Below are 230686 nucleotides of genomic sequence, written 5' to 3' on the forward strand. Positions count from 1 at the left end.
CTCGCCAATCCGCAGGTGCGTGCCAGGCTGACCGCGCTCGGCCCGGACGCCGTCCGGCGCGCGGCCGCCGAGCAACGTCGAGTATTGCAAGCCGAACGGTTGCAGTTGCCGTCGCTGCCGACCACCACGATCGGCTCCTATCCGCAGACCTCCGCGATCCGGCTGGCCCGGGCGGCGCTGCGCACCGGCGAGATCGATCAGGCGGAGTATGTCCGCAGGATGCAGGCGGAGATCGCGGATGTCATTGCGCTGCAAGAGAAGCTGGGGTTGGACGTGCTCGTGCATGGCGAGCCCGAGCGCAACGACATGGTGCAGTACTTCGCCGAACAGTTGGACGGATTCGCCGCCACCGAGGCGGGATGGGTGCAGTCCTACGGCACCCGCTGCGTGCGGCCGCCGATCCTCTACGGCGATGTGGCACGCCGCGCTCCGATGACCGTCGACTGGATCACCTACGCCCAATCACTCACCGACAAGCCGGTCAAGGGCATGCTCACCGGCCCGGTGACGATCCTGGCCTGGTCTTTCGTGCGTGACGACCAATCGCTTGCCGACTCGGCACGTCAAGTGGCGCTGGCGATCCGGGACGAGACGGTGGACCTGCAGTCCGCAGGTATCCGCATCGTCCAGGTCGACGAACCCGCGCTGCGGGAGCTGCTGCCGCTGCGGGCCGCCGATCAGCCGGCCTACCTCGACTGGTCGGTGCAGGCTTTCCGGCTGGCGACCTCGGGCGTCTCGGATTCGACCCAGATCCACACCCATCTCTGCTATTCGGAGTTCGGTGAAGTCATCGATGCGATCGCCGGCCTCGACGCCGACGTGACGTCGATCGAGGCGGCCCGTTCCCACATGGAGGTGCTCGACGATCTCAACGCCGCGGGCTTCGACCTCGGTGTCGGCCCCGGCGTCTACGACATCCACTCGCCGCGGGTACCGAGCGTCGACGAGATCACCACCGCCCTGCGTGCGGCATTGAAAGCTGTTCCAGCCGAACGACTCTGGGTTAATCCGGACTGCGGATTGAAGACCAGGGGACCGGTCGAGGTCGAAGCGTCGCTGCGCAATATGGTCGCCGCCGCGGCCGCCGTCCGCTGATCTATACGGCGTATCTGATGCGTTCGCAATAATGCGTTCGCACTGAATTCCTTACTCCCTCCGGAACTCCGGAGGGAGTAAGGACCAGAAGAAGAAATAGCCGTACCGAATTACCCATGGCCTCAGCCCGATTCGGGCCCCGGCCATTGCCGCCGCCGACGCGCCGCGTAGCGCTCACACAGTTCTCCGGCTCGCAGTACCGGCCGCAACCGCGACTTTGCGCCGATCCCACGCCGCCACGCGGTATGGCATCCCGGGCAACGCTCCATGTGCAACCCCTCCTCGCACGATCGAAACACCTCGAATCGCCTTTGCTGTCTTCGACGCGCGCGCACCCGATCAGGTTCCCCCTCTTCGCGACAGGTTTCGGATTGCCGCGACCGGACGGCCACCGCCCCCTCCTCGACACGTCTGGGAAACCTGTTCGTAACTGCGATTTCCCGGCAGAAACCTCTAGACATCTATCGGACCGTCGATTAATGTGACGTTATATAGCGGCACGATAGACAGTGAGTCGCTAGCCGGGGAATCCCGGGCGATCCAGAGATCGTGAAGGACGCAAACGATGACCAGGACCAACCCACAGCGACGGGCCACAAAAACCCTGCTCCGCCTGCTGATCGTGAGCGCGACGGTGGTGACCCCTGCGGTGCTGATGCCCGCGCAGGTTCTAGCCCAGCCCGGCCCGGCCGTTTCGACGGTGCGGACCGAATCCCCCAGCCACCACGGACGTGACAAATCGGGACGCGATTCGCACCGTCACCGCAGGCGCGACGAGGAGAACAAACGTCGCCAGAACTGCGGAACGCAATTCATTCCCGGCCCGCTCTCCTGCGGCATTTTCACTAACTGACCAGCGAAACGCCAGTTAGCACCCAGACCTCACCAGCTTGATTACAGCTCGAAATCGAATGGAGAAATCCAATGACCACCAATATCAACACTCGCCGCCTGCTGACCTGCGCCGCCATCGTCGGCGCGATCACCACCGCAGGTGCAGGTATGGCATCCGCAGTGCCCGGTGACCATTCCGGTGGCGGGTCGGGCCGTGCCGGTTCCTACAGCTCCGGCGATTCGACCGGCGCGCATCACATCGACCCCATGGGTTACCACCACGTCGAAAACAATCCGCTGCGGGAGATCGAGCAAGAGGACGCCCGCACCGAATACCACCAGCGCCAGAATCAGAACCAAACCGCCAACAACGCCCGCACCTACCAGGTTCAGGGTTCGGAAAACGGTGGCTGGCAGGTCTGCAAGCCCCAGGCGCGGTACTGCAAATAAGCCGATGCCATTGACCGCCGTCACGGAGTCGAACTCCGGCGGCGGTCAATGCTGCGGCCTCGACTATCGATATCTCCACCCACCAGCGAACGTGCCGCTACTCAGCGGCACATTGCATGACGCATGAACTACCCGGATAGCCCGAGCGACGTCGGCTGATGGGACAGACGACGAAAGAGAGAAGCCGATGTTCACAAAGAGCGGACATGAGAAGGCCACGCCGATGTGTACCGATCGGGGCCCTTCGAAGGCGAAGACACTAGCCGTGCTCGCCATCACCGCAGTGACGGCTGGCGGCATCGGTGTCGGCGCGGGAACCGCCGCGGCCGAGCCCGCCGTGCCGTGCCGGTGGGCGGGCGACACCTACCCCCAGGGCATGTCCGTGAATGCAGGAGGCTGGAGCTTCACCTGCCGATCGGATAACTTCGGCAGCCCCAATTGGGTTCGCGGGCATGCGGTCAACGGGCACAGCACCGTCCACAACCCCGGCGCGTACACGAACCCTGCCGGTCTGTTCAGCCCGGGCGCACGTCAGCCGGGCACCTCGTACAACGACTATTGCGTCGGCAGTCAGCTGATCGAAGGCGCCGAGGACGTGTACCAGGTCGTGGCAGACCGAAACGGCTTCGTGTACTGGAAGGCCGCTGAGTCGATCAACATGTGGACCTTCGATGGCGGCACCGGCCCACAGCGGTCGACTCGGTCCGCGAGCCTCTGCTATGACGGCAACCTGACCTAGACCCCAGAGCCGCGTTCAGGGACGTGCCGGGGACCTCGCGGGCCGCTGCTCGGATTCGAGCCGGATCCGCTCGCTGAGGTCACCCGGCACGTGCCACATGATGTCCGCGCGGGTGGCCGCCATCAGTTTGCGACGGATGGCCACGACCTGGGCATCGACTGTTCGAATGGAACTACCGCGACGTGCGGCGATCGCGCTGTTGGCCCAGCCCGCAGCCGCGAGAACCGCGACGTCGCGTTCCGCGGGCGAGAGCTCCTGCCAGCGTGAGGCAGGCGCACGCGCCGCGGGGACATCGGTGGGCAGTTCTTCGATGGTGAACCTGCCGAGCATGAACCGTTGCAACTCATCGTGTTCCGGCCGCATACGCGCGCCACGGCGGGCGGCCGCCGTGTAATCCGCCGTACCGAGAATCGAGGTCGCCACCGCGACCGCGTGTTCGGTCCCACGAGCCACCAGCGTCACCCGCTCGGAGGCAATGCCCATCGATCGATGCAAGGTGGCGATACCGCCTTGGAGATAGGCGATTTCGGTCGCCGCCGCTCGCAGCTCGGCGCGACTGCCGTCCCGCGCGCCGATCCTGGCGGACAAAATGTAGGTCAGCGCCATCATGCTGAAGTGGATGATCCAGCCGGCAGTCCATCGATCACCCGAGATCAGCAGACGTTCCAGTGCCCCGCGGCCGATTTCCAGCGCAGCGCGCGGATCACCGTGCCGCGAAACCGCGGTCAACCACGCCACCTCCCCCCAGGAGATGGCCCATTGGGAATCGCTGGCGATAGCCCGATCGAGATGCTCCCGCGCGGCGCTGAGCGCTAGCTCGGCGTCACCCAGGTTTGCACAGGACAGCGCGGCGAACAGTTCGCTGCGCTGCACCCCGCCCGCATCGTCGACCTCGGCGAACTTCCTACTCGCCCGGGTCAGTACATCGATGGCCCGCGGGTCGAGGTGCATGAGCAGCAGCTCTATGCCCCAGGTGAACTCCACCGGGGCAGGCAAGCCGATATCGTCGAGCGCGGTCTCGCGCCAGTTCTGTTGCAGCGCAGGATCGGATAGGCATTCGACGGCGCACTCGTCCAGCAGTTGCGCGGTATAGGCATGTCGCCCCTGCCAGATTGCCACCCATCCGACCAGCGCGGTCGCGGTGATCCGCAACTGGGTCGGCGGCGGATCGACCTGTCTGATGGCTTCGAGGGCTTGTTCGGTGATGCCCCCGATGGCGCGGTTGGCACCGGTGATGAACGGAATGCGCAGCGACATGAGAATGGCGGCGGTCTCCAGTCCGATGACGGCCTCTGTGGGTTCGACGAGACTGGTTTCGATGCCGAGCAGGATGTTGCACCACGCGGTACGCGCCCAGTCGAGCCAGTCCTTTTCGTGCGGGCCGTACCACGTGGCCTGGCCCGCGGCGACTTTGTCCCGGTAGTAGCGCCGATGGCGGGCAAGCAGCCGTGCTTCGTCCATGCCGTCACCGCGTTGGGACAGTCGGTCCCGCACGAATACCCCGACGCTTTCCAGGAGGTAGTACCGGACCATGGTCGGCTCGATGCGGACCGAGACCAACGACCGCTCCGCCAGGCGTTCGAGCAACGACTCGATCTCTTCCGTCGGTAGTGACTTGTCGGCGCAGACCGCGATGATGGCCTCGGATTCCGCTCCGCTGCCGAGCAGTTCGGCACCGTCACTGTCGCACCCCGTCACGAACACCGACATTCGGTCGAGCAAGAGTTGTTCACCCGCGGTGCACAGGCCGTAGGACCAGGCGATCACATCCCGCACACTGCGGTGCCGTTCCTCGGCCCCGAGCCGGGCGGCGTTGGACCAATGCATGCGCCGGTCGTCGGTATCGCCGGTGAGTTCACGCAGCACAATGATGGGCGGCCGATGCAGCAGGCGAGCCGCCGCCAGCCGGATGAACAGCGGATTGTTGTCCACGTGCCAGCAGATCTGCCTGGCGACGGCAAGTTCTTCCGGATTGTCGGAGATCGGCCGGCCGGTCAGCTCCGCACGCCGCCGGAACAGCTCGAGTGCATGACCGGACGACATCGGGGGGACTGTCACGATGTGCTCGTCGATCCACCCCACCGGTTCCCGGCTGGTCGCGATGATGGTCAGGCTCGGCACCGCTTCCAGCAGACCGACGATCAACGGGCCGACCCCCGCGAGCACATGCTCGCAGTTGTCCAGCACCAATATCGTCCGATGGCTGCCCGCGATGTGACCACCGGTGAATGTCTCCACCAGACCGTCCCAGGCCGACCTTGCGGCAATGTCCGCCGTCACGACCGACTGCACCACTTCTTCGGCCACGACGCCCGCATCGGCGCCTGCCGCCAGCCGGGACAGCCGCGTCCAATAGACCGTGTGGTTGGGCGTCGGCCGAAATCGCCGCAGCGCTTCGGTCGCCAACGTGGTCTTACCGATTCCACCTGGTCCGGCCAGGGTGATGAGTCGCGCGGTCGCGGAAGCCAGCAGAGTGCCGATCCGCTGCAACTCGGTGTGCCTGCCGACGAACTCATGCGCCGCGGCGGGAACTTCATCGCCGGGTCTCACTGCAGACATCCTTGCTCACCTATCGATTTCGAGGCCACATGTAGCAGTAGCCTATCGATAACGAGCAACTCTACTGGTGCGACGTGGCCTGCGTTCGGATTCGTGCCGAACGCGCTCTGCGAGTTCCTCGGGAATATAGCGAGCGATCTCGTTGCGCGAGGCGATCATCAGCTTCTGCCTGATGGTGGCAACCTGGGCATCGACGGTCCGGACCGAGCTGTGGCGACGGACGGCGATCGCGCTGTTGGGCCAGCCGGCCGCGGCGAACACCGCCACATCGCGTTCTGCCTGGGATAACTCGCTCCACAACGAGGGTGTTCGCGCCGGCAGCGGCACCGGCAGCGGCCGCGAAACCTCAATGGCACTTCGGATCTCCTGACCGACCGAGTCGATCCACGATTTATCCGCTGGACTGTGCCACCCGACATGCCCGGCGGCGACCTTGTCACAGAAATAACGGCGGTGCCGCGCGGACAGCAGTTCCGCTGCCGCGCGATCGCGGTGATGTAGCCGGTCACGCGCGAAGACTTGCACGCTTTCCACCAGATACCAGCTCATCGCGGCGGGGGTGAGGTGCACCGATAGCAGTGAACGTTCCGTCAGACGTTCGAGCAGATGCTCGATCTGGCCCGCGGGGAGGATATCGTCCGCGCACACCGCGATCACGGCATCGAGTTCGATACCCCGGTGCGGCGATTCGCCGTCATCGGTCTCATGGCCCGCCGCGAAGACCGATAGCCGCTCGAGCAGCAATTGTTCCCGCACGCCACACAGCGCGAAGGACCAGGCGAGGACGTCGTACACCCCGCGGTGGCGTGCTTCTGTGCCCGCCCGCGCGCCGTGCGTCCACCGTAGTCGCTTGTCGTCGGCACCGCCGCTGAGTTCGCGCAGCACCATCGCGGGCGGCTGATGGCGCAGCCGCGCCGCGGCCAACCGGATGAACAGCGGATTGTGATCGACGCGGCGGCAGATCCGCGCGGCGACGGCGAGCTGTGGGGAATCATCCGGAGTCACCCACCCGACGAGTTCGGCCCGTTGTCTGAACAATTCGAGTGACTGCACCGGCGACAGCGGCGGCACGGTGACGATGTACTCGTCGACCCAGCCGATCGGTTCCCTGCTGGTGGCCAGGATCGTCAGCCCCGGCGCCGCGGCGAGCAGGTCCGCGATCAGCGGACCCACCGCGCCGAGCAGATGTTCACAGTTGTCCAGCACCAAGACCGCTCGGTCCGCGGAGTAGTTGCTGCCACCGCCGAAGGTGCATACCGCCGACTGCACGACATCCTGCGCCGTGGCTCGGCAATCGCCTTCCAATTCGGCGAGGCCGGCCCAGTACACCAGGTGGCTCTTGGCGCGGTGCACGCGGCGCACGAACTCGCCCACCAACCGCGTCTTACCGATGCCACCAGGTCCTACCAGCGTGATCAGCCGTGCCCCCCCGGCCAGCAAGCCACCTAGTCGGTCCAATTCCACTTGGCGGCCGACGAATTCGCTGGTGGGTGCCTGTACCAGGGACATAGGACGAAAGTTAGCCGAATCAACGCGAACGCGCTGGAAATTTCAGGTTACCGGGGTGCTACGCCGACCGACATATCGCTGGATGAGCAGGCTGCTGGTAGTGCATCTGCACGACGGCACTGTCGAAGGTCATCACATCGACCAGCTGCAGATCCGCCATCGCAGTAGGCGCCGGGAACAGTGGCACACCGCCACCCAGGACGAGCGGGTGGACGAACAGCCGGTACTCATCGATCAGTTCGTGCCGCATGAAGGCCGAAGCCGTCTCGGCACCGCCGAACAGAACCATGTTGCAGTCCTGCTGGTCTCGCAGTGCGCAGATCTCGTCGACCATGCCGTCGCGCACGACTCGCGTGTTCCAGCCCGCGCTGCGCAGGCTGCGCGAGATGACGAGCTTCGGCGTCTGTTTCCAGCAGCGCGCGAAGTCGACATAGAACTCGGATATCGCCGGATCTCCGTCGGCCGTCGGCCAGAACGATGCCATGATCTCGTACGTCTTGCGTCCGTAGATGAACAGATCGGCCGCGCGAAGCTCATCGAGAAACGATTCGCACAACTCCTCGTCCACCATCGGCCAGTGGATCTCCTGATCCGGCCCCTCCGCAAAGCCGTCGAGCGACATCTGCATCCACAGTGTCACGCTTCCCATACCCAACCCATCTGCTGCCCTCGTGCCGAAGTCAGATTGTGGTGGGGAATGAGGGCAGCGCGCATCGGTAGATTAACTCACGACATACCTAAGTAGGTCGTGAGTGATCACACGACCTGGCGCGCTGGATGGCCGCCGACCTGCTCGGTCGGCCCATCAGGGCGTGGCACAGAACCTCGAGGGCAATGAGGGTTCGGGGGGTTTCGCGTAGCCGAATAGCATTCCGGCCCAGCGATTCTCGCTCCGCGGACGGCTCCGATGCCGTCGCTGCCTGCCAGCAAACATACCGCTGTTTAACGGCACGTTACGTGTCAGTATCTTCAGCCGTGGGAATAGTGGACATCGAAGGGGCATTTTCGACCGGTCAGGCCCGCGACAGCGCGTCAGAGATTTCGGCGTCCTGGTCGAGATGCCGTGCTACGAACAGAGTCACGAGCTCCGCCGTCGCCTCGCCGGACATGCTCTTGGTCGCGGCAAGGCGTTCAGCGAGCTCGGCCACGTCGGCCGAATCCTTTTCGGACTGCTGGAACTTCGCAAAGGTCGTGCGACGGAACAGGTCGACGAAACGTCGGGCGATACGGTCGGTATCGGCCCGCAGCTTCTCGAGTTCGTCCAGCACCTCGGCGGCGGGAACACCCGCCGCGCTGAGCTTCTCGACGATCCGAACCAGTCTGCGGTCGGCCAACCGGTAGTTTTCGGCGTCCACAGGCTCATAGAGGCCCACTGTGACCACGCGGGCGAGTCCGTTGGGCACCTCGTGGTAGCGCGCGGCGAGCTCCGTCGCGGCGATGGTTTCACCCGACTCCGGAAGCTCCTCGGCAACCTCCGCCTTCGCCGTGTCGGGTTCGATGACGCCGAGGATGTCACCCAGGTCGTCACCACGGTCCCAGGCGTCGAGCAATTCCCTGATGCCGTTGAGTTTGATCCCGCGATCCAGCAGCCGGCTGATCGTCCGGACACGATTGAGATGCTCTGGTCCATAGAACCCGGTTCGCCCTTTGACCTGGGGCGGGGGCAGGACACCACGCTCGTGGTAGACCCGCAGACTCCGCACGGTCGTGCCGGCCTCGCGCGCCAGCTCGTCGATCGTGTATTCAACAGCGGCAGCCATGGTTCAAGGAAACCACACCGAGTCCGCATCGACGGCCGCCACACGGGCCGTTGTGGCCGCTTACATAGCCGCCAGCGACGAATCAGCAAACGCTAATTCGGTCACAGTCTTCCCGTCCATGGAAAACGACGCCTGTGCAACATTTCCACCTGCGCATATCCTTCCGGAATGGACGACTCTGCGGGCTCTAGGGTCAGTGTCGAGGACCGTGAACGCGCGCTCTTGGAACTGTCACACCATCTCGGCTCGGGCAGGCTGGACCTTGCCGAGTTCGACGAACGCAGCGCAGCGGTGACTGCGGCCACCACCAAAACTCAGCTCGCCGAACTGTTCGCCGACCTCCCCGGTAACCTGCCGTCCGCCGCGCCGCTCCCGGAGCCGAACCCGATGCGCACGCTCGTCGTGACCGTCGCGGCGATCGCCGTCCTCGCCCTGGCCGCCGCCCTCGTCACCGGCACCTGGTGGCCGCTGCTCGTGACGTTCGGTGCGCCCGCGGCGCTAGCGCTCGCCGTCCGAACAGGCGCGTTGCGGCCTTAGAAGCGGGTCTGCGGCCGGACGTGGTTGGCCAGGTCGACGAGCCGGTACCGATGCAGGCGGTGTGGTGCGATACGCGCCAATGCTCGCAGGCTCGTTTCCAGTCCGCCCTGCAGTCCCAGCTCGGTAACCGGGAAGCCGAGAATTATCGAATGAGGCCCGGCCGGTTGCCCGCCTGCACGTAGCCACTCCAGTGCCGCCCCCACGACGATCACCTGTAACTGCAGGGCCCGAGGCTCATCCGGCGCCGCGTCCAGGCGGGTTGCCGCCTCGGTGAGGTCGGCCTCGGTGATGTCGGCGACCGGCCGCGACACCAGCAGCAGACAACCGGTCATGCGCGCGACACTGTGATAGCGCGAGGCCTCCGGTACCTGATCGAGGACCGCAACGGCTTCGAGCAGCGCGCCGTCGGCCGCAAGCCTGCGAGCCAGGCCGAATGCCGCACTGACCATTCCGTGGTTGGTCTTCCAGACCGTCGCGTAATAGTCCGACGCGAGCCGGTGCCAGCGCTTGGCCTCGGCGGGTGTATCCAGGTGTTGCAGTGCGAGTTCCGCGGTGGCGGCAAGGGCGAGGGCGGGTGCGAGCTCACCGGGCAGCATGCTGTGCACAAGGTCGAAGTACTCGAAGGCGCGCGCATGCTGGCCATCCAGCAGCGCGGCGGCCGCGGTGTACCAGTCGAGGCGCCAGTCGGCGGCGTAGCGCGGGCGCAGGTCGGCGAGCCGATCGCCGGCCAGCCGCACATCGCCGAGGTCGAGGTGGGCGCGGATCGCGGTCAGTGTGCCCTCGAGCTCGAACGACTCCGGTTCCGGGATCGTCCCGGACACGATGCGGTCGGCCGCACGGCGCAGCGCGTCCAGCGCCTGTCTCGGATCGCCGTGCAACAGCGTGGACAGTAGCTCGGCGCTCGGGTCCTCGTTGTCCATCAGCGGAACAGGCAGCGCGGCAACGACACTCGGCGCATCGAGGGCAGGCAGTCGGTGCCTGCCGTCGGTCATGCCGTCGGTCTGGCCGATGAGCGTTTCGATGCCGAAATCGCCACGCATGGAGCCGAATTCGATCGAGGCCTGCGGATGTTCGAGGCCGGTCTCCGCCGCGAGCACCATCCGCAGCACGCCGGCGAGCTGACTGTACATCGAATAGGCAGAAGGAAAACGACGCTGCGGATCCAGGTCGGTGGCGCGTTGCAACACCCGGTACAGAGCCGGGTTTCGGCGCAGCAGCGGCTGATCCTCCGGGGCCGGCAGGCCGGGCAGGTAATGACCTTCTTTGTCCTTGGGCAGTTCGAGGATCAGCGCGGCCAGCGTTCGCCCGACGGTGTAGATGTCGGAGGCGACGGTGGGGCCGGTGTCGGTGATCTCGGGCGCTTGGTATCCGGGAGTTCCGTAGATGCTCCCGTAGGACTCCATCGCGGCGACCGCGCCGAGGTCGATCAGTTTGACCTCGTCCTCGCTGACCATGATGTTGTCGGGTTTGAGGTCGTTGTAGGCCAGCCCGAACGAGTGCAGATAGTCGAGCGCGGGCAGGATCTCCATCATGAAGGCGATGGCATCCGGCACCGAAATGCGTTCCGGGGCACGCAGATCGAGCATTTTCTTCAGTGATCGGCCACCGACGTATTCCATGACGATGTAGCCGTCGGCGACGTCACGCGTCGACCGGTGCTTGACGAAGTTGTGGATCTTGACGATGCCGGGATAGGCCACCTCGGACAGGAATTGACGTTCGGCAAGGGCGACGACATGCGCCTCGAAGTCGAGCGGGTTCTGCAGGCCCTTCAGCACCACCCATCGATCGCTAACATTGCGGTCGATGGCGAGGTAGATCCAGCCGAGTCCACCGTGTGCGAGGCTGCCCTGCACTTCGTACTGGCCCGCCACCATCTCCCCCGGCTGCAGCGCCGGTCGGAAGTTGAAGGGCGATCCGCAGCGGTCGCATTCGCCCACCACGGCGCCCGGTCCGGCCTCGGTGGATCGGCCGACCGGCTGTTGACACTTCCAGCAGAACCTTTTGTGCTCGGGCACTTCCGGACGCTCGAGCACCGAGGTCCGTGGATCGAGCGGGCTCACCTGCGGCATCGCGACCAGCCCGTCGCCGAGCCGTCGGACGCTCGGCCGTGATCGGGCGCTGCGGCCCGAAGCGGGCTCGTCGAGCGCGGCCAGCAAGGCGCGCTCGGAATCGGTTGTGCGCTCGGCACCGGTCGTGCGGAGCGAAGTCGACCCTGCCGAAACGGTGGCGGGGGCAGTGGCATTCGAGGTCGCGCCGGGCACCGGGCGGTTCGAAGGCTTCGACCAGGGGTGCGGCAAACGTGCAGGCACCTCGGTTTTGGAGGGTCGCCGAGATGCCCATGGGTGCGGCATCCGCCGTGGCACTTCAGTGCCACGCATACGCCGATTCGCCCATGGGTGCGGTATCGGACGGTCGGAGGCGTTAGGGTGCTCCGGCATGCGAACCTCTCAAACCCACCGTGTAAACGGGGTTTCATTCTGGTCCGCCACCTGTCGACGCGTGCAAGCATTGCTCTCAGCATTGGGAATAAGTCCGCCCCGGGCGTGTCGCCCGGGGCGGATACTGACTCACTCTTCGTCGTCTGGCTTTTCGAGAACTACCACTGCGTCGTTGGCCGAACGGGTGGCAGGCCGCTCCGCGAGCACCGGGAACTGACCGGTGTAACCCTCCCGGATCGCTGCGATGCGCAATACCTGCTTCCGGGCGAGGAACCAGCCGCCGACCATCGCGGGCACCACGATGACGGCCATGGCGATCACCGCGCCACGCTGCAACTCGTCGTCACTGAAGGCCATCAGCACGACCACCGTCACGAGGAACACCAGCGTCGCGTAGCTGGTGTAGGGCGCACCCATCAGTCGGAACTTGGGCCGCTCCAGCTTGCCCTCGTTCGCCCAGCGGTACAGCTTGAGCTGGCAGACGATGATCGCCGTCCATGCCACGATCGTTCCGAGCGCCGACATGTTCAACACGATCTCGAACGCCTTCTCGGGCACCACCGCGTTGAGACCGACACCGAACAGTGCGATCGCACCGGTCGCCAGGATGCCGACATAGGGCACACCGCCACTGGACATCCGCGAGGCGATGGCAGGCGCACTACCGTTCATCGACATCGACCGCAGGATCCGGCCGGTCGAATACAAACCGGCGTTCAAGCTCGAGAACGCCGCGGTCAGCACGACCATATTCATGACCGAACCCGCGCCGTCGACACCGATCCGCGAGAAGAAGGTGACAAACGGGCTCTCACCGGACTTGAAAGCGGTGTAGGGCAGCAGCAGCCCGAGCAGCACCAGCGAACCGACGTAGAACAGCGCGATGCGTGCGATGACGGAGTTGATCGCCCGCGGCATGATCTTCTCCGGGTTCTCCGCCTCACCGGCCGCCGTGCCGACCAATTCGACCGCGGCGTAGGCGAATACGACACCCGTGGTGACGAGAACCAGCGGCAGGATGCCACTCGGGAACAGTCCACCGTTCTCGGAGATCACGCTGAAGCCGGTGGGCTGATCCTGAATCTTGAACCGGCCGCCGAGGAAGATGGTGCCGACGATCAGGAAGGTCACCAGTGCGACGACCTTGATCATCGCCGCCCAGAACTCCAGCTCACCGAACCACTTGACCGACACCATATTGATGCTGACCACCAACGCCAGCGCGACCAGTGCGATCAGCCACTGCGGAATCGCCTCGAAAGCTCCCCAGAAGTGGACATACGTGGCGATGGCCGTGATGTCTACGATCCCGGTCATACACCAGTGGAAGAAGTACATCCACCCGACGGCGAAAGCCAGCTTCTCACCATAGAACTCACGGGCGTAGGAGACGAACGACCCCGAGGAGGGGCGATGCAGCACCAACTCACCGAGCGCGCGCAGGATGAAGAACACGAACACGCCACAGACGGCGTACACCAGAAACAGCCCGGGCCCTGCGTGGGCCAGCCTGCCTCCCGCGCCGAGGAACAGACCGGTGCCGATGGCGCCACCGATCGCAATCATCTGCAGCTGACGTGGGCGAAGAGACTTGTGATACCCCGCGTCCTCGTCGTGGAGCGAGTCGGCCGGTGCGGCCTGCTCCGAGGGAGGTCGAACTGTGGTCATGGTGACGGCCTTTCAAGTGACGGCGATCATATCTGCGATCAATGTACCGTTAAGTAGCGGCACGTTCAATAGCGGGCACCCGATGTAACACGATGGCAATCAGGAACATTCAGGGGTCATGGCCGTTAAGCAGGGAAAATCGCCATCGGCATGATTGAGCGAGCCGCTATATATCGGTACGCTCTGTAGGAAAATCGGCTAGGAGCGGACATGGCGTGGTTCGAAAGGGAGTTCATTGCGGTCCCCGAGGACCGCAAGAACCAATTGGTCTACAAGTGGCCGGATCTCAACATCCGCCGCTACAGCCGGGTGATCGTCAACGCGGATGAGATGGCTCTGTTCGTCAAGTCCGGACAGGTCGTCACCGCCATGGGGCCCGGCCGCCACCGCGTCGACGCGGATGAGCTGCCGGTACTCGGCTCTCTCATCGATAGGGCCACCGGCGGAAACTTCTATCGCGCCGAGCTGTATTTCGTGTCCACCCGGGAGGCCTCCGGCATCAAGTTCGGTGGACGGCTGGCCGACATCTTCGACCCGGTCAGCGAGCAGGTGGTGACCCTGCGCGCCTTCGGCGAGTTCGCGCTTTCGGTGCGTGATCCCCGCGAAATGCTCACCGCGCTGACCGGCACCGCCGATCTCACGGATCCGACCAGAGTGCAGAGCTGGAGTGGCGACCTGCTGCTCAAGTCCATGAAGGTTGCTGTCACCCAGGGCATTTCAGCAGGCAACTGGCAGGTGCTCGGGTTGTCGGCGCAGCTGCAGCCGATCGAGTCCGCCGTGATGAAGCAGACCAATATCGCGCTCTACGAGTACGGTCTGCGGATTCCGAGGATGGGCAATTTCGACATCTCTCTCGATCCGGAAGACGCCGAACGCATCAAGCGACTCGCCAAAGACGTCAAGTACATTCAGCTGGCCGGCGACTTCCAGCGTTATGCCGCAGGTGAACTCGCACTCGGTGCGAGCCAAGGATTCGCGCACGGTGGACACGGCGGTCACGGCATGGACGGCGGATTCCTCGGCGCCGCACTGGGTTTAGGCGCCATCCAGCAGCAGACGGGCGGTCACTCGAGTCCATGGCAGCGGCCGCCATCCCCCGCCGAGTTGCCTGCCGCCGACGCGCAGCCGGTGTGCGCCCACTGCCACACCACCAATCCGGTGGGTGCTCACTTCTGCACGAACTGCGGCAAACCTTTGGCGCCGCCCGCACCGCGGCATTGCGCCAACTGCGGCGCGGAAACCGCGCCCGCGGCAAAGTTCTGCGGCAGCTGCGGAACGCAAGTGTCCGGAGGCTGACGCTTTCGCGTCGAACCTCCGGACACCCGCGGTCGAATCAGCCGATGACGGTCGGCGCGACCGCGGTGGTCTCGCCACCGCTCACCATGCTGCGCACTTGCCGCGCCGCCACCGACAGCGTCGCAAGGTCGTAGCTGCCGACGTCGAAGATCTGCCCGAGCGACGCACTGGCCCTTGCCAGGCGAGACCGGTTGGTGGATTCCCAGTAGGCGATCTTCTCCGCGGCACTCTCATCCGGTTCGGTGGCGCTCAAGACATCCAGCGTCAGTGACCGCAGCGAATCGTACAGATCGTCGCGGACTGCGAGCCGAGCCAGTGTGCGCCACCGGTCGCCGCGTTCGAGGTTGCCGACGGCGGTCAGCAGCCGTTCGATCTCGAAGTGCTCGTTGAGCGCGGCGTGCAGCACCCCAACCTCCACCGGGTCACGCTCGGTGATGTCGGCGATGTCGATCACATCGAGCAGCGGGAACAGGTGGATGAGCCCGAACGCCTCCTCCGCCAGGTCCTGCGGTGCGCCGCGTTCGACCGTGCCGTGCGAGCGCGCGATCAGATCGTCGGCGAGGTAACCGGTCAGCCAGGCAGGCGCCTTACTGGTGAGGGCGCGGACACCGTCACAGTAGCGGGCGATATCGGCGCCGATCGCGATCGGCTGCGGCCGGTTGGCCAGCAGCCACCGGGAGGCCCGGTCCAGGGTGCGCTTGGTCTCGAGCTCGAGCTCGTTGCGCACTGCGGTGGCCATCGGAGTGGTCCGGATCCGCTGCCACAGCGCGTGCAGATCGAAGATCTCGACCGCAGCGGTGAAGGCGCGCACCGCATCATCGGTTGTCGCACCCGCCTCCTCGGCGAGGCGGAAGGCGTAGGTGATGCCGCCGTAGTCGACCACATCGTTGATCACCACGGTCGCCACGATCTCCCGACGCAGCGGATGGCGGCGGATGGCGGCGGCGAACCGCTCGCGCAGCGGTGACGGGAAATAGTTCGGCAGCACCGAGGCGAACGCCGGACTGTCGGGCAGGTCGCCTGCGAGCAGATCGGCCTTCAGCGAAAGCTTCACGTGCGCCATGAGATTCGCCAATTCGGGCGAGGTCAGCCCGCGACCCTCCGCAGCGCGTTGCTCCAATTCCACATCGGTCGGCAGCGCTTCGAGCCTGCGATCCAGACCGCGGCGCGCTTCGAGATCGGCGAGCAACCGCCGGTGCACACCCGACATGGCCACCGCGTCGGCGCGCGACATGCCCATGCGGAAGTTCTGCGAGATATTGTCGCGCAGAACCAGTTCGGAGACCTCGTCGGTCATGGAGGCGAGCAGCGGATTGCGCTCGGCGACGGCGAGCTCACCGCTGGAGACGACCGCGTCCAGCAGCACCTTGATGTTGACCTCGTGGTCGGAGCAGTCCACACCCGCCGAGTTGTCCATCGCGTCGGTGTTCATCCTGCCGCCGCCGCGGCTGTACTCGATGCGGCCGAGTGCGGTCGCGCCGAGGTTACCGCCCTCTCCGATCACCTTGACCCGCAGCGCATTCGCGTTGACGCGGACCGCGTCGTTGGACTTGTCACCCACCTCGGCATCGGCCTCGGAGGACGCCTTGATGTAGGTGCCGATACCGCCGTTCCACAGCAGATCGACCGGTGCGAGCAGAATGGCCTTGATGATCTCCGGCGGCGACAGCTTGGTCACTTCGGGCCCGAGGCCGAGCGCCGCGCGCACCTCCGGGGACACCGGCACCGCCTTTGCCGACCGGTCGTAGACGCCGCCGCCCTTACTGATCAGCGACCCGTCGTAGTCGGCCCACGAGGAACGTGGCAGCGCGAACATGCGTTGCCGCTCCAGGAACGACCGGGCCGCATCGGGATTCGGGTCCAGGAAGATGTGCCGGTGGTCGAACGCCGCGACCAGGCGGATGTGCTTGGAGAGCAGCATGCCGTTGCCGAACACGTCGCCGCTCATATCGCCGACGCCGACGACGGTGAACTCCTGGGTCTGGGTATCGACGTTCAGCTCGGCGAAGTGGCGCTTCACGCTCTCCCACGCGCCCTTGGCGGTGATGCCCATCGCCTTGTGGTCGTAACCCGCCGAGCCACCGGAGGCGAAGGCGTCGCCCAGCCAGAAACCGTATTGCTGGGCAACACCATTGGCGATGTCGGAGAACGTCGCGGTGCCCTTGTCCGCGGCGACCACCAGATAGGTGTCGTCGCCGTCGCGACGCACCACCCGGGCGGGCGGCAGCACAGCGCCGGTGGTGTGCTCGACATTGTCGGTGACGTCGAGCAGGCCGGAGATGAAGGTGCGATAGCAGGACACGCCCTCGGTGAGCATTGCCTGCCGATCCACGCCGGGATCCCCGGTGGCAGTAGGCGGCTGCTTGACCACGAAACCGCCCTTGGCGCCGACCGGGACAATGACGGCGTTCTTCACCGCCTGCGCCTTCACCAGACCGAGGATCTCGGTGCGGAAATCTTCCAGACGGTCCGACCAGCGCAACCCACCGCGCGCCACCGCGCCGAAGCGCAAGTGCACGCCCTCGACCCGTGGCGAGTACACGAAGATCTCGAATTGTGGCCTCGGCTTGGGCAATTCGGCGATGACGTGGGGATTCAGCTTGAAGGACAGATACTCCAGCGGATTGCCCGCGCCATCACGCCGGTAGTAGTTGGTGCGCAGCGTCGCCTTGATCAGCCCCAGCACAGCGCGCAGAATCCGGTCGGTGTCCAGGCTGACGACCGCGTCGATCTCGGCCTGCACCCGTTCCGCAATACCCTCGGCGAGGACCTCGGCCTCTGGCCCGGTGCCCTCGGGATCGAAGTAGGCGCCGAACAATTCGGTGCAGGAGCGCGCGGTGGCCGGATGGGTCAGCAGCACCCGCGTGATGTTGCCGAGGGTGTAGGCGAAACCGGCCTGCTGCAGGTACTTCGCGTAGGCCCGCAGCATCGCGATCTGACGCCAGTGCAGCCCGGCGCGCAGCACCAGCTCGTTGAGTCCGTCGACTTCGGCCTTGCCGAACCACATGGCGGCGACGGCTTCCGGAAAGCGCTTGCGCACACTGGTTTCCGGCAGTGACTCGATATCGGCGGTGGCGGCGAGATCAGCCTCGATGTCGGCGTCGAGCGAACCGCGCAGCAGCGCGGCGGGCACCCGCAGCCCGAAGTCGTAGATCCAGCGCTGCGCGCCGTCCCACAGGGTGATGCGGTAGGGCTGCTCGTCGACGACTTCCACGCCGAGACTGTGCACGACCGGAAGCACCCGGCTCAGGGACACGCCCTCGCCCGCGACGTAGAGCGTGAAACGCCACTCCCCCGACGGCGATTCGGGATTCCGGTAGAGATTGGTGTCGATGTCGCCGTCGCTCAGCCGCTCGAGCCGCCGCACATCCGCGAGCGCGCGGGCAGGCTGGTATTCCTGCTGGTAGCTCGCCGGGAACGCGGACGCGTAATCCTGTGCGACAGTGGGTGATATGTCTGCCACCCCGGCAGCCTCCGCCACCAAGCGATCGGCCCAAGTCCGGGTCGTCGCGAACAACAGCTCCTGCACGCGCTCGCGATTGGTATCGGAGATGTCGGCCGGTTCCGCGTCGGGCTTGCGATGCACCGTGAAGTACACGACGGCCAGTTCCGATTCGGTGGCGCGGGCCGAGTAGGCCAGCTGCTCGGCGTCGAACTCCGCCCGCAGCAGCTCACCCATTTGCACCCGAACCTCGGTCGAGTAGCGATCGCGCGGCATGTAGACCAGGCAGTAGACCGTGCCGCTGCGGTTGTCGCGGCGCAGGAACAGCCGGACCTGCCGCCGCACGCCGAGATTCATGACGCCGGAGACCGTTTCGAACAGCCTGCGCGCGTCGGTGGAGAACAGCTCGACCCGGGGGAAGGATTGCATCATCTCGAGCATTGCCTGGCCGGAGAAGGAGTTCAGCGCGAAGCCGGACCACTCGATGACCTGGAGCACGCGCCGCGAGATGACGGGGATGTCGAGGATGTTCTCGTGCAGGCCCGTCACGGTGAACGTGCCGACGAAGACGTGCTCGCCCTTCACCATGGCGACGGTGGCTCCAGCGGGTCCGGCGCTGGTCGCGTCACCGGTGCCGTAGTCGGCGACGCTGATGTAGTAGAGGTCGCGCGAACCGGGCAGCAGGGAATCCACCGAGCCGTTGGCAAGGCGCAGCACCGGCCGCTTCGCACCCAGCACAGGGGCGCTGACGTCGGCGACCGATCCGTTGTGCAGCACGCCGAGGCCGGTTCCGGGAATCTGCCACGGCTCCATGGGCGCGTCGGGGCGCGGGGCGGAACGGCGGAATCGGTAGTAGCCGTAGCCGAGCGCGGTGAAGTGGCCGTCGGCCATCCAACGCAAAAGATCTGCGGCCTCCGGGATTTCGGGATCGCCCGCCCATTGCGCGGCATTCTCGAGCCCGTCGGCCACCGTGTTCATCGCCCCAACGATGGTCGGCGTATCGTCCGCGACGCGACGCAGATCGTTCAGCAGCGGCTCGAGCGCCTGCTCGATCCGGTTGACCTGTTCGTCGGTGAGGCCGTGACCGAACTGCACATGGATCCACGATTCCGCGACGGCCGCGGGCCCCGGGTCCGCCTCGCCGTCGCGAGCCACGATGGTCAGCAGCTTGCCCTCGGCATCGCGGGTCACATCGAAGACCGGATGGATGACTTCGGTGACCGTGGCACCGAGCCGACGCAATGCGGCGGTGACCGAATCGACCAGCAGCGGCATATCGTCATTGACGATTTGGACCGCGGCACCGAGCTCACTGCTGTCGTCGGGGCGGTACACCTTGGTCGTCGCCGATCCGGGAGTTCGGACCGCCGCCAGCTCCAGATGCTGCCGGAAGATCCGCTCGGCCCGATCGGTGATCGCCGACGCCGATGCCCCCGGTTGGATCCAGCGGAAGTAGGCTGCCTCCAGATCGGTCGGATCGTTGCGGAACCGCCCCGAAGTTATCGTCTGCTGCGTGGTTGCCACCATCGAACCGCTGCCTTCCCGAGAACTGACCTCGTAACGTACGGTTTCCATACGTTACCTGAATAACGTACCGTTGTATAGCGGTACATTCAACGATGCGACAAGGATGTTCGTCGCGTGTACTGCAGATTTATCCGGATCAGGACCGGAATGCCGAGCCGGGGTAGTGCACCGTCAACGGGTTAGGCCGGCCCGCGTCAGGAAGGTCTGAGCGGCCGCCTTACCGGTGAACGTCCCGGTTTCGATGCTCAGGCCTGATCGAGTGTCGGCGTACCACACGGTTGCCGAGGGGCCGATCGCGGCGAATACCTGACCGTCCGCCACGACGGTCCCTCCCGCTGTCCGCCATCGGCGAATGATGTCGTTCAACTGTTGCGGCGAGGACGACTGTGCGTAAAAGGCCAGCTCTTTGCTACCGGCAATTCCGCCCGCCAGCAAGGGACTACCGGCCACGATCACGCACTTGTCGACCTGCTGTGCGACATCGAAATGCTCACACGACGAGCCGGAACGCATCGACTCCGGCAACGCGCCGGCGCCGGCCTGCGGTGGTGGCGCCAACGGCATCGAAGGCAACGAGAACGAACACGAGCGGGCCACCACGACGCCGACTCCGACAAAGACCGCGATGAGTATCCCGAGAGCTCGCCACTGCCAGCGTGGATACCCCGCGACGACCTTGGCCGCTGTCTCCGCTGTCTCCACCGCCTTATCAGCGGTCTTCTCCACCACGTGAGCAGTGGATTCGACGGCAGCGGCCACCTTGTGCGCAGCCGCGCGCAACGGGGCTCCACAGTGGGTACAGCGGGCGAGCGCACCGCCGATATTGCGGTGCGAACAGTACTGGCAGATCAGCTCGGACATGGCGGTCAATGTCCGGTGACCACGACCGAGGAGATCGCGGTGGTATTGATGGCGGGTTCACCCTTCGATTCCAGCACCGTCAACACGATCTTGGAGGCGCTCACCGGTGGGTCGATCTTCGTGACCACCAAGGTGCGCTGATCCAGTGTCGGTTGGGTGTATGTGGTTGCCTTGCCATCGTCGAACAGGTACGAAACCCGGCTGGCAGTACGATATTTGGCCCACTGATCCGTACCGTCCGGACCGACGTAATCCCAGCCGGGGACGATGCCGATCGAGTCGATCTGATAAGTCTTGCCGAGCTCGATGGTCAGGACCTGACCGTCGACCTTGAACGCACGCACGCACGACCACGCTTTGCCCGCTTGTCCGGCGAAGGCATCCATCGCCGATGTGCTGCCGGGTGGGCACTTCGACTGCGCGGACTTCACCTGAATGGTCGCGCCCGCCGCAGGAGTCGGGGGTCCCGTCGTGGACGGCGCGGCGGACGTCGGGGGCGGGGTGATGACAAGGACGCGGTCCTCGGGTGAATCATTCCCACCGGTGGTGACCAGCAGCAGCACGAGCAGCACGGCGACGACAGCGCCGACTGCCAAGGCCACCTTCGGCTTACGCAGCTCGGCAAGAGCCCCGCGGGCGTACCCCTCAACCGGTCCGAACCGGCCAGAGGGGGACGAACTCGAGCGCTCGCCGGACGATGATTTCGGCGGGTCGGCGGACTCCACTGGACCGCTCGATGTCGCCGCGCTCGGCTCGGAGTAGTCGGGCGCGTAGTCCATCGACGACATGGCATCCGCGGACTGACCGTTCAGCAACGCCAGGATTCGTTCGCTGGCCTTCGGGCCGTCGGCGGAGCGCGGCCGTTGGACCGGCGCCGACAATTCCGATGCGAACTCGGGCGCACCGAAATCCGGTCCGTTCGACTCGGATCGGCTCGAATCCGGCCCGTCGAAGCCGGGCATAGCGCCGAGATCGATCTCGGAGTACCCCAACTCCGGATGTGCGAGCAAGGTAGCCAGAACCGCACCTCGATGACGGAGAAAAATATCTCCCGGATCCTGGTCGGGCATGGACCGGATCGTATCCGGCCCCATGCCCGCTCAGCTCGACGCCATTCCCACTAGGGAGAACAGTTGGTCGAACAGAATTAGCGCTTCTTGTCCTCGGTCACGAAATACTCGGGAGGCACGTCGAAAACCCGGGCCAACGCGATAACCAGGTCCAGCCGCGGAATCGCGTCACCATGGATGAGCCGGTAAAGACCCGATTGCGAGACCGGCACATCCGGGTAGGCCAATTCGAGGTGCTGCGCGAGCGAATACAGCGTCAGCGAGCGCGTCGATCCATCCTCGGTCGATACCACGGATTCCGCGATCAGACCGGACAATCGACTCGAAAAGATTGATGCTGCGGCCTGTCTTGGAGAGAGTGCATCGCCACCGTCCTGATGAGACAGGTCGCCGCCATCGGAAGGAGAATCCACTACCACGGTGATAGACATTACCGACCCCTGTCAGCTAACGCGACGGCCGCCGGGTTGCTGCGGCGAAACCGCAGCGCCAGAACCTGTGGCCGTTTGGCCGTCGTCGGAATCGAAATAGCGTGTTTCGCCTCTCGGCTCGATCAAATCCACCCGCACAGTGCGCATCGGGATACTGACGTCTACGGCGGTCGCGCTGACCTGACTGATCGTCAGGTCCACCACTCGCCGACGCGGGCCGCCCGGGTCGGAGATGGTGACCGTCGTCGGCGCGTTCGACGCCCGTGTGGGCAGGTGATCGAAGACGGCGATCGTCGCCGACGAGTCGGCATCGTGATCCGCGGCCGGTCCCCCTGGACCCTGCTGCGCGACCAGGCGCAACGAGCCGGAATCCCCGGCCGCGGACACCAATTGTTGCCAGCTCTGCGGTCGCGACGAGTGGATTTCCACATCCGCGCCAACCACCATGGCACGCAAGACGATCTGCTGCGCGACCGGCAGCAAGGCGTGTACGTCGATGGTGCGGCGACGCGGGTTGTAGCGAGCCGGGTCGAACAGTGGAAGCGCGAGAGTGTTGCGCGGTTGCCCGCTGAGGGATCCGAGAATCTGGCCGTTGGGACCGATGGCGACGACCAGGTCGTCGGCGAGTTCCGCTGGCGCAATATCGGACCCCGACTCGTCGCCGCGGATCGTGCGTATCGATGTCGCCGTCGGCAGCGAGGCCATCAGCGCAACCGACTGGCTACCGGCAAGCAACCGCAGGTAATCGGGTGGCTCGGTGGTGACCGCAGGACCGATGAACCGAACCAGCGCACGCGGACCCGACCCGGCATCGGTCAAACTGATGACCAGCGTCGTGCGGCCGCGGTTCCACGTCCAGCAATCGTCCAGCCCGACACCGTCGAGGCGGGTCCAGTCGATCAGGAAGCTCGTCACGCAGCGGCCCGGCGCCGACGATTCCAGGTTGCTCCAGGTCTCACGAAGGTCCGAGAGCTCGACCCCTCCGTGCAATAGTCGCGTCGCGTCGCGAACCGCCGCCGCGGGCAGCACTTGGGCTTCGACGCCGCGTTCGCGCAGCCGACCCGCGATCCGGTGTGCCGCGGTTGCCAGCGCTTTCGGACCTGTCACCGCACACGGACCGCGGCGCGCGAGCGCGCCGAGATTGCGTTCCTGGTCCAGCCGGATCACCAACCAGGTCAACCTGTCGCCGACCACCGGATGGGTGCCGATCAGCTGGTCGTACAGCATGCTGTAACTACCACTGGAGCGGACGCGCTGTCCGGTCGTCACGATGTCGATGTCGACGGCGATGCCGTACTGATCGAGCATCGGCAGCAGCGCGCCTACCGCCATCGTGTCCTCGGTATAGAGGCTGCGTTCCGAAATGACCGTCGGCAGATCGAGATTCGGGGCGATCTGAATCATCGCGACCAGCGTCGTACCCGACTCGTGGATCCCGCACAGTCCGGCCGCGACCTGGACGTCCCGAATGTTCGCTTGCTGCGCGCGTTCGCGCGCCCTTGTGGTGCGTTTGGTCCGATACTGCGCCCAGTCGAGCAGCCACCGCACCGCGGTGCGGCCGTTGATACGTACCGTCACCGTCACCAGCAGGACGCTGATGACCACAGCGCCGACCCACAACGGTGTGCGGGCATAGAGCGTGACAAGAAAGGGACTGCCGACGATCACGATCGCCGCGAATGGACCTCGTTCTACACCGGCGGCCCGAATACTCGGAAAGCTCACCGCCGCCTCCGGATCACCGAACTCGCGTAGATCCCGCCGGCACCGAGCAGCACCGCCACGAAGATGACGACCGTGGCCGCGATGGCGGGCTTGGTGTCCTTGGCTCGCGGCGGGGCCGGTATCGCCAGTGTTTGTGACACGAACAGTCCGGCGGGGATCTTCGGCGCGGTGCGGTAACTCAGTGCGACCATGGGGTCGATGACACCGGCGCCGATCAAGTTGTCGATGCCGCGGGCCGGTCCGTGGGCGCTCGCTTGCAGGCGGGCACTGATCTCACCGGGGGTCTCGTTGGGGTACCGCGATCGCAGCATGGCTGCGACGCCGCTGACATATGCCGCAGCATAGGAAGACCCGCCGACCGGCACTATCTTGTTGGGCTCACCGATGCCGTTGATCAACCCGCTGGAGCCTGGACCGAGCGACTCGATGCCGGTACCGGGTGCGCCGACCGAAACCCACGGCCCTCGCAGCGAATCAGTCATTGGCGCGCCTGTCGCGGTGGTGTAGCCGACGGTGAGTACGTCGGGCGCGTACCAGCCCGGTGTGGAGATCGTCTGCACGTACTTCCAGTTGCGCAGATCCTGGGGGCGAGTCCAGTCCATATCCGGATTTTCGCCACATCCGGTTGTCGTGCCCCCCGCACCCGCGACGATCAATGATCCGCGGATGTGGACGGCATATCCGATGGCGGTCGCCAGCGCCGTTTGGTCGGGTTGCTTCCCCACCGGGATGCAGATCGGAATCGATACCGTGATCACACCCGCGCCCTGATTCGCCGCATGCACGATGGCCCGCGCGAGCGTACGGATCTTGCCTGCCATGGCATCGTAGGGCTCTTGACTCACCTTGTCGGTGGTGAACGCCTCGGACGAGTAGCGGATGGAGAGAATACGCGCGTCGGGTGCGACACCTGTGAATCCGTCGGCGACATCGGGTTGGGCACCGATGATTCCGGCGACCAAGGTCCCATGAGCGTCGCAGTCCGATAGGCCGTTGGCCGGCGGATCGAGGTAGTCGCCGCCACCGACCAGATACGGCAGACGCGCGTGCGGGGTGACGCCGGTGTCGATGACCGCAACGGTGACGCCCGCACCCCGGCTCAGTGCCCTGGCCTTCGGCAGCTCCAACGCCAGTTCCGCGGGCGGCGTGCGCGTCAGATCGCTATCGCGTAGCACTCCGGTCGTTTGGCATCCTTCGTTCTGCTTCATTGGGATCTCGGGGGCAGGCGGATCATCGGTCGGTATCGCCCCGACTATCACCTGGGGCGGTGCGAGTGCCGCTACCGGCGCTGCGGTAACGCCGAGCACAGCTGCGGCCAGTACGACGGCAGCGGCCTTGCCGAATTTCATCAGATCGCTCGCATCGCGGTGTACACACCCATGATCCAGAACGCGATGACAGGGATAACGAGGATGAGCAGGTACTCGATCAGGTCGATGACCCTGCGGGTCACCGGCGACAGCCGCTTGCCGGGCAACTTGAGCGCCGCGATACAGCCGGCACACGCGGCCAGTGTGACCACCGAACCAACGACCAGCCGGGAGCCCGGTGTCTCATAAGCGCCGATCAATACGAAACCGACACCGGCGACGGTGACAGCAGCCGCGGAGATCAACGCGATCGCCTGGATGCGGTCGGGGTACCACCGCGCCCGCATAGCGAGCACACCGGCTACGGCGGTGCCCATAACAATCTCCCGAATACCTCCCGGGCTTGCTGCGGCGGCGATGACGGTGCCGATCGCCAAGAGGGCCGAAACCGCCGAGATCAAACCGCGCAAGCTCGTCACTGCCAGGCGTGCACGACCCTCGATGCCGACCTCGGCGTCGCGGCGCTGCTGTTCGCTGCTCTCGGCATACTCGTCGCCGTCGCGAGCGGTTTCGGCGTCAAAGAGATCGGTGAGTGTCGCAGGCGCGACTTCATTTCCGGGGTCGGGCAGGTCAGGCGGCCGAATTCTCGCTATTACCACGGCGATTCGCGGAGCCGCGGTGAGAAGTATGAGCGTGACGAAAACCGTACCGGCCGCAATTTGGCGGATCGCGAGATCGAGGTACGTCAGTGGCAGGGTCGCGGCGGTCACGCAGATGCCGATGACCGTGACCGCCATCAGAGTCGCGATACCCATTCCGGTGAGCCGCATCATCGTGGCGGCCGCGACCGCGACCATCACCGCTCCGGCGGCGACATTGGCCGCCGCGAACGGACCAGGCTGGCCATAGGCCGCGGGCACCAGCATGGCGGTGCCCGCGAACAGCAGCGGCATCGCCGACAACGAAAGTCCAAGCGTAATCGCCGGCGCGGCGTTGCGCCTGCGCGCAGCCATCGCCCCGACCCAGCCGATTACACCGAGCATGAGGGCAGGCAGTGCGCACCACCACACCGAACCCGTTCGGGTCCATGACAACGACAACATTGTCGCGACAGCGGAGGATCCGACGGCCAGTACTGCCAGGCCGACGATAGCGGCCGTCTCGGCATCGAACTCGGCGAACTCGCGCTGGTTGATCAGCGCCAGAGCATCGGTGATGTCTTCGACGACCGGAGTGAACTGCTCGGCCGATTCGACCGCCGACAACATCAAGACAGCACCATCGCTGATCTCATGATCACCGAGGCTGCGCCACCGCGGAATCGGCGGCTCCCCCGGCCTTGCCAGACTCCATAAACCTTGTGGCGGAGTGAAATCGAGATTCTCGTCATCGATGGCCGCGGCGAGCACGCCGAGCAGATCATCGATGAACGTTTCGATCGTGAACTTAGTCGGCACGACCACGTCGACCTGATAGGTGGAGACCATGACCGCGATCCTGGCGCGCGCGACCTCAGCGGTCGGCTGCGCCCCTGCTGCGGGCGCTGGTGCGACAGCAGTGCTCATCGACGCCCTCCACGCTCACCGGAATCACCGGTGATGTAGCCGGGGAAGCTATCCGAGAGCCAGGCAGCAAGTTCCTCGAAAGCCAGGGCCGTGTCCCGCTCCAGCAGTCGCAGGTCGATTTCCCCGCCCTCGGCCAGATGCTCGTCGTAGGGCATGACGCAGGTCGGCCGCTGCGCGGTAGCGAACAGTTTCTCGATCGCGGCGACGTCGACAGTCGGTTTCGCAGGCTGATGGTGCACGATCGAAACGATAGATCGCGCGATCAAGTGTTGCAGCCCGTGCGAACCCAACCAGTTGAGTGTGGCCACCGCACCGGTGACCCCGCCGACGGTCGCCGGGGTCACCACAACGACGGCGTCACTGGTCTGTAGAACGGTCGCGGTCGCGGAATCGAGCACACCTGTTCCGCAGTCGACGAGCAGCAAGTTGTAGTGCTTGCGCAAAACCTCTACCGCGGTCGCGTATTCGCGCCCCGACAGGGCTTCGGTGGCCTCGGTGGTCCACGGCGATGCGATGACCGCGAGATCGTCGTTATTGATCGAGGTGAACGACTGCACCGCTGAAAACGCATCGAGATTCGCCGCCTGCGCGAGGTCACGCAAGGTCAATCCGTAGGGATGGCGGCTCGTTCTGGTGGCGAGATCGCCGAAATCGGGGTTCGCGTCGATGGCGACCACACGGTCGGGCCGCACGCTCGCGAAGGTCGAGCCGAGCGCCGCGGAAATCGTCGTCCTGCCGACTCCGCCCTTCACGCTCACGACGGCAATCTGATAAGTGGTGGTCAGCTGACGTCTGATACGCGAACGACGATCCTCCGCGCGCTGCTCGGCGGGAGAAAGACCGAGATTGAATCCGACTTTGTTCAGCGCACCACGCACGCCGCTGCTGGCCCGCAATTGTGCGCGCCGCGCGGCAGCGATATCGCCCAGCAGGTCGATCGAGCTCAGCGCGGCGGGCAACACCTCGATCCGAGCCGACGGCTCGTACACCGAGTGGTCGATGCGATCGGGGACCCACGATGCCGCGGGGGCCGCCTGCTGCCACACCTCGCTCTCGCTCGGGGTGGGAAAAGTATTGGTCGGCAACGCTTCCGAGCGCACGATCGCTTGCGACGGCGGTGGGGCGGCCGAGTACTCCGGCGGCGAGGCGATCGCCTCGGCCTGCTGATTCCGAGCTTGCGGCACCTCGGCACGAGCGACCTGAGGCTGGCTGGCCTGGGCTTGCGGTATGGGTTGCGGTATGGGTTGCGGTCGAGGCGCGGCCTGAGTCTGCGCAGGTGCATGTTGCGGCGGCGCTTGTGCAGCGCTCGTCCCGGACGGCTGGGCGCTCGAACCCTGCACCACGGCACGATCATTGGCTGCCGCGGGCTCTCTGGGAGCTCCAGCCGCAGGGCCACCTGTACCGTGATACATCCCCGCATCGGGGTTTGCACTCGTTGCGGGCGCGGGCGCTACGGACGTGTTCGAAGGTTCACCGGTCGGCGCGAAGAAGGCATCGTAGCCACCCCGAGCCCGGGCGGACTCGGTCGAGTGACCGTTGGTACTCGGTGCTCGGTTCATTTCCGTCGTCCTCTCGACAACCCACAGTGCGACGTTCAATCAATTCGACTGGTATCGAACCAACTTCGGCTGGGCAACAGTTCTATCAGGGCGCCGACACCCGCGTGCACCGCCGCATCGTCGCCCGGAGCGTACGTCGACCACAGCTGGCCGTCCATCGCCTTACTCGGCGTGACGATAAGTCGCCCCGAGAGTGTGTCGAGCACACTCACACACACCTCCGTGTGCACAGAACCACCATCCCGGTGTTCGTACATCACGATCTCGGCACGCCGCTGCACCTCTTCGAGAGCTCGGACGATCACCGTCGCGGTGTGCGGATTGGCACCGAGGTCCAGCAGCGCTCTACGGCGCTCATCCTCATCGGTGGGCACTTCCTCGAAATCGGCGTTTGTCGCGGTAAGCGGCTGAAAGCTCAGCGTCTGGTTGTCGCCGAGTGCCGCCTGAAGTGCGGCGCTCACGCCCTCGAGATCCCGACCTTCCTGGAACACCGACTGGATGACGATGTTGTCGTCGCTACGCACAGCGAGCACATGAGTTTCCCCGCAACGCACCAACGAGAAACGAAGCATGCCCCTCGTCGTCTCGTCACCCAAACCGGTGTCCAGAATCCGTGCGACCAATTCCATATCCGGTCGGTACAGGCACTGCAACCAATGCTCGACCGTCGGGTGCACGCGATCGCCGTCGATGATGCCCACTTCCGTGAGCTCCTTCGCGACGACGGCGCGCACCCGATCCCGATCCGCGACCTGGTAGATGTTCGGCTTGATCACCAACACCTGTGGATAGGAATCGATGCCAACCATGTCTTGCAACAATAATGCGGCATCGACGTTGAGGTCGATCGCGACCGGATCCGTATCCACACCTTCACCAAGTATCGAATGGTACAGGAGAAACCCACCGCTCCAGGATTTGGAGGCGGCGACCAATGGGCGCCACGTCGCCGTCAGGCACTCATGTTCCGGAACCTGTTTCCCTGCTTGACATCCAGATTCTGCATGGTGCCACCAGAGGCGGCATTTGCTTGTACCTTGGCGTTCAAGTCGATGACGTTCTGCTGGTACGTTGCGATCTTTTGGTTGAAATCACTTGTGAGCGCTTCGAATCCTGTCGCACCCGAACCTCTGTACTCCTCCAAGAGCTGGTCTCCGAATTTCTTCAGATTCGCGGTGTTTTCTTCCATCTCCTTGGTGAGTTTTGTCATTTTATCGGTCTCACCACTGATCCGCGCCCAGTGAAATTCAATTGCCATTGTCGTATAGCCTTTCTCGCAATATCGAACGCTGAGTTCTAGTTGCCCCAGTTGTCGAGGTGGAGCTTATGCGCCGCCGTCGCAGCGGTTCCGCTGGAGACCAAGTCCGAGGGACCACCAGAAATCCCCAACCTTGCATACTCTGCCGCCGTGTCCTGATCTGCAGCGTCAATTTCGACACCCTGCCCACGGAGTTCCTGCATGATGCCCTGGAGTGACTGGTGGAGAGCGGTACCTGATTCGTAGGCAGTGGTGAATGCTTTGTAAATAGCATTGCCGGTTTGGCCCTTGACCGCAACGTAGAGCTCATCCTGCGATTCGTTCATCCTGTTCAGCTGAGCCTTGAGGTTAGTATTGCAGTCCTCTCCCTGATCCGACATCGTCTTCATTTTCAACGGATCGAAGTTCGAATAGTCGATACCGGAGGCTGATTCCGTCATTTGTGGTTCCTTTCCATCTATGGAATTCGCCGCGGTGCACTATCACCGGGGACGATCGACGAGCACTTGTGCCGAATCGTCTTCGGCCTGCTCGATAACACCGACCAGAACCGCCTCTGCGGCGATAGGGTCGTCTTGGTGATCGGCGTCGTCGTATTCGATGACGCCGATGACGGGGGCTTGCTCGAGAACCGGAACGTCCTGAGGCTCACCGGGTACGAAAACCTTCGACTTTCGACGGTCCTCGTCCTTACGGCGGCGGCGCATATTCGCCTTGGGCGCGACCACACGCCGAGGCGCTGTACCCCGCGACGCGGGACCAGTGCCACCGCTGATCGGGGTGGCACCGTATGCTGTACCAGGTCCTAGCGACCAGTTGGCCGGCATTCGGAATCCGGTCGACGCGCCCGGCATGGAACCTATTCCGCCACGCATCATTCCGAGCGCGACCATACTGCCCGAACCACCGTTCAAGCCCGCCAGGGTGGACGAGTACGGCGAAGCGCCATAGAAACCGAGATCCTCCGGCGACAAGCCCTCACCCGACGAACCGCCCAATCTATCGGCCATATTCGACATTCCGTTGTTCAGGTCGGAGGCCGCTTGTTCGGGTTCCGGCAATTGCTGCGCCGGCTGTTCCGGCGTCGGTTTTCCGGGGTCGGTGCCCGGATCACCGTCACCATTCCCGTCTCCACCGCCGCCGTTGTCGCCATTGCCGTTGCCGTTGCCGTTGTTTCCATTTCCGTGATCGCCGTTGCCGTTCCCACTACCGTCTCCGGTATTGCCCGGACCCCTATCGAGGGGCACGTACTTGTGCCCCGGAGTATGATCCCGGAGAAGAGGTGGCAGTTGGAAGTTCTCGCCCACAGGAACAATGGTCGGTGGGACTGTCGGTGATGGAATCTCCGCAGCCAGCTCGATCGCTGTACCCGCATAGGTAGCCATCGTCACGATGGCTTGGGCCCACAAAAGATCGTACGCCAACTCCGCAGCGAGCATCAGGCCCGAGGTCTGGCCCACGGTATTGGCGGCAGCCAACCCAACCCTGAGTCCATCAAGAGCCCTAACCATATCCAACGGCGGCATGGCCGCGAACGCGGTCGCGTACGCTCCGGCAGCCCTGGTCGCCAAGACCGCCATCGTATCGGCGACCTTGGCCTGGTCACGAAGCCATACCGCATGGTGACGGTAAGCCGCCTGAGCTCGGTCCGACGACGGACCCTCCCAGGCAACCGACAACGCCTTCGTCGATCCTTCCGAACTGTCCGCCGCCGCGGTCAACCCCGCCGACAGTGCTTTATAACCGTTGGCGGTGTTGAGCATCGGCGCGGTGCCAAGTCCGCAAGTGAGTCTGAACGAGAGGATCTCGAGCGGCTGTGCGGCGAAGATGGCGGTGGCCGGCAACATGGCAAGCGCACGCAGAGCGTGGTCCATTGCGGCCAGTGCTGCCCTAAGACCAGCCTCTATCAGCGCATCGCCTGGTGAAGTCATGATCAGCTCCCCGCCGAGACCTGTCTACGGAGTGAAACTCGTAGTGTGGCAGGTGATCTCGCCGCCAGCATCGATATCCGATGTGGTGTAGTCGATACTCACCGGGACATGCACTTCGCCTCCATCGAGCATGGCGAGAGCCGCGACTGCCGTGGTGCCGAAAATCCCCGGCATGACACTCCCGAAGACACCGGACAAGCAGGGACTCACATCGTCGATTGCAGCCGGAGCGGGCACACACATCGGCCCTGCGACGCCGACAATAGTGTGCAGTCCGGTTCCACCCGCGATGTACGAAGCGCCGATACCGGGAAGACTTTCGGTGGTGCAACGGAGAATGGGACTAGTCATTGATTTCTCCTAACGACTGGCTCCGACTCTTATCGAGCGGTACAGAAAGAACGCTAAGCCATTCCCAATCTTGGGAACGCCGTTGGAGGCGTGACACTGACCACCGGTCAATCCTCGGGCGGAGACCACGCGGATTGCACGAGTTCCTTCCTCGATATCAGCGGTTCGACGAGGATGCCACGGCCGACGGGCTGCTTGGTCGCCTTCGCGTCACCGATCAGCATGCCGTCCAGTTTCGAACCGTCCATGATGAAGCCGGACGAGTTCAGGTTCTTCATCTGGCCGAGCACACTGTCGTACATGGCGGTATCCGCTTGAGCAATGTTGCGCGCCGCGATGATGTGTAGCCCGGTGTCTCTACTGTCGACGATGATGTCCTTGATGGAGTCGAGCGGGTTCGCCGAACCGCGCTGAGCAACCATGTGATAGTCGTCGATGACCACGAAGATCTCCGGGCCTGTCCACCAGGAACGCTCCTTGAGCTGCTGAGGAGTGACATCATCCGGAGCACGGCGTCCGCGCATCCGAGCAGCAAAGGCAGGCAAGCCGTCGATCAGGTCACGCTCGCTGGTCAGATACCCGACCAACTGACCGTCTGGAATCGCCTCCATATGCTGGCGGCGATAGTCGATGAGCAACACGCGGGCTTGGCTGGGATCGAACCGCCGACGGATCGACTCCAGCAGCGCCGCAAGCGCTGACGACTTACCCGACCCGGACGAGCCCAAGATGATCAGATGGTTCGAAATACCGAAATCGACTCTCGCAGGTTGCAAATCGGTTTCCCGGATCCCGAACGGCAGCACAAGGCGCTGGGCCAGTGTCATCGGATCGGGAACCTGTTCGAACACCTCGTCCATAGTGATCTGAGCCGGCAACAACTTGACGATGGGGGCGATACGACCCGGGTAGGTCTGTTTCAGCTGCTCAATCGCAGCAACGAGACCCACACCCGCGGTCTCGGCGTCGCCGACTCCATCGATACGGGGCAATGCGGTCAGCATGTGCAGTGCCTCAACAGAGATCGAGCGGCCCGGACGGTCCGGCGGAATAGCGTTGACGATATTGCGATGGGTGCCGAACACGGTGTCGGTGAGATCGCCGAGCCGCATCTCCAGCCGCGTTTGCAGCAGATCCTTGATAGCGGGCCGAATCGCGGCCCAGCGCGAACTGCTGACCACCAGGTGGATGCCGAAGTTGAGGCCCTGGAGCGCAATCGACTCCATCAACGGCAGATATTCGTCGAAGTACGGACCGCTGACCGCGAATCCGATGTCCCAGCCGTCCACCACGAGGAAGACATCACCGTGTTCATCTCCGTGGGCGGTGAGCTCGGCGGATTCTCGCGGCACGGACCTGCGACGCCGAAACTCTCGCATGCTGTCGATCCCGAGGTCACCGAACAACGCCTGCCGAGTGGCGATGAGATTGGTGACCAACGCGAAAGTGCGCCGGATCCGGTCGACGTCACGGGAGTTGGCGATCGAGCCGATGTGCGGCACACCGCGAAGACCGGACAGACCACTCGAGAAGTCGAGACAATAGAACTGGACCTGCTCCGGCGTGTGGGTGAGCGCGGCCGACATGATGAGCGACTGTAGGGCCGTCGATTTGCCGGACTGCGGACCGCCGATGACGGCCATATGACCACCCGAACCGGACAGATCGATCGTCCAAACGTCCTGCCGCTGCTGGCGTGGCTTGTCCACGATGGCAATCGAGAGCTGGAGCGAACCCGGAGTCACTGTGCGCAGGAGCTGATCCAGCGTCGGCGGCACGGTCAGCGGTGGCAGCCACATCTTGTGTGCCGGTCGGCCGTGGCCTGCGAACTGTTGCAGGACCGTCTCCATCACGGTGACCACTTCACCGTCGTGCTCCTGCTCAGGTGCGGCCACTTCCGGCTCGGGGGCGACCGCGGGCCGTACTTCGACGATATGTGCTGCGGTGAATCGCTGCGGCGGCCGATACCCGCCGCCCGCCCGCCGCACCCGCTGCGCAGTGACCGTGGTGGCCTGCACCGGTGCCACATAGGGCGAACCCACGTAGGCGGCCTGGAAACGTTGCAGATCACCCGAACCGACACGCAGGTAGCCCGCACCCGGCTTCTTCGGAAGGTGATAGGCGTCCGCGGTACCGATCGCGTCGCGCGAATCGCTGGTCTGGTTGGTACGCAAGGCGATTCGATAGGAGAGGTGGGCTTCGAGCTCGCCCATCCTATTGGCCGGCACCTTCTGCGAGGCCAGCAACAAGTGAATGCGCAGCGACCGCCCGAGGCGGCCGATCGCGACGAACAACTTGGAGAAGCTCGGGTGATGCTCGAGCAGTTCGGCGAACTCGTCCAGGATGATCAACAGGGTCGGCATCGGTGCCAGGTCGGCACCTTGCTCGCGGGCACGCTCATAGTCCGCGACACTGGCGAAGTTGCCACCGTCACGCAGAATCCGTTGCCGCCTGGACATTTCGCCGTTGATCACGTCTTCCATACGGGTGACGAGATCGGCCTCTTCCTCCATGTTGGTGACGACGGCCGTCACATGGTGCAGCCGGTCGAACCCGAGGAAGGTGGCGCCGCCCTTGAAGTCGACGAGCAGCAGGTTCAACGTGTCCGGCGAGTGCGTCGCGATCGCCGAAAGCACCAGTGTACGAAGGAATTCCGACTTGCCAGAACCGGTGGCGCCGATGCACATACCGTGCGGGCCCATACCGTCCTCGGCGGATTCCTTGATATCGAGATAGACCAGACCGCCCGCGGGGTCGTAGCCGAACGGAATGTTGAGACGTGATCGGTCGTTGTCGCGGCGCACCGGCCACTGTCGTTCGATCCGGACACTGCCCGGATCGACGAGCCCGACCATGTCCTCCCACGACGTGCTGGTCGCCTGCTCGGCGGCCACCGCCTCCACCACCGTCGAAAGCCGGTGCGGCGAGACGCTACGCGCCAGCGCCGTCATCGCGGACGCCGACAGCGCGTCGGCATGCCCGACGCGACGCAACCCGCGCACACCCACCTCATGCAGTGAGCGGTCCTCGCCGAGGGTGAATTTCAGCGCCCGCGGCAGGCTTTGTTCAGCGGGTCCGAGGCGCAGCCAGGTGCAGCCATCGATACCCGAGATATCGCGGTCGCTCGCGGGACCTGGCACGTCGACGATCAGCAGATAATGTTTACGATCGAGCGTCGGTTGCGAATTAGCGGAAAAGGGGCCCCGATTGAGTCCCGCCAAGACCTTTGTTCGCAGCTCCGCCACATTCTGGTAGACCATGCGACTCGACCCGATAGCATCGGTCTCCTCCGGATGCTGGGTGTGCGGTAGCCATTTGAGCCACGACCATTCCGGCGCGTCGGGCTCCGACAGCGCCGCGGCGATCGCCACCTGATCCGGACCGTGTAGCACAACGACTTCGGCGATCATCGCACGCACGAGATCGGCGACCATGACCTCGTCGCCATCGATGCCGATCTGCGGCGCCGAAAGCAGATTGATCGCCACGGGCATACCGCCGACAGTGGAATACGCCTTCGCGAATCGAGTCACTTCGACCACACCGACCGGATCGAGATCGGAGGTCGGCGCGGCCTCGGGCACGATTACGCGCACCTGATTGGCAATCCGGCCACGGCCGACGCGCACACGCAGGAATTGTGGACTTGCGACCTGCACCTCCCACATCCGCTTCCCGCCGACCAGCCGGGAGATCTCCCGCGGACCGGGGTGTGTGTAGCGCAGGAATTCGTACAGTTCCGCTTCCGCGGCGTGCACCGTCTTGCGGTTGTCGGTGATGCTGCGCAAATAGTCCTTGCGCTCCTCATTGAGGCTGGCGGCGCCACCGCCACCACCGGCCATGCCACCACCCATCATGCCGCCCATCGAGACCAGCATCATGATCGGGAAAAGCATCGACATCGGATTCATGGCCGCGCCGCTGCCGCCGCCGCGGAACATCATCACCATCATGCCGCCCATGGCGGCAACCATGACGACCGGCATGATCATCTTCAGCCGGGACGTGGGCACCGGTTTGGGCAGCTCGGTCGGTGGTTGCAGCCGCAATTCGGTGACGGCGGGCGCTTTCGGGCCGCGCACCATCCGGGCAGGCCGCACAAATCGGCGGGTAGTTGTCACGACGGGCCGCCTAGTCCTGCGACGATCTGATTCGGTGTGATGCTGTCGTGGGCGAGCCTGGCGTTCTCCGGCGACAAGGTGGGCCCGACGGCGAACAGCGAGATGATGGGCCACGGGGCGGGTACGGGCGCGCGCAACGCGAGCGCGGCCATGGTTTTGTCCGTCCCGCTTCCCGGTTCTTTGACGTCGACGCCATAGCGAACACCACTGTCGGAGATCCAATAGAGCGATTCACGCAGCGGCGATGCCACGTCCACACCGGTAACCTGCACAAAACGACCGGTATCGCGCGGCATGTACGCCGCATCGGCGGTTCGTCCGCCCGACGGGACCGCGGTAACGAGATCTACCGCCCTGACCTGCTCTTCCTTGGTCAGCGGCAGCTGCCTGCCGACCAAGAGTTCGGTGGCGGCATTCGGGTCGGTGCCGGTGCGCGACCAATGGAAACAGGTCACCTCCGATTTCAGGGGATCCACCACTCGAATCGGGCGCACCGGATACGTCGCAGTTCCCGGCCACGAGCCGGGGCGCAGGTTCGCGGCGATCAAGTCCGGTCCGACCGTCTTGGTGGCGGGTGCGCCCTGGGAGTCCGCGTTGCGGATCATCGCCGCTAGCACCGAACTCACCCGCACCACACCTGCTTCCGACACCAAATAGTAGGACGCCTCTTGACCGGGAGCGGTCACCGTCAGCACCGAGCCGACCGGTGTAGTGAAACCGGAACTGAGCATCCGTGGTTCACCCGAGCCAGGCACCTCGGGCACCCGCAGCGGTGGCACCTCCGGAATGGCATTGATCAATCCCTTGGATGCGGCCATCACCGGGGCGCTCGCATCGATACCCAGAGCCAGCATGACGGCGGTACTTCGCAAGTCTATGGAAGCGCGTACGACGCCTTTCTCATTGTCGGTGTATACCAGCCAGACGGTGGCGTCGTCGCGCATCAACCGAGCCTCGTTCTCGGCCAGCAGCCGGTTGGCGTCCCCGTCAACGGTCAGGGGTCCGCCGATCACCGTGGTGCGCACCGAGGATTCGCGGGTTGTCGGCAGTCCGGTCGCTCTGTCGATCGGTGCGGACGCCCCGGTCTTGGCGGTGTTGCACACCGTCCACGAGGAGTCTCGTTCTGCGCTGTCAGCGATGATTCCCGGTGCACCGGGAATGCCGACCAATGGTCCACGTGGATACTTCGCAAGCTCGTCTCGTGAGACGGGGACCGGCTTGTCCGGGCTACCCGTGATGAGCCGTGCCGAGGTCAAGTTCAACGCCGGATACAGCTTGGGGCCGAGATGCACGAACAGCGCACCCGACTCCTTGTCGGAGATGATCTTCGCCTCCGACACTTTCTTGGCGGGTTTGAAGAACGACATGACAGCCGCGCCCGCGATGACCACACACACGATGGCGATGCCGATCGACAACGCGGTCGAGCGCCCGCGTTGTGGATCATCGATCATCGAAGCATCTCGACGCACCAGCGCGTGCTCGATCCGCCGTAACAGAAACCGCCAACCAGATATCTGATGTTTCGTCACTACCCGAAAGCGCGCCACCGGTTTTGGTTCCTTCCGCCGACCTGCAGACAAACGTTAGTCGTGGGTGCCGCCACAACCGTCACGTGACTTCCCAAGATTGGGAACACCGAGCCCGGAGGGAGGCGTGGGGTCGGTCATATGTCCGAAAGTTGCCCGATACCGCAGGCGCTTTCAGGTAAGCACCGCTAGCGCAAGCGACGGGTGCTCATCACACCCGAGCGGACGGTGCCAAACCCTCCAGTGCGGTGCTGATGTCGAACGCATCGATCGTCATCAGTTCCTCGTCGGTCATCGAAACGACATCGACGTTGTCCCTTGTAAAACGGTAGTCGCGCTCCGCCTCGGCGGATTCGACCACGTTACGCACGAAACGTCCGTTGCCTGCCAGGTCGATCAGTCGCCTGCCGTTCTTGGTCTGTTCCGCCAACTCGGCGCAGCGCAAGCGCAGCACCTCACGGGCCTGTTCGGAGAGGATCGAATCCTTCTTGTGCGCAATGTGTTCGGCGATCTGCACGAGTTCGGCCGCGTCGTAGCTCGCGAATCGGACCCGTTTGGTGAACCGGGAGGCCAGACCGTCGTTGGATGCCAGGAACCGGTCGATCTGATCCTCGTATCCGGCGATGATCACGACCAGCTTGTCTCGGTCGTTCTCCATTCGCGCCAGCAGCGTATCGACGGCCTCTTTACCGAACGCGTCACCACCGGAAAGCCCCTCTTGGATCAGCGTGTATGCCTCGTCGATGAATAGCACGCCGCCGAGCGCCGAGTCGATCAGCGCGTTGGTCTTCGGCGCGGTGTGACCGAGATGAGTACCGACCATGTCGTTGCGGGACACCTCGACCACATCGGCATTCTCCACGACACCGAGTCCGGCGAAGATCTTCGCGATCACTCGGGCGATGGTGGTCTTGCCGGTACCGGGAGGACCGGAGAAGATCAGGTGCTGCGACTTCGAATCCACTGCCAGTCCGCGCTTGGCGCGCACCTGGTCCATCAGCACACCGGACTTGAGCCGGTCGACCTGCTCCTTGACCGAGTCCATGCCGATTTGGGCCTGCAGCAGGTCGGAGGCCTCGGCGAGGAGCACATCGCGCTCCGCCTTGGCCGCCGAAGCCGCCACCTCAGCAGGATCGTCGCCGGAAGTCGGGTCCCAGCGATCGGTCCTCGACGCGATGACGTCTGCGGAGGCGATTTCGAGCCGATAGTTCTTGTCCTTGACCGCGCGCTGCCACTCCTCGCGCTGCTGCCACAGCCCGGAACCCTGCAAGCCCCTGAGGATCCTGTCGGCGTTGTCATGATCACCGGTGTGCCGCAACAGCATTCCGAGCAGGAAGTGCGCGTCCGCCCAGATGTAGGACAGACTTCCGGATTGACTGTCCTCAACGATCCGCTGCGCGCGGGGCAGCGCCTCACCGATGCGACCCGATTGCGCGAGCGCCTGGGTGGACATCAATTCGGCCGCGATATCGAGCAGCCCGTCTTCGAGCGTCGGGCGTGCCTCGCGAGCGGCGAGCACATCCGTCCACCGCTTGGTCCGGAAAAATAGTGACATGCGGACGAAGTCGGACACGTCGTCGGTGGGCACCTCGTCGAGAATGACCGAGGCTTCCTGCCATTCACCACCCTGCGCGTAGGAGCACGCCTGCGCGATGGCGATCTGATCGCGATCGGCCATGGCGACGCGCAGTCCATACATGCCGATCTCGACCTGACACCACAGCGCACGATCGACAAGACCGGCCCGCTGCTGGTCACGATAGAGATTGTGCACCGACCGATAGGCGCCGTAGATCACTTCCTCGGTGACCTCGCCTGCCATTGCGCGCCCCAACCAGGCATCGCACATATCGGGATCGAGGTCGGTAGCAGCCCGGAACGCCGCGGAGGCATGCTGCTCATTGCGCACACCGCCTGCGACCAAGGCCAAACTCTGTACACCTGTGTAGAACGCGTCCTCGGCCGCTGACAATTCGGGCATCCTTCCGCAGATCTCGCCTGAAAGAACGATAGTTACTGCGGATCAGGCTCAGCCCGCACCGACTCCCCAATACTGGGAAGCCGATATCCGCCCAATCGAGTTACGCCCGCCGGGAGAATATGGCCGATCCGCACCGACCACTCCGCGGCCATTGACCCAATTTTGAACGTACCGTCACATGACGGTACGGTTGGCCATGGAGTCGCAGTCATCCCACTTCTGACGACGCCCTTTCGATGGCGGCTGGTGGTCGCAACCCGGCGACCAGCCGCCGCACGGCACATTTGCACCGAGCGGCAGTCAGAAATTTCTTGCCGCTGATTGGGTGCACACTATTGAACGTTCCGACAGAACCGGGTACAGTCAAAGACGGATCGCGGTCCCTCATCCCGACGATCTGACCTTAAGAGCAGTGGCCGGTAGCGCCGGCACGCCACCGGCCACTGCACGGTCCACCTCGGCGCTCGAGCCGATTCTCCCGCCACACGGCAGGGCTTTCCCCGTACCGTTGTCGCGATTTCATTCCCGCGCAAATTCCCATTGTCGGGAATACCGCACCGCTCACTCCGGCAGGCTATTTGCCGACCTTCGGATCGACGCCCTCCGGCGCGGTGACGATCGGTGCTGTCACACGCGGTGGGCCGGAAGCCACATTGGTCGCAGCCGTGACGCGATCCGGCGCGACCGCATCACGATCCCGCTCGGCGACCTTCTCGTCGCGTGGCTGCGAGGACGGCCGGTCGACCTTCGGTGCGAAGACCGTGACCGCGACATCCGGCGTGCGGGTGGCCTTGGACCACGGCGTTTCGCCCGGCTTCCGGTCTGTGGATACCGAGGTCGCCGAGGGGCGGACGGGCTTGCGCCGCCGCGGCCTGCCGGCTTTCGAGCTCTTCGACTTGGCACGCCCCCACGGCGTTGCCGAACCTGCACCACCACGTCCGGAACCTGCCCCACCCTGGGACCCGGGCGGAGCAGACGCTGCCTGCGCCTGCGTCGGGTCGGACATCGCGAGCGGCTGATCGGCAGCGGGTCCGACATGTTGCGCATGTCCACCGAGACCCGCGGAGTCGGTGGCGGCGACTACCTGCCCACCTGCGTATCGACCTGACGCTCGGTCCCATTCGCCCGCGTCGGCTCCCTGCCGACTGTCGGCCGCTGCGGGATCGACACTCGCGGCCGGGCTCAGCACAGTGCTACGACCGCCATCACCGCGATCCACCGTGTCGCCTGTCCGAGCCGCTCCGTCGGGAGTAGCGCCGGACCAGCCCGGCGAGCCGGATGACTGTCCGGGGGCCTTCCCCGCTTGCCCGGCATCACCGGTCTGCTGTCCAGGCTCGGCTGTCGGCCGCCCCGAATCGGCGGTGGACCGGTCGGGCGCACCAGCGGATTGCCGATCCTCGCCCGCACCGTGGGCGGTCGCCGGCGGTCGGTCGGTCAGCTGTGGCGCATTGGCTGCGGACGGCGGTTCGTACACACGCGGCGCCACAGCGGGCCCCACATCGGCCGGCCCGATCGGCGTGGCCGGTCCGATCGGCGTGGCCGGTCCGATCGGCGTGGCCGGTCCGATCGCCGCAATCCGCGATTCCGGCACCATAGTGTTCGGGGTCTGGTCGAATCGGGCGGGTGTCGTAAAGTCGAGCGGCGCTACGCTGGCGGCGAAGGTAGCGGCATGCTTCATGATGTCGTCGGCGTGCTCGTCGAGCACCCTGGCATAGCGCTGCACCTCGTCGGGATCGATCTTCAACGACGGTATCGATGCAGTGCCGGTATCAGGCACCCCCAGCATGTCGCTTGCCGCGCCGTAGACCACCCTCTTGATCATGTCTTCGATGGTCTGCTCGAGCGGCTCGATCGCCTTTCCGATCACCTCGGCGAGGATGTAACCCACCAGCATCTGCTGCATCTGGGAGCAGATATTGCGCGCGGAGAGCCCGAGTGGGACCGCCATCGGCTGCATTCCGGGTACCAACAGCACACCGATGTAGGATGCCGCCAACGCGGCAAGCTCGGCGAGGACCACCACCTTGACCACGGTGATGACTTCGGCCGCGATTTCCAACGCCTTTGCGACGAAGCGGCAGGCGCGGTCGAGGTCGGCCATGTGGGTCGCACTCATGGTGGCCCAGCTGGTCACCAGTTGCTCGTAGGAATATCCCGAATAGACCGCGCCCATATCCTTGATCACGCCACTGGCGGACTCGTGCGTGTTCTGGACATTGGTGGCAAAGGTGCGCACATGCTCGGCGAGGGCCTTGACGTCGTCCTCGTTGATGTCCGGGTACGGAACACCCACCATATTGAGGAAGAACACGACCTCGCTCGGTATTTCTATGGCCACGCGGTTATCCCCTCCGCAACCGCTGGCTCAAAGCACCCGAACGACGATGGCGTCGCTCGACATCCGCGACCAACTAACTGTCGCGCCCGTATACGGCGCTTCGATGACCATGCCGTTGCCCGCGGCGAGCTGGACATGTTCGGGCCCTCGCGTGCTGAACGAGCTGCCGGGAAAGACCAGATCACCGGGCCGAACATCCCTCGGGTCGACTCGGACCCCGCTGTAGATCTGCTCGTAGGTGGTACGCGGCAGAACCACCTCGCCATGGGAAGCCTGCGCGATCGCGTACTGGGTCAAGCCGGAGCAGTCGAAGCCGCCGCCGCTCGGGCCGAGATTGTTGCCGCCACCCCAGACGTACGGAGTTCCCAGCCATGCGCTGGCAGCACTCACCGCATTGCTGCCCTTCGTACCGTCGGACCGTATTGCGCTTCGGCGCTGCATTCGGGATGCCGAAGCCGAACGAGTTCGATTCCGGCGACGACGGCGCGTCGAGGCCGAATGCCGTCCGATCCTCTGCTGAGGCACCGCGGGCGGCATAATCCGCGCCGCCTTCTGCTTAGCATCCGCGACGTCGGCGTCGACTCGTTTGGTGGCATTGTCGATGGTGACATGCGCGGCATCGAGCAAGGCCGGGCCGCTGAAGCGGGTACCGCCTACCGAGGCGATCGCCCGCACTCGCGCCTCGAAGTCCGCGATCTGATCCTTCATGTGGGCGCGACCTGTGACCGTTCCGTCGGCGGACTCGGCGGCTGTCTTGAACACGAGAGCGTCCTTGCCCGAATGTGATTGGGCAATCGAGGTGTGCGCGCCTCGCGCCTCGCTATAGCCGAGCGCAATTGCTCCCGCATGAGCGCGCATTTCGGTCTCCAGCGCCTTGACCGCCGCCGCTTGACCCGCTCCGGGCTGACCCTCGCCATAGAGCCCGAGCAGCGATTGCAGTACTCCATGCAGGTCTTCAGTCAGTGTCTGTGCCATTCGACCGACTCGCCATCGCGCATCACCCGACCGCCTTTCACATCCCGCCCGAACCAATGGGGCCCGCCTCGCAGCGGCGTCTTGTCGGCCCTGGAGGTACGTAAGTAGTTCAACTATGCAGCACTCCCCAAGTATGGGAAGCAACGACAATGGAGGGACTTCCAGAGAGGCGGTGCCGGCGCATGGCGGTGAAGGCGGCGAAAACCGAAGCCGAAAAAGCGGCAGAGCTCGCGGCCAAGTCCAAGCAGCAGCCTTTGCCGAATTCCGTCGGCAAGAATTACTGGCCGGTCAAGCTGACGGTCCCAGCGGGCGCGTCGGTGGGCCTCAAAGCCTTCATCACGATGGGCGAAGCCGCGATTCAATCCGCGGTCGACCTCCTCGGTCGCGGCACGACCAAGCCGCCACCGCAGGTGGAAGATCTCTTGCGACCGGTCGTGTACGAACACCTCGGCGAAAGCAAGGTGACCGACGGCTACAAAGAAGCCCTCAACATGGTCGAGTCGCGGAAGTCGTCCTTGCTCGCGTTCGACAAGGAGGTGCTCAAAACCTCCAACGTGGTGGCCGCCGACCAGGACAAGACGCTGCGCGATATCAAAGACATCGTCACCAACCTCGACGGCACGCTGAAGCGTCACGGCAGCGCAAAACTGAAGGCCCCGGAGGAATCGCCGCTACTGGAGGCGGTCGCCACCGCTGTGGATAAGGTGTACGACCTGGTGACCGACGTCGCCAAGAGCAACGAAGAAAAAGCCAACCCCGGGAAGGGCAACGGCGGCGGCAACGGGAATGGCAACGGCGGCGGCGGGAACGGCAACGGCGGCGGAGGCAGCGGCGGCGGCGAAGGTGGCGCAGGCGGCGGTTTGGGGGGCGCACTGCAAGCGCTTGCTCCGATGGCGATGATGATCCCGATGGCGATGATGCCGCTGGTCCAGATGGTGCCGGAGCTGATGAAGCAAGATCAGGAAAACAAAGAGAAAGAACGCGAAGCGGCCGAGGACAAGCAAGCAGAGGCCAATAAGGCGCAGCCCGCGGTTGCCGCACCGGCCCCTGGCGACCCCAATGCGGCACCGCATCCGGGTCTCCCCGCTATCACACTGCCCGGCCTGCGCACGAATGCTCGTTCCCGAGCACAGCAGGGCTCGACAGTGTCGGCGAACGCCGGTTCCGAAACGGGCGACGAAGAGCAAGAGCTGGAACAAGAACCTATGGCCGAAGCGTAGGCAAGCGCGAAAATGCCGGTCGCCGTATGGCGACCGGCATTTTTCTGTTTCCGGTGTTCTGTGCGCGCAAGGTAGCTATGCACGGGGCTGGGTGCCGGCTGTGCGCGCACCGACACCGTCGGCCCCAGATGGAAGGGGCGAAGCAGATAGCCGTTCGGCCAGGAACGGTCCGGCTGGTACAGCAGCCGGACCGCCCTCGGTGCCGCTTACGACCCTTCCGGCGCCCCTTCTGGTGAGACGACCGGAGGCACCGTCGGCGGAGCGACCACCGCGCCTGCGGGTGGTCCCGCGATATCCGGCGCGGAAACACTCGGGGCGGTAACCCCGGTGGCGGCAGGACGGACAACACGCTCCGGCTCTGCGGTCGTAACCGCGGCGGGAACCGGGACGAACAGCGGATGCTCCACGATCTGGTCGTGCGCGTACACGACATCACGCAAGCTCTGCGCCGTCGGTTCTTCCGCGAGCAACAGCACCAGCTCGTTGCACCGACGCTCGAACACCATGTCGCGCAGGGCCGAGACCTCGGCGTCGATCCGCAGCTGTCCCAGTTCCACTCGGCCGACATCGACTCGGCGCGACAGCATCGACGCCGCCAGCAGATCGTCGGCGTCGCGCAATTCGTCCCAGACCTGTCGAGGCACCGACCGACCCGCCTCTATGTAGCTCAGGATCTGTTCGCGCAACTGTCGCGATCCGACCGCATCGGCGGTCGCCCGTACCGAACGCCCGACTTGCGCATGCGCATCCTGTGCCAGCTCGACGCTGCGCGTGCGAACCTGTGCGTCGGGTACTGCGGCAAGCTGGTCCGAGACCACCGCCGGGCTGGTCAGGCCAAGTCGATCGGTGGTATCCGGCGTTGGTTCGCGCAGGTCGACGTCGTAGGCCGGACCAACAAGCCCTGCCATCGCGACATCGGTGAGGCGCGAACTCAAACCTGGGTCGATCGGACCGGAAGACACGATGGCCGACAGCGTGGCGTTGGCCTTGGCGCCCCAGGCCAAACCGAACTCCGCGAGAACCCGCGCCGGATCGGAGACGCCCTCCCAAGGGGACGCGCTGCCTTCTTCGGTGCCGAGCAGTTCGTCCCACTGCCACGGTGTGGAAACCTCACGCGGCAGGAACAGCCGCGCGGGCAGCCACCCGCGTCCTTCGTTCGAGGTGATGAACACGCCGGGTCCGGCAGGCCCGCGCAGCACCGCCACCGCCCAGACCATCCCCACCGGGGAGTCGACGGCGGCCAGCACACCGGCGAGCAGGGTCCGTGCGAGTACCAGGTCGTTGTTCACCTGGTCGCCGACGACGTATGCCGGCTCGGCCGCCTGGTTCTTGGCCGCGGCGACCGCAGCACCGAACGGCGTCATCGGCACTGCCGGTATCACCGACGGTGTGCCGTCCGCAGGATTCGCGGACGCCGCCGCAGCACGATCGTCCATCGGTGTGTAAAGCGGCGGCCTGCCGACAGGCTCTGCCGACGCACCGGAGGGCGGATCGGAGGGCGGAGCCGTCGCACCGGCGGCAAGTGGTGGAGCTGAGGGCGCGGGACCCCCCGTGCCGACCGAGGCCTCGGCGGGGCCTGCCGACGCGGCAGGCGGGTCGATGACTCCCCCGCGGGGCGCACCGACCCCTGGTTGTTGGCTCGAGCCCGGTTCCCCGGCATTCGCGGCGGCAGGCAGGGGAGCCTCCGGCCCCGGTGTGACAGAACCCGGCACAACAGGGCCCGATTCCACAGGAACCGGCGGTCCGTCACGATGACTCAGAATTCCGCCGAACGCGCTGCCATGCGGCTTGACGGGCCCTGCCCCGCCGCCCATGTCCGAATCGCCGCCTGGTTGCTGCCCCAGCGGCGTCGATCCGGAACCGCCGCCACCCGACTCCCAGCCCTGCTTGACGTTCGCTGCGATCTCGTCGTCGTATTCTTGATACGCATTCGCCGAGGCCACCAAGGATTCCGCGGTCTGATCGTGTTCAAGGGCGAGCGCTTCGCCTGCCCGCTGTCGGGCATCGTAATAGCGGATCAGCGCATCGTAGACCGGAGAGGCGATCTTGCCGTAGGTGGCCAGGAAGGAGGCGAGCCAATCTGCGGGCGGCTTGGCCCACTCCCTGGTGTCACGAGCGACCTGGCGGTGTTGCTCGGCCAGCTGACGTAGCACCGTGGGGTCGATTTCCATACTGTCCGGCACGCGCGATCAGTCCTTTCCCACCAATGACCCCATCATTGTCATTCCTTCCCACGGCTGGGAATCAATGATGATTCGCCGCTGCTTCACCGCCCGGGCCCCGCCGTGATGGTCGGGCGTCGCGCCGCCGCGGCCTGAGGTGCCGGCCCTGGGGATGCCGGCGCAACGAAGGACGGGTGCCCGATAATCTGCGCGTGGGCGTACATCGCATCACGCAGGCTTTGCCGCGATGGAGCATCCTCGAGCAGCAGCACGATCTCGTCGCACCGCCGTTCGAATACCATGCCACGCAAGGTGGTCAGGTCGGATGCCGATCTGCCTGCGGTTTGCTCCGATCGCAGCTCGCCGAGCGCCACCGCGGACACATCGGCCCGGTGCGACAACATCGTGGCCGCGAGCAGATCATCGGCGTCACGCAATTCCTCCCACCAGTCCTGCGACACTTCGCGCCCTTGGCGCAGCGCGACCAGGACGCGCTCGCGCAGTCCGGACGTTCCGAACGACTGGGCCGAACCCAGCCCAGCCTGACCGACCCGCACATGTGCATCCGTTGCCAGTTCTATGCTGCGTCGGCCGATTTCGGCAGCAGGGGTCGCATTGGCTCGGTCCAAGAGCGCAGGCGCGCCCACCAACGCAAGACGATCCACGCGCCCCGCGCCCGATGTAGTCAGATCCATCGCAGATGATGCCCCGACTTCCCCGGCCGAAGGCACATCCCCGAGCTGGCGACGCATGTTCACGTCGATCGGCTCCGATGAGGCGAGCGCCGTCAGGTTGGCTCCCGACTTGCGCCCCCAGGCCAGTGCGAATTCGGCGAGCACCCGCGCCGGATCGGCCACGCCCTCCCAGCCGGACCCCGCGGCGACCTCCCACACCCAGGGCGTGGACACCTCCCGCGGCAGATACAAGCCGGGGGGCAGCCAACCGCGTCCCTCGTTCGATGTCACGAATGCGCTGATGCCGCTGGGGTGTCGCATCACAGATACTGCCCACCCGATGCCGACCACAGACGGACCGACCGCAGCGAGCACGCCGCCCAAAATCGTGCGCGCCAGCACCAAGTCGCCATCCACTCGATCGCCGAGCACGAACGACGGTGCTGCCGCGGAGGTCATCGCGGCGCCGACCACATTGCGGATCAGTTCGTTGCTGCCGCTCTCCTCCGCAGGCTCGCCATCGCCACCACGATCGCTACTGGTCGCGGCCTGCGATTTGGCAACCGGTGCGGCAGTACTCGAGGCCGGGCCCGCCGAAACCTTCGGCACGACCGGCGGGGCCTTCGATTCGGCCGCTTGGGCCACCGGCTTGACTTGTCCCTGAGATCCCACCCCGGGCTGAGCGGCCTGCGCCGTCGATCCGGACGGCGCTGCCGTGGCGGCCACCGAGGACCCGAGTGACGCGCCTTGCGCACCCGACATCGGCATCGCCATCGGCAGCGCCGGGTCTGGTTCGGTCACCGACAGGCCGGCCGCGGCCAGCGCGGCCGTGGGGACTCCGCTCGGATATGTGCTGGAGGCAGCCTTCTCAGGTGTCCTGGCGTTGCCTGCGGCAAGCGGCTCGCCCGAGTCGGCGTCTACGTCTGCCTTCGTGGGCCCGTGCTCGGGGGCGGGAGTCTCGGAACTCGGATCCATCGGGCCGGAACGTAACGGCGCACTCGCCGCGGCGCTCGAGTCGTCCTCGTGACCGCCACTAGGCGCGAACGGCGTGGCGGCGGCGGTACCAGCCGGCGATGCGAGGTGCGGTGTAGCCGCATTCGAGGGCGAAGCCACCTGCGAGTCCGCTGTCGGACGATCAGCCGGACGGTCCGCGGCGTCGAGGTCGGATATCGGACGATCGCGGGGCTGGTGCTCGGGCATGCCGAGGATGTCGTCCAGCGGAGTCCTCGGCCCCAGCGGGCCATACGGACCGTATGGGCCAGGCAGGCCGGACGGACCGGACGGACCGTGTGGCCCCGGCCGCGCTTCGCCGGGTCGATGTGGTGCGGATGGCCCGTGGTCGTCGGGCTTGCCAGGATGTTCGGTGGCCGGGCGATGTTTCCCAGGCCCGCCGGAACCGCCGGCTTGCCCTGGCTCCCATGGACCGGGCATGCCCAATGTCTCGGCGATGATGGCAAGGGTCGGCAACCCTGTCGGGCTGATCGAGCTCATCGCGGCTCGCGTCACGTCCTCGACCTCTGCTCGGGCCGCGGCAATGATGCCGGGGATCCGCGCTTTGGCCGCTTCGGCCTCCTCTTTGTCCTCGGTACTGTCGGCCGTGCGTGATTCGGCGTCGGCTCGCCTCGTCGCCCGTTCCACGATGTCCAGGATCTGATTCCGCGTCCGGTACACCAGATCCGAGAAGTCTCGGAAGGTATCGGCTGCCGCCTCCAACGCGTCCGCGAAAGCCTGCGGATGGGCGCGTTGGCTGAGCATGTCGTCCTTGATCGCCTGCAATCCAGCGCTGGAGCGCACTCGGTCGTCGAAGGCGCGACGGTGCTGGTCTATCTCGAAAAGATCGAGTGCGGCCGCACCGTCACGCGCCGTCCGTTCGAGCGCGCTCCAATCGGAGGGCGGGATCTCCGGCCAGTCGTTGCGGACAATGGCATTCCAGTACGGGCTGTTGCGTTCCGGCTCCATCGGCAATTCAGATCAATGTGCGAAGGACTTGATGGCCGCCCGCGGCGTCCTCCGCATCGAACACACCGGTGGTCTCCTCGGTGTGTTCGGAAGTCGCCTCCGCGCGTTTGTCGGCTCGCGGTATGGCGTCGAGGATCGTCCTCCTGACCCAGTGACCCACCTTGTGGAGACCGTTGTCGAGCTCCGATTGGGGGCAATGGACAGGCTCACACTTCTCGGCGACTGCCTTGACATGCCCGGTATAGGTTTTCACTGCCCCGGTGAAGCCACGGGCGGCCGCGTTCACTCGGTGCGACTCGTCCATATTCAGATCGGTCATGTCGGTGTCCTGTCTCGGAGTTCCGGAAGTCTCGTCAGGAGGTGGTTCTGCCGAATTCGGCGTCCTCCATGGCCCGGTAGGAAGCCTCGGTCGGAAGGTCGAACGAATCGATGGTGTAGGGCAGTGAGCCCTTGCGCTCCATCTCGTTGCGCAGTCCTACTCGGGACTTCGCGTGCGCCAGGCGCGCGAGCTTGAGGATCTCGGCGGCCAGCCAGTCGTCACCGTTTTCGAGCGCGTCGTCGGCGACATGCATGCCGATGATCTCGCCGTCTCTGTCACACGCGACGCCCGCGGTGTGATCGGGATTGAACACCTCGAAGGTCCTGGCCTCGTACGCCGAAGGGTCGAAGTCGTCCTCGTCCAAATCGAGGTCGTCCACATCAAGGGGGAAATTCTCATTCATCGGTTGGCCTCCGAACGTCGTTGTGAGGAATGGGATCTGATCGAGTAGTCGGTGACCGAGCCGACGGGCGGCCCTGCGGATTCGGCGGCATCGGCGTCCAGTCGCTCCGCGAGCGCGGCCCAAGCCTCGTCCCCGATCCGCATCACATGACTCAGCGCCCAGAAGCGGGAGCCCAGATACATCTCCCCTGTTCCGTCGACCTCGAGCTCGAGATGGTCGGGGCCTTCAGTGGCCGCGTTGAGGGTGATCGCGGTGACCGGTGGGCGGGAGTCGTCGACATTGACGATCAATGCGCCGCCACCGGGAATGAAGCTCTGTCGCAATCGGGGGCTGGAACCGATTGCGACATCTGAGCAGTTGGTGGTGATAGTGACTTCCGGATTGAGCATCAGTTGCAGCGCCCAGGATCGAGCCGCCTGCTCGGGGAAGTCGGCGTTGATCGACATGGCAAGGGTGGCCGCGAGATCCACGACAAGCAAGGCATCCGCCGTGGTGACACCGACGATCACCAATCGCCTCGCGGTGCCGACCGGATGGGGCAGATCATCGGCGGCCACTGTTATCACGTCCGAGCCACCACCGGATCCGGCCACGGGATGCGCGACGACAGTTCCGGTGGCCACCTCGACGGTATAGGCGGCAATTATCCCTGACGCTTGCTCGGCGACACCGGCCAAGCGCACGAGCCCTTCGTCATGCAGCCACCGCACCGTATCGGCGATGGTGACCTCGGGGACGGCGGCGGTCATCACGCCTGGCTCGGCGCGGCGGCGGCCGACACCGATTCCTCGTCGTCGCCCAGCGCGGGCGGGACTTGCATGATCGTCTGATACTGCCGTGCCGCGTCGGCGGTGCTCTCGCGGATGGCGGCCATGATCTCGGCGGACAACTCGGCGCCGGTGAGGTGGGCCGCGGTACCCGGCGCCAGATACAGGTCGGTCAGCCTGCCCATCGCGTCGACCTCGGGGATGACCGCGCCGCTCGGCGAGGGCCGCCTGGCCCGGATATTGTCGATCCGCTCGCGCATGTCGGCGATCTTGTGCCGCAGCTCGCGCGCGGCGTCCAGCGCGGCCTGCACGTCGGGATGGATAGTCATGCGGTTCCTCCGGATTGGCTTGAATTCTGGTTGCTCGGGCCCGGCGTCGGCGGCGTCACCGTCGGGGCGATGGTCGGTCGCTCACCGATCACCAGATCCGTGTGCGGCGTGTCGTCGACGTACATCAGGCGATCGGGGTGCCATGCCACCACACGGTTGCGGTCGCCGCCACCGCCACCGGCGCCGCCCGCGCCGCCCGGCGACATCGGCATGTACGGCATTCCCGCACCGCCCGCTCCCACCCCACGCGCTCCCGCCGCCCCTGCTCCGCCGCCGAGCGGCTCGATCACCTGAGCGCGTGGAAGTCCGTCCCTTCCGCCGCCTGAGAGGGCTCCCGTGGGCGCGACGGTAGGCAGCGCCGTGCCCGACATGTTCTTGATCCCGGGGGCCGACGGTATACCGCCGACCGACGCCGCGCTCGGGATGCCACCGCCACCGCCGCTCGGCACCATGCTGGCCGGGCTCGGAACTCCGAGATCCTCGTAGTCGTCGAGACCGTAATCATCGAGCGGCTGCGAGGTGTCCTGCCCCTGCTGTAATCCGGTCATCCCGCTCATCAGAGCAGGCAGCATCGACATGAGTGCATTGGGGTCGCTGCCCTGACCCGAACCGGTCCCGTTGCCGTTGCCTTTACCTTTACCGTCGCCGGAATCGTCGCCGGAATCGTCACCCTCGGGAACTTTCGAGCCGACCGCCGTGCTGTAACCCGTGATCGTCTCGGCCGAAAGAGCGTTCTGCGCTTGGAACTTGGCCAACGCCTCCTCGATCGCAAGCTGATTCTTAGACCGCATCGCGGTGAGCAGCTTCTTACGCGCTGCCATGATCTCCTGCGGCGTCGGGTGCTTGTCCTTCGCCGTCCGGAACGCGTTCCCGTAGGTGTCGGCGGCGTCGGCCAGCGTGTGCATTTCGCTGCCGAACCGATCAAGCCAACCACGATGCTCGGCTATGTCGGCGGCCGCGGCGGATCCCACCGGCCGCCAGTGCTGCATGGCCTGCGCGGCTTGGTCGGCGCCTTCGACAGCGTTCGCATGAAAGCTACCCGCGAACTGGCGAAGCGATTCGGCGAAGCTCGTCGCCCCACCGGGACCAGGGCCCGCGTGCAATTGCTTCGCGAATGTCAGCGGATCGACCGTGCCCCCGCTCGCCGGGAAGGTATGCACCGGTGGCCGCCGTAAGCCGAGCGACTCCACCACGGGTACGGGATTGGCGACCTCCTCGGCCCCGGAGCCTCCGATCACCTGGGCCCCGTGCGCATCGCCCTTGCTGTACTCGGTCGCCGCGGCCCCGATGTGGTGCGCGGTGTGCTGGAGGTTGTTGAGAACCTGAGCAATTCCGTTGAAGACCTTGGCCGCGTCGTTGTTGAGCCGCGGCACGTACGAGGCGGAGATCGGGTCGGCGCCCGCGGGCACGACCCACCCCTTGGGCAGCGCCGTCCCGGTCTGCCGCGCCAACTCGGCAAGCCTCGCCGCGTTACGGACCAGTTCGTCCAGATCGACGTGCATCGCCATCGTTGTCTCCTCTCACCACTTGTTCCGCGATCAGCCCGCGGGCATCGCGACGACCGGCATCGCCGCGCCCGCGGACTGATCACCCGACATCGGCATGCCGTCGGACATGCTGTCCTCCGCCGATGCGGCCGCACCGATCCCCTGCGGATGGGCGAATCCGCTGAACGGACCGAATTCTCCTGTGGTGTCGGCCATCAACGGGGCGAGCTCCGTCAGTTTGCCGTTCACCACGACATCGAGGGAGTCCTCCGGGCCTCCCAGACCGTCCCCGAACTTGACGACAATCGCTGAGCGACCGTCTTCCCACATGGCAATGTCGCCGGTCTTCAATTCCGGGCCCGGGGTGACCCGCGGGCCCACGTGCTTGTCGTCGGTCCACTTGGCCTTCGTGTTCTTGTAGGCGTCCTTGGCACTGGTCGCATCCTTGCTTGCGAACGCGACGTCCAGGGCCTGGGCAACCGCAAGCGGCACCTTCTGGGTGCGAGTGCGACCGTTTTCCCAGGTGAACGGGTAGAGGATGTTTCCGTCCTGATCCGGTGTGCGACCGGGAAGGGGACCGCCCGGCGGTACCGGCGTGCCGGTGTTGGGCGGCGGCGTGATGTGCTGCACCGGGGTCGCGGTCGTCGGCGGGGCCGTCGCGGCAGGCTGCGCGGTGACGGGAGGGGCGGCCGCGGGCGGGTAGGCCATGGCCGGATCGTCTCGGTACCGACCTGGATCGAGGCCATCTTGCAAGCGCTGGTTCCGAGTAGGATCCATGTTCTCCATCATCCGCTGCTGGAGGACCATGTCCATCATCTGCCTGCCGGCGTCGCTGGCCATGCCGCCCGCACCGGCTCCTGCAAACTGCGGCGTTTGCGGCATCTGCGGCACATTGGCCTGATTCCTGATGCTGTCGGCCGCGCTGCGGAGCGAGTCGGCGATGTTGTTGGGGTTGCTCGGGCTGTCGGGGTTGCTCGGGCTGTTGGGGTTGAGCGGACTGTTGGGGTTTTCGGGGTTGAGCGGACTGTTGGGGTTGAGCGGACTGTCGGGGTTGAGCGGACTGTTGGGGTTGAGCGGATTGTTGGGGTTGAGCGGATTGCCGAGGTTGCCGTAGTTGGGCGGATTCGGTATCAAGCCGGGGTTCTGCTGGCTGCCCTTCAAGGCGGCGATCGACTCTTTCATGTCTTTATTCATCGCCGCCCTTTCCTCCGCCTGTTTCGCCTCGAACCCTTTCACCCACTCGTCGAACGTGTTGGCGGTCTTTTCATTCTTGCCACTGCCTTCTTCGGTAATATCCTGTATCTCGCGGAACGACTGCTCGAGCATTGACAGGAATCCCAGATCGGTGCCTTTGCTACTTTTGTAGACATTTGCGTTCATACCCGCTATGAGGGCTGCGATATTTTGCTTTCCATCCGCAGACACTTTGGCGACTTCATCAACCGCATCCTTCAACCCTTTCTGAAGGTCAGTGTAATACTTAGCCGACTTCGCCAGAGCGTCGGCCGCATTCTGATATTCCTTCCCCGCCGCACTGACCAGCCCTGCGACCTGAGCCTTGGACAGCACCGGCGCGGGCGGCAAATTCAGATCCTGCTTGTTCTTGAGGTCACCGAACATGTCGTAAGTGCTGTTGAGGTAGACCGCCACCGAATCTTTCGGGCCAGCATGGTACTGCTTGAGCACATCGACCAAATTGGGTGGCTCCAACAGAAATCCCGTGGTCGACGGGTCCGTCTTCGGGAAGTTTTTAGTATCGGGGGCAAAAGGTTTCTCTGGATAATTTGTTACAAAATCACCGACCCAGATAAAGATGATTTCGGTATTCTCGGGCGGGGGGTCATAAGCATCGCCGCCCAACGGATGCCAACCCGCTGCGTCGAAAATCCCGTTTAAGGACGCCGCCCCCAGTGCGCGAAGACCGGAGGTACCCCAACCCTCCTTTTGGTTAGTGGCCTTCCCACGGAACTGATTCTTCCTGAACTCGAGCTTCTTCTTCAATTTTTCGAGCTCGTCCACCGATTTGGCGGGCATTTTCACCCCAGCCGCCGCTTTCTCCGCAGCTTCGTCGGCAGCCTTGGCAGCATCGCGTTCGACTTCTTTTGCGGCATATTTCCTACCCGCGTCCGTGAGTCTCCCCCCGCGGGACAACACGGGGTTCGCAGCTTTTATGGCATCCAATTCAAACTGCCTTAAAGCATGGTCTCCTGCTGCTTCCCTTGCAGTTTTATGCAAGGTCGCGTCCGCCAGGTTACTGGTGTTTGTCGCCAGACCCTTGGTGACTTTCATCCTATATAGCTTCGCCAAGCCATCGCCCCCAAGACTGCCCGCGGCTCCGAGAATAGCGCCCTCCCCAATTTCCTTCCAACCGTGCCCTTGGATGAATTCGCCCAAGGCACCACCCGCCATACCACCGGCTGCACCGCCGAACTTGTTGGGAAACTTCCTCCCGACAGCAAGGCTCACCCCCAAATCTGCCGCGAAAGCCACCCATGGCGATGCATTCATCCCAAACATGAATACCCCTTATGCCGGAACTATCATGGAGGCACCAGCCGACGTGTCGACGGGCGCAATGGGGGTCGGAACCGCCGCATCGGGGGCGGCGACGGGAATCTCGATACCGACCGGGTGGCGGAACCCGGCAAATGGACCGAACCCGCCTTGTTTGCCGCTTGCCTCGGAAGCGAAGGGCTTCAGTTCACCATCGATGATCATCTCGAACGTGGAGCTGACGTCGGTCCCGAACACAACAAGGAGCGCCAAGGTTTCACGCCACGCCTCGACCTCTCCCGGTATCGGGTCGCGCCACGACGCGACGTCGCCGGTCATCAATTGATACGGATCGACCGGCGAGCCGACGGCCTGATCCGCGGGCACCGCCGCCGGGGTTTTGGCGTAGGCGTGCCGAGCATCGGTGCCCGCGGCATTGCCGAACGCGGCGTCGAGTGCATGGGCCACCACTGCCGAGACCCGCTGAGTTCGCCCATCCGGGAAGGTGTAGATCAGGCTGTCGTCCTCGCGGGGAGCCCGTACCGACGCCGCCATCGCGGAAATCGGTGTGGCCGCCACCCGACCGGGTGAGGCTGCCTGCTGCGGCGTCGAGGCCGCGGCGGGCTGCGACGAGGCCGCCGGCTGGGCAGCTGCCGGAGCGCCCGGCGCTCCCGGAGCGCCCGGAGCTCCGACAACCTTCTCGCGGTTGTCGCCCTTTCGATCCTCATCACTGTCGTCGGCATCGGAGCGGGGCCCCGCCTTACCGAGGTTGCTCATCGCGAGCAGCGCAGGCACGATGTTCGCCATTCCGGAGGTCGGGCTTGCGGACGCGGCAGCGATCGGTGCGGCATCCGGCTGCGCGGCCTGCGACGTGTCGGGCGAGGCGACCCCGGTCTTGCTCGGAGTGGATTCGCCGCCGTTCGAGGTGCTGGATCCGGCGGTGTCCGCGGCCGCGACGGCGGGTTTGTCGCTCTGCTCGGTATCCCACTCCCAAGGTTGCGGTGTCGAGCCGTCACCACCGGCACTCACCTGGTTTGGCGATGCCGGGCTACCCAAGACGCCTTGGTTGGTGAGATACGGGGTTTGGATCACGCCATTGCCGGGCTTCTCCCCGTCACCGGGCTTCTCCCCATCGCCCGGCTTCTCCCCATCGCCGAGCTTCTCCCCATCGCCCGGCTTCTCCCCGTCACCGGGCTTCTCCCCATCGCCAGGCTTCTCGTTGCCCACCTCAGCACCGAGCGCTCCGAATACATTCGCCCATCCGGGATTTTCCTCCGTCCCGTCCCCATTCATCGCGGAGTCCAAACTCATCATCGACGACTCGATTATGGAAATAATGTAATTGTCCTCTGTGAAATCGGCCTCTTTGACGAGGTGGGAGGTATCCAAAATTCCATCTTGGGCATATTTGGTGATGGCCTCGATATCAAGAGGATGCGTTCCCGCCATTCCATTCGTCGTCGTGAGGAGGGTATCCACATTCTTCTTCCCCTCCTCGCACGCCTCGGCTGTCTTGTTGACCACCTTGGCTACGCGAATATCCGCTTCACGCAAAGAAATGTAGTGAGAAGTCATCACGTCGACCCGTGTCACATAACTAGCCATATTCGCTGCTGCCGCGCCTTTTACTTGCGTCACCGCAGGCTTCTCTGGAGGTGGCGTATAAGCACCGTTACCGAAACTCTGCCAACTTGCGAGATAAGTTTGAGGGAGACCTCGATAATGCCCCTCGGGCATCAGCGATAATATGAGTCCGTCCGGCAGCGCCTTCGGATCGGGCATCATCACATGCGACAGGTTCGACGGAGTGTCGCTTGGACTGATATCAATGAGCGGGATCCTGGACAACTTGGGACTGTGGTCGCCGAAATATAGATCATATTTCTCGCGCACCATTTGCGGGATATGAGGTATCGAGGATACGGTGTAATGCCCGAATGCGGAGCCGAGGAGGCCGCGCCAGGACCGACGGCCCAGGGCTGTCAGCGGCTGTTGGGATGCCCGCCAGGCCGACGGTAGCGCGGTTTTGAATGTGCTATGGGTCAGCGCGTGACTCCCACCGCGCGCGCTGGCGCGAATCGCGGTTCGACCGGCGGATTTGACCATCGTCTTCACGCCGATGCCACCCATGCCACCGCCCATGAGTCCGCCGATTGCTCCATATGCGGCGCCCTCCAGCATTTTTTTCGGATCCCAGCCACTCTCGAAGCCGGCGACCACACCACCGACCACACCACCGAGCAGTGCCGCGCCGGCCGGGCCGCCGAGCGCGTATCCGGCCACGCTGGCCACCGAGGTGATGACATCTCCCCAGAAACCCATAGCAGCGACTACCTAACCGACAACGAGCAGCAGCGACCGACACCGCCTACCACCACGGTCGGGTCCACATTCGGCTCGATAGCGCCACTACTCGCATCGAGCATCGACCGAACCGGGGCAGGGAATCCAACATCGGCAGTGGTCATGGGCTCATTTCCCTTCGACGCACTCATTGTCGAGGATTCCCACCGATGGGAACCACGGTCCTGGTCACGCGGTTCAAGATGGTTCTGGTACCGCGTGCGCTGAGGTGCGCGAATCACCATGGCCGCCACACCGTTCCAGCCACCGGTGATCGACGTAGGAGGAAATACCGGATGCGCCTCCGTCGCCTGCTGACTCTGGCACAGCCGAGTGCTATTGCCTGCCTACCGCGGGTGCTGAGGGGGGTGTCATGACAAGTACGGAGTTGCCGCAGGGGGCCGATTTCGAGGTCGACGACGCGGGCGACGGCGATGGTGAGTCGACCGGTCCCGTCACACCGTGGTCGGATCGACCAGGGCACAAGCAGGGACGACCCCGATTAGGAGCCCCGATACCGCCCGGAGCGCCGACATCGCCGGTCCAGCCCGGGGTGGGCAACCCATCGGGTCGCAACGAGACACCGCTGAGTGCGCCGGGCCAGCAGAAGGCCGGTCCGACACCTGGAGCGAGTGCGCCGGGTTCGTCCGCTGCGGTACCGCCTGCTCAGCCTGTGCCTGCTCAGCCGGTACCGTCTGCGCCTGCGGCGGTGGCGCCGAGTCCGCCGGTCCAGCAGGCTCCGGTCGCGCCACCGGTCGGACGTGCAACCCGTCATGAGGAGCCGGAACCTCCTGCGCCGCTGATAGACCCGGACATGCTCGCGGCGGTCCTGCCCGCGGCGGCGACGGCGGGGACGATGGCGATGGCCACCCTGCCGATGATCGCCTCCGCCCTGGCGGGCCTGGGCGGCGGCGGCCAAGGCGCCAACGGTGGTGGGGATGGTGGCGGTGAAACCACCGACAGTGGACTGTCCCCCGAATCCGAACGTGCACTGAAGGTCCTCGAGCTACTCGCCGAGGTCTACGGCAAGGGCGAGGCGACCAGCCCCGAAGTCAAAGCCATCCGCAAAGAACTCGGCGTAAACCCCGGCAAGGGCGAAACCGCCAACGCTGTCAGAGCCCGCCAAATGTTCCAGCGCAACGCCGCCACCGCGTTCGAGAACGTCGACAACCAATTCTTCCGCTACATCACCGGCCTCGCGGGCAACAACAAAGTCGACAAGAAGGCAGTCCTCGCGTTGCTCCGCGAAGTCAATGTCGCACTCGCCCAGCTGGGTCCGCAGGCCTACACCAAGCAAGGCCAGCAAAAGGTCCGCCAAATCCTCACCGCCGCATTACAAAAAGCCCACACGGTCGTCTCCGCTGGGCAATCCAACTCGAACGACGCTGCCAACGCCATCAACCAGCTGACCAACCTATATCTCTACAACATCTCGGGCCAGAACTACACACCTGCGGTCGGCGGCATAGGCAGCGCCGGCGCCGCAGGAACGACGGCAGCGGCGCAGCGAGCGATCCAAGTCGCGTTGGCACAGACCGGAAAACCCTATGTCTACGGTGACGAGGGTCCGAATTCGTTCGACTGCTCGGGCCTGATGCAATACGCGGCTGCCGCCGCCGGTGTCGGGATTCCCCGTGTGTCAGAGGATCAGTATCGCCAACTGCCACAGGTCAACCCGGCGAATATCCAGCCAGGCGACCTCATCTTCCCAGCGGATTCGTTCAAGTCGTCGGGACTGCCGGGGCACGTCATCATGTACATCGGGAACGGGCTGTGCATCGCGGCATCCAAGCCCGGAGTTCCTATTGGAACAGTCCCTTTGCCGAATAACTACAGAGCCACCCGTTGGACGTCATAGCTGCCGACCGTCAGTATCCGACGTAGGAACCGCCGCCGCGCATCTGCACGATTCCCGGCACGTTGCTGACCGAACCGTAGCGATCGATCGAATACCGCACGCCCGCAATGATGTTGTCGACCGGATTCCAGATGTCACGATGGCCGGGCAGGGCGTACGAGTTGAACGTCGGATCGATCGTCTGCATCAAACCCTTCGACGGAATGCCTGCCGCGGCATTGCTGTCCCACAGGTTGATGGCGTTCGGATTGCCACCCGATTCGTGCTGGATGATCGCCGCGATGTCGGCGGGATCGATCTGCCGGGTGTCGTAGCCCTGTTGGCGCAGAACGGCGAGGGCCTCGTCGATCCATTGGCCCTGCTGGCCCGCGGGCCGCGTGCGCGGTGGACCGCCGCCGGAAGCTCGCCCATCCGGGTGTGACACTCGCTGCCGTCGCCTCCTCAGCGGCCGGGCAGGCCGCGCATCCTGCAGGTATCGGTCGGTGAGTTTGCGTACGCGATCCGCGGTGGTCGCCGACGCTGCTTGGCCCTGCTCCAGCACCGATCCGGCGCGCTGCACCGCGTTGCTCAGTGTGGCGAGAAGAAAGTTTCGCGCAGCCGTCACATCCGAGATGCCGGCGAGCGCGATCAGTGCGGTGTTCACATCGGCGATGATCGAATCGATGGCGGCTCGGCCCTGCGCGGTGCTGTCCGCGGCCCCCTCCAGAATGTTCCCGAGTTCGGCATTCAACGACCGCACGGTATTGACCCGCTGAGAAGTGTTGTGATTGCTGGCCTCATATTGCGATCCCAACTCGCCGCGTCCCGCCATCGTTCTGGTCGGCCCTGCCGCAATGTCCGGAGGCGAGTACGACTGCCCGGTATCGGCATTCGGGTTCTCGTCACCATATTGGGCGGCGATCGTCGCGAGGGTCCCCAACGCGGCCGCCGCCATCGGCGTTGCCGCTCCGGACCAGGCGAGCGCGTCGGGTCGTGCGGCCGATGCCGGTCCCATTCCCGCAGTGGGTGATTCGGCGATCAGCGGAGCAACAGGGCCGCGCGCTGCCGCTGCTGACGGCATCGGCGCCGGGAGGGCTGCAACTGGTGGCGGCATCGCAGGTAGCCGCGCAGGACTGCCCCGAGCGGCGGATTTAGCGGGGCGGCGCGGCTCGGTCGTGGCGACGCTCGGCCGAGCGTCGCCGCCGGGGTCGGGGTCGGGGTCGGCGTCGGTAGCGGTGGGCTCGGGCGGATCCTGTTTCGTCGACGCCATCAGTACCCGACATAGTCTTGACCGCTGCGCAGAGCCCTGAGGCCCTTCACATTGCTGACCGAGCCGTACTCGTTGATCGCGTATCGCACACCCGCGATGATGTTGTCGACGGGGTTGTAGATGTTGTTGTGACCCGGGAGAGCAAACTGATTGAACGTGGGGTCGATGGTCTGCATCAGGCCTTTCGACGGCGTCCCCCGTCTGAAGTTGCTGTCCCACGTGTTCGTCGCGAGCGGATTGCCGTTCGATTCGTACTGGATGATGGTCGCGATGGACGCCGCATCGACCCTGCTCATGTCGCAACCGCTCTGTTGCAGGATGTCCATCGCCTGCTTGATCCAGTCGCCCAGCGTGCCGCCTGGCATCTGGCCGCCGACGGTTGCTGTTGCCGGCGTGTAGTTCTGGCCCGAGATGTTGAAGAGATACTGGTTGGTGAGTCGGCTGATGGCGTTGGCGGTTTCGGTGGAATTGGAGTTGCTGCCGGAGACGACTGCGTGAGCTTTTTGTAATGCGGCGGTGAGGATTTGGCGGACCTTCTGCTGGCCTTGCTTGGTGTAGGCCTGCGGACCCAGCTGGGCGAGTGCGACATTGACTTCGCGGAGCAACGCGAGGACTGCCTTCTTGTCGACTTTGTTGTTGCCCGCGAGGCCGGTGATGTAGCGGAAGAGCTGGTTGTCGACGTTGCCGAATGCGGTGGCGGCGTTGCGTTGGAACATTTGGCGGGCTCTGACAGCGTTGGCGGTTTTGCCCTTGCCGGTACTGCCTGCACCGGTGCTGCCGCCGGTGCCGCCGGTGCCGCTCGAGCCAGGGGTAATGCCCAGCTCTTTGCGGAGGGCTTCGACGTCGGGGTCGGTGGTTTCGTCATCGCCGTAAACCTTGGCGAGTAGCTCGAGGACCTTCAGTGCACGTTCGGATTCGGGGGACAGTCCACTGTCGGTGGTTTCACCGCCACCATCCCCACCACCGTTGGCGCCTTGGCCGCCGCCGCCCAGGCCCGCCAGGGCGGAGGCGATCATCGGCAGGGTGGCCATCGCCATCGTCCCCGCCGTCGCCGCCGCGGGCAGGACCGCCGCGAGCATGTCCGGGTCTATCAGCGGCGCAGGAGGTTCCGGCTCCTCATGACGGGTTGCACGTCCGACCGGTGGCGCGACCGGAGCCTGCTGGACCGGCGGACTCGGCGCCACCACCGCAGGCGCAGGCTGCACGGGCGCAGCCTGAGCAGGCACGGGATGGGCAGGCGCTGTGCCGGGCGACACCGGACCGCTAGTACCGGACGGACCAGCTTTCTGCTGCCCTGGCGCACTCAGCGGTGTCTCGCTGCGACCCGGTGGACTTGTCCCCCCGGGCGGAACCGGGGACACCGGCGATGTCGGCGCACCGGGCGACACCGGAGCCCCCAGCCGCGGGCTTCCCTGCCTACGTCCCGGCCGATCCGACCATGGCGTCACCGGGCCGCTAGAACTATCACCCTCGTCCCCGGCGCCATCGACCTCACCGTCAGGCCCCTGGGGCCACAGCTCGGTACTCGTCAACGCGCACTCTCCAGCACCCGCTTCACCCGTACCTCGCCCGTGGTCGGGATCAATCGCTGTACCAACGTTCCCGACACCGGATCGGCGGTGACCATCTGGGTGGCTTCGACCGCGATACCGACTTGGGTGGGTCCTTTATCACCGAATTCCCAGAAGACCAGGTCACCTGCCGAAATTGCGACCGGATCGACGCGCTTGCCGCAGACGAGCTGCGCCGCAGCGGTATTCGGGAGAACGATGACGGCAGTGCCGACTGTCTCCGGCCCGCACGACCTCGAGTGCACACTGGACTGCTGACCCGCGGTGCCGCCGGCTGCCGATCCTCCGGCACCACCCGCGTCGACCGCGTACGAGACGATCGACTCACATCGGCCGGTGAGAGCCGCCACCGATGCGTGGTAGATCACCGCTCGCGTCAACGTGGCGGCGCCGACTCGACCGCCCGAACCGCCGCCGTTCTCACCCACCGACGACGCCAGCTGCGCGAGAGCCTGGTTACGGGCGCATGCACCGGCGAACCCATCGTCGAGGTACTGCAATGGATCACCCTGTACCGGTGCTGTCTGCATCGCGTCGAGGCACGCAACCAACCAATCGGAGGCTGCGGGATCTCCTGGTGCGATGGTCAACTCCGCGTACGGGTTGGTGCTCGGCGTGGAAGCTGGGGAACTCGGCCTTGCCGCCGGTTGCCGCGCGACCGTGGCAGACGTCGGAGCCACGGTGTGTGACGGATCCGACCCCACAGCGCTGTCACACTGATCTGCCAGTCCTCCTGTACTAGTGGCTACGGTGTGCCCGATGACGACCGCGAAGAACAACAAGAACCCGAGCGGTACACCGCCCGCGAGCAGACCGATCACCCAATAGATCATCATCCCACGAATCATCGGATCCCTAGCCGTTCAACAGATCGTTCACCGCCGACATAGCGGAGCTGTAAGAACCGACCCGCGCGCCTGATTGGGGTGGCGCAATCGAATGCCATGGTGTCGGAGCCTTGTCGGACACCCACATATCGGTGTTCAAAGCAGCGCCGATGTCACGTCTGGCATTTCGGAAGTTCTGTCTGTCGGTTGGATTCTCAAGAAGATCATCGACGGATCTTTGAACGTTTCTGGCGTGTTGATTACCAATCGCGTTTCTCATCCGCTGTGCGTCCGCGGGTTGTATGCCTGCCAGCAAGCCGGTGCCCGTGGGACTGGCCGACGCCGCGAGCGCCGTAAGTGAGTCGAGCTTCGCCTTGCTGGGGGCGTTCATATAGTCCCTGACAAAGGTCCGTTGCGGCCCCGTGGCCGCACCGCCGTCGAGGGTGACGAAATTATCGTTCGCCCGCTGGAACCGCCATGCGGACTCGTGCAGTGTCGCCAAGTCCGCTGCCGCTTCGTGGGCGGTCCCGGTTCCATTCTCGAGGCGATGCGCGGAGCGCTGGGCGTGCTGCATGGCGGAGACAACGTGACCGAGGTGTTTGTACTGTAGGGTTTCATCCTCGGCATCGTCCGAGGCGCGTTTCCAGGACACAATGGCGTGGTGCATCAATGTCTCGTCGGTGAATCCAGCACCCGTCAGGGCACCCCAAGCGGCATCGATAGTGCCACCGGAATCGTGCAGACCTTGAATGGCCGCCGCGGCCCCGCGGTAGGTATTGACACCGCCCCATTTTTCGGCGGCTTCGCGCGCCCCTCTCGAGAACTGCACGAATTTCATGATGGATTGCGCATTCGCGTCCGCGTGCCACGGCTGGGAAGAATACCTCAGCGAATTACGGAGCTGCTTCTTTTCCATTCTGGCATAGGGCCTGAGTGGACTACGGGTCTTTCCCGCGACCCATTCGGTGAGCGGAGACGAACCTACCGTGGCCAGCGCTCCGAGCGCGGTGAGCGCACCCGCTCCCATCGTGCGCTTGGCACCGACGCCGCCCATACCGATTGCCGTCCCGCCACCTCCACCACCGCCACCGGAGGGCCCGTGCAGCGCCAGCGCGAATCGGTTTGCGATCCAGTTGTTGCCTTTGTCGATACCCTCGCTGAGTCGCCGCAGTTGCAGAATGGCTATAATCTCGACGATTGCGCCGATAACGAATACCGCCATTACTTGGCCACCGGCCTGCCGGAACAAACTGCCGAGGAACAGCACATAGAGTCCGAGGAAGATGGTGTAGATCGCCATACGCGCAGAAGCAACGAATGCGTCGACCAAATTGCGGACCAGGAAAGTCTGAGTCACCCCGTATATGAATCCGCCTGCCGCGAATCCGAAGATAGCCATGATCGAGTGATAGATCGTGTCGAGTGCGGCCCAGATCACCTTCACCGCCAACACCACCGCGAAGGCAAGTAGGACAATTCCGGAGACCAGCAGCAACAAACCGGCACCGATCTGCCCGACACTCGGATGCTCAGTCGCCCAGTGCGCATAGCTGTCCTTGCAGTCCTCCATCCCCTTCCGCACTCGATCTTCGCTGCCTGCCCCTGCCGTCCACGCCGAGGCACACGCCACCTGGTCGTCGATGACATGTCCGAAGTTCCATACTTGCAACGGCTTTCGCGCGAAGTTGTCCGCCAAGTCCTCCTGCATCGTTGCCACCAACTGATACGGATTCGGATTATTTTCGCCGTTCAATCCCGCGGCAACAGAAATACCCACATTCCGCCCCTGTGCCAACCACCCGTCCGACGAAAGCACGTCCTCCAGCGGCGAGGCCAGGAAAAGTGGACCGAGTATTGCCACGCCCAGCATCGTCAGCACCTGGATCGCCGCTTTCGCGTGGTATCCGCGGACGATGAACCACCCGACGAAAAACGCACCGATCGCCGCTGCGGTCAGCAGCATCTGCGGCGTCGCGATCTGGCGGACCAGGGTATCGGAGAATGAATGCAACGCCGCCGCGAACATATCCAGCCAACGGAAACTCAGCGCATAACCGATCAACCAGATCGCCGTCGTCACGATGACCAGCCAGCCGGCGAATTCCAGATTGAGGACCAGGGCGATCGCCGTGTTCCCCGGGTTCCACAGAGTGCCCCGATCGGTGGCGAATACATAAGACGAGAGCGCGACTCCCGACGAGTCCCTGACATTCATCCAGCTGAGAGCGCTGTTGGTCGATGACCCCGTGGACGTGGTGGTGCCGGTCTGCGCGGTCGCCACCGCACCGACGATGCCGGGAAACACGATCAAGCCGAAGACGATCGACAGGATCCATGCCGCCCACCGACGCTTCCTAGTGGCACCGATCCAGTCACGTACGCGCCGAAATACTGCGCGCGGCTGCCAACGGTCCGGGTCCCAGAACTCCATTTCCCAAGCGAGCAAAGACATGCGCGCCTCAGAGAATTCCGGGTTTCGACCGAAACGGCCGATCATGGCGCGACTTGTCGTTGCGACAGCGCGGTGCGAGAACTGTTACCGCTGGTCGGAGTACTGGTGATGGCCTTGGCACGGTCTGCGCGAGCCGGTCCGAGTACCTTGCCGCGCCCGATCCGGTTCAACGCGTCACGCATGAACATCTCGCCGCGCCGTTCCTCCGGCACCTGGCGGCCGGGCCCGATCGGCGGCGAGGTCTCTTCCCGCAATATCTGCAACAGGAATGGTGCTTCGTCCAGATCGACGCCGAGCCATTCCAGACTGTTGCGGGCCAGGGTTTCATCGCGCTGCCGGAAGATGAAGCGATTGGGGATCAGATTGTGCGCCGCACCCTGGAAGTCCGTGGCGGGGTCGTGTGAGGCCAACCCGATCGCGGCCAAGTGCTTACGGCCGTCCCTGCTGAAGTCCGAGGTCACCGCGGAGCCGACTTGGGTTTGGGTGAAATGGTGCGCTTCGTCGCCGACCAGCAGTCCGAACCGACCGTTGTCGGTGAGGAATGCCTCCCGTGCCGCGACGCCGACCAGCTCATAGAGTGCGGTGCCGAGCCGCTTCGTCAGCGGCAGCCGATTGTAGAGGTGCGGGGTGATCAGTTCCTCCGCTGTCGGCAGGGCCAGATTGTGGCTGCGCACAACCGTCGCGGCGGCATTGAGCCGCAATGGTCGCAGCTTCGGGTCGAACAGCACAGGAACCCGCTCGACCACCGTACCGAGGCGCGCGGCGAGATCGGCGTATTCCTCCGCATTGCCGGGCTGGTCGCGCAGCCGCTGGACGACATGGAACAGGTCGAGCAGGCTGTGAATCTTGTGCTCGGCCATACCTTTCGGGGTCAGCAGGTTGCTCGCCGCGGCACCCGCACCGGAGGTCGGAGACAGGTCCAACAGCGGCAGGATCGAGTCGAGGGCCCGCTCACCTGCGATCCTCGGCGCGAACAGACGCAACGGGTCCAAGGACACCGTGGGATTCGCCAGGTCGATGATGACAGCCTGGTCGATCGAGGAAGCGAAGTGCTCCCACTCCCCCACCTGACTGCGATCGATGGCAAGGAACTGGCCGCCCATATCGTGGACGAGCACCGCCATGAGCTTCAGGAAGTACGACTTACCCGAACCGAGCTCACCGGTAACCGCGAACGACGCGGAAAGATCGTGCAGCGCCGCTTCCATGATGCCGAAGTGAATCGGCTCGAAATTGCCGGACAGCAGATTGACCCCGATCACCGGACCGCTGTCGTCACCGACCTGGTTGGTAGTGAACGGCACGAAGCCCGCCCACATATCCGAGGGGACGATATGGGCGAAATCGTCGAATGCCCGTCGAGGCGCACTGCCGGGTATCAGCATCGACCACAGATCGACCTGAGTGCCGACCGGCGCGGTCATCTCTACCTGGAAACGCTTGTAGCGGCGCTTGAGCGCGTTGACCGCGTCCATCGTCGTCTCGCGCGACGGGCCGCCGATCGCGATGACGGTGGTGAACGACACCTCCGACTCACCACCGTTGACCTCGAAATGCTGGTTGTACTCGCCGAGCATCTGAGCTTTGGAGGTCAGCGTGTTCTGCGCGAAGGAGATCTCCTGATCTCGCTGGTCCATCTGCTCGCCGAGGCGCCGCAGGTTCAGCTCGTTGTTCTTGAGCACCTGGTCGGCGGGCTTGGTCGAGATCCGCATCCCCCAGTCGACGGTAACGTCACCGAGGCCCTCGAGCACGCTCAAGAACTCACTGCCGCCGGGGAACTGCATCCCCGAGTACGGGAACGAATGCGGAGTGAGCATCGCCTGGTAGGAGGGTCGGTACTCGAAATCCGGCTGTACCACCTTGATTACGGGGATGAACGACGGCCGGATGCGTCGACTGCTGTCGGCCTGTGCTCCTTCGTCGAGCGCCGCGGAGCGGAAGACCGCGGCCGTGGCATCGTCCAATGCTCCCGCCCGGGTCGGCGCGACCGGATCACCGGCGGCGCCACGCGAGAGATAGTGCTCCCATAACCACTGAAACATCGCGGCAGGCACGGGAACCGGGTCGAACTCACCGCCGATACGCGAAAGTATCTCGTTTGCCTTCTCGTCGTAAGCGTCCAGCTCTGCTCGTGAGATCGAAGTCGCATCGATCGTGGCGGTACTGCCTCGCCAGACCCGCGACAGCGCGGACATCCCCGCATTGGCCGCGCCTACCGGTATCGACAGCAGGAAGATCCGCGTCTGCGGCATGATTGCGCGCACCCGCTCGTAGGAGGCAACCACCTCGTCGGCGTAGTCCTCACATTCGTCGAGGTCGACGCCCTCCACCATTTTGGTGAGCACGTCGAGGGTGTTCAATCGCGCTTGGATCCCGAGTAGCAGCGAACCGTTCGGCAGGCTGTTGATCAGGGCGTGATGCGCCACCTTCACGTCGTGTTTGTCGCTGGCTTTGCGCAAGCCGTAGCCGAGCGGGTTTACGAAATAGGTCGCGGTGACCAGTCCCGAATGGGTGAACTGTAGGTGCCCGCGAATCGCCGCCGTTGGCTGAATGTCTCGTCCGAATGCCATCAGAGACGTCCATCCGATGCCGTGCCGCGGCCGCTGCTCATCACCTCGAGCAGTTGGAGGCTGGTGTCGCGCCTACTGGACACCTTGGCGGCCGTCGGCGGATCGGGCAGGAGCAGCACCACCGTCTCCTCGACGAACAAGGTAGTACGCGTCGAGTCGGAGCCGATCGGCATACCGGATGCGGAGACCGGTTTGCGGTTCACGATCAGCCGACCCACCCACAACGCGCGTGAGGTCATCCGCACGCCGTTGTAGGGCACCAACCCGATGGCGAAAACCGCGGCAACCGTGATGGCGAGGCCGGTCAGAAAGGTCACCGCGGGGTTGACCGGAATGGTCATGGCACACACCGAGGCAATCGTCATCATGACGACCGCGCCGACGACCTGCGGCAGCGTGTAAGGCCCGAAAGGCAGCTTCTGCCCGTTCTGTGCCTTACCGATCATGGTGGGAACGCGTTTGATCGGCGTGAACACCTTGATCGTCTGGCTCACCGATAGCCACCGATCGGATGGTCGGGGACAACGATGTTCGCATCCGTGCGCGCGTAATTGACCAGTGTCGGCAGAATCCAGAACATCACTGCGGCAAGGATTGCCGATCCGGCGACCGTGAGGATCTTGGCAGGCGAGAGCCTCGATTTGGCGGCCTCGGAGATCAACACACCCATGCTGAGGATGGTGATGACAATCAATCCTGCCCAGCGAACGAACATCAGAACGCCATAGAGGATGTAGCTGAGATTACCCATCGGGGTGCCTCTTCTCGGATCAATTCTGCTTGGCCGGCGGTATCTGCACCGTCGTTGTCGGCGGTGCGGTCGACGTTTTTGATGCCCCCGCGCCGCGGGAGTCCTGTCCGCCGACGATCGCCAGCGGATTCGCCAGTGCGGGTATCGAATCTATGGACTGCACCTGCCACTGCCCGCCGTTACGGACCATCGACAGCGGATATGCCAGCGTCGCTGTGGCGCCGCCGTCGGCCTTCGGGTTGATGGTGGCCAACACCTGAGCCTTGGTTTTGCCGGTGCCGCAACTGGTGTCATCGGCAGCGAGCGAGACGAGTTCGACGGCGGTGAAGGGAGCCGGTTTGAGGGCCGTGATAGCAGCGTCCTGAGCCGTGTACCGGACGACGTCGCCCGAATTAGCGAGCAGCGCACCGAGGAATCCGGCCGCGACCTGGGCCAGGGGCGTGTCCGCCGCACATGGGGTCGAGTAAGCCAGCGCCAGATCGGCGCCCCGCGCCGGTGGCTCCACCATCGCGGGCACCGATAACGCGCGTAACCGGCCTTCGGACAACGAGACCGCGACCCGGTAGAACAACCGGGGGTCGGCGGCCGTCGCCGTCGTGCCCTTGCCGACCCGAGCCGACACGGTCACCGACCAGACGTCGAGACCACCGGTGGACGTCACACGCGAGACATAGACGACGGCGGGATCCGACACCACCCGCGTGGCCGTCGGCAGCGATATCTGTTGCCCACCGCCGACATATTCGCCCACCCGATCCTGTTGTCCGGCAACAGCAGTCAGATAAGTGACGACAAATTGTTCGGCAAAGGCTCCCGCCAATTGCGCGCGTCCGACAATCGCGGTCGTGGTGTTGTCCGACAGCGGCGGCGGACCCGCGGAAAACATGCTGAAAATTGCGTGGCCACCACCGAGTGCGGCGAGTACCGCAAGCACGGCGACCAAGATATTGTCGCGGCGGCGTCGCGCGGCCATCCGGCGAAGCAAAGCTTCACCTGATTCTGCGCCGCGACCCACTGTCCTCACTCCCGAAATGGTAGAGAGCACAGCCGATCCCGACCGGCTATCCGTTCCCATGAGTGGGAATAGCACGTCACCACGCGGGGCTCCGCTGCACCCGGCCCGCCAACCAGTGACGCAGCTGATCGTCGTAGCCGATCGGCGCACTCAGTTGCCGCGGCTCCATAGAGGTACGGCTGGGCTCGAGGACCGGAACGTCGTAGCCGACCCGAACGAGTTGGGCGATCGCGAGCCGTCCACTGGAGTACCCCGGATACGGGTACAGCAGTACCGAAGTCGGGGTGTAGCCGCCGCCGTAATTGAGGGCGCGGACCGTGACGCCGACACTGTCGCCGGACTGGAGCCGAGCACTGAGCTCGACCAGACGGGACCGGTCATCGGAATGGAACACGTCCACCGGCCGGAACAAATAGTCCCATCGAATCCAGGGCGCCGGGTCGGTGAGCCAATGCGCGATGCTGGTGTGTTCGAGTTGAACGATGGCGAGATGAGTTCCGGCGCGACGGTGCGCCTCGCGCAGTCCGATTCGCTCGAGCGTCGGCCAGGCCGATGGCTCGTTGTCCGAGGTGATGTCCTCGATCAACCACCAGGCACCCCGCCCGCGCTCGTCGTCGCGGGCCCGAATGGTGATCCGCCACCGTCCAGGACGGGCCGGGCCATGCGCAACGGAAGTCTCGAACTGCAACTTGTCGCCGGGTTTGGGATTGTAGAGCAGATCGAGAACCTCGCCGTGCCGATCGAATGTCGAGACCCGATGAAACAGCTCGGCGATGGACATTCTCGGTACGTACTGCTCCGGAGAGATGCCGGAGAGCTGCGTCATGCCGCTTGGTTGTTCGATGGTCTGGCTGTCGAGGTCCCATATCGCGCCGACCGCAGGGCTCAACTCGGGCACCTGTGCGGTAGCAGGCCCGAGCCACAGCCGGATCGCGTGCACATCACCCGCCGGCCCGAATACCGGCCTGATCAGCAGCTTGTGCGGCCCGGATCCGGTCGGCACCGTGAGGTCGACGTCCTCGGCCTGGTCACGAGCCGCTCTGATGGCCTCGGTGAGCATCGGAGTGGTGAGATTGTCATAGAGCGCAGGCGTTTTCGACAGCATCCGCTGCAGCGCACGCTGCCAACCCGCGAAACCTCGCGGTTCATTGCCTATGGAGGCCACCGACATGACGCCAGGCGTCAGGGTTTCCACCGTCAGCCATGGAATCACTGCTTCACTACGCATCGCATATTGCCCGCTTCAGCCGTTGTTCCGGGCATGACCCAGATGAGACATCCCGTGACTTAGGCAATGTACCGTTGTTTAGCGGCTCAATGCAACCGTAGTTTTCGGACCGCATCCACCCGAACCCGCCGCTGGGCGCGACGGGCGGTCGTGCGGGTTACCGCCCCGGTCAGTCGCCCGGTGCCGTCAGCGCGAGCACGCCGGCACCCGCCAGTACGGAGATCGGGCCGAGCGTCGACTGCACCACACGCAAGCCGGACAGGAAGCTGAGCCTGGCATGGGTAGCGACCGCTTCGTTGAGCGGTTTCCACAGCGCGGGCCCGGCTTCGGAAAGAACTCCGCCGATGGCGACGAGATCGACGTCCAGCAGCGCCGCCACCGACGCGATCGCCCTGCCCAGCGCCGTGCCCGCCCGCCCCATCGCGGCGGCCGGGATTTCCTCGCCCATCACCGCGGCCTCGACCAGCGCTGGAACAGTCAGTCCCGTCCAGCCCTGCGCCTGCGCCCACCGCAGCGCCGCCGCGCCACCCGCGACCGCCTCCAGGCAGCCGCGACCGCCACAGTCACACCGGTCATCGAAACCCGGAACCAGTACGTGTCCAACGTGACCAGCGTTCCCGGTCCGTCCGACAACAACGAACCCACCCACCATGACCCCACCGCAGACACGGTCGGACACGTTGATCACCAACGAATCCATGACACCTTTGGTGGTGCCGAGATTCTGCTCGCCGAGCGCGAGACAGACCCCGTCCAGGGCAAGGCGGACACTGGCCGACGGAAACGCCGCCCGCGCCGCGGCGACGATGGCGAAACCCGAACGCCATTCTGGAACGTCGAGAGGCGCGACGACTCCGGCCGCCATATCGATCGGGCCCGTCGAGGCAATGCCCAACGATGCGATCTCCCGACCTGCGGCGACCTCGAGCAGCAGCTCCCGGCACTGTTCCCACGCACCACGCGCCGGCACCGGAATTCTGCGTACATCATCGGTATCCACGTCCGAGGCGATCTCGCTGACCGCGAACCACGAGGTGGCGATCTCCAGCGCCAGCACTGTCATGAGTTACCCACTATCCGAGAGAGATTCGTCGACGAAGCTGCACGCAGCCTAGTCACAGCGCCTCGGTCCCGGTGGGTTTCAGGGGCCTGCCGAGCACGATGTGCCTGCGCGGCGCCGTCAGCGCCGGCGTCGTACGAAGCTGCCGAGGACCATTGCGAATGATCTGCATCGGCCGCTTGTGATCAATCGGCGCGGTCCGGTGCCGGTCGAGATTCTCGACGACATTGCCGGAATTGTCGTATGCCACGCCCGCCCAGATCATCGCGCGGGGACCGTCACCGCGTTCGATGAGCGCCTGCACCATCTGCTCGCACTGCGCGAGTAATGGGCACCTCCGACACGTACCGACTGCGGTTCGCCAGGAGTCGGGGTTCCCGGCATCCATGTCCCAATCATCGGGCCCGTCCGCGCAGGGTGGGCGCTGGGTCGACTTCGTCTTGATCGGTGAGATCTTCGCCGGCGCAGGGGTTGCCGTCGCCCGCGGCGCGATACGCGTAATGCTCATAGCCATCTCCGGGGATGCCGAGGGCACGCCGACAGAGGCATGTCCCATGGATCGGAAGGTCATCAGGGCTGCTCGACAGTCCCCGGAACCCAGCCGCGATAGCTGGTAGACGCACGTTAGCGCGCGGTTGGCCCTACAGGCAACACTTTGCGCCACTAAGTAACGGCACGTTGACACGGTGGCAACCCTGCGATACCGTTTTTTGACGGCGCGTTATTGAACGGTCCATTTTCGAGGGGGCCCCGATTATGGTTTCCTGGTAAACATGGCTGCAGAATCACACTTCACAATCGACGAACTGGCACGGGCAGCCGACACCACCGTGCGCAGTGTCCGCGTGTATCACGAGCGAGGACTGCTGCCCTCCCCCGAGGTGCGCGGGCGGATCGGTTACTACGGGTCGGACCATCTCGACCGGCTGCAGACGATCAGCCGCCTGCTGGGTCGCGGCATGAAGCTCAATGGGATCCGCGAGTTGTTGGAGGCCTGGGATCGCGGCGACGGACTCGCCGACGTCCTCGGCGTCAGCAGTCAGGACAGCCCGGAACCGGCCGCTTCGGCGGAACCACAGCCCGAAGACAGCTATCCCGACCTTCCCGAGTACGCGAAGCGGGCCCTCGCCACCAGCGACGACCCGCTCGAGGCCTATCGGCTCACGAACCCGCGGGCCTGTGATCTGGCCACCCGGCTCGCCGACTCCGGATTACCTGCGACGGACACCTTCCATCTGGTCGAGCGGCTCCGAGCGGACTGCGATCGGATCGCCGACCGGTATGCCACGGAACTGTTCTACCGACTGGCCGGGCAAACCTATGAGCAGTCCCAACGGACGCCGAAGGATCGCGCCAAGCTCGAGACCGATCTGGCCATCGCACGGCTCATCGTCACCCGTGCCGCTTCGGAACTGATCGACGAGGCTTTCGCCCGGCATTTCGAGCTGCCCGCGGCTTCCCCGCGCGCCGCAGACCCGCACTGATCGGCCGATTCGGCAGCCCATCGTCGTGCTGTCGGCCCCGACGTCGCACCTACAAGCCGAACGCCTTGTTGATGGCTGCCATGTCGAAGTAGTCGCGCCAGGCGGTAATGGCACCGTCGGTCACCTCGAAGACGCCCATCACCGGGAGCGGTGTGTCGCGGCCGTTGCCACGCAACGTATCGGTGCGCTCGTTCATGACCACGTTGCCGTTGACGACCTGATGGTGGATGTCGAAGTCGATGGCGTCGAAGGTGGTGAGGAAGCCTGCGATGAAGTCGCGGATGGCCGTGCGCCCGTGAATCGGCTCCATCGGGATGTTGTGGTAGACGGCGTCTTCGGCAAAGAAGGCGCTGATCTTGTCCGGGTCGGGATCCGACCAGCTCCTGCACATGGCACTGACGACCTCGTCGGGACTCGACATTCGGCTCACTCGCTTTCTCGCGCCGACACGGCCGTGCCGCATCGCTCGGTTCGATCTCTCCGATTACACCAAACGCTTGCTTGGTTCGGACGCGGTTCGGAGAGATCGAACCGGGACGCCTACCGGCGCACCTCACTTCCGACGAGCAAGTCCCGCTGCGGCACGCCGGTGTAGAGCGACAGCGGTCGAATGAGAGCGTTGGCTGCCGACTGCTCGGCGATGTGTGCAGTCCACCCGGTGATACGGCTCATCACGAAAATCGGCGTGAACATCTCGATATCGAAACCCATCAGGTAGTAGGCTGGGCCCGCCGGGAAGTCCAGGTTGGGTTTGATGCCGGTGGCCTCGGCCATCGCGCGCTCCAGCTCGGTGTACATGCGCAGCCAACGCTGACCGCCGGCCACCTCCGCCACCAGTTCCAGGGCGGCGCGCATGGTCGGCACCCTGGAGTCGCCGTTCTTGTAGACCCGGTGCCCGAAACCCATCACCTTCTGTTTGCCGGAGAGCTTGGCGCGCAACCATGCCGCTGCCAGCTCGGGATCACCTATTTCCAGCATGGCCTGCATGACAGCCTCGTTGGCGCCACCGTGCAGCGGACCTTTGAGCGCACCTATGGCCGCGGTGATCGCGCTGTACATGTCCGATCGGGTGGAGGTGACGACCCGGGCGGCGAACGTCGACGCGTTGAAACTGTGCTCCGCGTACAAAGTCAGTGAGATTTCGAAAGCACGGACAATGCGCGGGTCGGGAACCCGCCCGAAGCACATATTCAGGAAGTTCTCGGCGAATCCGAGCTGCGAATGCGGCGCAATGGGATCCAGCCCACGGCGGCGGCGCATGTCCGCGGCGATCACCGTCGGCAGCACCGCGGTCAACCGCAGCGCCTTGGCCAGCAGCGCCTGCTGCGAGGGCGCATCGCCGAGGTCCTCCTCGGGATCTTCCGCGCCCAGGTAACTGACCACCGTCCGCACCACATCCATCGGATGGCAGGATTCCGGCATCTTCTCGATCAGGGACAGGATCGAACGATCTACCCGCCGCTGTGCGCGTTCGCGCTGGCTGAGCAGTTGGAGCTGGGCAGCGTCGGGCAGTTCGCCGTACCAGAGCAGATAGGCGACCTCCTCGAAGCCGCAGTGCCGCGCCAGATCCTGCACCGCATAGCCGCGGTAGGTCAATGAGTTGGTCTCGGGCACCACTTTGGAGATGGTTGTGGTGTCGACAACCACTCCGGCCAGGCCCTTCTTGATCTCGGTCATGTCGATCACTCGCTCACGGTGAAATTGAAGATTCCGGAATCGAAGTCGTTGTACTTCTGATATTCGAGCAATTCATAGAGTCGCGCTCGGTGCTGCATCCGCCCGACCAGATCGGATTGTGTTCCGGTGTCCGCGATTTCACGCAAACCCTGTTCCACCGCAAACATCGCCAGACGCAGCGTGGTGACGGGATAGATCACGGCGTTGTAGCCGAGGTCTTCCAGCGCCCCGGCCGAGAGCAATTCCGATTTGCCGAACTCGGTCATATTGGCGAGTAGCGGAACATTTACCGCCGCACGGAATTTCGCGAATTCGGCGGCATCGGCCAGCGCCTCGGTGAAGATCATGTCGGCCCCGGCATCCGCATATGCGCTAGCCCGTTCGATGGCCGCGCCCAGTCCCTCGATGCCGCGTGCGTCGGTACGCGCGCAGATGACGAAGTTCGGGTCGCGGCGAGCCGTGACGGCTGCGCGGATCCTGCGGACCATCTCGTCTGCGGTGACAACCGCTTTGCCGTCGAGATGGCCGCAGCGTTTGGGATTGACCTGGTCTTCGATGTGACAGCCCGCCAGCCCGGCGTCCTCCAGCAGCGTGACGGTGCGTGCGGCGTTCATCGGCTCACCGAAGCCGGTGTCGGCATCGATCAGTATCGGCAGATCAGTGACCGAGGCGATCTGCCTGCCGCGCGCGGTCACCTCGGTCAGGGTGGTCAGACCGATGTCCGGCAAGCCGAGCTCCGCCGACATCACCGCGCCCGACACATAGACGCCTTCGAAGCCGATCTCCTGGATCAGCTTGGCCACCAACGGATTGAAAGCTCCGGGCCACCGCTGGATACGGCCGGACCCGAGACCCGCGCGCAGGGCGACACGCTTCTGTCCCGCGCTCGTCGCGGCGGCAATCGGCCCGCTCACCACGAACACCGCTTTAAGCTGGCGGTATGACCGACGACCAACCCCTGCGTTACCGACTGATCACCGGCGTCGACGACGCGGCATTCTGCGAGCGGGTCAGCGACCTGCTCGATCAGGGCTATCGGTTGCAGGGTCCCCCCGCCGTTACTTACAACGGCGAGAATGTGATCGCCGCGCAGGCGCTGGTCTGGGGGTATTGACGGTGCTGTCGCCGCAGCAGCGGTGATCGTGGACATCAGAAGATCCCCTCGCCGGTCGCAGGCGCACGGTCGAGCACGGCGTCGGAGACGGTGAACGTCAGCTGATCCAGTTCACCCGCCGCCAGTTCCGGGGTCCGCTGCGCCGCGTCGAGGAAGCGATCCTGCTCGCTTGCGCTCAGCACGCCCTCGGCCAGCGACCGGAACTTGGCGACGTATTGCTCGCGGGCGAACGGCCGCGCACCGAACGGGTGAGCATCGGCGACCGCGAGTTCGTCGACGATGGTCTCGCCGCTCTTCAGAGTCACCACAGCCCGCGCCCCGAACGCCTTTTCGTTCGGATCGGTGGCGTGATAGCGGCGCGTCCACTCCGGGTCCTCGGTGGTGGAGATCTTGCGCCACAGTGCGACGGTGTCGGGCCGCTGCGCGCGCTCCGACGCATAGGAGCGCTCGTGATGCCAGGCGCCGTCCTGGAGCGCTACCGCGAAGATGTAGGGCACCGAGTGATCGAGGGTCTCCCGACTGGCCTGCGGATCGAACTTCTCCGGATCTCCGGAGCCGGTCCCGATCACCACATGGGTGTGATGGCTGGTGTGCAGCACGATCGAGGCGATCTGATCGAGATCGCCGATGCGGCCGCGCATTCGGCGGGCCAGGTCGATGGGCGCCTGACTTTGGTACTCGGCGGAATGCTCCTTGGTGTAGCTGTCCAGAATCGCGCGCTTGGCCTCACCGGGCCCCGGCAGTGGCACCAAGTATTCGGCATCCGGACCACCGAGCAGCCAGGCGATGACACCATCGGCGCCCTCCCAGATCGGTGCGGGCGCGCCCTCGCCGCGCATCGCCCGGTCGATGGCCTCCACCGCCATTTTCCCTGCGAAGGCGGGCGCATAGGCCTTCCAACTGGAGATCTCGCCCTTGCGTGACTGGCGGGTGGCGGTCGTGGTGTGCAGGGCTTGCCCGATCGCCTGATAGATCGTCTCGGCGTCCAATCCGAGCAGCGTGCCGATCCCCGCGGCGGCCGACGGGCCGAGATGCGCCACATGATCGATCTTGTGCTCGTGCAGGCAGATTCCCCGCACCAGGTCGATCTGGATTTCGTAGCCGGTCGCCAGGCCGCGTATCAGCTCGGCGCCGGAGCGGCCGGTGTGCTGGGCGACCGCGAGGATCGGCGGGATGTTGTCGCCGGGGTGCGAGTACTCGGCGGCCAGAAAGGTGTCGTGAAAGTCGAGTTCGCGCACCGCGACTCCGTTCGCCCACGTCGCCCACTCCGGCGACGCCCGGTGCGCTGTGGGCACACCGAACACAGCCGCTCCCAACCGCCCCGGTCGCGGGGTGTAGGGCTGTGCGGTCGCCTGTAGCCGGGCACTGGTGACGGGACGGCGGAGCACCGAAGCCGCGGCGACCGCCGCGTTGTCGATGAGTCGGTTCACGATCATCTCGGTCACCTCGGCGGTCACCTCGACCGGGTCGGTGGCGACCTCGGCAATCTTGGTGGCAAGGTGTTCCGAGCGCGGAAAGTCCTCGGCGGCGCTGCGTGAGCGTACAGTGTGAGTCTTCATGCATCCTCCGGTTCAGTGTCACTTCGCACGCTACGCAGGACCGATTCGATGCAGAACACCTTGCAACGGCAGAATTTTGCGGGCGAGATTTGCATATTTTGCGATGTTTGCGAATTCCGGCCGCTACCATCTTGCACGTGCGCAAGATGTACGCGGGCGCCCGACTACGGCGGTTGCGCGAAGAACGGCGAATGACCCAGGCAGCCCTGGCGAAGTCGCTCGATCTATCGCCCAGCTACCTCAACCAACTCGAGCGTGACCAGCGACCACTCACCATCCCGGTACTGCTGAAACTCAACTCCACCTTCGACCTCGACGTGCAGTTCTTCGCCGCCGACTCGGACGCGCGGCTGGTCTCCGACTTGCACGAAGTGCTGGTCGATGCCGCGGGCGGCGACAGCGCGCCGCTGACCGAGGTGGAGGAACTGGCGACCCGGCTACCCGAGGTGGCCAGGATCGTCGTCTCGATGCACCGGCGATTGCGCGCCGCGACCGACCAGCTCGACCTGCTCTCGGCGCGGGTGGCCGCCCCAACCGGCACGCCCGGCACACCCATGCCCTATGAGGATGTGCGCGACTTCTTCTACGACCATCACAATCACATTCCGCAACTCGATCATGCTGCCGAACAGCTCTTCGAGGAATGCGGCATGACCATCGGCTCGCTCGATCGGCAACTCGCCAGAGTGGCCGAAGAGCGCGCGGGTGTAACGGTTCTCGTGCGCGGCGACGGCGCCGACCCATCGATCCCGAAACGACACTACGACCCGGAAAGCCGCACACTGACGCTGGCTCGACGGCTGCGACCCGGGCAGCGTGCCTTCCAGATCGCCACCACGCTCGGATTCTTGCTCTTCGGAAAAGAGCTGGACGCGGTGCTGGCCGAAACCCCCTCGCTGACCGGCGAATCCCGCGCGCTCGCACGCATCGGACTTGCCAACTACTTCGCCGGCGCATTAGTGCTGCCCTACGGCCGGTTCCTGCGCTCGGCCGAGGAGCTGCACTACGATATCGACCTGCTCAGCCTGCGGTTCGAGGTCGGTTTCGAAACGATCTGCCACCGGCTGAGCACCCTGCAGCGCCAGGGTCAGCGCGGCGTGCCGTTCTTCCTTGTCCGCACCGACCGCGCTGGCAATATCTCGAAACGTCAGTCCGCCACCGCATTCCATTTCTCCAGAGTCGGCGGCAGCTGTCCGCTGTGGGTGGTGCACGAGGCGTTCGCCAGCCCGGGCCGCGTCTCGAGGCAGATCTCCGTGATGCCCGACGGTCGCCGCTACCTGTGGATCGCCCGCACCACCATGACCGCGCCGCACGGATTCGGTACGTCCACAAAGAACTTCGCGATCGGGCTCGGCTGCGATATCGAATACGCCGACCGCCTGGTGTATTCGACCGGCCTCGACCTCGACGACCCCACCACCGGGGTACCGATCGGTGCGGGCTGCAAGGTCTGTGAACGCCCCTCATGTCCCCAGCGTGCCTTCCCCAATATTGGTAGCCCCCTTGCAGTCACCGAGCACACCAGCACAGACCTCCCGTATCCCCGCTCGGCGCGCTGACGGCCGGCCGCACCCCACACGATTCGGCCGAAACCGTTTCGGAGCATGGAGATTTCAGGGAGTTCGGTGCGGCCACCGCTCCGAGTGGGGCCGATCAGGATTTGGCTAGGTATTCGATGCGCTCGCCATCGACCGCGGCGTGCATCATGCCTGCCAGGCCCGGGTGCTTTGCCAGGCCGGGATCGGCCGCCACTACTTTCCTGGCCAAATCCTGTGCGGCGGTAATGACTTCGAGGTCGTCGAGCAGCGAGAGCAGTCGCAAGGAGCGGGCGGTGCCGGATTGGGCAGCGCCGAGGACGTCGCCTTCGCGGCGTTGGCGTAGGTCGAGGACGGCGAGTTCGAACCCGTCGGTGGTGGCCGACACCGCATTCAGCCGTGCCATGGCGGTGCCGCCGGGGTTGGCGTCGGTGACGAGCAGGCAGAGACCGGCATGTTTGCCGCGGCCGATACGGCCGCGCAGCTGGTGCAGCTGGCTGACGCCGAATCGGTCCGCATCGAGAATCACCATCACGGTGGCATTCGGGACGTCGACGCCGACCTCGACGACGGTGGTGCAGACAAGGACATCGATGTCACCGTCATTGAAAGCACGCATCACCTGGTCTTTTTCATCCGACGGCAGCCTGCCGTGCAGCAGGCCGACGCGGACGCCCGACAGCGGGCCGGCGCGCAGCGTGTCGAACACCTCGACGGCGGCCTGCGTCGTCGGGCCCTCCTTCTCGGGTTCGGGCTTGTCGCCGGATTTCGACCGGCCGTTGCGGGACTTGCCCGCGCGGGCGGCGTCCTCGTCGTCACCGATCCGGGAACAGACAACATAGGCCTGCCGACCCGCCGCGACCTCTTCGAGGATCCGTTCCCAGGCCCGATCGACCCAGCTCGGATGCTGCTTGCGCGGCACCACCTTCGAGATGATCGGCGAACGTCCCCTCGGCAGTTGGGTGAGAGTGGAGGTCTCCAGATCACCGAGTGTGGTCATGGCGATGGTGCGCGGAATCGGCGTCGCGGTCATCACCAGCAGGTGCGGACTGGAGCCGGCTTTCGCCTTGGCGCGCAAAGCATCCCGCTGCTCGACACCGAAGCGGTGCTGTTCGTCGACCACCACCATGCCGAGATCGAAGAACTCCACGGCGTCCTGGATCAACGCATGGGTGCCGATCACGATGCCTGCCTCGCCGGTGACCGCGTCGAGCAGCGCGGCCTTCTTCGTGCCCGCCGACATCGAACCGGTGACCAGCACGACCTTGGTGGCCTGCTCCGCGGCGCCCAGCTCGCCTGCGGTGCCGAGGTCGCCGAGCATCGCGCGCAATGACCGATAGTGCTGAGCGGCAAGCACTTCCGTCGGCGCCAGCAGCGCGCACTGCTGGCCCGCATCGACCACCTGCAGCATCGCGTGCAGCGCGACGATCGTCTTGCCCGAACCCACCTCGCCCTGCAGCAAACGGTGCATGGGATGGGTACGCGAGAGGTCAGCGGAGATCTCCGAGATCACCTGCCGCTGCCCTTCGGTCAGTTCGAATGGCAGGCGGGTGTCGAAGACCGCGGCAATGCCGTCGGATCGTGGCGGGCACGGCCGCGCCGCGCGTCCCTCCACCTCGTGCCGACGTTCGGCGAGCACCAGCTGCAATGCCAGCGCCTCGTCGAAACGCAAACGCTCCCTTGCCTGCTCGATGTCGGTCTTGCTCTCCGGCAAATGGATCAGCCGCAGCGCTTCGGACACCTTCAGCAGCCCGCGATCCGCGCGTAGGTCGGTCGGCAACGGATCGTCGATCGGGTCCAGCTGATCGAGCACCTGCCGGACACAGGCGAGCAGATCCCAGCTCTGCACCTTCGCGGTAGCGGGATACACCGGAATGTATTCCCGTTCGAAGAAGGAGACATCCACGCCTCCAGCGCCTTTCGCGCTCTGCGCCAGCCCGCGCAGCGCACCGCCGCCGCGCACCGAGGTCAGGTTCTCGACCGAGCCGTCTTCCTTCTCCGGCAGGATCAGATAATCGGGATGCGAAAGGTTCCACCGGTCCGGCCGCCACCAGTGCACGGTGCCCGACATCATCGCCCGGACTCCTTCGCGGACAAGGTAACTCACCTTGTCTCCATTGAAGAAGGTGATCTCGATCGGACGCACCGAGCCGGTGTCGAGGACGACCTTGAGCAGCCTGCCCCTGCGGTTCTTCATCGGCCGCAGTTCGGTTTTGGTCACCCGGCCGATGACGGTGATATGCGCGCCCTCCTCGGGCTCTTCCTGCGTGAGGGGCTGGCCCTGGGTCGCGTAGCGCAGCGGGTAGTGCCGCAGCAAGTCCTCGACCGTGTGCATGTCGAACGCGTCGGCCAGCGGCTCGGCCGCCTTCACGCCGAGCAGGTGGTCGAGCCGATCGCTCAATGTCGCCATGGATCTATTCCACCCCTATCTGCACCAGATCTCCTTGCTGCCCACCGGAATACACGGTGACCTCGATACCGGGGAAGCCCTCGACGATGTGCGTGGTCAGTTCGTCGGCGAGCCCGGCGGGCGCCGACCGGCCCATCAGCAGGGTGACCAGGTCACCGCCGAAACCCAGCATCCGGTCGAGCAGGGTCAGTCCCGCTGTCCGTACATCCCGATCGATCACCACCACGTCGTGACCGACCAACCCGAGCCCGTCACCGGATTCACAGGTGCCGACCATGGTGAGCGCGCGGCCGGTGGCCGCGCGCAGCGAACCCCAGCGGGTGGCCGCGGCCGCCTCGGACATCGCGAAGGCGTCGTCGACCGCGATCCGGCCACGATCGTGCACGGCCAGCGCCGCCAGTCCCTGCACCATGGATCCGCTCGGCAGCAGCAACACGTCGCGTTGTGCGTCACGGGCCGCAACGCCGACGGCGACCAATTCGTGTGCGGGCAGCGCACCATTGGGCAGCACCAGCACCTCACGGTTGGGCAGCCGCCGGATCGCGGCGAGCAGCGCGGCGCTGGTGACCGGGCCGTCACCGCCGAGCACCACCGCGCCCGCGGCCTCGAACAGCGCGGCGGCTCCCGCTCCCGCCGCAACAGCGAGCACCCCGCGGTCCGCCGGCTCACCGCGTGCGTTCAGACCGCCGCGCACATCGATCGCGGCGTGCCGAGCGCCATCGTCGCGAACAACCGCCCCGTCCCGAGCAACTCCACCGTCCCGAACAACTGCGCGATCCCGGGCAACTCCATCGTCCGGAACAACTCCACGGTGTCCAACGGTGTCGGCGACGAGTCCAGCGTGGGCGGCCGGTGCGAGGGCATGCGCGACACCGTCGACACCCGCGGCAATGTCGGCATGCGTATGGCCGACCTGTGCGGTGATCGCGAAGCTTTCGATCCTGATGTCGCTCAAGGTGCCTGCGACCAGGCCCGCCTCGACCGCAGCGCCTGCATCCGCACAGTGCACATGCGCCGACCACGACCCACCGCCGTCACCGACCACAACGACGGAGTCCCCCAACTCGGCCAGCGCCGCACGCAAGCGGATGACCTGCCGCTCGTCGGTCTCGGTGAGCACATACATCACTTCGAAATGCGGCCCTGGCTCCGCGACGTCGGGCACGTCCACGCCGGACCCGCCGATTTCACCGCGAACGTACTCCGGCCTGGCAGGCGTCTCCCCCAGTGTGACCGAGACCAAACTGTCGAGCAGCACCACAAGTCCGCGCGCTCCGGCATCGACCACCCCGGCCTCGCGCAACACCCCGAGCTGCGAGGGCGTGGCGCCGAGCGCCTCGGCGGCTCCATCGGCCGCCGCCACCGCCACCTCGGCAAGAGCGGGATTCGAACAGGCCGCGGCACAACCGGCCGCGCAATCCAGCACCGTGAGAATCGTGCCCTCGACCGGGACGCTGAGTCCCTCGCGCACCAGAGCGGAGGCCCGCGCCAAAGCCTCGCGCAGCGTGCGTCCCGTGAGCGGTCCGCCGTGCACCGCTTCGGCGATGCCGCGCAGCACCTGCGAGAGGATGATTCCGGAATTGCCGCGGGCCCCGAGTGTCGCCCCACGCGCCATCGCGGAGGCCACATCGTGGGCGGATACCGCGCTCCCCGGCGCGCGATACGAATGCGCGGAAACCACCGCGGCGTCGGCGGCCTGCATTGCCGCGCGCATGGTTGCCAGCATGTTGGTGCCGGTGTCGGAATCGGCGATCGGGAAAACATTGAGCGCGTTGATCTCCTCGCGGCGCCGCTCCAGGCCCGCGAGGCAGACCCGGCCCCAGCGCAGTAGCGCTGTGCCGTCCAGAGCACTCGGGCGGACAAAGGTCCGGCCATCGCTCATCGTGTCCCGCACTCCGGGCACCTTCACCTCTCTCCACCTCGTCGATACCGCGATCGGCCACCGCACTGCGTGACCCGCGTACCACCCGCACGCCAGGTTAGCGGGCGATACCGACAGCGGATTCGGGACACCGAATCACTACACTGGGCGGCGCCCGACGGTGGTTGCCGTGCGTGCTCCGGCCGCCCGGTTTGGCGGATCGGGGGCCCGGCAGCTAATCTTGCAGGGTTGCCTCGCGCGGCCGTCGCCGGTTTGCGCTGGCCGACATCAGTCGGCAAGGCATTTGACATTGTTTCCGGACATGCTGCCGCAATGCAGCAGTCCCCACATGACATGAAGGAGTTCGCGACTATGGCTGCCGTCTGCGACGTCTGCGCCAAGGGCCCCGGCTTCGGGAAGTCGGTCTCGCACTCGCACCGGCGTACCAACCGTCGCTGGAACCCGAACATCCAGACCGTTCGCGCCCAGGTTGCGCCGGGTAACACCCGCCGCATGAACGTGTGCACCTCCTGCCTCAAGGCAGGCAAGGTCGCCCGCGGCTGATTCAGCCGCACCATACCGACACACGCCCCGGCACCCTTTGGGTGATCCGGGGCGTAGTCATAGATAGGGCCGTTCGGCGACCATGGTGATCATGACCCCGTGGCAGATCGTCCCGCTCGCCGCCGAACACACCCGCAGCCTGGCCGAGTGCCACATCGCCTGCTGGCGCGAGGCCTACCAGGACCTGGTACCAGCGCACGTGCTCGCCGCCTTCGACGTCGAACGACGGACGGCACAGTGGGAACGCAATCGGATCACATACCCGGGACATACCCACGTCGCGCTCGTCGACGACGAAGTGATCGGCTTCGTCAGCGCGGGCCCGACCCGCGACCGGCCTCCGGTGCCCGCAACCGAATTGAATGCGCTGTATGTCCGGTCCCCCTGGTACGGCACCGGCATCGCGCACGAGCTGATTCACACGGTTCTCGACCCGCAGACACCGTGCTCGCTGTGGGTGTTCGAGGAAAACCCGCGCGCGCAGCGCTTCTACCGCAAGCACGGCTTCGAACTCGATGGCACACGCCGGGTCGAAGCGTTCACACCCACGTTCGAGGTTCGGATGGTGCGCTTTCCGCACGATAGTGTGCAGTCATGACCTCCTCCACCGAGACCGAGTACGTCACCACCGTCGACGGCGTGCTGCAGATCACCATCGCCACCTCAGCCAACGGCACCTCCATGGATTTCGCGGGTATCGCCGCGGGTTCGGCCGCCTTGCGGACCCTCGGTTCCGATGTGGGTGCGGTGCTGTTGACCGGAACCGGTGCGAATTTCTGTGCAGGCGGCAATGTGCGCGGCTTCGCGGCGGCCGAGGATCGCGCTGCGCATATCCACGGTCTCGCAACGGATCTGCACGAATTCGTCCGCGCGCTCGACGAGACGGTGGTGCCGGTGGTCGCCGGGGTCCAGGGCTGGGCGGCGGGCGCCGGGATGAGCCTGGTCTGCCTCGCCGACATCGCGCTCGGTGGCCCGAGCACCAAACTGCGGCCGGCCTACCCGGGTATCGGACTGAGCCCGGACGGCGGCATGTCGTGGACGCTGCCGCGCATCGTCGGCGCGGGGCGGGCTCGCGAAATCCTGCTCACCGATGCGGTTATCGATGCCGAAACAGCCGTGCGCCTCGGCATCCTCAGTCGCGTGGTTGCCGACGACGACGTGCGTGCCGAGGCGCTGAACCTGGCTCGCAGCCTTTCCCGCGGACCTCGATCGACCTATGCGAGCATCAAATCACTTCTGGTGCAATCGTCTTCGGCGACGCTGAGCGAGCAGCTCGACTACGAACGCGATGCCATCACCGCGGCCGCCAACGGCCCCGCCGGGCGGGAAGGCGTCGACGCGTTCGTCGAGAAGCGTAAGCCCAATTACGTGTAGCGCCGGGCCGGGCTAGGGCGTCGAGGCCAAGACGAATTTCGCGACGGCGTCGGTGAAGGCATCATTGTCGTCACCGGCGGCCGTGTGCGCCGCACCGCCGATCTCGACCAGCTCGGCGTGTGGCACCAAATCCTGAAAAGCGGCCGCGCCCTCGGCACTGACCACATCCGACTGCATGCCCCGCACGAGCAAGACCGGGATGGTCAGTACGCGCGCGGCGGCTTCCATCTCGTCGGTCATGTCCGTTGCATCCTCGACGCGATTCTTCAGCATGTCGGGATCCCAGTGCCAGTACCAGCGACCGTCACGCTCACGCAGATTCCGCAGCAGCCCGTCGGAGTTCTTGGGCCGTGGACGGTGCGGCATGTATTCGGCGACCGCGTCGGATGCCTGCTCGACGGTGTCGAAACCGTCGCGATGCTTGCCGAGGAAGTCGATCACCCGCGCGACCCCGTCATGCTCGGGGCGGGTGACGATATCTACGAGGACGAGCGCGCTGATCGCCGCGCCACCGGGGACCGTGGTCGTCAACAGTCCGGTGATCCCGCCCATGCTCGCACCCACGACTACAGCTGGGGCGCCCAACTGCTCCAGCACCGAAACAAGGTCGGCGACCATCGTTTCGCGGCGGTAATCGCTGTCGGGCGCCCACTGGCTGTCGCCGTGGCCGCGCGCGTCCAGAGTGACGACCTGCATCCCGGCGGCAGCCAGCTTCGCACCCGTCTGCTTCCACGAGTGCCTGGTCTGCCCGCCACCGTGGAGGAACAGGACGAGCGGACCGTCGGCCGGGCCGAACCGGTCGGCGGCCAGCTCGATTCCACCCGACCCGCGCAGCCGCAGCCGGACCGGATCGAGAAGATTGTTCGCATTACTCACGATCCGAGGATCGCACAGTTAATCCGAGGGGTTGATCGAGCCCCGGTGAATGGACCTCAGCAGTCCCACTTGCCCGACGCGCTCAGTGTGCGCTGGAGCAAGCACGCGACCGTGGCGTTCACCGAGGAGGAGATGGTGGAAGAGCCGGTAGAGGTCATTTCCTCGCCGACGGGCGCCGCGGTGGTGTCCACGGCGGCGGCGGGCTCGAGCGCCAACGGCGCCGCACTTGCCGCCGCAGTCCCGCCTGCCAAGGCCGCACAGAGGGCCAGGGTGGCGATGGTGCCGCGCAGTGCGCCGCGGACAGTTCTGGTCTGCATAAAAGAGCTCCTCACTTGTTTTCCTCGTCAGCGCCCGCAATCAGGGCAGGCGCCAGTCCACCGGTTCGGCGCCCAGTTCGTCGAGCAGTTCGTTCACTCGGGAAAACGGGCGGGAACCGAAGAATCCGCGAGACGCGGACAGCGGAGACGGATGCGCGGACTCGATGTAGGGCACCTCGGCCTCGGCCAGCGTCGGCTTGAGCGTCGAGGCGTCCTTGCCCCACAGAATCGCGACCAGCGGCTCGTCGCGCGCAACCAGCGCGCGGATCGCCTGCTCGGTCACCGCCTCCCAGCCCTTGCCGCGATGGGAGGCCGGCTGGCCCGGCGACACCGTCAGCACTCGGTTCAACATCAGCACACCCTGATCCGACCAGGGGCTCAGGTCACCGCAGGACGGTGTCGGGTGACCGAGGTCCTTGGTGTACTCGGAGAAGATATTGGCCAGGCTGCGCGGCACCGGCGAAACATCCGGCGCGACAGAGAAACTCAGCCCCATCGCGTGCCCGGGCGTCGGATAGGGGTCCTGGCCGACAACGAGCACCCGCACTGCGTCGAACGGACGCTGGAAGGCGCGCAGCACGTTCTCGCCCGCTGGTAGATAGCCACGCCCCGCAGCGTTCTCGGCACGCAGGAATTCGCCCATGGCGGAGATCTGTTCCTCCACCGGTCCGAGAGCCTGCGCCCAACCCGGATCCATGATTTCCGTCAATGGTTTCGCGCCCATGACCGGACAACTTATCCGGTCGCGGCGTCGGATGCCGAGTCCGCCCCGCTGAAGGATTCCCAGCCTCCCGCGCCCGGCCGCGGCGCACCATCGACGGTGACGCCGTGACCTGCCAGCACCCGCCCGATCGGCACCCAGCCGGCGGGCAGAAACCGCTCCTGCGGCCAGGTGGCGACGAAGGCGTGATCCTCGCCGCCGGTCAGAATCCATTGCGCCGCATCGGCATCCAGCTGTCGGGCGATTTCCTCGAGCGCGGCGTCCCGCAATGCGGCGGAGTGCAGATCGATGGCGACCCTGGACGCCTCGGCAATGTGTCCCAGATCGGCGAGCAATCCGTCCGACACATCGGTGAGCGCATTCGGCGCGGTCCTGGTGCGGTGCCCGGCAGATCCGATGACACCCGACCCGAATACCGCCGCGCCACGGGACTGCGGCGGTTCGTGGTTCGACCCGAGCACTCCGTCCTCCGGTGGCGCATCGGGTCCGCTTTCGCCCGCGTCGCGCCCACCGGCGGAGTCCGACAGCGCGTCCAGCACCGTGGCATACGGCGGCTGCGGAACCCGGTGCGCCGCAACCACATCGACAAAGGTCTCGATGTTCGGATCGACTGCCGTGGTCAGCACGGCGAGGCCCGCCGCCGACCAGCCGAGGCGGCCCGCCACCGCGACCGTATCCCCTACCCGGGCACCGGCTCTGGTGAGGGGTGCACGACCGCGCAGATCACCGAACGCCGTCACCGACAGCACGATCTCCGGGCTGAGGACCAGATCGCCGCCCGCGATGGAACCACCGGCTCTGGCCGCCTCGGCCCACATCCCGTCGGTCAACCCGTCGATCACCTCGACCGGGGTGTCGGCCGGGCAGCCGAGCGCAACCACGAATGCGGTCGGCACCGCGCCCATCGCGACCACGTCGGCGGCGTTCTGGGCAATCGCCTTGCGGCCGATGTCGTGCGGACTCGACCAATCGAGCCGAAAATGCCGACCCTGCACCAGCATGTCGGTGGTCACCACGAACCGCCCGTCCGGCGCCGCGACCAGCGCGGCATCGTCACCTGGTCCCAGCAGCACCGCACGCGTCTGCACCCGGCCCGCGTTGATCCGCTCGATCAGCGCGAACTCCCCCAGCTCACGCACCGTCTTCGGCCCCGTGCTCTCGCTGATGACCGGTCCCTTCCCGACATGCTGCTGGCTGGAATCGCCACGACGGTACTCTTTCCAGGGCAATCGAGTACTACTGGGCCGGTGCGTAGCACCCGCGGCGGGAATACCCGCGGCACGCCGACCGGCGCGATCCCGACTAGGAAGGACCGGTGAACATGGCGGCGAATTCGTCGAAGCCCGATTCGTCGGAGACCAATTCGTCGCAGGCCGACTCGCCGGAGACCGGGCCGTCGCACGCCGACTCCCGACACACCGAACCGGCGCAGACAGAACCGGCGCAAGCCGACTCCCAACACACCGAACCGGCGCAGACCGACTCCCCGCAGACCGACGAAGTGGCGCAGGCCGACTCCTCGCGGGCCAACCCGGCGCAGGCCGATTCCTCGCACCCTGACCGGTCGCAGGTCGACCCTTCGCAGCCCGAACCGTCCGAGACCAACTCGCACAGAGCCGATGCCTCGGCGGGCACACCCGAGCAGACCGCCGCCAACGTTGAAGCCGACTCAGCATCGGGCATCGAGAGCGCCACGACAGCCAGCGACAAGGGCGCGACCAGCGACAGCGACAGCGACAGCGAATCATCCTCCACCCCTCGCCCCTACCCGCCCGCACTCATCGCCACCGCCGTCGCACTGCCAGTCGTGCTGATCGTCGCCATCCTGGTGGCCGCAGTCCTGGCCCGCAATACGCCGACCGAGCGCGAACCCCTGGTACTCGGTCCGGTCCCCGCACCCGCCGCCGACGGCACCGCGTGCACCACGCTGTTGCCCGTGCTGCCCGTCGAGCTGGGCGACTACACCAAGTCCCAACTGGTGGAGCCCGCACCGCCCGCCACCCGCGCCTGGCAGCGCAGCGACGGCGGCGACCCGATCGTGCTGCGCTGCGGCCTGGACCGTCCGCTCGAATTCAACCGTGCCTCTGCCCTGCAGATCGTGAACGGCGTCCAATGGTTCGAGGCCCGCGACCCAGCAAGCAAGGCAAGCACCTGGTTCGCCGTCGACCGCGAAACCTACATCGCATTGACCATCCCCGACGGCTCGGGCCCGACACCGCTGCAAGCAGTTTCGGACGCCATCACCGCCGGTCTCCCGGCAAAAGCGATCGATCCGGGCCCGCTGCCGAACTGAGTACAGTTCCGACAACTGCCCGAGCCCCGCGGTTCTCGCGGTTGGCAGGTCCTACGACACAACCTGGCCGGATGGCATCCGCACCCGGGGTGTAGCTGCAACCCTGTGTGTGACGGGTGTCAGGCGACAGGGGTGTGGGATCGGGCAGCGGCTATCGCAGGCCGGTACCTCGGGCCAGTGCGGTTTCGATCAGGGTGGAAACCAGCGAGGCATAGTCGATTCCGGTTGCTTCCCACATTCGGGGGTACATGGAGATCGAGGTGAAGCCGGGCATGGTGTTGATTTCGTTGATCACGGGGCCGTCCGCGGTGACGAAGAAGTCGACGCGGGCCAGGCCCTGGCAGTCCAATGCCCGGAAAGCCCGAACCGCGAGTTCCCTGATGCTGTCGGAGACGTCGTCGTCGAGCTTGGCGGGGACGTCGAATTCGCAGACGTCGTCGAGGTATTTGGTATCGAAGTCGTAGAAGTCGGGTACGTCGGTGTCGGCGGCGGGCATCCGGATCTCGGCGACCACGCTGGCCTCGATCCGGCCGTCCGGGAATTCCAGTACGCCGCACTCGACTTCGCGTCCGACGATGCCTGCCTCCACGATCACCTTCGGATCGTGCGTGCGTGCCGTCGCTATGGCGGCGTCCAGCTCGCTCCAGTCGGTGACCTTCGTGATGCCGATCGAGGAGCCACCGCGCGCGGGTTTGACGAACACCGGCAGCCCGAGTCGCGCCCGGTCCGTATCGTTGACTGTGGCAGTGCCTGGTCGCAGCACCGCCTGAACACCGATCGGCAGGCCCTCGGCGGCGAGCAGTTTCTTGGTGAATTCCTTGTCCATGCCCGCCGCACTGGCCAACACGCCGGGCCCGACGTATGGGATGCCGGTCAGCTCCAGCATGCCCTGCAGGGTGCCGTCCTCGCCGAACGGGCCGTGCAGGATCGGGAACACCACGTCGACCGAACCCAATGCGGCGCTGGGATCGTCGAGCGCGACCAGTGCGCCGGACCGGCTCGGGTCGGCGGCCAAGGTCAGCGCAGTGCCGGTGCTGTCCACCGACGGCAGGGCGTTGCTGCCGCTGAACCCGAGGGCGGCGATATCGGAGCTGCCGAGCACCCAGCTGCCTTCGGCGGTGATGCCGATCGGCACCGCCTCGTACCGTTCGGGATCCAGGTTGCGCAGCACACTGCCGGCCGACACACACGAGACGGCGTGCTCGTTACTGCGCCCGCCGAACACCACAGCCACCCTGATCCGGTTCGTCATGCACCGAACCGTACCCGTTACCGCGGCCGCGCCCACCTTCTGCCCGGACGCCTCCGAGGTCAACGCGGTGCTCGGAACTACTCCGGCTTGATCCGTCTGCCGAGCAGGGTACCCACCGCCGCACTGACCGAAATACCCTCGTGGCAGACCTGGTGCACGGCGTTCGTCAGCGGCATCTCGACGTCGTGCGCCGCCGCGAGCGCACGAATGGATGAGCACGACTTCACACCCTCGGCGACCTGCCCATGTGTGGCTGCCTGCGCGCCCTCCATCGAACCACCCGCGCCGAGCACATGCCCGAACGACCGGTTACGTGACAGCGGCGAGGTGCACGTCGCGACCAGGTCGCCGACACCGGCTAGCCCGGCGAGAGTGACCGGTTCGGCGCCGAGCGCGACCCCGAGCCTGATGATCTCGGCGAGCCCGCGGGTGATCAGGCTGGCGATCGAATTGTCGCCCAATCCCATTCCGGACGCGATACCGCAGGCGAGCGCGATCACGTTCTTACATGCGCCACCGATCTCACAGCCGATCACATCGGTGTTGGTGTACGGACGGAAGTATCCGGTCGCGCTGGCCTGTTGCAGCGCCACCGCGCGTGCGGCGTCGGTGCAGGCGATCACGGTGGCCGCCGGCTGTCCCGCGGCGATCTCCTTGGCCAGATTCGGACCCGACAGCACCGCAATCCGGCTCGCCTCGGCCCCGGTCACCTCACCGATCACCTGGCTCATCCGCAATAGCGTGCCGGTTTCGATGCCCTTGGCCAGGCTGAGTAACGAGGCATCGTGATCGGACACCGCTGTCGCGATCGCATCGTTCCACTTCTCGAGATTTCCGCGCAGGGATTGGGACGGCACGGCAAGCACAATGATCTCCGCACCCGCGAGCGCGCGCACATGATCATCGGTAGCCGCGACGGCGGGCAGCTGCACGCCGGGCAGATAGAACGGATTGCGATGATCGGTTGCCAACGCCTCGGCCACCTCGGGTCGCCTGGCCCAGATCGTGACCTCGGTGCCCGCCTCCGCCAACACCTTCGCGAACGCGGTCCCCCATGATCCCGCGCCCAGCACCGCAGCCCTCGTCATCTGCCCAATATGCCATGGAAGGATTGGGCGCATGCGTCCGCACGCCGTGCACGCCGTGATCGCGGTGAAAAGCCTCGACCGGGCCAAGAGCCGTCTGTCCGATCGGCTGCGCCCGGAGCATCGGGCGCGGCTGGTGCTCGCCATGCTCGCCGACACCGTGACCGCTGCCGCTGCCGCGGCGCAGGTCGTCTCGGTCACGGTCGTCACCCCTGACCCCGCAGTCGCCGACCTGGCGCGCACCCTCGGCGCCACCGTGCATCCCGAGCCACGCCGGGACGCGATCGATCCCGCCGATCCGGACGGCCTGAACACCGCGCTGACCGACGCCGCGAGCGCGCTGCGGCATCGGCACGGTCCGATCGATCTACTGGCCCTGCAGGCAGACCTGCCCGCCTTGCGACCGGAGGAACTGTCGGACATGCTGGCGACCGCGCCGCCGGGCGTGCGCTCGATCGTCGTCGACCACGCGGGTACCGGCACCGCGGCACTACTGGTCCGCGCCGCCACCACCGCACTCGATCCGCGCTTCGGACCCGACTCCGCCCGCCGGCACATCGCCGCGGGCGCAGTCGATCTGCGCGGCGAATGGCCGGGGCTGCGGCTGGACGTCGACACCGCCGACGATCTCGATCTCGCTGTCGATCTCGGAGCCGGGGACGCCACCCGGGCCGTCCTGTGCGACATCGGCTGGCCAGGTCACGTTCACGAGCAGGTTCGACGCGTGTGCTAGATGATCGCCACAACAGGGTGATGCTCATATCAATCACGATGTCCGGCTGCACACGGTCGGTTTTGTAGGGGATGATCGTGTGCGTGAGTGAGCGAAGCGAGCGAACCATCTATGAGCGCGCATCGCGCATGTCAGAGCCGAGCGCCAGCGAGGCGCGGGCATGAGTGATACCGAAACCGTCAAGTCGCAGCAACTGCTGCCCACGCCGCCGCCCGCCGCGACACCTCCTTCGGAGGACTCGCAGGCCGAGCGGTTGCCACGTGATCGCTACCTGAATCGCGAGCTGAGTTGGCTCGACTTCAACGCCAGGGTGCTCGCCCTTGCCGAAGACGAGTCGCTGCCGTTGCTGGAGCGGGCGAAATTCCTGGCGATCTTCGCCTCGAATCTCGACGAGTTCTATATGGTCCGCGTCGCAGGCCTCAAGCGCCGCGCCGAGACCGGACTTTCGGTCCGCTCGGCGGACGGCCGCTCGCCCTCCGAGCAATTGGCGATGATCGCCGCGCGGGCCCAGGAGATCGCCGACCGGCACGCCCGCGCCTTCCTCGACTCCGTCCTGCCCTCCCTGACCGCCGAGGGCATCGCGATCATCGGCTGGACCGACCTCGACGACGATGAGCGCCAGCGCCTCTCGAGCCACTTCCAAGAACAGGTCTTCCCCGTGCTCACCCCGCTCGCGGTGGACCCGGCGCACCCGTTCCCCTACATCAGCGGGCTGAGCCTGAACCTCGCGGTGACGGTGCGGGATTCCGCCACCGGCGGCGAACACTTCGCCAGGGTGAAGGTACCCGACAACGTCGATCGGTTCGTCCGGGTGCGACGCAGCGACTCCGGTTCCCTCATCGCGGCATTCCTGCCGATGGAAGGGCTCATCGCGGCGCATCTGGATCTGCTGTTCCCCGGCATGAAGGTGGTCGAGCACCACGCGTTCCGCATCACCCGCAACGCCGATTTCGAGGTCGACGAGGACCGCGACGAGGATCTGCTGCAGGCGCTGGAGCGCGAACTCGCGCGGCGGCGCTTCGGCTCGCCGGTGCGACTCGAGGTCTCCGACGATATGACCGAGCACATGCTCGATCTGCTGCTGCGTGAGCTCGAGGTCGACGCCGGCGATGTCATCCAGGTGCCCGGCCTGCTCGATCTGTCGTGCCTGTGGCAGGTCTACGGCGTCGACCGGCCGAACCTCAAAGACGCGCCGTATGTGCCCGCGACCCCGCCCGCCTTCGGTGAGCGCGAGACCCCGCGCAACGTGTTCGCGGCGCTGCGCGAGGGCGACGTGCTGGTGCACCACCCCTATGACTCGTTCTCCACCAGTGTGCAGCGCTTCATCGAGCAGGCCGCCGCCGATCCGCAGGTACTCGCGATCAAGCAGACCCTGTACCGCACCTCCGGTGACTCCCCGATCGTGAATGCGCTCATCGATGCCGCGGAAGCGGGCAAGCAGGTCGTCGCGCTGGTCGAGATCAAGGCCCGCTTCGACGAGCAGGCCAACATCAAATGGGCGCGGGCCCTGGAGCAGGCCGGCGTGCACGTGGTGTACGGCCTGATCGGCCTCAAGACGCACTGCAAGACGTGTCTGGTGGTGCGGCGTGAGGGTGCGACCATCCGCCGCTATTGCCATATCGGCACCGGAAATTACAACCCGAAGACCGCACGCCTGTACGAGGACGTCGGATTGCTCACCGCCGCACCGGAAATCGGCGCCGATCTGACCGACCTGTTCAATTCGCTGACCGGTTACTCGCGAAAGGCCAACTACCGCAACCTACTTGTTGCACCGCAAGGAGTACGGGCCGGAATCATCGAGCGGATCCAGCGCGAAACGGAGCTGGCGCAACAAGGCATTCCGGCGCGAATTCGGTTGAAGGCCAATGCGATCGTCGACGAACAAGTGATCGATGCGCTCTACCGTGCATCACAGGCAGGCGTCCCGGTGCAGATCGTGGTGCGCGGCATCTGCGGGCTGCGCCCCGGCGTTCCCGGGATGAGTGACAATATCGAGGTCCGCTCGATTCTCGGCCGTTTCCTCGAGCATTCGCGGATCATGCACTTCCAGGCCCAGGACCAATACTGGATCGGCAGCGCCGACATGATGCACCGCAACCTCGATCGTCGCGTCGAAGTGATGGCCCAGGTGAAGGATCCACGGCTCACCGAGCAGATGGGCGCGGTGTTCGACTCCGCACTGCATCCGATGACACGGTGCTGGGTGCTGCAGGCCGATGGCAGTTGGCATGCCAGGCCCCAACGAGCAGGCGAGAACGGCGAACAAGTGAGAGACCACCAAGAGTTCCTGATGCGATTGCGGAGACCAGATCAGCCGTGAGTGATGCCACGGGATACGAGATGGACGGGGGACCGTTCTGGGATCCCCGAGTGACAGCCAACATTCATGCCGCTGGTGCAGTGTTGTGGCGAAGGGCGCCGGGTGGTTCCGGCGCCGTCGAGATCGCCGTCGTGCACCGCCCCAAGTACCAGGACTGGTCCTTGCCGAAGGGCAAACTCGACCCGGGTGAAACGCCGGTCCTCGCCGGGGTGCGCGAGGTGCGCGAGGAGACCGGGCTCGACTGCCGACTCGGCCGCTACCTCGGGCATGTCACTTATCCCATTCCCGGGCATCGCAAACTCAAGCGCGTCGACTATTGGTCGGCCGAGGTGTCGGGTGGTGCATTCGCCGCCAATTCCGAGGTCGATCTACTGAAGTGGTACTCGCTCGACCGGGTAATGGAACAGCTGTCCTATCCCATGGACCGGCAGGTACTGCGCGCGTTCGCCCGGCTACCGGCGGCCACCAGCACGCTGCTGCTGGTGCGGCACGCGAAGGCGGGTAGCAGGGACCGGTTCAACGGCCCGGACGACGAGCGGCCGCTGGAGCGGGCCGGACAGGGCCAGGCACAGTCGCTGGCGCCGAATCTGCTGGCGTTCGGCGCATCCGAGGTCTATTCGGCCCCACCGGTGCGCTGTGTCCAGACGGTGGCGCCCCTGGCGGAGAAACTGGGTGTGAAAATCGCCGTCGAGCCGCTGTTTTCCGAATCCGGTTATGCCGCAGCGCCCGACGCCGCCCGCGAGCGCGCACGCGAACTCGTTTCCGATCGCGCGGTGCGGGTGTTGTGCAGTCAGGGCAAGGTGATTCCCGATCTGCTGAATTCGTGGGCCGACCGGGACGGCATTACCCTGCCCTCCGCTCGCAATCGCAAAGGCAGCGCGTGGGTGCTGTCCTTCGCGGCCGGACGGCTCGTCGCCGCAGACCATCTCGACCGCTCGTTGTCGGATGCCATCGTGAAGTCCTGACACCCGCTGCGCGGTCCTGACACACCGAAACGGCCCCGGGGTAACCCGGGGCCGTTTCGGTGGAGCCTCGGCGTCAGCGAGCCCGACGGGCCGGAGCCTTCTTCGCCGCAGTCTTCTTGGCGGGCGCCTTCTTTGCCGCGGTGGTCTTCTTGGCCGCTGTGGTCTTCTTGGCGGCCACAACCTTCTTGGCCACAACCTTCTTTGCCAGAGCCTTCTTGGCGGCCGCGGCCTTGGCCGGAGCCTTCTTCGCGGCTGCCTTGACCGCGGTCTTGCGGGCGGTGGTCTTTGCCGGTGCCTTCTTGGCTGCCTTCTTCGCCGTGGTCTTGGCGGGCGCCTTGGTAGCGGTGGCCTTCTTTGCGGCTGCCTTCTTCGCCGCCACCTTCTTGGCGGCCGCCTTCTTCGCCGCTACCGGCGCATTCGCGCCGCGCTTGACGGCGGGGCCGCTCGCGGTCAGCTTCTGCTTACCCGCAATAACGGCCTTGAACTGAGCACCCGGACGGAATGCAGGCACCGAAGTGGGCTTCACCTTGACGGTTTCGCCGGTGCGCGGGTTCCGCGCTACGCGAGCCGCACGCTTACGCTGTTCGAACACACCGAATCCAGTGATTGTGACGCTCTGACCCTTGTGCACCGCGCGCACGATGGTGTCGACCACGTGCTCGACTGCCGCGGTGGCCGTGCGCCTGTCCGTACCCAACTTTTCGGTCAGAACGTCGATCAGTTCCGCCTTGTTCATTGAATCCTCCGCAGACTAATGGCCCGTCGTCGGACCGACTAGGTACCACGGTAAACCCACAATGGGCAAGAGTCTATGTGCCACGCCAAAATTCATGTGGTTTAGCACACGTCCAGCTACCGCCCCTAGGGGTGTACAGCTATCTACGCAGGGTGATTACGCTTGCGAAATACGTGCCGGCAGGGTGGCGGGTTTCCAAGTTGGCCTTGCCTTTTCGAACTCGTCGATGGCGTCGCTACGCCGCAGCGTGAGCCCGATGTCATCCAATCCTTCCAGCAGACGCCACCGCGTGTAGTCATCAATATCGAACGGCAACACGACGGTTCCGGCCGTCACCGTGCGCGCTTGGAGGTCTACAACCAATTCGAGACCGGGCTGTTCCTCGATCAACTTCCAGAGCATTTCGACATCGTTCTGTGACATCTGTGCGGCAAGTACACCGCCCTTGCCTGCATTGCCGCGGAAGATGTCGGCGAAGCGGGATGAGATGACTACCCGAAAGCCGTAGTCCGACAGCGCCCATACGGCGTGCTCACGTGAGGATCCGGTACCGAAATCCGGACCTGCCACCAGCACACTGCCCCGCTTGTAGGGCTCGGTGTTCAGAATGAAGTTCGGATCCGATCGCCATGCGGCGAACAGCCCGTCTTCGAATCCGGTGCGGGTCACACGCTTCAGGTACACCGCAGGAATGATCTGATCGGTGTCGACATTGGATCGGCGCAACGGCACTCCGATCCCCTTGTGCACTGTGAAGGCTTCCATAACTGATTCTCCTGGGTCGGTAGGCGATTTGGGCGGGCAACGGGATTGATCCGAGTGCCTGCGGCGGGATTGACCCCCGCCGCGGCGGGATCTCTCCGGGGGCAGCTCAGTTCAGATCCGCCGGCGCGGATAGGGTGCCCCTGACCGCTGTCGCGGCCGCTACGAGCGGGGAAACAAGGTGCGTACGGCCACCTTTGCCCTGCCTGCCCTCGAAGTTCCTGTTCGAGGTCGATGCGCAGCGCTGACCCGGCTCCAGCTGATCGGGATTCATTCCCAAGCACATAGAGCAACCCGCTTGCCGCCATTCGGCGCCCGCCGCCGTGAAAATCTCGCCGAGTCCTTCTTTTTCTGCCTGTGCTCGAACCCTCATCGAGCCCGGTACAACCAACATTCGCACGCCATCGGCAACGTGACGTCCCTTCAAAATCCCCGCCACCGCACGCAAATCCTCGATACGTCCGTTGGTGCACGATCCGACGAATACGGTGTCCACCGCCACATCACGAAGCGGAGTACCGGGCACCAAATCCATGTACCGCAGCGCTTTCTCCGCCGACTCACGCGCGGTCTCATCGGCAATCTGCGCCGGGTCGGGCACGGCGTCGCCCAGCGGCGCACCCTGTCCCGGGTTGGTGCCCCAGGTGACGAACGGCGACAGCGCGCTGGCGTCGATATGCACCTCAGCGTCGAAAACCGCGCCCTCGTCGGTCTTCAGCGCCTCCCAGGCGGCCACTGCGGCATCCCAGTCGGCCCCCTGCGGCGCGTGTGGGCGACCTTTGAGGAATTCATAGGTCGTCGCGTCCGGGGCGATCATGCCCGCTCGTGCGCCCGCTTCGATGGACATGTTGCAGATCGTCATTCGCGCCTCCATCGACATGGCGCGGATTGCCTCACCGCGGTACTCGAGCACATAGCCCTGACCGCCGCCGGTGCCGATCTCGGCGATCACCGCCAAAACCAGGTCCTTGCTCGTGACACCGTCCGGCAATCGGCCGTCCACGGTGATCGCCATCGTCTTGAACGGGCGCAGCGAGAGTGTCTGGGTGGCAAGAACATGTTCGACCTCGCTGGTGCCGATACCCATCGCCAGCGCGCCGAACGCGCCGTGGGTAGAGGTGTGGCTGTCGCCGCACACCACCGTCGTACCGGGCTGCGTCAGGCCGAGCTGCGGCCCGACCACGTGCACGATGCCCTGATCGAGATCGCCCATCGGGTGCAGCCGCACACCGAATTCCGCACAATTGCGCCGCAATGTTTCGACCTGGGTGCGCGAAATCGGGTCGGCGATCGGCCGATCGATATCAATGGTCGGGACGTTGTGGTCCTCGGTGGCGATGGTCAGGTCGGGGCGGCGGACCTCGCGGCCCGCGGCGCGGAGCCCGTCGAAGGCCTGCGGACTGGTCACCTCGTGCACGAGATGCAAATCGATGTAGATCAGGTCCGGCTCACGCGAGGCCCCTTCACCCTCGCCGCGAGCGACGACGTGCTGCTCCCACACCTTCTCGGCCAGCGTCAGTGCGCGTTCGGCCATTCTCGATCACCCTTTCCGACGAGCATCCGGTCCGCGCGATCTGGGCTGAGTGCGCGAGGGCCGACTGCACAGGTTTGTGGATAACGGCGCCAGGGGATGGAATGAGCCGTCCACGTCGATTCCTCAACATTGGCGATCTCAACATCCGAGACGCTAGTATCGTTCTATGAGACAGCATAGCGGTATCGGCGTCCTCGACAAAGCGGTGTCAGTGCTCTACGCCGTCGCGGAGCAACCCTGCGGTCTCAACGAGCTGTGCACCCGCACCGGCCTACCGCGCGCCACCGCTCACCGGCTGGCCGTCGGCCTCGAAGTGCACCGCCTGCTCGCCCGCGACAACAACGGCCTGTGGCGGCCGGGACCGGCGCTCGCAGAGCTCGCCGCCGGCGCCACCGACCCACTGAACGAGGCCGCGACGGTCGTCCTGCCGCGGTTGCGCGAGATCACCGGCGAGAGCGTCCAGATCTATTGCCGCGATGGTCACGCACGAATCTGCGTGGCTGCCCTGGAGCCCAATGTCGGCCTGCGCGACACCGTTCCCATCGGCGCCCGACTGCCGCTCACCGCGGGATCCGCGGCCAAGGTGCTGCTCGCCTGGGCCGACCCCGAGCTACAGCGCATGATCCTGGCCGACGCAGTCTTCGGCGAGCGCGCGCTTGCCGAGGTGCGCCGCCGCGGCTGGGCACAGAGCGCCGCCGAACGCGCAAGCGGCGTGGCAAGCGTCTCCGCGCCCGTGCGCGACGCAGGGGGCGCCGTAATCGCCGCGGTGTCGGTATCGGGCCCGATCGATCGCATGGGCAGGCGACCCGGCGCGCGCTGGGCAGCAGACCTGGTCGCCGCGGCCGATGCATTACACAAGCGCCTGTAACACGTTCTAGTAATCAGTCTCTACAGTTGCCCCATGGGAGCAAACCAACGGGCACAGATCGTGATGTCCGACACCGAGATCACCGACTTCTTGGAGCGCAGCAGGATCGCGACCCTGGCCACCATCGGCCCCAAGGGCACACCGCACCTGACTGCCATGTGGTACGCGCTGATCGACGGCGAGATCTGGTTCGAGACCAAGGCGAAGTCGCAGAAAGCGGTCAACCTGCGCCGCGACCCACGGGTCACCTGCATGGTCGAGGCCGGCCAGACCTACGACACCCTGCGCGGCGTCTCGATCGAAGGCCACGCCGAGATCATCGACGACGCGGACAAGCTATACGCGGTCGGTGTCAGCGTGTGGGAGCGCTACACCGGGCCCTACAGCGAGGACGTCCGCCCCCTCGTCGAGCAGATGCTGCATAAGCGCGTGGCAGTGCGCGTGGTGCCGGAGCGGCTGCGCAGCTGGGATCACCGCAAGCTCGGCCTGCCCATGCTGCCGCTCGGCGGCACCACCGCCAACGCGCTCGACTGATCCCCGCACCAGTGAGAGCCTGACCACACAGCTGGAATAGACCGGCGCGGCGCGACCGAAATCCGCCTGACACAGCGGTGTAAGCGCGTTAGCGTCACAGAGTTCGACACGAATCGGCCCCGCACGTACGTCCGGAGGACGAGCGGCGCGGCCGCGACGACGAGGAGCAGGCGATGGCGGAAGCGGATAGTTCCAACGGCAGCAGTGCCGAAGAGGTGAAGCGCAAGTTCAAGGAGGCGCTGGATCGCAAGAACCAGCAGTCCGCCAAGGCGTCCGATCACCTGGACGGACGGTCCAAGGCCACGTCGGCACATGGTAACGCCAGCCACAAGCGTGAGTTCCGGCGCAAGAGCGGCTAACCGCCGACCCGAGAAGGCCCTCCAGACACCCGACTGGAGGGCCTTACTTATGCCCTGAGCGGGACGACAGGACCCGAACAGCGGCGAATCGACGCACGACAACCGACGTCCCAGGGCCGGCCGAGCAGAGGCCAGGCGCGGAGGGCAAGGTCCATGGGGCCAGCCGAGCCGGCGTTGGCAACAAGGGAGCGGAGAGATCGGCCGAAGCGGGCCCTCTCCACACGGATACAGCCGAGCAGGGCCAAGACCACCAGCCGGCGCGGAGATCGGCCGAAGCAGGACCCCTCCACGCAGCTACAGCCAAGCAGGCCAGCGCAAGCAGCCAGCCCAGCTCAGCGCGGCCCAGCGCAGCTCAGCGCGGCCCAGCTCAGCTCAGCGCGGCCCAGCTCAGCTCAGCTCAGCTCAGCTCAGCTCAGCTCAGCTCAGCGAGCATGCCGGCCGAAGCGGGATCATCCAAACAGCTACCGCCAGCGGAGCCGAGGCCTACAACCGGCCAAGTCGAGGGCCAGCAACAAGCGAAGCGAAGGTCGAGCCGAGACGGAAGCGCGCCCAAACCCAGCAGGCCCGGCCAGGCGCAGCCCGCCGGCCGGGGGTCCCGGGGGCGCAGCCCTCCGGGCGGGGTGTGGGGGTTGCACCCCCACAAAACACGCGGAAACGCGAAAGGCCCATGCTCTCCATGAGCATGGGCCTTTCACGCGTTGTAGCCCCGACGGGATTCGAACCCGCGCTACCGCCTTGAGAGGGCGGCGTCCTAGGCCGCTAGACGACGGGGCCAGGACTGATCTCCCACTTTCGTGGTGACCATCCGTATGATCTTTCGATCAGTGGAAGCTCGGCCAGCTTAACCGGCCGAAGCTCGGCGACCAAATCGCCGGTTGCTGTTGATCTTTCGGCCGCGAACCGAGGTCGACAACAAACTCCGCTGGGGTACCAGGACTCGAACCTAGAATGGCTGAACCAGAATCAGCTGTGTTGCCAATTACACCATACCCCAATGCGCCGGGCGCTCGGCCTCGTGTCTGGCTGACTCCGAGGCCGTGTTCCTGGCCGAGAAAGAGAGTACCAAACAGCGCCCGGGTAACTACAAATCGGCTGGTCAGCGGCCTGTTTTCGGCTAAACCGACTCGGTTGACACCGTTGCGGTCCACTCTTGCGCCGACCGTAACCGCTCCAGTGTCACCTCGCGGCCGAGCAGCTCCAACGACTCGTACAGCGGCGGACTGATGTGTGAACCCGTCACCGCGACGCGCACCGGCGCGAAGGCTTTGCGCGGCTTGAGCCCCAGATCATCGATGAGCGCCGTTTTCAGCGCTTCCTCGATTGTGGCCGTCGACCATTGCGCCAACGGCTCCAGCGCGGCAATTGCGGCCTGCAATACCGGAGTGGCATCCGCACCGAGATTCTTCGACCCCGCAGCCGGGTCGATCGCGAACTCTTCTACGGGTGCGAACAGGAATCGCAGCAGATCCCACGCATCGGACAACACCACGATCCTGGTCTGCACCAGTTCGGCCGCCGCCGCAAACGTCTTCTCATCGATTTCGGCGCCGATGTGGTTGTGTTCGGTCAGATACTCACGCAGTCGGTGAGCGAAATCACCATGCTCCAGCAACCGTATATGTTCAGCGTTCAGCGCGTCGGCCTTCTTCTGGTCGAAACGGGCCGGATTCGAATTTACTTTCGAAATATCGAAGGCGGCAACCATCTCTGCCATCGAGAACACATCGTGATCGTCCGCGATGCTCCAGCCGAGTAGTGCTAGGTAATTCAGCAAACCCTCTGGGATGAATCCGCGATCGCGATGGGCGAACAGATTCGACTCCGGATCACGCTTGGACAACTTCTTGTTGCCCTGCCCCATCACGAACGGCAGATGGCCGAATTCGGGGGTGAAGTCGGCCACCCCGATGCGGCGCAATGCGCGGTAAAGGGCGAGCTGACGCGGCGTCGAGGAGAGCAGGTCCTCGCCGCGCAACACGTGGGTGATCTTCATCAGCGCGTCGTCGACCGGGTTGACCAGCGTATAGAGCGGGTCGCCATTGCCCCGGGTCAGCGCGAAGTCCGGCACGGTGCCCGCCTTGAACGTGGTCTCGCCGCGCACGAGGTCGTGCCAGGTGAGGTCCTCGTCGGGCATCCGCAGCCGAATCACCGCCGGGCGTCCGGCGGCCCGGTAGGCCTCGATCGCCTGGGGCGTCAGATCCCTGTCGAAGTTGTCGTACCCCAGTTTCGGATCGCGGCCCGCAACGCGGTGGCGTTCCTCGACTTCCTCAGGCGTGGAAAAGGATTCGTACGCTTCTCCCGCCTCCAGCAACTTCGCCACCACATCGAGATGCAAATCACGCCGCAGCGACTGCCGGTATGGCTCATACGGGCCGCCGACCTCCGGGCCTTCGTCCCAGGTGAGGCCGAGCCAGCGCAACGCATCAAGAATTGCGCGGTAGGACTCTTCGGAATCGCGTGCCGCATCGGTGTCTTCGATACGGAAGACGAATTTTCCGCCGGTATGGCGGGCGTACGCCCAGTTGAACAGCGCCGTCCGGATGAGGCCGACATGCGGTGTCCCGGTGGGCGACGGGCAGAAACGGACCCGTACTTCAGTCATGGCTCTCTTTCGATGAGGTTGTTTCGAGCGACCCCGCAAGCAATCGTCTGCGGGCCCTTTCGAGCGACCTACAAGTAGTCGCTGACGGACTCTTTCGAGCGACCGACATGCGGTCGCTAACGCTGTTTAGCCGCAACAGGATTCGTGAGAGTGCCGATGCCTTCGATGGTCACCGATACCTGCTGACCGGCCTGCACCGGGCCGACGCCCTCCGGGGTCCCGGTCAGAATCACATCGCCGGGCAGCAGCGTCATTACGGCGCTGACCCACTCGATGAGCTTCGGAATGTCGTGCAGCAGAAGCGAAGTGCGGCTGCGCTGGCGAACCTCGCCCGCCAGCTCGGTCATGATCTCCAGATCCGATGGGTCCAAGGAGGTTTCGATCCATGGGCCGAGCGGGCAGAAGGTGTCGTAGCCCTTGCTCCTGGTCCACTGGCCATCGTGACGCTGCTGATCACGGGCAGTGACATCGTTGGCGGCGGTGTAGCCGAGCACCACGTCCATGGCCCGCGCTGCGGGCACGTCCTTGCACGGACGCCCGATCACCACGGCCAGTTCGCCCTCATAGTCGACCTGAGAGGAACTGGGCGGCAAGATGATCGGCGCGTTCGGTCCGATGATCGAGGTATTCGGCTTGAGGAAGATCACCGGATCCTCCGGGGCAGGCCCACCCATCTCGGCCGCGTGTGCGGCGTAATTCTTGCCGATGCACACCACCTTGCTCGCCAGGATCGGCGCGAGCAAGCGCACGTCGGCCAGCGGCCAACTCCGCCCGGTGAACGTCGGCGTACCGAACGGGTGCTCCGCAATCTCCTTGGCGACGGTGTCGCTTCCCTCTCCCTCGATGCTGACGAAAGCGACCCCATCGGGACTGGCAACTCGACCTAGACGCATGACCCGCAGTCTATCCACCACCTTCGACCTGCCCGAACGCGCCTGCACCGGATCTGCGGCGCCTGCGACAGCGTGTTCGCGACCCAGGAGGCTCACGACCGAGCGGCCGAACCACTCAGCGAACGGGCCTGCAGCCCAGCAGCCAAGGCTCACCCCTGCGACGCATGCGCTTCGGGCTGCTCGAACGCGACCGGGCCATAGACGGTCGCTGGTGAGACCGGCTCCGTCGCAGGTGCGTCAGTAGCGATGCTTACGGCATTTTGCTCGCGCGGGAACCGCGACCGTGTGACCCGATCGACAGCACGAACCCGAAATCGGGTTGCCGACCGGGTGTACGGTATGACCCGATGTTCATTCAGTGAGAACATAGTTCCACATTATGAGATTAAGAGGTGAGGCCGATGGCTACCGTGACGCAGATCCGCGAGGTCCGACGGTGGTCCATGCTCGGCCTCGGAGTCTTCGCACAGTCCTCGAGCGCGGTCTTCATCCACGGCGTTCCGTTCCTGCTGCCCGCACTGACCGCGCGCGGCATGCCCTTGGCCACCGCAGGCCTGCTGGTGGCGATGCCCACGGTCGGGCTGGTCTGCACATTGATCGCCTGGGGCTACCTCGTCGATCGCATCGGCGAGCGCAAGGTACTGGTCGGCGGACCACTGCTGATGCTCGCGGCGGGAACCGCCGCCGCAACAGCGTCGAACTACGTCGTCTTCGGCATCCTCTTGTTCCTGGGCGGCATCGGCGCCGCGAGCACCAACGGCGCCAGCGGCCGCGTCATTGTCGGCTGGTTTCCGCCGCATCGGCGTGGCCTGGCGATGGGGATTCGGCAGACCGCACAGCCGTTGGGCGTCGGGGTCGGCGCGCTGGCGATCCCCGCCGTCGCTGCGGCACACGGGATTTCGGTCGCCATCTTGGTTCCGACCGTCATGGCGGGCGCCGCCGCCATCGGCTGCCTGATCTGGATCATCGACCCACCCCGCCCCGAGGGCAAAGCAGCCGATCGGGCCAATCCCTATCGTGGTGATTCCACCCTGTGGCGCATCCACGCGGTATCCGTGCTGTTGTGTGTACCGCAGGGCACGGTGTGGACTTTCGCGTTGCTGTGGCTGCACCGCGATGTCGGCTGGTCGTTGACGACCGCGGGCGCGCTGGTCACCGCAACCCAAATCCTGGGCGCCTTCGGCAGAATCGGCGCCGGTCACTGGTCGGATCGGGTCGGCAGCCGACTGGGTCCGTTGCGCACCGTCGCCATCGCCGCCGTGCTCGCCATGGCCGGCCTGGCTCTGACCGCATGGACACATTCCTGGTGGGCAGCCATCCCCCTGTTGATCGCGGCATCGGTAATCACAGTCGCCGACAACGGACTTGCCTTCACCGCCGTCGCCGAAATCGCAGGCCCCTACTGGAGCGGCCGCGGCCTGGGCATCCAGAACACCGGCCAAAACCTAGCCATGGCCGCCATCCCGCCCGCCTTCGGCGCCCTCATCACCGCAACCGGCTTCCCCACCGCCTACCTGGCCGCAGCAGTCCTGGCAGCAGCCGCCATCCCACTGGTCCCCACCCACCACCGAACCGAACAACAGTCCTGAAACCCCTGAGGGACCACCACTTTCACCACCAATCACTGGAACACAACCACAGGCAGTCCTTACACCCAGCCTGCTCAGATCGACGTGAGAGAAATGGTGGCTCACACCGCCTCGACAACCACCATTTCACTACCCTCGATACCGAAAGTATGTGGAACGCAACCACAACCAGCCCTCACGCCGGAAGCCGCGTGCCTGCCCGCCCAGGCTGCGGAAGAGAAAGCCGGGTACGGCACACAACGCACCCATCACTGCCTGGAACACCGCTGGAAGCTGACCTCACCTTCCCAACCCGGGGCACGCCACCCCCGCTCCGCCTACCAGTCGGCGGCGCTGCACCGAGGAAGGTGAGCTCGGTTTTCGAACCCCAGAGCACACTGCCCAAGTTCCGCGTGCCCTCCACAGGTTCACCCAGGCAGTGCTGGGCACGTCGGGTGGGGGGTACCCGACATTCTCTTCCACAACTCGAGCAGGCAGGCACACAGCTTCCAGCATGAAGACCGGCGGTGGTCGCGTTCACAAACCCTTCGAACCCCGGAGCGTGCTGCCCAGTTCGATTGCCCTCCAAGGGTTCACCGGGCAGTGCAGGGCGCGTCGAGTGGGGTACCCGACATTCTCTTCCACAACTCGAGCAGGCAGGCAGACGGCTTCCAGCGTGAAGACCGGCGGTGGTCGCGTTCACAAACCCTTCGAACCCCGGAGCGCGCTGCCCAGTTCGATTGCCCTCCAAGGGTTCACCTGGGCAATGCGGGGCGAGTCATGTGGGCACCCGGCTTTCTTTTCGCAACTCGGGCAAGCAGGCCCACAGCTTCCAGCGTGAAGATCGTCGCCGAACCTTCACACCACCAGCCATCGATGGGTTCCACATCTCCAACCCGCCGCGGGGTGGCACCTGGCTGCGGGAAACACCGAGACCTCCGCCGTGGTGTACCACTCGGCGAAGACGCACCCACGACTGACGCATGGACGCGGCAAGCACCAAGAGACGCCCACCACCAGGTGCCGCTCAGTACGACACACCTACGGGCACAAGGCTGCAGCAGATGGCCGGGCGGGCCAACGTCGTGTACCACCTCAGCGGCGACACGCTCACGAGCGGCACATGACTACGGCACACCGGCAAGCCGACCGTGCACCAGGCGGAGACGCACCCCGAACGGGACGTGGGTACGGCAATAGTGGAGAGGACTCCTTGCCGTGTGCCGTTCGGCGGAAGGTGGAGGGAGACACGCAGCCCCCGCGCCTGGTTTCGGGCGCGGGGGGTGGGTGGTTGGTCAGACTGCGGCGGCGATTCGGTCGCCGACCTCGGTGGTGGAGGCGGTGCCGGTGCGGGATGCGAGGTCCTTGGCTACTGCGGACTCGATGCGGGTGGCTGCTTCGGTATTGCCGAGGTGGTTGAGCAGTAGGGAGACCGACAGGATGGCGGCGGTGGGGTCGGCTTTGGACTGGCCGGCGATGTCGGGGGCGCTGCCGTGTACGGGCTCGAACATGCTCGGGTTGGTGCCGGAGGCGTCGATGTTGCCGCTGGCTGCCAGGCCGATGCCACCGCTCACCGCGGCCGCGAGGTCGGTGATGATGTCGCCGAACAGGTTGTCGGTGACGATCACGTCGAAGCGGCCCGGGTCGTTGACCATGTGGATGGTCGCGGCATCGATGTGCTGATAGGCGATCTGCACGTCGGGGAACTCGGTGGCGACCTCGTCGACGGTGCGCTGCCACAGCGAACCGGCGAAGGTCAGCACGTTGGTCTTGTGCACCAGGGTGAGGTGCTTGCGGCGGGCCTGCGCCTTGGCGAAGGCGTAGCGCACGACGCGTTCGATGCCGAAGCGGGTGTTGGTGCTGACCTCGGTGGCGACCTCATGCGGGGTCCGCACCCGAATCGCGCCGCCGGTGCCGGTGTACGGCCCTTCGGTGCCTTCACGCACGACGACGAAATCGATGTCGGGATTGCCGGACAGCGGGCTGGTCACCCCGGGATACAGCTTCGACGGCCGCAGGTTCACGTGGTGGTCCAGCGCGAACCGGGTGTGCAGCAGCAGCCCGCGCTCGAGCACACCGCTGGGCACCGACGGATCGCCGATCGCACCGAGCAGGATCGCGTCGTGCTGCTTGAGCTCCGGCAGCACCGAATCCGGGAGGATCTCACCGGTCGCGTGGTAGCGCTTGGCACCGAGGTCGTACTCGGTCTTCGCGACGCCGGGCACCACCACGTCGAGCACCTTCAGTGCCTCGGCGATGACCTCGGGACCGATTCCGTCACCGGGGATGACAGCAAGCTTCATGACAACAATGCTCCGTTCAGTATTGCCGGTCACCGGCGTCGCCGGGTTCACGGCGAGCTGTACGCGCCCGCCCTGATATTCGGATGCCTTCGCGAACCCGGGCCGACGCTATGCGTCCGCACGTATCCCATCGAGCGAACAGCAGCAGCATCACCGTACTTGGTGTATCACGACGGTCCGTCGTCGGGCGCGGTCATGCTGCGGGTCGGTCGGCCAAAGCGCCATGGTGACGAGACGTATCCGATGCCGGCTCGCATCCGCCACGGGCCACAGCTCACGGCTCCGTAGACATAGCCATCCCACGACCCCGCGAGGCTGCCACCGGTTCCACACGCCACGAGCCACCCCCGCGGCTTCGTAGACATAGCCATCCCACGATCCGGCGAGGGGCTGCTACCGGCTGCACACTCACGGGCCATCGCTGATGGTTGCATAGCCGCAAACCACCGACGACCCCTGCGAAGCTGCCACCAACTGCGCACCACAGACCACCACCCACGGATGCCGTAGCCGGTAACCGCCCCAACGACCCAACTAAGCCGCCACCAACTGCGCACCGACCACGGCCGTGACTGCACGGCTTGTGCCCGCGCTGCGTTGCCCCAGGCAGTCACCGTTCGGTGCGCCCGTTCATACATTGCCCCAGGCAGTCACCGTTCGGTGCGCCCGTTCATACGTTGCGCGCCGTCACCATTGGTGACGGCGCGCATCGGGGTTCTCGAAAGGGCCGGGACAACTACGATCGCTCGCGCCTCGGCCGATCGATCAGAACAGGTCGACCTGGACGACCTTGCCTGCTCCGACGGACTCGGCGATGGCGGTCTGGACGTCGGGGGTGACGTCACGGTTGACGCGCAGCACGACGGTGGCGCCTTCCTTGTCGACGTCCTGGCTCAGCTGCGCGGCAAGGATGTCGATCCCCGCCTCGCCGAGCTTGGTGCCGATCTTGCCCAGTGCGCCCGGCCTGTCCTCGTAGTTCAGGACGGCCAGGTTCAGGCCCTCGGCGCGCAGGTCGTAGTTGCGGCCGTTGATGTTGACGATCTTCTGGACCAGCTGCGGCTCGGTCAGGGTGCCCGCCACGTTCAGCGTGCTGCCGTCGCCGAATACCGCGCGCAGATCGACGACGCTACGGTGGCTCGGGCTCTCCGACGCGGTGGTCACCTGGGCGCTGATGCCGCGATCCTTGGCGAGCGCGGGTGCGTTCACGAAGGTGACCTGGTCTTCGACCAGTGCGGAGAAGACGCCGCGCAGCGCGGAAAGCTCCAGCACCGCAACATCTTCGGAGGCCAGCTCGCCGCGCACCTGAACCTCGAGACTGACTGGCAGCTCGTTGGACAGTGCACCGAGCAGCGCGCCCTGCTTGCGGACGATATCCAGCCACGGTGCGACCGAATCGCCGACCGAGCCGCCGGTGACGTTCACGGCGCCCGGCACGAATTCACCGGCCAGCGCGAGCAACACGGACTTGGCGACATCGGTGCCGGCGCGGTCCTGCGCCTCGGAGGTGGAGGCGCCGAGGTGCGGGGTCACCACGACCTGCGGCAGCTCGAACAGCGGGCTGTCGGTGCACGGCTCGGTCTCGAATACGTCGAGGCCGGCGGCCCGCACGTGCCCGGACTTGATGGCGTCGGCGAGCGCCTGCTCGTCGACGAGTCCACCGCGGGCCGCGTTGACGATGATCACACCCGGCTTGGTCTTGGCGATGGCTTCCTTGCCGATGATGCCCTTGGTCTCGGGGGTCTTCGGCAGGTGCACGGAGATCAGGTCGGCGCGCTCGAGCAGCTCGTCCAGGCTCAGCAGCTCGATGCCGAGCTGTGCGGCGCGGGCGGGCGACACGTAGGGGTCGTAGGCGATGATCTTGGTTTCGAAGGCGGCAAGGCGCGCGGCGAACAGCTGGCCGATGCGGCCGAGGCCGACGACGCCGACGGTCTTGTCGAAGATCTCGACACCGTTGAACTTGCTGCGCTGCCAGGTGCGCTCGCGCAGGGTCGCGTCGGCAGCCGGGATCTGGCGAGCGGCGGCGAGCAGCAGCGTGACGGCGTGCTCGGCGGCGGTGTGGATGTTGGAGGTCGGCGCGTTGACGACCATGACGCCACGCTCGGTGGCGGCGGGCACCTCGACATTGTCGAGGCCGACGCCTGCGCGCGCGACGATCTTCAGGTTCTTGCCCGCCTCGAGCACCTCGGCGTCGACCGTGGTCGCGGAGCGCACGAGCAGTGCGTCGGCCTCGGGGACCGCGGCGAGCAGCGCCGGGCGATCGGGTCCGTCGACCCACCGCACCTCGACACCGTCACCAAGCGCATCGACGGTCGACTGGGCGAGCTTGTCGGCGATCAGAACAACAGGACGGCCTGCTTGGCTCACGGTGGAGTACTCCTGGGGAGGAAGGGGTCGGCAATTACCGCCGTTCAGCTTAGTGGGCGCGGGTTCGCGGCTTTTTACCCCCCGGCAGGCGGCCGCCGTCAGTGCGATCGTTGAGCCTGCACAGCGGCATGTCCGCGCTCGACTCGACCCGGACATACAGCAGGCCCCCGGCGCCGATGGGCGCAAGGGGCCTGCTGGAAGTCGAGTCAATCGACCGTCATACTTACTCAGCCGCCGAAAGAACCGGTCCACAGGGTGCTGAGGATGCCGTGCAGAGCCGCACTGCCAGTGCTCAGAAGACCGTTCAGGGCGGCACTACCGGTGTCGATGATAACGGGGATCATTTCTTACCTCTCGTCGAACGAAATCCAGTCTGACTGGCTAACACAATGCACATCGGGGCTCCCTTAAATCCGGTTACGGAATTCTGCAATAATGTGACCCAGATTACATTTTGATCTCAATCGTGAGCTGGACAACCGTCCATAAGCATCCTGAGCAGCCCCTATGCCGACGCACCAGGTCAACGCCGGGTTTCCAATGCCCATATTTAGCCCGGCAAAGGATCTATGTTGCGAATACCTAAGGGGAACTTGGCAATTGCCTGAGAATGCCTCTGTTCACGTCCGATGGAAACTCGGACAAACACGCCGATTACACATGCGGCGACATGCAGCGTGAAATATCCAGCGCGAGTCGACAAGTCGGCAGCAGCACCGCCGAGCACCCGTCGCAACCGGCCGAGCACTCGGCAGGCGCTTCGAACCGGCCGGAGCGAAAATAGGCTGCACAGCGCAATCACCGGCACATAGCATCGGCGGATGTCTCTGCGCGCGATCCCCGACTCCATGGACCCGACGGTCGTCGGATCCATCGACGCCGAGCTCGATCGGGTCGAGCAGGAGAATCGGATCACGGTGCGGTTGGCGATCGAGAGCGGCAGCCGGGCATGGGGTTTCCCCTCCCCCGATTCGGACTACGACTGCCGGTTCGTCTACGTGGCGAACATCGACACCTATCTGTCGCCGTGGCGGACCAGGGACGTAATCGAGACTCCGCTGGCCGGTCTGCTGGATGTGAACGGCTGGGATCTGGCCAAGGCATTGCGACTGTTGGTCAAGGGCAATGCCGTGTTGATCGAGTGGTTGATGTCGCCGATCGTGTACCGCGGCGACGCCCGCTCCCGTGATGAGCTGCGCGCCTTGGCAACCGAGGTCGCCGATCGCAACCAGGTGGCCCGCCACTACCTGCACCTGGGCAGCAGGCAATGGTCGCTGTTCGACAAGCACCGGTCGTTGAAGAAGGTGTTCTATTCGCTCCGCCCGGCGATAGCGCTGCGCTGGTTACGCGAGCATCCCGACGCTGCCGTTGCGCCCATGCATCTGCCGACACTACTGGAGCAGTGCGATCTGCCCGCGGATCTCATCGCGACCGTCGCCGAGCTCACCGAACTCAAATCCCGCACCCGCGAAATGGGTAGCGGCACCGTTCCCGCGCCGATCGCCGACTTCATCGCCGCCGAATTCGACCGTGCCGCAGCGGCTTTCCCGAAGACTCAGGACCGCGACCTGGCGCGCGTACACGCGGCGACCGCGGACTTCTTCCGGAAGGAAGTCGTTGCGGTCACACCACCCGGGGTAGCGCCGGTCTCCTGAAGGTCGCAGATTCCGGTGCCATCCAGTTCGGCGAGTGTCAGCGGGACCGGTTGCGGTAGCGCGGACCGGGGCGGCTGTGGCATGGGATGCCGGGGGCGACTGGAGCTCCGCCGCCGGAGCAGGTCAGCGCGCCTCGGCTAGTTGTGCGCAGCGCACGCTGCGGTGTGTGTAGGTCGGAGCTGGTCCCGGAACTGGCCGGTCGCGTCAGGACGAACGAGAGACGTCGTGCCGCAGGATGGTTCGACCACCGCCGTCGCCGCACGGACTGTCGACGAACGTTCCTCAATGACGCGGGGTTTACAGGTTGCACGACCGGCGCCGAAATCGCGTCGACGACATCGGCGTCCAAGTCACGCCTGCAGCATCGGCGTCGAGTCACGTCGACGGCACCGGCATCCAAGTCACGCCTGCAGCATCGGCATCGAAGCCACGCCCGCAGCATCGGCGTCCAAGCCACGTCGCCAACATCCGCGTCCGAGTCGAGCAGTGCGGCACTACGATTCGGCGGTCGCCGCAGCGTAGGCCTGAGCGAGTCGTTCCGTCGCCCGCGGCCCGCTCGGATCGGGCCGCGGGATACCGAGATGTGATTCGCGCAGTTCGTCCATGAACTCGTTCCAGAGCTGCGGGCCACCCTCCTCGAGCAGTTCGGCGCGTACCCGGAGGCGTTTCGTCGTCGGCCGGTGCCGCAGCCCCCACGCACCGAGGTGGGCCATGATCGGCACCAGCTGGATGGCGGGTTCGGTCAGCCGGTACTCGGCTTTCTGGCCGGGGCGGGTGTCTTCGCGGCTGAGCAGTCCGGCCGCAACGAGGCGCTTGAGCCGGTCGGACAGGATGTTCGACGCGATGCCCTCCTCGGATCCGGCCAGCAACTCGCGGAAGTATCGCCGGTCGCCGAACATCACGTCGCGCAGCACCAGCAGCGTCCACCGGTCGCCGATCACCTCGATGGTCGCGTTGATCGGGCAACCCGAGCGTCCGTCGTCGCGCATGTTGCGCTCCCTTCTCATGCCGATAAAGAATCCCGACACCTCTGATTGCAATATACAACCAGTTGCGCTTACAGTACTCCACAAGCGATTGCAAAATGCAATCACCTGACGAAGGAGTCATCATGCCGAAGCTGCGCGTACACAACCTCGCGATATCTCTGGACGGATATGTCGCAGGACCGAACCAAGGTCACGACAACCCCCTCGGCGAAGGCGGCATGCGGCTGCACGATTGGGCGTTCGCCACGAAATACGGTCGCTCGATGGGCGGCGAGGACGCCGACGGCGACACCGGCATCGACAACGACTTCGTCGTGGCCGGCGACGTCGGAATCGGCGCAACCATCATGGGCCGCAACATGTTCGGACCAATCCGCGGACCATGGACAGACCACGAATGGACCGGCTGGTGGGGCGACAACCCGCCCTACCACCACGACACTTTCGTGATGACCCACCACCAGCGGCCTTCGGTCTCGATGGCGGGCGGCACCACGTTCCACTTCGTGAACGAGACCCCGGAAGAAGTGTTGCACCAGGCGTTCAAAGCCGCCGATGGCGCAGATGTGCGGTTGGCGGGCGGCGCATCGGCCGTCCGACAGTTCCTGCTCGCGGGCTTGGTGGACGAGTTGCACCTGGCCGTCGTCCCGATCCTGCTCGGCGCAGGCGAACGACTCTACAACGAGCTCGGGACACTGCCCGGATACGAATGCACGTCAATCGTGAGCTCCCCCAGCGTCACCCACGTCCAGTTCGCCAAAATCTCCTGAGCCGATCCGGCCCCGGATATGGCAAGAGGCCCGCACCCCCTGCCGGGTGCGAGCCTCTCAGAAGTCACGCTTGATCAGATAGCGCGGACGTCCTGGGCCTGCGGACCCTTCTGGCCCTGGCCGATCTCGAACTCCACGCGCTGGCCCTCTTCGAGGGACCGGAAACCCGAGCCGCTGACGGCCGAGTAATGCACGAAGACGTCAGGGCCGCCTCCGTCTTGGGCGATAAAGCCGAAGCCCTTTTCGCTGTTGAACCACTTCACACTGCCTTGAGCCATGTTCTTTACTTCTTACTTCCTGTAGGCGAGCCGGGCAGATCACTTTGATAAGCCCGATCTCGACGTCAACAATGCCATCATCCGACGAATTCCTCCACATCTGACACCTCCCACTGTGAGCAAACCGACGTTCCCTGGGCGCTGTGGTAGCGAATCCGAGTCCGATGCGCATGTCACGGAAACGGCTCTGACGGCGGGCGGAGGCAACAAACGGGCTAGTTCGAGACCGGTCCGAGATCGCAATGTTGCGGTCGCACAACGATTACCGCGTCGGACGTGGGCGCGCCGTGTGCGGCAGGCGCCGGCTCCGCGGCGCCACGAAAGTGTGCGTGCCGTGTGCGGCGAACCCATGAGATTCGCGGCGGATCACGATGCGCCGCCCTCCCCCTGCTCCGCGTCGAGAACGGCGGCGGCAACGCCGTCCAGTATGAGTTCGAGGCCGAAGGTGAAATCGTGATCTTCGCTTCCCTCGACGACGGGCGGCGGTTGGAAAATGGTGGATCCGAACAGCTGTGCGGCATCCGGGTATCGGTCGGGCTCGACAAGACGAGCCAGGTCACGGCCATAATTCTGTTCGACCTGCGCCTGGTCGAGACCGGCAGCTCGGCTGCCATGTTCGAGTTGGTACGCCAGCACAAAACCCTGCCGGACATAGCCGCTGACGACCATGATGACACCGACCTTGGCGGCCCAGTCCAACCTTGTGGCGCGTAACGCGCGCAGGCCGGCGTCCATCCAGTCGATCGCGTTGGGCCCACGCGGCGGGCCACTGATCGGCAACTGGGTCAACCAAGGGTGGCGGCGGAAGACTTCGAGCTGCGCGAGTGCCCAGCGCCGCAGATCCGCGCGCCATTCCCCTTGCGAGACGGCGAGTTCCGTCGCCGGGCCGAAGCCGAGGTCTGCCATCAAATCGTTCAGTTCGTCTTTGGAGCCGATGTGGCGGTACAGCGACATCGGCGTAACACCCAGTGCCGCAGCGATCTTCGGCAGTGTCGCGCCCTGGAGTCCGGCACGGTCGGCCAGTGCGACCGCCGTGCCGACAACTCGGTCCACATCCAGTTCAGCGGGCCGGCCGAGCCGCGGCCCGGTCGGCAGCCGCCACATGCGCACGAGCTGGTCGGGCAGCTTCTCGCCGGACATCGCCGCGAACCTCCATTTCCACTGGTCAAGGCATCGCCAAACTTTAACATGCGGCTTATAGTATAAGTCATATACTAACTACGGATCTGGTCCATCGACGATGCCGGCGGCCGATCCGGGACTCCTCGAAAGCGAGAGCACATGGACATCAACGCAATACGCCGCACTACCGGAATAGCCGGTCTCGTCGCGGCCGTTCTGACCCTGATCGAACTGCCGCTGTACTTCGTCTACGACGGTGCGCCGCCCGACTCGAATGTCTTGACCCGCAGCATGTTCGGGCTTACGGGGCTTACCCTGCTCGTCGCCTTCATGTCGGGTCTGGGTTACCTGCTGAAGCAGACCGACTACGCATGGGTCGGTTCCGTCGCCGCCACCGCGGGACTGATGTGGCTGACGGTCGCCTTCGTCTCGATGGGCCTGGAGGTCGGCGCTGTGATCGAAGCGCCGGAACCGATCGATCCGACCATCACGGTCAGCGGCACCTACATCTTGTACGGCACGATCTCCCGGCTGCTCGAGACGTTGTTCTTCGTGACCTTCGGCTTCGCGATACTGCGGACCACGCTGCTACCGCGCTGGGCCGGCTGGTCGGCCTTGGTACTTGCCCTGATCAACATCGCGTTCGTCCCGTCACTGTTCTTCGGGAACACACCGGCCGATTTCTATGCGGCGAACGGCTGGGGCACGACGGCCTCCGTCGGCGGCCTCACCATGCTGTGGATTCTGGCGGTCGGGTGCACACTGACGACAACACCTCAGCAGGCACCGGTAACCAGCTGGCCGGCAAACTCGGTCAGGGACAGCACATTTCCGTCCGGGTCGGCGAACCAGGCAACCTTGTCACCACTCGGCGAAGCCCACACCCCGGCGACGTCCTGAGGCATCCCCGGGTAGCGGAGGAACACCACCCCGTGTTCGGTCAGATCGGCGACGGCTCGGCCGATGTCGGGCACAACCCAGCCGAGCACCGTGAACGGTTGCGGAGCAAGCTCGTTCACCAGGGTGATACGGACCGTCGTGCCCGCGCCGCGCGCGACCACCGCATACAACGTCGCCTCCACGATCGTCAGACCGAGGACCTCCGCAAAGAACTTGCCGGACCGAGTCAGGTCCGACGACGGCACAAAAGCGACAACTTCGGCATCCGCGAGGGGGCCCATAGGCGGAGGCTACCCGCCCGAACCGACCCGAACGGATATTTTCGTCCGGTGTCACCGCCGATCGCCAGTTGCGGGCGCGCGACCGGCCCAGCCTGCACTACTGACTACAAATACCGCACCTGGCGCGCCTTCGATTCCTCGTACGCCGCTCGGCCGGAGAGGTGCTCCGGCACACCGACCTCCCACCAGGCGCCGGCTTCGGTCCATGCGGACGGCTGGGTGCGCACCACCAGCACGGCCGGGCGCGACTCGTCGCGGGCGGCGGTGCGGGCCTGGGCGTAGGCGTTGCGGACCTCGTCCACGTCGGTGGCCGTGAATACGGCGCAGCCCAGGGCGCGCGCGTGGGCGGCGAAGTCGACTCGTGGTGGTTCGGCGTGGTTGGTGCGGCAGTTGGCGTAGAAGTTGTTGAACGGTTCGCCGCCCTGGCCTTCCTGCAGCCGGGCGATCACCGCGTAGCCGTCGTTGTCGCAGACGATGGCGACCAGCGGGTGGCCGGCGAAGGCCGCCGAGAACAGCTCGGAGTTCAGCATGAGATAGGAACCATCGCCGAGCATGGTGGTGACCAGGCCGTCGTGTGCCATTGCCGCGCCCCACGCGCCCGCGATCTCGTATCCCATACAGGAGAAGCCGTATTCGACATCCATGGTCGGTGCGCCGCCGGTGGCGCGCCAGCCGCCGACGAGTTCGCCGGGCATGCCGCCGGACGCGGTCATGACGTAGTCGTCCGGCCCACTCAGCTCGTTGACGACGCCGACCACCTGGGCGTAGGTGGGCAGGCCGGTGGTCGGGGCGCGCAACGTGTCGATGTGGGCGTCCCATTCGGTGCGCACCGCGGCTGCTCGTGCCGTCCAGTCGGCATCGACTCGCCACTCGGCGTCGGTGTCACCTGAGCGTCGAATCTCGTTCTGCCCGAGCATATTCGGGTCGAGCTGCACAGCGAGATCCCGGAGCGCCGCGGCGGCATCACCCACGAGCGCGAGCGCGCCGTGTTTGACAGCGTCGAAGCGGGCCGCGTTGATCGTGATCAGAGTGGCGTCGGGGGCGAACACCGTCCAGGACGCCGTCGTGAAGTCCTGCAGCCGGGTGCCCACCGCGAGCACCAGGTCGGCCGCGCCGGCCATCGTGTTGGCCGAAGCCGAGCCGGTGACGCCGAGCGGTCCGGCATACAGGGGGTGCTGATGCGGGATCAAGGTGCGGCCCGCCGTCGTCTCGACGATCGGGATCCCGTGCCGCTCAGCGAGTTCCACCGCGTCTGCGGCCGCTCCGGAGTAGCGAACTCCGCCGCCGAGCACCAGCAGCGGCCGCGACGACGCCCGCAGCACCGCAGCGGCATCGGCCAGGGATCGCTGATCCGCGCGGGACCGGACCACGCGATGCACGACCGGTTCGAAGAACGACTCCGGAAAGTCGTAGATCTCGGCCTGGACGTCTTGCGGCAGCGCGAGTGTCACCGGCCCGGCATCAGCCGCGTCGGTGAGGACCCGCGCCACCTGGGGCAGCGTTGCGAGCAACTGCTCGGGCCGGGTGATTCGATCGAAATAGCGGCTCACGGCCCGAAAGGCGTCGTTCACCGTGAGCGTCCCGTCGCCGAAATGCTCCACCTGCTGCAGCACCGGATCCGGCGCGCGCGTGGTGAACGTGTCACCGGGAAGCAGCAGCAGCGGAAGCCGATTCGCATGCGCAACTCCGGCCGCCGTCACCATGTTCAGTGCGCCGGGTCCGATGGAGGAGGTCGCAACCCCGACCTGCCGCCGATGGGTCGCCTTGGCCAGTCCCACCGCCGCCAACGCCATCCCCTCCTCGGTGTGTCCGCGCCAGACCGGTATCTCGTCGCGGCGCTCATGCAGCGCGGTACCGAGGCCGAGCACGTTGCCGTGCCCGAATATCGCGAACACTGCTGGAAACAAGGGCACTTCATGCCCGTCGATGGTCTCCGACCGCTGGGCGATCAGCCACGCCACCAACGCTTGGGCCGCGGTCAGCTTCATGCGCTCCGTCCTTCGAGGTCGGCCGCCACGCAACGCGGGTAGCCGCGGCCATTGCCAGGGGTTTTATCAGAAGATCGCGTGACCTCATGGCTCCGCGATACTTGCGCCACAACTAGTTTCATGAGCGGAGTCCTTCGTGATCGGTGACCGTGCGGCGGGGTCGATGGGACGAGCCGCACACATGAATCGCCGACATTGCCTCGCACCTGTCCGCCGGAGGGCCGGTGAGCGCCCCGGCAATGGGCGGATTCATCGGCACCGGCCTTCGTGGTCGGTGACCGGACAGCGGGGGTCGGTCGGCTGTCCCGCCCAGCTGTCGCGCACCCAGGTGTGCGCCGGGTCGTCGCAGAAGGCCATCGAGCGCTCGGGGGCCGGCCCGGCCAGCACGTTGAGGTAGTACATCGGATAGCCGGGGGCGGCGATGCACGGTCCGTGGTAGCCGCGTGGCACGAGGAAGACGTCGCCATCGCGGACTACTACGTTCTCCTCCAGCGCGCCGTCGGCGGTGTAGGTCCGATGCATGCCGAAACCCTCGCCGGACGTGGTGATCCCGTCGCGCCCCGCGATGCGGAAGTAGTAGATCTCCTCATTGACCACTTCGCATTCGCTCGCCTCGTCGTGCTTGTGCGGCGGGTACGAGGACCAGTTGCCGTCCGGGGTGATCAGCTCGCATGCGTTGAGTTTGTCGGCGTGATCCCATATCCCGGGTACGCCGAAGCTCGTGACCTGCCGAGTCGCAGGCCCCGCACCACGCACCTCGACCGGAACCTGCTCCGCCGGACCATATCTCGGCGCCAACCGATTCCCGCACCGCGCCATCGGCAGCGCAACCTCGACGCCATCCACCGTCGACAGCTCGACCTCGGCATCACGTGGCACATAGGCGAAGTCGGTTACCCGCGTGAATACCGAATCTCGGCCGTTCAAGATGAATTCCAGACCGTCCACCCGCACCGTGCACGACCCCGCCAACGGCAGAACGAACGCCTCGTACTCCCCCGTGTGCACCGCACGCACCTCCCCCGCCCCCAACCGCAGGACCCGCAGCCCGGCGTAACTCCATCCCGCCGCTTCCACATTGAGCAACACCGGATCCACCCCGTCGCTCAACGTCCCGGCCCGCCGATGCAGATTCACCGCACCTCCCGCCCGGCCCACCACTGCCACCGAGCCCCGTTGCCGAGTGGCACATGATGGACAGCCCCACACGACCTTTGCCGCAGCCATGGAACGTCCCCCACTGAAATCGCCGGGCTCGAGTGACGCGGCGTTGGCGTTTCGCCCCCGGGCGTGATCATCGGACCTCCTTCAGGACCTGGACCGCTGTTTCTCCCGATGTCGTGACCTCGCCGCCCGGCGAAGGGTGGTGCGGCCACCTGACAACCCCGCACACTCGTACCCGGTGCACCACCTCGATGACCGAATCGTCGCCGAGCCGGCCGCCCCATTCGGACAGACTCATCACCAGGTCACCGCACGTACCGCGACCAAGGGCGACGAGTGAGGCATTCATCGCGCCTCTTTGAGGATCTGGGCGGCCGCATCCACTGCGGCTGCGACGTCACCGTCAGGCGGATAGAGCAGCGTGCGGCCGACAACAAGGCCGCGGACCACATCGTGGCCGAGTGCGCCACCCCACGAGGCGAGATCGGCGGCCGGGTCGCCCGACGGCGCACCACCGAGCACCACGACCGGCAGCGTCGTCGCATCCAGCACGGAGAAGTCCTGCGGCGCAGGGATTTTCAACCAGGTATAGGCGGAGGTGACGCCGAGGCCGGACGCTACCGTGATCGCTCTGGCCAGCGCGGGCGCATCCCTGCTCATCACCAGGGCGCCCGCGGCGTCGCGGTGGTAGGGCAACGGTTCGACCATCGCCATCAGACCGTGTCCGGCCAGCTCCGAAACAGCTTGTGCGCACGCGTGCAGCGTCGGGATGGTGCCCGCGTCCGAGTCGACGAGACGCAGCAGCATTTTGCCGCCGTCGAGGCGGAAGCGGACCAGTGCGTCGGCGTCGTATCCGGTGAAGCGGTCGTCGATCTCCCACTCCGCGCCTGCCAGACCACCGCGGTTCATCGAGCCGATGACGATCTTGTCGTCCAGCGCGTCGAGCAGCAGTAGTTCCTCGACCACGTCCGGGGAGCCGAGCACACCGTCCACCTCAGGGTGGGCCAGCGCGACGAGTAGTCGTTCCAGCAGCGTGCGACGGTCCGCCATCGCCGTCAGATCCGAGCCGACGCCGAGCGCGCCACGCGCCGGATGGTCGGCGGCGACGAGGAAGAGTGTTTCCTTCTCCGACAACAGACCTGGACGTCGATGCCGCTTGGCATAGGCCCGTTCGATCGCCGCCGGGTCGGTCGCGCGCACACGCAGTAGTTCCTGCCAGCGCTCATCGGTCAGATACACAGCACCTCCTCGATCTCGGCGTTCGTCGGCATCGCGTCGGCACACGCCAGTCGCGATGCCACCAACGCACCTGCGGCGTTGGCGTAGGTGGCGATCCGCTGCGGATCCCAGTCCGACAGCAGACCGTGGATCAAAGCGCCACCGAACCCATCGCCCGCGCCGAGCCCGCACATCACCTCGACCGGGCACGGCGGCACCGACCAGCGTCCGGATTCGGTCGCGACGAGCACACCCTCGGCGCCGCGCTTGATCACCGCAAGCCGCACACCACGGGCCAGCAGTCGGTCGGCTGCCTCGTCCGGATCGGCGGTGCCGACCGCCACCTCTACTTCGGTGCGGTTGCCCACCACCACATTCACGTGGTCGAGCATCCAGCTGATCTCGGTATGCGCGGTCGCCTCGTCCGGCCAGAACATCGGCCGATAGTCGAGGTCGAGCACCGTGTGCCCGCGGCGGGCACGGCGTTCGAGTATGGATCGCTGGGTGGAACGGGCCGGTTCCGCGCTCACGCCGGTGCCTGTAACCCACAGCAGCGCAACGCCATCCACCACATCCCAGGGCACCTCGTCCGGCTCGATGGTGAGATCCGGGGCGATGGGCGCGCGGTAGAACAACAGCGGTGGGTCGGCGGGCGGGTCGAGCTCGCAGAAGACCACGGGGGTCAACAGATTCGGCGCGGTCGTGACGTACTCGGCCGATACGCCGAAGCCCGTCAGCGCCGAGCGCACGAAACCGCCGAAGCCGTCCGGTCCGACCTTGGTCAGCACGGCGGTACGCCTGCCGAGTCGAGCGGCGGCGACCGCGACGTTGGTCGCGGTGCCGCCCAAGAACTTTGCGAAGGTCTCGACTTCAGCCAGTCCGACGCCACTCTGCTGTGGATACAGATCGACGCCGACTCGTCCGATGGTGAGTGCTTCCAGTCCGGTCACAACGCCACCGCCTGTCGTGCAGCAGCGGTCGGACGCACGATCCTGATCGGGCCGCTCGTGACATTTCTTGTCACCGCGCTCCTTCGCGCGCCGGGGACATCGACCGACATTCGGTTAGCCGTCACGGCGTCACCACACGCTCTAGCTCGTGCTGGAGCGCGTCCAGCTCCGCGCCGCCCGCCATTTGGCGGGTCAGCTCCGAGACGTCGATCTCCGATTTCTCATAGGAGCCGAGCATCGCACCCCGTTTGAGCAGCAGGAACCGGTCGCCGACCGGGTAGGCGTGGTGCGGATTATGAGTGATCAGGATGACTCCGAGCCCGCGATCACGTGCCTGCACAACGTATTTCAGCACCACACCGGCCTGCTTCACACCGAGGGCCGCGGTCGGCTCGTCGAGAATCAGCACCTTCGCCCCGTAGTGCACAGCACGGGCGATGGCGACGCACTGTCGTTGGCCCCCGGACAAGGTGCCGACCGGCTGCTCCATATCGCGGATTTCGATCCCCATGTCCGCCAACGCCTGTCGCGCAATCTCGCGTCCCTTGCGTCGATCGAGCAACCGCACCGGACCGTATCGGGCCGTCGGCTCCGAGCCGAGGACAAAGTTGCGCCAGACGCTCATCAGCGGGACGACGGCGAGGTCCTGATACACCGTCGCGATGCCACGGTCCAAAGCCTCTCGGGGCGAGGCGAATCGGGTGAGCTCACCCTCGACGCGGAGTTCGCCGCGGTCGTGCTGATGGACACCGGCCAGAATCTTGATGAGGGTCGATTTGCCCGCACCGTTGTCGCCGAGGATGCAGGTGACCTCTCCCGCGTTCACCACCGTGGTGACATCCCGCAGCGCGACGACGCCGCCGTAGCTCTTGCCGATATCGATCGCTTCGATCAGTGGAGTAGTCATCGGCGTACCCTCTCGGCTCGCTTCTGGAATCTATTGTTGACCAGCACAGCAGCCAGCAGCAGCACGCCGAGGAACAGCATGAACCAGTCGCTGTCCCAACGGGCGAACACAATGCCCTGGCGGGCCATACCGAAGATCAGCGCACCCAGTGCGGCGCCGATCGCCGAACCGAACCCACCGGTCAGCAGGCAGCCGCCGACCACGGCCGCGATGATGTAATGCAACTCCAACCCGACACCCTGATTGGCCTGCACACTGGCGAACCGCAGGATGCTGCAGGAGCCGACAACCCAGCCCGCGAACGCGGTGGTCATGAACAGCACGATCTTCGTTCGATCCGCGGGGACACCGACAGCGCGGGCGCTCGGCAGCGAGCCGCCCACCGCGAAGATCCAGTTTCCGAACTTGGTGCGCACCAAGACAACTGCGGCGATCGCCGTCAGCACGATCCACCAGACGACGGAGGCTTGCAGGTGGGTGTCACCGATATTCAAGGTTGATGCGAACACCCAGCCCGCCGAGTTGTAGCCGTCGGCACTGCGAATCCCCGACACCTGAACGGTTCCGGTGACCAGCCGGGTGACACCGAGGTTGAGACCTTGCAGCGCAAGGAAAGTGCCGAGGGTGACGATGAAGCTCGGCAGCCCGGTGCGCATCACCAGCCAGCCGTTGAACGCACCGACGGTCAGCGCGAACACCAGCGAAACCACCAGGGCCGCCCAGACATTCCACCCCGCGTTGACCGCGAGCAACGCGGTCACCAATGCGGTGGAGGCGGTCATCACGCCTGCCGACAGATCGAACTCGCCGCCGATCATCAGCAGCGCCACCGCGACGGCCATGATCCCGAGCGTGGAGGAATCGTCGAGCCAGGTCGCGATGCCGAGTGCGCTGAGGAACCGGTCGGTAATGATCGAGAAGAACGCGAATACCAGCAGCGCGCCCAGGAGCGCGCCGATCTCCGGTCGCACGATCAGTCGCTGGAACAGCGAGGGACCCTCCGGCGGCTCACTCACGGTGACGTCGGAAGTTTTTGTGGCAGTACTCATGTGATCCACTCCGATCTCACCGCGTGCCCTGCGCCACGAGCGCAGCGACGGCATCGACGTTGTTCTTGTCGACGAAGGCGGGGCCGGTCTGCACCGGTGCGCCACCACCGACGAGGTTCAGGTTCGTCCGGGACAGCTGCAGCAGCACCACCGGCAGATAGCCCTGTTCGAATTGCTGCTGATCCACCGCGAAGAGCAGCTTGCCCGCTCGAATCGCGTCGACCACATCGGTATTGAGATCGAACGTCGCGACCGTGGCGGCCGACTGCGATTCCCGCACCGCATCCACTGCACGCGCGGCGACCTGTGAATTCAGTGTCAGCACCGCGTCGATGGATCTGTCGGCCTCCAACGCGCCCTTGATGCGGGACTGTGCGTCGGTCGGATTGTTGATGTCCACCTGCAGCGTGGACCCGTTGCCGAATGCCTTGGTGGCGCCCTCGCAACGCTGATTGGCGCCGATATTGCCCGCCTCGTGGATCACGCAGAGCAGCTTCTTGCGGCCGGCATCGGCCAGCCGCTTGCCTGCGGACTGCCCGGCCAGCGACTCGCTCTGCCCGACATGACCGATTGCACCGAACTTGGCGCTCTCGCTCTCACCCGAGTTGATGGTCACCACCGGAATGCCCGCCGTGACTGCCTTTTCGATGGAGGGCCGCAGCGCTTCGGGATTCGCCATTGATACGACGAGGCCGTCCACCCCTTGTGCGACCGCGTTGTCGATGAGTTTCGCCTGCTGTCCCGGATCGCCCGCCGAGTTGTACTCGACGCGGACTCCGAGGTCCTTGCCCGCCGCCTCGGCCCCGTTCTTGACGACGTTCCAGAACGCATCGCCGGGGCTGCCGTGCGTAACCACTGCGACCGAGTTCAATGTGCCTGCGGCAATGGGCGATTGCGTCGAGGCGGGGGCGTCGGTGCCCGGTCCGCTGCAGGCCGCGAGGACGGCGGTCGCCGCAACCCACGGCAGGATGCGCCGCGACCCACGCCACCACGACATGACGCCGGGTGCGAGGCGGTGTGCTCGTAGAGACATCGTTGTCATCACTTTCCCCACTAGATTCGAGCCGATGTCAGTGCGGCGCCGATGCCCGCGAGGTGGCGCAGACTGCGGAGGGTATCCCGGCTCGGCAGCTGGGCACCGGCGTCCTGGCCGAGAGCGGTGTCCTGTTCGATGACGTACCAGCCCTGGTATCCGGCCTGGTGCACGCTGCGCACGAGAGCTTCGACGTCGACGTCGCCCGCACCGAGGGGGACATAGAGCCCGCGCCGGACCGCCTCGCTGTATTCGAGTGCGCCACTGCGTACTTCGTCCGCCAGCGCGCTGCGCACGTCCTTGAGATGAATGTGCCCGATCCGGTGGGGATTTCGCTGTGCAAGGCCGACCGGGTCGGTGCCGCCGATCAGCAGATGGCCCGTGTCGAGGCAGATGTCCAGCTCCGAGTCGGCGAGGAAGCGTTCGACCTCCGCCGCGGTCTCGACGTAGGTGCCCACGTGCGGATGCAGCGTGGTGCGCAGGCCGTGCTCAGCGGCGACATCGCGGATTGCGGCGGCGGTTTCGACGAGGGTGCGCCACTGTGCATCCGAGAGCGACGGCCGGGTGTCGTACCCGTCGAGTCCCGTCGCGGCCGCGAGGACGAGCACCTCCGCGCCCGTCGCGGCGAACAGTTCGGCGGTCTTCCGCGCGGTCTCGACGGCGCTGGGCACATCCTGATGCAGCGCGAGTGCGAGGAAACCGCCGACTGCGCTGATGCCGAACCCGTCCAGCAGCGAGCGCAATTCGACCGGATCCTGCGGTAGATAGCCGGGTGGACCGAGCTCCATCGCGGAGATCCCGAGGGTGACCATCTCGGTCAGGACGGTCCGTGCGTCGAGCACGTGTCCCCAACCGGGGACTTCACAGACTCCCCAGGAGATTGGCGCGGCTGCGATACGCAGCGGGTAGAGAGGTTCGGTCATCGGGACTTCTCCGACCTTCGGTGTCGATCGACGTGTAGCGCTCCGAACTATTGGAGCGCTCCAACTATGTAACGTGGGTCATAGTGTGTCAAGTACGGCATCGTTGGCCAGGATATCGCTGCGACCTGCAAATATGTTGCCAACCAGGACAAACCGGCAGCGCCGATGAAGTGAAGAATGTCCAATTAGAGCGCTCTATTGATTAGCGCGCGCCGACCTTGTAACGTCCGACACTGCACGGATCACCACACGCGGAACGGAGGCGACATGGCGCGACCGACCATGGAAGACGTCGCGGCGCGCGCCGGCGTCTCCCGGGCCCTGGTCTCCCTCGTCATGCGCGACTCCCCCAAGGTGAGCGAGCACCGCCGCCGCGCCGTGCTGGCGGCCGCCAAGGACCTCGGCTACCAGCCGCACATCATGGCGCGATCATTAGCGAGCCGAACGTCGAACATCATCGGCGTCATGGTTTCCGACCTGCGCAATCCCTTCTTCGCCGATGTCGTCGAAGGCATGGACACCGCGGCACAGGACGCCGGGTTCGAATTGATCCTCAACACCGGCCGTCGCAGCGCCGCCCGCGAACGCACCGCCTTGGAGGGCCTGCTGTCGTTCCGCCCCGGCGGCATCATCCTGCTGTCACCGGTGCTGCCCGCCGCCGCGATTCGCGATGCGGCACAGCAGGGGCCGGTCGTGCTGATCTCGCGCAGCTCCACCATCCCCGACGTCGACACCGTCAACGACGACGGCGAGGTCGGCGCTGCACTGGCCGTCGGCCACCTCGTCGCCCTCGGCCATCGCCGCATCGTCCACCTCGACGGCGGCGCCGCCTTCACCTCCGCTGCGCGTCGCCGCGGCTATCGCGACACCATGGCCCGCCACGGCCTGGAACCGATGATCATCCCCAGCGAGCACACCGACTCGGCGGGCATCGCCGCCGTCCAGAAGCTTTTGAACCTCTTCTCCCACCACAACTTCCCCACCGCACTGGTGTGCAGCAACGACTTCAACGCCGTCGGCGCGATGTCCGCGTTGGAAGAAGCGGGACTGCGCGTACCACACGACGTCTCCATCGTCGGCTACGACAACACCTCCCTGGCCGCGCTGCGCCACGTATCACTCACCACCATCGACCAGCCCCGCACCCAAATGGGCCGCTTGGCAATCGAAGCGCTCACCGAACGCCTCCGCGACGGCCGCACCGAGCCGGTCCGACGCCGCCTACAGCCCGCCCTTGTCACTCGCGCGACGACCGCAGCGCCCCGCAGCTGAACCAGGCCCCGCGGGCCACTTCGAATCCCCATGGGCTCGAATTTCCCACCACACGATGAGTTTTCACCAGGAGGAGCGACGATGACATCCGCAACACCCGTCACCTTGGGCCTGGCAGGCACCGGACGAATCGGCACCTCACACGCCGAAACCCTGAAACACCTCCCCGGCGTCGGCACTGTGATCGTCGCCGACGCCGACGCCGAACGAGCCCGCGCCGCGGCCGGAAAACTCGGCGTTCAGGCGGTGCCCGACCTCGACGCTCTGTTCGCCTCCGACCTCGACGGACTGATCATCGCGACAGCTACCGACTCCCACCCCGAACTCATCACCCGCGCCGTCGACCAAGGCATCCCTGTCTTCTGCGAAAAGCCGGTCGCCACCGACATCCAAGGCACCCTCGCCGTCATCGAACACATCGAAAACTCCACCGTCCCAGTGCAAATCGGCTTCCAACGCCGCTTCGACGCCGGCTACCGCGCTGCCCGCGCCGCCATCGCCTCCGGTGACCTCGGCTGGCTGCACACCCTCCGCGCCACCACCCTCGACCCCGCACCCCCACCCGCCGAATACATCCCCCGCTCCGGAGGGCTGTTCCGCGACTGCGGCGTTCACGATTTCGACATCATCCGCTGGGTGACCGGCCGCGAAGTGGAGGAGGTCTACGCCACCGGCACCAACCGAGGCGAACAATTCTTTGCCGATGCGGGCGACGTCGACACCGCCGCGGTAATCCTGCGCCTCGACGACGGCACCCTGGCAACCGTTTCCCTGGCCCGCTACAACGGCGCGGGCTACGACGTCCGCCTGGAAGCACTCGGCTCCCGAGGCAACGCGATCGTCGGTCTCGACGACCGAGCGCCACTGACCTCCGTCGAACCCGACTACGTTCCCTCGCCCTTACCTGCCTATCCGGGATTCATGGAGCGCTTCCGGCGCGCGTACACCGACGAGCTCGCGGCGTTCCTGTCCGTCGCGACCGGGGAGATCGATAGCCCCTGCACCGCGGCCGACGCCCTGGAGGCGTTCTATATCGCTGAGGCCTGCGAACTTTCGCGGCGGGAGCGCCGCCCGATCGCGGTAGCCGAGGTGCGCCACTGACCTCGTGTTGGTCGTCGAGCTACCGGCTACACACCTGCCCGTGGCCGGTAGCTCGCAAGAAAACCACATGAATCCGATCAGCCCGCACCATTACCCTCACCTGTATGAGGAGAACACCGCAAGAGAAGAAGCAGCTCAGTTACACCAAAGACCGCCGCAACGCCTACGGCGAAAACGACAAGTCCTCCCGCAAGAACATCCCCCGCTCCCGAGCGCAGGCCCACCGCGCCAACCGCCACTTCGACGCCCAGACCCTGAAGAAGTCGACCGGCCTGGTCGATGCCGTCTTCGCCGATCGAGCCGATCAACAAGTCCGCACCCACCGCCGTCGAACTTTCCGCAAGTCGCCGGACACGGCTCTCGGTGAGTACGTGAAATGGAAACTGGCCAAACGCAATACGCCAGCTCCGGGCCATCCGTCCACCAACGTCCGTAGGGCCGATCCTATCGAATCCGCCAGTACACCGTCCGGTGCTGACGACACTTCCGTTGCCCACGGCAACCAGGCGTTCAAACGGCACGATCCACGCGCGTCTCCCTCCCAAAGGTTGACCAGCCGGGCCATCTTCGATGACCTGGCTCCCGCAGGCCACCCGATCCACTCGGAATAGCCGGAGCCGAGCACTCGTTACCCACCCTGACGATTTGCCTGTTCGCGGTATGAGCTTCGAAGAAGGGTCGTATGAAGATCATCGTTGTCGGGGCCAGTGGGACAATCGGCTCGGCCGTTGCCGAAACGCTCGAGAAGAACCACGAGGTGGTGCGGGCCTCTCGACGTGGGCCGGTGCGTGTGGACATGGACGACAACGCCTCGATCGACGCACTCTTCGAGACCGTCCGGGACGTGGACGCTGTCGTGGTCACCGCGGCAAGCGGCAAGCTCACGCCCCTGAGCTCGGACGACGACTTCACCCGCGGGCTGCAGGGCAAACTGCTCGGCCAACTGCACCTCGTCCGCCGCGCAATCCAACAGCTGCGTGACGGCGGCTCGATCACGTTGACCAGCGGCGTATTCGAGCGTCCGATGGTCGGCGGCTCCTTCGGCGCTCTGGTCAATGCGGGCCTGGAGGCATTCGTAGAGCATGCCGCGATCGAAATGCCCCGCGGCCTGCGCCTGAACGCCGTCGGCCCTGGCTGGGTCGCGGAGACACTGGCGAACATGGGCCTCGATCCCGCTGACGGCACTCCTGCCAGCGTTGTCGCGCGGTCGTATGTCGAGGCGGTCGAGGGGAACGCGCAGGGGCAGACCTTCCGGCCGCACGCTTGATCGTCGCGGTAAGGCTGTCAGCGCCTACTACAACACGGTCTCTATCACGGCCAGTGTGGCTTTGGAATCAGCGTGCCGCAAGGAGTCGGTCCCGGTTTCGCTTCACAGCGCGTCCCAGCGCCATCGCGGCGGCACTTGCCCACGGAGACAAGCAATCCGGTGCTTTGCCTGCGCCGCCGCCGCTCGGCTGGCTTCGGAACGAGCGACGGCAAATCCGACCCACCGCAGTTCCTGGATATCACCCAACACCCGGAACCCAGTCCAGGCGGTGACGTCGTAGCCTCCATAAGCCTCGACGAACGATTGATATTCCTCGTCGGACACACGACTGAAATCCGTATAGTCCACAGCCAGTTGGATGAGGTCCCATTCGCGCCAACCGAGGGACACTTTGTCGAGGTCGAGGACAGTTGGGATCCCCGACGGCGGCACAACCACGTTGCCTTGCCAGGCATCACCGTGAATCACGGAGGGCGTAAGGATGTTCGGCAACCCGTCGTACTTGCCGCGGAGCCGCGCGTAGTGCTCGAGAAGCCATGCCCGATCATCCTCGTCGATCAATGGTGCAGTGACGATGCGTCGCTCGAGACCGGCGAAGGGATCGTAGGAGGGGATCACGAATTCGTTCGGAGGCGGCAACGCGTGGAGCGTCCGCAGGGTCGCGCCGAGCTCGCGAGGAGAAGACGGCCGGTGATCTGGGATCAAGCGCCACCATGTGACGGGGCGATCAGCGATGACGATCGGTTGCACGAGCGATGTTTCAGCCTCGACCGTTGGTATGCCGGAATCATTCAGCCACTGCGAGATTCGGAGTTCGCGCTCGGCGTGGTCGATGCTTCCTGGTTGTCCGATCCTGGCGACGACGTCGTCGGCCAGCCGGTAGATCGCATGCGAGCCGTCGCGAACCAATACAGCCTCGCGAAGCTCGACACCACTGACTTCCGCAGCCTTGGCCAGCACCTCATCGGTCGATGCGGTCGGCCCGGTCGAGCTCATTGCTCCGGCCTCCAGGCTGTGCTGCTGGCGATGGCGTTCCGCAGTTCGGTCATCTGTCGTCGTAGCCACGCTACCCTGCGAGAGTGCGACTAGCCCCGGAGCCGATCAAACCCACAATGTCCACGCTGGCCGTGAATGTCTTCGACTCGCAGGAAACGACGCGGTTCTGCTTGGTGCACTCGGGGCATTTTCGTAGTCACACTTATGCCAAGATTTACACCGCCCTTCCCTCAGCGTCACCACTGGGGTTGCGGACCGCACGGCACCCCTGACAATCGAGTCACGCCGCCAACAGTGTCCGAGCACGCTCGTTGAAATCCCTAACCAAACGATGCGGTCCGAACGACATCATTCGATGTTGCACGTCGCGAACCGCTTCCACCGAGCGAGATGACTTCACCTTGCTGGAGAGATCGACCGTCCGCACACCAGCAGCGTAGGCGGCGTCAAGGTCACGCTTCTGAAGGTGCGTAACAGCCAACGCAGCGTGGGACAACGCGCCCCGCCGCGCCCGATTCTGCGTGCGGGCGTAGGCGATTGACCGTCGAGCGTGCGGTGCAGCGTCGTCTGGTTGTCCGAGATCCCGAAAGGCGTTGGCCCACTCGCCGCAGATGTACGCCTGATCGATGAACTTGGCCCATTCAGGCTCACGATCGGGTTCCACCCGCGCGAACGCGTTCTCAGCGGCGTTGACCGCCTGCGCGGTCCCGACCTTGTCACCCAGTACCGCCAGGGAGCGCGCTTCAAGCGTCCACAGGTCTGCGAGGCACGCAGGTGAGTTCACTTTCGAAAGCCCTTGGCGGCCTGCTTGAGCCAGTCGGCGCCCCTCCTTGGGGTGGCCGAGCAGGGTTGCTTGATCGGCCATTCCGGCGAGCACATGGGCTCCGAGCGCTGGGTCTTTCGATTCCTCTGCGAGGCGGAGTGCCTGTATCAAGTACCGCTGGGCGGTCCCGTGCTCGCCATTGTCGAACGCCATCCACCCCAGCAAATAGGTCTGTTCGGCAGCTGCCCCACACAGTGCCAATCGCACCTCGTCGGTGTAGGTCCGGCGAAGCAGTGGGTAGACGTGCTCGTTCATATACGCAGCCAGTACCAGCCGACCCGAACCACCGCCCTGGAAGATGTCCATCTCCTGGAACGTGGCAAACATGTTCTTGACCGCAGTGACGTCTTCGAGTCGCACCCGTTGCCCCTGGTCCGGCAACTGGTCGAGGGTGTTGAGCAGCCAATCACGGGATGGTCCGATCGCCGCGACTGCCGCAAACGGTGCCGCGATCAGGAACTTTCGCCGGTCCACGTCGGCCCTCCCAAGATCTGCGACGGCTTCTACCGTCGCCGCCAGAGATGGGCTATAGGTCAGGGCACGGTCAACAGTCGGCGCTTCGCCCAGACCGATGTCGTAGGTCGTCACGCGGAATCCGAATTGCGCGGAGAAGAGATCTGCGAGCATCGCCGGAACCGGCTGGCGGGGCGCTTCACCGTCGTCCGTCCAGCGTCGCACGCTGGAAGCATCCGGCCTGACATGAGGTTCGTTCCACTCGATCGCAAGGGCGCGGACGCGTCGGGCCAATTCCTTGTTGCTCCACCCGGAGCGGGTGAGCCACTGCGAGAGCTGCGTATTCGGAGCCTTCATCACATCACCCGCTCGGTCAGCGATGGTGGGCGTTCCACCACCCTTCAACACCTCCGACGACCTTACTACCAGCACCGACACCGTGTGTGCTGGATATGCGCCCGGAGCAAACCTCTTTTCCCTCCGCAGGAGATGGTTTCAGGCACCGGGCGCACCAACTAACCGTCGAGGTCCTGGAGGTCGGCAGATGCCGAGCCGAGAGCTTCCCAAGCGTGACCCGTTCGTCGGGCCGCAAGCCATATATCGCGCCGCACCCCCCGATGTGGTCGAGCGATTCGCGAACGCGGTCCGCGAGTGGGCAGACCAGCCCGTGCCCACAGAATCGTCTCGGCGCCGGGGTGTCGAGTCCCCCGGCGCCGGGCGCACCAATGGTGTTGTCGCGTGATGCGCCGAGATGCGTTGCGGACCACACAAATTCAGGATGGCCGCAAGATCGCGGTGTGGCACTTGGTCGGGCGTGTTGCCCGCATCTTGCGCGTGCAGTTCCCGCACGAGTCGTTCACCGCCTGTCGCCTGCCTTCGCGCACACTGCTTCCGGACGCGCAACCCGGAACGATCATGTTCGACGCGTACCCCGATCTGGCCGACGCTCGGCTGTTGCTGCCTATGCACGGCGACCTTTGGGATGCGCTTCGCGATGACTATTGGGCCGCCCTACTGTGCGCGACGCACTCCCCAAACCCATTGGGGGCGTGACTCAGATGTCAGAGATCCAGTCTGAGCCAAGCGAAGTCGCCTCATCCGTGAAGACGCTGCTCGCTACCTTCCATGAAGACGCCTGGTTCAAGCTCGAATTGGCTCCCGTGGATAGCGGCCCGTTGTGTCAGCGCGCGGACGGCTCGCTGTGTGAGGTCGGCGAAGACGGCTGGCTGACGGACTACGAAGACCTAGATAATTGCGATGCCATCAACAGTTAAGGCGGTGCGGGCGGCTTACCAGGAGGCATGAGCAGCGACTGAAGCCAGTTCGGCGGGTTCGAGGTACAACGGGTGCTATTTGCCGAGAATCGCCTTAGCCAATAAATCGATACTCTTCAGCAGATCGTTTGGGGGGAGGGATAGGTCGAGAGCGTGGCAGTGGATGGTGACATTGCACGTCTTGATCGCGTGGACAGTTGCCGGCTCGTTGCCCCTTGCGTAGATCAGGTGTCCTTCCTCGAGACCTAGAACGGCGCAGTAGGCAAGCATTTGGTAGAGGTCGGCTTCGGGGAAGCCCTTTGGTTTCTCCGCCTTGTACTTCGCGTCGACGACAGCGACCGGGAGACCGTCGCCGTCGCACCAGACCAGATCTGGGATGAACTTGATCCTTGCCGCCCTGTCCATGTAGTGGTCGGCCTGAGTCTTGGCGTAACCCCCGTACTGCTGCATCGCCATACTCAGTGCGCCGGTGACGAAGTCCTCGTAGATCTTCCACATATCGAACAAGAAGCCCGAGACTGCAAGAGGACCGTTGCGTTGACCGAACGAACCACTGTCGAGAATCACTTCAGACAACCGCAGCACATCGTGGTAACGGACGTTGAGTCGGTTCAACCCGAACTCCGGTCGACCTGCGCGCATGGGAACGTTCGTTATCTCGTCCAGCATCGTGCGAATACGATTGAGCTGTTGCCTAGCAGCGGCTCCGATGTCCGGCAGGGCGAGCAGACGCAACGTGGCCAACAGGATGACTCTGTTCTCCGCTACATCCGCCGTGAAATCGTCGTACTGTACGGCGATGGGGACCGGCAGGCCATAGTTTCTGGTGATCTGCTCTTGGAACCGAACTCGACCGCGTACGACCGACAGCGAGTCGGTGGTGGAGCGATACCCCCGCAACAGCCCGCGACTGAATGCGTCGGATACCAAGCGCACGAACGACTCCGAGACTGCGGGGAAAAGGCCCTCGGCCTTCTCGAGTCGAACGAACTCGTCACGCCAGATCGAGGGGCTCGAGCTGTATCCGATGAAGAACAAGAGTCGGTTGAGTTCGGCAATCTTCGGTCGAATGTTGATCTGCACAGCACCCAGTCGGATGGAGCCGACCTTTTGACCAGGTTTGATGCTGTACTTGCCGGGCGAGATCTGCGTTACCCCAGCGATTTTGAGCCCGCGAAGAGCCTCGTACTGCTGCTCGGAAAGCTCGACCTCTTGCGGTCGACCATGCTCGACAAGATCGACGGGCGGTGGCATTTCTACGTACCCGCTTCAGAGTCTCGAGAGCTCACCCGTCTTTCGATCCCGACAAGGTCGTATCGCTCGTGCACATCGACACCGGGGTCGTTGAAGTGATACTCCTCCATGAGCGGCAGCACCGTAGTGCGCCAAACAACGTCCATACCGACCTTGGAAGTGGCGGTGGGCCGCATGAAGTACGACGGGCCGATCTTGAAGTCTTCGTCAACGATAGATTCGTTCAGCTCGTCCACAATATCGGCGATCACTTCTGTCTCGCCCTTGTCCTTCAGCCACTTTCGCAAGACACTTCGTGTCGGCTCTTTGGCGGGGTGCAGGTGGACGAACGCGAAACGACGGCGCATCGCCGAGTCGACCAGTGCGACAGATCGATCGGCTCGGTTCATTGTTCCGATGATGAGCACGTTCTTCGGCAGGCTGAACATCTCGACCTTGTCCGAATAGAGCAAGTTGATGCTCTCGTCACGGTACTCCAACAGGTAATAGAGCTCACCGAAGATCTTCGATAGATTGCCGCGATTGACCTCATCGATGATGAGTGCGTATAGGTTTCCTGGGTCCTTGCGTGCATCCGCGGCCAACTGACGCAACGGGCCCCGGTGGATGTCATAGGCAATTTGGCCGTTCTCTGTCTCGACCGGACGGAATCCTTCGAAGAAGTCTTCGTACGAGTACGACGGGTGGAACTGAACCATCTTGACGTGCTCGGCACCACACAGGTGCTTGGCGAGAGCCTTTGCGAGATAGGTCTTCCCGGTTCCCGGAGGACCGTAGAAGATCAGTTGCGGCCGATCCCGGAGCAAGGCGATGCTCTCCTGCAGCCACTCCTTGGGCATGTACAACTCAGCTGCGAGTTCATCGGTAGCATCAGCAAACTCGAGCTCGATATCGGCGTTCGCATCAGGCTCAGGCTCAGGCTCGACGAACCCCGCGTGCCTCGGCCGCCAGGCAAACCCGAACGCTGTGCTCAAAATCGAGATCAGCTCAGCCGCGTTCTGGCGGTTGAGCTGGATCGATTGGCTGCTCTTGGGCTGGGATTCGCGCTGTTCGGACCCGAACGTCGATAGGTGGACCAGGGTGGCACCGTCAGGATCCTCGATCACCTTGTATTGACAGCTGACAGCGTCTTCGACCTTGTGTGCCCGGACGTTCTGGGTACTCGGAACAATTTCACGAATACGGGCCATCTGTGAGAACTCCCCTAACTACCCTGCCAGCCTCGATTATTGCGGTGATCGGAGCGCAACGTCCGTGCACCTGCTGCTGCCGGCCACGCTTTGCCTGCTCCCATAGTTGGCCAGCACCTGGATCAGAATAGCGCTCAACTCACATCAGTCTCGGGAGGCGCGGCACGAGACTCTCGAGACCAACAGACCGATATGACTCACGCAGGCAAGAGGCGGGCAACTACCTCGGCGAGCTGTTTGACATTGCGGCACTCGTGCATCGTGATGTGCTCGGCATACACCTGAGCGGCTGAGTCGCCGGTGGACCAGGAGCGGGCGGGCTCGGGGTTGAGCCAGTAGGCGTGCTTAGCCCGTGCCGTCATCGCTTGTAGAGCAGCAAGATTCGGGTCGGTGCGGTTGGTGCGGGCGTCGCCGAGGATCAGCAGAGAAGTGCGCGGACCGAGGGCGTCGAGGTAGTTGTCCACGAAACCCTGGAGGGATTCGCCGTAGTTGCTGCTGCCGAAGCGGGTGACGTTGGCGGTGCGGACAATTCGGGCGGCGGTGCCGGGGGTGGGGGGTTCGCCGGGGGTGAAGAAGGGGGTGATTTCGTCGCAGGTGTCTATGAAGCCGAAGCTGCGGACCTTGCTGAATTGGTCTTGGAGGGCTTGGACCAGTTGGAGGGTGAATTCGGCGAAGCCGGTGACCGAGCCGGAGAGGTCGGCCAGGACTACGAGGTCGGGGCGGCCGTGTTTGCGGGCGCGCAGGACCGGGTCGATGGGGACGCCGCCGGTGGCCATGGAGCGGCGGAGGGTGCGGCGCATGTCGATGTGGCCGCGGACGGATTTGCGGCGGCGGGCCGCTAGGCGGGTGGCGAGTTTGCGGGCCAAAGGGGTTACGAGGCGGCGCATTTCGGCTAGGTCTTGTTCGCGGGCGCCGAGGAAGTCGACTTGGTCGGTGCTGGATTGGATGCCGCGGCGGGCGATGTATTCGGTGCCACGGAGTTGGGCGGAGCGGAGGCGGGCCTCGGTTTGGACTGCGGTGCGGAATTGGGTGAGGCGGCGGTTGGCTTCGATGGTGCGCACGGTGGTGTCGAATTCGCCGGTGGATCCGCCCATGCCTGCGACGATGCGGTCGATCAGGTCTTCTGGGCGTAGGGCTTTCATGGTCAGGTAGGAGGACCAGCCTGCGCCGGAGGCGGTGGTGACGGGGCCCGAGCTCTGGCCTGTTCCGGCTCCCCCGTAGCCGCCGAGTTCGGTCAGTGCTTGTTGAGCGAGTTCGGTGGTGGCCGCTCGATCGTCTTGTGCCAGTGCGGAAACCAGTCGATCGCGCAGCGCGTCTGTGGACTCCGGATCGGCGGGACGTACCGACTCCAGGGGGTCGGTGGTGAGGAAGTACAGGTCGAAGAGCTGATCGAAGACAGCGCGTTGGCCGTTGCGGCGCAACAGGGTTGCCGCCAACCCCGAGCGCAGTCGGTTCCGATCGGACAGGCCGAGAACGAGGATCGCCTCAGCGGCGTCGATGGTTTCGCTGGGACCCGCGTGGATGCCGTGGTCGCGGAGCAGGCCGACGAATTCGACGAGGCGATCGGTCATGGACTCGGCCGGCCGGTCGGGTCGCCCACGCGGCGCAGGTGCCGTCATAGCGCGCTTCCTACCGAATCGTCGTTCGGCGCCACCGCAGCGGAACACATCGGGGCAGCAGAGCCGGCCGGCGCGAACCCCCCTGCCGAAACGCGACGCCCCGTCACTTCACCGCATCCTTCCCGTTCGCCCCATCCGTGCCGAGCAGGCCGAGCCGTTCGATCGCGATGCGGTGGTCGGATTGGTACTTGAGCAGGACGCCGAGAGTGGAGCGGACGATGGCGCTGGTGACATTGCGGGCACCGAGAGCGGCGAGAGTTCTTGCCCAGTCGAGGGTTTCGGCGATCGAGGGCGCTTTGCGCAAGGGCAGTTCGCGGAGGGCGCCGACGACGCCGACCAAGGGTTCAGCCAAAGCCTGGTCCAGTTCGGGAACCTTCATCCGGACGATCGCGCGCTCCAATTCGGCTGTCGGATAGTCGATGTGGAGATACAGGCAGCGCCGCTTCAGCGCCTCGGACAGGTCGCGGTTGGCGTTGGAGGTGACGATGGCGAAGGGTGTGCGGACGGCGGTGATGGTGCCGAGTTCGGGGATGCTCACCTGGTAGTCGCCGAGCACCTCCAGGAGCATCCCTTCGAGTTCGACGTCGGCCTTGTCCAGTTCATCGATGAGCAGGACCGTCGGGTTCGGGCTGCGGATCGCGGCGAGCAGGGGGCGGGCGAGCAGGAATTCTTCGGTGAAGACGTGGTCGCGGGTGCTGTCCCAGCTTTCGTTGGCGGTCGCGGTGATGCGCAGCAGTTGTTTGGCGTGGTTCCACTCGTAGAGGGCGCGGGCCTCGTCGATGCCCTCGTAGCATTGCAGGCGCATGAGATCGGCGGTTGTCGCGGTCGCGACGGCCTTGGCCAGTTCGGTCTTACCGACGCCTGCGGGGCCCTCGATCAACAGCGGTTTACCGAGATGGCCCGCGAGGAAAACCGCGGTGGCGATGTCGAGGGACGGCAGGTATCCGGCGTCGGTGAGTCGCCGCGTCACCTCGTCCACCGAACCAAAGAACTTACTCATCGGTAACAGTCTAGAAGGTCTGTACGCAGCGGGTTTCGCCGTCCCGCCCTACTGGGCCGCATCGCATCGCGGCCGCGCTGGAGCAGACCCTGAGTCCTGATACCCCCGAGTTAGGGGACTCGTCATACCAAAGGATGAAACTTCCCTGTAATGGTGTTAGCCCCATTGTCTTTCGGCCGAAGTCCGGCAGAGTGTAGAACGTCCGGTCGACGCCTGCGGGTCTCAGAGACACTCATGACGGCGACGATCGCGACCTCGATCCCGACCTGCCCGATGGGCTTTCGCCCCACAAGAGCAGACCCTCACCGAGGGATGGTGGACGCGCGGTTCACCGAAAAGAGAGAAAGGATCCATGGTGTTCTCGACAACAAAGTCGACTACTCCACGACGGAGATTGGCACGTGTCGCTATCGCCGGCGCGTTTGTCGCAGTTCCATTGACCGCCTTGGCGGTTCCGGCCTCGGCGGAAGTCACAGCCGATGGTCCTGCGATTACCGAAGTCCGGCACCACCGGCACGACCCGTGGGACAACGACTGGGATTGCGACCGCCGCGGCCCGTGGGACGACTGGAATCACAGCGACGGCCGTTGGGACGACTGCGATCGTGGCGGTTGGGATGACCGCGGACGTCACGACCGCGGACGTCACGACGACCGTGGGGGGTTCCCCCGTCACCTCTTCCCACGCGGAATGTTCGGCAGCAGCTAGTTGCTGGATCGGGCGGGACTGAGCGGCACGTCACCGGAAAGCCGCTGTCGGGGGTTCCGCCCGCATGGACTTCGATTTCAGCCCGCTGGATGCGCGACGCCGATCATCGTGTGCCACAACGGCGGTGAGCGCGTTGCCCCAGCAGAATCAGAAAGAATTCATGGGGTTCTCGACAACCATTCCCCGCCGAATGCTGGCCAGGGTGTCGTTTGCAGCGACGATCGCCGCTGCCCCCTTGACCGCGTTGGCAATTCCGGCCTCGGCCGCCCCAGTGACGCCCCCCGCAGCCGCAACGGAAATCGGGCAACTCACGCCCGAGGACTGTGTCAACCTCGAAACCCCCGAGCGGCGGGACGAGTGCGAGCGCGCGTGGCGCGAACAGGCCGACCGCAATTGGGATGGCAGCCTGTCCAATCCTGACAACCCGAACAGCCCGCTCAACCCGCACAACCCCAATAACCCGCAGAGTCCGCTCAACCCGAGCAATCCGGCCAACCCGCTGAGCCCCGACTACCCGGGCAACCCGAATAACCCGAACAACCCTATGAATTCGAACAACCCGGCCAGCCCGATGAATCCCGACAACCGGCCGGCGCGATAAATCTCAATAGTTCGGTGCTGTCTCGGCAGACCTGACCGAACAGACGACGGCCCGGCACCATTCAGGTGCCGGGCCGTTCGCGCTATTCGACCGAGACTCAGGCGGTCTCGGTGATCGGCCGGTCGACCCAGCTCATCAGGCCGCGCAGCTTGGCGCCGGTGACCTCGATCGGGTGCTCGGCGTTCGCCTTACGCAGACCCTCGAGCTCCTTGTTACCGCCCTCGACGTTCGCGACGAGACGCTTGACGAAGCTGCCGTCCTGGATGTCCTTCAGGATGTCCTGCATGCGCTTCTTGGTGTCGGCGTCGATGACCCGCGGGCCCGACAGGTAGCCACCGAACTCGGCGGTGTCGGAGACCGAGTAGTTCATGCGGGCGATGCCGCCCTCGTACATCAGGTCGACGATGAGCTTCAGCTCGTGCAGGACCTCGAAGTACGCCATCTCCGGCGCGTAGCCCGCCTCGACCATGACCTCGAAACCAGTCTTGACCAGTTCCTCGGTGCCGCCGCAGAGCACGGCCTGCTCGCCGAAGAGGTCGGTCTCGGTCTCTTCCTTGAAGGTGGTCTTGATGACGCCGGCGCGGGTGCCGCCGATGCCCTTGGCGTAGGACAGCGCCAGGGCCTGACCCTCGCCCTTGGGGTCCTGGTCGACCGCGATCAGGGCCGGAACGCCCTTGCCGTCGACGAACTGACGACGGACCAGGTGGCCGGGGCCCTTCGGGGCGACCATCGCGACGGTGATGTCGGCCGGAGCCTTGATCAGACCGAAGTGGATGTTGAGGCCGTGACCGAAGAACAGCGCGTCGCCGTCCTTCAGGTTGGGCTCGATGTCGTTGGTGAAGATCGACGCCTGCGCGGTGTCGGGGGCAAGCACCATGATCACGTCGGCCCACGCCGCGACCTCGGCGGGGGTGCCGACGGTCAGACCGGCCTCTTCGGCCTTCGGACGCGACTTCGAACCCTCGGCAAGGCCGACGCGAACATCGACGCCGGAGTCGCGCAGGCTCAGCGAGTGCGCGTGGCCCTGGCTGCCGTAGCCGATGACAGCGACCTTGCGGCCCTGGATGATCGACAGGTCGGCGTCGTCGTCGTAGAACATCTCGACTGCCACTGGTTGGTTCCCTTCTGAAGGATCAGCCCCGCCTCGGCGGGGAGCGCACCGTGCGGACGCAGGTGCTGAATGTGCAAATGGGATCTTCCCCGCGTACACGGGGCTTGCGGTACGCCGACCGTTGATCGCAGCAAGATTAGCTGGTCGCTGCGATCAACGGCTCGCACCCTAGCGGGTAGCCGTAATCGATTTCGGACCACGGCCGACTGCGACGACTCCGGACTGCACGATCTCGCGAATTCCGAACGGTTCGAGCATGCGCAGCAGCGCGTCGAGCTTGGACCGGGTTCCGGTCGCCTCGACGGTGAGCGCGTCCGGGGACACATCGATGACCTTCGCCCGGAAGAGGGTGACGGCCTCGATCACCTGGGTCCGCACGCTGGCGTCAGCGCGCACCTTGACCAGGATCAGTTCACGGGCCACCGAGGCGTCGGAGTCCTGCTCGACGATCTTGATGACGTTGATCAGCTTGTTGAGCTGCTTGGTGACCTGCTCGAGCGGCAGGTCGTCGACGGTGACGACGATGGTCATGCGCGAGATCTCGGGCAGCTCGGTACCGCCGACCGCGAGGGACTCGATATTGAAGCCACGGCGAGAGAACAGCGCCGCAACTCGCGCGAGCACACCGGGCTTGTCCTCCACCAGCACGCTGAGGGTGTGAGTCGTGCTCATCCTTCGTTCACCTTGTCCTGTTCGTGCTGGTGCGACATGGCTTCGTGGATCACGGCGGGCTCGGCGGCCGACTCGTCCTCGTCGAACAGCGGACGGATGCCGCGCGCGGCCATGATCTCGTCGTTGCTGGTGCCCGCGGCGACCATCGGCCACACCTGGGCGTCCTTGCCGACGATGAAGTCGATCACCACGGGACGATCGTTGATGGACTGCGCCTCACGGATCGCGGCCTCGACATCTTCTTCCCGCTCGACCCGGATGCCGTGGCAGCCGAGTGCTTCGGCGAGCTTGACGAAGTCGGGGATACGCAGGGTATGCGTGCCGAGATCGGTGTTGGAGTAACGCTGTTCGTAGAACAGCGTCTGCCACTGCCGGACCATGCCGAGGTTGCCGTTGTTGATCAGCGCGACCTTGATCGGGACGCCCTCCACCGCGCAGGTGGCCAACTCCTGGTTGGTCATCTGGAAGCAGCCGTCACCGTCGATCGCCCACACCTCTTTGTCCGGTGCGCCCATCTTGGCGCCCATGGCGGCCGGAACGGCGTAGCCCATGGTGCCGAGACCGCCGGAGTTCAGCCAGGTGCGCGGGTTCTCGTACTTGATGAACTGGGCGGCCCACATCTGGTGCTGCCCGACGCCCGCGCAGTAGATCGCGTCGGGTCCGGCCAGCCGGCCGAGCGCATCGATGACGAATTCGGGCGAGAGCGAACCGTCGCTCGGCGTGTTCCAACCGAGCGGGTAGCTCTTGCGGATGCCGTCGAGGTACTTCCACCATTCGCCGAGTCCGAGCAGCGGCGCCGAGGTGGTGGCGGGATCGGACTTCAGCGTCTCGATCAGCTCGGCGATCACCTCGCGGCAGTCACCGACGATCGGGACGTCGGCGTGCCGGTTCTTGCCGATCTCGGCCGGGTCGATGTCGGCGTGGATCACCTTGGCATCGGGTGCGAAGGAATCCAACTGGCCGGTCACACGGTCGTCGAAACGCGCGCCGAGGGTGATCAGCAGATCAGACTTCTGCAGCGCGGCGACCGCGCCGACAGTGCCGTGCATGCCGGGCATGCCCATGTTCAAGGTGTGACTGTCCGGGAACGCGCCGCGCGCCATCAGGGTGGTGACCACCGGGATGCCGGTCAGTTCGGCCAGTTCGAGCAGCTCGGCCGAGGCATCGGCCTTGATCACGCCACCGCCGACATAGAGCACGGGCTGCTTGGCTTCCATGATCAGCCTGGCCGCCTCGCGCACCTGCTTGCCGTGCGGCTTGGTGACCGGACGGTAGCCGGGCAGCCGCATCTCCGGCGGCCAGCTGAAGGTGGTGTTCGCCTGCAGCACGTCCTTCGGGATGTCGACGAGCACCGCACCGGGACGACCGCTCGCGGCCAGATAGAACGCCTCGGCCATGATGCGCGGGATGTCGACGCCCTCGGTGATGAGGAAGTTGTGCTTGGTGATCGGCATGGTGATGCCGGAGATGTCGGCTTCCTGGAACGCGTCCGTGCCGATCAGGCTGCGGCCGACCTGGCCGGTGATGGCGACGATCGGAACCGAGTCCATCTGGGCGTCGGCGATCGGGGTGACCAGGTTGGTCGCGCCGGGGCCCGAGGTGGCCATGCACACGCCGACCTTGCCGGTGGCCTGGGCATATCCGGTCGCGGCGTGGCCCGCACCCTGCTCGTGGCGCACCAGCACGTGGCGCACCTTGACGGAGTCGAAAAGCGGGTCGTACACCGGGAGAATCGCGCCGCCGGGAATGCCGAATACAGTGTCGACGCCGAGTTCCTCGAGCGAACGGACGACCGACTGCGCGCCGGTGACCCGCTCGGGCGGGACCTGGCGGCGGTTCGCCGCGTTCGTCGGGATGCCAGCGGGCGATGCCGGCTGATTCGCCGAGGGCGCCGGCCTGCGGGCCGAGGGCCCTGGCCGGGCGGTTGGTGCGCTCACCGTCTTGGTTTCCTCACTGCTTGTCGTTCGTACCCCGGACAACACTTGCTGTGCACGCGGTGCATGCGTCGCGCCGTGGTCCGGAACTCGGTATCGATAGTCCGAACACAAAAAAGCCCCCGGACAGCATGGCTGTTCGAGGGTGGCGCGTCGCGCGCGAGCTGACGTATTCGACTCAGATAGTCAGGCTCAACGCTGGACGCGCCGGCCGATTACGAGCAACTCGTTTCGATTCACGCGCATGACGGTATGTGTGCGCGAGCCGATCAGTCAAACAAGTCCCATTATGTGAGACAGAGTGGGTGCTCGAGTCTGTCCACCATGATGCGAGGATGGTGGTGTGTCATCACCGCATCAGTCCGTGCCACCGGCTAAATCATCCCACATCTCCGACGACGGATCGGATACGGGTAGCTCGACGGACCCGGCGCGGCCGCCGCGGGCCGCAAAGATCATCCGGGTGCCGCAGCTGGCCTACCTGGGTGTACTGGTGCTGTTGTTCTGCGTGTTCTTCCCGTTCGTCGGCTGGCCGATCGCGCTGTGGTGGCTGCTGCTGATCCCCGTCGCGGTGGCGGTGTGGATCTATCGCACCAGGACCACCGTCTCCGAGGACGGGCTGGATCTGCGCACCGTATTCGGTGCACGGCACCTCGACTGGTCGCAGGTTGCGGGGGTGACGATCCCTAAGCGCGGGTTCGTGCGCGCCCACCTCACCGACGACAGCGATGTGAAACTTCCCGCAGTCAGCTACGACCGGCTGCGCGATCTGATCGACGCGTCGGGTGGCCGGATCCCGGACCTGTTCGCCGCGGAGGCCGCGGCCTGGGAGGCCAAGGTCGAGGCCGAGCGGAAAGAGGCCGAGAAGGGAAAGGCAGAAGCGGAGCGCGCGAAGGCGAAGGACCCCGCGGCCGAGCCTGCGGACACGGACACGGACGGCACCACGACCAAGGCAGGCGACAGCGAAGCGTAGGACCACCAGCGGCGCGGTGCGCTATCCCCGAACCGGTATGCGCATCCTCGTCGATCTATCGGCTTGACTTCCGTCGGTAGGCTGACAGCCGGATGCGCGATCTGGTGACCGCGTGGGACGGATGACCCCCGCCCCGATTCACCAGACCTGTGGACACCGACGGTGCCGGAACCGACACAACCGATGACACCGTCAGCGCCGACGCCAACCCTGCGCGGCGACACCATCCCGAACCACAGACCGACAGCGAGAGCGCAGTTCGACGGCGGCCCGCCGCCGATGACCGGCACGCGGCCCGCACGCGCGCGGGAGTAACGTGGACGACCGTCGAATTCGCTCGGCGCCGCCGAGCGAATCTGCGCAGTCGCAACTCAGCCCCCGCGACCTCCCGAGGATTCATACATGCCACCGCTTCGTTCACGGACAACCACCATCGGCCGCAATGCCGCAGGCGCTCGCGCACTGTGGCGCGCCACCGGTATGACCGACTCCGACTTCGGCAAGCCGATCGTCGCCATCGCGAACTCCTACACCCAGTTCGTGCCGGGGCACGTACATCTGAAGAACGTCGGCGAGATCGTGGCCGACGCGGTGCGCGCCGCGGGCGGTGTGCCGCGTGAGTTCCACACCATCGCGGTCGACGACGGCATCGCCATGGGTCACGGCGGCATGCTCTACTCGCTGCCTTCGCGCGAGATCATTGCCGACTCGGTCGAGTACATGGCGAACGCGCACACCGCCGACGCGCTGGTGTGCATCTCCAACTGCGACAAGATCACTCCCGGCATGCTCAATGCCGCAATGCGCCTGAACATTCCGGCCGTGTTCGTCTCCGGCGGTCCGATGGAGGCAGGCAAGGCGGTCGTCGTCGGCGGTGTCGCGCAGGCACCGACCGATCTGATCACCGCGATCGCGGCCAGCGCCAATATGAACGTCAGTGAGGAAGGGTTGAGCGAGGTCGAGCGCAGTGCGTGTCCGACCTGTGGCTCCTGTTCCGGCATGTTCACCGCGAACTCGATGAACTGCCTCACCGAGGCGCTCGGACTCGCGCTGCCCGGCAACGGTTCCACGCTGGCCACCCACCAGGCTCGGCACGCGCTGTTCGAGCGCGCAGGCGAGGTGATCGTGGATATCGCGAATCGCTGGTACCGCGAGGACGATGCGTCGGTACTGCCGCGGAATGTGGCCAACGCCAAGGCCTTCCGCAACGCGATGGCACTCGACGTCGCGATGGGCGGCTCCACCAACACGGTGCTGCACACGCTGGCCGCCGCACAAGAGGGTGAGATCGACTTCGATCTGCACACGATCGAGGAGACCAGCCGCCGGGTGCCGACCCTGTCCAAGGTGTCGCCCAACTCCGACTACCACATGGAAGACGTGCACCGGGCCGGCGGCATCCCCGCCATCCTCGGCGAGCTGCGGCGCGCGGGCCTGCTGGAGACCGACGTCAGCACGGTGCACACCAAGAGCTTCGACGAGTGGCTCGACACCTGGGATATCCGCTCCGGCAAGGCTTCCGAGGAGGCGATCGAGCTGTTCCACGCCGCGCCCGGTGGCGTGCGCACGACCGAGCCGTTCTCCACGAACAACCGCTGGTCCTCGCTGGACACCGACGCCGAGGGCGGCTGCATCCGCGACCTCGAGCACGCCTACACCAAAGAAGGCGGCCTGGTCGTGCTGCGCGGCAATATCGCCGTCGACGGCGCTGTCCTCAAGACCGCGGGCATCGACGAGGACCTGTTCTCGTTCCAGGGTCCCGCGGTGGTCGTCGAATCTCAGGAAGCGGCCGTCTCGGCGATCCTCGGCAAGAAGATCAAGCCGGGCGACGTGATCGTGGTGCGCTACGAGGGCCCGAAGGGCGGGCCCGGCATGCAGGAAATGTTGCACCCCACCGCCTTCCTGAAGGGTGCGGGCCTCGGCAAGGAGTGCGCGCTGATCACCGACGGCCGCTTCTCCGGCGGCACCTCGGGTCTGTCGATCGGCCACATGTCCCCCGAGGCCGCGGGCGGCGGCGCGATCGGCCTGATCGAGGACGGCGACCAGATCCGCATCGACGTCACCACTCGCACCCTCGAGGTGCTCGTCGACGATGCTGTCCTGGCCGAGCGTCGCGCGAAAATGGAAGCGTCCGAACGCCCCTGGCAGCCCGTCGACCGCGTCCGCCCCGTCACCACGGCCCTGCGCGCCTACGCCGCCCTCGCCACCTCCGCCGACAAGGGCGCCGTCCGCTACGTCCCGTAGCAGCTCGCCCGAACGGCGCCCCATGTCGAACGACAGGGGGCGCCGTTTCCGCGTTGGGCGGACCCCTTCGTCCCCGCGCTACTGCGCGAACGAGCGGCGGAGAGCGTTACTCGACGTTGGCCGTGGCCATATCCCGTTCGGCGGCAAGCCGACCGGCAGTGAGCAACGACCCCTGGAGCCGCTTCCATTGGCAGACACCAGAATCCAAGCGCTTCGGTGATGAACGGGAAATAACCGAGCGGTCTACTCGACACTTGCCGCAGCCATGTCCCGGCACCGACAAACGAACGGCGTCCCTCTATCGGCCAGGGGGACGCCGTTCGCTATCGATCCATATGCGGGACCAGACAACTGATCTGGCAAGTACATGGGTAACTCACCGGGCACGCTGGGAGGTCAGCCGAGCACCAGGCGCAGGACGTGGACGCGAGTCTCACGGCACCGACCGGTACGACCTGAATATTCGGGGAGGCGGACTACCAGGGGCCGATGCCGATCAAGGGGTTGCCACCGTGCAGCCAGATCCACGTGCCGACAGCGGCGGCGATGGCGAGGATCAGGACGGCGAAGGAGCCGTAGGCGGGGCGGGTGGCCCAGCCGCGGTTGCGGTCGAAGGACAGGCGTCCCGGTCCGGTCAGGATGATCACCGCGGCGGCGCCCGCCAGGATGGATTCCAGTTCGACGCCGGTGGCGACCTTGTATTGGAAGCCGGGAAGCATGCCCTGCTTCCAAGCCCACGCGTCCAGGATGACCGCGAGCACGGCGCCCGCGGCGAGCGGGGTGGCCAGGCCGAGGACGAGCAGTCCGCCGCCGCCGAGTTCGCCGGCCGTCACGAGGATGGTGGCCATCGTCGGGTGGTCCCAGCCGCCGTTGGCCATCATGTCGCGGGTGCCGTCCAGGCCGGGCCCGTGGAACCAACCGGCGAGCTTCATCAGCCCGTGGTAGATGAAGGTGCCGCCGACGACCAGGCGCAGCACGAACAGTCCCAGATCGAGGGTGCCGCGGCGATTGTCACCGTTGCGACGGCGCAGCGGTCGACTCGGCTCGCTCGGCGGGTTCGCGGCGGGCGGGATGCTGGCGTACGCGTAGGCGGGTGCCGTGTCTGCCTGGTTCGCCTGCTCGCCGACTGCGGGGACCTCGGGGTCGAGACCGAGCTCGTCGTCCGTGCGCGGCACGTCCTTGGTCAGCTCGGGGCCCTTCCCCAGCGAAGAGAGCTGTTCGGTCGGTGAATCGAACGGGCTGCTCACACCGCTGCCGGTGGTCGAAACCGCCTCCTGCTCCGCCGTCGACAGCGGCGTGCCACCTGTGGATCCGGTGGCCGCGGGTGTGTCATTCGACTTGTCGGTCATGACGCCCCCTCGCCGCCCCTCGGCTCGGGCGCGCTCGACGCGCACTGTGACATGGTTTCCTCGCTCACGACCGCACCTCACCCATGTTCGGCTCCGGCGCGCGCGAGGCGCACTGTGTTGATCGTTCGCTCACAGACTCGCTCACGGCTTAACACCCTATGCCGCTGCGGGCGACGACGGGCGGTCTGCAAGCAACGGCGTGTCAGCATCCGGGGTTTTCGGGCGACAACACCCGACCCGGGAGGGGCGCGGCGGCCGGTGTTTCCGTAACGTCTGAACCATGAGTTTGGTTGTCGCGGGCCGCGTCGCCCTGAGCTTGGCGCTCGGCTCCGTCCTGCTGGCAGGCTGCGCCCGGTTCGATGATTCAGCTTCCAGTCCGTTCACCCCCGAGCCGACCGTCAATCCCGCCGACCCCAAACCGCCCAAGCAGCCGCCGACCCCGGGCGCTCGCCCGACCGGGCCGTGCATCGATCCCGACCCGGCGGTCGTAGCGACCTGCCTGGACACCACCGGCGGTCTGATCGCCCTCGGCGACAGCGCACTGGTGGCCGAGCGGCGCACCGGACGCATCCTGAAGGTGGTGCCGGTGGACCCGAGCAGCCCGCAGGAAACTCCGACGGAGGTCGCGCGCGTCGACGTGGACGGCACCGGCGACGGCGGGCTCTCCGACATCGCACTCTCGCCGACCTTTCGCGAGGACGGGCTGATTTACGCCTACATCACCACCGCCACCGACAACCGGGTTGTCCGCATTGCGGAGGGCGGCCCACCGAAGGCGATCCTGACCGGAATCCCCAAGGGCGCCACCGGTAACCACGGTTCGATCGAGTTCGTCACACCGACGCAGATGCTGGTGTTGACCGGCGATGCGGGCAATCCGGGCGCTGCCGTGTCACCGTCCTCGCTGGGCGGCAAACTGCTGCGGGTCAACTCCCCCGCGCCCGGGTCGACGGCGGAGGTCGTGGTGTCGGGCATCGGCACCGCGGGCGATGTCTGTGGCGACGGCAAGGACAGCGTCTGGATCACCGACCGCACCGCGACCGAGGACCGCCTGCAACTGCTCGCCAAGGACGGCACCGTCACCACCGCGTGGACCTGGCCCGACCGTCCCGGCGTCGCAGGATGCGCGGCGGCCAGCGACGGCGTTGCTATCGCACTGACCGGAGCGAAAGCGGTGGCGATCGCCATCGCCGACCCGAATACGCACGCCGTGACCTCCTCGCCCAGCCTCATCGCACAGGACAAGTACGGACAGCTCGGCGGCGCGGCGGCCGGCGGCGACGGCACCATCTGGGTGGCGACGGTCAACAAGACCGATGGTCAGCCCGGACCGTTCGACGACCGCGTAGTGCGGATCCCGCCGCCGCAGGGCGGTGGCGGGTCGGACTGACCGCACGATGCCGAATCGGGCCGCAACACCTGGTGTTGCGGCCCGATTCTATTGCGGCAGGAGCTAATTCAGCCCGAACTCAGCCGCAGGCGGCGAGCACGAGTTCGCGCACCCGGGCGGCGTCGGCCTGCCCGCGGGTGGCCTTCATGACATCACCGACGATCTTGCCCGCGGCCTGGACCTTGCCGGAGCGGATCCGATCGGCGATGTCCGGGTTCGCGGCGAGCGCCTTCTCGACCTCGGCCTGCAACGCGCTGTCGTCGCTGACCATGCCCAGCCCCTTGGCGGCCACGATCTCGGCCGGGTTGCCCTCGCCCGCCAGCACGAAGTCGACGACCTGCTTGGCAACCTTGTTGTTCACCGTCTTCGCCTCGACCAGCTTGATCACCTCGGCGACCTGGGCGGGCGTGATGGGCAGGTCCTCCAGCGAAACCTCGCGCTCCTTGGCTTTTTCGGTGAGGTAGGCAACCCACCAGGAGCGGGCCTCATTGGCCGGGGCGCCCGCGTCGACGGTGGCGATGATGAGGTCGAGCGCGCCCGCGTTGACGAGGTCACGCATCACCTCGTCGGACAGCTCCCAGTCGGCCTGGATCCTGGCGCGGCGCAACCACGGGTACTCGGGAATGGTGGTACGCAGCTGCTCCACCCAGTCCGTTTCGGGCGCAACGGGTTCCAGATCGGGCTCGGGGAAGTAGCGGTAGTCCTCCGCGGTTTCCTTGACCCGGCCCGGCGAGGTGCTGCCGTCCGCCTCGTGGAAGTGGCGGGTCTCCTGCACGATGCTCAGACCCTCGGCCAAGCGCGCGGCCTGACGCCGCATTTCGAAGCGAACCGCGACCTCGACGCTCTTGAGCGAGTTCACGTTCTTGGTTTCGGTGCGGGTGCCGAATTCCTGTGCGCCGACGGGCATCAGCGACACGTTGGCATCGCAGCGCAGCGAGCCCTGCTCCATCTTGACGTCAGAGACGCCGAGCGACTTCAGCACCTCGCGCAGGGCGGTCACGTAGGCGCGTGCCACCTCCGGCGCACGCTCCCCCGAGCCGGTGATCGGCTTGGTGACGATCTCGATCAGCGGCACACCGGCGCGGTTGTAGTCCAGCAGTGAGTGACTCGCGCCGTGGATGCGACCGGTCGCACCACCGACGTGCAGCGACTTGCCCGTGTCCTCTTCCATGTGCGCGCGCTCGATCTCGACGCGGAAGACGCTGCCGTCGTCGAGCACCACATCCAGATGGCCGTCGGTGGCGATCGGCTCGTCGTACTGGCTGATCTGGTAGTTCTTGGGCTGATCGGGGTAGAAGTAGTTCTTGCGCGCGAACCGGCCCCACGGGGTGATCGAACAGTTCAGCGCGAGCCCGATCCGGATCGCCGACTCGACCGCCTTCTCGTTCACCACGGGCAGCGAGCCCGGCAGTCCGAGGCACACCGGGCACACCTGAGTGTTCGGTTCCGCGCCGAACTCGGTGGGGCAACCGCAGAACATTTTGGTCGCGGTATTCAGCTCGACGTGAACCTCCATGCCCAGCACCGGCTCGAACCGGGCGATGACATCGGCATAGTCCATCAGGTCGTCGGAGGGTGCGCTCATGGCGATAAGTCTATTCACCCGCCCGCCGTCGGATTCCGAGGGTTCCCGCGGCCGATCCGGCGGCGGCTACCAGCCACTATCGGCAGCCACGTCGATCACTGTCGGTGTCGGAGTGGCTGCGATTACTTCGGCGGTATCCGCTGGGTCAGCCAGGTGGTGACGTAGGTCAGCACCTCTGGCGAGATGGTGGTCTCGATATTGTTGTATTCGCTGGGCAGGCCGGTCTCGGTGGGCTGCATAAGGTGGTTGAGGCCGGGGAAGGTGAGCACCGTCGCGTCGGGGTCGGCGGCGAGGTTGTCACGCATCGGCTGTTCGTTCTGGGCGGCGGGAACCTGGAGGTCTTTGCCACCGTAGAAGGCGAGGACCGGCACACGCAGCGCCTTCAGCGCGGGTGCCGGATCGTAGGCGACCAAAGCCGCGAAGTACGGGGTGATCTGGGCTTCGAGGTCGGCTGCCTTGGCACGCTTGTCCGCCGGGAGGGTGGCGTTCTGTTCGCGGGCCAGTTTCTTGGCACCCTCGATATCGCCGGTCCGCAGCAGGGCGGTAACCGCGGTGGTGTCGCGGACCTGCGCGTCCAGTTCGTCGGGCGGGGTGCCCTGTGCCGCGCCGATCAGTTCGGTCTGCTCGTTCACCACATCGGCGCCGACCACGGACGGGCCTGCCATCGCGATGACGAACGCGACACCACTGTCGGGGCGCGAGGCCACCAGTGGCGCGAGGTAGCCGCCCTCGCTGTGTCCGAACAGTCCGACCCGAGCCTGGTCGATGCCCGGACGGCCGCGCAGGAAACTCACACCTGCCGCGGCATCGCCCGACAGGTCGGTGTAGTTCGCTGCGTCGAGGTTGCCGCCGGTGCCGCCGACACCGCGGTCGTCGGTGCGCAGCACCGCGTACCCCGCGCGGGTCAGGGTGTCCGCGAGGAGCAGGAACGGCTTGTGGCCCATCAGTGTCTCGTCACGATCCTGGGGGCCGCTACCGCTGATCAGCAGCACCGCAGGGAAGGGTCCGTTGCCCTGCGGCTCGGTGAGCGTGCCCGCGATGGTGATGTCACCGCTGCGGTAGGTGATGTCCTCGGAGTGGTACGGGAAAGGCGGCTTCGGCTCCTGTGGCCGTGGGAGCGGAGCGACCTTGCCGCGCTCCATCGCCAACACGAAACTCTGCCCGCCCTGGATGAAGTCACCGGTGATCTTGCCCGCGCCTGCGTCGTACCTGCCGTGGAACTTCGGGTCACCCGGGATGTCGGCGATGGCGAATTCCACCGCGTCACGGTCGGTCTTCACGTCCTTCAGCGGTGTCTCGTGCACACCCTGCACGGGGATATCGATGGTGGCGGTGCCGTCGTCGGCGAAGCTCACCCCGATCTCGATCGGCTTCCCCGGGGTCTGGATCATCCCCCTCCAGTCACCGGTCACCGGGTTCGGCGGATTGTCGGATCCTGACGAACACCCGGCCACCACGACGGCAACGACAAACAGAACGAACGCGATCACTCGTCCATTGCGCATAGCCACACAGTACCGACGCCGCGGAAATGATCGGATGAATCACCGGAAGGCCGAGCGTAATCGGTCGCCCGCGTCGCCGCAGCTAGTGCCCGATTTCACCGGCGGCCAAGCGCTGGCAACTCAGCCGAAGAATGCCTCCGCTTCGCGGTAGCGGTCTTCGGGGACCCGCTTCAACTGCTTGGTGGCCTCCGACAGCGGGACCAGGTCGATCGATGTGCCACGCAGGGAGACCATTTGGCCGAAGTGTCCCGCGTGCACGGCTTCGGCGGCGTGTAGGCCGAAGCGGGTGGCGAGGACGCGGTCGTAGGGGGTCGGGCTGCCGCCGCGCTGGACGTGGCCGAGGACGGTGGTACGGACTTCCTTGCCGATGCGGCGTTCGATTTCGGCGCCGAGCTGCTGGGCGACGCCGGTGAAGCGTTCGTGACCGAACTCGTCGATACCGCCTTCGCGCAGCGCGAATCCGGAATCCGGCGCCGGGTGCGCGCCCTCGGCGACAACGCAGATGAAGTGCTTGTCGCCGCGCTGGAAGCGGCGCTTGATCATGGTGCACACCTCGTCCACGTCGAACGGCACCTCGGGCACCAGGGTCAGGTGCGCGCCTGCGGCCATGCCCGCGTGGATGGCGATCCAGCCCGCGTGGCGTCCCATCACCTCGACGAGCATCACGCGCTGGTGCGATTCCGCGGTGGTGTGCAGCCGGTCGATTGCCTCGGTGGCGATGGAGAGCGCGGTGTCGTGGCCGAACGTGACGTCGGTGCAGTCGATGTCGTTGTCGATGGTCTTGGGCACCCCGACCACGGGGACCCCTTCGTCGGACAGCCAGCTCGCGGCGGTGAGTGTGCCTTCGCCGCCGATCGGGATGAGCGCCTCGATGCCGTTGTCGTCGAGGGTCTGCCTGATCTGTCCGAGCCCGGCGCGCAGCATGTCCGGATTGGTGCGTGCGGTGCCGAGCATGGTGCCGCCCTTGGTGAGCAGCCGGTCGGTGCGATCGTCATTGAGGATCGGGATCTTCCGGTCCTCCAATAGACCACGCCAGCCGTCCTGGAAGCCGATGATCGCGTCTCCGTAGCGGCCGTTCGCTGTGCGAACGACGGCGCGGATGACCGCGTTCAGTCCTGGGCAGTCTCCGCCTCCGGTCAAGACTCCGATGCGCATGGCCGATATCTTGCCCCGCACCGCGGGGCCGTAGGGCCCCGCCCCCGTGAACCCTGGGTTACGGAAACGGTCAGTAGACATAGACAATCGCATTCTCGCCGCCGGTGCAGGTGACGAACTCGTGGCCGGCTGTGCATTCCATGGTGTAGTCCCGTTCCTCGGCCTGGCTGTAGACGACTATCGAGCGAGTGCTTCCCGCCTCGCTGACGCCGCCCGCATAAGCTTTGCGCACTTCCTCGACGAAGGGGCAACTGGTGACCTCGTTGCCTACCGCCGACGAACTGAATCGACCGAACGCCTGTAGGCCTCCCCCATGCGAGCAACGAACGCAACTCGTAGGGACCCAATCGCGTCCCGGCCCTAGACTGCGTGACGTCCACCCGTTACCTCCACCTTGCGGATGCGCCTGCGAGCACCGCAAACCAGGGGTCCGGCAACCTCACCCCATAGTCGCGATTGTCAGGTGTTGTCGCTACCCGGTCAAATCAGGAGCAGGCGCCGCCGGAAAGTTCATCGAGGTGCTGTGACATCAGCGTCGCCAACTTGTCCAGCACCGTCATTCCGTCCGAGAACGCACCCGAATCGGGTTGTGCAGCAATAGCGACGGCGATCTGACCACCCGGCGTCGGCACCAGCCCGAACTGCCGCACCAGGTATGCGCCGGAGAGGTCGGGACCCCAGCCGCCCTTGAATTCGGCGCCGGTGAACGCGCCCAGTCCCCAGCGCTGGTTGGGCGTGATCTGCTCCATCAGCGTGATGACGTTCCCCGTCTGCGGCAGGCATGGCAGCCGCGACACGAAGCGAACCTGGTCGGCCAGCGTCCACTCCGCCTGACCGAATGCCGAGTGCTCGGATCTGGTCCTCGTCGGCGGCACCGTGGTCCTGGTGTCACCACCCTCACGCAGCACGGCCTCCACCGCCTTCGCCGCTTCCTGACCGCTGCCGAGCGATTGCCACAGGGTGTCGGCGGCCGCATTGTCCGAGGCGGTGATCGCCGCGGTGGCGGCATAAGTCGAGTTCGCGGAATTGTGGCGCAACGCGGCAACCGTCAGTGGGACCTTCATGGTCGACCAGGCGGGGCCGGTGGTCCAGTCACCGAAGGTGACCATTTTGTCGCCGCCGACCGGCATGATCGCCATGCCGACATGGCCGCGCAGGCCTGCCTGCAGTTCGACGAATCCGGCGGCGAGCGTGCCGGGAATGGTCATCGACAGATGCTGCTGGTCGGTGTGCGCCGCGGCCTGGGTGATGCTCGACGGCGGCGCCGGCGAGTTCGCACCGGAACCGGTCCCACAGGCGGTCAGTGGCAGCAGCGTGGCCAGCGACGCGGCGCCGAAAACCGTTCGGAAGTGCCTGGATCGATCAGTAGACATACACCACCGCGTTCTCACCGCCGCTGCACGTGACCACTTGGCCCTCTGCGACGCAATTCATCGTGTAAGTCCGGCCGGTGACCGGGCTTGTCGCCACCACCGAGCGTGGTGCGCGTGAGACGTTGGCGGTGGCGGACTCGGCGTAAGCCCTGCGGACCTCTTCGGCGAACTCGCAACTGGTTACCTGGCTGCCCGCGGCCACTCGGGTGAATGCCCCACGCCCGGGCCCGCCTGCCGAGCAGGGGCGCGCGCTCTCGGGCAGCGCGACCGGAGTGGACGACGTGGGCGCGGAGGTCGTCGTGGGCGCTGTCGAGGTGCTGGGTGTGCTGCTGTCGCGGGTCGTCGGCGCCACCGACGACCCGGCCTCGACGCCGGTGGCGGAGGTCCCTGAGTCGCTGGAGCCGAGCAGCTGCCAGCCCACTACACCGCCGACCGAAAGCACGACGACGGCGAGCACACCGATCAGGATCGGCGTCACGATCGATCGCCGCTGCGGTGGCGGGAAGTACGGGTCCGCTGCCGAATCCGGCCCGTAGTAATCGTCGTCGTCGTCATAGTCGCCGGGAGACACATAGTCTTCGCGGGCGCGAGAATCGGCTGCCGCCGAATAGTCGGGCGCGCGCAAGTCACGACCCGCGGCGTGCTGCGGTTGGTACGCCTGCTGGAAAGGCGAATTCGACGGGCTACCGGAGAACTGTTGGGGATCCGAAAAAGGCTGTGCCTCGGGATAGAACGGCCGCTCAGGACGCTGCGGCGCCTCGTACCGCCGCGTTTCCTGAGCCTGCTGTGGATCCGAATACTGTTGTGCACCAGGATGTTGGTCCGCGAACGGAGGCGGTCCGGAATTCGGCTGCGGTACTGCATAGTGCTGCGGGTCCGAGTATTGCTGCGCGCCGGGATGTTGCGCATCCGAATACGCCTGCGGCTGCGAATACTGCTCGCTTTCCTGATACAAATGTGCATCCGGAAAAGGCCGAACGGGCGGCTGCTGCGTCGGCTGATAGGGCGCGGGCGGTCCGAACGGCGACCCCGCAGGCTGTTGCGGCGGCAGCGGCGTGAACTGGAGGTCGGTCTGAGTCACCACTGTCGGGCCGGTGGGGTGGATCACCAGCTCGCCCGTCGTCTCCGGCGGAATGAAGGCCGAATGCCGTTGCACCAGGGTGGGATCGGACTGACCGAAGGTCGCGGGGTCCGGCGCACGCACCACGAACGTGGGACTGCTCGCCGTCGCCGGGCTGCCAAGGGCAGCTCGGGCGGCCCGCGCCAGATCCGCCGCCGTGGGATACCGGTCGGCGGGGTCCTTGGCCATGCCGCGGGCGATCACTGCGTCCATCGAGGCCGGGATCCCCGGCCGCTGCACGCTCGGTCGCGGTGGCGGCTCGGACAGGTGCGAGCGGATCAGCACACTCATGCTCGCCGCCGGGAAGGGTGTTGATCCGGTGAGGCACTCGTGCAGCACACAGGCCAGCGAATAGATGTCGGCGCGGCCGGTCACCTGGCCGACGTCGAACCGCTCCGGCGCCATGTAGGTATAGGAGCCGATGGCCATCCCGACCTGGGTCATCGCGCTGTCGCCCTCGGTATGGGCGATGCCGAAGTCGACGAGATAGGCGAAATCCGCGTCGGTCACCAGGATGTTGGCGGGCTTGACGTCGCGGTGCACCAGGCCGTCGGCGTGTGCGGCGTCCAAGCCCGCAGCGATCTGCTCGATGATCCCGATCGCGCGTTCGGCGCTCAACGCCCCCTGGTGGCGCAGCAACGAACGCAGATCTATGCCGGGCACCAGGCGCATGTCGATGAACAGCACGCCATCGATCACGCCCCAATCGTGGATGGGGATGATATGCGGCTCGGCCAGTCGTGCGGCGGCCTGTGATTCGCGCCGGAAGCGCACCTGGTAGGACGGGTCCTGGGCTAGCTCCTCCGAGAGCAGCTTCACCGCAACCACGCGGTCCTTCACCGCGTCGTAGGCCTCGTAGACCTCGCCCATGCCGCCTTTGCCGAGTAGCGAGCGCAGCTCATACGGCCCGAATCGACTTCCGACCCTCCGACCTGGTCCGTCCACCCCGTCATTCCTCCACATCCTGGGCCGAGATCACGCACCGCCAATCACGTCGGTTCGCGACCGGGTTCTGCCCGTCAAACTGTGGATTCTCCTGGTGATACCACCCCGTGGTCAAACGCAAACACGATTGCGGCGGCCCGATCGCGCAGCTCGAGCTTGCCGAATATGTGTCCGACATGGCTTTTCACGGTGACTTCCGAGATGCCGAGTTCACGAGCGATCTCGGTGTTGACTCGGCCGCGGCCGATCAGTTCGAGCACTTCGTACTCGCGTACGGTCAGCTCCGCGAGCCGGGAGTCATGGGGGCGCACGGGGCGCACGGTGCGGTAGGCGGTGAGCACCCGGCCGGTGACCGCGGGGTCGAGCCAGGCTCCGCCCGCGGCCACTGTCCGCACCGCGCGGATCAGATCCTCGGCGGGCGAATCCTTGAGGATGAATCCGGCCGCCCCCGCGCGCAGCGCACCCGACAGCAACTGGTCGTCGTCGAAGGTGGTGAGCACGAGAACCGGCGGGGCGTCGTCTTTGGTACGCAGCATTCGCGTGGCATCGATGCCGCCGATGCGTTTCATGCGCAGGTCCATGAGAACAACGTCGGGGCGTCCGTTCACGAGTGCGGCAGGCACTTCGTCCCCGTCCGCGCATTCCGTGACGACGAAACCGTCCCGCCGGCGCAGGATTCGCCGCAGTCCACCGCGAACGAGTTCCTGATCATCGACGACCAGAACGGCGACCTCCTCATCGGCCGGTCCCAGTGAGCTCACGCGCCCTCCCGCGCCGAGGTCTGGCCGAGTAGCGAGCACCACGGCCCGGATCGTCCTGCCAGCGGGAACTGCGCGCGCACCGACCAGCCGTCGTCGAAGGGACCGGCAGTGATCCGGCCGCCGAGCAATTCGGCCCGCTGTGCCATACCGGACAGCCCCATCCCGTGTCCTCGATTCGACGGCAAGCCCCCGGGCAGTGTGTTGTTCACGACGAGGGTCACCGCGGCGGCGTCCACCGCGAGCCCTACCGTCACCGACGCGCCCGGCGCGTGTTTGACGACATTGGCCAGTGACTCCTGCCCGATCCGGTACAGCGCGAGCCCGACCGCCGCCGACACCGCGCCCAGGTCGGCGGTGCCGGTGTAGCGGACATCCAGTCCCGCGCGCACGAAATCACCGACCAGATCCTCGATGTCCTCGACGCCGGGTTCCGGAGCCTGCTTCGAGGGCGCTACGTCGAGCAGGCCGATGGTGCGCCGGATGTCGGCCATGGCCTGCCTGCCGAGCCGCTCCGCATCGACGAGCGCCTCGACCGCGTCGTCGACATCGCGATCGGTCTGCAGCGCGTGCCGCGCCGCGGTGAGATGCAGCAGCGTGATGCTCAGCGAGTGGGCGATCACATCGTGCACCTCGCGAGCGATCCTGCGACGCTCCTCGTCAGCGGCTCGAGCCGCCCGAATGTCCTGGAACTCACGTTCCTGGTACAGGAATCGGCGTTGGTACTGCATCATCACACCGACCAGCCAGCCCAGCGCGATCCCGAGGATGTACATCGGCAGGCCTTCCAGCCGCTCACCCGTCGGGCTCCACTGCAGATTTCCCGCCACGTCGAAGGCAAGCAGTTCCACCATCGCGACAACGCCGAAGAACACGCTGGCGCGCTTGGGTGCGATGGCGGCTATCTCGCCGACACTCACGATGAGAACGAACGGGGCGAAGTCCCCCGACACCGGCTGGATCAGGAACATTGCCGTCGCCGCCATCCCGGAGCATGCGACGATCCACGGCCACGGACGCACGCCGAATATGCAGAACAGCGGCGAGGCGATGAACATCACCAGCACGGCCAGCACCGGCACTGCCGTCGGGAAGTAGCTGTGCCGTTGCGCCGTCGCCGCGACGCCGACCAGAAACAGCGCCACATCGGCGCTGACGATCAAAGAGGGTGGGTAGTCGAACGGGAGTTCTTCGATATTCTGCCTGGCCACCGCGATGGGGTGGCGCGCGAACGCGACGGTGCGTGACCAGACGGTCCCGGTCTCCCGGAACGGAATCGCCGGTCCGCCCGCAGGCGAGATCATGGCGCGGGTCACATCCATCATCCCAGGCTAACCGCCCGATCGGCCCTGGTCATCGTCCCTGGAGCGGTCCGACCCTCCTACCACGGGCGGAGATCGATTCGGGTCCGTGGCACGAAGACAGCGCTTTTCGGCGTCCGTAGCGTGAACGGCATCCGCTCCGCGTTGCGTCATCCGCGGCCGGAGACGAACACATTCACGGAAGGCGAATGCCATGTCTTGGGAAGATCAGCACGCCCGAACCGACATCGTGCACACCGTGCTCACCCGCGCGGCCGTCGATCCGGACAGTCCAGACCTGTTCTCGGAAATCCCGGGGCTGGAACGGCTCTTCGGCGGCCCGGACGGCCTCTTGCTCGCACTCCGGTATCGGTGGAACCTACATCTCGACGCGAAAATGGAGCAGGCTCTGCTGGAGGGGAAGTCTGCTGTCGAGGTCTACCTCGAGCTCGCCTCGGAACAACCAGCGTTGCGGGCGGTGCTCGACGCGCACCATCGTCGCAGCAACCTGACGTCGCGGGCCATGGCGCGATAGACAACGAAAGAAAGCGGGGGACGCCATGTCGGATCACGCGATGTTGGAATTGTCGGACATTTCCAAGCACTACCGGGTGGGTGAACAGACCGTGCGCGCGCTCGACGGCGTCAGCCTGCGCATCGACCCGGGCGAATTCACCTCGATCATCGGACCGTCCGGCTCGGGCAAGAGCACACTGTTGCATCTGCTCGGCGCGCTGGACCGCCCCGATTCGGGGTCGATTCGCTTCCAGGGTGCGGAGATCGGCTCGCTGGAGGAGGAACGACAGTCCGAGTTCCGGCGCCATCGTGTCGGTTTCATCTTCCAGTTCTTCAACCTGCTTCCGACGCTCACCGCATGGGAGAACGTCGCGATTCCGAAGCTGTTGGACGGCACCGGATTACGCATGGCCAAGCCGCGCGCGCTGGAGCTGCTCGACCTGGTCGAGCTGGGCGACCGCGCCGCGCACCGCCCTGCCGAACTGTCCGGCGGTCAGATGCAGCGGGTCGCGGTGGCGCGAGCGTTGATCATGGACCCACCGCTGATTCTGGCCGACGAACCCACCGGCAATCTCGACTCGAAGACCGGTGCTTCGATCCTGAAACTGCTCGGCGATATCGCGGGCAACGGCAACTCGGTGGTGATGGTGACCCACGATATGGGTGCCATCGAGTATTGCGATCGGGTGATCACGTTGCGCGACGGTCGGATCGGCTCCAACGACAAGGTCGACCGCACACAGCGCACGGTTCGGGCATGATCCGGGCTGCGTGGGATCGGCTGCGGCTGTTCAATATCGGCGAGCTGCTCGCACATCGCGGCCGGACCCTCACGTCACTGACAGTGATGGCCGTATCAGCCGGCCTGCTCGTTGCGGTGTTCAGCATCTCCGGCTCGGTCACCGGTTCGGTGGATCGGCTCACCCGCAGCCTGGGCGGCAAGGCCGCGCTGGAGATCACCGGCGTTACCGACGCGGGCTTCGATCAGCAACTGCAACAACGGATCGCCACAACGCCGGGCGTCGAAAAGGCGGTGCCGATGGTGCGCGCCCAGATCGGCAGCGGCGCCGAACGCGCCCTGCTGATCGGCGCCGACGCGAGCATCGCCGCGCTCGGCAGCGAGCTGGCGGGCCCCATGAGCGCGCGGGCGGGCAAGCTGCTGAGCGTGCCCAACGGCGTGCTCGTCGGTGCCGCGATGGGCCGCATCGAGGGCGAGAAATTCGCACTCGGATCCGGAACCGTCACCGTCGCAGGCATTCTCGACGACAAAACATCCGAGCAGCTCAACGGCGGTCACATCGTCGCTGCCTCGCTGGGTGTGGCACAGCAGGTGACGGGGCGGACCGGGCGCCTGGACTCCATTCAGATCGTTCCCGCGCACGGCGCCGACCTCGCAACACTGCGCGCCGTGCTCACCGAGGTCGTCGACGGCCGCGCCGTTGTCGCCGAACCGAGTCTGCGCACGGCCCAGGCGGGCGGGGCGATCCAGCTGGTCCGGTATTCGACGCTGATGTCCTCGGCCGCCGCGCTGATCGTCTCGGCGTTCCTCATCTACAACGCGATGAGTATGGCCGTCGCACAACGCAGGCCGGTGTTGTCGCTGCTGCGCGCCATCGGCGGCGAACGCGCGCCCATGGTGCGCGATCTGCTCGCCGAGGCGGCGCTGCTCGGTCTGCTCGGCGGCGCGGTCGGGGCGGCGCTCGGTGTCGTCATGGGCCGCAACGCAATCGACCGGCTGCCCGCCGCAATCGTGCAGTCGGTGGAGGCGCGCACCGAATACCTGGTGCCGTGGTACGCGATTCCCGTCGCGATCGCCGCGTGTGTACTCGCCAGCGTCGCGGCCGCGGCCATCGCGGCACGTCAGGTGTACAAGGTCGAGCCGATCGAAGCCTTGGTCCCGGTCGGGGTGGCACGGACCGACAGGGTGAATCCGATGCTGTGGTGGGCGCACATCGTGGTCGGGCTCGGACTGACCGGCGCGGCGATCAGCGTCGCCGAGGCCGACCTCGGTCGGTTCTCGCTGGCCGCCATCTCCCTCTCGTTCGCCGCGGCCGTTGCGCTCTGCTTCGCCGCGACCGGTCCGATCGTGCGCGCGACCGCCGCGGTGGCCCGCCTGTTCGGTGCCCCCGGCGCCCTGGGGGCGACCACGCTGGAACGCACACCGCGACGCGTGTGGGCGACGGCCATGACGGTGATGATCGGAGTGGCCGCCACCGTCGCTATGGGCGGCGCGTCGCGCAATATGGTCGATTCGGCCACCGCCACTTTCGACGACCTGGGCAGCACCGACCTTTATGTGAGTCCGACCGCCATGGAGCAATTCCCCACCGGGCCGATGCTGCCGAGCGACCTGCGGGACAAGATCGCGGCGATCCCCGGTGTGTCCGCGGTGAACCCGGCGCAAATGGCGTTCGCCACCCTCGGCAGTGGTCGCGTGATGTTGCAGGGGTATCCCGCCGAGGTCGACGGTTCGGTGACCAGTGCGGTGGATCGAGATGTGGTGGCGCGCATGGCCGCGGGCGAGGGCGTGGTGATCTCCCGCGATGTCGCCAGATCACTCGGGGTGGACGCGGGCGCCGACGTCACGCTGCCGACACCGACGGGTGACCACACCACCACAGTGCTGCAGGTGATTCCGTACTTCTCCGCCATCGCCGGCGTGGTCGTGATGGATCTCGGGCAGATGCGTCAGTGGTACGAGCGACCGGGCGAGACGATCCTTGCGGTCACCCTGCAACCGGGCGTGGACCACAGCGCGGTGGCGGCCGCGATCCGGCAGGTGGCCCCGGCAGGCATGCACGTCGACACCGGCGCGGCCACAGTGACCGCTATCTCGTCGAGCGTGCGGCAGGGTGCGGCGATGAGCGCGGCCATTCTCTGGATCGTGGTGCTGGTCGCGACGGTGGCGCTGCTGAACACACTGATGCTCTCGGTGCTCGACCGCCGCCGCGAACTCGGCGTGCTGCGCGCCATGGGCACCAGCCGCAGGTTCCTGCTGCGCTCGGTGCTCGCCGAGGCCGTAGGCATCGGGTTGAGCGGCGCCGCACTAGGTTTCGCGGTCGGCGCGGCGGTACAGTTCCTGGCCACGGTTGCGATGGGGCATGCCATGACCATCGATATCCACTACGCGGAGAGCCCGATCCTGCTCGTCTACGGAACCGCCGCCCTGGCGCTCGCCCTGCTCGGCTCCATCCCCCCGGCGCTGCGCGCTGCCCGGATGCCGATCGTGGAGGCGCTGGCCGTCGACTGACTCCCATCGCGGAAGACAGCAGCCCGTCGTGCGGCCTGCGCAGGAACGATGGACTGCGGACGCTATAACGGCGCGGCGGCCCACCAGGTCAGCACGGCATCCTGGGCCGAAGGCGGCGCGGTCTGCGGGTCGCCCGAGGTGCCGTGATAGCTCACGTACAGCAGGTAATTCGAGCGAACGGGATCGGATTCGAAGCTGACCACCAGTTTTGCCGTGTGATAGAACTGCGCGAGTGGGCCGGGCGGATCCGGAACGATCCATAGATGCGCCGCCTGTCCCGCGTCGTTCTTGCGCGACGGCGTCGTGGTATTCGGCGGTAGCGCGGCCACGACTGCCTGCGCGGCAGCAGCAGACTCGTAGCCGAGGATCGTGTAGTTCATATGGTTGCTGTCGGCGATGTCACGGCTGCACTCCCACGCCACCACCCAGCGACTGGTTTGCAGCAGTTCATCTTTGAGCCGCACGCCGTCCGCGGGCTTGCGCGCCATACACTCCGCATCCTGGAATTCCGCGTCCCCGAACGCGCCCGTGCCCTGCGGCAACAGACTCGGAAACGCGCGGCGACTCGGCGCCGGCGGATCCGCGGGCAGGATGGCCGGGGTCGACACCGTCGTCGACGGCGCGGGCGACGCCGCGGAATCCTCGCCAGGATCCGAGTCGAAGGCCATGACCCCGAGGAACGCGACGACGGCGACCACCGCGACCACCACACCGAGTACAAGCCAGCCGATTGCGCCGGTGGAACGGCTCGGCGGCATCGGCTGTGGGCCACCATAATTCTGCCCGTTCGGCGGCGGATAACCGGGCGGTGCCGCACCGGGATGCGAGTTCCCCGGGTGCTGCGAAGCGACCTGCATCGGCTGGGCGACAACGGGATTGACGGGAGGCTGCGCCGGGTAGATCGAATGCTGCTGGGGCGCACCACCATATCCTGGCAATGCCGATGGCGCGGCCTGCGCGGGCACCTGCTGCGCGAATGCGGCCTGGTCGGCGGCAGCAACCTGTGCGGAAGGCACGTGCGGCGGCGCTCCGGGCGGCATCGCGGCGACCGGATTCGCGGGCGGCACAGCGAGCGCAGGCCCGGGATGTCCGGCAGGAGGATAGGCCGGGTTGACCTGAACCGTTGCCGCGGGCACCGCCGACGCGGGCGCGGTGAGCGCGCGGCGCGCGGCCGCGGCGAACTCGGTGCAGGTGGCGAAGCGATGCTCGGGACGCTTGGCCATGGCCATGGCGAGCACCCCGTCCAGAGCCGGGTTGAGGCCCTGCCGTTTGGTGGCCAGTGGTGGCGGGGCGTATTGCAGATGGCCGCGGATGATGTCGTTCGGGTCGGGCGAATCGAACGGTGCCATTCCGGTGAACAGCCAGTACAGTGCGCAGGCCAGCGAGTACTGGTCGGAGCGATGGTCGAGGTGCCCGCCGGTCATCTGTTCCGGTGACGCATAGGCCAGGGTCGCGGTGAACATGCCGACTTGGGTCAGGTGCGTGGAATCCTCACGCAACCGCGCGATGCCGAAATCGGTGAGGAACACCCGCTCGCCCTGCCCGCCGACCGAACGCGCCAACATGATGTTCGCCGGCTTCACGTCGCGGTGCAGCACGCCCATGCCGTGCGCGTAATCCAGTGCGCCCGCGACTCCCTCGATGATCTGCACCGCACGCTCGGGCGGCAGCGTCCGCGGATTCACCGTTGCCGCATCGATGCCGTCGATGTACTGCATGGAGATCCACAGCTGATCGTCCTCGGAGCCGCGGTCGTAGACGGCGACAATATTCGGGTGGTCCAAGTGCGCGGCCAGATCGGCCTCGCGTTCGAACCGCGCACGCAACTCGGCGTCGGTGAACAGCTCGCGGTTGAGCAGTTTCAACGCCGTCTGTCGAGACAGCCGAGGATGGCGCGCCAGGTACACCGACCCCATGCCGCCCTGCCCGAGCAGACGCTCGATGGTGAACCCGGCAAACACCTCACCGCTGTTCAGCAACGCGACCCCCTTCGAGGTGATAACAGCACCGTCAGCCTAGTAGTCACAGCCGGACTTCGGTCCGTCCGCAACCCGCGCCGGGCCGGGCCGAGCCCAGCCAGCCGTCCGGCGGGTAGCCCTCTGGCCACGACGTTTCGAATTCTCCGCGAAAATCGGCAAAACTATCCATGAGGCATCATCATCGCGTCACCGTCCAACGGCGCGGTGATGATCTCCGCTGTTCGGTCACCGACCGAACGGGTATTCAGGTAGCACAGGTAAGTTTTGCACCGCCGATGGACAACGGTCACGTGTTGTGGTGGTGGGGAGGACACGGTGGTGAGGTCTTGAGAACAGTTCGTGCGTGTCAGGCGGTATTGCACTGTGCTGCCCTCGTCACGCTGCTCGCGCTGACCTCCTGTGTCCTGTTGCCGGACAAGCACGAGCCCGCGGCCGCGCCGACGATCACCGTCGACACCGCTGGATCGTGGCATCCAGATTTGTCGGTCACGCTGCCCGACTCGCTCGCCGCGGATTTCACCCAGCTGCAACCCCATCTGCCCGGCCAGGTCGGGATGGCGGTCATCCCGGTCGGCGGTGGCCGGATGACTATCTTCGGCGACTGGACCAGCGGCATCGCGTGGTCGACCATCAAGGTTCCGCTGGCGATAGCTGCTCTGCGTCGCGACCCCGAAGGCGCGGCGGAGAACGCCGAGGCCGCGATCACTGTTTCGGATAACGGTGCGGCCGAGGCACTCTGGGAGTCGCTCGGCGATGGCCTCGAGGCGGCCCAGGCCGTCCAGGACATTCTCGACGAGGCGGGCGATGCTGTGACCGGCGTGCCCGGACCCCGAACCCGGCTGGACTACAACTCGTTCGGGGCGACCGAGTGGACGCTGGCCAATCAGGCCAGGTTCGCATCGCGGCTGCCGTGCCTTGCACAGGCTGCCACTGTGACCGAGCTGATGGAACAGATCACACCAGACCAGCGCTGGGGCCTCGGCTCGATCGCGGGCGCCGAATTCAAAGGCGGTTGGGGTCCGGACGACGACACCGGCGTCTATCTCGCTCGCCAATTCGGCGTGGTGCCGACCAAGTCCGGCAGCGTCGCCATCGCTCTTGCCGCACAAGCTGATTCGGGCCTGTTCGAGGACGCTACCGGCCTGCTCGACCGGATGGCCCAGCTGATCGAGCGCCACCTCGACGAGTTGCGCGGGGGTAAGTGCCCGCACTGACCGGCGCCGAGCACCGTGCCGGTCAGCCCGGCGTGACAAGTCCTGATTCGTAGGCCAGTACGACCGCCTGCGCGCGGTCGCGCAGGTCGAGTTTCGAGAAGACCTTGGAGACATGGGTTTTCACGGTCTGCTCGGCGACGAACAGGGATTCCGCGATTTCGATGTTGGACATGCCTTTTGCGATGAGTTCGAGCACCTCGCGCTCGCGCGGAGTCAGGGAGCCCAGCGCCGGAGTGGGTTTGGTGCGGGTCGCGGTGCGGCGTCGGGTGACATCCGCGATGAGCCGCCTGGTCACGGTGGGCGCCAAAAGCGCTTGGCCGTCGGCGACGACCCGGACCGCACGCACCAATTCCTCGGCGGGCGCATCCTTGAGCAAGAATCCACTCGCGCCGAGACTGAGCGCCTCGTAGACGTAGTCGTCGATGTCGAAGGTGGTGAGCATCAGCACCCGCACCGGCGGATCGAATCCGGCCGCGAGGATGGCGCGCGCGGCATCCAAGCCGTTCATCTCGGGCATCCGCACATCCATCAGCACCACATCCGGGCGCAGCCGTTTGGCCTCGGCGACTGCGACTTTCCCGTCCGGCGCGTCACCGACCACGCTGATATCGGGTTGCGCGGCGAGCAGCGCACCGAAGCCCTGGCGCACCATCGCCTGATCGTCGGCGATCAAAACCGTTATTGCCACCCGCCCACCCTAATCGGCAACCGCCTCGACCCCACTCTGGGCAACCGTCAGCGGTCGGCGATCATCGAATCGAGCGCGACAGCTGGATCCAGCGGCAGGTCGACGGCGGGACCGAGCGGCAGGCGGGCCCGCACCTCGAAGCCTCCGTCGGAGCGCGCGCCCGCGGTCACCTCGCCGCCCGCGGCGAGCGCGCGAGCGCGCATCCCCGCGATACCGTGGCCGCCGTTGTCGCCCTGCTTGGCGGGCACCGCACCTGGTGCGTTGCCGACGCTCAGATGCACATCGACACCACAGCTGATCATCACCTGGACCGGGGCGCCGGGGGCGTGCCGCGACGCGTTCGACAGCGACTCCTGCACGATGCGGTACAGCGCGAGCCCGGTGGTTTCCGGTACCGCGTCCAGCGGCCCATCGATCGTCCAGTCGAGGTGCACGCCCGCCCGGCGGGCACCCTCGAACAGACCGATCACGTCCGCGGCCTTCGGCTGCGGCGCATGCTCGGGCAACTGACCATCGCTGCGCAGCACACCGAGCATGCCGCGAATCTCGTTCAACGCCTCCCGCGCGGTGGCGCCGATGGATTCGAATTCCGCGCGGGCGGCCGGCGTCACGCCCACCACCCGGTACGGCGCCGTCTGCGCCTGCACCACCACCAGCGACATGTGGTGAGCCACCACATCGTGCAGGTCACGGGCGATGCGGGCCTTCTCCTCGAGGATGGTGCGCCTGGCCCGCTCCAGCTCGTTCTCCTCCTCCTTGCGCAACAACTGCTCACGCGACTGCACCAGCCAGCGCATCATCAACGCGAGCAGCACGACCGCTGCCAAGGCGATCGGCCAGCCCCAGGCCGAGCCGGCGAGGTCGCCGCCGCCGTCGGCCATGGTGGTGGCGAGCAGCAGGGAGGTCGCGGCCCACGCGACGGCGATGACCGGGACCGCCGCCCGCAGCGCCACCCCGAACAGCAACGCGAACAGGCACAGGATGTGCACTACTTGGATCGGGATCTCATTGTTGGACTGATGCGGGATCGCCAGCGCGATGACCAGCGCAGACCCCGCCGAGATCGCCCAGCCCAGCGCGGGATTGATGCGGATGAGCAGGATCGGGAACGCGGCGAGTGCGGCGATGAACGGCTGCACCGGCACCGGCACCGCGTGTGTGAGATGCAGGGTCGGCCACGCCACCGAGTAAAAGACGATCGCGACCAGCACGGTGAACGCGTCGAACCACATCCGAGCGTTCATCGACCTGGTCCAGGCACCGCGTTTCTGCTTCATGACTACGACAGTAGAAACCCGACAGCATCGTGGTCCTCATACCCACGGGTGAATTCGCCACCGGTACCCGAGGGGGAGGCGCAAGTTCCGCTCCCCCGACGGCACGGGCCGAGAAACCGCACCTCGGCGTGAGGTGCGCGGGCGCGTCCGATTCATAGCGTCTTGGATCATGAGCACACCGACCACCGCACGGCAGGCCGGCACCGAGTCAGCGGCCACCGACGCACGCCCCCGTTCCGCTCGTTACCGAAGGGGCGCGGCGCTGACGGCCGCGGCGCTGACCACCATGGCGGCCACCGTTGTCCTTGCACCCGCAACCCACGCCGCGGTGACTCGGCCTCCGGTGGAGAACGTCGCGGTAGGTGCGGCGGTGTCCATCCTGACCGCGGGCGGCCCCGACGCCGTCACCACCATCCCCGACGATTTCGCCGCACGCTTCGGTTACCGACCCAGCCTCGTCGACGGTCTGCTCGCGAAACCGGGTGGCGAATGCTCATCGCCGGTCACCCTGCCCGTCGAGTTCGACACCGCATGCAAAGCTCATGATCTCGGCTACGACCTGCTGCGCTACGCCGATCAGCGCGGTGAACCACTCGGCCAGTGGGCCAGGCAGGCTCTCGACAGCACCCTCGGCCTGCACATGCACGAGGCCTGCGATACCCGCAGCGACCACTTCTCCCGTGCCCGCTGCAATGCCATGGCCACGATCGCGTCGACGTTCGTCGACATCAACTCCCGCCGACAGGGCTACGCCGCGCCGGTCGCCGAATCACTGTGGAGCACAGTGGATTCCCAGACCAACCGCAGTTTCAGCGGGTGGCTTGCCACGCTCATCGGCGGTGGTGTGCTCGGTCTCGCCGCCGCGGTAGCCGCTCTCGCCGGCGGCACTCCGTCCCTGCGGCGACCGACCAGGGCCACCGGCGGCGGCCACAAGCCCGTCCGGCCGATTCGCACCGTATCGGTGAATCAGACCGCTGCACTGGGCGTTCCGCGATGACGAACTCGACTGTGACGCCGCCGCCCACCGCTACAGCGGTCGAAACTGCGCACGGCACCGTGACACCGGACATACACCACACCGCAACACTGTTGGGCGCACCAACCCGAAAGCCGTTGGACAGCAACCCGTCCGGTACACCGATGCCGTACGCGCGGATCGGTCGCCAGAAGGCCATGGCCAACGGCAGGGTGCCGCGCACGCTTCGGCCGCGGATCGGCACAACACTCGCCGTCGGGGCCGGGGCGCTCATGTCGCTGGCTCCGGGACTGCTGCCGCGCACGCCGGGAGCGCAGGCCGCGCTGACCGGACTTTTCGTCGCCCTCACCCTCGGCGTCGCGGGTTCGGTCCGATTCCTGTCGGCCCGCTGGAACTTCGATATCAATCGACCACTCGCACGGTTTCGTCTGCCGCTGCTCGGACTGACGCTGGTCGCGATCGTCGCTGCCGCCGTGCAGGCGGGCCACTGGCAGAACCGGCTGCGCGCGGCGATGGGAACAGTGCCGATCGGGTCGGACTATTGGTTGCGCTGTGCGGTCGGGGCCGCACTGATCGTCGGAGGGTGTGCCGCAACCGCCCGGACCGTGGGGTGGGTCGTGCGCAAGCTGGGGTGGTCGCGCAGTGTTGCGGTGACCGCAGTCGCGGCGTGTGCGCTGTACCTGTTCGGTGTTCCCGCCGTGGTGGATTGGCGCCGCGATGCCTATGCCACCGCCAATGCGACGATCGATCCCACTCTGGTGCAGCCGGTTTCGTTTCTACGGTCCGGCAGCGCCGAGTCGGCGGTCAGCTGGCCGTCGCTCGGGGCCGAGGGGCGCAAGTTCGTCAGCGGGTCGCCCGCCGGTCCGGTCCGCGTCTATGTCGGCCTGGATTCCGCGCCGGACCGCGATTCACGGGTGGCCCTTGCGATTCGGGAACTGGAGCGCTCGGGCGCCTTCGAACGGTCGAATATCGTCGTCGCGGTGCCGACCGGGTCGGGCTGGATCGACTCGAACGCGGTGTCCGGTTTCTATCAACGCTTCGGCGGCGATGTCGCGCTGGTCGGCATGCAGTACTCCTACGCGCCGAGCTGGGCGACCTTCCTGTTCGGTCGCGACGAAGCGGTGGCCTACGCGCGTGCGCTGTTCACTGCTGTCGAGAACCGTATTCGCACGATGGACCGCAAGCCCGGGCTCTATGTCTACGGTCAGAGCCTCGGCGCCCTCGGTGGCAGTTCGGTCTTCACCGACGACGCCGATCAGGACCGCCGGACCTGCGCGGCACTTTGGGCGGGCCCGCCCGCGGGTCAGGTGCACCGCGCCGGCGCGACGGTGCTGGCCAACAGCTCCGACCCGGTGGTCCATTGGTCACCGTCGCTGCTGTGGCGCGCCCCCGACCTCACCGGGGTTCGGGTGGATGCCCCGGTCCCGCAATGGCTCCCGGTGGTCAGCTTCCTGCAGACCAGCGCCGATTTGCTCGCCGCACTGGATGCCCCGCCCGGCCACGGCCACCGCTACGGCACCGACCAGGGCACCGCCCTCGGCAGCTGCTGACGACACCGATGCTTGCCCACAGCTGAAACATGTTCTAGTTTTCCCTCATGGCCTTTGTCATCGACGCCTCCGTCGACATCGACGCACCCGTCGACCTGGTGTGGGAGGTGATTACCGATCTCGCCCGCTATGGCGAGTGGAATCCCTTCGTCCCCGAATGCCGCAGCACCCTCGTTCCCGGCGAACCGATCGACATGCTCGTGCAGGTGTCCGGCGCGAAGCCGAGGCGCCAGCGCGAATGGATCCGCTCACACACCCCCGGCCGCGAACTCAGCTACTCGATGAAGCCGGTGCCGCTGGGCACCCTGCACAGCCTACGGTCCCACACCGTCACCGCGTTGGACGGCGATCGCACCCGGTACGAATCCCACTTCGAACTCGCGGGCTGGCTCCAGCCCGTGGTGAGCGCGGTCCTCGGGAAGAACCTCGAGCGTGGCTTCACCGGCATGACCGAGGGCATCCGCAAGCAGGCCGAATCGCTGCGCACCCCCTGACAGGCGACGGTCGGGCGCATTCGCCTCGTTGCTCGTCCGGTCCACCCCGAGTTTCCCGCTGCCGACCCGGAATTCAGGCGCTGAGGTGCCCTAGTGCGGCCTCGAGCGTCGCGTCGGCGTATGCCTCGGTCAGTCCGGGAAGACCGACCGACCAACGACTTTGGATCGGACCGAGCAAGAGGTCGACGGCGAAGTCGAGGTCGACATCGGCGCGTAGCTGACCGGCCCGCACACCCGAGGCAAGCCGCTGCGCGATGGCGGCACGCTGGGGAAGCAGCAGCCGCTCCCGATAGGCCGCGCCGAGTTCCGGGTCCTGCTGGATCTCGATGTACATCGCGCGCAGGAACGCCTCGAACCCAGGATCGGTGAGCTCGATGATCGCGCCGCGCACCAGCTCGCGCAGATCGGCGCGAATGTCACCGGTGTCGGGGAGCACGAGACCGTCCGGGCCGGTATAGAGCTCGAGCATGGCATCGAAAACGACGGCACCCTTCGAGGGCCACCAGCGGTAGATGGTCTGCTTGCCGACCCCGGCGCGGGCCGCGATTGCCTCGACCGTCAGCTTCCCGTAGGGCAGCTCGCGAATGAGTTCGGTGGCAGCGGCGAGGATCGCGGCGTGGGCGCGTTCGCTGCGCCGGGCGGCGCTGGGGGTGTCGACCATGCCCGAACTGTAACAGAAACGAGACGAGCCGTCTCGTCTTGACAAGGTCGGATTCGCTTGACATTGTCTTCAACGAGACGGAGCGTCTCGCGACGAAAGGATCGACACAGTGACCAGAACCTGGTTCATCACCGGCGCCAACCGCGGACTCGGCCGGGCCTTCACCGTCGCCGCCCTCGGCCGCGGTGACCACGTTGTCGCGACCGCTCGCGATCCGAAGTCCATGGCCGACCTCGCCGACGACCGATTGACCGTGCTGCCCCTGGATGTTCGCGACCGCGATCGGGTAATCGCCACCGTGAACCGGGCATTCGAGGTGAGCGGCACCATCGACGTGATCGTGAACAACGCGGGCTATGGCCTCGTCGGCGCCATCGAAGAACTGACAGAGGCCGAGATCCGCGACCAAATGGACACCAACTTCTATGGCGCCCTCTGGGTTTCACAGGCCGCCGTACCACACCTGCGCGAGCAGAAGTCGGGGCACATCGTGCAGATCTCGACGGTCGGCGCGGTCGGCAGCCTGCCGCTGTTCGGGATGTACAACGCGAGCAAATGGGCGCTGGAAGGATTCAGCGCCGCGCTCGCGGACGAGCTGCGGCCACTGGGGATTTCCGTCACCCTCGCGCAGCTGGGCGGCTTCGATACCGACTGGGCGAAGTCGAGCATGAAGTTCGGCTCCGGGCTGCCCGCCTACGAAGGGCTCCGCACGGCCATCCTCGGCATGCCGGACTACCCGGACCCGAGCGCACCGCCGCCGCCGGCCGACGTCGAATCGGAGTGGGTCGAGGCGGCACCCGAAGTGGCCGCAGCAGGACTGCTCGAGCTCGTGGACCTGCCGAACCCGCCGGTGCGCAAGGTAATCGGACCAGGCGCCCACCAGATGGTGGCCATGGCACTGGACCAGCGCCGCCAGGACTATCTCACCGACCCCGAATTCACCTGGCCCGCATGAAAATGGGCGGTCACCCGGGCCCTGAAGGGCTCGGGCGACCGCACCATTTCGTTCGAACTAGCTGATCGGTCCGCGAGCGGGACGCGACCCCGGCTGCCTATTGATCCTGGGCAACCAGGGCTGCGTCTGTTCTCGGACGTCGGTCACGAATGCTCGCCGATCGACTGTCGGAACTCGTCCGAGTGTGGTCCGGACAGTTCGAACGTGACTGTGGCAGGTTCGGCAGGACCGTGAGTGCCGCGCACAGGTCCGGGGACGATGGACCGCGCCAGTTCCCGAAGCTCCCCGAGAATCAGTGCACCGAGTTCGCGTTGCTCCCAATGATCTGTATTTGCTGGCTTCTCCCCTCGCCCACGACGATCCTCATGAAGCAGCGCGCGTCGGCACTGAGGCGCTCGATATCATCAGCGGGCTGAAGTCGCACCGAACCCACACCTATCTCCGCGAGGTGCGCCACAGACTTGCTGCGTACACCGCGCTGCCCGACATCGACCACTTCTGGCGACAGGTACTCGCAATCACCATGCGGACAGACTGAGCGCCCGGTATAGCGCGACAACTGTTGCAGCACCGACAATTTCGCCACGATCGATCATCGCGACCGCTTCCTCCAGGGGAATCCACCGTACGTCTTCAGCTTCGTTGATGTCCGGCGGCGTATCGGTCAGATCCGCGCCCCGCGCAAGATAGATCTCTTGTGGCTGGTCCATGGTTCCGATGGATGGCTGAAAGCTGACCAGGTGCTCCATGGTTTTCGGCCGCCAGCCGGTCTCTTCCTCGACCTCACGCGCCGCCGCGACGGCTACGTCCTCGGCGTGGTCGACGTAGCCGCCGGGCAGCTCCCAAACCCATCGATCGATGATGAATCGGTGCCGGTACATCAGCAAGGCTTCACGTTTGTCGTTGAGTACCAACGTCATTGCGCAACGCGGCATCCGTACGACGTACTGCGTGAACTTCACTCCGTCGGGTAGCTCGATGTCGACGGTAGAGAGCTTGATGTGTCGGTTTTCGTCCACGACGTTCTCACCATGGATCGTCCACTGGGTGCGACTCACAAGGTCGACGGTAGCCCAGAACAGAGCCAGGCAGGCAGCGCGGGATCTGCGCGCCACCCACCTGGCACCGAACTGATAGGGCCTGAATACGCGACAGCGGCGTACTAGCTGATCGGTCCGCGAGCGGCCTCGTAGGCCGCACCGACGCGGTACAGGCGGTCATCGGCAAGCGCGGGGGCCATGATCTGGAGGCCGACCGGCATGCCGTCGTCCTTGCTCAGCCCGGACGGCACCGACATGGCCGGATGTCCCGCCAGGTTGGTGGGCAGGGTGCACAGGTCCGACAGGTACATGGCCAGCGGATCGTCGACCTTCTCGCCCAGCTTCCACGGGGTGAACGGGCTGGTCGGCGAGACGAGCACATCGACCTTCTCATAGGCGTTGTCGAAGTCGCGCGCGATCAGGGTGCGAACCTTCAACGCCTGGCCGTAGTAGGCGTCGTAGTACCCGGCCGACAATGCGTAGGTGCCGATCATGATGCGGCGCTTGACTTCCGGACCGAATCCGGCGGCGCGCGTCGCGGCCATGACCTGCTCGGCGCTGTGCTGACCGTCGTCACCGACGCGCAGGCCGTACCGCATGGCATCGAATCGAGCCAGATTCGACGACACCTCGCTCGGCATCACCAGGTAGTACGCGGACAGTGCGTACTCGAAATGCGGGCACGACACCTCGACCACTTCGGCGCCGAGCTCTTTGAGCACCGCGACCGCCGCATCGAACGAGGCGAGCACACCCGGCTGGTAGCTGTCGGAGTGAAGTTCCTTCACCACACCGACTTTCAGCCCGCGCAGATCGCCCTTCGCGCCCTCGCGCGCCGCGGCGACCACCGGTGGCACGGCGACCTTGCGCGAAGTGGAGTCGCGCGGGTCGTACCCGGCGATCACCTCGTGCAGCAGTGCGGTGTCGAGCACGGTGCGCCCACAGGGGCCGCCCTGGTCCAGCGACGAGGCGCACGCGACGAGGCCGTACCTGGACACCGTGCCGTAGGTCGGCTTGGTGCCGACGGTCGCCGTCACCGCGGCGGGCTGACGGATCGATCCGCCGGTGTCGGTGCCGATGGCCAGCGGCGCCTGATTCGAGGCGAGCGCGGCCGCCGAACCACCGCCGGAGCCGCCGGGAATCCGGCTGGTGTCCCACGGGTTACGGGTCGGGCCGTACGCGGAGTTCTCGGTGGAGGAGCCCATCGCGAACTCGTCCATGTTGGTCTTGCCGAGAATCGGGATGCCCGCATCGCGCAGCCGGGTGGTCAGTGTCGCGTCGTACGGCGAGACCCAGCCCTCGAGGATCTTCGATCCACAGGTGGTCGGCATGTCCGTGGTGGTGAACACGTCCTTGAGCGCCAACGGAACTCCGGCCAGCGGCGAGGCGGGCGCGGCACCCGCGGCCAGCGCGGAGTCCACCGCGGCCGCGGCGCTGAGCGCCTGCTCCCCCGAGACGTACAGGAACGCGTTGATCTCGCCGTCGGCCGCCGCGATCCGGTCCAGGTGCGCCTGGGTGACCTCCACCGAGGACACCTCGCCACCGTGGATCTTGCCTGCCAGCTCGGCCGCAGACAGCGTGGTCAGCTCGTGCCCACCCGTCTCCCGACCGCCGCCCCTCACCGAATCGCTACGCGATGCTGAACTCATTGGGCCTCTCCCAAAATCTGCGGCACCAGGAACCGCTGCTCTTCGACCGCGGGGGCGCCCGACAGCGCCTGCTCCGGAGTCAGGCACGGCACGACCGCATCGAGGCGGGTCACGTTCGTCGCCGGATTGGGCGAGGAGGTGGCAGGGACATCGGCGGCGGCGACCTCGGAGATGGTCCGCACGTGGCTCAAGATCGAATCCAACTGACCGGCGAACTGATCCAGTTCGGACTCGGACAGGGCGAGCCTGGACAGCCGGGCGAGGTGTGCGACCTCGTCGCGGGAGATGGCGGGCACCGCGGAACCCCTTTCGGCATTGTTGAGCGTGCTTGATAGGCCACGCACAGCCTAGCGACTCGACGACGACCCGCTTCCACAGGAGCCGGACGCACGACGACACACCTCGCGTACTAGCGTGACACGCCGCATCCGCACGAAATCGCCGAGTGGCATCGATCACCCGACGGGCTTCGAGTCGATAACCGGCACTCCGGGGTGTAAGTATTGCGTGACCCGGGTATCCGTTCACCACGCTCGGCTGCCAAGGAAAGGAAAGCACGTGTCATACCTGCTCCGCGTGCAACTTCCAGATCGACCGGGAAGCCTCGGTGCGCTCGCGCTCGCACTGGGCTCCGTCGGCGCCGACATACAGTCACTGGATGTCGTGGAGCGTGGGGCAGGCTTCGCGATCGACGACCTCGTCGTCGAGGTGCCGCAGGGCGCGTTGCCCGACACGTTGATCACCGCCGCCGAATCGATCCCCGATGTGCGCGTGGATTCCATTCGCCCGTACTCCGGTGTGCTCGACACTCATCGCGAACTCGAACTGATCGACCAGGTCGCCACCGCCCGTGACGACCGCCTGCAGGTGCTCGTCGACGGCGTGCCCCGGGTGCTGCGCGTCGGCTGGAGCACCGTCATCGACATGGGTCCGCAGGGCGCCTACCGCGTTGTCGGCAGCCCGAGCGCCCCCGAGACCCAGGCCGGTTCGGCGCCGTGGATGCCGCTGGAGAAGCCCGCCGTCCTGGATCCGGAGGCCGAGTGGGTCCCGCAGATCTGGACCGACATGGACACCAAGCTGGCCGCCGCACCGCTCGGCAACACCGGGAAGGTACTGCTGCTCGGGCGACCCGGCGGCCCCGACTTCCGCCCGTCCGAGGTCGCGCGGCTCGGATACCTGGCCGGCATCGTCGCGACCGTATTGGGTTAGGTCAGCTGCAGGCGCAGCACGGTCAGTTGCTCGCCCGCGGGAGTACGCCAATCCCGTTCCGGCACAGGCACGAATCCGAAACGGTCATAGATTCGGCGAGCATCGACCATGGCGGGCATCGTGGTGAGCACCGCGGCGCTGAACGATTCCGCGGTCGCCATCTCGAGCACGGTGCGCACCAACGTCGTTCCCGCGCCGAGGCCGCGCGCCGTCTTCGAGACCGCGAGCATGCGGAACTCGAGTTCCCCCGGTCGAGCGATCTCCGCATACGGTGTGCCGGGCCGAGCCACGGTCAACGACCCGACAACGCGGTCGCCGTGCGCGGCAACCAGTACCTGCGCCGATGCTGCCCGATGCGTGATGTCGGCAAGCTCCGCGGCATAGGGGCTGCCGGGCACTACGTACCCTTCGCTGACGTACACCTCGACGGTCAGCTCGCCGATGGCGTCGTACTCGTCCGGCCGGGCGGTCCGAACCACGACCTTGTCCTTCACATCCCTGCCGGCAGCGTTCATACCGGCATCCTCCCATTCGCCGCCGAGCGTGCTGCGTCACAGCCGAGCAGCAGTGCCGCAGCTCACAACCGACGTTCGCGGCCCATGCGGCGGTCAGCTGCCGAGGTCGGGCCGGGCGCTCGGGTCGGCGAGCTGGAAGCGCTCCGGTTTGCCCGGCGGGTAGACGACCGTGAGGTAGTCGCCGATGGACGGCCACTCGTTCGTGTCCCAGACGAAACGGCCGTACACCACCGTGCCGGGGACCGTGGGACCCGTCAGATTTCCGGTGATGGTCACGAACTGCTCGCCGATGGCATCGGGGCGTGGGCTCACCCCGGTGAGGTACAGCGCACCCGTTTCGGCCTCTGTGGGCTGAATCCCCCGGCGTCCACGCAGGTAGATCACCAACCAGCCGACCAGTGCGGTGACCATGATCAGCAGCATCCCGAACTCCAGCATGTCAACCATGCTATTGGCCCTGGCGCCGCAACCGATCACGCCACGGTGAGCACGGTCTGTCCCACCATCCTGCGATTGCCTCCCCCACGTGCGGTCGACGATCGTGCCGCCGATCGGGCAGCGTGATCGACGACCGCACCCGTGCCACGGCTACCGAGCCACGAGCTCGCTGGTGCTGTTTTCGGTGCGACGCACCTGCCAGACGGCGGTGCGCGTTCGTTGCGAACGACCGTTGCCCCGGTCGATCAGCGCACGGTTGTTGGTGGTGAAGATCAATTGCGCACCACGGGAATTGGTTTCCGGATTCTGGAAGAGCTGGATCAGACGGTCGGTCTCCTCGGCGGGGAGGTCGGCGCCGATGTCGTCGACGGCAAGTACGCGGCCGGAATCGAGTGCGTCCAACATGGCAGGCAGCAAGCGCAGCAGCGACAACGTGGCGGTGGATTCGTCGGTGATGTCGAAGGCGTTGTCGATGCCGGCATGCACCAGGCCCAGGCCGACGCCGCGACGGGCCACCATCCTGGTGTAGAGGGCATCGCGCGCTGACTTCAGATTGCTCAGTTCACGGTCGAGCATGACCTCGGTGATCCCGCTCTCCCGCAACAGATTGTCGGCGTGACCAGGAGAGGAAGCGCACAGCTCGAGCTGTTTGGCGGTCCCGGCGATATCGCCGTCCAGATCCCGGAGGTAATCGGCGTACAGCGGGTCGTTCTCCGCGATCAGCAGATCCGTGATGCCGAGCTCGGCGGTGCGCAGCAGCATGAGCAATCGCACCGCATTCTCACCGGACGCCGAGACATGGCTGCCGAGTCGGTGGGCGACCGCCGTGGCCGCCGCCGGGCCTTGTTGCACCTCGAGCATCGAGGAGAACCAGCGATAGGCGGGGACAAGCGCTTCGGCGTACATCTGACCGGCGAGGCTGAGCAACAAGGCATTCGGACGCACCAACGGGATCAGCGCGGCGATGCCGTAACGCGCGGCCTCGAACATCGGCCCGATCTTGATCTGTTCTCCATTGCGTTCGAACACGATTCGCTTGCGCGAGCGCGGATGCGCATGCAACCACTCCGCCGTGACATCGGCATTGTCCAATTCGAAGCCATAGGTGTACGGGACGCCCTCGGCGACGAAACCCGCCACGAATTCCGAAGGCCGATCGGGGAAGCCGAGATGCGGCGACCGCACCGGCCCCGCATACGGATCCCACCCCGTCACCGAATTCAGCACCGCGTCGCGCATTTGCCCCAGCGCATCGATCAGACTCGTCTTCCCCGCGGCGCTCGCGCCGTGCACCCCGGTCACCGGCACCGCCACCGGCCCGCTCCCCCGGCTCAACCGCAACTCCTGCCGATCCGCCAACGATCTGTGGTTGGTCACCTGAAAACTCCGCAGCATCCCGCCATCCTGTCCTCTCCCCCGCCGCGCCGCGACACCGCCACCTCCGACCGCGCCGCACTTACCCGGAAATCCGACCGCGGGCGCTGCACTCCAGCATCCGAAATCGCGCCATCGGCAGCCCACACCAGCGGAAACGGTCGATAGCCGCGACCCTGCACGATGCGCACGGATACCGCTCATCGACACCGGATTTCTTGCTTTCTTCGCAGGTACGCGACCCATTCGTGGTGCGGGGAGTGCGCTGGGCGCGTTAGCATGCTCGCGCCACGGTTGCTTCGTGGTGCTTATTGCACCAACTGTTTTGATTGGATGGATAACGATGGAATTGACCGTTCGTCGTCTTGTGGTCCGAAGCTCCATCGTCGCCGCCCTCGGCTTGGGGTCGATCGTCGTCGCTGCTCCTCAGGCCGTCGCCGAGGCGCCGTGCCCGGACGGCACAGCGCGACTCTTCTTTACTAACGAGACGAATACTTGTCAGGGTGGTGGCACGGTCAGTTTCGACGGATCGCCCGCCATCTCCAAGGTGTGCTCGGTGGGGCGGGTCAACGTGATCGTCGACGCGACCATCAAGACAGGCAAGACCAAGACCGCCACGCGGCACCTCGATCTGAGCAACGGTCAGTGCGGGCGAATCGAAATCGCGGGTCAGCTGAACGCCACGGTGACCATCAACCCGTCCTAACTCCGAGCACCACCCGCGCCGAAAAGCAGGGCGCTGTCGCCGAACTCGTGCCAGAGGTACGCGGCGTCCAGGGCCGTCGCATAGGCCTCGTGCACGGCCGGTTCGCCTGCCACCGCGACGAGCAGATCCAAGTGCGACGCGCCGGGGGCGTGCCAGCCGGTGATGAGGCCGTCGACCGTGCGGGCCGGGTGATCGGGACCGAGGACGAGTTCGGTCCACCCGTGGGCGGGGTGGACCTGCCCGGTGTAGTCCGCGGTGGTTTCCAGGGCTCGCGTCACCGTGGTACCCACGGCGATGATGCGGCCTCCCGCCGCTTTGGCGTCGTTGACTCTGCGCGCGGTCGCGGCGGAGACTGCGAAGCGTTCGGGGCTGGGTGGTTCTCCCGCTTCCGGTGAGGACACCCCGGTGTGCAGTGTGATCGGCGCGATCGCGACTCCGGAGCTCACCAGGTCGAGCACCAGTCGCCGGGTGAACGGCCGTGCCGCGCTCGGCATTTCCGCGCTGCCGGGGATGCGCCCGAAGACCGTCGTGTAGTACGAAGACGACCAGCGTTGTGGCACATACGAATAGGTGATCGGGTAACCGTGGCGCTGCAGCAGCCGCTGCGGGTCGCCGGCGAGCTCGGCAATCCACAGTCGGCGCGCGCCGGGTAACCATGGCTCGCGCAGGGTGGCCACCGCGCCTTCCGGTAACCGGATCTCGGTGCCTGCGTCCAGCTCTTCCTCGGGTATCGGCGTGCGATCCACGGTGCGCACTTCCACCACCCACCGCCCGGTGCAACCACCGAAAGTGTCTGCGGCAGTGGTACTCGCGGAGTCGATCACCTGCGCGTCCGGTTCGGCCTGCGCATCGAGCCAGGTGGAGAAGTGCAGTGTGACCGGTCTGTCCTCGATCGTGCCGTCCACGGCCGCAGCCACAGTGGCCGAATTGTTCACCACCACAAGGTCACCCGGCATCAGGTGCTGTGGCAGTTCTCGAAATCTGGTGTGGGTGAGCCGATCCGCAGAGACCAGCATCCTGACCTCGTCGCGCGCCAGGCCGCGCGCCTCCGGCGGTGCGATGGCATTGCGCTCCGGCGGCAGGATGTGCGCCCAGTCGGCGAGAACCGACGTCATCCGGCCACCCCCGTAGCGAAATCGGCTGCCGTATAGCGCCCGTTCTTCGGACGTTCCTCGATCAGCCGCAGCAGCGCGGGGACGACGGTCTCGGGCGCGGGACGATCGGAGATATCGTCACCGGGAAACGCGGCCTGATGCATTTCGGTGCGCATATCGCCGGGATCGAAGGCGTAAATCGACACGTCGGGATGCTCGGCGGCCAGGATGGCGGTCAACTGATCGAGCGCCGCCTTCGACGAACCGTAACCGCCCCAGTCCGGGTACGGCTCGACGCCGGCATCCGAGCTGATGTCGATCGCGACACCGGCGGAGCCGAGCAGCGGCAGCGCGAACTGCAGAATCGCCAGCGGGGCGATGACATTGGTGCGATACACCCGCTCGAGTTCGTCGAGCGGATAGTCCGCCAGGCGCGGCATCGGGCTCGGACCGAGCCTGCTCGCGTTGTTCACGACGAGGTCGAGGTATCCGATCCGTCGCGCGATATCGGCCAACTCGGCGCGATGCGCCGGATCGGTGATGTCGCCGGGCACCGCGAGCACGGCGTCACCGAGTTCGGCACGCACGCGTTCGAGTCGGTCGGCGCGGCGGGCGGTGCCGATCACCTGCCAGCCGCGTCCGACCAGTGAGCGCGTCAGTGCGAGACCGAATCCTGCGGAAGCGCCCGTGATGAGAGCGGTAGGGCGGTGAACCATGGTGCACTCCTGATAGTTGCCTACCACTCGATCCTCATACCTGAACCACAGTTGAGGTCAAGAAGTGTTCACCGTCGGCACACCAACGCCCCCGAACCGACCACGATCGCGACTGCGACCGTGGCAACGACGGACTGCGACCGCGATACGACCGACCCGCCCTATTCCTTCGCTACGGCGTCCTCGGTGGCGGTGTCCTGCGCGTCCGCACCCGGCGTCACCGCTGCCGGTCCTGCTTCGAGCAGCCGCCGGAAACCGTCCTCGTCGAGGATCGGCACACCGAGTTCCTCAGCTTTCGCGGCCTTCGAGCCGGGGGCCTCACCGATGACCACGAACGCGGTTTTCTTGGAGACCGAGCCGGATGCCTTGCCGCCGCGCACCAGGATGGCTTCCTTGGCGCCGTCTCGCGAAAACCCTTGCAGCGAACCGGTCACCACAATCGACAAACCCTCCAGCGTGCGCTCGACGGACTCGTCGCGTTCGTCCGCCATCCGCACGCCTGCGGCCCGCCACTTGTCGACGATCGCGCGGTGCCAGTCGACGGTGAACCATTCCGCCGCCGCCGCGGCGATGGTCGGGCCCACACCGTCGGCCGCGCCGAGTTCCTCCGCCGATGCGTCCTGAATCCGGTCGAGGCTGCCGAATTCGCGCGCCAGCACCCGCGCCGCCGTCGGGCCGACATGCCGGATGGACAACCCGACGAGCACCCGCCACAGGGGTCGATCCTTGGCGGCCCGCAGGTTCTCCAGCAGCCGTTTGCCGTTCGCAGACAGGCCACCGTTCTTATTGGCGAACAGTGTAGTGGTGAGCAAGCGCTCCTCGGTGAGGTCGAACAGATCGCCCTCGTCGGTGATCGCACCCGACTTCAGCAGGTCGCCTGCGGCCTCGTACCCGAGCGACTCGATGTCGAAAGCGCCGCGGCCCGCGACATGGAAGACGCGCTCCCGCAACTGGGCCGGGCAGAACTGCTGGTTCGGGCAACGGATATCGGCGTCGCCTTCTTTCTGCGGTGCCAGCTCGGTGCCGCACTCCGGGCAGTTCGACGGCATCACGAACTCGCGTTCGGTGCCGGTCCGCGCGTCCACCACCGGGCCGAGCACCTCGGGAATTACATCACCTGCCTTGCGGATGGTGACGGTGTCGCCGATGAGCACACCCTTACGCTTGACCTCCGAGGCATTGTGCAACGTCGCCATCGCGACCGTCGACCCCGCGATGGAGACCGGCTCCATCACCGCGAACGGGGTGACGCGGCCGGTGCGGCCGACGTTCACCTCGATGTTCAGCAGCTTGGTCGTCGCCTCTTCGGGCGGGTACTTGTAGGCGATCGCCCAGCGTGGCGCCCGCGAGGTCGAGCCGAGGCGGCGTTGCAGCGCCATCTCGTCGACCTTGATCACCTGACCATCGATCTCGTGCTCGATATCGTGACGGTGCTCGCCCCAGTAGGCGACGCGCTCGATCACCGCGTCGATGCCCTGCACCCGCCTGGTGTGCTCGGACACCGGCAGCCCCCAAGCCGCCAGCGCACGATACGCCTCGTACTGCGAGGCAGGGGTGTATCCCTCGATGCGCCCGAATCCGTGGCAGATCATGCGCAACCTGCGCCGCGCGGTCACCGCGGGATCCTTCTGCCGCAGCGAGCCCGCCGCGGTATTGCGCGGGTTCGCGTACGGGGGTTTGCCTTCGGCGACGATGGCGGCATTGAGCGTCTCGAAGTCCGTCAGCCGGAAGTACACCTCGCCGCGCACCTCGAGCAGGTCGGGAATCGGAAACTCGTCGCTCGGCGTCAGCTCGCCGGGGATGTCCTCGATAGTGCGGGCGTTGAGTGTGACGTCCTCACCGGTGCGGCCGTCGCCGCGGGTCGCGCCGCGCACGAGGCGACCCTTCTCGTAGACGAGGTTCAGCGCGACACCGTCGATCTTCACCTCGCACAAGTAGTGCAGGTTCGACCCGGTTTCGGCCTCCACCCGGCTCGCCCATGTGCGCAGCTCGTCGAAGTCGAACACATTGTCCAGCGACAGCATCCGCTCGAGGTGATCTACGGCGGTGAAATCCGTCGCGAACCCGCCGCCGACCAGCTGGGTCGGCGAATCGGGCGTGCGCAGGTCGGGATGCCGCTCCTCCAGAGCCTGCAGCTGCCGCAACAAGGTGTCGAACTCACCGTCGGTAATGATCGGTGCATCGCGCACGTAATAGCGGAACTGGTGCTCGCGAACTTCGTCCGCAAGCCGCTGCCACTCCACCCGCTGCTCTGCCGTCGCCGGGAACGCCGCGCTGTCGCTGTCACTCACCCAACGCACATTAGCCGAGCCCACCGACATCTCGATCGCACGTTCCCGCACGTCGCCGCCCCCGATGACCCGATTCCGATCGTGCGGCACGGTGGCGGCCGACGGTCAGTCGAAGGTCAACGATTCCGGTTCTTCGGCGTAGGCGCGCGCGACTTCCGCGGACACACGCAGTGCGGTACGCGCCCATTCCAGCGGAGCCCCCGCCAATCCGCACGCGGGGCCGATCACCATCCGCTCGGCGAGCGTCTTGCGCGGGAAGCCGAGGCGATCGACGAGCCGGACGCCGGGTTCGGCGAAGTCACGCCAGGTCGCCGGCATGGCCGGGGGTGCCGTCGGCACCAGACCGAGAACCAATTGTTTTCCGGTGTCGAGGATTTCGCCGATATTGTCGAGGTCGCGGGTGCCGATGGCGGCCATGTCGAAGCCGATCGCCGCGGCGGCGCTGCCGCGCAGGAAAGTCAGCGCGGGCGCTTCGGCGCAGCTGTGTACCAACACCGGCGCGGATTGTGCGGTAATCACGGCATCCAGTACCGCAAGAGCTTCCGGTTCGGGCAGTGCCCGCACGGTATTCAGAATGCTCGGGCCGCGCAGCGAGCCTTCCAGCACCACGGTCAGCGACGGTTCATCCAGTTGCAGAACCACTTCCGCGCCGAGCCGCTTGCGCACCTCGGCCACATGCTCAGCAAGACCCTCCGCCAACGATTCCGAAACATCGCGCACCGCACCGGAATCGGTGAGGATACGGTGCCCACCGGGCAATTCCACCTGCGCGGCGAGGGTCAGCGGGCCGGTGGCCTGCACCTTGACAATGCGACCGGTGCCCGCCGAACCCGATGTCTCCCAAGCCTCTTCGAGCGCATCGAGATCCGCCCGCAGCAGGTCCCGTGCGCGCCGGGACGTCGCACCGGGTCGCGGGGCCAGCCGGTAACCCCGCGTCGTGGTGTCGAATCGCATATCGACGAGCAGGGCGGAAACCCGGCCGAGCATGTCCGCCCCGATGCCGCGCCCGGGCAACTCCACCAGATGCGCCAGATCCGGCAGCTCACCGAGGATGGTGGTCGCCGCCTCGCGTGGATCGGTGCCCGGCCACGAGCCGACGGCCGTCGCAATGCCGCCGGGGATACGCACCAGTTCTTTCGCGTCGACTTCGCCGGCTACCTTGGCGATCTCGCTCACTGTGCCACCTCTGTACGAGGCTCGCGCCTCATCGTGGGTTGCACCCCGGTGCACGCCGGGGTGCCGAAAAGGATGCGTGTGCGTGTCGCCTGGTGCCGTGCACCGGCGACGGTCACTGCGTCGCGCTCGCGCCGCTCACTGCGTCGGACTCGTCGGCCGCGTCGCGCACCGTGCCCGAAATAGTCCCACTGCCGATCACCTGATCGCCGCTGACATCCGGGCGGTACAACACGACCGCCTGGCCACGGGCCACGCCGGTCAGCGGCTCGCGCAGGCGCACCGTCAGTCCGGTACCGACCGCTTCGGCGATCGCAGGGGCCATGCCACCATGGGCACGCACCTGCACGACGCACTCGATCGGCCCGTCCGGCGCTGCGCCGGAGGTCCAAATCGCGCGATCGGCCTGCACGCCCCAGACCTCCAGGTCTTCGGCAGAGCCGACGCGGACGGTGCCCGAGTCGGGATCGATGTCGGTGACATAGCGCGGCTTACCGTCCGCGGCGGGACCTGGCAGGCCGAGGCCCTTGCGCTGGCCGATCGTGAACCCGTGCACGCCTTCGTGATTCGCGAGCACTTGGCCGGCGTTGTCGACGACCGCACCGGGCCGGATGCCGATCTTGGCACCGAGGAACGCACGGGTGTCTCCGGAGGGGATGAAGCAGATGTCGTGGCTGTCGGGCTTGTCGGCCACCGCGAGACCGCGCTCAGCGGCTTCCGCGCGGATCTGCGGCTTCGGGGTGTCACCCACCGGGAACATGGCCCGCGAAAGCTGTTGTGCCGTCAGCACGGCAAGCACATAGGACTGATCCTTGTCGGCGTCGACCGCGCGCCGCAGCACCCCGTCCTCCAGCCGTGCATAGTGCCCGGTGGCCACGGCGTCGAAGCCGAGCGCAACCGCGCGGTCGGCGAGCGCGGAGAACTTGATCTTCTCGTTGCAGCGCAGGCACGGGTTCGGTGTCTCGCCCGCCGCGTAGGCCGCGACGAAATCGTCGATCACGTCTTCCTTGAAGCGGTCGGCGAAATCCCAGACGTAGAACGGAATTCCGAGCACGTCGGCGGCGCGCCGTGCGTCACCGGCGTCCTCCTTCGAGCAGCAACCGCGCGAACCGGTGCGCAGCGTGCCGGGTGTCGCCGACAACGCAAGATGCACGCCGACCACCTCGTGACCAGCGTCGACGGCACGTGCCGCCGCCACCGCCGAGTCCACACCACCACTCATCGCGGCGAGTACTCGCATATCAGACACCTCCCTTCGCACCGGCCAGACCCGCGGCCCTGGCCCGTTCAACCACCTGGGGCAACACCCTCGTCAACGCGTCGACATCGGCGCGGGTCGAGGTGTGCCCCAACGAAAATCGCAAAGAACCACGGGCCTGCCACGGCTCGACGCCCATGGCGATCAGCACATGGCTCGGCGAGGCAACGCCCGCATTGCAGGCCGACCCGGTCGAGCATTCGATGCCGGCCGCGTCCAACAGCATCAGCAACGAATCGCCTTCGCAGCCGGGGAAGGTGAAGTGCACATTGCCTGGCAGTCGCTGCTCGCCTGCGGGGCCGTTGAGCACCGCATCGGGCACCATGTCGCGGATCCGCTCGATCAGCTCGTCACGCAGTCCGGTCAATTCGATGGTGCGCGTCGGTAACTCGGCCACCGTCTGGCGCAGCGCGGTGGCGAGCCCGACCGCCGCCGCCGTATCCGAGGTGCCCGAACGCAGATCGCGTTCGTGCCCGCCGCCGTGCAGCAGCGGCACACACGGCACCTTCCTGCCCAGCAACAACACCCCGACGCCGTGCGGCCCGCCGACCTTGTGCCCGGCGAAACTCGCCGCCGAGAGGCCGCTCGCGCCGAAGTCGATCGGCAGCTGAGCGCCGGCCTGGATGGCATCGCTGTGCATCGGAACACCGAATTCCTGTGCGACAGTAGTCAACTCGCGGATCGGCTGAATTGTCCCGACCTCGTTGTTGGCCCACATGAGGGTCACAAGCGCGACCTCGTCGACATGTTCGGCCAGCGCGGCCCGCAGCGTACGCGGCGAGACGACTCCGTCGCCGTCCACCGGCAGCCAGGTCACCTGTGCGCCCTCGTGCTGCTCCAGCCACTCGACGGTGTCGATGACCGCGTGATGCTCGGTCGAGCTCGCGATGATCCGCGTCCGCCGCGGATCGGCATCGCGCCGGGCCCAATAGATGCCCTTGATCGCCAGATTGTCGCTCTCGGTGCCGCCCGAAGTAAAGATCACCTCAGAGGGCCTCGCGCCCAGATCCGCGGCGATGGACTCCCGCGCTTCCTCCAGTAGCCGCCGCGCCGCGCGCCCCGAACCGTGCAGCGACGACGCATTGCCCGTCAGCCCGAGAGCAGCCGTCATCGCCTCGATGGCGGCAGGCAGCATCGGTGTGGTCGCCGCATGATCGAGGTAGACCGTCTTGGGCGCACCGTTGAGCTGACCCGAAAAACCCGACTTCATGACCGATAAAGCCTATCCCAGCCTTGACCTGCACATCTTGGGGGTGTCCCCCGATGTGTCCACGTTTCACCTACGATCCGCAACCCGCCGGCCGCCTTCCGGTATTCCCGGAGCCCGCCAGCGCTTCTTCGCGATCACCCTGATTCCGACGACGCCCTCGGTTCCACCCGAGGTGTGAGTGTTTCCAACCCGCGGGAGGAAGATCGCCCGCGCACCCTACGAGCAGAGTTGGTGGTGTTCACACGCGGGCAGCCTTCAGGGGTGAGGGCGACCCGGAAGCGCTCACTTAAGGAAGCATCATGAACACGACCAAAATTCGCGTAGCCGCGGCAGCGGTGGCGCTCGCACCGATAATCGCGCTCGGCACCAGCGTTGCGACCGCAGCACCGGCCGAATCTCCGCTGCCTGTCCAGGTGGCACCCTCGGAGCCAGTCCCCGTACAGGTCGAACCTGCCGTCTTGTGGTGGAACCCCTTGCTGTGGTGGGTTTGCTTCGTCCCGCCGGTCTTCCCGTTCTTTACGGGCATCTGCCTGGTGTGACCCGCTCGACAGCACCACAACAATGCAGACAACGCCGCGCGTCACACACCCGATAGCGCGGTGACCGTCATAGTGTCGTCGCTACGACGCAACTCCAACCAGACTCCATGCCAAAGAACGCCTGACAACGGGGCCTGACGCCCCGGTGGCGATAGACCCCGTCCAGGAAATGTGCAGACGTTATTCGCGCCGCACCGGATTGTCGCGGCCCGGACGATTGGATTGGACATGTTCATGAAACTCGCGAGGGCTGCCGTTGCATTTGCAGCGGGCGCAATGCTGGTCGGAGCACAAATAGGCACCGCGCATGCGGCAGGTCCGTCGATGCTGGGCGGCGGCTCCGGCTTGGTCGTCGGTGACCAGGGCATATGCACACTCACCACGATCGGGCACGATGCCGCAGGTCGGCTGGTCGGGCTCACCGCAGCACACTGCGGTGAGGCGGGTACCGAGGTCGCCGCCGAGGCCAACCGTGACGCAGGCACAGTCGGCACCTTCGCCTACACCTACACCGCGATGGACTACGCCGTCATCGAGTTCGATCCCGGCAAGGTCGTGCCCGTGAACCGCGTGGGCAACACCACGATCACCAGGTTGGGCGGTCCGGCGCAGTTCCCGGATATCGCCTGCAAGCAGGGCTACACCACGGGCCAGACCTGCGGACTGACCTACGGAGATGTGTACGGGTCCAACACCTGGACCTGGACGCAGATATGTGTCCTTCCCGGTGACTCCGGCGGGCCGGTGACGGTCGGAACAACGCTCGTCGGCATGGTCAACGGATATCTGACCGTGCCGTGCCTCGGACCGCAGCTCGGCGGGAACATGGCCGCCATCATCGACGACATCAACGCGCGCGGTGGCATCGGCGCAGGTTTCCACCCGGTCTAGCTGGACACCGTATCGACCGAGAGGAGTTGCTGCTCGGCGCCCCCGTGATGGGGCGCGAACCGACATCACACACTTGAGCCGGAGTCCTACCCCTCGTGATTGACAATCACGCCGCACGCGAGAGCACGTTCGACCACAAGCACGCGTTTTTGGTTCTGTGGCAGGTTTTCGACCTGGAATATTTTGAATATTGCCCGCAGGTGGGTTTTGACCGTGGCAACGCTCAGGCACAGATCGTGTGCAATCTGCCAGTTCGAGGCGGGGTAGCTGTAGGTAGTCTGAGCATCATTGGGGCGGCACAGCGCCTCCAGAACCAGATACTGGGCGTCGGTCAGGTCATTCCGGGTCGGCAGGCTGATCGGGACAATTGTTATTTCGTCTTCGGGCGGGTGGCCGTCGGTGAAGATGAACACCGATTCTCCGAGGCGGACGGTATCGCCGGAGTTGAGTTTCCGACGTCCTCCGATGCGCTCACCGTTGACGAAGGTCCCGTTTGTCGACATCCCGTTGTCGATGACGACCCAGCAGTCCGACACCCGCTCGATGATGGCGTGCAGTCGCGACACAGCCGCGTCGGCGGTCACAGTGATGTCGGCTGCCTTCGACCGCCCGATCGTCACACCGGGATCGTCGGGATCGAGTGGAATCTCACGCCAAATTCCGTGGCCGACACGGTAGGACAGCATGGCACCGTCAGGCGATGGTTGCCGCGCACGCTCGCCTGCCACTGAGTACGGTTCGTAACGCAGCGCCTGTTGTCCGTGCGACGTGGACATGATGCGTCGTTCCCAATCCGAGGTACGTCGTGAACTGTGGGCACCGTTCCGATTAACTAAGAATGCGCTATCATGCCGCTGATTGCACGAGTTTCAACTACTTCAGTGCGTAAGTGGGGGTTCGCTCATGCCCTGGGTCTCATTTCAGGGCCCCGTCCGGACCATGGGTGCGGCAACCGGGTGCCATGTTGATCATTCGGTCGCGACTGAGGCACGCCGTTAACAGGCAAAACGTCAACCCATCGAGCGACGCGTGAACGGATCGGCCAGATTGGAGACCACAGCCCGGGGAACTACCAGATCCTGATACCGAGTTCAATTCCAGCAAACGGTAGCCGCCGACAGTTCGCCCGTATCCTGACCGATCGGCGGACGCCCTCATACGACGGCTCGCCCTACGTGACGGCCGCGTTCTTCGCACGCAGTCCGGTCAGCTCGACAGCGCGCGTCGGCAACTCGGCGACGGTCTCACGCAGCGCGGTGGCAAGCCCGACCGCCCGCCGCGGCATCCGAGGTACCCGAACGCATATCCCGTTCATGCCCGCCGCCGTGCGGCAGCGGCACACACGGCACCTGCCTGCCGAGCAACAGCACGCCGACCCCGTGCAGCCCACCGACCTTGTGCCCGGCGAAACTCGCCGCGGACAGGCCGCTCGCGCCGAAGTCGATCGGCAGCTGGGCCGCGGCCCGAATGGCATCGCTATGCATGGGCACGCCGAATTCCTGTGCGACGGAAACTAATTCGCGGATCGGCTGAATGGTCCCGGCCTCATTGTTGGCCCACATGATGGCGACAAGGGCGACCTCGTCGACGCGGTCTGCCAACGCGGCCCGTAGCGCGCGGCGACACCACACCACCGGCGTCCACCGGCAACGAGGTCACCTGTGCGCCCTCGTGCTGCTCGAGCCAGTCGACCGCGTCGATGACCACGTGATGCTCGGTCGAGCCCGCGATGATTCGCCTCCGACGCGGATCGGCATCGCGACGGGCCCAATAGATGCCCTTGGGTTCGGACAGGGCCGCCAGCACGCCGTTGTCGGATTTGAGGTAAGCGACGAAGGCTTCTTCGACGCATGGGTAGGACTGTGCCCACTTCTCGTATGTTCGTACTCGTGGGCCATTGGTGTCGTCGATGTTCGTATCGAATACGACGACAGTGCCATCGACGTTGGTAATGACGTATCCGTGTGCTTTGGCGCCGTCGACGACGACGACCGCGGTGTCAGCACCGTTTCGTTTGTTGCGGACGGCGTCGACGACGGAGGCGAGTGGATCGCTGGTGGCGGGCTGCTGCGGCAGCTGCACTTCGATCAGTTGTGTGGCGATGGCGGTTTCCAAGACGCGCCAACCCTTTTCGCCTGTTTCGGGTAGCTGTGTATCGTCGTTGCCCAGTGCTGATACCGCATGGGCTACGTGGATGACGCACTCGACGATGCGCCGAACCGCATGGGGTGTTGTGGATTCGGACGCGCTCACGGCCGGTGCCGCGTTGCCGGGGGCGGCTTCGGCTTCGGTCGACGCCAGCGAAATCCGAACAGGCCGCGGCCTCGCATCAGCATGTAATGGAGGGCACCGCCCGTTGCGGCCGCTCCGATTGCGGCCGTCGAGATCCAGCCGGTAGGGACGATGCCCTGCGTCGACAGCAAAGCGCCGCCCACCAACCCGCCGGCTGCGGTACCGGATCCGAGGATCAGACTTCTCACACTCGACACTCGGCCGAAGAGCCTTTCGGGAGCAACCTTTGCTTCATAGGTGGCGTACTGGACATTCATACCGACACCGAATACCGAGACACCGAATGCGCCGGCCGCCACCAGGAGTGGATTCTCGGTGCCGGCCTGAAGCGCGGCGACGCCGGTAAAGCCTGCGAGCGTCGCAAGGTACACGGTGTCGATCTTGATTTTGTTGATCAACTTGGCTGGCAGGAACCCGCCGGCTACTCCGCCCACAGCCCCCGCGCCGAGCACCGCACCAGCAGCCCAACCCGGCATCGCAGCATCCGTGATCAGCGCGGCGGTGCGGAGGTTGAGGGTCGTCATGGATATGTTGGTGATCATCGTGAGCGCGGAATACTGGCGGAGAAATGATTCATGCCAGAGCGCCTGTGCCCCCTCTCCAATGCCGCGCAGCACATCCCGGAATGTATGAGAGTCCGCCGAGGCTCGGGGCGGAAAGGAATTCCGCAGCGAACGCAGTGTCGCCAGGTTCCACGCGTACGAGGCGACGTTCACGGCGAACGGCAACGACTGCGCCACACTGAGCAGGATGGGGCCGAGCACCCGCCCACCAACACCCGCAAGGTACCCGTCGACCTCTGCCAAACGGAGCGCCTGCGATCGCTGTGGTGGAGTGGTCAGTTCTCGAACTGCCACCCGGAGACTGCGCAGATAGAACGTAGCCGCGGTCGCCTCCACCAGTGTTGCCGCGGTGAGCGCCGTGCCGAGGTCACGTCCACCGAAGAAGACCAGGGCACCGGCACCACCGGCCGCAAACAGGCCGACGGACTGCCAGGCGAACATGTTTCGCCGGAGGTCCCAAAAATCGCTCATGTAGCCGGCGAGTGGTTCGAACAGGACTTTTGGTGCAAATTGCGCGAACGTGGCCAAGCCACCCACCATCGTCGAACCTGTCATGCTCATCGCGAGTATCGGTAGAGCCGTCGTCTGAACACTGTTGCCAAAGCTGGAAGCGGCGTTGGACTTGAACAGCTGCCAGTACGCCGCATTGGAGGTGCGTAGCTGCCGCAGGGAAACCGGTTCTTCGGCGGGTGCCGGCGGCGGCTCGGCACTCAGGTTCGCGAGTTCGGGGTGTTCTGTCGGGTGTCGGTTGGTTGGAGTGTCACCGTCCGGAGATCGAGGTGATGGTTGTTGCGATTGCGGGTCGGGCAGGCCGATCGGTTCGTCCGGGGGGTGGTGGTAAACCACTGGGCCGAGGTGGTGTAGTCCATGCCGACCGGGTGGCAGGTGGCGCTGCGGGATGTAGAGACCGGATGCCGCGTCGTAATCGAATTCAGGGAAGTACCGCAGCGCGCCGGGCAGCAGTCGGGCGGTCACAGGCGCACCCGTAGGCGGCGAGTCCGGTACAGGGACCTGCACCGGCCCATACGCCGCGGCCCAGGGGGACGGGTTGCTGGACCGGTAGTCAGCCGCAGGGGGCTGAACGGAGCGGTCACCAAGATGATCATCGCCAGACGATGTGTTGTCGGCGGCGGTCGTCGGGGCGGACCTTGTCTCGGGGAACAGGTCGCTGCTCCATGGCGTCGGCCGGGATCCATCCGGATTGTCGCCCGGCGCAACATCTCCGGCGCTGGAACGGTTGAGCGCCGCCCACGGGGACAAATACGTCGACGCCTTCGCGGCGTTGCCATCGAGAGATGGGGCCCCCGGCCTGCCGTCCACAACCTCCGAGGCGATCAGCACCGCGACGTCGACGCGCCCACGCCCGACCGGACGCATCCGCTCGCCCTCCGCACCCACCACACCGGGCGCTGTGGGTTTTTCCGGTGGTTTCGGCGGCGAGTCCGGCTTCTGCCGCGTCGTTCGTTTGTCGTTCTCACATGCCGATGCCTGGGCCACCATGAACAGGCGGACCGCCTCCACCGACCGTTTCTGTGGTTGTGCCCGGTGCGCAGAGGGCAGCACGCCCAGCCCGGGAATGCCAGGCGGGTCGCTGTGGTCGAGGCGGTCGGGATCGAATTGAGGAGGGATGTTCGGATCTTGTGGTGCGTCCTTGGCGTTCGGGTCCTGGTGAGTGGCGTAGTGAGCGGATGAGGGGGTCCAGTCCGGGCCTTTCTCGGTGGCGGGCAGGTGAGTTGGCGGCTCGGCCCGGTCGCGTGGCAGAGGTTCGATGTCCCGGGTGGAGTTCCGATCGTCCTCGGGGTCGTTCGGGTCGGCGACGGGGTTCGGTGGCATCGGCCGTTGGACCACAGGCATGGCAGGCGGCTGGGTCGGTACCGAGGAAGGCAGGTGCGGGATAACGGGTATCGCGTTGTCCGGCGGGCCGTCGGGCGGGGTCGGGACGCCGGGGATGGTGTCGATGGTGCCCGGCGGCTTGATGTATTCCTCAGGCCTTTCGATCGGAATGTCATCGGGCCGCGTGTCCGGGTCGGATTGTTCGGGCGGCGCGCCAATCGGTACCACAGACGGTGGTAGACCGGGGAACTCCTCGGGTTCACTCGGGAGTTCGTCGGTGTCGGCACCAGGTCGGCCGCTCGTTGCGGCGAGCGGCCTGGTGGCGGACGGCGGCGCTTCAGCGGCGGCCGAGGCGACTGCCGCCGCACTCGTCAGAGGCGCGAGCTCCGGAATATTCTTCGGCGAGATCGACTGTGCGGGAGTGGGGTGTAGCGGTGCTGATGGTGCGGTATCGAGAACCGCCTTCGACGGGTTCGACTGCAGGGCAAGGGGTCCCGCGTCCGCGGCGGGGCCAGGCGGGGCCGATGGCGTTTCGGGCATCGGCTCCGGCGAGCCTGCTTGTGCGGTAGGGCTGCCGGCGTGGTGAGTGGCGCGTGGCGGTGGGGATGGTGGGGCGTCGGCGAGCGATTTTAGTGAACCTGATTGTGGAACATGATTTTTCGTTTCGACGGTGGCGTGTGATGGGGTTGATGTTATGGCTTCTGGAACTGGCTTCAGTGGGCGTGTTTGTGGGGCAGGGCTATTCGCCTCGGAAATGGGCTTCGACGCTATCGACGGCGTGGCGTCTGGAACGCGTGCTGGTGAGTCTGTTGGTGCGGTGGGGCTGTGTACGTCCGGCACGGGACGTGGTTGTTCGGATGATGAAACCGCGGATGATGGGTCCGCCTGCACGGCAAGGTTGTCGGTGTCGGGTATCAGGTGCGATGGTGTGAGCTCCGGCGTGGGTGTTTTCGCGTGCGCGGTCGGCGTGACGGTGGCCTGAGGGATGGGGTCGGTGGCGAATTGCGCTTCGAATTCGAAGAAGTCGAGATTCAGCAGGGGTTGTTCGGCGCGGGCCGGTTCGGCGGATGCTGGGCGTTCCAAAAGGGCGGCCCCGCCTTCGGGCCGGTGGCCCATCAGGTCTTTCGGGTAGTGGATTCCGGGTCGGCTCGCGGGTGCTTGGCCTGGCGCCAGCGGTAACGCCGGTTGTTGTGGGTCCCCTTTGTGGGTGGATTCGTAGGCTCTGATCATGCCGACTGTGTCGATGTGGGGTGTCAGGCTGTTGACGTAGTTAGCCACCGCGTTGTCTTCGATCCACACTCGTAGCTCGCCGACGGGCCGCCCGTTCGTGTCGACTTTCCACACGTTGACGACATCACCGCAGCGTTCGTGGACCCACTCGCCGACTTGTTCGCGCATCACGACGTCACCGACGCTGTTGTCGTGCAAGTTCAGGGCGTGCGCGCCCCAGGGGCCCTCTATGCCGATCAGGGCGGTGCCGCCGTTGCTGTGAATATCAGCGACAGCGATGGCCAGTGATTCGACCGCCTGCCAGTCCGCACCCACCCCCCTCGCGACCTGATCACCACTGAACCCTTGCAAACCAGACGCCCGGCTGATGAGCGACGGATCACCTCCGGTGAGCCCGGTCGATCTCTTGAACTCCGATACCGCTTCAGGGACGCAGTTACGTACACCGGCATCGGCATCGTGGGCGGGCACGAAACCGCCACCGCCCTCAGCGGTGGCCCCAACCAGGTCCGGGTGGGCGTTGCCGGAGACCGCCTCAGCGGTGTCACGTCCGCCGGCATTCAGGGAATCATTGTGTGGGCCGGCCGATTCCGTGGTCTGAATCTGTTCGCCCGTCGCACCGTTGCGGTCTTCGTGGCCGGATCGGCTGCGGCCCTCCTCGGTAGCGTTCGCATGGGCGCCGTCCTCGATCGCGGTGACGGCGTGGCCTTCATCGGTGGTGGCGGCATGGCGGCGGTCCTCGGGCGTGGTGATGCCGTGCCCGTTCTCGCGCCCTGCCCCAGTGTTACCGCCGTCGCCGTCGACACCGGAACCGGAGTGCGGTCTGGGCGCAAGCGCACTGGGACTACCTGGTTGTGCGACAGAGGTTTCGGTGACCGCATCCCGACCTGTCGTCTCGGCGACCGTGCGCACGGCCCCGATCTCAGCGACATCGACATGCGCGGCCGGAGTGTGCGTGATGGGGGTGTGCGCGGTCGCGGCGGGTGTGGCACTACCGGCCGTGCTCTCACCTGCCACCGACAGCGCCGCTCGGCTGTGTACCGGCGGCACTGCTTCGCCGGCAACCCGCACACTCACCCGCCCAGCCGGACCGGATTCGGCGGGCACAGGTGAGGAACCCGAGGGGCCCGGCGACGGGTGTGCGGGCGAAACCGGTGCGCTCGGACGCGGCGGCGAAACCGGCGGGTGTGGCGAACCAGGTTGCGTACCTGCTGCGTTCGCTGGTGGCGTCGGGCCTAAACCCATCGTCCGCAACTGCTGACGGGCCTCGGCATCGGCCATACTGTGCAGGTCTTCGAGGCTTACCGGCCGCAGTTCACCGCCCTCGCGAGGTTTGTGATTGTCGACAAACTCCCTCAACGCATCGTGTTGCGCTCCCGGCGCGAGCTGGTCGACCTGCCCTGCGAGGTCCCGACGGACCTCACGCTCGATCTGGCTCAGCTCCGCTTTCGTCTGCTCCGACAGCATCCCCGCACGAGTGAGGTCATCAGGCCGGGCGAGGTAACCTTCCCCAGACCCGGGGAGCTGTGTACGCGACGAAACATTCTCCGCCGGCGACCCCGTATCTATCGAGACCCGACCCGATCCCGCAACCTCCGCCGCTGCGGCAGCGCGCCCCGACCGCAACCCCGCGCCCGCCGCACTCGCGAACCCTGACCCGAACCCGGTCCACGCCATCGCCGCCACATCCTTGGCTCGCAACTCACCCCCCGTCAACGCCCACGCCGTAAACCCACCTGCTAAACCTCCGGCCAGACCGCCCGCGGCCCCCGCCACCACCGTCCCCACCACATGCCCACCGACCCGCACCACCTTCGACACCGAATTCGCCCTGAAACGACCGCTCACGGCCGCACCGACTTCCACGCCAACCAACCCACCCAGCGCACCCGCCGCGAGCGCAATCCTCACCTTCCCCCTGTCCACCTTCTCCCGATGCCCCTGCCACTTCTGAACTTCCATCGCCCCCCACGTGGTGCCGCCACCGATCGCCGTACCCAGCAACACACCGCGCGACGCCAATATCAGGCGCGGATTCTCGGCGATGAACTTCACCGCCAACTCCAGCACCCGAGCCACATGCTCGAGCCACGCCACCCCCGCCGCCGCCTTCACCGCAGCCCGATCCGCCGCCGCTTTCACCAACCCCACACCGGTCCCCGACGCGGCCGCATCACACATCCACTGCGCCGCAATCACACCCAAAATCCCGTAAATCTGATACAGCTGCAGCTCGACCTCATTGGCTTGCGCATACAACAGCCGCGCCTTGGCATCATTGGACTCACTCTGCGAGCGCGTATCGGCAATCAGCGCACGATATTGCCGCTGGATCCCCTCACCAGCTTTCCCTGCCGCCGCTGCCGCCGACCGATCCAATTGCACCTCGAGCCGCACCACCAACGCCGCGAGCTCCACCGCCGAATCCGCCCATGCATCAGCAGCAAGACGAATCTTGTCCGGAGTCCCGTCCGGTATATGCCCCGCCACCAGCTCGATCATCCAGCCAGGAAACTGCTCCAAAATCTGCGCCACCACTAGCCGCTTGCCCGTCCCCGCGCACACTCCACTACCAGACGATGCAACACCCCTGCCGGCCCACACGCGTCCGCACCACGCAACTCCACCTCAGCGAACGCCCCCACCAACCCCGCACGAGCATCAAAACGACCACCCGAGAAACACCCGCGGCTCAACTGGCCACGCCATGCCCGATAGCCAGCGACAATCCGGGCCAACGTGTCACCCCGATCCCACGAACCATTGATACGCCGATACTCGGTGATCAAGAATCGCTGCGCCGACGCACGCGCCCGCGTACCCGCCGCCGCCTCTAGTATCCGACCGAGGTCGTGGACCATGACCGAATACATCGGACGCTCATCGGATCCAGCAACTATTGACCCAGATTGTGTTGCGGCACTGATTTTTTCGGCAAGATTTGCGGTGTTCTCCACGATGGACTTGTCGAGCACGATCCATGCCGCGGCCATCGCCCCGTCGGTCTCGCCCACGCCCCGATCCCACGCGACGCGCGACACCGCACCGCCACGGAGATCGGTGATTTCGATCCCGCCGAGGTCGAGGAACGGGTACTTTCCGAGGATGTCGTAGAGGGCCGCCGCGATCTCGTCAACCGTGGATTCGGCGATCCCGGAGCTGTCGAATCCGACGATCTGTAGCCCGTGCCGTACGGCGAAGGCCTGCGCGGCCGCCAGCGCCGCAGGGGCGGTGTCGACGCCGGAGGGTTTCGGTGTGGTTGTCGAGCGTTTCGGTTTGCCGGACTTATCATCTCGACCTGATTGAACGGGCTTCACCCCGCCAGGTCGGAGACTGGTGCGGCCTGGCGGGAAGACCCGCCCGGGCGGGACGTCGGCGGATGTATTGCGCGACCACGGCGAGCCTGCCATGTTTCTCTGCCCGGATGTCCCGGCCGGGGACCTCGACCATGGTGTGCCGGTGTACGTTCCTGCGACCGCCGGTGTGCCTGCGGGCTTTCCCGAGGTGGGTGTCGCGGGCGCAGCGGCTGGCGCGGGATCCTGAACGGTCGGCCCCGCGCCGATCCCAGGTACGGGCTGCTCGTCGGGCGCCTCGGAACCATCACCAGGATATCGGCCGGTCGAGGTGGGTTGGACGGCTGAGGTGGGTTGGACGGCTGAGGTGGGTTGGAGGGCTGAGGTCGGTTGGAGGGCTGAGGTCGGTTGGAGGGCTGAGGTCGATTGGAGGGAGGTGCTCGGGTTGTCGCCTGATGGGTACTGCGGCCGCCCGGATCGGGGCACAGTAGCGGAGGTTCCGGCCGGGTTCGACGCCGGTACGGCGGTGCCGGCTCCGGGTTCGGGTTCGGAACCGGTTGGCGACAGTATGGATTGGGGCAGATCCGTGCTGGTCGAACTCGGCTGATCCGACGACACACCGACCGGCGCGACCATGTTGGGATCGGAGCTGATCATGTCCGGATGACTGATCTGAGACCTGATGTCCAGGTCCTGGTTGTCGAAAGCGGCGGCAGCCTCCGCGATACCATTACCCGTCGCGCGCAGATTGTCGACCAAGTTCCGGAAACCGTCCAGACCATCCGTCGCGGCCGGCTCATAGCGATCGCCGAAAATCCGGCCGGGCTCGTCGTTACCCCAGCACCGCCCCTGACTGTCGAGCGAGACTTTCAGCTGCGCCAAATTCTCGTGTGCCGCCTCAGCGATAGCGGTGAGTTCCGGGACCAGCGCCCGCAGCAGGTCGGTATCGACCTGCAAAAACTCACCCATACCGGCAACCTCTTCAGCCCAGCGTCAATGGAACCGAGACACTGATTGTCGCGCAACGGACCATGACTACCGCAGCGCACCATTCTCATCGCCGGGAGTACATGAGGGGCTGGCGTTCGCTGGCACAGCGCCAACGTGTCTCAGCCGCAATCCAACTCAGGCTATCGAAGCCTGGCGCTCGGAGAACCGTTGCTCGAACTCGGGGATGTATATCCCCGGCGGGATGGAGGACGAGGAGTGTTCCAGCACGCCGTCGTCACCGATGTAGAAGATCGCCCTGCCGATCGCCATTTCCCCCTCGGACACCGGCACATACACCATCCAGCCGACGCTGAACCGATGGGCGACCAACTGCGACAACGGATATCCCGTGGTGTCCAGCTTCCGGCCTGTTATGTAGTCACGCACCCGAGAGATCGCTTCTTCGACCAGCATCGGCTCGGCTGCGGTCGGCACCAGCCCGACGGCAGAGTATTGGTAGAGCGCACCATCAATATCGAAGCTCCCGTCGTCGCCGAAGACATCGACCAGCGTTTCGCGAGTCACCAGGTCGCCCTCGGCGGTGGACAGCCACGACGCTATCGCGTCGTTGTCCGGGCCGTCGCCGACCAGGCCGGCGACGATTTCTATCACAGTGTCGCGGGTCCACACGCCCGGCACCGCCGCGGCGCACTGCTCGGCCGGCGGTGACTGCCCGCGATACCAATGTCCGGCCTCCCACCAATAACAGAACGACAGCAACCCAGATGTAGCTCGTGGATTCAACACCGGGTCTGTCACCCAATCCGGTGCGCCCGCATAGAGTTTCGGCATCGACACGCCGCCGTTGTAGACCGCGTCCAGTGTGGGCGCTTCCCACACTCCCCCCGACAACACCGCCCGCCCGGCGGGGAGCACGTGCAGCGTCGACCCGCTGCGGGCGGTGGTCTCGAAGGAACCGATCCATGGCAGCATTCGCGGACCCCGATCCGACTTCGCGGCAACGAATGCCGCGGCGACTGTTGCCCACCGAGCCAACATCACCGGCAACGGCGGAAATTCGTTCTCCGCCAGCACCGCCCACACATGCCCGGCACGATCGGCGCGCGCCTGGGCCGCCGCCTGTTGCGGCGTGCGCACCTGCCGGTCGCCATGACCGATATACGCGGCCAGCCACACCGGCACCTTATCGCGTGGAAAGGCCGCGAGGTCGGCGCGATACGCCTCCGGCCCGAACAGCCGCACCTCTGGGAACGGTTCGTCGCCGTAGTCGTAGTCGATCTGCATCTCACCGGCATTGGCCAACACCACCAGCATTCGCCACCAGGGCCCCACCGCAGACCTCGCCGCGACCGCACGCAACTCCCGGATCACCGCGAGCTCGGTCTCGGTCGGAGTCCTCGATACCGTCTGCTCGCCAACGGAATACACGACATGCCCGAGCTCACCCGCCACCGTGACCGCGAATGTCGCATCCACCCGCCGCCATCCCGTCGGCCCCTGCGTCACCAGTTCATGGACAAGTGGGTGTTCGGCGGTCAGTCTGCCAGGTCCGTCGGTCACACAGCCTCCTCATCTCGGCCAGCCGGCTCATCACCGGAAAACTCCGAGAATCCGGGATATTGCCCAAGTCTTCCGCTCTCAGGGCCCGGAGAACTCCGGGTGTTCCCGTCAGCGGGAAGAGGACAGCGATGTGATCTTTGTCCCGATGACCAACGGTTCGAGATCGAAAGTACACAGGCTCGTCGTCGTGACCGTGTAATCGAATGTGCGGCAACGGTTACTGACGATGCGGATCAGCTGCCCCGGATCTGTGACTCGGCGGCCTCCTCGACGGCCTTCGCGGCATCGAGGTCGAGTACGGCAGCGGCGGTCCGCTCGATAATGCCGAGACTTATCTCGTCAGGCTGGTACTTCGGCTGGATGATGCTGTGGCCCATGGTCGCCAGCCAGATGAAGTACGGATACAACGCTTGCTGGCGGTAGGCCAGCCACGCCGTGTCGAAATCAGGTGCCGGGGCGCCGCAAGCCGCAAGCCGCTCGAGGTAGATGGTCAACAGCTCCCCTTCCCATGCCCGCCGGTCGGTGACAGCGAGGCCGGAGCTGACCACGTAAGCGAAGTCGTACGCCCAGCTTCCACGCAGCACGATCTGCCAGTCGGTGAACCCCATGCGGCCGGTGGCGGTGACGTAAGTGTTGCCGATATGGCTGTCACCATGCAGGAAGGTCTGCGGGCCCGTGCTGGCGATCTCCAGCGATTGCGCCAGCGCCCGGTACAGCCGGTCATGTTGGGCTGGAAGCTCTTCAGGTAGGACCGTGGCCGCCCGCCGAGCCCCGACCTTGGCCCGTTTGGATATGCCGATCAACCGGTCGAGATTGGCGAAGTGCGCCCTCGGGGCCTTCAACCATCGATGCTGCCTGAGCTCGTGGTCGTCCCAGTAGCGGGCGTGCCAGGTCGCCATGGTCTGCAGCAGATCCTCGATCTGTGCTCGGCCGATCGGTGTCTGTGGCGTGCAGAAGCTTGCGCCCTTGGTGCTGACGATGTCCTCGAGCAACGAAATCGACCGCCCCGACCGGTCGTCGACCGCACTGTGATAACCGCGCGGCGCCTCGATGTCGAGCTCGGGTCGCAGATGTTTGAAGAATCCCGGCTCACCGCCGAGTACTCCGGCCAAGTCCAGGGTGAGCCGCTGTTTGAAGTCTGCGGTCGTCTTCGCGAACAGGGTTTCCGGCAGACCTGCGACCCGGCCGGCCTCGTTGTAGGTGACGCTCAGTTTCCAACGGGTCGAGGTGCCGCTGCTCGCGGTCTCGGTGTCGAACGTTTCGACGGCCGCGCCGGGGTGGCGGTCGCACAGCACGGCAGTCAGCCAATCGGCGGTCACTTCCCGGCCGGTGACCGGCACGTCGGCCGCAGTAGTGGCCCGCGGGCGGGCGACCGCTTCCCTGGCGATATGACCACCGATGCGCGTGATTCCGCGCACTACCTCCAGTGCGGGGTGCCGGGTTGGTGCCTCGGACTCCAACGGGTCCTCCTCTGCTCGGCGGGAATGCGTTGTGCCCGATCTATTTCGAGTATCGGGCTGCCGTAATCCGGACCCTAAGGCAAGCGCTCGCGAGGAACATCCGTCATTCCGGACAGGAATATCCGCATCGGTGCGCGGCGAATACCGCGTTGTCGCGGGCGGTGCGCCCCGGCCATGGGCCCTGCTTCTCCTCGCAGACGCCTAATATCCCCGTTTGTGCAAGAGTCCCTCACCTCGGTGTTCGTTGGTCGCGATGCCGAGATGGCGCGTGTGGTGTCGCTCGGACGACGCGCCGCCGCGGGGCAGGGGGCGGCGATACTCGTCGAAGGTGATCCCGGCATCGGCAAGACAGCACTGCTCGATGCGGCCGAAACCCGATGCACAGCCGACGGTATGCGCGTCCGCAGGGGAGCCGCGAAGGAACTGCAGCAGGGTGTGCCGTTCGCGGCGGCCTGCTCGTGGCTGGACATCGATCGCATCGCGCCCGATACGGAGTCGGACACGGTTCGTGCGCTGTTGCGTAGCGGGGACAGAGCCGGTGACGGTGCGGCAACGCACGAGTTCGCGATCACCGAGGCGATCCTCGATCTGGTCGATACCTGGTGTACCGCCGGCCCGGTCGCGTTGATCATCGATGATGTCCACTGGGCGGATCGGCAGAGCCTGTCGGTGCTGCACCGGCTCTGCACCGTCCTGGACGATCTGCCGCTGTTGCTGATACTCGCGGCCCGTCCGCTGCCGCGGGACAAGGTGTTTGCCGCGCTGTCGGCCGATCTCGTCGAACGCCGCGCCCCGACGATTCGTCTCGGACCCTTGCTCAACTCGGCTGCGGCGGAACTGGTGCGGCACATGGTCGGGGCCGTCCCCGGCTCGGGATTGATGCGTCAGGTGATCGGCGCCGGCGGCAATCCGCTCTACATCACGGAATTGGTGGCCGCCCTGTTGCGCGACGAGGCGATCACGTTGGTCGCCGACGTTGCCGACCGGACGCGGCCGGCCGCCGACGAGCGGCTGCCTGCCTCACTGGCGGAGGCGATCTCGCAGCGGCTGGAACTGCTGTCCCGTCCGGCGCGGCACATGCTGCCGATGGCTGCCGCACTGGGCTCGATCGTCAATGTCGCGGAACTCGCGGCGGTCCTGAGCAGCTCGATTCTGGATGTCTGGAGCGCTGTCACCGAGGCGATGGATGGCGGGCTTCTTACCCGTGCCGACTCCGAACTGGTGTTTCGGCACGACCTGATCCGAAAGGTGCTGGCCGAACAATTGCCTGCCTCGCTGCGGTCGGATTTGCTCCGCCGGGCCGGTCAGGTTCTACAGGCGACCGATGCGCCGATCGAGCGAGTTGCGTACTACCTCTCGGCCGGCGACCACGAACTGGACACGACCAGTCTCGATTGGCTCGTGGCCGTGGCCGACAAGCTGATCGTGCGAGCACCCGAGATAGCGGTGAAGCTGTTGCGTCGCGCAGCGAACGTCCCGGACCTCGACGGCGGCATGCGCTCGGTGCTGATCGGCTTGCAGGCCCAAGCGTTGCTCTGGAACGGCTCCGCCATCGAGGCCGAGTCCGTTTTGCGCGCGGCGCTGCTCACTCGACCGGAAAACGGCGACGACGTCGGGCTTCGTTGGCGGCTCGCTCAGGCCTGCCACGCGCAGGGCCGGTTGGCCGATGCTGTCGATGTTGCCGAAACAGCACTGTCCACAGCGAGTCTCGGAGCCGAGGAGGCGGGCCGCTTCCACGGCCTGTGTGGACTGGACAATTTCTTTTTGGGGCGGTTCGATGCGGCCGCGGCGGTCGGCCGACAGGCGCTCGAACTGGGTGAGACCACTGACAATCCGATCGCCACCGGATATGGCCTCATGACGTTGGGGGCCGTGCGCTATACCCAGGGCTATCTCGGTGCGGCGCTGGACCTGAGCAGCCGGATCATTGCCATATTCGAGAACGGCACCGGATCGGACCAGTTCGATCCGTATGTGCTGTATGCACACTGCTTGATCGAGCTCGATCGCCTCGCCGACGCCGAAGAGACCCTGAAGACGGCCATCGGTCACAACCGGAGGATGCACGGTGTGTATCTGGCCCCGAACCTGGTTGCGAAGGCGCGGCTGTATTTGTTGGACGGTCGCTGGGATGATGCAGTGGCCGAATGCACCTCCGGCATGGAAGCGCCCGACGTCTTCGGTTATGCGCCGGTCGCACACGCCTTGGCGGCGCTGATCGGAATCCACCGCGGCACATTTCTACCGGACCCGGACACCGTTCCCGCACCGGACGGCCAGCTGGGCAGCAGCGGTTATGCACAGCTCCATCCCTGGGTCAACGCTCTGATCCACGAGACGCGCGGCAACCCGGACCTGGCGTTGAAACTACTCGTCGATGCCCAACAACGACTGGTCGACGGTTTGACCGCGCCCACGCTCTACTACATCTTTCCCGACATCGCCCGGCTGGCCGCGGACGTCGGTGACGACGACGCGGCTCGGTCGGTGGTGGCCAGCGCCGAAGCGCTGGTGGTGCGTGAGCCGACCGCGGCCAGAAACGGTACCGCTCTGCTGTGCCGCGGACTCGCCGAGCGCGATCCCGCGGCTCTCGTCGCGGCTGCACGCGCTTTCAGGGAGGCCGGACGGCCGCTCTACGAAGCACAGGCTTTCGAGAATGCTGCCGTTGTGCTCGCCGCTGCCGGTCGCGGCGCTGAGGCCCGCACCGCACTGGACGCCGCTGTGGAGCTCTACACCCGCCTTGGAGCTTCCTGGGATACCGCCCGCGCGGTGGCGCGCGTGCGGCCCTATGGAATTCGCCGTGGTGTCCGCGGTCCGCGCAACCGCCCCAAGTCAGGCTGGGCGGCCCTGACCGATACTGAACGAAAGGTCGCGGGCTTGGTTGCGGAGGGGTTTTCGAACTCCGACATCGCGGCCCAGATGTTCCTGTCGCGCAGGACAATTCAGTCTCACGTCTCCAATACCCTTGCGAAACTCGGCCTTCGCTCACGTCGCGAGATCGCCGCGGTGATGTCCGGTAATTGACGACCTCACCGGCAAACCGGGCACCCCATCAGACATCCACGGGAGGGCAACCACTATCTCGGGAGCAGGTGCATGACGTGATCACGCATCTGCCGCGTCGACCCGGCGACCGGAGCTGCGCAGGAACGGGCGCCGCCGCCGCACAACCACTGGCGTGTCCTCCGCAAGCTCCGGGTCCTGCACTCGGGTGACGCCTGCCTCGATCCATTCCTGCGCAGCGAGCACACCGTGCCGCGAGGTTTCAGTGCCGCGTACTGCCCGTTCGCAGCGGCGGGCCAGATCGCGCCGGTCGAGGCCTGGGTACTCCAGCGGCTCGAGGACAACCTCGGCCACCATCCCCTTGGACCTGAGCACTCGCATCGCAGAACTGCCGAAGGTGTCCTCCCCGACGAAACCGGGCACCGTGGACTGCGCACCGTTGCTGTCCAGATACCGCAGCCGTACCGGCTGCACCGAGGTGCCGGTGTCCACCGCGGCCTGGAAGAGCGCGGGCCGCATCGAGCCGTAGGCGCGGCCACACCACGTGGTCCCCTCGGGGAAGACCGCGACTCGATCACCGGCCGCGAGGCGCGCGCCGAGGCGGGCGACCACACCGGGCAGTTCGCGAAGCCGCTCGCGTTCGATCGGGATGACGCGCATCAGCTTCGCCAGGCCACCGAGCACCGGCCAATCCACCATGTCCGCTCGCGCCACGAATCCGAGCGGCTGCACCGAGGCCAGCACGACCACATCGGTCCAGCCGATGTGACCGGCGACGATCAACACACCCTCGCCAGGGTCGGCGAAACGTGTGTCGGACGACGCACCGCCCACGCCGGACGTGGTCACCCGGTTGTCCACGACACGCAATTGTATTCCGAGACAATCCAATACCATGCGCGTGTAGCGCCGCTGGAGATGTTCGCGCCTGCCCCGCGGGGTGGCCACGTTCACCACCAGGAAGCTGACCAGCAACCCGGCCACGCCGAGCAGCCGGGCGATGACCCGGCCGGTCCCGACCTCATCGATCCGCTCGATGCAACCGGGCCCGCATGGGCTCGACGGCATCCACGCGTGTGCGGTGTGCTGTGCGGGCGGCGCGTCGAACACCATGTACCTCACCGTCCCCCGTCGAGTGCGTTCGCGGCGTCCTGTAATCGATTCAGGTAGCGGGTGTTGATCGTGTCGAGCCCGAGCAGCGCGACGAAGTCGGCGACCGCGAAATCGGGATCGTGGGCGGGCTCGCCGCAGATCTCCGCGCCGAGGCGCAGGTAGCCGCGCAGCAGTGGCGGCAGTTTGGGCCGCGACGGCGGCGTCATCTCGTCCAACGTGAGACCGTCGACGACCACCGGCCGGTGGGGATGCACCCGCCGTTCCGGATCGGAGCCGTGCCTGCCGAGCAGCATGTCCCTGACGCCGCGTACGTTCACCCCGGCCGGGTCGGCGGGGGTGTCCTGCATCGGCACGGACACACAGCCCATCACCCATTCGTATCCGGTGAGCTGGATGTAGTGCAGGATGCCCGCCCACATGAGGGTGAGCACCGAGCCGTTGCGGTGATCGGGCACCACACAGGCGCGGCCCATCTCTACGATCCGGTTGCCTTCCGGATCGAGCTGGCTCAGATCGAATTCGGTGGCCGTGTAATACCCGCCCGCGGCGATCACCTTGTCCGGTGGCAGCATTCGATAGCACCCGACGAACTGCTCGGTGACATCGTCGCGGACGAGCAGGTGATCGCAGTGCTCGTCGAATCGGTCGGCGTCGAGGCCGGTGCCGTTGTCGGGAATCCTGAAGCCCGGCTCACCGGCGAACACGCCGTAGCGCAGCCGCTGTGCCGCCGTGCGGTGCTCGGCGTCGGAGGAAACGACCAATGAATACCGGGACCGCTCCACCCCGGATTCCGTCTGTCGAGCCGGGGCTGTCAACACGGACGAAATAGTCATATCCGTGATGAAGCCAGCCCGAAACTGCGTCGGAGCAACCTCGAAGTGTCGCGTCGATGCCGGTTCGGTGAACGCGATGATGGTCACACCGACCGTTCACCAGACGGTCGTATTTCGTTCCCGCCCCCGCATCCGAACCGCGCCTTGTGCCTGCTCGACGACCTATCGAGCAGAAAATCGCGCTGCCCCATGAGCTGGGACAGCGCGATTGTCGTGACGTGTGGTCAGGCGGCGGTGCGTTCCAGCGTCCGCACCGGAGTCCGCTCCACCTCATCGAAGCCGGGGCGACCCGTCCCGATGAACGCGACGAGCCACGAGGCTACCGCCGCAAAGCGGTTGCGGAAGCCGACCAGATACAGCAGGTGTACGGCAAGCCACATGAACCAGGCGATCACGCCGCGGAAGGTGATGCGGTCGTTCAGCTTCACCACCGCGCTGAACCTGCTGATCACCGCCATGCTGCCCTTGTCCCAGTACTTGAACGGGGTGCCCGGCCGCTGCTTCCTGCGGATGATGTCGGCGGCGTGCCTACCCTCCTGCATGGCGACCGGCGACTGCCCGGGGTAACCGTTGAGCGAGGTCATGTCGCCGATGGCGAAGATGTCGGCGTGGCCGCCGACAGTGAGGTCAGGGTTGATCAAAAGCCTTCCGGCCCGGTCGGTCTCGACGCCGGTGGCCTCGGCGAGGATGGTCGCGAAGCCGCCCGCCTGCACGCCTGCCGACCAGACCACGGTCTCCGCCGCGATCCTGCGCTCGACGCCGTCGGTGTCCTTGACCGTCACCTTGCCGAGCTCGATGTCGGTCACGAAGGTGCCGACCAACACCTCCACACCACTCTTGGTCAGCGACTTCTTCGCGTATTCCGAGAGCCCGCCGCCGAACGGCGGAAGCACCTCACCGGCGCCCTCCACCAGGGTTACCGAAACTTCCTGGTGGTAATACCTTTTCGCGAGCTCCTTCAGCTGACCGGCGACCTCGACGCCGGTCGCGCCCGCGCCGACCACCACAAAGCTGAGCAGCCTGTCCCGCGTCTCCTCGTCCGCGCCCGCGGCCTCGGCGAAGACCCGCTCGATCTGGGCGCGAAGCAGTCTCGCGTCGTCGATGGTCTTGAGCGAGAAAGTCTTGTCGGCGAAGTCGTCGCGCCCGAAGTAGGACTGCGAGGCGCCGGTGGCGGCGATCAGCGAGCCGTATCGGATCTGCCGACGCACCCCCTCGTGCTCGTAGGTGAGGATCGCAGTGGCAGGCTCGATGCCGACCACTTTGCCGAGCCGGACGTCGGCCCCCCGGTGTCGTCGCAGCACCGAGGCGATCGGCGGCGCGATCTCGTCGGAAGCCAGCACACCCGTCGCGACCTGGTAGAGCAGTGGCTGGAAGAGATGTTCCGGCGTGCTCGAGATGAGTACGTAGTCGATACCCGATTTGGCCAATTGCTTAGCGGCGGCAAGCCCCCCGAATCCCGATCCAACGATGACAACATCTGCGTGTTCCATGACAGCCTCCTTCTCTCATTACCAACCGTCATTCGAAGCGCAGATATTTCAGGTGTTCAGGCGCATAATGTAGATGACTCTTATCTTGATCGCTCATGAATTGGAGATGACGTGGAGCTTCGCCAGCTCACCTACTTCGTCGCAGTCTGCGAGGAGCTCAGTTTCAGCAGAGCCGCCGCTCGCTGTTACATCTCACAATCGGCGATCAGCCACCAGATCGCCCGGCTGGAGCGCGACCTCGGGGTGCAACTCTTCGAACGCTCGACCAGGGCCGTCGTACCAACCGACGCGACCATGCGGCTACTTCCCCTGGCTAAACAGATGCTGAGCCTGGAATCCGCGATCCGCGCCACGGTGCGGACGTCGGGGCACCGCATCCGGCTTGCCGCGAACATGTCCTTCGCGACGCGATCCCTCTCGGCGATCGCGGGCGCCCGCGCCGCGCACCCCGACGCCGAGATCGAGTTCGTGATCAAGCCGTTCCGCCAGCGGATCACCGCCGTGGCCGACGGCGACTGTGACCTCGCGCTCATCCGCGGCAGCGTCGATGAGCCGGGTCTCGCCGTCGAGAAGCTCTGGGTCGAGGATCTGGTCATCGCCACCTCGGCCGCCCATCCCCTGGCGACGTGCGAGGAGGTGACGCTGGCCGAACTCAGCTCCTACCCGCTACTGCTGCCACCGGAGCAGGAACAGGTGTTACTGCACAACGTCATTCGGGCCGCATTCGCAGACCTTTCCGCAGGACCCACGTACGGACCTCCGATTCCGCCCGACCACACCGCGACCATGGAGTTGATCAATCGACCCGAGGCGTGGACAGTGCTCTATGCCGACAGTCCGACCGAGGGGCTCGTTGTGCTGCCGCTGGCCGAGCACCGGCTACGGATACCCGTCTCCGCCGTACTACGCAGCGACAGCCGGCGGTCGGCGATTCTCACTACTTTGCTGACGGGACTGCATCGGTGTTGACCAGGCGTTCTCGCGAGCGAAGCGCTGCGCACCGATAACCATCGACATCACCGCGACCAGCACCGTGACTCCGCTGTCGAGATAAATCTCCGAGGCATCGAAGTCACCCTGGAACGGCGCCCGCCGCATCGGCGGTGCAGGAGAACGGATTTGCCTTCGCCCGACCCGATGGGCGCGCGCGATTTCGCGATACCGATGCCGGTTGCGCGTCCGGGCTTGCGATCGACGCCGGTCAGCGCGCCTGACGTCGGGCGACATCGATCAGCCTGCCGGACAGATCATTGTGCGGGGCAAGGTATCTCGCGAAGAGGGCTGACGCAGGCCTGATTTACTGAAGCGCGTGAGGGTTACAGACACAGGTAAGCGTGCCTGGTACCTGCGACGCAGGTTCTTGCCGTGGCGACGGCTGGTCCAACCGTTCAATATCGGAATGGAGGGCACGTACTTCCTCTTCGAGGTGCCTGTCGGAGCCGCGCCGCCCTCGGGTCCGCGAGCGGTTCAGCAGCCCACCCCGCGCGCGGCCCGCCGCCAACAACGGCGCGACGATCGGGAGCACAAGCTGGACCGGGTCGAAGGCTGGCAATGGCTGTACTGGTTTCCGCTGCTGCTCATCGTCATTGCGCTTGTGGCGGTCGTCGGACAGGCGCTCGAGCTGCTGATGTTCTTGCTCTTCCTGGCGCTTTGCGTATGCGCGTCGGTGGAATTGGCGGTGCAGTTGATCGTGGGGACGATCCTGGTGGCGCCAAGGATGCTCGGAGCGCTTCGTTCCCGCGTCGATGTGTATACCGAACACGGCAACCGACTGGCCTCGCTTACTGTGCTGTATGTGCCCGGCCACTGGCGGGCCAGGCAGCTCGTGGTTGATTTGGCCGAGCTCCGACGCTCCGCGAATTGGCCGTTCGACCCCGTCCATGACCCCCGAGTTGCCATGTTGCTCCAGCAATACCGGGCCGAGATCATCCACCACGAAAGCCTCTGGAACACCCCGATTCCCGCGCGCTGAACCTACCAGTGCCGCGTCGAGGAACGCAGGGCAGGAAATCGGGTAGCCGGATTCCGGAAGTGGGATGCCTTCACAGCCGATGGCTTCGCGAACGAATTCTGTTGGCAGGCACCAAACGCACGTTGGGCTTTGGTCGTGTCGGTCCCATTGCTGAATCCCCGTTCCGCCGCGGCTGTCCGTTCGGCGCCCGTCGAAGGCGAAGGCGCGCAAGGAATTCGCGATCGTGTGCATGATCGCTGATGGATTGCTGTCGTCTTGTGAATTGCGTTGCCGGTACTTAGTGCGTGGATCTGACGTAGTGCCCCGTTATGGGTGCGCACCCGGTACCGACTACGGACCGCGGAGGTAAGTGCGAACCATCGACCCGACAGGCGGTGAGTCAGATGGCGATCCATAGCACCGCTACGGCCACGAGATCGGAATAAACTCCCAAGACAACCGCCTTCGTTGCCTCGAACCGAGTTGCAGCTCCGGCCAGGGCGCGCGCAGCGCAATCACGCAATGTGAAATTTGCATAATGCAACTTTCTACGAGTTGCGCTATCGTCGCAGTCGATTTGCTGGCAAGAAGCCGGTTATTGGCCACGGAGCGGATGCGTGCTGGAACTCGATCACTTCAGTAACGGGTGGGTGACCCCCGTTCTGGCTTACATCATGTCCGTCGCCGGATCGATGCTCGGTCTTCGATGCGCGGTGCACGCCCGATCGTCGTACTGGCCCGCAGGCTGGCTCATCGCCGCGGCGATTGCCCTGGGTGGCGCCGGTATCTGGGTCATGCATTTCACCGCGATGCTCGGCTTCTCCATCCGCGGTGGAACCATCCGTTACGACGTGCCGATGACGCTGCTCAGCGCGGCCGTGGCGATGGTGGTGGTGTGGATCGGGCTGTCGATCGTCGTGCGCTGGCGACGGGAAGTCCTTGCGCTGCCGATCGGCGGCGCCATCACCGGGCTCGGCGTGGCCGCCATGCATTACCTGGGCATGCATGCGATGAATACCGATGTGACCGTGGGATACAACCTCGGAACTGTTGTGCTGTCGCTCGTGATCGCAGTGGTCGCGGCGACCGCGGCACTATGGTTCATGCTGCACGTCAGTGGCCTCCGCGCAACCATCGGCGCGGCGCTGATCATGGGCCTCGCGGTGTGCGGCATGCATTACACCGGAATGGCGTCGATGCACGCCCAGCACGCCCAGCACGTTGGGCAGCATGCCATGCCCCCCGACGGTGCCGATCCCATGCAGCTGATCACACCGCTGATCATCACCGTCACCGTGATCACCATAATGTTGGTCGCTGTGGTTGGGCTGGCCGAACTCGACGAACTCAGCAAGCCTGATCCACTCCCCGTACCTGCCCGGCCCGCTGCCCAGCCCGGATCCGCCCAGACCGTGTCCGCCCGGCGCAAATCCATGACGCTGGCAACCGCTCCCGCCGATCTGCCCCGGAGCGGCCGCGAGTGGCCGCGGCGAGAAATGCCGGATCAGCACTGACTCCTGGTCGCCACAGCCGGTCCGGCCGCCGCGACGCTCATGCGGACGAAGGCACGGCTGAACCGCTCCTGACGAGCGGTGATCGGTAGGCCGCCATCCAGAGTCGTCGGCACCGACCCAGTCGAAGGCTGCCGATTTCGTCGACTTCTCTGCCTGCAACCCACGACATCTGGTGCCGGCCAATCACCTACCAACGGAGGGTGGGCCCCGACCGTTTCCGGTCAGAGCCACCATCTTCGGGTGAAGGATGTGTCAGCGCTTGTACGCCTGCACTGCCTCGGTCAGCTACGGGGCGATGTTGAACAGGTCCCCGACGATGCCCGTACTCCGCGATCTCGAAGATCGGGGCCTGTTCGTCCTTGTCGACTGCGACGACGGCCTTCGCGGTCTGCATGCTCGCACCGATATTGATCAGGCGTTCTCCCGCGCGAAGCTGCGTGCGCCGAGCACCATCAACACCACCGCGACCAACACCGTGAGCCCGCTGCCGAGATACACCTCCGAGGCGTCGAAATCGCCGCGGAACAACGCCCGCGCGGTATCGACGGTGTGCGAGAACGGATTTGCCTTGGCGATGTTCTGCAACCAGGTCGGGCCGAGGGTCATGGGCAGCAGAATCCCCGACAGCAGCATGAGCGGAACAGTGATGCTGTTGAGCACCGACGCCAAGGTGTCCTCCGCCTTCGCCCACAACCCCAGCGCATAGGACGCCGCGGCGAGACCGGCGGCCATTACCGCGATCAGCAGCAGCGCGGCCCGGCTTGCCGGGGTGACCCGCTGCCGCTCGACCACACCCGCACGCAACTCCATCACGATGGAAAGGCCCGCGAACATCGCGCCGAAGAGCCCGATCTGGATGACCAGCGCCGGTGCAGTCATCCCCGCCCGGACCGCCCACCCCGACGCGACCTGAAACACCTGAGAGTTTCGGTTTGTGTCGCGCCGAAATCCCTGGACCTGGGCGGCAGCGCGCCTAGCATCGGAGAATGAGCAACTCTGCGAAAGCTGTCTTGGAGGGCGGACCGGCGGATCTGTCGGACCGGGTTGTTCCCATCACCCCGCCGGGGACCGAAATCAAGGTGCCGTTCAGAGGCGGCTACGAACATTTCGAGGCAACTCCTCGGCTCCAGGACACCGCCGACGGGCCGTTACGCGTCTACCAGTGGGCCTACCGCACCTCGATCGCCGAATGAGGACCACCTAGCGGACGCCGAACCAGGCATCGCGGCGACACCCGATGTGGGCGCCGCGGCAGTACCGGGTGCGCCGGTAGCCGCATCGGCACATGAATGCGCTTCACGAAAATGCAGGTGGCCCCGGCTGTTTCCAGCCGGGGCCACCTGCGAAACGCTCAGCGCGGAGCTATCAACCCTTGTGCGCCTTGACCGCTTCGGTCAGCTGCGGGGCGACGTTGAACAGGTCGCCGACGATGCCGTAGTCCGCAATCTCGAAGATCGGGGCCTCTTCGTCCTTGTTGACCGCGACGATGGTCTTCGAGGTCTGCATGCCCGCGCGGTGCTGGATCGCGCCGGAGATGCCGAGGGCGATGTACAGCTGCGGGGAGACCGTCTTACCGGTCTGGCCGACCTGGAACTGACCCGGGTAGTAGCCCGAGTCGACCGCGGCACGCGAGGCGCCCACAGCGGCGCCCAACGAGTCGGCGAGCGCCTCGACGACCGCGAAGTTGTCGGCGGAACCGACACCACGACCACCGGAGACGACGATGCTCGCCTCGGTGAGCTCCGGACGGTCGCCACCGACGATCGGCTCGCGGGAGATGACGCGCACGACGCCCTCTTCCTGAGCGGGGACCTCGACGGTCACCTTTTCGCCGGCACCGGCCTGCGCCGAGGCCTCGATGGCGCCGGGGCGTACCGAGATCACCGGCACGTCGCCGGTCGCCTTGGCGTCGACGGTGAACGCGCCACCGAAGATGGAGTGCACGGCCGAGCCGTCGGCCTTGACATCGATGACGTCCACCAGCAGGCCGGAGCCGATGCGGGCGGCGAGGCGACCCGACACTTCCTTGCCTTCGGCGGTGGCGGCGACGATGACGGCGGCCGGGGAGGCCGACTCCGACAGCGCGGCAAGCACGTCGACCTTCGGGGTCACCAGGAAGTTCTCGACATCGTCGGATTCGGCGATGTAGATCTTCTCGGCGCCTGCCGCGGCCAGCGCGTCGGCCAGCTTCTCGCCGGTCCCGGCCGATCCGAGCACGACGGCGGCCGGTTCGCCGAGGGCGCGGGCGGCGGTGAGCAGTTCGGTGCTGACCTTCTTGATCGCACCGTCGGCGTGCTCGACGAGCACAAGTACTTCTGCCATTTTGTGTTCTCTCCTAAGCAGTCTCGAGCGGGATCAGATGATCTTCTGACCGACGAGGTACTGGGCGATCTTGGTGCCGCCGTCGCCCTCGTCCGCGATCTTCTCGCCCGCCGTGCGCGGCGGCTTCGGGGTGGCCGCGGTGACGGTGCTGCCCGCGTTCGCGACGCCGACGGTTGCCGGGTCGACACCGAGGTCGGCCAGCGTGAGGGTCTGCACTTCCTTCTTCTTCGCGGCCATAATGCCCTTGAAGGAGGGGAAGCGCGGCTCGTTGATCTTCTCGGTGACGCTGACGATGGCCGGGAGGGTGGCCTCCAGCTTGAAGACACCCTCGTCGGTCTCGCGCTCGCCGGTGATCTTGTCGCCGTCGACGACCAGCTTGCGCAGGTGCGTCAGCTGCGGGATGCCGATGTACTCCGCGATGATCGCGGGCACGGCGCCCGCGCGACCGTCGGTGGCCTCGTTGCCCGCGATGACCAGCTCGACACCCTCGACCTGGCCGAGCGCGGCGGCGAGCACGTAGGCGGTCTGCACGGCGTCGGAGCCGTGGATCGCCGGGTCGTTGACGTGGATGGCCTTGTCGGCGCCCATGGACAGCGCCTTGCGGATGGCCTCGGTGGCACGGTCCGGACCGGCGGCCAGCACGGTGACCTCGCCGCCCTGGGCCTCCTTGATCAGCAGCGCTTCTTCGACGGCGCGCTCGTTGATCTCGTCGAGGACAGCGTCGGCAGCCTCGCGGTCGAGCGTGAAGTCACCATCGGTCAGCTTGCGCTCGGACCAAGTGTCGGGAACCTGCTTGATGAGTACGACGATGTTCGGCATTGGTCTTCGTCGACCTCCTGTTCTGGGGGCACGTTGTGGTGGTCGCACGAGCGGGCCGTACGTCCATTGAGTAGCTCAGGGCGTGACACTACCCTACGTTAAGTTACTCGTGGGTAACTTACCTGCTTCTCTCTCACAACACCGGTCCGGGCGATATCGTGCGCCGGTTGTACCAGTAACGTCGGACGGATGAGCGAGGCTGTGATCCCTGCCGCAGTGGGCACCCCACCGGGCATTATTCCCGAGTCGACCACCGGCGACCTCGAGCCGCTGCCGCTGACCGGCGAGCGCACCGTACCCGGCATAGCCGAGGAGAACTACTGGTTCCGCAGGCACGAGATCGTCTACGCGCGCCTGCTGGCCCGATGCGCGGGAAAGACAGTGCTCGAGGCCGGATCCGGGGAGGGCTACGGCGCGAACATGATCGCCGACGTGGCCACCAAGGTCATCGGCCTCGATTACGACAGCAGCGCGGTCGCGCATGTGCGCGCCCGCTACCCGCGCGTCGAGATGCTCCAAGGCAATCTCGCCGCGCTCCCGCTCGACGACGCCGCGGTCGACGTGGTGGTGAATTTCCAAGTCATCGAACATCTCTGGGACCAGGGCCAGTTCATTCGCGAATGCCTTCGGGTGCTGCGGCCGGGCGGCGAGCTGCTCATCAGCACCCCCAACCGGATCACCTTCTCGCCGGGTCGCGACACCCCGCTCAACCCGTTCCACACCAGAGAACTGAATGCCGCCGAGCTGACCGAACTGCTGGTCGAGGCCGGATTCGAGGTCACGCTGATGACCGGCGTGCACCACGGCCCGAGCCTGCAAGCGTTGGACGCCAAGCACGGCGGCTCGTTCATCGACGCCCAGATCGAACGCGCGCTCGCCGGAGAGCCGTGGCCCGCCGAGCTGACCGCCGACGTCGCGGCTGTCGGCATCGACGATTTCGCATTGATCACCGACGACATCGACGCAAGCCTCGACCTGGTCGCCATCGCGGTGAAGCCTTGAGCAGCTCGGCCGTACCCGGCCAGTTCACTCTGGTCTTGCATTCACACCTGCCCTGGCTCGCCCATCACGGCCGCTGGCCGGTCGGCGAGGAATGGCTCTATCAGTCCTGGGCGGCGTCCTACCTTCCGGTCGCCACGGTACTGAGAAACCTTGCCGCCGAGGGACGTTCGCATCTGCTGAGCCTCGGGATCACGCCGGTGCTCGCCGCCCAGCTCGACGATCCGCACTGCCTGTCCGGCATGCACCACTGGCTGGGCAACTGGCAGCTGCGTGCCGACGAGGCCGCGATGGCCGGAAACACCGCGCTCGGCAGGCACGAACACCGGCTGGCCACCGCCGCACTGGCCGACTTCGAACAGCGCTGGCGGCACGGCGCGGCCCCGGTCTGGCGGGCCCTCATCGACGCCGACGCGATCGAGCTGCTCGGCGGTCCGCTCGCGCATCCGTTCCAGCCGCTGCTGGACCCACGGCTGCGCGCCTTCCAGCTCACCGAGGGCCTTGCCGACGCACAGCAGCGCTGGGGCCACACCCCGGCCGGCATCTGGGCGCCGGAATGCGGCTACACCCCCGGCATGGAGACCGGATACGCCGACGCCGGTGTGACACATTTCATGGTCGACGGTCCCGCGCTGCGCGGCGACACCTCGCTCGGACGACCCGTTCGCGAGTCCGATGTGGTGGCCTTCGGGCGCGATCTCCAGGTGAGCTATCGAGTGTGGTCGCCCAAATCCGGCTACCCCGGACACAGCGCCTACCGTGACTTTCATCACTATGACCACGCGACTGGTCTCAAGCCCTCCCGTGTCACCGGCAAGACGGTGGCGGGCCCGGACAAGGCACCGTATGACCCGGAGCTCGCCGCCGCCGCGATCACCCGCGATGTCGACGATTTCGTGCAGACCGTGCGTGAGCGGTTGATCGCCGAATCCGAGCGGATCGGCCGTCCCGCCCTGGTCGTGGCTGCCTTCGATACCGAACTGTTCGGCCATTGGTGGCACGAGGGTCCGCAGTGGCTCGAGCAGGTGCTGCGCGCATTGCCCGAGGCAGGCGTACAGGTCGGCACCCTTGCCGATGCCCGCGAACGCGGGTTCGTCGGCGAGCCGGTGCCGCTGGCGGATTCGTCGTGGGGCTCCGGCAAGGACTGGCGGGTCTGGGCCGGCGACCAGGTCCGTGACCTGGTGGAACTCAACGACGACATCGTGCGGCTCACCCTCGACACGGTCGACAAGATGCGCTCCGCGGACGGCGGCGTCGAACTGCGCGACCAGGTCGCCGACCAGCTGCTGCGCGAGGCCATTCTCACCGTGTCCAGCGACTGGGCCTTCATGGTCAGCAAGGACTCGGCGGCGGGTTACGCGCGGGATCGCGCGCATCGGCACGCGCATGCCGTGCGCGAGATCGCGGCCGCCGTAGGGGCGGGTCAAGTCGCCAAAGCACAGCAGTTGGCGGCAGGATGGGGTGCGGCTGACGGATTCTTCCCCGGTTTGGACGCACGGCGACTTGCCTACTCAGGGTCCGGTCATCACGCTGCCGCGCCGGAAATTGCGCCGGGACCAGGCCCCGCCGCGGACCAAGGCTCCGCCTCAGAAGGACATGCATGAAGATTTTGATGGTGTCGTGGGAGTACCCGCCGGTTGTGGTCGGCGGGTTGGGCAGGCACGTGCATCACCTGGCGATCGAGCTTGCCACCGCGGGCCACGAGGTCGTCGTGCTGTCGCGCCGCCCCACCGGCACCGACTCCTCGACCCATCCCACTCACTCCTTCATCGCCGATGGTGTGCTGGTGGTCGCGGTCGCGGAGGATCCGCCGTGTTTCGACTTCGGCGACGACATGCTCGCCTGGACGCTGGCGATGGGGCACGCGATGGTGCGGGCCGGTGTCGCGCTCGGCAAGCCGGGCATCGGTGACGGCTGGGTCCCCGACGTCGTGCACGCGCACGATTGGCTGGTCGCCCATCCGGCGATCGCCCTCGCCGAGTATCACGACGTGCCGCTGGTCTCGACGCTGCACGCGACCGAGGCGGGCAGGCACAGCGGCTGGGTATCGGGCCGGGTCAACAAGCAGGTCCACTCGGTCGAGTGGTGGCTCGCCAACGAGTCCGACGCGCTCATCACGTGTTCGGCCTCGATGCAGGACGAGGTGGAACGGCTCTACGGGCCCGAGCGGATTCCGCTGCGGGTGATCCGCAACGGCATCGACGTCGGCGCATGGACCTTCCGTCCGCGCGCACCGCGCACCGGCCCGCCGCGGCTGTTGTATGTGGGGCGACTGGAGTACGAAAAAGGCGTGCAAGACGCGATCGCGGCGCTGCCGAGGATCCGGCGCGCGCACCCCGGCACCACGCTGACCGTCGCCGGTGTCGGCACCCAGTTCGAGTGGTTGCGCGAGCGGGCCCGAGTGCATCGGGTGGCGCGCGCGGTGACCTTCGCCGGACAGCTCGGCCACGAGGAGTTACTGGGCTGGCTGCACGGCGCCGACGCGATCGTGCTGCCGAGCCGCTACGAACCCTTCGGCATCGTCGCTCTGGAGGCGGCCGCGGCGGGTATCCCACTGGTCACCTCCACCGCTGGCGGTCTCGGCGAACTCGTCGTCGACGGTGTCACCGGCGCGTCCTTCGAACCCGCCGATGTGGACGGCCTCGTCGACGCGGTCCGTGCCGTGCTCGACGACCCCGCAGCGGCCCAGGATCGCGCCTATGCCGCCCGCGAACGTCTCACCGCCGACTTCGCCTGGGACGTCGTCGCCGCCGAGACGATCCAGGTCTACCAGTCCGCGAAACGTCGCGTCCGCAACCCGATGGGCCGTCCGATGATCGTGGAACGCCCACTCCCCGAACGCGATCCGAACCAGCCCGTCTGATCGCCGAGACTAGACTTCCAGCTTCTTCACGACCTTCTGGATGGTGAGCCACGTGCGCGTGGTGATCTCCTTGCTGTAGGTCTTCTCCATCCAGGCCATGAAGTTCGGGGTGCGTGGCTCGGTGTTGTCGATGACCGAGAGGACGACGCGCGCCTTCTCGTCGTAGCCGACGATGCGGACGCCGGGCTCGCTCTGCTTGCGCAGCTCATCGGTGATATTCGGCGGTGGCTGCTTGAGGAAGGTCGCGGTCAGATAGGTTTCGCGGCCGTGCGTCAGGCCGGGGAACGGATCGGTTTCGAGCAGATCCCGCAGTTCTTCATAGCTGCGAATGATCGTGCCGCCCGGAATACCGAGCTCGCTGTTCAACGCGTCCTGAACGCGCGCTTCCAAATCCGGTATGTCGGTGTCGGTGCTGCGGAACACCACATTGCCGCTCGACAGCAACGTCGCGACCTTCTCGAACCCGAGACCCTCGAACACCGCGCGCAGCTTCTCGTTCTTCATGTTCGGATTGGTCGGCATGATCCCGCGCAACAGCGCCGCGTACCTGTTCATAGCGCCGACCGTACCCATCGCGACCGACAAACACCGGCTCGCCCGGCCGACGGGTCGAGCGCGGACAGCGACACGGCTACGCCGACTGCGTGACGCCGTTCTTCTTGCGCGCGATATCTTCCAACGCGGCAACATATTTCGCGCGCTCCTCAGCGCCCGCCTCCCACGTCTCCTTGCGGTTCTTCACCACCTTGGCCGGGGCCCCGACAGCAATGCTGTAGTCGGGGATCTCACCCTTGACCACCGCGTGCGCACCGAGCACACAACCGCGGCCGACGCGCGTCTCACGCAGCACCGTCACCTTCGCGGCGATCCAGGTGTCCGGACCGATGCGCACCGGGCTCTTCACGATGCCCTGATCCTTGATCGGCATGTTGATGTCGTCCATGCGGTGGTCGAAGTCGCAGATGTAGCACCAGTCCGCGACCAGCGTCGACTCACCGATCTCGATGTCGAGGTAGGTATTGACGACGTTGTCCTTGCCGAAGACCACCTTGTCGCCGATGCGCAGCGATCCCTCGTGGCAGCGGATGGCATTGCCGTCGCCGATATGCACCCAGCGACCGATCTCCATCCGGCCGAGTTCGGGTGTCGCATGGATCTCCACCCCGCGACCCAGGAAGACCATGCCGCGCAGCACGATGTGCGGATTGGCCGCCTTGAACTTGAACAGCCGGTAGTAGCGCACCAGATACCAAGGCGTGTACGCCCGGTTGGCGAGCACCCAGCGCAGCGAAGCTACGGTCAGAAAACGCGCCTGCAGCGGATCCCGACGGCGCGATCCGCGCCACCGCGAGCGCAACGGTGCGCCCCACATGCTCGTCACGAACGGTCTCCTTCGTGGTTCTTCGGGTCGCGTCCGACCCGGCCGTAACAGATAGAGCCTATCCGCCTGCGCGATAGGGCCCGCGACCACCCGCGTCGACACTGATGGGACGCGCACACCCATCGGATGTCCCTCCGTTACAGTGTCTCGTGCGCCGGCGACAGCGCCCTCGAATCTGCACGCGGACACCCGCCCCGGGACGTGATCGCGCTGCGGTTCGACACGCTTGGTCTCGTGCGAGCGGCCAACGACGACAGGAGTGCAGCAGGTGCGAAGCGGCAGCGTACTGGATACATCCAGGTGGCGACCGTCCCGGCTGCACGCGGTGGCATCGCTGGCCATCGTCGGTGCGCTGGCACTGGCAGGCTGCGGTACCGACATCGACGACATCACCGTCGGGCCGGGCAAAGGCTGGCCCTCCGCGCACTACGACGGTCGCAACGGCGGCACCAGTCCGGTTACCGGCGCACGCAAGGTGTCGCTGAGCTGGTCACGTCCTATCGGCGGCCCGGTGGAGGAGGCCGTCACGATCGGTGCCGAAGGACAGATGTTCCTGACCACCCGCGCCTCGTCCGGCTGCGCCATCTTCTCCTTCCAGATGCGCAGTGGTCGTAAACGTTTCTGCAACGCGCTGGGCCCGAACGCGATCTCCGCGCCGTCGGTAGTCGACGGTGCCACCAATGTCTATGTCGGCGACGACGGCGTGAATGCACCCGCCGGGGTGAATTCGTTCAACTACCTCGGGCAGCCACGCTGGCGCACACCCGTTGCCGGAGTTCCGGTTTCGGTGCAGTTCACCGGCGACGGCAACCTGCTGTCGATCAGCCAGTCCGGCCAGGTCGACGTACTGTCACGGCAGACGGGTGCGCGCGTAGTCCCCACCGTGCAGCTATTGGGTGAGCCCGACTTTCTCGAGTATCCGGACCTGGTCCGCCCCGCCGCGGGGCAGGGCCTCGACGACTGCCGAACCGGGGGACCGCAATGCCCGGTCGCGAACATCTCCGCCGTAGACCCGGAGACCGGCCGCTTCTTCCTGACGCTCTGGAAGCCCGGCAAGCCCGCCGCATTGGTCGGGCTACGCTACGCGAACAACAAGATCCAGCAGGAGTGGAGCGCCGACCTGCTGATCGATGGCAGCGCAACCAGTCCAACCGTGTCTGCCGACGGCCGCACCGTCTATGTGGGCGACAACAGCAAACACCTCATCGCTGTCGACACCGCCGATGGCCGCACCAAGTGGTCACACACCCTGGGATGGGTGCCTCGCGGCGGCATCTCGGTCTCCGGTGACGGCCTCATCATCCCGTCCGGTGACGACGGATATCTGCTCGCCATGCGCGACAAGGGTGACTCCACCGAGATCGTATGGGAGCGTAAGGATCTCGCCCTCCGTGGCACGCCCGTGCAGACCGCTGGCGGCACCGGCTACACGGCTGCCTCCATCGGCGACGGCCTGAACCTGATCACCTTCGACACCAAAACCGGCGCCACCGTCGATTCCGATGTCCTGCCCGACGCCACGGGCAGCACCACCGGCACCTCCATCGGTGCCGATGGCGAAATCGTCCTGGCCACTCGAATCGGCGAGCTCTTCGTTTTCAAACCCGACCGGTAGGCAGCGCTGATTGTCGCACCCGGCCAGCGGAGTGCCCTGTCATCGAGTTCGATGACAGGGCACTTCACTAGCCGGGGGCTTGCGGGATGCAGAGGAAAACGGCTGCGGTACGGCCGATTCGCGTAATGACCAACGTATAAGGCTGGGAGCCGGACGGTTTCAGCCGGCGGCGCAGCTGATCGGGATCGACATCGACACCGCGCACCAGAATCTCCAGCGGCCCGCATTCGCGCTTGCGCAGTTCGGTGCGCAGGCTCTTCTCCCGGTATTCGAGCCGATCGATGATCCGGAAGCCACGCACCCCGTCGGGCACCTGGTCGCCGGTGAGATAGGCGATGCGCGGGTCCAGTTGCCATAGACCGTGTTTCGCCGCGTAGTGGCGCACCAGGCCGGCGCGTACGACGGCGCCGTCCGGGTCGATGATCCACTCCCCCGGATCCTGTTCGGGAATCTCGTCGGGCTCGGCGTCGGTAAGCGTCCAGGATTCGCCAGTGGAGTTCAGCACCGTCGCCCGGCGGGTGCCGGTCGCGGCCAGCCCCGGCGACCACAGGCAGGCCTCACGCACGGCCCCGTCCAAGGACACCACTTCGACCTCACCCGACCAGTCGAGTCGATCGAAATCCAGTCCGGGCGCACACTTCACGGCGAGATCGCGCCCTGGGTAAGCGGCAAGCAGATCGGGCAGCGGTGGTTGCAGCTTGGCCGGATCGTGGGTGCGGCGACCATCGGCCCGCCGGGCGGGGTCGGCGACGACGACCGTGCCGACACTGCACGACACCAGGGCATCCGCCTTGGCCAGCACCACATTGCCTGCGCCTGCCAGATTGTGCGCGGCCATCGAGAGTCGAACATCGTCCAGATCGCTGCCGATCACTGACGGGCAGGCATGAGCCAGCTCGGCGAGTTCCGCTCCGATGGAGCAGGTCACGTCGTGCACGGGCCGATCGGCCAGCCGCACGGCGCGGTGCCTGGCCACCAAGGTCGGGGTGGCCTGCTGCAGCGCGTCATCGGTGAACAGCCAGGCCCCGGCATCGGAGAGCTTCGTTGCGGCTCTTCGGCGCAGCCGCACGGTCTCGACAAGGGCGGCGGCGCGGTCGCCGTGTGCACGACGCACCCGCTCGAGATCGCGCAGGTGCGTCGTGGTGGTCAGCTCCAGCCCGTCCACCTCGGCCAGCGCGGCGATACCCGCCGCACTGCCGAGGAAGGTGACATCCTCGGTGCCGAAGCTGTACCCCACTACTTCGCGGAAGCGCCGGGCTTCACGCCGGTGATCATCGCGTTGTAGAAGAACTGGCGCGGCACCACGCGGCGCATGACGTTCTCGTCCACCCAGCTCAGCCCCAGCCACGCCTTGTACATCGCCAGGCGGTAGCCCATGGTGAGCTTCTCCTCGGGCACCGCGGCCTCGAAGGTGCGCACCGGCCAGCCCCACAGTGCGGCGGCGAATTCCTCGGTGGTCGCCTTCACCTCGACCGCGCCCGCCGAGGACGCCATGGCCTCCAGCTCGCGCGGGTCGAAGGTGTGCAGATCGACGACCGCTTCCAGCGCCGCGGCACGCGACGACTCGTCCAGCTCCGTCTGCGGCCGCCGCCAGCCCGCCAGTGCGGGCAGCTTGGTGACGGTGGTGGTGGCCTTCCAGGTGATCCGGCCCAGCCAGCGTGCGTAGAAGTTGCCCGCCGTGGTCGGCTCGCCCGCGAAGACGAAACGCCCGCCCGGCTTGAGCACCCGCAGGCATTCCTTCAGCGCCAACTCCACATCGGGGATGTGGTGCAGCACCGCGTGCCCGCAGACCAGGTCGAAGGTGTCGTCGTCGTACGGGATGGTCTCGGCGTCGGCAACGCGCCCGTCGACATCGAGCCCGAGGTTCTGCGCATTGCGCAGCGCGACCTTCACCATGCCCGGCGAAAGGTCGGTGACCGAACCGGACTTCGCGATGCCACCCTGCATCAGGTTCAGCAGGAAGAAGCCGGTCCCGCAGCCGAGTTCCAGCGCCCGCTCGTAGGGCAGCGGGGCGGGACCCACGGCCGCGTCGAATCGACCGCGGGCGTATTCGATACAGCGCTCGTCATAGGAAATCGACCATTTGTCGTCATAGGTCTCGGCTTCCCAGTCGTGGTACAGGACCTGGGCGAGCTTTGTATCCTTGAGTGCTGCTTCGACCTCGGCCTCGGTGGCATGCGGGTTCGGCGCGGGGTCGTCGGAACGTACCGTCATGGTCGGCAAGCCTAGCTAACCCGCCGGTGCCGGTCGTCAGCGGAGTAGTGAGTGCCGCCTAATTCGCAGTGCGGGTCCACGGTCGAGAACCCGGTCCGGTTTCGGGGGCGCTCGGCGAGCTACCTGCGTGCAATCACCACCGGCTGTCGCGCTGAGGGAGCTGGGGATCCGCCGGGCTAGCGGCCGACGAACGCCGCGGATCCCGGCCCATCAGCCAGGTAGGAACGCGTTCCAATTTCCCGGTCCTCGGTGGTGAACAGATCGGCCCACTCCGTCCGCGCGCGGTCGAGGCCGTGCGGACCCGCCTCGAAGACCGCCTTGGCGGCCGCCAGCGCACGAGCCGGGCCGCCGATGAATTGCTCGGCCCAGCGCAGCGCGGCGGTATACACGTCATCGGGGGCGACCACCTCGTCGACGAGACCGAGCGCGAGGGCCTCTTCGGCTTCGACGAAACGGCCGGTGTAGACGAGGTCCTTCGCGGGGCCGGGGCCGATCAACAGTGACAGCCTGCGGATGCCCGCAAGGGGAATCAAACCGGCCTGGATCTGCGGCAACCCGAGCTTGACGTTGTCGCCGATGATGCGCCGGTCGGCGCCGAGCGCCAGTTCCAGCCCACTGCCGAGGCCGTAGCCGCTGATCGCGGCGACCGTGGGTTGCCCGATCTTGGCGAGGCAACCGAGAGCGGTCTGCAGATCGGCTGCCATGGCGGCGGCCTGATCGGGGTCGAGCCCGGACAGTTCGGCGAGGTCGTCGCCCGCCGAGAACACCCGCTCGTCGCCGTAGACAACCAGCGCCGCAACACGGGTGTCCGCGGCGACCGTTTCGGCTGCCGCGGCCACTTCCCGCACCAGCTGCACGGTGAACTGGTTCATCGGCGGGCGGGCGATCCGGAGCACGGCCACGCCACGCGCGGCATCACCCTCGGGCAGATCCAGGGTCACGAATTCGGCCATGGAACGCCACGCTACCGGGTAGCCGTCGGTTTCCTCACTTGCGCACGGATCCCTCGAGTCGACTCTGATCCGGGAGGTCGGCGAAGTAGCGTTGATTGTCGGGGAAGCTCAGCACCTGACGTCCTTCGACTGCCGACAGCACCGGCATGATCGGGTCGATGACCACATCGGCGGCGAGAATGTCCGCGGTGGAAGCGAACTCGCTCAGTGCGACGAGCTGCGCCCAGGTGGGTGGCAGCAGAATGTCGGTGCCCGACCGCCAGCGATCCAGCGTTTCGGCAGGCGTACGCCACTGCACCTCCTCGGCCTCGGAGGTAGCTCCATCGGCCAATTGCCCCTCGGGCAGCACAGCAACGAAGAACCTGGTGTCGTAGCGGCGTGGCTCGATTACCGGGGTGATCCAATTCGCCCACGGCCGCAGCAGATCCGCGCGCAGCACGAGTTTTTCCTCGGCGAGGAAGGCGGCGAGCGACACGTCACGGCGTTCCAGCCGCCCTCTGGCATCGCGGTAGCCTGCCGTGTCCGAGACGACGGTGTCAGCGGTCGGCCCCGCAAGCAGCACTCCGCATTCTTCGAACGTCTCGCGCACCGCGCCTGCCACCAGCGCTTTGGCACGCGCCTCTGTGGTACCGAATTTCGCTGCCCACCACGCGGGTTCGGGCCCGGCCCACTCGATGTCGGCGGTCCCGTCAGAGGGGTCGACGCCACCGCCGGGGAAAACCGTCATCCCTGCGGCAAACGCCATTGCGCCCACCCGGCGCTGCAGGAACACCTCTGGTCCCGTGGCACCGTCTCGCACCACCATGACCGTCGACGCGTCTTTGGGCGACGGCACCTGCGGCTGAGAGTCAGCCTGCGCGTTTGTCTCACTCACCCTTGCACCCTAGCGCCTGCTTGGTGCTGGGTCGCTTGCCCATCCGGGCCAGCTCATCGAGCGCAGCTCCGCACCGCCGACCATGTGCGGCGATCGCAGCTCGCACCCGGCACCGGTCACGAGTCGAAGGACACGTTCCCAGGCAGGTCGAATGCCGTTCGCGCCGAGCAGTTCGGGCTCGACGCCGCAGAGTCCGTGGGCAACCAACAGCCCACGCGGCGAACATCGGCGGGCCGAAGATGCGGCGAAGCGCTCGATCTACTGCCGCGAGCGGTGCCGCCCCAAGCGGCGCGAGCGGCGGGCGAAGTAGCGGCCGTCGACTCGGTCGAGGGCGATGGACTGGCTGAAGGCCGCACTCAGATTGTCGGCGGTCAACACCTCTGGTAGCAGGCCCTGCGCGACCACTGCACCCTCGTTGAGCAGCAAGCCGTGGGTGAAGCCGGGCGGGATCTCCTCGACATGGTGGGTGACCAGCACGATGGCGGGTGCGTCCGGGTCCGCGGCCAAGTCGCCGAGGCGTTCCACCAGTTCCTCGCGACCACCGAGATCGAGTCCGGCAGCGGGCTCGTCCAGTAGCAGCAGCTCCGGGTCGGTCATCAACGCGCGGGCGATGAGGACCCGCTTACGTTCACCTTCGGAAAGGGTGCCGTAGGTGCGATCGGAAAGGTGTTCGGCGCCGAGGCTTTCCAGCATGTCGATGGCGCGGTCGATGTCCAGGTCGTCGTAGCGCTCTCGCCAACGACCCAGCACGGCGTAGCCCGCGGACACCACGAGGTCGCTGACCTTTTCGTCGCGCGGAATGCGGCTGGCCACCGCGGCCGAGGACAGGCCGATCCGCGGGCGTAGTTCGCTGACGTTGGTCTTACCGATCACTTCACCGAGTAAGTGGGCAATCCCCGAGGTCGGATGTACTTCGGCGGCGGCCATCCGCAGTAGGGAGGTCTTGCCGGCGCCGTTGGGGCCGAGTACGACCCAGCGTTCGTCTAGCTCGACCTGCCAGGTGACCGGACCGACGAGGGTGTGACCCGAGCGTCGGATGGTCACGTCGGTGAAATCAATGAGCAGATCGGGATCCGGTTGCGGCACGGGCTCCATCTTGGACCAAATGTGCTGCGCTCGTACGACCGACCCATGCCGTATTCGCCGACCTGGCGATCTTGCGACGACGCACGGTCGAGAGTTCGTCCACCGACCGGGCGGCAGCCTTCGACGGATCGAACGGAGTGGACTTCGTCGAGCGGAACAGCCGCGCGAAGATCAGTGCTAGCGGAATCGAGCAGACTACCCAGACGGCGAGAATCACCAACAGCGTTGTCATCATGCGGTCCTCCGGCGAGTTACGTGCGGGCGGTCCTGTTCCGTCTCAATACCCAGATATGCGTGATGCGAACCCCATTGTGCCGAAAAACGGGATCGGTAGTGCCCCGAAATCGGTTTCGCCCCGCATCAAAGCAAGCAGCGAGCAAACCAGGTCCCGGCGCTCGCCTGGGCACCGGGACATCCCACTGTCGTCCCGGCTGCGGACGACGTCAATACTTTCGGATGGCTGTACCGTCCAGGCCCCCGGACAGTTCATTTCAATCCCGGTACCGCGATAATCGTCATAGAACCCGGTGCGACCTCGGTGAATCCGGCATCGCGTACCGCGACCGCGGTGCCGAGTCGCATCTGGTCGACCAGCGCCCCCCACCGATCCTTGTCGGCTTCCCTTACCGCGCACCGGAATCCGCATTGCGACCATCGATAGGCCTGCGCCTCGGGCAACGCGCCCGCTAGCAGCATGCTGGCATGCCCGACCTGCGCGGCGGCCTTACCCAGAGTCATACCGAGCTCCGAATTCACCCACAGCGTCGGTAGTCCGGGATCGGCGGGACCAGGATCGTCGTGTTCGAGATCGGTGCCGCCGATCTGCAGGCGCTTGATCCGTGGATCCACCGCACCCACCGGTCCCGGCACCAGCGCTCGCGCCTGAGCGCCGTCGACATCGACAGTTACCCCGGGCACCTCGTCTGCGGCCAGCCACTGCGCGCCGCGGGCACGGCGGGCCACCTTGCGGATCCGCGATCGCTTCCACCCGAGGTAGGGCTGCTCCCATTCGCCACCAGGACCGACCCGCTCGTCCAGGCACAATGCCACGCTCGCGGCGGCGGCCGCCTCGAGTAGCGCGCTGCGGCGCGGCGGATCGGTCTTCGGAATGTGCAACACCATCTGCATTGCCTGCACCATGGCCGGATCGTCCGGATCGCCCGCGCCACCGTAGCCCTGTGCGAGCTCCGCATGCCGGAAATGGAATCCTGCCGCACCAGTGTCTGTTTCGCTGCCGTCCCGGACATCGGCACCGCATTCCGGCAAACCCGTCATCACTCCACCTTGATCGTCAACGAGAACTTCTGCGCCGGGTCGATGCCCTGCTCCCACGGTCGCGTGTAGTCGAGCGTCAGCTGCGCCACCCCCGCGCTGTTTCCGACGAAGGTCCACACCGCGGTACCGCCGGACCCCGGTGCCACCGGAACATTCGGATCGGGGCGGTAGTCGGGCTCGCCGTCCTGTCGTAGCACTTGCTGCTCGAGCTCCCCCAGCCCCCACGTGTAGCCGGTGGACGGATTCGCGGGCAGCGACACGACGAGCTGCTGGCCGATCCGCAGCGTCCGCTCCTGGCCGTTGTTCGAATCGGTCACCGCGAGTGCGTCATGCGCCGTGTGCGAGGTCGGCCGAGTCGAGGAGGTGCCCTTCGTCTCCGAGTCGGAGTCGTTCGTGCCGCACGCGACAAGTGTCGAGCCGAGAACGAGCACCAGCAGGAACTTTCGCACCGCAGCCTCCGATCGACGAATGATCAACTTCTGCGAGCCTACCGACATGAGCTACTTGCCCACGGCCACTGATACCCGCACGCGTACAGGCACGGGCGAGAGCTGGACATAATCCAGCGAGTCGTCGATCCAGCGAGTCGTCGGAGTCTCGGTCGAGGCACCGACGACAGCGCTCACCTACCGACGAGGGGCACCCGGCGCACACCGCCGTCGCGAGCATCGGCAGCTTCCACCTCGTCGCGGGTGACGCCGAGGATGAACAGCACCGCGTCCAGGTAGGGATGCGAGAGCGCCGCGTCGGCAACCTCACGCAGCGCGGGCTTGGCGTTGAAGGCGACGCCGAGGCCCGCCGCATTGAGCATGTCGATGTCGTTGGCGCCATCGCCGACCGCCACCGTCTGCTCCATCGGCACTCCGGCCTCCGCGGCGAACTTGCGCAGTGCCGTCGCCTTGAACGCCCGATCGACGATCTCGCCGACGACCCGGCCGGTCAGCTTGCCGTCCTTGATCTCCAAGGTGTTGGCCTGCACGAAGTCCAATTCCAGCTCGTGGGCGAGTGGTTCGATCACCTGGCGGAAGCCACCCGACACCACGCCGCAGCGGAAACCGATCCTGCGCAGCGTCCTGATGGTGGTGCGCGCGCCCGGCGTCAGCTCGATCCGGTCAGCGACCTCATCGATCACCGAGGCATCCAGCCCCTCCAACGTCGCCACCCGCTGCCGCAGCGATTCGCCGAAGTCGATCTCACCGCGCATGGCGGCCTCGGTGACCTTGCGGACTTCTTCCTCGACCCCCGCGTGCGCGGCGAGCATCTCGATGACCTCGCCCTGGATGAGGGTCGAGTCGACGTCGAACACAATGAGCCGCTTGGCGCGACGCGCAAGGCCCGCGCGCTCCACCGCGACGTCGACCTGTTCGGCGACGGCGACCTCGGCCAGCGCGGTGCGCAGCCGTGCGTCGGCGTCGGCATCGGTGTCGGTCGCGGTGACGAGCAGCTCCATGCCGGTCACCGGGTAGTCGGCAATGCCACGGATGGTGTCGATATTGGCGCCGAGCGTCGCGAGCTGGCGCGACACCGAGCTGAACGCGCGCGCGGTGACCGGGCTACCGAGAATCACCACCGCGTGCGTGGACATCGGCTGTCTGCCGATCTCGGCGTCGACCTCCACATCGACATGCATGCCGACGGTGTTCATCGCCTCTTCGAGCTCGTCCTGCAATGCCTCGGGGTCATTCGGGCAGGTGACCAGTACCCCGAGCGTCAGCCGGCCACGGATCACCACCTGCTCCACGTCCAGCAGGCTGACCTGGCGCCGCGACATCGCCGCGAGCAGCACGGAGGTCACACCGGGCCGGTCCGGCCCGGTGACGGTGACGAGAACTGTGGTGTCGGCCAACTGATGTGCTCCAAGTTCGAGTGTTTGCCGTCGCTGTGCTCGACCTCGTTGTCGCTGCGCCGACCGCATTGTCGCTTGCCGTATGCATCGCCGCCGAAGCGGGATGCGCTCCACAAACGAGTGTGCACCCGCTGGTCACCAGCAGGTGCACACTCGAGAATGCTACTTCGTTGTTCCTATGCCGATACAGCGGCTAGTTCTTGGCGAGGGCGCCTTCGTGCACCTCGGTGGCATGCTTGCCCGAGCCCCAGCCCACGTGGGCTTCGGCGCGCATTCGCTCGACCATGTGTGGGTAGTGCAATTCGAACGCGGGACGCTCCGACCGGATACGCGGCAGCTCGTAGAAGTTGTGCCGCGGCGGCGGGCAGGTCGTCGCCCACTCCAGCGAATTGCCATAGCCCCACGGATCGTCCACCGTGACCACTTCGCCGTAGCGGAAGCTCTTGAAGACGTTCCAGACGAACGGGAGCATCGAAGCGCCGAGGATGAACGCACCGATGGTCGAGATCGTGTTCAGTGTGGTGAAGCCGTCGCTGGGCAGGTAGTCGGCATAGCGACGTGGCATGCCCTCGGCGCCCAGCCAGTGCTGCACCAGGAACGTGGTGTGGAAGCCGACGAAGGTGGTCCAGAAATGCCACTTGCCGAGACGCTCGTCCATCATGCGACCGGTGATCTTGGGGAACCAGAAGTAGATGCCCGCGAAGGTCGCGAAAACGATGGTGCCGAAGAGCACGTAGTGGAAGTGCGCGACCACGAAGTACGAGTCGGTGACGTGGAAGTCCAGCGGCGGGCTGGCCAGGATGACACCCGAGAGACCACCGAAGAGGAAGGTCACCAGGAAGCCGATCGACCACAGCATCGGTGACTCGAAGGTCAGCTGACCGCGCCACATGGTGCCGATCCAGTTGAAGAACTTCACCCCGGTCGGAACCGCGATCAGGAAGGTCATGAACGAGAAGTACGGCAGCAGCACGGCGCCGGTCGCGTACATGTGGTGGGCCCACACCGCAATCGACAGCGCGGCGATGCCCAGCGTCGCGTAGACCAGCGTGGTGTAACCGAAGATCGGCTTACGTGAGAACACCGGGAAGATTTCCGACACGATGCCGAAGAACGGCAGCGCGATGATGTACACCTCGGGATGGCCGAAGAACCAGAACAGGTGCTGGTAGAGCAGGATGCCGCCGGTGGCGGGGTCGTAGATGTGCCCGCCGAGATGCCGGT

187 protein-coding genes, 2 tRNA genes and 3 pseudogenes (2 of these 192 only partly in view) are annotated in these 230686 nt (G+C 65.9%); 56 read left to right on the plus strand and 136 right to left on the minus strand.

Annotated elements, in window-relative coordinates; translation table 11 throughout:
* The 4 genes from metE to OHQ90_RS32735 all read left to right on the plus strand — a co-directional run.
* Nucleotides 1-1095, plus strand: the final stretch of a protein-coding gene (metE, locus tag OHQ90_RS32720; RefSeq protein ID WP_328404112.1) for a 5-methyltetrahydropteroyltriglutamate--homocysteine S-methyltransferase. The gene continues 1173 nt to the left of window position 1, outside the view; the window shows 1095 of its 2268 coding nt (coding positions 1174-2268); its start codon lies off the left edge, out of view; its stop codon occupies nt 1093-1095.
* Nucleotides 1096-1660: 565 nt separating this feature from the next.
* Nucleotides 1661-1948, plus strand: a complete 288-nt coding sequence (locus OHQ90_RS32725) for a hypothetical protein (RefSeq protein WP_328404114.1) — start codon at nt 1661-1663, stop codon at nt 1946-1948.
* A 71-nt stretch (nt 1949-2019) separates the two neighbouring features.
* Entirely contained in the window at nt 2020-2379 is a 360-nt protein-coding gene (locus OHQ90_RS32730; protein ID WP_328404116.1) for a hypothetical protein, read from the plus strand.
* 187 nt (nt 2380-2566) lie between these two features.
* On the plus strand, nt 2567-3118 hold the full coding sequence (locus tag OHQ90_RS32735; RefSeq protein ID WP_328404118.1) for a hypothetical protein: 552 nt from the start codon (nt 2567-2569) through the stop codon (nt 3116-3118).
* Nucleotides 3119-3133: 15 nt separating this feature from the next.
* On the opposite strand, the gene OHQ90_RS32740 is transcribed toward OHQ90_RS32735, so the two are convergent.
* The 4 genes from OHQ90_RS32740 to OHQ90_RS32755 form a co-directional block, all read right to left on the minus strand.
* The gene (locus OHQ90_RS32740; protein WP_328404120.1) at nt 3134-5677 is read right to left on the minus strand and encodes an ATP-binding protein; all 2544 of its coding nucleotides are present in this window, start codon (nt 5675-5677) and stop codon (nt 3134-3136) included.
* 42 nt (nt 5678-5719) lie between these two features.
* On the minus strand, nt 5720-7186 hold the full coding sequence (locus OHQ90_RS32745; RefSeq protein ID WP_328404122.1) for a helix-turn-helix transcriptional regulator: 1467 nt from the start codon (nt 7184-7186) through the stop codon (nt 5720-5722).
* Nucleotides 7187-7244: 58 nt separating this feature from the next.
* Nucleotides 7245-7835: a dihydrofolate reductase family protein gene (locus OHQ90_RS32750; RefSeq protein ID WP_328404124.1), complete on the minus strand. Its 591-nt coding sequence runs from the start codon at nt 7833-7835 to the stop codon at nt 7245-7247.
* A 364-nt stretch (nt 7836-8199) separates the two neighbouring features.
* Nucleotides 8200-8946 carry a MerR family transcriptional regulator gene (locus tag OHQ90_RS32755; protein WP_328404126.1) on the minus strand — a complete coding sequence of 249 codons (747 nt, stop codon included), beginning with the start codon at nt 8944-8946 and terminating at the stop codon, nt 8200-8202.
* 168 nt (nt 8947-9114) lie between these two features.
* On the opposite strand from OHQ90_RS32755, the gene OHQ90_RS32760 reads away from it, so the two are divergent.
* Entirely contained in the window at nt 9115-9483 is a 369-nt protein-coding gene (locus OHQ90_RS32760; RefSeq protein WP_328404128.1) for a DUF1707 SHOCT-like domain-containing protein, read from the plus strand.
* On the opposite strand, the gene OHQ90_RS32765 is transcribed toward OHQ90_RS32760, so the two are convergent.
* The gene (locus OHQ90_RS32765) at nt 9480-11795 is read right to left on the minus strand and encodes a serine/threonine-protein kinase (protein ID WP_328404130.1); all 2316 of its coding nucleotides are present in this window, start codon (nt 11793-11795) and stop codon (nt 9480-9482) included. The genes OHQ90_RS32760 and OHQ90_RS32765 overlap by 4 nt on opposite strands.
* Before the next feature lie 258 nt (nt 11796-12053).
* Nucleotides 12054-13592, minus strand: coding sequence for an amino acid permease (locus tag OHQ90_RS32770; RefSeq protein WP_328404133.1), 1539 nt, complete (start codon nt 13590-13592; stop codon nt 12054-12056).
* 210 nt (nt 13593-13802) lie between these two features.
* Here OHQ90_RS32770 and OHQ90_RS32775 point away from each other — a divergent pair, with 210 nt between their 5' ends.
* Nucleotides 13803-14888, plus strand: coding sequence for an SPFH domain-containing protein (locus OHQ90_RS32775; protein ID WP_328404135.1), 1086 nt, complete (start codon nt 13803-13805; stop codon nt 14886-14888).
* Between the two features lie 37 nt (nt 14889-14925).
* Here OHQ90_RS32775 and OHQ90_RS32780 read toward each other — a convergent pair whose 3' ends face one another.
* From OHQ90_RS32780 to OHQ90_RS32865, 18 genes are all read right to left on the minus strand, one after another.
* Nucleotides 14926-19857 carry an NAD-glutamate dehydrogenase gene (locus OHQ90_RS32780; protein ID WP_328404137.1) on the minus strand — a complete coding sequence of 1644 codons (4932 nt, stop codon included), beginning with the start codon at nt 19855-19857 and terminating at the stop codon, nt 14926-14928.
* A 171-nt stretch (nt 19858-20028) separates the two neighbouring features.
* Nucleotides 20029-20718, minus strand: coding sequence for a hypothetical protein (locus OHQ90_RS32785; RefSeq protein WP_328404139.1), 690 nt, complete (start codon nt 20716-20718; stop codon nt 20029-20031).
* Nucleotides 20719-20723: 5 nt separating this feature from the next.
* A complete protein-coding gene (locus tag OHQ90_RS32790; RefSeq protein ID WP_328404141.1) occupies nt 20724-21788 on the minus strand; it encodes a discoidin domain-containing protein in 1065 nt (354 codons plus the stop codon).
* A gap of 77 nt (nt 21789-21865) precedes the next feature.
* On the minus strand, nt 21866-22219 hold the full coding sequence (locus tag OHQ90_RS32795) for a helix-turn-helix domain-containing protein (RefSeq protein ID WP_328404143.1): 354 nt from the start codon (nt 22217-22219) through the stop codon (nt 21866-21868).
* Nucleotides 22220-22231: 12 nt separating this feature from the next.
* Nucleotides 22232-23944, minus strand: a complete 1713-nt coding sequence (gene eccE / locus OHQ90_RS32800) for a type VII secretion protein EccE (RefSeq protein ID WP_328404145.1) — start codon at nt 23942-23944, stop codon at nt 22232-22234.
* Nucleotides 23941-25293, minus strand: coding sequence for a type VII secretion-associated serine protease mycosin (gene mycP / locus OHQ90_RS32805; protein ID WP_328404147.1), 1353 nt, complete (start codon nt 25291-25293; stop codon nt 23941-23943). The genes eccE and mycP overlap by 4 nt, the downstream gene beginning before the upstream one ends.
* Complete coding sequence (eccD, locus tag OHQ90_RS32810) at nt 25293-26819, minus strand: type VII secretion integral membrane protein EccD (protein ID WP_328404149.1); 1527 nt, start codon at nt 26817-26819, stop codon at nt 25293-25295. The genes mycP and eccD overlap by 1 nt, the downstream gene beginning before the upstream one ends.
* Nucleotides 26816-28003 (minus strand): MinD/ParA family ATP-binding protein, encoded by a 1188-nt coding sequence (locus tag OHQ90_RS32815; RefSeq protein WP_328404151.1) that lies wholly within the window; start codon nt 28001-28003, stop codon nt 26816-26818. Before OHQ90_RS32815 ends, eccD begins: the two co-directional genes overlap by 4 nt.
* A 410-nt stretch (nt 28004-28413) precedes the next feature.
* The gene (locus OHQ90_RS32820; protein ID WP_328404153.1) at nt 28414-29247 is read right to left on the minus strand and encodes an ESX secretion-associated protein EspG; all 834 of its coding nucleotides are present in this window, start codon (nt 29245-29247) and stop codon (nt 28414-28416) included.
* Nucleotides 29248-29330: 83 nt separating this feature from the next.
* Complete coding sequence (locus tag OHQ90_RS32825) at nt 29331-29636, minus strand: hypothetical protein (protein WP_328404156.1); 306 nt, start codon at nt 29634-29636, stop codon at nt 29331-29333.
* Between the two features lie 38 nt (nt 29637-29674).
* Nucleotides 29675-30076, minus strand: coding sequence for a hypothetical protein (locus tag OHQ90_RS32830; RefSeq protein WP_328404158.1), 402 nt, complete (start codon nt 30074-30076; stop codon nt 29675-29677).
* 42 nt (nt 30077-30118) lie between these two features.
* Nucleotides 30119-31567, minus strand: coding sequence for a PPE family protein (locus OHQ90_RS32835; protein WP_328404160.1), 1449 nt, complete (start codon nt 31565-31567; stop codon nt 30119-30121).
* A 24-nt stretch (nt 31568-31591) separates the two neighbouring features.
* Nucleotides 31592-31918 (minus strand): hypothetical protein, encoded by a 327-nt coding sequence (locus OHQ90_RS32840; protein WP_328404164.1) that lies wholly within the window; start codon nt 31916-31918, stop codon nt 31592-31594.
* A gap of 107 nt (nt 31919-32025) precedes the next feature.
* Nucleotides 32026-36039: a type VII secretion protein EccCa gene (gene eccCa / locus OHQ90_RS32845; protein WP_328404166.1), complete on the minus strand. Its 4014-nt coding sequence runs from the start codon at nt 36037-36039 to the stop codon at nt 32026-32028.
* Nucleotides 36036-37589 carry a type VII secretion protein EccB gene (gene eccB, locus OHQ90_RS32850; protein WP_328404168.1) on the minus strand — a complete coding sequence of 518 codons (1554 nt, stop codon included), beginning with the start codon at nt 37587-37589 and terminating at the stop codon, nt 36036-36038. Before eccB ends, eccCa begins: the two co-directional genes overlap by 4 nt.
* A gap of 190 nt (nt 37590-37779) precedes the next feature.
* Nucleotides 37780-39549: a type VII secretion AAA-ATPase EccA gene (eccA, locus tag OHQ90_RS32855; RefSeq protein WP_328404170.1), complete on the minus strand. Its 1770-nt coding sequence runs from the start codon at nt 39547-39549 to the stop codon at nt 37780-37782.
* Between the two features lie 574 nt (nt 39550-40123).
* Nucleotides 40124-41887 carry a WXG100-like domain-containing protein gene (locus OHQ90_RS32860; RefSeq protein WP_328404172.1) on the minus strand — a complete coding sequence of 588 codons (1764 nt, stop codon included), beginning with the start codon at nt 41885-41887 and terminating at the stop codon, nt 40124-40126.
* Between the two features lie 27 nt (nt 41888-41914).
* Nucleotides 41915-42862, minus strand: a complete 948-nt coding sequence (locus OHQ90_RS32865) for a C40 family peptidase (RefSeq protein WP_328404174.1) — start codon at nt 42860-42862, stop codon at nt 41915-41917.
* A gap of 182 nt (nt 42863-43044) precedes the next feature.
* Between OHQ90_RS32865 and OHQ90_RS32870 the strand changes: the two genes are divergently transcribed.
* On the plus strand, nt 43045-44082 hold the full coding sequence (locus tag OHQ90_RS32870; protein ID WP_328404176.1) for a hypothetical protein: 1038 nt from the start codon (nt 43045-43047) through the stop codon (nt 44080-44082).
* A gap of 206 nt (nt 44083-44288) precedes the next feature.
* On the opposite strand, the gene OHQ90_RS32875 is transcribed toward OHQ90_RS32870, so the two are convergent.
* The 9 genes from OHQ90_RS32875 to OHQ90_RS32915 form a co-directional block, all read right to left on the minus strand.
* The gene (locus tag OHQ90_RS32875) at nt 44289-46265 is read right to left on the minus strand and encodes a type VII secretion target (protein ID WP_328404178.1); all 1977 of its coding nucleotides are present in this window, start codon (nt 46263-46265) and stop codon (nt 44289-44291) included.
* An 83-nt stretch (nt 46266-46348) separates the two neighbouring features.
* Nucleotides 46349-48877 carry a hypothetical protein gene (locus OHQ90_RS32880; protein ID WP_328404180.1) on the minus strand — a complete coding sequence of 843 codons (2529 nt, stop codon included), beginning with the start codon at nt 48875-48877 and terminating at the stop codon, nt 46349-46351.
* Between the two features lie 7 nt (nt 48878-48884).
* Complete coding sequence (locus tag OHQ90_RS32885) at nt 48885-49196, minus strand: hypothetical protein (RefSeq protein WP_328404182.1); 312 nt, start codon at nt 49194-49196, stop codon at nt 48885-48887.
* 34 nt (nt 49197-49230) lie between these two features.
* Complete coding sequence (locus OHQ90_RS32890) at nt 49231-49599, minus strand: hypothetical protein (RefSeq protein ID WP_328404184.1); 369 nt, start codon at nt 49597-49599, stop codon at nt 49231-49233.
* Nucleotides 49596-50348, minus strand: coding sequence for a hypothetical protein (locus OHQ90_RS32895; protein WP_328404186.1), 753 nt, complete (start codon nt 50346-50348; stop codon nt 49596-49598). The genes OHQ90_RS32890 and OHQ90_RS32895 overlap by 4 nt, the downstream gene beginning before the upstream one ends.
* Nucleotides 50348-50695 (minus strand): YbaB/EbfC family nucleoid-associated protein, encoded by a 348-nt coding sequence (locus OHQ90_RS32900; RefSeq protein WP_328404188.1) that lies wholly within the window; start codon nt 50693-50695, stop codon nt 50348-50350. The genes OHQ90_RS32895 and OHQ90_RS32900 overlap by 1 nt, the downstream gene beginning before the upstream one ends.
* Nucleotides 50692-52203 carry a PPE domain-containing protein gene (locus OHQ90_RS32905; RefSeq protein WP_328404190.1) on the minus strand — a complete coding sequence of 504 codons (1512 nt, stop codon included), beginning with the start codon at nt 52201-52203 and terminating at the stop codon, nt 50692-50694. The genes OHQ90_RS32900 and OHQ90_RS32905 overlap by 4 nt, the downstream gene beginning before the upstream one ends.
* A gap of 30 nt (nt 52204-52233) precedes the next feature.
* Nucleotides 52234-54471, minus strand: coding sequence for a hypothetical protein (locus tag OHQ90_RS32910; RefSeq protein ID WP_328404192.1), 2238 nt, complete (start codon nt 54469-54471; stop codon nt 52234-52236).
* Nucleotides 54472-54708: 237 nt separating this feature from the next.
* Nucleotides 54709-56997, minus strand: coding sequence for a hypothetical protein (locus OHQ90_RS32915; RefSeq protein ID WP_328404194.1), 2289 nt, complete (start codon nt 56995-56997; stop codon nt 54709-54711).
* Between the two features lie 883 nt (nt 56998-57880).
* On the opposite strand from OHQ90_RS32915, the gene OHQ90_RS32920 reads away from it, so the two are divergent.
* Nucleotides 57881-58876: a C40 family peptidase gene (locus OHQ90_RS32920; protein WP_328404196.1), complete on the plus strand. Its 996-nt coding sequence runs from the start codon at nt 57881-57883 to the stop codon at nt 58874-58876.
* 10 nt (nt 58877-58886) lie between these two features.
* Here the strand turns inward: OHQ90_RS32920 and OHQ90_RS32925 are convergent, their stop codons facing one another.
* The 11 genes from OHQ90_RS32925 to OHQ90_RS32975 form a co-directional block, all read right to left on the minus strand.
* Nucleotides 58887-60125 (minus strand): transglycosylase SLT domain-containing protein, encoded by a 1239-nt coding sequence (locus tag OHQ90_RS32925; protein ID WP_328404198.1) that lies wholly within the window; start codon nt 60123-60125, stop codon nt 58887-58889.
* Nucleotides 60125-61204 (minus strand): DUF4226 domain-containing protein, encoded by a 1080-nt coding sequence (locus OHQ90_RS32930; RefSeq protein ID WP_328404200.1) that lies wholly within the window; start codon nt 61202-61204, stop codon nt 60125-60127. The genes OHQ90_RS32925 and OHQ90_RS32930 overlap by 1 nt, the downstream gene beginning before the upstream one ends.
* Nucleotides 61205-61653: 449 nt before the next feature.
* The gene (locus OHQ90_RS32935) at nt 61654-62532 is read right to left on the minus strand and encodes a hypothetical protein (RefSeq protein WP_328404201.1); all 879 of its coding nucleotides are present in this window, start codon (nt 62530-62532) and stop codon (nt 61654-61656) included.
* Between the two features lie 19 nt (nt 62533-62551).
* Entirely contained in the window at nt 62552-64738 is a 2187-nt protein-coding gene (locus tag OHQ90_RS32940) for a hypothetical protein (protein ID WP_328404203.1), read from the minus strand.
* Nucleotides 64739-65016: 278 nt separating this feature from the next.
* Complete coding sequence (locus tag OHQ90_RS32945) at nt 65017-67545, minus strand: ATP-binding protein (RefSeq protein ID WP_328404205.1); 2529 nt, start codon at nt 67543-67545, stop codon at nt 65017-65019.
* Nucleotides 67545-68039: a hypothetical protein gene (locus OHQ90_RS32950; RefSeq protein ID WP_328404207.1), complete on the minus strand. Its 495-nt coding sequence runs from the start codon at nt 68037-68039 to the stop codon at nt 67545-67547. The genes OHQ90_RS32945 and OHQ90_RS32950 overlap by 1 nt, the downstream gene beginning before the upstream one ends.
* The gene (locus OHQ90_RS32955) at nt 68036-68296 is read right to left on the minus strand and encodes a hypothetical protein (protein WP_328404209.1); all 261 of its coding nucleotides are present in this window, start codon (nt 68294-68296) and stop codon (nt 68036-68038) included. The genes OHQ90_RS32950 and OHQ90_RS32955 overlap by 4 nt, the downstream gene beginning before the upstream one ends.
* 19 nt (nt 68297-68315) lie before the next feature.
* Complete coding sequence (locus OHQ90_RS32960; protein ID WP_328404211.1) at nt 68316-69320, minus strand: conjugal transfer protein; 1005 nt, start codon at nt 69318-69320, stop codon at nt 68316-68318.
* A 67-nt stretch (nt 69321-69387) separates the two neighbouring features.
* Nucleotides 69388-70539, minus strand: coding sequence for a GAF domain-containing protein (locus tag OHQ90_RS32965; RefSeq protein WP_328404213.1), 1152 nt, complete (start codon nt 70537-70539; stop codon nt 69388-69390).
* 169 nt (nt 70540-70708) lie between these two features.
* Nucleotides 70709-71602: an ROK family protein gene (locus tag OHQ90_RS32970; RefSeq protein ID WP_328404215.1), complete on the minus strand. Its 894-nt coding sequence runs from the start codon at nt 71600-71602 to the stop codon at nt 70709-70711.
* A 52-nt stretch (nt 71603-71654) separates the two neighbouring features.
* On the minus strand, nt 71655-72107 hold the full coding sequence (locus OHQ90_RS32975) for a hypothetical protein (RefSeq protein ID WP_328404217.1): 453 nt from the start codon (nt 72105-72107) through the stop codon (nt 71655-71657).
* Between the two features lie 265 nt (nt 72108-72372).
* On the opposite strand from OHQ90_RS32975, the gene OHQ90_RS32980 reads away from it, so the two are divergent.
* Nucleotides 72373-73083, plus strand: a complete 711-nt coding sequence (locus tag OHQ90_RS32980) for a MerR family transcriptional regulator (RefSeq protein WP_328404219.1) — start codon at nt 72373-72375, stop codon at nt 73081-73083.
* A gap of 49 nt (nt 73084-73132) precedes the next feature.
* Here OHQ90_RS32980 and OHQ90_RS32985 read toward each other — a convergent pair whose 3' ends face one another.
* From OHQ90_RS32985 to prpB, 3 genes are all read right to left on the minus strand, one after another.
* Entirely contained in the window at nt 73133-73504 is a 372-nt protein-coding gene (locus tag OHQ90_RS32985; protein WP_328404221.1) for a nuclear transport factor 2 family protein, read from the minus strand.
* Between the two features lie 119 nt (nt 73505-73623).
* A complete protein-coding gene (locus OHQ90_RS32990; protein ID WP_328413275.1) occupies nt 73624-74760 on the minus strand; it encodes a bifunctional 2-methylcitrate synthase/citrate synthase in 1137 nt (378 codons plus the stop codon).
* Between the two features lie 5 nt (nt 74761-74765).
* A complete protein-coding gene (gene prpB, locus OHQ90_RS32995; protein ID WP_328404223.1) occupies nt 74766-75674 on the minus strand; it encodes a methylisocitrate lyase in 909 nt (302 codons plus the stop codon).
* 26 nt (nt 75675-75700) lie between these two features.
* On the opposite strand from prpB, the gene OHQ90_RS33000 reads away from it, so the two are divergent.
* Nucleotides 75701-75874, plus strand: a complete 174-nt coding sequence (locus OHQ90_RS33000) for a DUF1737 domain-containing protein (protein WP_328404225.1) — start codon at nt 75701-75703, stop codon at nt 75872-75874.
* 35 nt (nt 75875-75909) lie between these two features.
* Here the strand turns inward: OHQ90_RS33000 and prpD are convergent, their stop codons facing one another.
* Entirely contained in the window at nt 75910-77433 is a 1524-nt protein-coding gene (gene prpD, locus OHQ90_RS33005) for a 2-methylcitrate dehydratase PrpD (RefSeq protein ID WP_328404227.1), read from the minus strand.
* Nucleotides 77434-77570: 137 nt separating this feature from the next.
* Here prpD and OHQ90_RS33010 point away from each other — a divergent pair, with 137 nt between their 5' ends.
* A complete protein-coding gene (locus OHQ90_RS33010; RefSeq protein WP_328404229.1) occupies nt 77571-78992 on the plus strand; it encodes a short-chain fatty acyl-CoA regulator family protein in 1422 nt (473 codons plus the stop codon).
* A 94-nt stretch (nt 78993-79086) separates the two neighbouring features.
* Here the strand turns inward: OHQ90_RS33010 and recG are convergent, their stop codons facing one another.
* Together recG and OHQ90_RS33020 are read right to left on the minus strand one after the other, a co-directional pair.
* Nucleotides 79087-81378: an ATP-dependent DNA helicase RecG gene (recG, locus tag OHQ90_RS33015; protein WP_328404231.1), complete on the minus strand. Its 2292-nt coding sequence runs from the start codon at nt 81376-81378 to the stop codon at nt 79087-79089.
* A 4-nt stretch (nt 81379-81382) separates the two neighbouring features.
* A complete protein-coding gene (locus tag OHQ90_RS33020) occupies nt 81383-83260 on the minus strand; it encodes a DAK2 domain-containing protein (protein ID WP_328413277.1) in 1878 nt (625 codons plus the stop codon).
* A 351-nt stretch (nt 83261-83611) separates the two neighbouring features.
* Between OHQ90_RS33020 and rpmB the strand changes: the two genes are divergently transcribed.
* From rpmB to OHQ90_RS33035, 3 genes are all read left to right on the plus strand, one after another.
* Entirely contained in the window at nt 83612-83803 is a 192-nt protein-coding gene (gene rpmB / locus OHQ90_RS33025) for a 50S ribosomal protein L28 (RefSeq protein WP_039799620.1), read from the plus strand.
* A 91-nt stretch (nt 83804-83894) separates the two neighbouring features.
* Nucleotides 83895-84401 (plus strand): GNAT family N-acetyltransferase, encoded by a 507-nt coding sequence (locus OHQ90_RS33030; RefSeq protein WP_328404233.1) that lies wholly within the window; start codon nt 83895-83897, stop codon nt 84399-84401.
* A complete protein-coding gene (locus OHQ90_RS33035) occupies nt 84398-85177 on the plus strand; it encodes an enoyl-CoA hydratase/isomerase family protein (RefSeq protein ID WP_328404235.1) in 780 nt (259 codons plus the stop codon). The genes OHQ90_RS33030 and OHQ90_RS33035 overlap by 4 nt, the downstream gene beginning before the upstream one ends.
* Nucleotides 85178-85189: 12 nt before the next feature.
* Here OHQ90_RS33035 and OHQ90_RS33040 read toward each other — a convergent pair whose 3' ends face one another.
* From OHQ90_RS33040 to thiL, 4 genes are read right to left on the minus strand one after another with little or no spacing between them, the layout of a single operon-like run.
* Nucleotides 85190-86053 carry an alpha/beta fold hydrolase gene (locus OHQ90_RS33040; protein WP_328404237.1) on the minus strand — a complete coding sequence of 288 codons (864 nt, stop codon included), beginning with the start codon at nt 86051-86053 and terminating at the stop codon, nt 85190-85192.
* Between the two features lie 56 nt (nt 86054-86109).
* Nucleotides 86110-86370, minus strand: a complete 261-nt coding sequence (locus OHQ90_RS33045) for a hypothetical protein (RefSeq protein WP_328404239.1) — start codon at nt 86368-86370, stop codon at nt 86110-86112.
* 40 nt (nt 86371-86410) lie between these two features.
* Nucleotides 86411-87094, minus strand: a complete 684-nt coding sequence (locus OHQ90_RS33050) for a uracil-DNA glycosylase (protein ID WP_328404241.1) — start codon at nt 87092-87094, stop codon at nt 86411-86413.
* An 11-nt stretch (nt 87095-87105) separates the two neighbouring features.
* Entirely contained in the window at nt 87106-88230 is a 1125-nt protein-coding gene (gene thiL, locus OHQ90_RS33055; protein WP_328413279.1) for a thiamine-phosphate kinase, read from the minus strand.
* A gap of 182 nt (nt 88231-88412) precedes the next feature.
* Between thiL and OHQ90_RS33060 the strand changes: the two genes are divergently transcribed.
* Nucleotides 88413-89384, plus strand: a complete 972-nt coding sequence (locus tag OHQ90_RS33060; protein WP_328413281.1) for a DUF3515 domain-containing protein — start codon at nt 88413-88415, stop codon at nt 89382-89384.
* 151 nt (nt 89385-89535) lie between these two features.
* Here OHQ90_RS33060 and OHQ90_RS33065 read toward each other — a convergent pair whose 3' ends face one another.
* Together OHQ90_RS33065 and OHQ90_RS33070 are read right to left on the minus strand one after the other, a co-directional pair.
* Nucleotides 89536-90636: a D-alanine--D-alanine ligase family protein gene (locus tag OHQ90_RS33065; protein ID WP_328404243.1), complete on the minus strand. Its 1101-nt coding sequence runs from the start codon at nt 90634-90636 to the stop codon at nt 89536-89538.
* Between the two features lie 77 nt (nt 90637-90713).
* Nucleotides 90714-91724: an NAD(P)H-dependent glycerol-3-phosphate dehydrogenase gene (locus OHQ90_RS33070; RefSeq protein WP_328404245.1), complete on the minus strand. Its 1011-nt coding sequence runs from the start codon at nt 91722-91724 to the stop codon at nt 90714-90716.
* Nucleotides 91725-91755: 31 nt separating this feature from the next.
* Here OHQ90_RS33070 and cofC point away from each other — a divergent pair, with 31 nt between their 5' ends.
* The 3 genes from cofC (at nt 91756) to OHQ90_RS33085 (ending at nt 95742) form a co-directional block, all read left to right on the plus strand.
* Nucleotides 91756-92454: a 2-phospho-L-lactate guanylyltransferase gene (gene cofC / locus OHQ90_RS33075; protein WP_328404247.1), complete on the plus strand. Its 699-nt coding sequence runs from the start codon at nt 91756-91758 to the stop codon at nt 92452-92454.
* Nucleotides 92455-92614: 160 nt separating this feature from the next.
* Nucleotides 92615-94777, plus strand: coding sequence for an RNA degradosome polyphosphate kinase (locus OHQ90_RS33080; RefSeq protein WP_328404249.1), 2163 nt, complete (start codon nt 92615-92617; stop codon nt 94775-94777).
* Between the two features lie 20 nt (nt 94778-94797).
* A complete protein-coding gene (locus OHQ90_RS33085; protein WP_328413283.1) occupies nt 94798-95742 on the plus strand; it encodes an NUDIX hydrolase in 945 nt (314 codons plus the stop codon).
* A gap of 73 nt (nt 95743-95815) precedes the next feature.
* On the opposite strand, the gene OHQ90_RS33090 is transcribed toward OHQ90_RS33085, so the two are convergent.
* From OHQ90_RS33090 to leuC, 3 genes are all read right to left on the minus strand, one after another.
* Nucleotides 95816-96478 carry an HU family DNA-binding protein gene (locus tag OHQ90_RS33090; RefSeq protein ID WP_328404252.1) on the minus strand — a complete coding sequence of 221 codons (663 nt, stop codon included), beginning with the start codon at nt 96476-96478 and terminating at the stop codon, nt 95816-95818.
* 156 nt (nt 96479-96634) lie between these two features.
* A complete protein-coding gene (gene leuD / locus OHQ90_RS33095) occupies nt 96635-97243 on the minus strand; it encodes a 3-isopropylmalate dehydratase small subunit (protein WP_328404254.1) in 609 nt (202 codons plus the stop codon).
* A gap of 106 nt (nt 97244-97349) precedes the next feature.
* On the minus strand, nt 97350-98774 hold the full coding sequence (gene leuC, locus OHQ90_RS33100) for a 3-isopropylmalate dehydratase large subunit (RefSeq protein ID WP_328404256.1): 1425 nt from the start codon (nt 98772-98774) through the stop codon (nt 97350-97352).
* A gap of 166 nt (nt 98775-98940) precedes the next feature.
* On the opposite strand from leuC, the gene OHQ90_RS33105 reads away from it, so the two are divergent.
* From OHQ90_RS33105 to OHQ90_RS33115, 3 genes are all read left to right on the plus strand, one after another.
* Complete coding sequence (locus OHQ90_RS33105; RefSeq protein WP_328404258.1) at nt 98941-99642, plus strand: IclR family transcriptional regulator; 702 nt, start codon at nt 98941-98943, stop codon at nt 99640-99642.
* Between the two features lie 33 nt (nt 99643-99675).
* Nucleotides 99676-100176: a PPOX class F420-dependent oxidoreductase gene (locus tag OHQ90_RS33110; RefSeq protein WP_328404260.1), complete on the plus strand. Its 501-nt coding sequence runs from the start codon at nt 99676-99678 to the stop codon at nt 100174-100176.
* 173 nt (nt 100177-100349) lie between these two features.
* On the plus strand, nt 100350-100535 hold the full coding sequence (locus tag OHQ90_RS33115) for a DUF5302 domain-containing protein (protein ID WP_328404262.1): 186 nt from the start codon (nt 100350-100352) through the stop codon (nt 100533-100535).
* A gap of 701 nt (nt 100536-101236) precedes the next feature.
* Here the strand turns inward: OHQ90_RS33115 and OHQ90_RS33120 are convergent.
* The 4 genes from OHQ90_RS33120 to OHQ90_RS33135 all read right to left on the minus strand — a co-directional run bounded on the left by OHQ90_RS33120 (nt 101237) and on the right by OHQ90_RS33135 (nt 104030).
* A tRNA-Glu gene (locus OHQ90_RS33120) sits at nt 101237-101309 on the minus strand.
* A 148-nt stretch (nt 101310-101457) separates the two neighbouring features.
* A tRNA-Gln gene (locus OHQ90_RS33125) sits at nt 101458-101529 on the minus strand.
* 120 nt (nt 101530-101649) lie between these two features.
* Nucleotides 101650-103137 carry a glutamate--tRNA ligase gene (gltX, locus tag OHQ90_RS33130; protein WP_328404264.1) on the minus strand — a complete coding sequence of 496 codons (1488 nt, stop codon included), beginning with the start codon at nt 103135-103137 and terminating at the stop codon, nt 101650-101652.
* A 116-nt stretch (nt 103138-103253) separates the two neighbouring features.
* Nucleotides 103254-104030 carry a fumarylacetoacetate hydrolase family protein gene (locus OHQ90_RS33135; RefSeq protein WP_328404266.1) on the minus strand — a complete coding sequence of 259 codons (777 nt, stop codon included), beginning with the start codon at nt 104028-104030 and terminating at the stop codon, nt 103254-103256.
* Nucleotides 104031-104431: 401 nt separating this feature from the next.
* Here OHQ90_RS33135 and OHQ90_RS33140 point away from each other — a divergent pair, with 401 nt between their 5' ends.
* Nucleotides 104432-105619 (plus strand): MFS transporter, encoded by a 1188-nt coding sequence (locus OHQ90_RS33140; protein ID WP_328404268.1) that lies wholly within the window; start codon nt 104432-104434, stop codon nt 105617-105619.
* A 1274-nt stretch (nt 105620-106893) separates the two neighbouring features.
* On the opposite strand, the gene OHQ90_RS33145 is transcribed toward OHQ90_RS33140, so the two are convergent.
* Together OHQ90_RS33145 and serA are read right to left on the minus strand one after the other, a co-directional pair.
* Nucleotides 106894-107901: a 3-isopropylmalate dehydrogenase gene (locus OHQ90_RS33145; RefSeq protein WP_328404270.1), complete on the minus strand. Its 1008-nt coding sequence runs from the start codon at nt 107899-107901 to the stop codon at nt 106894-106896.
* Nucleotides 107902-108666: 765 nt separating this feature from the next.
* Nucleotides 108667-110265: a phosphoglycerate dehydrogenase gene (gene serA / locus OHQ90_RS33150; protein WP_328404272.1), complete on the minus strand. Its 1599-nt coding sequence runs from the start codon at nt 110263-110265 to the stop codon at nt 108667-108669.
* A gap of 821 nt (nt 110266-111086) precedes the next feature.
* Between serA and OHQ90_RS33155 the strand changes: the two genes are divergently transcribed.
* Nucleotides 111087-111920 (plus strand): nucleotidyltransferase domain-containing protein, encoded by an 834-nt coding sequence (locus tag OHQ90_RS33155; protein ID WP_328404274.1) that lies wholly within the window; start codon nt 111087-111089, stop codon nt 111918-111920.
* A 494-nt stretch (nt 111921-112414) separates the two neighbouring features.
* Here the strand turns inward: OHQ90_RS33155 and OHQ90_RS33160 are convergent, their stop codons facing one another.
* On the minus strand, nt 112415-112909 hold the full coding sequence (locus tag OHQ90_RS33160) for a winged helix-turn-helix transcriptional regulator (RefSeq protein WP_328404276.1): 495 nt from the start codon (nt 112907-112909) through the stop codon (nt 112415-112417).
* Nucleotides 112910-113031: 122 nt separating this feature from the next.
* On the opposite strand from OHQ90_RS33160, the gene OHQ90_RS33165 reads away from it, so the two are divergent.
* Entirely contained in the window at nt 113032-113679 is a 648-nt protein-coding gene (locus tag OHQ90_RS33165) for a dihydrofolate reductase family protein (protein ID WP_328404278.1), read from the plus strand.
* Between the two features lie 74 nt (nt 113680-113753).
* Here OHQ90_RS33165 and OHQ90_RS33170 read toward each other — a convergent pair whose 3' ends face one another.
* The 12 genes from OHQ90_RS33170 to OHQ90_RS33225 all read right to left on the minus strand — a co-directional run bounded on the left by OHQ90_RS33170 (nt 113754) and on the right by OHQ90_RS33225 (nt 125492).
* Nucleotides 113754-113957 carry a cold-shock protein gene (locus tag OHQ90_RS33170; RefSeq protein ID WP_040693519.1) on the minus strand — a complete coding sequence of 68 codons (204 nt, stop codon included), beginning with the start codon at nt 113955-113957 and terminating at the stop codon, nt 113754-113756.
* 366 nt (nt 113958-114323) lie between these two features.
* Complete coding sequence (locus tag OHQ90_RS33175; RefSeq protein ID WP_328404280.1) at nt 114324-115097, minus strand: TetR/AcrR family transcriptional regulator; 774 nt, start codon at nt 115095-115097, stop codon at nt 114324-114326.
* Nucleotides 115098-115855: 758 nt separating this feature from the next.
* Nucleotides 115856-116260 (minus strand): VOC family protein, encoded by a 405-nt coding sequence (locus OHQ90_RS33180; RefSeq protein ID WP_328404282.1) that lies wholly within the window; start codon nt 116258-116260, stop codon nt 115856-115858.
* Between the two features lie 104 nt (nt 116261-116364).
* Nucleotides 116365-118248, minus strand: a complete 1884-nt coding sequence (gene iolD / locus OHQ90_RS33185) for a 3D-(3,5/4)-trihydroxycyclohexane-1,2-dione acylhydrolase (decyclizing) (RefSeq protein WP_328404284.1) — start codon at nt 118246-118248, stop codon at nt 116365-116367.
* A 249-nt stretch (nt 118249-118497) separates the two neighbouring features.
* A complete protein-coding gene (gene iolB, locus OHQ90_RS33190) occupies nt 118498-119385 on the minus strand; it encodes a 5-deoxy-glucuronate isomerase (RefSeq protein ID WP_328404286.1) in 888 nt (295 codons plus the stop codon).
* 157 nt (nt 119386-119542) lie between these two features.
* A complete protein-coding gene (locus OHQ90_RS33195) occupies nt 119543-119761 on the minus strand; it encodes a hypothetical protein (protein WP_328404288.1) in 219 nt (72 codons plus the stop codon).
* Nucleotides 119758-120651 (minus strand): Cgl0159 family (beta/alpha)8-fold protein, encoded by an 894-nt coding sequence (locus OHQ90_RS33200; protein ID WP_328404290.1) that lies wholly within the window; start codon nt 120649-120651, stop codon nt 119758-119760. The genes OHQ90_RS33195 and OHQ90_RS33200 overlap by 4 nt, the downstream gene beginning before the upstream one ends.
* A complete protein-coding gene (gene iolC / locus OHQ90_RS33205) occupies nt 120642-121580 on the minus strand; it encodes a 5-dehydro-2-deoxygluconokinase (RefSeq protein ID WP_328404292.1) in 939 nt (312 codons plus the stop codon). Before iolC ends, OHQ90_RS33200 begins: the two co-directional genes overlap by 10 nt.
* 121 nt (nt 121581-121701) lie before the next feature.
* Entirely contained in the window at nt 121702-122487 is a 786-nt protein-coding gene (locus tag OHQ90_RS33210) for an ATP-binding cassette domain-containing protein (RefSeq protein WP_328404294.1), read from the minus strand.
* A complete protein-coding gene (locus OHQ90_RS33215; protein ID WP_328404296.1) occupies nt 122484-123536 on the minus strand; it encodes an ABC transporter permease in 1053 nt (350 codons plus the stop codon). The genes OHQ90_RS33210 and OHQ90_RS33215 overlap by 4 nt, the downstream gene beginning before the upstream one ends.
* Nucleotides 123537-123552: 16 nt before the next feature.
* The gene (locus OHQ90_RS33220; RefSeq protein ID WP_328404298.1) at nt 123553-124578 is read right to left on the minus strand and encodes a sugar ABC transporter substrate-binding protein; all 1026 of its coding nucleotides are present in this window, start codon (nt 124576-124578) and stop codon (nt 123553-123555) included.
* A gap of 11 nt (nt 124579-124589) precedes the next feature.
* Entirely contained in the window at nt 124590-125492 is a 903-nt protein-coding gene (locus OHQ90_RS33225) for a TIM barrel protein (protein WP_328404300.1), read from the minus strand.
* Between the two features lie 267 nt (nt 125493-125759).
* Between OHQ90_RS33225 and OHQ90_RS33230 the strand changes: the two genes are divergently transcribed.
* The 4 genes from OHQ90_RS33230 (at nt 125760) to OHQ90_RS33245 (ending at nt 129132) form a co-directional block, all read left to right on the plus strand.
* The gene (locus OHQ90_RS33230; protein ID WP_328404302.1) at nt 125760-126764 is read left to right on the plus strand and encodes a LacI family DNA-binding transcriptional regulator; all 1005 of its coding nucleotides are present in this window, start codon (nt 125760-125762) and stop codon (nt 126762-126764) included.
* Nucleotides 126765-126845: 81 nt separating this feature from the next.
* On the plus strand, nt 126846-127865 hold the full coding sequence (locus OHQ90_RS33235; protein ID WP_328404304.1) for a Gfo/Idh/MocA family protein: 1020 nt from the start codon (nt 126846-126848) through the stop codon (nt 127863-127865).
* A gap of 104 nt (nt 127866-127969) precedes the next feature.
* On the plus strand, nt 127970-128476 hold the full coding sequence (locus OHQ90_RS33240; RefSeq protein WP_328404306.1) for a hypothetical protein: 507 nt from the start codon (nt 127970-127972) through the stop codon (nt 128474-128476).
* A 71-nt stretch (nt 128477-128547) separates the two neighbouring features.
* Nucleotides 128548-129132: a short chain dehydrogenase gene (locus tag OHQ90_RS33245; RefSeq protein ID WP_328404308.1), complete on the plus strand. Its 585-nt coding sequence runs from the start codon at nt 128548-128550 to the stop codon at nt 129130-129132.
* A gap of 102 nt (nt 129133-129234) precedes the next feature.
* On the opposite strand, the gene OHQ90_RS33250 is transcribed toward OHQ90_RS33245, so the two are convergent.
* Nucleotides 129235-130128, minus strand: coding sequence for a phosphotransferase enzyme family protein (locus OHQ90_RS33250; RefSeq protein ID WP_328404310.1), 894 nt, complete (start codon nt 130126-130128; stop codon nt 129235-129237).
* Nucleotides 130129-130408: 280 nt separating this feature from the next.
* A complete protein-coding gene (locus tag OHQ90_RS33255; RefSeq protein WP_328404312.1) occupies nt 130409-131539 on the minus strand; it encodes a hypothetical protein in 1131 nt (376 codons plus the stop codon).
* Nucleotides 131540-132142: 603 nt separating this feature from the next.
* On the opposite strand from OHQ90_RS33255, the gene OHQ90_RS33260 reads away from it, so the two are divergent.
* Both OHQ90_RS33260 and OHQ90_RS33265 read left to right on the plus strand, forming a co-directional pair.
* Complete coding sequence (locus tag OHQ90_RS33260) at nt 132143-132457, plus strand: hypothetical protein (RefSeq protein ID WP_328404314.1); 315 nt, start codon at nt 132143-132145, stop codon at nt 132455-132457.
* A gap of 5 nt (nt 132458-132462) precedes the next feature.
* On the plus strand, nt 132463-132678 hold the full coding sequence (locus tag OHQ90_RS33265) for a hypothetical protein (RefSeq protein ID WP_328404316.1): 216 nt from the start codon (nt 132463-132465) through the stop codon (nt 132676-132678).
* A 75-nt stretch (nt 132679-132753) separates the two neighbouring features.
* On the opposite strand, the gene OHQ90_RS33270 is transcribed toward OHQ90_RS33265, so the two are convergent.
* From OHQ90_RS33270 to OHQ90_RS33285, 4 genes are all read right to left on the minus strand, one after another.
* Nucleotides 132754-133932, minus strand: a complete 1179-nt coding sequence (locus OHQ90_RS33270) for an McrC family protein (RefSeq protein ID WP_328404318.1) — start codon at nt 133930-133932, stop codon at nt 132754-132756.
* A gap of 2 nt (nt 133933-133934) precedes the next feature.
* On the minus strand, nt 133935-135122 hold the full coding sequence (locus OHQ90_RS33275; protein WP_328404320.1) for an McrB family protein: 1188 nt from the start codon (nt 135120-135122) through the stop codon (nt 133935-133937).
* Nucleotides 135123-135319: 197 nt separating this feature from the next.
* Nucleotides 135320-136741, minus strand: a complete 1422-nt coding sequence (locus OHQ90_RS33280) for a vWA domain-containing protein (protein WP_328404322.1) — start codon at nt 136739-136741, stop codon at nt 135320-135322.
* A 103-nt stretch (nt 136742-136844) separates the two neighbouring features.
* A complete protein-coding gene (locus OHQ90_RS33285) occupies nt 136845-137741 on the minus strand; it encodes an AAA family ATPase (protein WP_328404324.1) in 897 nt (298 codons plus the stop codon).
* A 1112-nt stretch (nt 137742-138853) separates the two neighbouring features.
* On the opposite strand from OHQ90_RS33285, the pseudogene OHQ90_RS33290 reads away from it, so the two are divergent.
* Nucleotides 138854-139051: pseudogene (locus OHQ90_RS33290) on the plus strand (hypothetical protein); the annotation flags it as partial.
* Between the two features lie 97 nt (nt 139052-139148).
* Here OHQ90_RS33290 and ilvC read toward each other — a convergent pair.
* The 3 genes from ilvC to OHQ90_RS33305 all read right to left on the minus strand — a co-directional run bounded on the left by ilvC (nt 139149) and on the right by OHQ90_RS33305 (nt 142771).
* On the minus strand, nt 139149-140150 hold the full coding sequence (ilvC, locus tag OHQ90_RS33295; protein ID WP_328413285.1) for a ketol-acid reductoisomerase: 1002 nt from the start codon (nt 140148-140150) through the stop codon (nt 139149-139151).
* A gap of 180 nt (nt 140151-140330) precedes the next feature.
* A complete protein-coding gene (gene ilvN / locus OHQ90_RS33300; protein ID WP_328404326.1) occupies nt 140331-140834 on the minus strand; it encodes an acetolactate synthase small subunit in 504 nt (167 codons plus the stop codon).
* Complete coding sequence (locus OHQ90_RS33305) at nt 140831-142771, minus strand: acetolactate synthase large subunit (protein WP_328404328.1); 1941 nt, start codon at nt 142769-142771, stop codon at nt 140831-140833. The genes ilvN and OHQ90_RS33305 overlap by 4 nt, the downstream gene beginning before the upstream one ends.
* A gap of 340 nt (nt 142772-143111) precedes the next feature.
* On the opposite strand from OHQ90_RS33305, the gene OHQ90_RS33310 reads away from it, so the two are divergent.
* Nucleotides 143112-143741, plus strand: a complete 630-nt coding sequence (locus tag OHQ90_RS33310) for a PH domain-containing protein (protein ID WP_328404330.1) — start codon at nt 143112-143114, stop codon at nt 143739-143741.
* A gap of 402 nt (nt 143742-144143) precedes the next feature.
* Nucleotides 144144-145985 (plus strand): dihydroxy-acid dehydratase, encoded by a 1842-nt coding sequence (ilvD, locus tag OHQ90_RS33315; protein WP_328404332.1) that lies wholly within the window; start codon nt 144144-144146, stop codon nt 145983-145985.
* 476 nt (nt 145986-146461) lie between these two features.
* Here ilvD and OHQ90_RS33320 read toward each other — a convergent pair whose 3' ends face one another.
* Nucleotides 146462-147334 (minus strand): DoxX family protein, encoded by an 873-nt coding sequence (locus OHQ90_RS33320; RefSeq protein ID WP_328404334.1) that lies wholly within the window; start codon nt 147332-147334, stop codon nt 146462-146464.
* A gap of 280 nt (nt 147335-147614) precedes the next feature.
* Here OHQ90_RS33320 and OHQ90_RS33325 point away from each other — a divergent pair, with 280 nt between their 5' ends.
* Nucleotides 147615-148724, plus strand: a complete 1110-nt coding sequence (locus tag OHQ90_RS33325) for a PQQ-dependent sugar dehydrogenase (RefSeq protein WP_328404336.1) — start codon at nt 147615-147617, stop codon at nt 148722-148724.
* Between the two features lie 79 nt (nt 148725-148803).
* Here the strand turns inward: OHQ90_RS33325 and gatB are convergent, their stop codons facing one another.
* From gatB to OHQ90_RS33365, 8 genes are all read right to left on the minus strand, one after another.
* Complete coding sequence (gatB, locus tag OHQ90_RS33330; RefSeq protein ID WP_328404338.1) at nt 148804-150309, minus strand: Asp-tRNA(Asn)/Glu-tRNA(Gln) amidotransferase subunit GatB; 1506 nt, start codon at nt 150307-150309, stop codon at nt 148804-148806.
* Between the two features lie 122 nt (nt 150310-150431).
* Complete coding sequence (locus tag OHQ90_RS33335) at nt 150432-151814, minus strand: alpha/beta hydrolase family protein (protein WP_328404340.1); 1383 nt, start codon at nt 151812-151814, stop codon at nt 150432-150434.
* Nucleotides 151815-151934: 120 nt separating this feature from the next.
* On the minus strand, nt 151935-152969 hold the full coding sequence (locus OHQ90_RS33340) for an ATP-dependent 6-phosphofructokinase (RefSeq protein WP_328413287.1): 1035 nt from the start codon (nt 152967-152969) through the stop codon (nt 151935-151937).
* 70 nt (nt 152970-153039) lie between these two features.
* On the minus strand, nt 153040-153201 hold the full coding sequence (locus OHQ90_RS33345; protein WP_328404342.1) for a hypothetical protein: 162 nt from the start codon (nt 153199-153201) through the stop codon (nt 153040-153042).
* Between the two features lie 253 nt (nt 153202-153454).
* Nucleotides 153455-154342, minus strand: coding sequence for a hypothetical protein (locus tag OHQ90_RS33350; RefSeq protein WP_328404344.1), 888 nt, complete (start codon nt 154340-154342; stop codon nt 153455-153457).
* On the minus strand, nt 154332-156407 hold the full coding sequence (locus OHQ90_RS39640; RefSeq protein ID WP_442941230.1) for a protein kinase domain-containing protein: 2076 nt from the start codon (nt 156405-156407) through the stop codon (nt 154332-154334). The genes OHQ90_RS33350 and OHQ90_RS39640 overlap by 11 nt, the downstream gene beginning before the upstream one ends.
* Nucleotides 156408-156481: 74 nt before the next feature.
* On the minus strand, nt 156482-157168 hold the full coding sequence (locus OHQ90_RS33360; protein ID WP_328404346.1) for a response regulator transcription factor: 687 nt from the start codon (nt 157166-157168) through the stop codon (nt 156482-156484).
* Nucleotides 157165-158490 carry a sensor histidine kinase gene (locus tag OHQ90_RS33365; RefSeq protein WP_328404348.1) on the minus strand — a complete coding sequence of 442 codons (1326 nt, stop codon included), beginning with the start codon at nt 158488-158490 and terminating at the stop codon, nt 157165-157167. Before OHQ90_RS33365 ends, OHQ90_RS33360 begins: the two co-directional genes overlap by 4 nt.
* Nucleotides 158491-158680: 190 nt before the next feature.
* Between OHQ90_RS33365 and OHQ90_RS33370 the strand changes: the two genes are divergently transcribed.
* The 3 genes from OHQ90_RS33370 to OHQ90_RS33380 are packed head-to-tail and all read left to right on the plus strand — an operon-like array spanning nt 158681 to nt 162232.
* Nucleotides 158681-159001, plus strand: a complete 321-nt coding sequence (locus tag OHQ90_RS33370; RefSeq protein WP_328404350.1) for a hypothetical protein — start codon at nt 158681-158683, stop codon at nt 158999-159001.
* Nucleotides 159002-159041: 40 nt separating this feature from the next.
* Nucleotides 159042-159743: an ABC transporter ATP-binding protein gene (locus OHQ90_RS33375; RefSeq protein ID WP_328404352.1), complete on the plus strand. Its 702-nt coding sequence runs from the start codon at nt 159042-159044 to the stop codon at nt 159741-159743.
* Entirely contained in the window at nt 159740-162232 is a 2493-nt protein-coding gene (locus OHQ90_RS33380) for an ABC transporter permease (protein WP_328404354.1), read from the plus strand. The genes OHQ90_RS33375 and OHQ90_RS33380 overlap by 4 nt, the downstream gene beginning before the upstream one ends.
* 62 nt (nt 162233-162294) lie before the next feature.
* Here OHQ90_RS33380 and OHQ90_RS33385 read toward each other — a convergent pair whose 3' ends face one another.
* Nucleotides 162295-164211 (minus strand): serine/threonine-protein kinase, encoded by a 1917-nt coding sequence (locus tag OHQ90_RS33385; RefSeq protein WP_328404356.1) that lies wholly within the window; start codon nt 164209-164211, stop codon nt 162295-162297.
* 326 nt (nt 164212-164537) lie between these two features.
* Between OHQ90_RS33385 and OHQ90_RS33390 the strand changes: the two genes are divergently transcribed.
* The gene (locus OHQ90_RS33390; RefSeq protein ID WP_328404358.1) at nt 164538-165425 is read left to right on the plus strand and encodes a hypothetical protein; all 888 of its coding nucleotides are present in this window, start codon (nt 164538-164540) and stop codon (nt 165423-165425) included.
* 22 nt (nt 165426-165447) lie between these two features.
* Here the strand turns inward: OHQ90_RS33390 and OHQ90_RS33395 are convergent, their stop codons facing one another.
* Both OHQ90_RS33395 and OHQ90_RS33400 read right to left on the minus strand, forming a co-directional pair.
* A complete protein-coding gene (locus OHQ90_RS33395; protein WP_328404360.1) occupies nt 165448-166113 on the minus strand; it encodes a response regulator transcription factor in 666 nt (221 codons plus the stop codon).
* Nucleotides 166114-166160: 47 nt separating this feature from the next.
* Nucleotides 166161-167390, minus strand: coding sequence for a sensor histidine kinase (locus tag OHQ90_RS33400; RefSeq protein ID WP_442941231.1), 1230 nt, complete (start codon nt 167388-167390; stop codon nt 166161-166163).
* A gap of 169 nt (nt 167391-167559) precedes the next feature.
* On the opposite strand from OHQ90_RS33400, the gene OHQ90_RS33405 reads away from it, so the two are divergent.
* The 3 genes from OHQ90_RS33405 to OHQ90_RS33415 are packed head-to-tail and all read left to right on the plus strand — an operon-like array spanning nt 167560 to nt 170410.
* Nucleotides 167560-168387, plus strand: coding sequence for a hypothetical protein (locus OHQ90_RS33405; protein ID WP_328404362.1), 828 nt, complete (start codon nt 167560-167562; stop codon nt 168385-168387).
* Entirely contained in the window at nt 168384-169916 is a 1533-nt protein-coding gene (locus OHQ90_RS33410) for an alpha/beta-hydrolase family protein (RefSeq protein WP_328404364.1), read from the plus strand. Before OHQ90_RS33405 ends, OHQ90_RS33410 begins: the two co-directional genes overlap by 4 nt.
* Before the next feature lie 47 nt (nt 169917-169963).
* Nucleotides 169964-170410: an SRPBCC domain-containing protein gene (locus tag OHQ90_RS33415; RefSeq protein WP_328404366.1), complete on the plus strand. Its 447-nt coding sequence runs from the start codon at nt 169964-169966 to the stop codon at nt 170408-170410.
* 73 nt (nt 170411-170483) lie between these two features.
* On the opposite strand, the gene OHQ90_RS33420 is transcribed toward OHQ90_RS33415, so the two are convergent.
* Nucleotides 170484-171071 (minus strand): TetR/AcrR family transcriptional regulator, encoded by a 588-nt coding sequence (locus tag OHQ90_RS33420; RefSeq protein ID WP_328404368.1) that lies wholly within the window; start codon nt 171069-171071, stop codon nt 170484-170486.
* A 109-nt stretch (nt 171072-171180) separates the two neighbouring features.
* Here OHQ90_RS33420 and OHQ90_RS33425 point away from each other — a divergent pair, with 109 nt between their 5' ends.
* Nucleotides 171181-172026: an SDR family NAD(P)-dependent oxidoreductase gene (locus tag OHQ90_RS33425; protein WP_328404370.1), complete on the plus strand. Its 846-nt coding sequence runs from the start codon at nt 171181-171183 to the stop codon at nt 172024-172026.
* Between the two features lie 518 nt (nt 172027-172544).
* Here OHQ90_RS33425 and OHQ90_RS33430 read toward each other — a convergent pair.
* The 3 genes from OHQ90_RS33430 to gatC all read right to left on the minus strand — a co-directional run bounded on the left by OHQ90_RS33430 (nt 172545) and on the right by gatC (nt 175011).
* Nucleotides 172545-173084 carry an NUDIX hydrolase gene (locus tag OHQ90_RS33430; RefSeq protein ID WP_328404372.1) on the minus strand — a complete coding sequence of 180 codons (540 nt, stop codon included), beginning with the start codon at nt 173082-173084 and terminating at the stop codon, nt 172545-172547.
* A gap of 104 nt (nt 173085-173188) precedes the next feature.
* Complete coding sequence (gene gatA / locus OHQ90_RS33435) at nt 173189-174715, minus strand: Asp-tRNA(Asn)/Glu-tRNA(Gln) amidotransferase subunit GatA (RefSeq protein WP_328404374.1); 1527 nt, start codon at nt 174713-174715, stop codon at nt 173189-173191.
* Nucleotides 174712-175011 carry an Asp-tRNA(Asn)/Glu-tRNA(Gln) amidotransferase subunit GatC gene (gene gatC, locus OHQ90_RS33440; protein ID WP_328404376.1) on the minus strand — a complete coding sequence of 100 codons (300 nt, stop codon included), beginning with the start codon at nt 175009-175011 and terminating at the stop codon, nt 174712-174714. The genes gatA and gatC overlap by 4 nt, the downstream gene beginning before the upstream one ends.
* Nucleotides 175012-175273: 262 nt before the next feature.
* Between gatC and OHQ90_RS33445 the strand changes: the two genes are divergently transcribed.
* Entirely contained in the window at nt 175274-175924 is a 651-nt protein-coding gene (locus tag OHQ90_RS33445; RefSeq protein WP_328404378.1) for an amino acid-binding protein, read from the plus strand.
* Here OHQ90_RS33445 and OHQ90_RS33450 read toward each other — a convergent pair.
* From OHQ90_RS33450 to OHQ90_RS33460, 3 genes are all read right to left on the minus strand, one after another.
* Nucleotides 175921-176439: a GNAT family N-acetyltransferase gene (locus tag OHQ90_RS33450; protein ID WP_328404380.1), complete on the minus strand. Its 519-nt coding sequence runs from the start codon at nt 176437-176439 to the stop codon at nt 175921-175923. The two genes, OHQ90_RS33445 and OHQ90_RS33450, sit on opposite strands and share 4 nt — an antisense overlap.
* A 93-nt stretch (nt 176440-176532) precedes the next feature.
* Entirely contained in the window at nt 176533-176877 is a 345-nt protein-coding gene (locus OHQ90_RS33455) for a hypothetical protein (RefSeq protein ID WP_328404382.1), read from the minus strand.
* A 150-nt stretch (nt 176878-177027) separates the two neighbouring features.
* Nucleotides 177028-178272: an AAA family ATPase gene (locus tag OHQ90_RS33460; RefSeq protein WP_442941232.1), complete on the minus strand. Its 1245-nt coding sequence runs from the start codon at nt 178270-178272 to the stop codon at nt 177028-177030.
* A gap of 280 nt (nt 178273-178552) precedes the next feature.
* Between OHQ90_RS33460 and OHQ90_RS33465 the strand changes: the two genes are divergently transcribed.
* Entirely contained in the window at nt 178553-178957 is a 405-nt protein-coding gene (locus OHQ90_RS33465; protein ID WP_328404386.1) for a hypothetical protein, read from the plus strand.
* Here the strand turns inward: OHQ90_RS33465 and OHQ90_RS33470 are convergent.
* The 6 genes from OHQ90_RS33470 to OHQ90_RS33495 all read right to left on the minus strand — a co-directional run bounded on the left by OHQ90_RS33470 (nt 178954) and on the right by OHQ90_RS33495 (nt 186699).
* Nucleotides 178954-180072, minus strand: a complete 1119-nt coding sequence (locus OHQ90_RS33470) for an S-adenosylmethionine:tRNA ribosyltransferase-isomerase (RefSeq protein ID WP_328404388.1) — start codon at nt 180070-180072, stop codon at nt 178954-178956. The two genes, OHQ90_RS33465 and OHQ90_RS33470, sit on opposite strands and share 4 nt — an antisense overlap.
* Nucleotides 180069-180767 carry an SDR family NAD(P)-dependent oxidoreductase gene (locus tag OHQ90_RS33475; RefSeq protein WP_328404390.1) on the minus strand — a complete coding sequence of 233 codons (699 nt, stop codon included), beginning with the start codon at nt 180765-180767 and terminating at the stop codon, nt 180069-180071. The genes OHQ90_RS33470 and OHQ90_RS33475 overlap by 4 nt, the downstream gene beginning before the upstream one ends.
* Nucleotides 180768-180928: 161 nt before the next feature.
* Nucleotides 180929-183058 (minus strand): NAD-dependent DNA ligase LigA, encoded by a 2130-nt coding sequence (ligA, locus tag OHQ90_RS33480; protein WP_442941233.1) that lies wholly within the window; start codon nt 183056-183058, stop codon nt 180929-180931.
* Between the two features lie 105 nt (nt 183059-183163).
* Nucleotides 183164-184225: a methionine synthase gene (locus OHQ90_RS33485; protein ID WP_442941517.1), complete on the minus strand. Its 1062-nt coding sequence runs from the start codon at nt 184223-184225 to the stop codon at nt 183164-183166.
* A gap of 121 nt (nt 184226-184346) precedes the next feature.
* Nucleotides 184347-185471, minus strand: a complete 1125-nt coding sequence (mnmA, locus tag OHQ90_RS33490; protein ID WP_328404394.1) for a tRNA 2-thiouridine(34) synthase MnmA — start codon at nt 185469-185471, stop codon at nt 184347-184349.
* 1 nt (nt 185472) lies between these two features.
* Complete coding sequence (locus tag OHQ90_RS33495; RefSeq protein WP_328404396.1) at nt 185473-186699, minus strand: cysteine desulfurase family protein; 1227 nt, start codon at nt 186697-186699, stop codon at nt 185473-185475.
* Nucleotides 186700-186998: 299 nt separating this feature from the next.
* Here OHQ90_RS33495 and OHQ90_RS33500 point away from each other — a divergent pair, with 299 nt between their 5' ends.
* Both OHQ90_RS33500 and OHQ90_RS33505 read left to right on the plus strand, forming a co-directional pair.
* On the plus strand, nt 186999-187238 hold the full coding sequence (locus OHQ90_RS33500; protein ID WP_328404398.1) for a hypothetical protein: 240 nt from the start codon (nt 186999-187001) through the stop codon (nt 187236-187238).
* Between the two features lie 228 nt (nt 187239-187466).
* On the plus strand, nt 187467-188129 hold the full coding sequence (locus OHQ90_RS33505) for a serine protease (protein WP_328404400.1): 663 nt from the start codon (nt 187467-187469) through the stop codon (nt 188127-188129).
* Between the two features lie 86 nt (nt 188130-188215).
* On the opposite strand, the gene OHQ90_RS33510 is transcribed toward OHQ90_RS33505, so the two are convergent.
* The 4 genes and pseudogenes from OHQ90_RS33510 to OHQ90_RS33525 form a co-directional block, all read right to left on the minus strand.
* On the minus strand, nt 188216-188749 hold the full coding sequence (locus tag OHQ90_RS33510) for an FHA domain-containing protein (protein WP_328404402.1): 534 nt from the start codon (nt 188747-188749) through the stop codon (nt 188216-188218).
* Between the two features lie 575 nt (nt 188750-189324).
* A pseudogene (locus tag OHQ90_RS33515) lies at nt 189325-189911 on the minus strand (aminotransferase class V-fold PLP-dependent enzyme); the annotation flags it as partial.
* Nucleotides 189912-190378: 467 nt separating this feature from the next.
* Nucleotides 190379-196549 (minus strand): MFS transporter, encoded by a 6171-nt coding sequence (locus OHQ90_RS33520; protein WP_328404404.1) that lies wholly within the window; start codon nt 196547-196549, stop codon nt 190379-190381.
* A 35-nt stretch (nt 196550-196584) separates the two neighbouring features.
* On the minus strand, nt 196585-197364 hold the full coding sequence (locus OHQ90_RS33525) for a hypothetical protein (RefSeq protein WP_328404406.1): 780 nt from the start codon (nt 197362-197364) through the stop codon (nt 196585-196587).
* Between the two features lie 639 nt (nt 197365-198003).
* Between OHQ90_RS33525 and OHQ90_RS33530 the strand changes: the two genes are divergently transcribed.
* Nucleotides 198004-198354, plus strand: coding sequence for a hypothetical protein (locus tag OHQ90_RS33530; protein WP_328404408.1), 351 nt, complete (start codon nt 198004-198006; stop codon nt 198352-198354).
* Nucleotides 198355-198465: 111 nt separating this feature from the next.
* Here OHQ90_RS33530 and OHQ90_RS33535 read toward each other — a convergent pair whose 3' ends face one another.
* Nucleotides 198466-199851, minus strand: a complete 1386-nt coding sequence (locus tag OHQ90_RS33535; RefSeq protein ID WP_328404410.1) for a hypothetical protein — start codon at nt 199849-199851, stop codon at nt 198466-198468.
* A gap of 233 nt (nt 199852-200084) precedes the next feature.
* Complete coding sequence (locus OHQ90_RS33540; protein ID WP_328404412.1) at nt 200085-201311, minus strand: phosphotransferase; 1227 nt, start codon at nt 201309-201311, stop codon at nt 200085-200087.
* A gap of 216 nt (nt 201312-201527) precedes the next feature.
* Here OHQ90_RS33540 and OHQ90_RS33545 point away from each other — a divergent pair, with 216 nt between their 5' ends.
* On the plus strand, nt 201528-204335 hold the full coding sequence (locus tag OHQ90_RS33545; protein WP_328404413.1) for an ATP-binding protein: 2808 nt from the start codon (nt 201528-201530) through the stop codon (nt 204333-204335).
* 81 nt (nt 204336-204416) lie between these two features.
* Here OHQ90_RS33545 and OHQ90_RS33550 read toward each other — a convergent pair whose 3' ends face one another.
* The 3 genes from OHQ90_RS33550 to OHQ90_RS33560 form a co-directional block, all read right to left on the minus strand.
* Nucleotides 204417-205427, minus strand: a complete 1011-nt coding sequence (locus OHQ90_RS33550; RefSeq protein ID WP_328404415.1) for a lysophospholipid acyltransferase family protein — start codon at nt 205425-205427, stop codon at nt 204417-204419.
* A gap of 5 nt (nt 205428-205432) precedes the next feature.
* The gene (locus OHQ90_RS33555; protein WP_328404417.1) at nt 205433-206260 is read right to left on the minus strand and encodes a GNAT family N-acetyltransferase; all 828 of its coding nucleotides are present in this window, start codon (nt 206258-206260) and stop codon (nt 205433-205435) included.
* A gap of 224 nt (nt 206261-206484) precedes the next feature.
* A complete protein-coding gene (locus OHQ90_RS33560; protein ID WP_328404419.1) occupies nt 206485-207750 on the minus strand; it encodes an NAD(P)/FAD-dependent oxidoreductase in 1266 nt (421 codons plus the stop codon).
* A 111-nt stretch (nt 207751-207861) separates the two neighbouring features.
* Here OHQ90_RS33560 and OHQ90_RS33565 point away from each other — a divergent pair, with 111 nt between their 5' ends.
* The 3 genes from OHQ90_RS33565 (at nt 207862) to OHQ90_RS33575 (ending at nt 211215) form a co-directional block, all read left to right on the plus strand.
* Complete coding sequence (locus tag OHQ90_RS33565; RefSeq protein WP_328404421.1) at nt 207862-208719, plus strand: LysR family transcriptional regulator; 858 nt, start codon at nt 207862-207864, stop codon at nt 208717-208719.
* Nucleotides 208720-209059: 340 nt separating this feature from the next.
* Complete coding sequence (locus OHQ90_RS33570; protein WP_328404423.1) at nt 209060-209722, plus strand: hypothetical protein; 663 nt, start codon at nt 209060-209062, stop codon at nt 209720-209722.
* Nucleotides 209723-210318: 596 nt separating this feature from the next.
* Nucleotides 210319-211215: an MHYT domain-containing protein gene (locus OHQ90_RS33575; RefSeq protein WP_328404425.1), complete on the plus strand. Its 897-nt coding sequence runs from the start codon at nt 210319-210321 to the stop codon at nt 211213-211215.
* A gap of 285 nt (nt 211216-211500) precedes the next feature.
* Here the strand turns inward: OHQ90_RS33575 and OHQ90_RS33580 are convergent.
* Nucleotides 211501-211615, minus strand: a pseudogene (locus tag OHQ90_RS33580) (electron transfer flavoprotein subunit alpha/FixB family protein); the annotation flags it as partial.
* 11 nt (nt 211616-211626) lie between these two features.
* Nucleotides 211627-212094, minus strand: coding sequence for an ABC transporter permease (locus tag OHQ90_RS33585; RefSeq protein ID WP_328404427.1), 468 nt, complete (start codon nt 212092-212094; stop codon nt 211627-211629).
* Nucleotides 212095-212201: 107 nt separating this feature from the next.
* Between OHQ90_RS33585 and OHQ90_RS33590 the strand changes: the two genes are divergently transcribed.
* Nucleotides 212202-212408 carry a DUF5988 family protein gene (locus OHQ90_RS33590; RefSeq protein WP_328404429.1) on the plus strand — a complete coding sequence of 69 codons (207 nt, stop codon included), beginning with the start codon at nt 212202-212204 and terminating at the stop codon, nt 212406-212408.
* Between the two features lie 172 nt (nt 212409-212580).
* Here OHQ90_RS33590 and OHQ90_RS33595 read toward each other — a convergent pair whose 3' ends face one another.
* Together OHQ90_RS33595 and OHQ90_RS33600 are read right to left on the minus strand one after the other, a co-directional pair.
* Nucleotides 212581-213537 (minus strand): electron transfer flavoprotein subunit alpha/FixB family protein, encoded by a 957-nt coding sequence (locus OHQ90_RS33595; RefSeq protein ID WP_328404431.1) that lies wholly within the window; start codon nt 213535-213537, stop codon nt 212581-212583.
* Between the two features lie 33 nt (nt 213538-213570).
* Complete coding sequence (locus OHQ90_RS33600; protein WP_328404433.1) at nt 213571-214356, minus strand: electron transfer flavoprotein subunit beta/FixA family protein; 786 nt, start codon at nt 214354-214356, stop codon at nt 213571-213573.
* A gap of 189 nt (nt 214357-214545) precedes the next feature.
* On the opposite strand from OHQ90_RS33600, the gene OHQ90_RS33605 reads away from it, so the two are divergent.
* The 3 genes from OHQ90_RS33605 to OHQ90_RS33615 are packed head-to-tail and all read left to right on the plus strand — an operon-like array spanning nt 214546 to nt 218218.
* The gene (locus tag OHQ90_RS33605; RefSeq protein ID WP_328404435.1) at nt 214546-215358 is read left to right on the plus strand and encodes a class I SAM-dependent methyltransferase; all 813 of its coding nucleotides are present in this window, start codon (nt 214546-214548) and stop codon (nt 215356-215358) included.
* A complete protein-coding gene (locus tag OHQ90_RS33610) occupies nt 215355-216959 on the plus strand; it encodes a glycoside hydrolase family 57 protein (protein ID WP_328404437.1) in 1605 nt (534 codons plus the stop codon). Before OHQ90_RS33605 ends, OHQ90_RS33610 begins: the two co-directional genes overlap by 4 nt.
* Nucleotides 216956-218218 carry a glycosyltransferase family 4 protein gene (locus OHQ90_RS33615; protein ID WP_328404439.1) on the plus strand — a complete coding sequence of 421 codons (1263 nt, stop codon included), beginning with the start codon at nt 216956-216958 and terminating at the stop codon, nt 218216-218218. The genes OHQ90_RS33610 and OHQ90_RS33615 overlap by 4 nt, the downstream gene beginning before the upstream one ends.
* A gap of 9 nt (nt 218219-218227) precedes the next feature.
* On the opposite strand, the gene OHQ90_RS33620 is transcribed toward OHQ90_RS33615, so the two are convergent.
* Nucleotides 218228-218773 carry a DUF1697 domain-containing protein gene (locus tag OHQ90_RS33620; protein WP_328404441.1) on the minus strand — a complete coding sequence of 182 codons (546 nt, stop codon included), beginning with the start codon at nt 218771-218773 and terminating at the stop codon, nt 218228-218230.
* 76 nt (nt 218774-218849) lie between these two features.
* Entirely contained in the window at nt 218850-219599 is a 750-nt protein-coding gene (locus OHQ90_RS33625) for an acyltransferase (RefSeq protein WP_328404443.1), read from the minus strand.
* 268 nt (nt 219600-219867) lie between these two features.
* On the opposite strand from OHQ90_RS33625, the gene OHQ90_RS33630 reads away from it, so the two are divergent.
* Nucleotides 219868-221214 carry an outer membrane protein assembly factor BamB family protein gene (locus tag OHQ90_RS33630; protein WP_328404445.1) on the plus strand — a complete coding sequence of 449 codons (1347 nt, stop codon included), beginning with the start codon at nt 219868-219870 and terminating at the stop codon, nt 221212-221214.
* 67 nt (nt 221215-221281) lie between these two features.
* Here OHQ90_RS33630 and OHQ90_RS33635 read toward each other — a convergent pair whose 3' ends face one another.
* The 9 genes from OHQ90_RS33635 to ctaD all read right to left on the minus strand — a co-directional run.
* Nucleotides 221282-222451 (minus strand): THUMP-like domain-containing protein, encoded by a 1170-nt coding sequence (locus OHQ90_RS33635; protein WP_328404447.1) that lies wholly within the window; start codon nt 222449-222451, stop codon nt 221282-221284.
* A complete protein-coding gene (locus OHQ90_RS33640) occupies nt 222451-223428 on the minus strand; it encodes a class I SAM-dependent methyltransferase (RefSeq protein ID WP_328404449.1) in 978 nt (325 codons plus the stop codon). Before OHQ90_RS33640 ends, OHQ90_RS33635 begins: the two co-directional genes overlap by 1 nt.
* 176 nt (nt 223429-223604) lie before the next feature.
* Nucleotides 223605-224381 carry an enoyl-CoA hydratase-related protein gene (locus tag OHQ90_RS33645; RefSeq protein WP_328404451.1) on the minus strand — a complete coding sequence of 259 codons (777 nt, stop codon included), beginning with the start codon at nt 224379-224381 and terminating at the stop codon, nt 223605-223607.
* A gap of 34 nt (nt 224382-224415) precedes the next feature.
* Nucleotides 224416-225255: an NUDIX hydrolase gene (locus tag OHQ90_RS33650; RefSeq protein ID WP_442941235.1), complete on the minus strand. Its 840-nt coding sequence runs from the start codon at nt 225253-225255 to the stop codon at nt 224416-224418.
* A gap of 258 nt (nt 225256-225513) precedes the next feature.
* On the minus strand, nt 225514-226350 hold the full coding sequence (locus tag OHQ90_RS33655; protein WP_328404453.1) for an ABC transporter ATP-binding protein: 837 nt from the start codon (nt 226348-226350) through the stop codon (nt 225514-225516).
* 477 nt (nt 226351-226827) lie between these two features.
* Nucleotides 226828-227616: an aminoacyl-tRNA hydrolase gene (locus OHQ90_RS33660; protein WP_328404455.1), complete on the minus strand. Its 789-nt coding sequence runs from the start codon at nt 227614-227616 to the stop codon at nt 226828-226830.
* Nucleotides 227616-228065, minus strand: coding sequence for a protease inhibitor I42 family protein (locus tag OHQ90_RS33665; RefSeq protein ID WP_328404458.1), 450 nt, complete (start codon nt 228063-228065; stop codon nt 227616-227618). The genes OHQ90_RS33660 and OHQ90_RS33665 overlap by 1 nt, the downstream gene beginning before the upstream one ends.
* A gap of 173 nt (nt 228066-228238) precedes the next feature.
* Nucleotides 228239-229462, minus strand: coding sequence for a phosphoserine phosphatase SerB (gene serB, locus OHQ90_RS33670; RefSeq protein ID WP_442941236.1), 1224 nt, complete (start codon nt 229460-229462; stop codon nt 228239-228241).
* Nucleotides 229463-229655: 193 nt separating this feature from the next.
* Nucleotides 229656-230686, minus strand: the 3' portion of a protein-coding gene (ctaD, locus tag OHQ90_RS33675) for an aa3-type cytochrome oxidase subunit I (protein ID WP_328404462.1). Its footprint extends 712 nt past the window's final position; only the last 1031 of its 1743 coding nucleotides appear in the window; the start codon falls outside the window, past its right edge; its stop codon occupies nt 229656-229658.

This window comes from Nocardia sp. NBC_00403, from assembly GCF_036046055.1.
Taxonomy (GTDB): domain Bacteria; phylum Actinomycetota; class Actinomycetes; order Mycobacteriales; family Mycobacteriaceae; genus Nocardia.

Bases quoted from the DNA above. Each gene is read 5' to 3' on its own strand.
- OHQ90_RS32725 (WP_328404114.1), top strand. From the start codon at position 1,661: ATGACCAGGACCAACCCACAGCGACGGGCCACAAAAACCCTGCTCCGC.
- OHQ90_RS32730 (WP_328404116.1), top strand. From the start codon at position 2,020: ATGACCACCAATATCAACACTCGCCGCCTGCTGACCTGCGCCGCCATC.
- OHQ90_RS32735 (WP_328404118.1), top strand. From the start codon at position 2,567: ATGTTCACAAAGAGCGGACATGAGAAGGCCACGCCGATGTGTACCGAT.
- OHQ90_RS32740 (WP_328404120.1), bottom strand. From the start codon at position 5,677: ATGTCTGCAGTGAGACCCGGCGATGAAGTTCCCGCCGCGGCGCATGAG.
- OHQ90_RS32745 (WP_328404122.1), bottom strand. From the start codon at position 7,186: ATGTCCCTGGTACAGGCACCCACCAGCGAATTCGTCGGCCGCCAAGTG.
- OHQ90_RS32750 (WP_328404124.1), bottom strand. From the start codon at position 7,835: ATGGGAAGCGTGACACTGTGGATGCAGATGTCGCTCGACGGCTTTGCG.
- OHQ90_RS32755 (WP_328404126.1), bottom strand. From the start codon at position 8,946: ATGGCTGCCGCTGTTGAATACACGATCGACGAGCTGGCGCGCGAGGCC.
- OHQ90_RS32760 (WP_328404128.1), top strand. From the start codon at position 9,115: ATGGACGACTCTGCGGGCTCTAGGGTCAGTGTCGAGGACCGTGAACGC.
- OHQ90_RS32770 (WP_328404133.1), bottom strand. From the start codon at position 13,592: ATGACCACAGTTCGACCTCCCTCGGAGCAGGCCGCACCGGCCGACTCG.
- OHQ90_RS32775 (WP_328404135.1), top strand. From the start codon at position 13,803: ATGGCGTGGTTCGAAAGGGAGTTCATTGCGGTCCCCGAGGACCGCAAG.
- OHQ90_RS32780 (WP_328404137.1), bottom strand. From the start codon at position 19,857: ATGGTGGCAACCACGCAGCAGACGATAACTTCGGGGCGGTTCCGCAAC.
- OHQ90_RS32785 (WP_328404139.1), bottom strand. From the start codon at position 20,718: ATGTCCGAGCTGATCTGCCAGTACTGTTCGCACCGCAATATCGGCGGT.
- OHQ90_RS32790 (WP_328404141.1), bottom strand. From the start codon at position 21,788: ATGCCCGACCAGGATCCGGGAGATATTTTTCTCCGTCATCGAGGTGCG.
- OHQ90_RS32795 (WP_328404143.1), bottom strand. From the start codon at position 22,219: ATGTCTATCACCGTGGTAGTGGATTCTCCTTCCGATGGCGGCGACCTG.
- mycP (WP_328404147.1), bottom strand. From the start codon at position 25,293: ATGAAATTCGGCAAGGCCGCTGCCGTCGTACTGGCCGCAGCTGTGCTC.
- eccD (WP_328404149.1), bottom strand. From the start codon at position 26,819: ATGAGCACTGCTGTCGCACCAGCGCCCGCAGCAGGGGCGCAGCCGACC.
- OHQ90_RS32825 (WP_328404156.1), bottom strand. From the start codon at position 29,636: ATGGCAATTGAATTTCACTGGGCGCGGATCAGTGGTGAGACCGATAAA.
- OHQ90_RS32830 (WP_328404158.1), bottom strand. From the start codon at position 30,076: ATGACGGAATCAGCCTCCGGTATCGACTATTCGAACTTCGATCCGTTG.
- OHQ90_RS32835 (WP_328404160.1), bottom strand. From the start codon at position 31,567: ATGACTTCACCAGGCGATGCGCTGATAGAGGCTGGTCTTAGGGCAGCA.
- OHQ90_RS32840 (WP_328404164.1), bottom strand. From the start codon at position 31,918: ATGACTAGTCCCATTCTCCGTTGCACCACCGAAAGTCTTCCCGGTATC.
- eccA (WP_328404170.1), bottom strand. From the start codon at position 39,549: ATGCCCGAATTGTCAGCGGCCGAGGACGCGTTCTACACAGGTGTACAG.
- OHQ90_RS32865 (WP_328404174.1), bottom strand. From the start codon at position 42,862: ATGGCACAGACACTGACTGAAGACCTGCATGGAGTACTGCAATCGCTG.
- OHQ90_RS32870 (WP_328404176.1), top strand. From the start codon at position 43,045: ATGGCGGTGAAGGCGGCGAAAACCGAAGCCGAAAAAGCGGCAGAGCTC.
- OHQ90_RS32880 (WP_328404180.1), bottom strand. From the start codon at position 48,877: ATGGAGCCGGAACGCAACAGCCCGTACTGGAATGCCATTGTCCGCAAC.
- OHQ90_RS32885 (WP_328404182.1), bottom strand. From the start codon at position 49,196: ATGACCGATCTGAATATGGACGAGTCGCACCGAGTGAACGCGGCCGCC.
- OHQ90_RS32890 (WP_328404184.1), bottom strand. From the start codon at position 49,599: ATGAATGAGAATTTCCCCCTTGATGTGGACGACCTCGATTTGGACGAG.
- OHQ90_RS32895 (WP_328404186.1), bottom strand. From the start codon at position 50,348: ATGACCGCCGCCGTCCCCGAGGTCACCATCGCCGATACGGTGCGGTGG.
- OHQ90_RS32900 (WP_328404188.1), bottom strand. From the start codon at position 50,695: ATGACTATCCATCCCGACGTGCAGGCCGCGCTGGACGCCGCGCGCGAG.
- OHQ90_RS32905 (WP_328404190.1), bottom strand. From the start codon at position 52,203: ATGGCGATGCACGTCGATCTGGACGAACTGGTCCGTAACGCGGCGAGG.
- OHQ90_RS32910 (WP_328404192.1), bottom strand. From the start codon at position 54,471: ATGAAAGTCACCAAGGGTCTGGCGACAAACACCAGTAACCTGGCGGAC.
- OHQ90_RS32915 (WP_328404194.1), bottom strand. From the start codon at position 56,997: ATGGGTTTCTGGGGAGATGTCATCACCTCGGTGGCCAGCGTGGCCGGA.
- OHQ90_RS32920 (WP_328404196.1), top strand. From the start codon at position 57,881: ATGGCCACCCTGCCGATGATCGCCTCCGCCCTGGCGGGCCTGGGCGGC.
- OHQ90_RS32925 (WP_328404198.1), bottom strand. From the start codon at position 60,125: ATGGCGTCGACGAAACAGGATCCGCCCGAGCCCACCGCTACCGACGCC.
- OHQ90_RS32930 (WP_328404200.1), bottom strand. From the start codon at position 61,204: ATGCTCGCGGCGGTCCTGCCCGCGGCGGCGACGGCGGGGACGATGGCG.
- OHQ90_RS32935 (WP_328404201.1), bottom strand. From the start codon at position 62,532: ATGATGATCTATTGGGTGATCGGTCTGCTCGCGGGCGGTGTACCGCTC.
- OHQ90_RS32940 (WP_328404203.1), bottom strand. From the start codon at position 64,738: ATGAATGTCAGGGACTCGTCGGGAGTCGCGCTCTCGTCTTATGTATTC.
- OHQ90_RS32945 (WP_328404205.1), bottom strand. From the start codon at position 67,545: ATGGCATTCGGACGAGACATTCAGCCAACGGCGGCGATTCGCGGGCAC.
- OHQ90_RS32955 (WP_328404209.1), bottom strand. From the start codon at position 68,296: ATGGGTAATCTCAGCTACATCCTCTATGGCGTTCTGATGTTCGTTCGC.
- OHQ90_RS32965 (WP_328404213.1), bottom strand. From the start codon at position 70,539: ATGCGTAGTGAAGCAGTGATTCCATGGCTGACGGTGGAAACCCTGACG.
- OHQ90_RS32970 (WP_328404215.1), bottom strand. From the start codon at position 71,602: ATGACAGTGCTGGCGCTGGAGATCGCCACCTCGTGGTTCGCGGTCAGC.
- OHQ90_RS32975 (WP_328404217.1), bottom strand. From the start codon at position 72,107: ATGAGCATTACGCGTATCGCGCCGCGGGCGACGGCAACCCCTGCGCCG.
- OHQ90_RS32980 (WP_328404219.1), top strand. From the start codon at position 72,373: ATGGCTGCAGAATCACACTTCACAATCGACGAACTGGCACGGGCAGCC.
- OHQ90_RS32985 (WP_328404221.1), bottom strand. From the start codon at position 73,504: ATGTCGAGTCCCGACGAGGTCGTCAGTGCCATGTGCAGGAGCTGGTCG.
- OHQ90_RS32990 (WP_328413275.1), bottom strand. From the start codon at position 74,760: ATGACCGAGATCAAGAAGGGCCTGGCCGGAGTGGTTGTCGACACCACA.
- OHQ90_RS33000 (WP_328404225.1), top strand. From the start codon at position 75,701: ATGACCGACGACCAACCCCTGCGTTACCGACTGATCACCGGCGTCGAC.
- prpD (WP_328404227.1), bottom strand. From the start codon at position 77,433: ATGAAGACTCACACTGTACGCTCACGCAGCGCCGCCGAGGACTTTCCG.
- recG (WP_328404231.1), bottom strand. From the start codon at position 81,378: ATGGCGACATTGAGCGATCGGCTCGACCACCTGCTCGGCGTGAAGGCG.
- OHQ90_RS33020 (WP_328413277.1), bottom strand. From the start codon at position 83,260: ATGAGCGATGGCCGGACCTTTGTCCGCCCGAGTGCTCTGGACGGCACA.
- rpmB (WP_039799620.1), top strand. From the start codon at position 83,612: ATGGCTGCCGTCTGCGACGTCTGCGCCAAGGGCCCCGGCTTCGGGAAG.
- OHQ90_RS33030 (WP_328404233.1), top strand. From the start codon at position 83,895: ATGACCCCGTGGCAGATCGTCCCGCTCGCCGCCGAACACACCCGCAGC.
- OHQ90_RS33035 (WP_328404235.1), top strand. From the start codon at position 84,398: ATGACCTCCTCCACCGAGACCGAGTACGTCACCACCGTCGACGGCGTG.
- OHQ90_RS33045 (WP_328404239.1), bottom strand. From the start codon at position 86,370: ATGCAGACCAGAACTGTCCGCGGCGCACTGCGCGGCACCATCGCCACC.
- OHQ90_RS33050 (WP_328404241.1), bottom strand. From the start codon at position 87,094: ATGGGCGCGAAACCATTGACGGAAATCATGGATCCGGGTTGGGCGCAG.
- OHQ90_RS33060 (WP_328413281.1), top strand. From the start codon at position 88,413: ATGGCGGCGAATTCGTCGAAGCCCGATTCGTCGGAGACCAATTCGTCG.
- OHQ90_RS33065 (WP_328404243.1), bottom strand. From the start codon at position 90,636: ATGACGAACCGGATCAGGGTGGCTGTGGTGTTCGGCGGGCGCAGTAAC.
- OHQ90_RS33070 (WP_328404245.1), bottom strand. From the start codon at position 91,724: ATGACGAGGGCTGCGGTGCTGGGCGCGGGATCATGGGGGACCGCGTTC.
- cofC (WP_328404247.1), top strand. From the start codon at position 91,756: ATGCGTCCGCACGCCGTGCACGCCGTGATCGCGGTGAAAAGCCTCGAC.
- OHQ90_RS33080 (WP_328404249.1), top strand. From the start codon at position 92,615: ATGAGTGATACCGAAACCGTCAAGTCGCAGCAACTGCTGCCCACGCCG.
- OHQ90_RS33085 (WP_328413283.1), top strand. From the start codon at position 94,798: ATGGACGGGGGACCGTTCTGGGATCCCCGAGTGACAGCCAACATTCAT.
- OHQ90_RS33090 (WP_328404252.1), bottom strand. From the start codon at position 96,478: ATGAACAAGGCGGAACTGATCGACGTTCTGACCGAAAAGTTGGGTACG.
- leuD (WP_328404254.1), bottom strand. From the start codon at position 97,243: ATGGAAGCCTTCACAGTGCACAAGGGGATCGGAGTGCCGTTGCGCCGA.
- leuC (WP_328404256.1), bottom strand. From the start codon at position 98,774: ATGGCCGAACGCGCACTGACGCTGGCCGAGAAGGTGTGGGAGCAGCAC.
- OHQ90_RS33105 (WP_328404258.1), top strand. From the start codon at position 98,941: ATGAGACAGCATAGCGGTATCGGCGTCCTCGACAAAGCGGTGTCAGTG.
- OHQ90_RS33110 (WP_328404260.1), top strand. From the start codon at position 99,676: ATGGGAGCAAACCAACGGGCACAGATCGTGATGTCCGACACCGAGATC.
- OHQ90_RS33115 (WP_328404262.1), top strand. From the start codon at position 100,350: ATGGCGGAAGCGGATAGTTCCAACGGCAGCAGTGCCGAAGAGGTGAAG.
- gltX (WP_328404264.1), bottom strand. From the start codon at position 103,137: ATGACTGAAGTACGGGTCCGTTTCTGCCCGTCGCCCACCGGGACACCG.
- OHQ90_RS33135 (WP_328404266.1), bottom strand. From the start codon at position 104,030: ATGCGTCTAGGTCGAGTTGCCAGTCCCGATGGGGTCGCTTTCGTCAGC.
- OHQ90_RS33140 (WP_328404268.1), top strand. From the start codon at position 104,432: ATGGCTACCGTGACGCAGATCCGCGAGGTCCGACGGTGGTCCATGCTC.
- OHQ90_RS33145 (WP_328404270.1), bottom strand. From the start codon at position 107,901: ATGAAGCTTGCTGTCATCCCCGGTGACGGAATCGGTCCCGAGGTCATC.
- OHQ90_RS33155 (WP_328404274.1), top strand. From the start codon at position 111,087: ATGTCTCTGCGCGCGATCCCCGACTCCATGGACCCGACGGTCGTCGGA.
- OHQ90_RS33160 (WP_328404276.1), bottom strand. From the start codon at position 112,909: ATGCGCGACGACGGACGCTCGGGTTGCCCGATCAACGCGACCATCGAG.
- OHQ90_RS33165 (WP_328404278.1), top strand. From the start codon at position 113,032: ATGCCGAAGCTGCGCGTACACAACCTCGCGATATCTCTGGACGGATAT.
- OHQ90_RS33170 (WP_040693519.1), bottom strand. From the start codon at position 113,957: ATGGCTCAAGGCAGTGTGAAGTGGTTCAACAGCGAAAAGGGCTTCGGC.
- OHQ90_RS33175 (WP_328404280.1), bottom strand. From the start codon at position 115,097: ATGTCCGGCGAGAAGCTGCCCGACCAGCTCGTGCGCATGTGGCGGCTG.
- OHQ90_RS33180 (WP_328404282.1), bottom strand. From the start codon at position 116,260: ATGGGCCCCCTCGCGGATGCCGAAGTTGTCGCTTTTGTGCCGTCGTCG.
- iolD (WP_328404284.1), bottom strand. From the start codon at position 118,248: ATGAAGCTGACCGCGGCCCAAGCGTTGGTGGCGTGGCTGATCGCCCAG.
- OHQ90_RS33195 (WP_328404288.1), bottom strand. From the start codon at position 119,761: ATGAATGCCTCACTCGTCGCCCTTGGTCGCGGTACGTGCGGTGACCTG.
- OHQ90_RS33210 (WP_328404294.1), bottom strand. From the start codon at position 122,487: ATGACTACTCCACTGATCGAAGCGATCGATATCGGCAAGAGCTACGGC.
- OHQ90_RS33215 (WP_328404296.1), bottom strand. From the start codon at position 123,536: ATGAGTACTGCCACAAAAACTTCCGACGTCACCGTGAGTGAGCCGCCG.
- OHQ90_RS33220 (WP_328404298.1), bottom strand. From the start codon at position 124,578: ATGACAACGATGTCTCTACGAGCACACCGCCTCGCACCCGGCGTCATG.
- OHQ90_RS33225 (WP_328404300.1), bottom strand. From the start codon at position 125,492: ATGACCGAACCTCTCTACCCGCTGCGTATCGCAGCCGCGCCAATCTCC.
- OHQ90_RS33230 (WP_328404302.1), top strand. From the start codon at position 125,760: ATGGCGCGACCGACCATGGAAGACGTCGCGGCGCGCGCCGGCGTCTCC.
- OHQ90_RS33235 (WP_328404304.1), top strand. From the start codon at position 126,846: ATGACATCCGCAACACCCGTCACCTTGGGCCTGGCAGGCACCGGACGA.
- OHQ90_RS33240 (WP_328404306.1), top strand. From the start codon at position 127,970: ATGAGGAGAACACCGCAAGAGAAGAAGCAGCTCAGTTACACCAAAGAC.
- OHQ90_RS33245 (WP_328404308.1), top strand. From the start codon at position 128,548: ATGAAGATCATCGTTGTCGGGGCCAGTGGGACAATCGGCTCGGCCGTT.
- OHQ90_RS33250 (WP_328404310.1), bottom strand. From the start codon at position 130,128: ATGAGCTCGACCGGGCCGACCGCATCGACCGATGAGGTGCTGGCCAAG.
- OHQ90_RS33265 (WP_328404316.1), top strand. From the start codon at position 132,463: ATGTCAGAGATCCAGTCTGAGCCAAGCGAAGTCGCCTCATCCGTGAAG.
- OHQ90_RS33270 (WP_328404318.1), bottom strand. From the start codon at position 133,932: ATGCCACCGCCCGTCGATCTTGTCGAGCATGGTCGACCGCAAGAGGTC.
- OHQ90_RS33275 (WP_328404320.1), bottom strand. From the start codon at position 135,122: ATGGCCCGTATTCGTGAAATTGTTCCGAGTACCCAGAACGTCCGGGCA.
- OHQ90_RS33280 (WP_328404322.1), bottom strand. From the start codon at position 136,741: ATGACGGCACCTGCGCCGCGTGGGCGACCCGACCGGCCGGCCGAGTCC.
- OHQ90_RS33285 (WP_328404324.1), bottom strand. From the start codon at position 137,741: ATGAGTAAGTTCTTTGGTTCGGTGGACGAGGTGACGCGGCGACTCACC.
- ilvC (WP_328413285.1), bottom strand. From the start codon at position 140,150: ATGTTCTACGACGACGACGCCGACCTGTCGATCATCCAGGGCCGCAAG.
- ilvN (WP_328404326.1), bottom strand. From the start codon at position 140,834: ATGAGCACGACTCACACCCTCAGCGTGCTGGTGGAGGACAAGCCCGGT.
- ilvD (WP_328404332.1), top strand. From the start codon at position 144,144: ATGCCACCGCTTCGTTCACGGACAACCACCATCGGCCGCAATGCCGCA.
- OHQ90_RS33320 (WP_328404334.1), bottom strand. From the start codon at position 147,334: ATGACCGACAAGTCGAATGACACACCCGCGGCCACCGGATCCACAGGT.
- OHQ90_RS33325 (WP_328404336.1), top strand. From the start codon at position 147,615: ATGAGTTTGGTTGTCGCGGGCCGCGTCGCCCTGAGCTTGGCGCTCGGC.
- gatB (WP_328404338.1), bottom strand. From the start codon at position 150,309: ATGAGCGCACCCTCCGACGACCTGATGGACTATGCCGATGTCATCGCC.
- OHQ90_RS33335 (WP_328404340.1), bottom strand. From the start codon at position 151,814: ATGCGCAATGGACGAGTGATCGCGTTCGTTCTGTTTGTCGTTGCCGTC.
- OHQ90_RS33340 (WP_328413287.1), bottom strand. From the start codon at position 152,969: ATGCGCATCGGAGTCTTGACCGGAGGCGGAGACTGCCCAGGACTGAAC.
- OHQ90_RS33350 (WP_328404344.1), bottom strand. From the start codon at position 154,342: ATGTCTACTGATCGATCCAGGCACTTCCGAACGGTTTTCGGCGCCGCG.
- OHQ90_RS33365 (WP_328404348.1), bottom strand. From the start codon at position 158,490: ATGATGGATGTGACCCGCGCCATGATCTCGCCTGCGGGCGGACCGGCG.
- OHQ90_RS33370 (WP_328404350.1), top strand. From the start codon at position 158,681: ATGTCTTGGGAAGATCAGCACGCCCGAACCGACATCGTGCACACCGTG.
- OHQ90_RS33375 (WP_328404352.1), top strand. From the start codon at position 159,042: ATGTTGGAATTGTCGGACATTTCCAAGCACTACCGGGTGGGTGAACAG.
- OHQ90_RS33380 (WP_328404354.1), top strand. From the start codon at position 159,740: ATGATCCGGGCTGCGTGGGATCGGCTGCGGCTGTTCAATATCGGCGAG.
- OHQ90_RS33400 (WP_442941231.1), bottom strand. From the start codon at position 167,390: ATGAAGCAGAAACGCGGTGCCTGGACCAGGTCGATGAACGCTCGGATG.
- OHQ90_RS33405 (WP_328404362.1), top strand. From the start codon at position 167,560: ATGAGCACACCGACCACCGCACGGCAGGCCGGCACCGAGTCAGCGGCC.
- OHQ90_RS33410 (WP_328404364.1), top strand. From the start codon at position 168,384: ATGACGAACTCGACTGTGACGCCGCCGCCCACCGCTACAGCGGTCGAA.
- OHQ90_RS33415 (WP_328404366.1), top strand. From the start codon at position 169,964: ATGGCCTTTGTCATCGACGCCTCCGTCGACATCGACGCACCCGTCGAC.
- OHQ90_RS33420 (WP_328404368.1), bottom strand. From the start codon at position 171,071: ATGGTCGACACCCCCAGCGCCGCCCGGCGCAGCGAACGCGCCCACGCC.
- gatA (WP_328404374.1), bottom strand. From the start codon at position 174,715: ATGAGTTCAGCATCGCGTAGCGATTCGGTGAGGGGCGGCGGTCGGGAG.
- OHQ90_RS33450 (WP_328404380.1), bottom strand. From the start codon at position 176,439: ATGAACGCTGCCGGCAGGGATGTGAAGGACAAGGTCGTGGTTCGGACC.
- OHQ90_RS33455 (WP_328404382.1), bottom strand. From the start codon at position 176,877: ATGCTGGAGTTCGGGATGCTGCTGATCATGGTCACCGCACTGGTCGGC.
- OHQ90_RS33460 (WP_442941232.1), bottom strand. From the start codon at position 178,272: ATGCTGCGGAGTTTTCAGGTGACCAACCACAGATCGTTGGCGGATCGG.
- OHQ90_RS33470 (WP_328404388.1), bottom strand. From the start codon at position 180,072: ATGACGTCGGTTCTCGCCGACTGGGCGCACATCCTGCCGCCGGAGCGC.
- OHQ90_RS33475 (WP_328404390.1), bottom strand. From the start codon at position 180,767: ATGGTTCACCGCCCTACCGCTCTCATCACGGGCGCTTCCGCAGGATTC.
- mnmA (WP_328404394.1), bottom strand. From the start codon at position 185,471: ATGCGAGTACTCGCCGCGATGAGTGGTGGTGTGGACTCGGCGGTGGCG.
- OHQ90_RS33495 (WP_328404396.1), bottom strand. From the start codon at position 186,699: ATGAAGTCGGGTTTTTCGGGTCAGCTCAACGGTGCGCCCAAGACGGTC.
- OHQ90_RS33500 (WP_328404398.1), top strand. From the start codon at position 186,999: ATGAACACGACCAAAATTCGCGTAGCCGCGGCAGCGGTGGCGCTCGCA.
- OHQ90_RS33505 (WP_328404400.1), top strand. From the start codon at position 187,467: ATGTTCATGAAACTCGCGAGGGCTGCCGTTGCATTTGCAGCGGGCGCA.
- OHQ90_RS33520 (WP_328404404.1), bottom strand. From the start codon at position 196,549: ATGATCGAGCTGGTGGCGGGGCATATACCGGACGGGACTCCGGACAAG.
- OHQ90_RS33530 (WP_328404408.1), top strand. From the start codon at position 198,004: ATGACTGATCTGAGACCTGATGTCCAGGTCCTGGTTGTCGAAAGCGGC.
- OHQ90_RS33550 (WP_328404415.1), bottom strand. From the start codon at position 205,427: ATGGTGTTCGACGCGCCGCCCGCACAGCACACCGCACACGCGTGGATG.
- OHQ90_RS33555 (WP_328404417.1), bottom strand. From the start codon at position 206,260: ATGACTATTTCGTCCGTGTTGACAGCCCCGGCTCGACAGACGGAATCC.
- OHQ90_RS33560 (WP_328404419.1), bottom strand. From the start codon at position 207,750: ATGGAACACGCAGATGTTGTCATCGTTGGATCGGGATTCGGGGGGCTT.
- OHQ90_RS33585 (WP_328404427.1), bottom strand. From the start codon at position 212,094: ATGACTGCACCGGCGCTGGTCATCCAGATCGGGCTCTTCGGCGCGATG.
- OHQ90_RS33590 (WP_328404429.1), top strand. From the start codon at position 212,202: ATGAGCAACTCTGCGAAAGCTGTCTTGGAGGGCGGACCGGCGGATCTG.
- OHQ90_RS33595 (WP_328404431.1), bottom strand. From the start codon at position 213,537: ATGGCAGAAGTACTTGTGCTCGTCGAGCACGCCGACGGTGCGATCAAG.
- OHQ90_RS33600 (WP_328404433.1), bottom strand. From the start codon at position 214,356: ATGCCGAACATCGTCGTACTCATCAAGCAGGTTCCCGACACTTGGTCC.
- OHQ90_RS33605 (WP_328404435.1), top strand. From the start codon at position 214,546: ATGAGCGAGGCTGTGATCCCTGCCGCAGTGGGCACCCCACCGGGCATT.
- OHQ90_RS33615 (WP_328404439.1), top strand. From the start codon at position 216,956: ATGAAGATTTTGATGGTGTCGTGGGAGTACCCGCCGGTTGTGGTCGGC.
- OHQ90_RS33620 (WP_328404441.1), bottom strand. From the start codon at position 218,773: ATGAACAGGTACGCGGCGCTGTTGCGCGGGATCATGCCGACCAATCCG.
- OHQ90_RS33640 (WP_328404449.1), bottom strand. From the start codon at position 223,428: ATGACGGTACGTTCCGACGACCCCGCGCCGAACCCGCATGCCACCGAG.
- OHQ90_RS33645 (WP_328404451.1), bottom strand. From the start codon at position 224,381: ATGGCCGAATTCGTGACCCTGGATCTGCCCGAGGGTGATGCCGCGCGT.
- OHQ90_RS33655 (WP_328404453.1), bottom strand. From the start codon at position 226,350: ATGGAGCCCGTGCCGCAACCGGATCCCGATCTGCTCATTGATTTCACC.
- OHQ90_RS33660 (WP_328404455.1), bottom strand. From the start codon at position 227,616: ATGACGGGTTTGCCGGAATGCGGTGCCGATGTCCGGGACGGCAGCGAA.